This window comes from Clostridium sp. KNHs205, assembly GCF_000702945.1.
Classification (GTDB): domain Bacteria; phylum Bacillota; class Clostridia; order Lachnospirales; family Lachnospiraceae; genus Anaerocolumna.
Genome location: NZ_JNLE01000005.1, coordinates 1,211,104 through 1,441,789 on the forward strand (window position 1 = coordinate 1,211,104; position 230,686 = coordinate 1,441,789).

Here is a 230,686-nt window from a genome sequence, read left to right on the forward strand (position 1 = left end):
AACTAATATTTTCATGTTTCTTTCTCCTCTTTTGCCCTTTGATTGTGTTCTACTATAGTACCACTTCTATCATTAATTTTCTATTATACCAGAATATAAAATACCATGTTGGTTTGAATGTTTTCACGGGTTGTTGTTATTCTTTAATCTATTCTGACTGACGGTTTCGCTTTCTTAAGTATTATAAGCCCATCATAAGCTTTGGCAGGAGTCATTTTAATCGTGTAGAAAAAGCTGCTTACTTTTTTCCAGTTATCAAATTCGTTTCCTATATTCATCATAGAATGACTTTTGTTCACCAGTTCCTTTAAGCTGCTGTCTTTTTGCGCTTCTGTCAGATCCAGATAGCTGATATTTTCTTGTACCCCTTTAAATTGAGCCGTAAGGGCATTTTTATGTTTAAGGTTGAATTCCTTATCTTTCCCCGAAGAAGTTACTGCCCGAAAGGTACTTTCAAGACAGTCTGTCCCGATTGCATAATATGCATCTTCATAGGTATCATGTAACAACTCACCCATAACAGTGACTGCCGGCATATTGGAGGTTTTCATAATATGACCGTTATGGCCCGTTATAAATATCATTTGCTCCTCTTCCTGTTTCAGAATCCAGTCAACTTTATTTTTCATGTATTTATCCCTAAGCGCCGCATAGCTTGATTTTGAGGTCTGCAGTGTCGCGTTTTCTTTCATTGACTGCGCACACTGATAGGCAAAATCAAATTCCTTCACACTGCTTCTGCTGATATATTCCTCTTTTTCAGAAGAAAGCAGTTCCATTAGTTCATTGACAGCAGCCAGACCATCTTTTATCTTTGTCTTATCCTGGGAATAAACACTTTCATCGTTTAAATCAGCAAGAAGCTCTTGGTATTTATCTGACACACATACATCAGCCTTCTTCTCGTATTTATCCAGATAGGTCAAAAGGTACTCCTTATTATTATCGTAACGCTGCATGTCAAATCCATAAAAGGAGAGTTTCTCTGAGTCTGCTGCAGTCTTGTTATACTCCTTCATCCATTGAATAAGCTCAACCATCTCCTTGGTACGATAAATAGCAAAGCCAATTTCCCCGGCTGCTTGTTCTGCTGTTGTTATCATATCTGAAGGTGCAGGGTTCTCTTTGCCATGAATAAAGTCATTTACTCTGGCTCCACCTCCAAAATCACCCTCTATTGCAAAAACACGGCAGTTGTTATTCTCTATCAAAGCCTGAAATACCTCCAACTTAAGACTTTGTAGCTCACTGTTACCATGGGTTGCCTCCCCAAGTCCAACAATCTTAACTTCCTCCTCCATTTTTATATCTTCTACAGAGGTAGTATATTCGGCAATGTTATCTGAAATAGGTGTTTTAGCACAACCAGTCAGCAAGCTGCTTATTAGTAAAAATATCAGGATACCGGCAAATGTCTCCTTCATATCATCTTACCTTCTTCCATTAGATGCTTATATATGCCTTGAACTTTCACTGCCAGCACCCCATAGGCCACACCTAAGACAACCAGAAAAACAAAGGGGAACACTCTAAAAATAACCCAGGGTAATTCAAATAGTACTGCTCTTGTCAATTCTCTTCCTGTCTTCTCCCATATTCCCGGTGTAAGAAAACCTAAACTGCCAATACTAAATTTTACACTTACCATGGAAGCAACAAGATAGATTACTGCACAAACGAAACAAATAACATTCATCTTAAAGAAACGTTTATACCTTGCAGCTGAGGATTCTCTGCTTGAAAATATCTCTTTGTTGCCTTCCCTGCTGACAGGCAGAAAATACTGAGCCCCACTACACATTGTACCGGCTGTATGCTTCCATCCAAAGTCTTCAAAAAAATTCTTATAGTCTTCATAATCTTTCTTATGATTAAAGGTTCTGTAGTCCACACAGTAATTAAGATCCTGTTTCGGTCCTTTTTTGAAGCCATAGAAACCTCCAAAATGGTAGTAGTTTAACAGATAGCCTTTCTTTGCCATAGCATTCAAGTACCGCTCTTCCTTTTCAAAGTCTGCAAATAATCTGAACCTCTCCATTTCTATTCCTCCCTGCCTTCATATACAGCTATCATATATTTCAGTCTTTCTACTTCCATAGAAAGAACTGTCCTGCCATCTTCTGTAATCTGATATACTTTTCGTCTCGGATCTTCCGAGGGTATTACCTCAATTAATTTCTGTTTCGTCAGATTCTCCAATGCTCCGTACATAGTTCCGGCAGCTATTCTTACCTTACCACCACTTAGTTCTTCTACCTTCTGCATAATAGCATATCCATGTCCGCTTTCTCTTAATGCCAGCAGAATATAGTAGGTCGTTTCTGTTAGAGGCAGATTTTTTAAGATGTTCATGTATTCCTCGCATTTCTATTGATAGTTTTTGTGTGTTTTACTTTCAATTCCTGATTCTGTATGGGGCTGATTACTATTTCATCAATTTCACATATTTGCTGTTATAAGTTAAAATCCTTAATGTAAATATCAAAATGATTAGTATATAAAGCTCAACTATACAGTTCTACTATATAGTTAAATTATATACAGTCAGACTGTATATGTCAACACAAAAATATTCATAACATTATCTGACCCTGGCAGGCTGGAATTAAGAAACAGTACAATACTTTCCCTTTCTACCAAACGCTTCAGGGTATAATATATTGTACCGTCTCCATATTATATAGATATTTACTTTGTTACTTTTCTCAGTAACAACATCAGCATAAGAGGCAACACGACGTTAATCTATGCCTATAAGGTAAATCTTAATTCCTCAAGATGTGCCCGATATAATTTAGAACGAAATACTGCACTGCCATCAAATTTACGATACTCACCATATTCATAAAACTGCAGTCCACACTTTTCTATAACTCTCCCGGAGGCTTCATTATCAATGGCATGGTTAGAACTGAAGTCTCTGGCACCATGGCAATCATACGCATACTTTATCATAGCTTTGGCGGCCTCTGTTGTTAGCCCCTGATTCCAGTAATCATACCGGATATTATAACCAAAATCCCAAAAACCTTTGTTAAGGCCTATATCTCCGCTGCCAATAAGCAGACCGTTTTCTTTCAATACAAAACCAAAGTGAAAATTATCCTCTTCTTTCAGACTATCCAGCCATTCTCTAACATCAGAAATACTTGTATATGTAGCATAAGGCATATATTTTGTAACTCGTTCATCACTAAGCCACAGATAAGCAGTCTCTGCATCGTCTGCTGTAAGTGATCTTAATATAAGCCTTTTTGTTTCCAAAACCGCTTCATTCATATATTACACCCTTTGATATTACATATATATCTGCAATATTGCCACATTCAATTGGCATCCTTTCATTTAGATCTTTCACGCTCTATCGCTTTTCTGCTACAAGGAATACTTATAAGTTTAGACAGAATTAAAGGTCAGTTTTAGATTTCTATCAGTTCAATTTTACTCCATTCACTATATTATTCTGAATCTATTATTTTACTTTTACATATAAATTCTCTGCCAGAGCACAAAAAAGAGGATGTGCATAGGGATAGGTCCAATTATCAGGTAAGTTGGAAAATAATTGTATTTCCTCCACTTCAAAATCAGGTAGAATTCCGAGTTTCTTAATTTCTGCATAATAAATTTGTCCGTAAATTTCCATATTACTCTGTAACAATCCATCATTTCCTTTAACACCATAAAAACCTACAGGCTTTAGTACAAATTCACAGGCTCCCGTTTCTTCCCACAGTTCCCTTGCCGCTGCCTCATAGGAAGTCTCTCCTTCTTCAATATGTCCTCCTGGACACTCCCAGTTCTCCCTTTCTCTCACTCTGCAAAGAACCCAATTTCCTTCATAACGTGCAGCTATGTCTACAAAGCGCAGATAAGTATCTTTCACCAAAACATCATATAATTTAAATTCAACCATGAACTACCTCAGACTCTTTTTAATATCTTACTGAATTCATTAGGAGCATCTTTTACGATACACAGCTCTTCTCTCTCAATCATATTATTTATCCTCATCTGATACCACCTGTCACTTACTCCAAATTTCTTTTTGGTCAAGATTTCATTTATCAGATGTGCCATAGTAAATTCTCCTGCCGGCATCAAAGCCTTTAAGAATGCATCGTAAAAATCTTCTGATACACTATTTAATGTACCATTTATCACGGCTCGCAGCGGAGCATTCTCCTTCTTTAATTGCTGCCATTCATTGCTGATTTCCTTAAGCTTCCATTTCGGTATTTCCTTTTCATAAGGCAGGAAATAATAGAAAAATCCCGCTTCTACTTCACCCCAGCTTGAGAAGGTTGTTACATTCTTCTTATCCAGACTTAGATATTTCGGCAGCTTCACTGCTGTTATCTTACAATTACACCTCTCAAGAATTGAGATTGTGCTATAATATCCACAGGCTGAGTAAGGTGCATCACTCCACCATATCCTGATATTCCCGCCCTTTTGCGCATAGTCAAGGAAACGTTTATAATCATTTATTGCATCTCTGCTTTCTGCCTCAAGTCCTTGTTTTAATGACTCCTGAAAAGGCTCCTCCATTCCTGGTGGCGCAGGGATTGTCCGTGTATTTATCAAGTTCAGGAGCTTTTTCCTCTTATCGTCCAGGATGTCTCCGGAGATATCTCCTATATCTAATTGAAAAGGAAGACTGATAACATCCTGAGAACTGCCCCCCAGTGCCTTCCCCATTTTTCTTTTTTCGGCTTCCCTTCTCAGTAAACTTTTCACTTCCTTTTTTGAAGCATCTCCAATTATACCGATGGCTGAAACACCACCTAAAATATTGGTAGAATCATAATGCATTGCAGATTTCATAGCGCCTTTTACACTATTATTAAAAACGATTTCCAGCATATATTCTCCTTCAGAGCTTTTAATAGACCTTTTTCTTGGTCACTTCGTTAGTCTCACTTTAATCTTTCATCTTTGTTTTATTTCTGGATAATAGCAGATATATTATTCCCGCACAGGTAACACTGAGGCATAATAGCATAATAAAATCCAAAGTCAAAAGGTCAGATATAAGTATACTGACAGGTCCATCAGCACTGCCAATAACTGCATTTGTCTTTCTTATTCCATTCACAGTCAGTAGAATGATTAAATGGAGTGCTCCTTTTAACATCATGAAAGAGCCTGCAAGGATTGTTACTATCAAAACTGTTTTCCTTCTTAGTCCCATGTATCTTTACCTCTATTTTTATATTCATTCCAGATTTAGAATTAAATAATTACTTTAACAGCATCCAATTAGCTACAAATCTCCATTCTCTAACTCTTTCTTATGAAATCCATTGTTCTAAATAATTCCCGGTATCCTTATTACATTGAAAACCTTAGCTGCTTGAACTGCATAAATACATTCTTTTACATTATAGCACACCTCTATTATTCTTACATCAGCTTTTACCATAATTTCTCACTACAACTGTAGACTATCGCAATGTAACAAAGCACTTTGCTTATTCAGCAAAGTGCTTCGTTAACCTTCAAATATAATTTCTTACATACAAATCACGCTTTTGTAAAAGTTATGCCACCTTCACATTCCACGTTTCCCAGTATTGATTCACACTGGATATCTCCCTGGCATTCTACACCTCCATGGATGTTGCTGCACTTTAGGTCTCCTTCACATTCCACACTATTTGCGATATCTCCGCAGCTTATAGAACCACCACTTTCTGCATAGCTGCTTATATTGCCGCAGCTTATATTGTTTTCGCATTCCACATAACTTCCAACATTACCGCAGTTTACTCCTCCACCACTTTCTAAATACCCTCCAATATCGCCACAGTTAACTGAACCCTCACACTCAACATATCCCCCAATATTACCGCAATTTACACCTCCACTGCACTCCACATAACCGTTTATATTTCCGCAGCATACAGTCCCTTCACTTTCTACATAACCACTTACCGATCCATCAATATTTGCATTGCCCCATATTTCAAAATTAAGTACCGGTTCTTTCATTAATTCAGCGGGTATCTTCAGATTGATATATTCCTCTTTGTTCCAACGTCTCCCATCAATCATCCTGTTCCCTTGGAATTGAATGATACGCATAATATTATCATTTGGCAATTCTTCTGCTACCATTTCCTTTATCTGTATATCTCCATAAAATAAATAATCGATGGATACACCAAAGAATTGAGCTATTCTTGGCAATTGCAGGATATCCGGAAGAGAACCTCCCGTTTCCCATTTGGATACTGCCTGTACACTGATGTCAAGTGCTGATGCCAATACATCCTGGGTAATCCCCTTTTCTTTTCTTAAGGTAATAATCGTATTCCTTACATTTTCCTGAAACTCCATATATCCTCCCGTCTGTACTTAACCTATACCTTTTCTTTCTGTACAACCTTCCTAACTAAATTTAACCTTTTACAGCTGTTTATCTGATGAAGAAAGCTTTCTTTGTACACCAGTATATAGAATTCCTCCAAAGACTACAATAAACTTATACTTGAATTTTATTCAACTAACAGTTGAAATAGAAAAAGGGCCTGAAAACATCTGAATTAAGATGCCTCAAACCCTCTTTCTTCACGCATTGCTTGTATAGAAATGCGAAATAATTACATATTGTCCATACTTACTGCTTGTAGACTGAATTTATGAGTTCCTGTTGCAGCAATAAAAGATAAGCAAATAATAATCTCACTTTTATATACGTACCGGAACTTTATAATCTGGAAATATCAAATCATTGCTTAAACTTTTACCCTCAAATAATTAATCTATGAATATCATCTGTATTATTTCTCCAAAGCATATACATACTCAGTTTCAACTGTAACCTGATTGATATCACAGGCAAGTCCATTTCTGAACACCGGCCATTTCTCCAAATAGCGTTCAGCATTTTCTTCCAATGCTTCTATTTCAATCTGCAGTTTCTCCGGGAACCCGTAACGCTTCAATCCGATTTCCCAGGTCTGTCCGGTATAGTACCAGTCATCAACCCATTCACCGTTAATATAAAGCTTTGCAGTATCTCCTCCAAAATCAACCTGCAGGAAACAATCTGCTGCACCGGCTGGATAATCAAGTTTAAATTCATATACTTTGCTCTTACTGCCTGTTTCTTCTTTCAGGAGCTTATATTCTACTGCAGCAGAAGGTTGTTTCGTAAGGCATTCATAAACTGCAAAACCTGCTTTTTCTCCAGCATACTGGTATCCTGAAGGTGCAGCCGGTAAAGCAGGATATGCTCTTAGCTGGTCGCTGTTTCTACTCAGGATTACGTATCCGTCCTCTGATTCCACTACCTCTCCTTTTGTAAGCAGAAGATATTCCTTATCCAAGGATATTTTCCAGGAATTAAGTGCATCTTCTCTGGTTATAGTAAGAACCTCAGCCTTCTCCGGCTTACTCACCCAGTCATATTCAGGGGTTGAATCTGTATAAAATACATAACTTTCTTTCTCACTGTTATGTAGTATACATAAGGGGGTTGCCATAGCTGATTTTAGTTCTCCATCTCCTACCGGCATATAAAAGGGCAGGAAGAAGAAGTCCTCATTCACAATATCGCGCACCGGATAGCGAAGGATACCTTCACCAGTATTTGCCTCAAGCACCATAGCCTTATGCTCTGCCATCACATATCTTCTCTGATAATTATTAACAAACAGATAACCACTTTTGCCGTTTCTTCGTACCGATGTCCTTAAATCTTTAAAATTTGTCTGGAATAAGGGATTACTCTCCGGCAGATAGGTATCCATCTCGCATAAAGCATTTCCAAAATCCTTTATAAACATGGCTATCATCTTGATTTCCTTTAAAGTACCGGACATCTGTCCGTATTCCCTTATGGGAGCTGCGAAATCATAGCTGAATACCGGAAGGTCATTGGGGTATCCGGTTTCTCTGGATTCCTGAAGAGTGGTTACTTTCCCCTTGGGATTGGTTCCCCCATGATACATGTAATAGCCCAGAAGATTTACACCGCAGCCAAGCTTAACCATGGACATTGCTCCGATATCCTTAGGATGTGCTACCGGTCTTCTATGGTGCGTAACCTGCATTCCTCCGCCTAATTCGGCTGTAAGGAATGGAAACTTGGAGATATCAAAGGTTATACCCGTACCAAATCCATAATCGCTGCCAATATTATGATCGTTTCGTTCTGTAGTAAATACATAGTTTCCGCTGGGTTCGATTTCAGTAAGCCTCTGATCCCAGGGAGCTTCACAATATCCGCCCATTACCGGAAGCAAACCTCCCGTAACAGCTCCACCCCAGCCCGTTGCTGTATAATAGGGTACCTTAAGTCCCACTTCTTTTGCAATAGCGGTAAGGCGTCTCATGTGTTCTTCTCCTGCCTCGCCCTGAAGACCACCGCAATGGCCGTACTCATTTTCTATCTGCACTCCAATAATCGGGCCGTTATCCTGATACAGAAGTCCTTCAACCTGTTCAGCTAATTTACCGTAATAACGTCTTACTTCTGAAAAGTATTCTTCGTTATTGGTACGCAGTTCAAAGGGTTTCTTAAGGAGCCAGTCCGGCAGTCCTCCGTTTCTGGCCTCTCCATGGCACCAGGGTCCCACTCTTAAGAATAATGTCAGGCCTGTCTCTTTAACCGTTTCTACAAAGGCTCTTAAATCTCTCTGTCCGGTAAAATCATATTCTCCCTCTACCTCTTCATGATGAAGCCAGAAAGCGTAGGTCGATACGGTTTCAACGCCTCCCGCTTTCATTTTGTAAAGGGATTCCTTCCAATACTTTCTTGGAAAACGGCTGTAATGAAATTCCCCCATAATAGGAAACCAGGGGTTACCGTCCTTTGTCATATACTTAGAAGTAAATCCATACTCAATTCTGCTCATTTTTCTTACCTTGCATACCTCAGGCTGTCCTGTGGTACCGCCACTGAAAATCAGGCTGAAAGAATCATAATTGTGGCATCCTTTCTGTAGTCATATTTTCTTTCAACCATAATCCTAAAACATCTCGTTTTTTCTTAACCTATAACATCTCGTTTTTTCTTAATTTAAACCTTCGCATTTTTCCGAATACCGGAGGTGATACAATTTTCATACCAAGCTTTACGCTGTCTTTCTCTATTATAATATCAGGCAGCTCATAGGTTACCCAATTTTCATCCGTTGGATATATAACCAGTTCCTTATAATTACTATCTGTCTCTCCGGCATATAGCCTTACGTCTACACCTGTAGTGTTAGTGCCTCTGTATTCTATCGACAGACTATAGTTGCCTGGCGTTAACCCCTCCACCTTTCTTTCCAGCTTACAGGTGAAATTTACAGGGCTTTCTACATAAATATAATTGGAAGGCGGAGCAGGGAAAGGCTCATCAAACTCCTGTAGCAGCTCTACCTTGACCCGGCTGTCCTCACTCTTTATCTCCCAGCCCCGAAGCCCGTCTTCAAAGGCTGCATTTCCTATGTAATTATGGCTGGTCTCAAAATACTCCACCACTTGAATTTCTGCTTCTACCGTTTTTCCGATTGACTTCAGATTACCCTTAACCCTGAAATCCCCTGTCTTATCTGCGGAGAACTTCTCCCAAGCTGCTTTTATTTCATAACTCTCCCCATCATTATACAGCACCTTGATATTCTCCGGTAATTTAACCTCTTCACCAAGCTTCTGAAGTATTTTCTCCGGTTCATAAATTTTAGCAACTTCCTTTTGCCTGAAATCCTCTCTGACAAAGCGAAAACTGCCAAGGGCAGGCAACGCTTCTCCCTTCTCACTAAATACTCCCATATTGCTCCACCAGCCGCCTTTACCTTCAAAAGGCAATACCACCGGTTCCCAATAATATATGCCAAGCCCCATCTCTTGTTCCAATGAAGCGGTTATATTCATCACCAAATCCAATACTTGCTTCTGTCCCCAGGGACTTGCCGGAAAACCAGCGATTTTCTCCTGCTGTTCTCCAATGAATCCATCCCCTGCATTTCTCCAGGCATGGGCTGTTTCAGCAACCACAATGGGTTTTCCATAACGTTTAACCAGCTTTACGAGGGAATCCTTAAGCTCCGTAAAGCTTCCATGCCAAAAAGGATAATAAGACACACCGATGATGTCATAATCCTCAAGCCCTGCTGCCATTACGGCATCAAACCACTCCTGCAGATAATAATATCTGCCCCCCTGATCTAAATGAATTACAATTTTTATATCCCTGTTTAAATCTCTGACGGCCCGTATTCCGGCATTAACCAGTAATGCCAGCTGCCTGTAATTTGGTACTTCTCCTTCAGGAAATAACATACCGCTTCTTATTTCGTTTCCTATCTGAACCATATCCGGCAGTACCCCTTCTTCCTCCATTTTAAGAAGTACTTCCCTGGTATAATCATATACTGCCTGTACCAGTTCGTTAAACCCAAGCTTCTCCCAGGCCTTAGGTTTTACCTGTTTACCGGGATCTGCCCACCAGTCGGAATAATGGAAATCCAGAAAAAAACTCATTCCATACTGTTTTATCTGCTTTGCCATTGCAATGGTCTGTTCCAGGCTGCAATAACCCCCGGATTCAGGTACCTTTTCAGGTTCGTTCCAGATACGAAGGCGAATGGAATTCACTCCATTTTCCTTTAACAGTTCCCAAACTTCTTTTTTATTTCCCTCTGCATCATAAAATTCTGCTTTAAGTTCCTCTAGCTCCGGCAAAAAAGAGATATCCATTCCTTTTATAAAGTCCATAATCAGTACCTCTCTAATATACTTACTCTTACATTTTCCTGTGTCAGCTTTTCTGAACTTAAGTTACTCTAAGAAACTGATGCTGCTATTTCTGTCCAATAGCATAAATGGGGACTGAACAATTACAGTCCCCATTATACTTTTAGCAAATCCTTCATTAATTGCCGGCTGTATAGCTTTCAGCCTGTTTCTTGATTTCATCATAAACTGATTGTATTCCTGCATTATCAAGTTGTTTTTGAAGTTCAGCAATGGCAGCATCCACATCTCCGGCCATACCCAATACCAGAGGGGTATAGTACTGGTCTAAGACCGTTTCAACAGCCGCAGCCTGTGAACTTACATTTGCATTATTAAAGGTAAATCCATCGTAAATGTGCTCTGGTTTGATATTTGCATTCCAGGAATCTTTAATAGCCTTAACTTTATTATCTACCTCATCAGGATTTGCTTTGTATTCAGTACGTTTGATGGTCATGTTCACCCATCCCCAGTTACAGTTTGCATCTACACCGTAATTAGCCTCTGCATCAAGTACACTGTACTGGTTATCCGCTTCTGCTTTCCAGTGAGTTCCTTCAATACCTAAAGAAGTAAGATCCTGTATTTCAGGATTTGTATAGAACTCATTTAATACCATCATGGCACGTTCTTTGTTCTTACTGGCAGCATTGATTGCCACACCATTGTTTATGTAAGCATTAACAGCTTTGGCAACAGTGGGTGAAGTATCGAAAATCTGTGCTTTCCATTCAGGATGTTCTTTATTGGCCTGATCTACATAAGTCTCAGTAGTACCGATATTCCAGATTAAAGAGGCAGAGGTTCCGCTTAAGAAACCGTCCTGTCTTTCCTCTGTTGTTGCCAGGGAATCAGCAGACCAATAACCTTTATCATATAAATCTTTGGCTAATTTACAGTATTCCGTAAAACCAGCCCAGTCAAGTGCATAAGTAATCGTTTTATCCTCAGGATTTACCGTATTGTAAAGGAATAATTCCTTGGTGGAAGTACCACTTACAGTGTCCATTCCTTTATTCAGCAGGTACTGGTAATATAATCCGCCTGCCTGGGTGCCTAATGGTGATACGGAAGGTTCACCTGCCGCAACTTTTCCGTAGAACTCCAGCAGCTGGTCAAAGCTTGTAATATCACTGTAGCCATACTTCTGCAGTAAATCTCCCCGAAGCCCCACTACGTTGTTACCAAATTCATTCTGATAGTTGGGTACCATATAAATGCTACCATCTATTGTTGCCTGACTCCAGGCTACCTCGGGAACAACCTTCATGATGTCCGGTGCATAAGTACTTATAAAATCTTTTGTAAGTGCATAGAAACCGCCCATGGCTACTGTATTTTCATAATGTCCCCAGCCGGCTGCCGTAAAGATCAGATCAAAATCCTCACCGCCTGAGAATAACAGAGAATACTTCTTATCATGTTCACTCCAGGAAAGAAATTCCACTTCCACTGTCGCATTCAGCTTTTCCTGTAGTTTCTTATTGATTTCTGCATATACCTTATCAAAGTCCGCTGTCCTGTCACCTAACAGGTACATCTTTAATGTAACCGGCTTGGAAATATCCACCCCATTAAATGTCTTCTCTGCCGCATCTGTGCTGCCTGTTTCTGTTCCTTTGCCTGTACCCACTGCATTATCATTCTTACCGCAGCCTGCAAAGAGCGCTGTTATTAAGGTCAGTATCATGATAAGGGATAAAACTCTTTTTTTCATAGTAATCCTCCTCTGCATTAATAAGTTTTCTTGTATACCTTCTATATAAATCCAAACGGATCTATATTATCCTTTTACCGCCCCGATGGTAATACCCTGAACAAAATACCTCTGTACAAAAGGGTATAACAGAATGATCGGTCCGGTTACTACTACTGTCAGTGCCATCTTTAAGGACTGAGTGGGCATAGCCATTGCAGATACTGCTGCCGTACTGCCGCCGCCCATTGATTCCACCAACCGCTTATAGGCCTCTATATTATTAACCTGTTCGTATAAAAAGTATTGCAAGGGCTGCATTTCATCCTTACCGATATAGAGCATGGCATTGTACCAGTCATTCCAGTAGGCCAGTGCAATAAAGAGACCTACCGTAGCCATGGCAGGCTTTAGCAGCGGCATTACAACCTTTACCATGGTTCCGAATTCCCCGCAGCCATCTATCTTGGCAGCATCTATTAAAGATTCCGGTATCCCCATAATATAGCTTTTCATGATCAGCAGATTGTAGACGCTGAACAGCAGGGGCAGCACCAGGGCCAGATAGTTATCCTTAAGTCCCAGATACCTGGTCATCAATACGAAATATGGAACCAGACCGCCGTTAAACAAAGTGGTGAAATAAAAGAAAAAGGAGAATTTATTTCGCCATTCAAACTCTTTCCTGGATAATACATAGGCTGTCATAGTCTGCAGGAATAAGCCTGCAACCGTTCCGAAAATCGTAAGAAAAATGGTTACTCCATAAGCTCTGAATATAACACCGGGTTCTTTAAATACTGTACTATATGCCTCTAAGGTAAAGTTCTGCGGCAATAAGGAAAAGCCGTTTAATTTAATCGCTTCTTCCGAAGAGAAGGAAGCTGATATAACCATAATAAACGGTACCAGGCAAAATAACGCAACCACACCATTGATAAAGTAGGAAAGGAAAGCAAGAACTTTAGAGTCCAGTCCTCTTTTAATTCTCTTTGACCCGGCAGTTGTATTTTCATTCATATACTGTCCCTCCTAGAATAAGCTGTAATCTTTGTTGTAAACGCTAACCAGTTTATTTACCAGCAAGATTGTAATAAAACATAACACCGACTGATAGAAACCGGCTGCTGCCGCCATACCAAAATCATTATTTGCAATTAAGGCTCGGAAGGTCAGGGTATCTATAACATCTGTATAGTTATATAAGGTACCGTTTTTACCCACCAGATTGTAGAACATATCAAAGTTGCCTCTAAAGATTCCTCCTACCGAAAGCAGCAAAAGAATGATTACTGTCGGCATCATAAGAGGTATAGTTATCTTAAAGATACGCTGAAAGACATTTGCTCCGTCAATGGAAGCCGCCTCATAAATAGAAGTATCCATTCCCATAATAGCCGCCAGATACATTACCGAGCCGTAGCCCACGCTCTTCCAGGCATTGAATAAGATCAGGATGAAGGGCCACAGTGCACCGGTAGTATAGAAATTAATCTTATTAAAACCGAGCTTCGTAAGTATTCCATTGATAAAACCATAGTCATAGCTTAAAAGGTTAAAAGCGATTACAGATACGATAACCCAGGAAATAAAGTAAGGCAGAAACATAACTGACTGGGATATCTTACGGAAATGTTTGTTTTTCATTTCCGTTAACAATATGGCTACTGTCATCTGAAGCACCGTATTAAATGCAATGAACATCAGGTTGTATAAAACCGTATTCTTTGTTACCAGAAAGGCTTGTCCTGATTTAAAGAAAAATTCAAAATTCTTTAAACCGTTCCAGGGGCTGTTAAAAATTCCGCCTGCATAGGTATACTTCTTAAAGGCCATGACAATACCTGCCATAGGTATATAACTAAATATTAATGTATAGATTACCGCCGGAAGTATCATCAGCAAAAATACCCTGTATTTCTTTAGCTTATGCAAAAACCCATTCTTATTCACAACTTATGTACCTCCAGTCCCTTGTCTGACTCTTACTGCGTTGAACGCCTTAAGTGGATTTCGTAATCCAGTATAGTCTTATGTGTACTTGTGTCCCCATTTATAATCTCAATCAGACGTTTGCCTGCAATTGTCCCCAACTCCTTCACATCAATTCCAACAGCAGTTACAGGTGGATTATTGGTCTCCAAATGCATGCTGTCATAGAAAGAAGCCACTTTTATATCTCCCGGAACTGTTAAGCCCTCCTCCCGCAATAAGGACAATACCCTTGTGCAGATCACGTCATCGGTGCATACAATGCATTCCACCTGGCGCTTTAAGATGTTACGCACGGCCTGTTCTATAAATACCGGACTGTCGCAGTCTGTAAATACCAGTTCCTGTTCAATGGGTACCTGCCGTGCTCTTAAAGCATTAAAATATCCTTCACAGCGGTACCTGTTTACCATATGCTTTTTATCCCCGGCTATGAGGGCTACCTTCTTCACGCCATCTGCCAGCAGTAAGGAAACAAGCTTTTCACAGGCTTCCATATGATTATTGTCAATCTGCACGATGGTATCGTCAGCACTGGAACCCACCAGTACAAAAGGGATGCCTTTCTGTTTTAAGTACTCTGTTGCAATATCATTCATAAAATTTCTGGTTAGGATCATTCCATCTATCTTATGGTGGTCAACGATTCTCTTTAAGAGGTTGATATCCGTTTCTTTCACGGTGGTCACTACCACATCATAATCCATCGCTGCCGCCACTTCACACACTCCTAAAAGGCAGATCTGAAAGAAAGGGGTACTGCTTAAATTGGCGTCTGCCGGAAAAGCTACTCCGATATTATAGGTCTTGGAATTTGCCAGTCCTTTTGCAATGGCACTGGGCTTATAATTATATTTCTCGATACATTCGGTAACCCGTTGTATAGTCTCCTTTCCAATCCTTCCTTTTCCTGATATGGCACGGGATACCGTGGTTTTTGAAACTCCCAGTTCCGCTGCAATGTCGGCAATGGTTAATTTACTGCCGGATAATATGTTCTTATTTGCTTTCTCATCTTGAATTTGCTTTGACATTTGTCCCTCCCCGATAAGATTTGCTCAATCGGTTGTTCTATTTTTATTATATCATTATTTATCTCTAATTCAATTGTCATAATTATATATTTTAACCTTAATAATTTATGCATTATATACAATTATATTGCTATTTCTGCGCAATTATTGTTGCGCTTTTACTTTTTCTTGTAGTTATTACTGCTATAAGTTCATGAAATTATTTTCTCTTTTATTAAGCAAATTTTACAACTTTTCATCTATACTTCAAATTTAGACCTCTTATTTCAAATTTTTGCGCCACTTTGCGCAATTACATATTTGCCCTTTTAATAAAATTGTGTTTGGGGTTGGTACAGTATTAATTTTTATAGGTATATTTTTATAGGTAAATTTTTATATCTGATGTTAGCAGCCACAGAATTTCAATTAAAATTAAGCTCGACAGAATGATTAATATCTCCTTCTATCAAGCTTAATGACTGAATTATTTCTCTAAAGCTTATAACATTATTTTTCTCTAAAGCAAATTGTAAATTCCTTGTTAACCGCCGGCTGATATGAGATAATAGTTTTAAAATGGATAGCATTTTTAGAATGCTGTATTTATTCCCAGCATTAAGCTTCAATATTCAGCTTTAATATTCAGCTTTAATATTAAGCTTCAACATTCAGTTACAAAAGAAAAAAGGAGAGGTGTACTATGAATTTTCATTTTGACAACAAGCTTCAGCTACTGACCGACAGACTGCTCCTCCGAAGCTTTACCAATACCGATATACCTGCTATGCTTAAGAACTGGATTGCAGACCCGGAAGTACAGAGCGGCTACGGAGAACCTCCATTCACTACCGAAGAAGAAGTAAGTAATTTATTAGACACCTGGAAACAACAATACCGGTGGGCTATTATTTTAAAATCCTCCAATGAAAATATAGGACATATCAGCTTTTGCCGTCTGTATGAAGATATCAGTACCGCAGAAATAGAATACTGCATCGGAAAAGATTTTTGGGGCAGGGGTATTGTAACAGAAGCTCTGAATGCATTCATCAGGCATACCTTTGAAAATACTTCCATCAGCAAATTGGAAGCTTATCACAGGCTGGAAAATCCCAACTCCGGACGTGTTCTTCAAAAGTCAGGTTTATCTCCCGTTACAAATGTGCAGCGGTTTTCCCACCTTCTCAAAGCCCCTGAGGGCGACATCTGTTATGCCCTTACCAAAGAACAGTTTAAGCTTTAAATTGCCTGACCGCTCTTAAATAAGCCAGTATCATGGGATGCGGAAACTCTGCTGAGGAACTTAATTGGGGCTGGAACAGTGTAGCCAGATAAAATCTTTTATTGGGAATAGTGATAATCCTGGCTTCCCCCTTATCATCCACCCCAATTACACGAAAGCCATTTCGGTCCAGCTGGTTTTGAAATTCTTTATTCAATTCCATACTGCAATTATACTTTTCAATTATTTCTGAACTTTCATAAATATCAGAAAGAATGGAAGCTTTCTCTATCTTTAACTCCTTTGTCTGTCCGATAAGGGAGCAGGACAAGGCGGTTATGTACTCATTAGGCTCATACAGGTTGAAGCTCTTATCCATCAACTCCTCAATCTCTAATACATTCCTGCCGTATTCAATGGCCGCATGCTGAAAACCACCGCAGGTTCCGATAAAGGGATAATCCTCTTCTCTGGCAAATCTTATGGCGTTAACGGCTCCGTTCATGCTCTTATAGGGACTTCCCGGCGCACACCACAGGCCGTCATATTTCTTAAGTTCCATGCAGCTGTCCTCCAGCTCCGTCGTCGGCAGCCAGGTATATACGGCTTCCACCCCCAGCTGATTGGCACAATGCTTTAATGCCTCCTGGGTGGCCAAATGAGAAGGACGCCCGTCATAATCTCCAATTATACCAATATTTATCTGCATAGTCATTAACCCCTCCATTATACAGGTATTTTCGTTTTATTCCCGTTCTGTTTCTGCTTTGATTAAATTTCCACATTTAATCTGCTTCATATTCCTTGTATTGCTGTAAAATTCTATTAAAGATTAGGCTGCACAGTGCACCAATGCCCCTATTTGAATACAATGGTATCCTTAGATATTTTCTCCTTAAAAATCCAAATCCTTAGCTGCAATATAGCCCCCTAAGGAATCTGCACTCTTAATTCCATTCAGAATTGCCTGCTCTACGGCCTTACAAGCCAATACACTTACTGCATCCAAAGTTGTCTCCACTGCTCCAGTGCACAGAGTAAACAAAGTATCTCCATCATATACCGTATGGGCTGGCCTTATTGTCCTTGCAAGACCGTTATGTGCAACAGAAGCCAGTTTACCAGCCTGGGCTTTCGTTAATTTTGCATTGGTCAAAATTGTACCAATAACAGTATTCCCGCTGTAGAAATCTTCACTTTTACGATACTGATTTAAAATTGCAGTTTCGCTGTCAGCAAAATTCTTTCTGTCCGGGGTAAGCATTCCTGCTATTATCCGGTTGCTTTCGTAATCATAGATGTCTCCTACGCAATTGACTGCTATGACAGCCCCCACCATTAAGTCCTTATGGCAAAAGGCACTGCAGCCGACTCCGCCTTTCATGGCAGTTTCTATACCATTAGTTGTTCCGATAGTAGCTCCGGTACCCGCCCCATAATTTCCGCTTCTAAATGTATTCTGTTCAAAAGCATCCTTACAAGCTTCATAACCCATGGAAGCATCCGGACGAATGGTATGGTCTCCTATTTTTAAGTCAAATAAGATTGCGCCACAAACATTAGGAACTACCGTCGGACCAACATCCCGTCCTATTTTCCTTTCCTCCAGAAACTGCATTATGCCACCTGCTGCATCCAAACCATAGGTACTTCCACCGGACAGAAGGATTGCATGTACTTTTTCCCTGTTATTAACAGGGTTAAGGGCATCTGTGTCCCTGGTACCAGGAGAACCTCCCCGTACATCCACTCCGCAAACAGCTCCTTCTTCACATATTACAACTGTACACCCTGTGGCAGCTTTCCTGTTCTGTGCCTGTCCGATTCGAAAACCCTCTATATCGTAAATATTGATTTTATCCATTGTATCTTACACTTTCCTTAAACATCTGATTTTAAAATTGCCTCTATAATGGTGTCGATATCAGCAAGGGCACCTCTCCCCACATCTCCGCAGGCGAGCAGCGCTTCCTTGGGTTCCACAAATTTATAGCCAAAGGAAATCAATTTCTTTATATTATCCTGGGTTATGGGATTCTCATACATGGCAGTATTCATAGCAGGGCATATAATTATGGGTTTATTTTTTATTGCCATAACTACGGTCGAAAGCATATCATCTGCAATACCCGAGGCTATTTTCCCTATAATATTTGCGGTAGCCGGCGCAATAACACAGCAATCTGCTCTTTGTGCCAGGGAAATATGCCTTACATCCGGGTAAGCTATTTCCTCAAACATATCAACATAGACTTTATTCTTTGTCAAAGTCTGCAAAGTCAGAGGTGTTATAAACTGAGTTGCTGATCTTGTCATAATCGTATTAACCTTAATATTTTTCTTGGTAAGTTGATTGGCAATGTCTGCAGCTTTATAGGCTGCAATACTTCCGGTTATTCCAAGTATAATCTCTTTCATAAATCCTCCCTTTCTTCCTTTCCTCTAAGGGTTACTGCTAAAGGCGGCCCGTAAATAACAGTGTCCTTCTAAATTGCCCGAATAACTGCCAGATGCTTCACAGTCGCCTGTACGATTGCTTCCGCTATAGCTTCTTTCGTCAAGTAAGTTCCATAGTTCTTCTCTCGGTCTATCAGATAACCTATATGTCTTTTTGCCGTAATATCCTTTAAATCATTTGCCAGGACAAAGCTGCATTTATTCTTTTCCATTAAACCATAGGCAGTATCAATTAATTCCTTATGACTTACATGGTCCAATAATTTGAAGCCTGTCAGAATAGCATTGGGTGCCATGTCTTTAAACAACGAAATGATTTTAGGGGTCTGTTCCATGGTTAAGATAAGATTATTAATATCCGAACGGATTTTACCGTCAGTATTTAATATGGTGTCGGAGGCCTCCATTAAGGAAACCATATATGCCTCTGTTATATCCGGCAAACCGGACAGCGATGCCTTTAAGCCGGTATTCAGAGAATTTGCAAGAACAGCCGCTGAGGTTACCTTATTAACCCGGTAATCACTAACCGCCATGCTGTGAATTATAATATCTATATCGTATTTCTTAAGGATACTTTTGATAGCAGTCTCCAGACTTGCCACTGTATCTACATAGGTAATCTCTGCCCGGGTCACCTGGGGGATAATGGCTTTTTTGCCGCAAACATAATAAATACCTGTTACTTCCGGTATGGCATCAAATTTCTCTGCAATCAGACTCCCGAGTTTTCCGGTAGATGTATTGGTTATACTTCTGACACTGTCAATGGGTTCTGTAGTACCCCCTGCCGTTATTAGTATTTTCATCTTATACCAGCTTTCCTGTTAAATTGATAACCCCAAATGATAGCCCCAAATAATAGCCCTTACTCCTTTGATATAATGCTTATTTTATTATATAAATATTTTCATTTCAACTATCTTGCAGTAATTATAAGCATATGATACTACAAAAATAAGTAAATTTTAAGGACCCCAGTCTCTTTCATTGATAATATTCACTTATAAATATAATTTTTATCCACCAACCAGATAATGAAAAGGAATATAAAAATGCTCTATCCTATGATTCAACTTATCAAAAACCTAGTTACCATATGATTTCAGGCGAATTACACAAAGCAGAAAGAACGATTGCGCCTATGGAAAAGCATTAGAAGTCCTTTTCTCTGAATATTTTGTGCTATATAATGAAACAGATTGTTTGAGCGAAGCGAGTTATCTGTTTTATTATATGTCCAGCGCAAAATCTTCAGAGAATTAGGACTTCTTATGCCTTGGAATTGAAGCATGAGTTTTTTCTGCTTTGTGTAATTCGCCGTCCCCCTGTGAAAACCTAATCTTTTTTGATATTCATTATATCATACATAAAATTGAATAAATTAACCATAAAACTTAATCCAAATCATTTTTAGACAAAAACAAGATGCCCCAAAAGTTCTACCCTTTCAGGACACCTTGCTCTATCTATATCTATTTGAACTAAATGTAATTTAATCTGAGGTATTAATTTACATCCCATGAGTACTTTTATAATAACGAAGCAGATTATCCATCGTACCTTCCAAATTGGTGTTGCTGAGATGACGTGCCTTATCAAAAGGCATAGGCTGACGGTTAATACTGAAGACCGCGCTGACACCCATATCATATGCTGCTTCCACGCCATCGCCAATGGCTCCCACAACAGCAATAACAGGAATACTGTATTTTTTTGTCCGCTGAGCTATACCGATAACTGCTTTTCCCCTTAAGCTCTGAACATCCAGCTTTCCTTCTCCGGTAAAGACCATATCTGCATCCTGAACCAGCTCATCAAATCCTACCAGCTCTAATAAAGTCTGGATACCGGATCTAAGCGTTGCCTCCGTAAAGACAGCCAATCCGGCACCAAGGCCACCGGCTGCTCCTCCGCCTGAAAGCTCTGAGACATCTCTTCCGGTTGAAGTTTCCATAGCTTTTGCCAGCGCCTTAAGCTGTGTATCCAATAACTGAACCGTGTCAGGATCTGCGCCTTTCTGAGGCCCAAAGACATAAGCCGCCCCTGAGGGACCAAACATCGGATTGTCAATATCACACATTCCGATAATTTCAATCCCTTCCGTCAATTTCCGGATTTCAGATATATCCATACGTTCAATCTGTTCCATTTCACAGGCTGCCGGAAAGAATTCCTTTCCTGCTTTGTTATAGAATCTTCCGCCTAAAGCTTTCGCCATACCGATTCCACCGTCATTGGTGCAGCTGCCGCCCAAACCGATTATCAGCTTCCTGCATTTCATGGAGCAGATTGCATGTTTCATGATTGTTCCCAGACCATAGGTCGTCGCATGGCAAGGATCCAGCCGGTTCAGTCTTTCTGCCATAGGTAGCCCTGCGGCGGCGGCTACTTCTATTACCGCACAGTCTCCCATTCTGGCATAGGTTACCGGTATCTTATCTCCATAGGGTCCTTCCGCTTCTATCTGTATTGCTTCCGCCCGCAATGTCTTTAGGAAGCAGTCCACCGTTCCTTCGCCACCGTCCGCAATGGGTATCTCAATTACTTCACAATCCGGATAGTGTTTGTGAATGCTGTTTCTCATAATCTCACATATTTCCATGGAACTTAATGTACCCTTAAAAGAATCCGGGATAACAATACATTTCTTCATACTAACTCCCATCTGTGGGCCCAGGCACACTTACAAATCAGGAGGATGAAAAACTCTTTATATTATCAACTACTCCTATCTGTACTGCGTGTCCTTCTTATTAAAGTAAGCCCATATCACATAATACTTTTTGTAACTTTGCTTTTTCCTCCGGCAGTAACTCTGCTATAGGGTCAAGGCATTTACCCACCGGGAAACCAAGCATATTCAGGCCTTCTTTGATTGCCTGGGGAAAGGTTCCCATATTGCAGGCAATCCTTAAAGGTGCCAGCTTGAACTGCGCCTCCAGGGCTCCCTGTAAATCACCCGCCATGTATTTATTGTAAATATCTACGGCAATACCGGGTGCCACATTGGCGCAGGAGGCGATGGCTCCTGTTGCTCCGTAACTCAAACCGGCATATATCAAGGTATCCCTTCCTAACAATACGCTGAAATTAGCATTCCCTCTGGTAAGTCTGATATATTCCTCAGTATTGGTAAAATCACCGGTGCTGTCCTTTACTCCCACAATATTCGGAATTTCAGAAAGTCTTGCAATTGTTTCAGGGGTTACGGTAACATTGGTTTTCGGTTTGTTATTATATATGATGACAGGCAATGAGGTATTTGCTGCAACTGTTTTATAAAATTCATATATTTCTGCCTGGGTCTGTGAAATAAACATAGGGGTCAGCACTGATAGTGCATCTGCACCGCTTTCTTCCGCAATATGTGCCAGTTCAATGGTGCCTCTGGTGGTGATATGATTTGCTCCTGCATAAAGCGGAACCCTGCCTGCTGTCTGCTCTTTTACAATAGACAGAACTCTTTTGCTTTCTGAAAGATCCAAGGCATAAAACTCTCCGGTGGTGCCTAATGGAAATAAGCCATGAACGCCTTGTCCAATCAAATGGTCTACCAATTGTCTTAAAACAGGCTCATTGATTTCACCCGCTTCTGTAAAGGGTGTAATAATAGGTGGTATAATACCCTGTGGTTTAAACATTGTATTCCTTCTTCCTGCCTGCTAGCTCTCGATAGTTACATTTGCAATTTTCTCATAGTATTTAGCAATGCTGCTATGGTCTTCCTTCTCATGCCCGTCTGCTTTTAAAGCCTGCATCATTTCCATTACCTGCGCCGTTAAAGGAGTGGGTGCACTGATTGCATGCGCTGCATTTAAAGCATTGTTTAGATCCTTTATATGAAGCTCAATTCGAAAACCAGGGTTAAAGTTACGATTTAATACCATTGGTGCTTTGGCATCCAATACCGTAGAACCTGCAAGTCCGCCGCGAATTGCCTGGTATACCAGTTCAGGATCAGCTCCGGCTTTCTTAGCCAGGGTAAGTGCTTCAGACATCGCTGCGATATTAAGTGCTACAATCATCTGGTTTGACAGTTTTGCAATATTACCGGAGCCAAGACTTCCCACATATACTACGGAACCAGCCATACTCATTAATAATTCATAATATTTATCAAAGCTTTCCTTCTTACCGCCAACCATAACAGAAAGAGTTCCGTCAACAGCTTTCGGTTCTCCTCCGCTTACTGGTGCATCAATAAGCTCTACACCTTTTTCCTCCATTGCTGCACCAATAGCTTTGGATTCCATGGGATCAATGGAACTCATATCAATTACTACTGTTCCAGCCTTTGCTGTCTCAAGAACTCCGCCTTTACCAAGGATAACACTTCTTACATGAGGAGAGTTGGGAAGCATGGTTATGATCAGCTCACACTCTGCTGCTATTGCTGCTCCGTTTTCAACTGCTTTTGCTCCCAGTTCTTTTAATTCATTTACGGAAGCTTCATTTATATCAGATACAACCAACTCATGGCCTGCTTTGATCAGGTTCTTGCTCATTGGTTTTCCCATTATGCCAAGTCCTATAAATCCTAATTTCATATTTTCCTCCATTTCACCGCCCTCGGCGGCATAAAATCTGATGAAAGAGCCTTAAAATTAGCACTGCTGTGCTCATTTTGAGGTTCTTTTCAGAGTGAAAGTGTTTTTTCTTTCACTCTTATACCCTTTGCCTATCACAGGCTATCCTGTGATGTCACTTACAGCCGGATGCAGAGATATGCATTCTGTTGTCTGGAAAATGAAAGAATCTAATGCGGCATCCTATCAGTCTGAATTTACTTTCAGTTTGAATTTTCTGTTCAGTTTTATTTCATTCTAACTGCCATGCCTTACTACAACACCACCTTAAGTTAATGCCGAGGACACTAACCGATAGAGCCAATCTGCCAGGGTGAGTATTCATTTCTGCCGACACAGTTTAATTCTGCTTTTGCTTTTTCACCGGAAGCGATTCTTAATAATCGTTCAAAAATCCGTCTGCCGGTTTCTTCTATACTTGCTTCCTCTTTTAAAATACCGCCGCAGCTCATATCTATATCAGAAAGCATGCTTTCATAAACCTCATCGGATGCCGCCATCTTAACCACCGGTGATGGATAGGCTCCAAAGCAGGAGCCTGTTCCGGTAGTATAAGCAATCATTGTTGCACCTCCGGCAATCTGCCCGGTAACTGCAACAGCATCATATCCCGGTGTATCCATAAATACCAGTCCTTTCTGTCTGACAGGCTGCGCATATTGATACACTTCCATAAGGGGAGTTGTCCCCGATTTTTTTAGTCCTACGCCTTTATAGGCTTGTTCCTCAAGAAAGGAATGATCGATATTCCAGAACTCTCCCCGAAATTCTTCCCCGGAGGCCAGCAGTTCCTTTAGCTGCACTGCCCGCACCCACCAGTTCAGACGGTTCACCAGCTTTTGGCGTACCTCTTCATTGACAGCTCTTTTTAGCAATTCCTCCTGGACACCATATAATTCCATGGTCTCACTTAATATAACCGTTGCACCGGCTCCTACTAACAGATCCGCTGCAACACCAAGTGCCGGATTCGCGGATATCCCGGAGAGTTTATTGGTACCGCCGCATTTTAGTCCAACTATCAGTTTATCAGCAGAGACGGTGGTTCTGCTTATTGCATTTGCCTTTTGCAGCATTCCATAAACGATATCTATCCCCTTTTCTACGCTTTTCCGGCTTCCGCCTTCTCTGCATACAACTAACTTCTTTAAAAAAGGGCCTTCGCTTAACTGTTCCGCTTCAAAAAATCCCTCTACGCTGTATTTATTATCATGAAGTGAAACCACCAGCATACCGCCGATATTAGGATTGTTTATATAACCAAGCATGGTTCTTCGCATTACCTCTAAAATCTGTCCTTTGATATCCAACGCTCCGCCTAAGGTAGTGATAAAAGGAATCACTCCGTCTATATTTCTGAAACCGGCCAGACGGTCTGCTGTAAAATAATCCGCAATCTGTCTGGCAACGGTTGCCGATTCATTTTCCGTTGCTATTACACCGATATAATTCCTTGTACCAACCCGGTTATCACTTCTGACAATACCTTGAAATGTAGCTTTATTATTCTGAAATTCTTCCATAACGGCACCTCCAAAGAATAACTAACAGAGACTATTCAGCGTGAATTTATCCGATGTACTGAATAGCTTTAACTAAATTAACTATACTGCATTCTGTTATTCCTGGCTATTATTTTTTTCCAGTTTTTGCGTTGAGCTCTGCGGTAGCACCGTGGATCAAAGCCTTTAAATAACCTGTGGAATATGCAAAAGCGGATTCTTTTCCTCCGCAGCCTTCGGTAAAATCAGGAACATGATCACAATGCATTGCACCGTCATAACTGCATTCCACGAACTGCTTCATAACCTTATACATATCCATGTAACCGTCTTCCAGTAGGGTTTCCTCAAAATAAGGAAGTGTATTGCTCACATTTCTAAAATGTACGATATGTACTTTCTTTCTCTCTACAAAGTACTTGATATCCTCTAACAAATTACCGAATCTGTCTCCGCCTTCCAGCCAGCAGCCAACACAGAATTTCATTCCCAGATAAGGGCTGTTACCAACCATATCAAAGGCTCTCTTATAATCCTCAGCAGACTGGATAAGATTGCAGACACCCTCTAAAGCGGGAACCGGAGGATCATTGGGATGTAAGGCCAGGCGGATATCCGCTTCCTCACAAACAGGAAGTACTCGATCCATGAAGTATTTGAAATTATTCCACATCTCTTCTTTCTCATATTCACGGTCGAAGAAGTTTGGACGTTTGTTCAGCTCCTCCATATCTACGATTCTTCCAACTGCACCTCTGGTATGCTCACCTACCGCAAAACGTGTGGTGGATACACGTCCCTGATCCCAGGTGATATATCCCACTCTGATACCGGCTTTACCTAAAACACGGTTAAAATCATTGTATTTTGCAATCCATTCATCCCTCTCCGGAAGGCCTAAGTGGATGGAGGGATGCTTATACATATTTACATTACCTGCATCGTTAACCGTTAAATCAAATTTAGCACATCTTTCAAAGAAACGCATAACAGAGTCATAATTACTGTCCTCATCCCTAAACATTACAAAGACATTTTTTAGCCCCATCTGTTTTGCAAAAAGCAGTTTCTCATCCGAATCACTTGAAAGAATCGGAATCTGTACCTTAATTTTACTCTCAATCATAATTGTACCCATTGCGTACCGCTTTCACATCTGCGGTACTGCCACACTTACTATTTATAACAGAGTGAAAGAATCTGCTGGTGGCATCCTTTCTTTTCTGAATTTTCTTTCACCCGGAAACCCATGACAATGCCTGTGGTACTTCTTTTTCAGACACGATCTGAGGCATCCCTACAACTATTTCTTATCATACAGGAAACATGCTACTTCGTGTCCGTCCCCCACATCCTTAAGCTGCGGAACCTTTTCACGGCAGCAATCCATTGCATGGCTGCAGCGGTCATTAAAGGGACAGCCCTTGGGTCTGTTTACGATACTTGGAACTTCTCCCTGGATAGGCACCCGCTTTCTCTGTGCCTCCACTTCCGGATCGGCAACAGGTACCGCTGCCAGCAGGGCTTTGGTATAGGGATGTAAGGTATTGTTATAAAGTGCCTCACATTCCGCAATTTCTACCACACGTCCCAGATACATTACAAGGATTCTGTCACTGATATGCTTTACTACCGCAAGATCATGTGCAATGAACATGTAGCTGATACCTAACTTGGCCTGCAGCTCTTCCAGGAGGTTGATAATCTGCGCCTGTATGGATACATCCAGTGCCGATATTGGCTCATCGCAGATAATCAAGTCCGGTTCAGAAGAAAGAGCTCTTGCAATACCGATTCTCTGACGCTGCCCGCCTGAAAATTCATGTGGTACTCTGTCCTTTAAGGCTGGATCCAGTCCAACCAGCCGGAACAGTTCATCTACTCTGTCATCATATTCTTTCTGTGATTTGTACTTTTTGCTTATCTTTAAGGCTTCTCCAACAATGGAACCGGCTGACTGTCTGGGATCAAGAGAGGAATATGGATCCTGGAAAATCATAGCTATCTTAGACCTGAAGGGTCTCATTTCCTTATCCTTAAACCCTGCAATGTCGGTACCATCAAAGACGATACTGCCTTCGTCAGGTTTATATACTCTCATGATACACCGTGCCATGGTAGTCTTACCGCAGCCGGATTCTCCTACTATTCCAAGGGTTTCACCTTTTTTCACCTTAAAGGAGATCTCTTCAATGGCTTTTACTTCACCAATCTTTTTACGCATCATCCCTTTAAAAATCGGAAAGGATTTTCTTATATTCTTGGTTTCAAGGCAAATCTCATCTTTTAACTTTCTAACCGGTGCGGCTTTCTGAGGTTTGTTTCTTACTTCTTCCTCTTTTGCCTCCATCTCTTCCCGGGTCAGGCAGCAGGCTGCGAAATGGTCTTTTCCCACTTCTTTAAGCTCTGGCTTAAGACCATTGAGACACTTGTCCATATGATACTCACAACGATCATAAAACGGACAGTAATCCGGTCTGGTGGCAGGATTCGGCGGAAGCCCGTCAATGGGAATCAGTACACGGTCTTTCGGATCATCCAGCCTTGGAATAGCCCTTAACAAACTTTTGGTATAAGGGTGCTCCGGCTGTTTAAAGATTTCTGCTGTTTCGGCTGTTTCCATTACACTTCCGGAATACATAACATAAATTCTCTCTGAGAATCTTGCCACGATTCCGAGGTTATGGGTAACTATGATAACGGCTGTATTGGTTTCCTTGGCAATGTCCCTTATCATTTCAAGCAGCTGTGCCTGGGTGGTAACATCAAGAGCAGTTGTAGCCTCATCGGCTATCAGGATATCAGGCTTTGAGGACATTGCCATGGCTATCATGATTCTCTGTCTCATACCGCCGGAGAACTGCTGGGGATAATAATCAAATCGCTGTTCTGCATCTGGTATCTTAACCAGCTTTAACATCTCGATGGTTCTGGCTTTCGCCTCTTCTTTACTGAGCTTTAAATGCTGAATGATATTCTCCTGTATCTGAAATCCGATTGTTAATACAGGATTTAAGGAGGTCATAGGCTCCTGAAAAATCATGCTGATACGACCGCCTCTTACGTCTCTCATCTGAGCACTGTTGGCATCATATGTAAGCAGATTGGCATCTATTCCTTCTAAGAGTACTTCTCCGCTTTCTACCTTTCCCGGTGCACCTATTAACTGCAGGGCACTGAGCATCGTTACTGATTTACCGCTGCCTGACTCTCCAACGATTCCTATGATCTCTCCTCTGTCCAGATACAGAGAGACACCATCAACTGCACGTACTCTGGAACCATTTGTCATAAAGCAGGTCTGTATTTTATTTATCTCTAAAAGATGACTCATATACTTTTGTTCCTCCCGTTAGATTTCACCTCTGAGTCTTGGATCCAATGCATCTCGTACACCATCACCAAGAGTATTCAGGAATATAACCAGCAATGCGATACAGACACCCGGTGCGATGGAAAAAGTCGGATTCTGCAGCAGATAATTTCTTCCGTCACTAACGATACTTCCCCAGGAAGCTGTGGGCTGGCTGATACCAAGTCCCAAGAAACTTAAACCTGCTTCTGCAAGAATGGTCTGCCCTACCTGCTGTGTCATTGTTACAATAATAGGTGATATACTGTTTGGCAGTATGTGCTTGAACATCAAACGGAAACTTCTGTTACCCTGCAGCTTGCCTGCCATGATGTAATCTGTTTCTTTAATAGAAAGTACCTGGCCTCTCATCATACGGATGTAGATCGCCATATTGGATATACCAAGTACTATGGCAAGGTTTAAGATTCCTCCGCCAAATACCGCACACAGAGCCATTGCAAAGATAATCTGAGGAATGGAACGGATGGCTTCACTGACACGGTTAATAATGTCATCAATGGCTCCTCCGAAGAAACCTGCAACCATACCAAAGAAGGTTCCGATGGCACAGGCGATTACTACCGCCAGCACACCTACTAACAGTGACACCTGTGACCCGTACAGGATACGGCTTAAGATATCTCGTCCCGAATTATCCGTTCCCAATAAGTATTTCATACTGGGATTCTGCAAGCTGTCCATTAAGTTGGTCTTATTGGGGTCATGAGGCGCCAAGACCGGGGCTAAGACAGCAACTAATATAAAAAGGATAACTCCTATAAAACTGATTAAAACAATCTTCCTGTTAAACAGGGTTCTGATAAATTTCTTTCTGTTTTCTTTCTTACGCATTTTCACTAACTCTTTATGAGCTACTAAATCCTTTTGTGCTTCCACTGACTTCACCTCTCTTCTAATCCAATCGAATTCTGGGATCTACGACTGCATACACGATATCCGTTATTACATTTACCGCACTGGATACAAATGCAATCATAAGTACACAGGCCTGAATCAAAGGAATATCCTGTGCCTGAATACCTTTTACGAACAACGTCCCTACACCTGGTATGTTAAAGACTGACTCAACAAACACAGAACCACCGATAAGCATACCCAGTCTTAAGCCCATTAAGGTAATAACGGGTATCAATGCATTTTTTAATGCATGAAGATAAACTACTCTCTTTTCTGCTAATCCCTTGGATCTTGCTGTACGAACATAATCCTGACGGATAACCTCTAACATACTGGACCTTGTCTGACGTGCGATAGAAGCAATTCCACCCAGGGTAAGACAGGTTAAGGGCATAATGGTCTGTTTCATGCTCTTCACAAAATCCACTGTAGGTGAAGTGAATCCAAAGGCTGGAAGCCAGCCCAGTTTCATCGAAAATATGTATAAGAACAAAACACTTAACCAGAACTGAGGCAGACAACAGGTGATGTTTGCAGTCATCGTTACGATAGTATCTGTCTTCTTACCCCTGTGAATAGCACTTAATATTCCTAACAGTATTCCGATAGGGATACTGATAACAAATGACAGCAGTGAAAAATACAGAGTCGTAGGTATACGTTCTGCTAAAACATCAACCACCGGCATGTGATAACTGGCGGATACTCCAAAGTCTAATCTTATTGCATCCCACAGCCATAAAAAATATCTGACTATAATCGGTTTGTCCAAATTCAATGCCTGATACCATCTTTGATAGGTTTCTTGTGAAATCTCTCCTCCTAACATCGCATAAACCGGATCACCCGGCAGCATGGATACCAGCATGAATACCAAAAATGATAATATGAGTATTACAACAGCTGTCTGGCCTAATCTTTTCAGGATATACCTTCCCATTTTTGAACCTCCACTACTTCTCTGTATTCCTTTATTTTGCCTATACGTTCCGCACTCTTAACTTACTAACGGATGCTTCCCTTATTTAGAGCGTGTCTGAAAACTTTTTTGTGACTGACTAAGGGTCCTCTTTGCGCAAGACAATGCATGATATCTGGATGCAATAATCTGCAACACAAATTAGGGGGCGCAATATTCGCAAAGTGGAACCGTCAGAATGTCACAATGGTTTTACAAACACGCCCAGGGGCCGCATTGCTTATCCGGCATGTTCTCATTGTATAGAAATTTATATCTAAGCGCATTATGCTGTTAACACACAAAGTAGTTGGAATATTGTTTCCACAAAACAATGCCCGGAAGATTGCATGAATAACCGCTAGATTTTTCAAATAAGAGGGTGTTGCATTTTAAGATATATTGCCAGAAGAAGCCTTATGACCTTCCTCTACAGACTGACCTAAAGAAAAGCTGCTGATTTAGTTCACAGAAAAACATACAAAATTGTACGTATTCTGCATACCAAATCAGCAGCTTATCTTTTTTCATTTCAAACTCTTACTATTTTAGCCCCATTATTAATGATGTTTTGATAAATAACTGTCAATAGCCAGGAGCAGTATAGCATCATTTGTATTGCTTAAGGGTTGTAAACCCAGTATTTCCTTAAATTTCTTGGTACGCGCCAGCACTGTATTCTTATGAACAAATAACTCCTTTGCAGCTTCTGCCGGTTTCATATTAGTAGCTGCCAACGCTATGGCTGTTGTATGAAACAGCTCTTTGTCCAGATAATTGTCGACAATATCCCTATAACTGTCAAAGATTGGATTAAGAAGATCCGGACTTATGCTGTTAATCATATAATCAATCAGATAGTCATTCATAAAATAAATGGATTCCGAGCGGAACCTGACGTGATCCTCCAGCCATTTAAGACAGTCATAGGAGTTTCTGTAATGTATCAGGGAATCTGTCGGTATGGTATAATAAAACTTTATGTTAACAAAATCTTTGAATTCCCGCTTTACTTCAAGAATATCCGTAAAATAATCAAACAGCTCCTTCATATTCTCTCTGAAATAAGCCGGCTCGAATTTCGGAAAGGATTTCATTAATATAAGATGCTGTCCATCTATGGGAAATAAAATATCCTGGGCTTTTTTCATGGCAGTCAGATAGCTTTGATAGATATACTGACTGGCTTCTTTGGAATTGTCTCCAGTGGCGTGAATAATAACAGTGGTCCGATAGACGTTGTCACGGATTCCCACTTCCGTTGCCAATTGAAAGATTCTTGAAGGGTTAATGGGCTGTTCAAACAATAAGGCATCACGGAACTTACTGATGTTCTGGGCCTCTATCAGGTCAGACTGGCTGGTATTGCGGTGAAAGAAAAAGGACTCAATGGTAAGCTTGGCCATTTTTGCCATAGGCATTACCTCCTCCGGATTACCGGAAATCCCTACTACACCGATTGGCTCCATACGTTCTACCAATAAAAGATTAACCCCTTCGGCAACACCGATTAGATCCTCGGAGGTCTTTTCTATAATACTGACAAAATTCTTGCTCTTAATCAGTTCGTAGGCAACCAGGTGAAAATCACCCACACGGGAGGGGGTACCGCTTGCAATAATTATTCCTTTTTCATTCATGATATTAATGTTTATACCAAGCTGACGGTGAATTTTCGTTACATAGTCCCTGACAAGCTCTACATTTATCACTGATAACCCTCCTCCTTCCGTAACCGATGAAACTCCTGGCTGCTATCCGCCGGGCCGGCGGCTCTTATACTCATTATAATGGATTACAATAACTTTTCAATCCACTTTTTCCTGGTTTAATTTTCCATATGCAGAAAGATGTCGAAAGAATGTCTCACCAGTGTGTTGATGAAACAAATAAAGCCATTTTTATTGTATTACAGATATAATGCAACCTGACTGTTTTTTAGGTAAATTTAAAATACAAAATATAAAATTTGCACAACGTATTATAACACGCTGCAAATTTAAATATCAAGGAGGATATAAAATGAAAAAAGTTGTAGCTCTTTTACTGGCAACTGTGTTAATTGTCAGTTCATTAACAGCTTGCGGTAACAAAAACAGCTCAGACAACAGTACAAATACTGCGAACGGAACACCTGCAGAAACAGAGACTACCTCAGCCCCCGGAGATGATAAGAGTGGCGGAAGCATAACTTTATGTTATGCCGAGGAACCCACTACTTTCTTCCTGCCCTTCTCTGCCTCAACCGGTGACAGAATATCCGCAGCACCTGCACTTGAGTCTCTTGGAAGAATTGATGAAAACGGACTTACAAATGGCTGGTTAGCCGATTCCATTAAAGCCGATTCTGAAACACTTACCTGCACAGTAACACTGAAACAGGGTATTAAATTCTCTGACGGTACAGACTTTAATGCTGAAGCTTTAATCTGGAATTTTGATAAAATGGTTGAAGGCGGTAAAACTTCTGAACTTGGAACTCCTGTTTCTTATGAAGCAAAGGATGATTATACAGTCGTACTTACATATGATACCTGGGCTAACAATTGGGAAGCAATACTTGGCGAAGTATATGTTTACTCTCCTGCTGCTTTTACAGAAAACGGTGAAGACTGGGCAGCTATCAACCCTGTTGGCACCGGTCCTTACAAAATCTCCGAATATGTACAGGGCTCACATATTACTTTCGTAAAAAATGAAAATTATTGGATCGAAGGGCAGCCTTACCTGGATGAATTAAAAATTGTATGGATTTCTGATACTACTGCTCAGTTATCCGCTTTCATGAACAAAGAAATCGATATTCTTCCCACCGGAGATTCTACAATCATCGGAATGCTTGACGGTAATTATGCAAACATTGCTCTGGATGCACCGGATCTTGGACAGATTAAATATGCCATGTTCGCCAGTGGTGACAAAAATTCACCCTTCTATGATGTAAATGTCCGCCTTGCTGTTATGCATGCCATTGATTGGGAAGGTTATGTATATTCCTTAACAGGCGGAAGAGGTACGGCTATTACTCAGTTTGGTGCTCCCGGCTCCTGGTCTTATGACGAAAGCACAGAATTTATTTCATACGATATTGAACTTGCAAAGAAAATGTTAGCTGAAGCAGGTTATCCTAATGGCTTTGAGACTACTATTACAACCATCTCTGTTAACAATGATATTGCCGTTCTTCTTCAGGCTTCCTTAAAGGAAATCGGGATTACTGCGGAGATCAAAACCGTTGAAACTGCAGATTTTAATTCACAGAAGGCAGAAGGTATTTATGACGGTGGTATTATAACAGGTGCCGGTGCTTCTAAAATGGACTTTACAAACAACTATGTCCGTCTGTATTCCACAAGAGGTGTTAACTACTTAAATATGATGGCTCATCCTGCTGATTATGAAGAAGCTTTATTCGGAGCTTTGGCAGCTACCGATTTAGAAAAGAAAAAAGAATTATTAAAGACAGCTTCTGTTAAACTTACAAATGAACATGCATTAATTATTCCTTTAACAGCAGTATTCCCTGCCTGCTATGTACAAGAAGGCGTTAAAGATTCCGGAATCTATCAGTTTACCAGTATGCAATGGACACCAGAAGCTTTATATAAAGAAAAATAAAAAAGCTTTATTCCAAACAATTATTTACTCCCTAAATAATAGTGTTTGACTGAATAAATAGTTCAAAAGAGGTATACCCGGCAGCACAATTGCCTGGTATACCTCTTTGAATTAAGCAAGTAAATATTTAAGAAACATCTGGAAAACCTGTAAAGGTAAAAAACTTTATTGCCGATATATTATATGGAAATTATAGGATGAATTTCTTTTACTCAACCACGGAAGGTATTGTTTATTTCTTAATAACAGTGCCTTTTTTTGTATGTTTTTTTACTTAAAAAGCGTCATTGTTATAAAAATACTTGAGATAAAAGGAGATATCAGGATGGACGTATCAACACAATTTGGCAACACCCTAACCACAGGGGGTAAAATTACTAGTTATTTTTCCAAACGCGAGACAGCAAAGGCAGAAACAACTTCAACAACAGAATCCTTTGAAAGTTTTATATCGGCGGACACAAAAATTGAGGCATCTGAAGAAACGAAGCCATCATTTTTAATTGGTGCAGGTAATGCCCCCTATATGGATTTGGCTGATGCCAGCGGGCAGATAACTTATAATGGAGTTACTTTTCAGTGTGATAACAGCAAGAATGCATTATGTTTGGGGGATATGAGTGATGAATCTCAGATACTAACAATTCCTTTGTCGGGAGGCGGCTCTCTTAGAGTTAATGTCAATAGCCTGGATGGACTGGGCAGAGCTATCGGTATGTTTACTCCAAGGGATCAGAAACGTATTATGGATGCTTTAGCCATCTATGCCAAAGTCAGGAACAAACAGGATGAGATGAAGTCCGAAGTTGTTAAAGTATATAAGAATCTGACAGTCAAATAAATGCAGGTTTATAGTGGGGTTGTTTTAACAGCCCCACCTATTTCTTAAATATAAACCAACTGGATCAATTATAAATTCTATACTCAGCAAGCAATTATGCTATTTCTTCCAGTTTCTTTAACCTTTCTCCGGCATCCTTAGCTATCCATAACTTATTACCCAGTTTGGCTATTTTCTTATATTTGGCCCTTGCCTGTTCCTGTTCTCCATTTATATCATCCATTAATGCAAGGCGATACAGGACACCTAAATACTGTCGCTTGTGCAGGTCAGTGCTCAGAAGCTTTTTTAGATATGCATAGCTTTCCTTATATTTATGTAAAAAGAAATATCTTTCACCTACAAGGATTTCTACCGATGTCTTTAATCTATTACCATATGGACATAACCGCACCAGCTCCGTCTCATACAAAGCTTCTGCCTTTTCTGTCTCCCCTAATTCGTAATAGCACAAGATACGGTTAATGGTATAGACATAACAGGAGTCATTCTTCTCAGATAATTCTGACTCTTCTATACTGTTCAGATACTCCAGTGCTTTGTTATAATCCCCCATAATAAGATAAGCTGCTGCACGGTTTATATCCAGTATCGCTGCTGCCCTGCTATTTCGCCTATATTTACTCTCCTGCCGGTCTATCATACCCAGATATTTTTCCGGGTCACAATCCCAATCCAATACCTTTTTAAACCTTGCATTTCTAATAACAACAATTATGATATCACACGCCAGTAATAACAACACCGTAATAAAAAATGCCAAAACTGCATTCACATTAAGTGATAAAAGAATAATTGCAGAAGCAATGGCTATAAATAAAAACAAAATCGAATAAATGCTTGACCTCCCCTTTCCCAATAACACTGCTATTGCAAGTACTGTCGTACCATTCCAGTATATTCCATTGTTCAAATTCATGCAACATAAGTAATACAGGGATTACCCATATAATAGCTTTAAAATTTAAGCTTAACAATATTTCTCTAATAGTTTCCTCCATTCCCCTTTTGAAGATTATCTACCTCTGCTTACGGCATTAGACAGAAAAGACATTGGCAGCTTAAATCTGCCAATGTCTTTATAGTTAGTTTACATTTAATGCAATCCAGATAGATCTTTCTGTTTCCTCCATTACATTTTTAAGTGTAATCTCCTTATGAAGTACTCTGCCGTCTTCCATCTTAATATCAAGCCCGATAATAGTTGAGTTGATTTCCTGATTTAAAACCTTATAGTATATTTTATCTCTCTGTTCTAAATCTTTCTCTCCCAGTTCCTTTAGATACTCATCCTCATACCCATAGTCTGCATATTTAGCCTGTATCGCAATAGCATATTTGTAATCCCTTTCATTCTGTTCCTTATATGGAACACTTAAGGTATTTCCGTAATATTCGCGCTCTCCAAGCTTATACTCCTCCGTATAATTGCAGAATTGACCTTTATTAAGAGAAAAATCAAGGCTTTCTACCCCTTCACCTTCCACCTCCAGTGAATAACTCAATATATTATTAGAGCTCTCCCCACCGGCAGACCAAGCAGAGGAATCATTATCTTTTATCCGAATTTTAAGATTATTTTCCTTATCATAAAATTCTTCTTGCTGAATCCTGGGATTTTCCTCCTGATTACTACTTGATTCCTGCTTTTCACTGGAAGCCTCCCCTGTGTCCCCGTCTGATTCCCATTCCTTTTCAAACTGCTCTATATATTCAGCCGCTTTATCCTTATCCGCCCCTTTAGGATCAAGTTCCAGTTCAAAGAGTACGTTCGTTCCCTGATAACTGTCATTTTCACTGATTAAACCTGATACTTCGTCATAGGTAAAAGCCTCTGTACTATAAAAGGTCGTATCAGATACAGCCAGGTAAAGCTCTCTGTCAGCAAAACTCTCTATATTGTCACACTCTGTGATTCGGTAGAGAATACCATCGATAATCTTTTCCGTGTAACCGCCGTTCATGGTTATAATATTATATTTCCAAGGATTTAATCCCTGTATCAATGGTGTAACCAAAATACTGTGTCCATCATCCACCTTGATAGCAGCTCCATCCGCCCTCTCTATGGCAACTGCCACATAAATTCTGTCTGGATGAAGTTCCCAGGCAGAACCGGTTCTTTCGCTGATGGATTCTCCGGTTACATGTCCCAGATAGGTTATCTTGTACATTCCGTCTGTTACAGTCTTTATAACTTCTTTGCCCTCTTTATCAAAGGCTTCACCTAACTTATTGTCATCCATTTCATTTGCTGCCTCCTTCGGGCTTAAATACCGATATGCTGCATATACAGATACCGGCACTATCAATAAACCCATGGCTATGGCTGCTGCTATCATCATTTTTTTATAACTGTTCTTCATGGTGCCACTCTCCTTAACCTTCTTTACAATCTTATTATTTAATTCCTCAGAAGGGTATCCGGCAGGAGAAAGGGCATTTTTCAGGAGTTTATCAATATCATTCATGATTCCACACCTCCAGGTATTGTTTTAATAAATTCCTACCCTTATGCAGTCTGCTCTTAACGGTACCTTTTGGTATATGTAAGGCTGCGGCTATATCTTCAACAGACATTTCTGCCGTATAGTACATATACAGCACTGTTTTTAACTTATCCGGCAGTTCCTGGACTGCAATACGTACTGCAGCTATTGTCTCCTTCCGGAGCAGTTCCTTCTCCGGCTGGTAATCTGGGGATTCTGTCTCCATAAGGTTGTCATCATATTCTTCCAGACGTATTATTTTCTGCCTTACTGCGAATTTCCTTTTGTGATTCTGCCATATCTTTACCGAGATACCCATGAGAAAACTTTTGGGATTGCCACTGCTGTTAAGTCTGTGGCTTAACTCAACAGCTTTTAAGATGGTATCCTGATACAAATCATCCGCTTCCATACTATTTCCGGTGAGGTTACAGCAGAAACTGTAAACATGCTTTCCATGCTCTGCAATTAACTGATTCAGTTCTTCTGTTGTCATACCTGCTCTCCTTGTTATACGGAACTTAAGATGTCTTGTATCATTACCTCTCACTTATTTATTGTAATGGAAATAGTATCGGTTCATTTAATTTTGTATTTTCTATAAGTTAGGTGAAGATAATTAATTACCAGTATCTTGTTTCAAATCAGAAGTTAGAAAAATACCCAGTCATTCAATCAATGACCGAGTATCTTCTCTTTTGGTGATGAATTCTCACTATATTCCGAAACGGTGCTTTCTGCCGGTCGTTCCTCCTGCACCGCACATCCTCCCGCTGCAAACAGAAGGCAGAAAATCAATCCCAACAGATATATTCTATAACTCCTGCTGTTGTTACGCATCTTTCTCCTCTTTAATTTCTTCTGCATCCGGTAATCTTACCTAGTTTCCTTATCCTGGTATTCTTTGGGGGTTACCCCATTCGCTTTTTTAAAAGCTTTGTGAAAATAAGAGGTACTGGAAAATCCCACTCTTTGGGTTACCTCACTTATAGACAGGTTTTTGTTTGCCAATAATTGTTTTGCCATCTCCATTCTGAGATTACTGATGGTATCCTTTATTGTTGTACCGCTGTTCTGTGCATAAATCCGGCTGATATAAGGAACTGATTTGTTCAAATTATTCGCCAGGCTTTCTACTGAAAAATCCGGATCCATGTACTTCACTTGAATTAAATTTTTAATTTGCTCAAAGAAAAAGTCCTGTTTCCCTGCTTTCTTCTTTTCGAATTCCTCCTGGATCTTGTCAAAGAAGGAATAAAAAAGCTCCTTTAAATCACTCTCCGATTCCAGCTGATGAAGCTGTAAAACCATGTCCTGACTTTCAAAAGAACTGTTGACATTATTTTTCTTCAGAACGGAAACCGTGTTATTTAAGGTAACAATTAATCTTGCAATAGCCATATTAAAGATGGATATAGGGTAGTCTCTGAGGTCTGAAAAAATAACCTCATATATTTCCTTGCCCTCATTTACCTTGCCTGCCATCAGAGCCTCCACCAGCTGTTTTTCCTTGGATACGGGATATTCGTACCCGCTTGCCGGTTTCTTATTAAGGGAATCCGCATAAATCATACTTCCCTTATCGTAAAACACCCGGTGCAAGGCTGCTTCCGTTACCTGATGATACAAAGCCATTAGCTGTTCCGGCTGTCTTCCGAAACTGCTCATTACCACAGTCAGCGATATATTAAAATATCCGCATACGGCTTCTTTGGCAAATTGAAGCTTTTCAGCAAACTTTTCATGATCTGCCTCTGCTTCCATATTGATGAAAAAGAGCACATCGCTCTCTCCCATATCCGTACCATGAACTATGTATTCTGTTTCCAGCACCTCTTGAAATACATTAATAATTGAGAATTTTATGGCATGAAGCATCTCAGCATCCGTGCGCCCGATTAGCCCTCGATACCCATCAATGCGGACAAGAACCAGACTTAAGTTCTTTTCAAAATCCATCTCCATATTCAGTTTTCGGAAATAATTTTTCAGGTATTCCTTGTTATTAGCCTCAGAACTCCCCAGCAAATCACTGATATATACTCTTTTTAAGATGTTTTTTGCGTTTCTCTGTTCATGTTCCAGTTCCTTAATATCGGTTTCCATTTCATAAATAGGATGATACAGCCTTCTGGTTATCCAAAAGGCCAGTAAAATACCAATTATAACAAAGATAAAACTTACAATAATGGTCAACATCTGAATCCAGCTCACGCTGCTTAACATACTGTCATAACGGGTAAGGCTGACATATTGCCAGCCGTATTGATCTCTCGGACTATAAACCACAAACATCTTCTCTTCATTTACCGTATCCGTAAAATACCCCTGCTTATCCCCATTGGAAATGATTTTCCGGATATAGCTGGTGTCAGAATAATTCTGGAGCATTAAAAGGCTGGCACCGTTGGAAACAATATTTCCCTTTTCATCTACAATAAAATATTCCGTATCTTTTCTTAGTTTATTTTCAGAGGCATCCAAAAGATAGTCTGTCTTAAAATTTATCAGTACACCGCTGGTTTCCTTATTCTTGGTATAAGAGTCATACATAAAAAAGGTATAAAAATACTTCGTCTTTTTGTTCTTTTGGGAAACATAGGAGCGGGCTATGGGTTTAAAAGGCTTATAGTCTTTAAAATTATTGATAATGTTACCGGCAGTCTCATCCAAGAAACCTTCATTTAATCTTTCATATCCATTTTGGGTCAGTTCCCCATATTCACTGCTTCCCTCAACATAGACATAGTTATTGTATTTGTTATATATGTAGATGGATTCGATATAGGGTATGGTAGCCCTGTATGTCCGTAGCTGGTTAAAGGCCGCACTCATATCATTGACATTGGGAACTTTCGAATATAAAAGTTTGACTACATTCATATCATGATATATCTGATTTCCAATTTTTACTGCCACCTCTGACAATTTGGATACCTGTGCCTGCTTACTGTTGATTTGCTCTACCCTGGCCTGGTATTCGTATTTCATAATCATGGATTCAAAGGTGGAATAAAGAACAATGGAAGTCAATAGAATTGCCATTACAACACTCAATGTTATATTTAAAAATAATTTTGAAAAAATACCCCTTTTGAACAGGTGTTTCATCGTATCCCCCATATGACCATATTTATTTTACAACATACCCAAAATATTTTTTTCTATTTAAGTCTAATATAGTTTAAGCATACCATCTATATATTCACTATTCAACCTCAACAATCGTTTTGTCTGTGGCAAACCCGGGCCAGGTGTATATTGTAATCATACAAGAAAATCTGACAAGAAAGGAGCTGTGATGACAGCCCCTTAACCCTGACTAAAATTTTATCTTTCTACGGTTTATTTATAACCGTATTGTTCGCAGTATGTTACCCATTGTTTGGTATAAGCTTCCTGAATCTTAGCAAGTCCTGCTTCATCTGCTTTCTTCAGGAACTCATCTACCGCTGCATCCACATCGTTTACAAGCCCTGCCTGAAGAGGAGCAAGATATTCTGTCATAACAGTTGCAAGAGCTGCTCTCTCCGCTGCATAGTCATTATAATCTTCTACAAAACCAGAGGCTATATCAATATCAGGATATTTTGTTTTTGCTGCAATACCGCTTAACTCTGTAAATAATACATTGAGCTGTTCATCGTTCTTTGTTGCAAGGGCATGCTCCGGATTTCTTAAATTCCAGGAATTAGCGGATTCACCGCCGTATTCGCTGTGCTTTTCTCCGTCCACATATAAACCATCCGCATCAATGGTATAATGGGTTCCTTCTATTCCATACTGGATTAAATGATTCAACTCTTTATCCATGTATAATAAATTCAAAACCATAGCAGCTCTCTCAGGATTCTTGGAATTGGTGGGAATTGCAGTACCATTTCCTGTGGGGTGGTTTGCATAGGCTACCCCGTTAATCTCTGCAAAAGGTATATAACCGATCTTATAAGACGGGTCCATTTCGGCATCATTTACAGAACCAACATATTTAGCCGGATTCTGTCCGGAAACAAGGCAGATATCCTGTCCATTCTTAAACGCATCAGAATCGTTGGCATCAGATAGAACACTCTTAGACCAGAAGCCTAAATCTGCCCATTTCTTCATTGTCTTCATATCGTTTCTGAAGTCATCTGATGCCCAGTAATCAAATAATTGTGAAGGTGTATCATAATTCGCTGCCAAACCATAAGTAGGAGATTCCTTTACCCAGGAATACTTTGCCTGAAGTGCCAGTGTTGCGCTAAAGGAGTAGGAGAAGGATGCTGTATTAACAGAGGGTTTCATTATACTCTGATTGGGATCATTCTGTTTCACCCCGGTAAGGTAAGCTTCCAGATTCTCAAAGCTGTCCGGTTTCGGAAGGTTGTACTTTTCCCTTAAATCTTCACGGTACTGGATACCGCCGTTGGTATACTCTTTCTTAGAGCTGGGTACGGAATAAATATTACCGTTAATCTTCATCTGGTTCCATACATCCTCCTGAATATAGGAATAAAGTTCAGGTGCATAAACCGGAAGGATCTCATCCAAAGCTGTAAATGCATTGCTGTTGGCAAGTGAAGCATAGTTGATCCAGCTTGCGGTATAGATAAGATCACAATCTTCACCGGATGATAAGATCATATTATACTTTGTCTGCCAGTCAGTCCAGGAAGTAAACTTAAAGGTTACTGTTGCATTCACTTTCTCTAAAAGCTTTTCATTAATCTTATCCTGTACTGCCAGCATATCATTGGGGGGATCTCCCATTAAGTAGAACACCAGATCCACTCTCTTGGATGTATCAATAGCCGGTGTCTCATCCGTACTTCCAGTATCTGTTCCTTTGTTCTCTGATTTTCCAGTACTTGTACCAGCAGTATCTGAAATATTATTTTTACCGCAGCCCACCAATGCTGAAATCGCCAGGCAAAGAATCAGAAGTAAACTAAAACTTCTCTTCCCTATTTTTTTCATTCTTATCCTCCTTGTAAGTCTTTCGACTTGTTTTATACATTTGCAATCATAAAGAATTTATCACCAATTGTATATATAAATTCTTTATGATTGTTGTACTTTTTGTAATAATTCTAAGTGTAATTTCATGATATTATTGTAATTTCAATGTAATTTGCCTTTTACAGCATTTATAAAACCCTGTTTTAATACACAATACACAAGTTCTTACTGTGTCACGGTAATTTTAATGCTCTTTACTTTTTTCTCTTTTATATAGATTTCTACATAATCTGTTCCAACACCCTCTGCTTTCACTGCTGCCTGTACTTTCCCTTTGTTCATACCTGTTACGGCTATTCCTTTTTTGGCGGTTTTCCAGGTGATATCCGATGACTTGTAGCCCAGGCACTTTACGGAGAAGTAAACTGTCTCACCTGCTTTTACCGACTTAGGTGCTTTTATAAGCTGTATCTCTGCTTTCATTACCGTAACTTGAACCAGGAAGTTCCTGGAAGATCCGTCTTTTAACTGAGCTGTTACCGTAAGGGTAGTTGTGCCCGGTGCCTTAGCTGTTATTTTGCCGGTCTGGTAGACAGAAGCAACCTTTGTGTCAGCAGATTTATAGTTAAATTTCACTTCTGCCACGCCGGAATCTGAATTGCTCCTGCTAAAGCCATTTACTGTTTTAAGCGTAGCCGGTAATACTGTTTCTATCTTGAAGGTATTGCCTGTACTACCGTTTATATAGAGAGTTTTTGACTGGGTTGTCAGCTTTATCTGAGGAAGAAGGGAAACTCTTACTGCTTCCTCCGGTTGTTTTGGTAATATAACATAATCCGAGCAGTGTGTTATGCTAAACCATAAATCTCCGTTTTCCTGAATGCTCAATAAGTTGTTTGGAATTTCAAGCAGTTTGCCTGACCCTTCTTCCCTGTAATAGATATAAGCTTTTCCGCCTGGCTTTAATCCGGTCTGTTCAGACTCCGCTGCTATATTAAGCTTCACCTTGGCAGAAGCCGGTAGCAGACCTGTATGGGAAAATGTAACCGTAAGCCCCTTTACTTTCTCTTTTCCATTGGAAAGCTCCGCAGGCTTACTGCTTATCAAAAGATTAATGGCAGCAGCTTCTCTTTTCGATGCTTTAAGAAGTTTTCCGTCAAATCGCCACTGGTATTCCTTCTCTCCTGACTGAACCGTTATCTCTATGGCCCTTCCTGCTGCTTTTGCTGCCGAGATAACAGGTGACGGTAATGTCAGCTGTTCCAGCAGGATGTTCGCATTCCCTATGACAGCGGAAGGAATTGTCAGGCGTAGGGACAGGTCTTTATCCTGCTTTAACTGCTCAATAAGTTCCTTTTCCGGAAGGCTTAAGGTTAAGGTAAGTTTCTTTCCGGAGGCTGCCTGTGCCAGTATCTCTGTCTGGGGCAGGGTTATGGTAATTTCCGCCTTATTTCCCGTTACTTTCACAGCAGCTATGCCAGCCGTCAGATTTACCGTTTTTTCTGTGATTCCACTAGCGGTATTGGAATTACTTCCGCTGTTATTATTGTTATTGCCAGGTTCTTGAGTTCCGGGTTCTTCCGTTCCGGGAGTTTCTACTTCGTAGGGAACCAAAACCGGCTTGTTCTTTGTAAAGTAGTTTTTTAAAACATCAGCAAATTTGGCATTTCTGGTAAAGTTGTCTACTGTTTTAATTCCGCTCCATTTTTCCCGGATGGTTTCATAAGAATCGGTATTAACGAAAACCGGGTTGGATTTGCCGGTATAAATACCCCAGCTGCTGCCTTCGCCGCCATCCGATACCTTAAAAGTCCAGGTCGTGTAACTATATCCCTGTTCCTCAAAAATGTCCAGACACTGCTTCCAGCTCTCTATATTGTTAAAGAAAGTAAATTCTCCGATAAAAACGGGAACATTGTAGTTGGTGGATTCATTTACCAGCTTCACTTTTTCGTTTATGAATTTCACCTGTGTAGCAGTATCATTTAAATTGTCCCATTGATAAAAATGGTACTGGTATACAACGTTTTCCCAGCCGTAAAGGGAAGGCTCCGGAAGATCTGTGGGGTTCCAGATACCCTGAATATATATGATGTGATCCTTATCTATATTGCGGATGGCTCTATAAATACGATCATAAACATCATACTGCACTAACTTTGTGGCACTGGGCTCATTTAACAGATCATAGCCGCATACCATTGGTTCGTTCCGATAGCGTTTTGCAATCTCTTCCCATAAGTAAACAGTCCTGCTGATATTTGCTTCATTGTTATAGAAATCACCGATATCCTCCACGGTGGTATCACCCGAATGATCCTTTCCATTCTGTGATCCTACCGCACCATGCATGTCTATCATAACATAGATATCTCTTTTCTTTGCTTCGTTTATAAACCAGTCCAGTCTGTCAAAGGCTGTTGTTTTTAACGAACCGTCTTCGTTTAACATTTCAAAATAGGTAACAGGAAGTCTTAATACATTCATTCCCTCTGCTTTTACCAGGCCAAAGTCACTTTCTGTCCACCAGTTATCCTGGTATTTATTGATTAGTTCATTGGCCTTTGCCTTACCAAACCGCTCCGTAAATACCTTATGTACAGTGAGCTGGTCTTTGGCATCTACCGGGCACTGCCAGTTTTCTGTAACCAGCCATCCCCCTGCATTGGTTCCGCGAAGGATTACCTCATCTCCGGTTCCATAATTATTTCTTACTTTTTTACCGTCTGTCTTTAAGAAATTAGAAGGTGTATTTGTTATGACATATTGAAATACTGCTGTCTGGCTTATTTTATTTGCTTTCACCGCTGCCGCTTTTATGGTAGTTGTGGCGGTAATTTCAATTGACCCTTCGTATACCTGGGAGGAGGCCGAAGGCTCTGACCCGTCTGTGGTATAATGGATTACGGCATCCTTGGTATCACATGTAAGGACCAGTGTTCTGCTTCCGCCATAGGTACCTGCGGGAATAGATGCTTTCGGCATTTTTACACCGCTGTCTGTACCAGTTATATGATATTCGAAGGTTTTTGTATCACTCAGGACTCCTTCTGAATAACCGACTGCTTTTAATGTGGTAGTTTCATCAATACGGAAAGGTGAATTATACCGGGTTGCATTTATTGTAGGCTCGCTTCCGTCCAAAGTGTAATAAACCGCCGTATTATCCTCTGAGGAACGCAAAGCTACAATAACTGAGTTCTCATAGGTTCCTGCTTCGCCGAATATGGTAACGACCTTGCCCGGTTTAATATTATACCGGAAGACAGAAACATTACCTGCAGCACCTTCTTTCACAGCCACTGCCTTAACCGTTGTCGGCTTCTTGATATAGATTGCTCCGCTGTATCTGGCGGATTTATCCGTGGGTAATGTTCCATCCAGTGTATAATAGATATCCGCACCGCTTTCTGCTCCAGTTCAACAGGTGCAAAAACATCATAGGTTCCGTCACTAAGACTTGACATCACCTCTTTCGGTGCAGGATTTAAGGAAGGAAGCAGGCTGCCTGGAAGTCCTGTATAAAGATTATCCGTAAAATAAACCTCGTCAATATAATACGTACCGGTGTTATAAAAGCCAAAGGTAACTTTGCTTATATAGGCTAAATCCAGTTTATTAAAGCTCTCCATTGTACTTAAATCTACATAGTACTGGCTCCATTCACCATAACGGGTACTGCAGGTGGTCCAGGCAGCTGCCTGGTTTCCGAATTCATCCTCCAGGAACATTCTGGTGTTATTGTAGGCCTGCATATCCTTCACATAAAATACCAGATATTTTGAGAGTCTTACATCTGCGGTGCTTCCGTTTTCCGGCTGAATGGTAATACTTCTTACAGATGTGGCAGGCGCCCCGCTTAAGGTGGCCATCTGATAAACAAGGCCCTTGCTTCCGTGATATTTTTCCGTGCCGGAAGAGGTGATAACAGCTCCTTTGGCAGCTGTTACCTGATTTAATCCATTATCAAAGGTATTATAGGAAATAGCACCGCTTACCGGAAGAGCTTTAATACGATAGGAAAATTCCGCTGTCTGGCTGACTTCCTCATCACTTTGTCTTATGGTTACCGCTTTTATCAGGGTATCCTCAGAAAGAGTGAAGGGAACCGTATATTTCTGGGAAGCTTTTGTAGGCTCAGAACCATCCGTAGTATAATAGATCTCACAATCAGGGTTCTTTGTGGATAAGGTAATGCCGGATAATACCTCATAGGTTCCTGGCTTATAATTAGAGGTTGGTGCTGCGGGAAGTAATCCATTGGTAACATAGATATCATCCACATAGTATACACCGGAATTCCATTCCCCAAGACGGATTGCCTTCACTTTTGAGCGGTCGATCTTACTGATTCCGGAAAGAGAATTCAGTTTAACGGCATATTCTGTCCACTGGTTCTTTATGGCTTTTCCGTCATCTGCCGTCAGGGTGTTGACCCATGTGAAATCCGTCTTATTTCCGGCCTCATCTTCCAGCTGCAGCTTAAGGGTATTCGCTCCTTGGGTATCTTTTAACCAGAATACCAGGTAGGTATAGTTTTGTGTGTCCACCGGTGCATTGCTTACCGCATAGAAGCTGTTGCTTTCTGTTGGGTCCGCTGACGATGCAACTGTGTATTTTGCCGATTTTGTACCTTTAAAAACCTGGGTATTTACGATCTCTGCATTTACAACATTAGCAATACCTTCAAAATCCTGAAGAAATACCTTTTTCGGTAAGTCCGTCAGCACAAACTGATAATTTAAGGTTACTACTCTGCTGCTCTCACCATCCTTCACATAAACTGCCTTTACAACCGTTGCTGCTGTAATGGCAATAGGACCGTTATATCTTAGAGAAGACTGGTCTGGAGTGGTTTCATCCAAGGTATAATAGATATCCCCTCCGATTTCTGCAGATATCAAAGCAAGGGAAAAGCTCTCAGTAAATGTGCCGGAGTCATGATCCGCCGAAGGAGGTGAAGGCGGAAGGGTATTTGTAAAATAAATATCATCTATGTAATAATCCCCTTTATTCCATTCCCACATTTTGATCTTTGCTATCTTGCTGGAATCGAAACCTACTTTTGCAAATTTACTTATCGGAACACATATCTCTTTCCATTCATTATGAATAGCTTTTGACGGTCCTGTCCAAACACCTTCGGACTCATTTCCGGCCGTATCGACCAATTTTACTTCCGGGTCATTGTTTCCCGCTGTATCTTTTATCCAAAACACAAGGTACTCTTTGCCGGAGGCATCTACCCCGTCTGCTTTTCCTGTTGTAACGGAAACGGTCTGTTCTTCGCCCTGCCAGTCATCTTCCGTCTTCTGATACAGAAGCGAATTTCCCCCGTTATGGCGGTCAAGATTTGTCAGCTTATTCGTGCCAGGGTTATTGATGTAATTACTGCTTTCAAAATCCTGGAATATTATTTTATTACCGGAATCATCTTCTAAATAAATATCATCGAAGTAATAGGTACCATTCTGCCATTCATACATGGCTATCTGTGATATGGAACTCATATTGATACCGGTAAAACTGCTTAATGGCACCTCCAGCTTAGTCCAGTTGTCCTTTACCGCCGCCGCGGTATAAAATTCTGCTGCTTTACCCTCACTGTCAATTAATTTAACCGGAACCGTATTATTTCCCTGTGTATCCTTCACATAAAAGGATATTTTCGTCATGGCAGAAACGTCTACGGCTCCTCCTGACACGCTTCTGATATTAAATGCATTATTCCATTGCTTTCCCTCAGCCTGAACATATTGAAAAGCCTGTAACCCTGCATGCACATTGCCCGCATCCCTGGTAATACCGTTGCCATAGGCATTGAAAGTAAAATCCCTTTCTTCAAAATCAGCAAACCATACCTTGCTGTTATCGATTTCTGCAGCCTGTACCTTGTCTGCATCTTTCGTAAATCCGCCTCCGTTTACAAATAGTGCAAAGGCCAGTACCACTGCAAGACTTCGCTTGCAATGCTTTTTGAATTCCTTTATACTTTTTTTCATTGTTACCCCCAATACTTATGATTTTTAACTCAAGTTCTATATACTTTCTATCACCCCTTTCCACAGATTACCAACTAATGAATTGTGCAACGGGACTAGCCTTTAACGGCACCTACTGTAATACCGGATACAAAATATTTCTGTACAAAAGGGTAAAGCAAAAGAATCGGTCCTGTAACGATCACCGCCATGGCAAGCTTAACGGATTCCGTGGGAAGATTGTTTATTGATACATTTGCCTGGTTGGCAATGCTTCTTAAGGCCTCCGCCCTGTTCATCATGTTGTAAAGATAATATTGAAGTTCCCAGGTGGAAGCATCGTTACTGAAAAGAGAAGAACGATACCAGTCATTCCAATACCCTAAGGCAAGGAAAAGACCTACTGTTGCTAAACCGGGTTTTAATACGGGAAGTACCACTCTTGTAAATATGGTACCATGTCCGGCACCGTCAATACTGGCTGCCTCGGTAATCTCATCCGGTACGGCAGACGCAATAAAGGTTCTCATAAGAATAATTAAGAAAGGGCTGATAAGTCCCGGCATCCAAATCGCCACTAACGTACCTTTTAACTTTAATACACCTGTTATCATGAAATACCAAGGCACCAGACCTCCGCCGAAAATCGTTGTGAAATAAATTATAAAGGATACCACATTTCGGTAGTGGAAACTTTTTCTGGAAAGTACATATCCTGTCAGGGATATCATGGTAAGTCCAAGCAGTGTTCCGACTACGGTGCAGTAAATTGTTACGCTATATGCTCTTAAAATATCCTGGGGTGACTCAAATATGGTCCTGTAAGCTGCCAGTGTGAAATTTTTTGGCAGTATATGATAGCCTTCCTGTATTATTGTGGCATTATCCGTTAAGGAACCTGAGACTATAATAAGAAAGGGCAGAACGCATATAATTGAAAAAATGGTCAGCAGCGTATATGCAATACCATTAAATGCAATTGTATATTTAGATTTTTTTATTTTCATGACATCCTCTTTTCTGGATATCCAAGCTTTTATTGGATATCCGTTATTTCGTTTGGTTATCTGCCTATCCGTTTTGCCATCATCTTTTATGCATTAAAATAATGCATATTCCGCATTCTTTCTCTTAACCAGGAAATTAACCGTAATGATTAAGATAAATCCGAATAGTGACTGGTACAAACCGGCAGCCGTACCCATACCGAAATCAAAGCTGGTAAGTGTTGTGCGGTATACATAGGTATCAATAATATCTGTTGTCTTAAAAAGCATGCCATTATTTCCGACCATCTGATAAAAGAGTTCGAACTGTCCCTTCATAATATTACCCAGAGAAAATAATAGCAGGATGATAAAGGTTGGTTTAATCTGAGGCAGAGTGATGTAGATTATCTGCTGAAAAATATTGGCTCCATCCACTTCCGCCGCTTCATAATATTCCTTGCTGATACCAAGAATCGTTGCCAGATATACAACCATTCCATAACCAAGGGACTTCCAAAGGTAAAATAATGTAATTAATATAGGCCAGTACTTTGATTCACCATAGAAATTAACCTGCTCCATGTGCAAGCTGCCTAAGAGGTTATTTGCAAGACCGTATTCATAATTAAACAGGTTATAAACCAAAACACTTAATATAACATAGGAAACGAAATAAGGCATAAACATCAATGTCTGGGATACACGTTTAAACCATTTTTTTGTAATCTGGCTGACTAAAATTGCAGTAAAAATCTGGAGTATATTCCCCACCAGTATAAAGACCAGATTATAAAGCACCGTATTAATGGTGAGTTCTATCAGCTTATTGGATTTCCACAGAAAAGCAAAGTTATCCAGACCCACAAAGGGACTCCCAAATAATCCGCCTTTGAAATCAAATTTTGTAAAAGCGAAATAAATACCCACCATAGGCATGTAGTTATTTACAATAAAGAAAATCAGCGTAGGCACCAACATAAAGTATAAAACCCAGTTTTTCTTTACATCCTGCAGAAATCCCCTCTTCTTCTGCCGTACTCCGCTTCTCTCGCCGGTGGGGTGAATACTTCTTTTTGTATTCTTCTTGTCCATATAATTCCTCCGTCCTTTTTGAATCTTCGAGTCCGAATTTTTTGCGAACCCGCAAAATTAAAAATTCAAACACTGCAATCAAATACTAATTCAGAGCATAAGCTCTGTATATTGGAAATACATAACCTTATTGTATTTTCCTTTAGAATGTCATTGTAATTTTATATTCTAATTGTAAAATCATATTTTTTGCTTATTTCCTTAAAGCAAAGGTCTGGTTCCACATCTCTCTGATGCTTGCCCTGACCGGAATTTAATTGTTTAATGTGGTTCAGTTTTGCCTGACACATCCTTTAAGAAAAAAAAAGCCCTAAGCTGATTTAGAATAAATCAACTTAGGGTGAACCAAAGTCCGTGTTACCACTTAACTTTCAATATAAATTTTACTCACATTCCATCCGGGACAGGCATCTCTGTTGGAATCAATATAAATGCGCTCTTTTACTTTATTTGAAACAAGAGGCTTTATAGTAAACTATGACACTTTTCTATCAGCAGGTATTATAGCAAATCTGTCACACTTTTTATCAGCCGGTATTATAGCAAATCTGCCACGCCTTTCTATCAGCAGGTTTTACAGTAGACTGTCACGCCATTTCATATCAGCGCATTTTGTATAGCATTTTTTATCTTCCAGACATCATCTCCAAAGTTGCTCACTACGGTTATGTTCAGATCTTCATCTCTTTTGTAAGTACTTATAAATGTAACTCCCGGATCCATTCCTGTAAAATAGGGCAGGATACAGTTTTCGTATTTCTTACTTATCCAGATTCCATAGCCATAATTATCCTCATCTTCACCGGAACTCTGAATACACAGCATTTCATCTATCATTTCCGTAGATAATAACTTTCCGGATAAAAGTGCTCTCCAGAAAAGTTCAACATCTTCTACTGTTGTAAATACACCTCCTGCTCCGGTTCCTTTAACATCTACGCTATAGATATTGGTATAATACTCTTTCCGTTCCTCATCCCAGATGTAGTTTCCAGCGCAATTGGCAGGCAGTCTGTCCAACTCGTAGTATCCCGTCTTCTCCATACCGCTGGGACTAAAAATATTTTCTTTTAAATAGATATCAAAAGGTTGTCCTGTTACTTTCTCTATTATTAATCCAAGTACTACAAAACCAGTATTGTTGTATTGAAACCTTTCACCTTTTTCATACATCATTGGTTTATCTATAAACAGTGGCAGCAAATCAGCGGAAGTACGTATCTTGTAATTGGGAAAATCCCTCCAGAGTTCTTCATACTCCTCCATTATGCTTTCATCAAAGTAATCCGGAATCCCGGAAGTATGAGTCAGCAGTTGTTTTACAGTAATCCCAGTATCAATTTGCTTCCAGTCAAGGTTAAGCAAGTCACCGATGGTATCATCGAATTTAAGCTTCCCTTTCTCAATCAGCTGTAGGATACCTGCCCCTATGAATACTTTTCCTGCCGAAGCTGTCGCAAATCTTGTATTTTCTGTATTGGGTATTTCATTCGCAAGGTCCCTATAACCATAAGCTTTCCTGAATAGTAACTCATTTCCTTTGCTTATGGAGATACAGCCATGAAAATCTTTGTCTATGATATGATTAAAATCCATATTTACCTCTTTTCTAAAGACGAACAGTTCTTGACTATTCTTTGGTTGTTTTTCTACAATTAATATAAATTATATACTAATATAAGGGATTCGCAATTCCGAGTTTGTTACTAATCTGTTTATACCCCGTTGATGTTCATTTGCTGTATAATAATAATAATAATAATAATAGTAATACCTTTTCAAATTTGAATTTACTTGATATAGTTAATATCTTTTTATTTATATTCGAATTAAGTTATTCGATCTCCACTATTAAAAGTTTGAATTATTATGATAATAATTTTATATGCCTCTTTATATATAAAAAGCATCTAAAATCAATCAAATAATATTCTTTATTCTTTCTACTACACATTCTTTCCCTAAAACATTACTGACTTCCCATATATCCGGTGCATTAATTCTTCCGGTTATAGCAACCCTTAGCAGATTGGTAAGCTCTACAATGCTTCCTTTATAATCCTCCGGCTGTTTCTTATATGCCTTCATATCAGCAGCATAGCCCATATGCCGGGTTATATCTTTTACTTTATTGAACCATTCCTCTTTCTCTTCGGTAAAATCTATCTGCTCCAGATACAGGCGTAAGAATACCTCTCTATCATCCGCTGGTATATTCGCCGGAAGTTCCTCTTCCCTTTTAAAAGTTTCATCAAAGTACATGCTCATAAACTCACAGGCCTGTTTCCAATTAATCAGATCCTTTCTTACCTTTACGGCATTTCTACCTATGGCAAGCGCTTTAAGCGCAAGCTCTCTGTTGTTCCTCAATACCTTCGCATAATCTTTATTCCAGGCTTTCGCCCATTCCAGAAAGCTGTTATACAACTCCTCAGCCGTCATACGGCTTAAGACATCCTTACTGATATCCTTCATCTTATCCATATCAAATAGAGCCCCGGAGCTGCTCATTTTATTCAGTGTAAACGGAAACTCCAAATGATTCTTATTCTGATTAGCAGCTCTCCATTCTTCATAATCAGAATTAAGAATGGTCAGCAGATAATTCCACATAGCCTCCGGAATATAACCCTCCTCCTGGTAATAGGCCAGTGCCAGTTCAGGATCTTTACGTTTCGATAGTTTTCTTTTGGAATTCCCGTCCATTTTCATCAGTGTGGCTGTATGACAGTAAACAGGCCTTTTCCATCCAAAGATATCAAAGAGCTTTACATGCATGGGTAAGGAAGGCAGCCATTCTTCTCCTCTGATTACATGGGTGGTTCTCATCAGATGGTCATCTACTACATGGGCAAAATGATAAGTAGGTATGCCATCGGATTTCAGCAGTACAAAGTCCATGGTGTTCTCAGGGAATTTCAGTTCTCCCCGAATGGCATCATAAACTGCAACAATATCCTTAGCATCTGGTTTCGACTTAAACCGCAGTACATAAGAATCCCCTTTCTCAATCCTTACTTTGATATCCTCATAGGATAATTTCCGGCTGACTGCCCATTCTCCATAATATCCTATGTTCTGTTTTAACGCTTTTTGCTTTTCTCTTATTTCTTCCAGCTCTTTTTCACTGCAAAAGCAGGGATATGCCATACCGGCTTCCACAAGCTGCTTCGCAAACACCTGATAGATTTCCTTTCGCTGGCGTTGTCTGTAAGGTCCATACTTCCCATTATCCCCCTCTATAACAGCACCTTCATCAAAATATATACCAAAGTACTTCATGGCTGATATAATAATATCAACGGCTCCTTCTACTTCTCTTTTATTGTCCGTATCTTCGATTCTCAGATAAAAGCTGCCACCGCTCTGATGAGCCAGCCTCTCTGCTATTACTGCATTATATAGATTTCCAAGATGGATAAAGCCGGTAGGACTTGGCCCTATACGGGTTATTACTTTCTCACCGGTATCCCCTCTTTCCGGATAACGTCTTTCCATGTCCTCTGAAGTAAAAGTAACTTGTGGAAATAGTAAATCGGCTAATAATTTGTTTGACATAGCTTACTCCTTTCAATGTATATCTCTTCAATGATTATGATGGGTCTGCACAGTAGTTCTTATGTAATAGATTGTTATTTCTAATACATAAAAAAGCCCTAAGCCAATTAAATAATCAGCTTAGGGCGAACCATAGTCCGTGTTACCACCTAACTTCAAGGAATACTCCTTGCTCTCACTCAGTACGGATAAAATATCGATACTGCTTTCCTTCTAACGGTGGAAATTCCGGTGTAACCTACTGAGATAACCTGTTCAGTCCACGGCTCTGAGGCCTCTTCTATATTGATTCGGTAAAGACTCTCAGCCTGAGGATACCCTCTGTCTTCTCTCTGTGAACCACCTTCAACATATACTAATTCTCTTCAATGCCTTTTCTATTTCTGTACATAATATCACAACCAGATTTTACCGTCAAGATGTTTTATCTTTCCTTACGTTTTTCCCAGGCTGCCCATAAGGTTCCTGCAACACAGATTGAAGAATAGCATCCTGTTATAATACCAAAGAACATCGGCAGTGAAAAATCCATAATAGACTCAATATGAAATACGATGGACGCTATCATGATAATCAGGACGCATAGGCCGGTGGTAAAGGACGTATTGATGGATCTTCCCAATGTCTGGGTGTTACTTTCATTTACCAGAGTTACAACAGGCAGCTTTTGATCCAGCTTTCTGTTCTCACGGATTCTGTCGTAAATAACAATGGTATCGTTAATAGAATACCCGATAACCGTAAGCACTACTGCCACAAAGGCATCATTCAGAGGTATGCCAAACAGTACAAAAGCAAAGAATACCACCAGTGCATCATGCAGCAGTGCGATCATGGCTGTAATTCCTGCCGACAAGCCTGATATAGTTGAAAATCTTATCCACACATAGATTACAATAAATACCGTAGACAGTGCTATTGCAATTCCTGCATTCTTAAGGGCTTTGGCACCGATATAAGGCTCTACTACAAAGGTTTCTGACAGTTTGGCGTCTGCTTTTTCCAATGTACCATTAATAGCCTCGGTTACCTCTGCCTGTTGCTCCGGTGACATTCCGCCGTTACCAGCCAGGGTCACGGATAGTCTCTTAAGCCCTGTCAGGTTATCCTCTTTGATCTGAACCGTCACCGGTCTGTTGGTCTGTTTTTCAACCGCCTGCTGAATCATCTCTGTATCGGCTTCTGAGGATACAGAATAGCTTAATACTGCGCCTCCGGTAAACTGGGTATCCAGTCTGATTCCTTTTGTAAAACATCCCGCAACTCCTGCCAGAATTATTATACCTGACAGTATGGCGAAGATATATTTCTTCTGGTAGAAGGGAATTACCTTCTTGTCTTTTCTTATCCTGAACCATTTATCCTTATTCCACCTGTCGTATTCCACAAAGGATTGTATAAGATGTTTTGAGATGGTAACCCCTACCAGGAGATTAACCAACATACCAATTAAAAGGGTATAACCAAAACTTAACATGGAACCGGAACCAAAAATCATAAGTATAACTGCCACTATGGCTGTAGTGATATTTCCGTCCAGTACAGAGGAAAAGGCATTTTTATAGCCATAAATAATCGAACTTCTGACTGAGATACCTTTCTTTAGCTCATCGGAAATACGTTCTGCTATGATAATATTCGTATCCACTGCCATACCCAGGGTTAATATAATTCCTGCTATTCCCGGCAGCGTCAGCGTATATTGGGGAATGGATATGGCCAGCAGCTGTATCACCATCTGTAATACCAAGGTAATACAGGCCAGCACACCCGGCAGCTTGTAGAAGCTTATCATAAATACACAGATTGCAAAGAAGGCTATTATTCCTGCTGCCACCATGATGTTTAAGGCATTACTGCCTAAAGTGGGACTGATGGTGGAGAAATTGGTGGTTGCCAGAGAGAAAGGAAGGGCTCCTGCATTGATCTTACCGGCTAATTCCTTCGCCTCCGCATAACTTCCAAGATTAGTGATAGCAGCCTCTCCTCCGGCTATTTTTACCTGTACCGTAGGACTTGAGATCAGGTCGTCATCCATGTAGATGCTCATCCTCTGTCCTAACAACTTTCCTGTGGCTTCTTCAAAGAGCCTGGCACCTTTGGCATCGAATTTCAATGCTACCTGATAACCTTTGGTCACTCCGGAGGTAACATTCTCCGGTGTTGCACTTTCCACGTTCTTGCCTTCAATAAGCACATTCCCCGAAGGGTCCTTAAAGGTCAGTTCCGCCATTTCACCTAACTCAGCAATGGCGTCCTCCGGGTTAAAGTTCTTCTCATCGGATTTCCAGGGAAACTGAACAATGACATAACCACCGCTCTTATCCACGGTAACTTCACGGTCGGAAATATTCTGATTATCCAGTCTGGTCTCAATGACCTCTCTGGCTGTTTCCAGTTCCTGCTCCGTAGGGCTGCGCTTAAGTCCCTGTGGTTCAAATACCGCTTCCACGCCTCCCCTGATATCAATACCGTAGCGCATGTCAAATATACCTTTGACTCCGCTTCCGATTCCAAAAATTGCAATATAAATAAACACTGCTATGGTTATAAAAATAGCAGCAAGCATTTTCTTTCCTGGCTTCATAGGTTATTATCCTCTTTTCCTATTTAATTTTCTATGCAGTTTAAATGCCTGCTGCTCCTTTCTCTCCGTCCGAATTATGTATAAATTGCATCAAAAATCTTCTGCCTATGTAACCGTCTTGCAATAAGACCGTTAACCGGGCAAATAATATAAGGGGAATAAATAAGAGAACTGTTCTTAAGAAAATATATTTTAAATGGAGAACCTTAAAAGAAAAGGCATTTACTGCACCGGCAGAAATACCGGCAGTAAACTCATCTCCGGCAGCTTCTTTTACTTCGAATATGGAATCAGCTTTATGGGAGGGTGCCTTTGTGATAGCTCCTGCTGTTGTAGTATGGGAGGAAGCAGAATGAATCTTGCTGGCAACGGATATATTTATTTCTGCTGTTAATAACGCAAGGCAGAAGAATACCGTTAGTATATATTGAACTGTCTTTTTGTTTCGTGTATTGTATCTCACGGGCTTCCTCCTTCGTTGAACTTCCGTTACATTGTACACTAAATTTGATGTATACTCAACCTTTACTTACTGGTATAATTCTTGCAGAGGGAATTTATTCCTTGGGTTTTATCCGAGATGTTTTACCGGTACTTCCATTGATAAGACCTTTAATGCATATAATTTTATCTGTGTTTATGTTACACTTTATCAAATCTGAATTTTTAAGGGGGTTAGAATGGATATTCCATCTACATTAAATACATATATCAAACATGAAATTGATCTATGGGACTTTTCCGGAGTAATAAGAATACGAAAAAACAACAAAACAATATTTGAATTTAGCCGTGGTTATGCAAATCTTGAGTTTGGTATACAAAATAATATGAATACTCGTTTCAATGTCGCTTCTGTCACAAAGCAATTTACGGCATTTGCAATAATGCTTCTATATGACAGAGGCCTGTTAAAACTCGATGAAAAAGCGAACCTATATCTGCCTTCAGACTTACAGATACACCCAGAAATTACAGTTCATAATCTGTTGTCACACACCTCTGGATTATACAACTTTTATAATTTCGAAGATGACTTCTATATAGCAAAGGACAGGGCACCCTATAATAAAAACGCTTTCTTTACGGACTGGATTAATAAAGATCTGGTAAATGAACCAGGAACAGTCTTTAACTATAATAATTCAAATTACAATATACTCGCCTGGATTATAGAAAATATTTCGGGACAGACCTTCAACCAATTTTTAACTGTAAATATTTTTGATCCTCTTGGAATGAAAAACTCGGAATATGACAATGGTCAGGATATCATAATAAACAAGGCAAGTAATTATACGCGTGATTATGGAAAACCGGTTAGGGTTCCTTATTCAAATAATCTGTTTCATATAGGTGCCGGAGCGTTAGTAACGAATTGTGATGATATTCAAAAATGGTATGAGTGCCTTAAAAATCGGAAATTATTATCAGAGCAGTCCTATGACTTATATTTTAAGGAAAATATGAATCATTATTGTTATGGCTTGGAGCGATATAAGGATGAGGGTAAAATCAAATACTGCCATGGCGGTGATAATCCAGGCATTTCTGCTTATACTCAATATTTCTTCGAGCAGGATATCTGTATCATCATTCTCTCTAATACAGAATCTTTAGATCAATATCGTTTTGGTAATTCACTTTCGTCAATTATGTTTGGTGAATCACCTCAGATTTCCAATAAGCCCAATGAAGTTTTTGTTTCATCGGATGAACTTGAAAAGTTTTCAGGAACGTATCTGCCAGGTAAGATACATATTGAGATAAAAAACGGTAAGTTATATTTAGTCCGGGTGAATCAGAATATCCACATTGAACTGTATTGCGTTGGCAGCAATATGTTTATGAGACGTTATGAGGAACAGCAACACCCCCATATCCTCCTTGGAGAAGGAGCTATTAGACCATCCATCTGGGGATATGAGCTGAAAAGCAATCAGTTCTTTTAAATTATTTGAAAAATGAGTTATGATAAAAGCTATATGCATTTTTTATATGTATTTTTCTACTTACACTATGTGGTAAAAAATTAATTTAACTTCAGCTTGCGCCTGGAGCTGTTGCATACAAATGTAAAGCTTCTGTTTATTCGCACTGGATTGACTTTGGCGCTCAGGCTGTTGCATAACTAATTTAAAGCTGTAAGAAGCCCTTGGCTTTCCTGCAATGACCTGCCCGACAGACATACAACCGATTTTGAGTGCTAAAGCAAACAAGGTTTGTATGAATACACACGAATTGGTAATGTGTCTTTCAGTCGGTACATGAAGGAAAGTCAAGGGACTTCTTGGTTCATCATTTTAAAATGTAACGCTCATGTAATACTCTTTTTAAGAAATTTTTGAAATCATCCTTTAATTAATCTTGTTACATATTTTAATTCCTCTATCTATTCTTTACACTTCAATAAATAAGGATACGCCTTAGAGTCTAGCAGTATAACTGCCCGCAGGCTGCATCAATATCTCCTCCGAATTGAGTTCTTACGGTCACCTGAATACCTTGCATCCTGAGGATCTTCTGAAAGTTCCTTATCTTTTTTCGTTCAGTTGCCTGGTACCTTCTGCTGGTTTTATCCGTATTATTATAAGGTATCAGATCAATATGATACAACTGTTTTCCAGCAGCCCTTTTCTGCACTAATTCTGCCAGAGCTTTCGCATGTTCTTCGGTGTCGTTAATTCCGTGCAGCATAATATATGCCAGGAATACTTTCCGCCCGGTCTGACGTATATGCTCATCTAAGGTGTCCATTACTTCCTGCAGCGGAAATCTTTTATTGACCGGCATAATACTGCTTCTCTGCTCATCAAAAGGGGAATGAAGGGAAAATGCCAGATTAATCTGAGGATAATTTTTTGTAAGCTCTTTAATCCCCGGAATAAATCCAATAGTTGATACGGTTATCCGTCTCTGACTCAGACCAAACAGGTTACTGTCCGTCAGCAGAGCCAATCCCTCAAATAAATGAGGATTGGCAAAGGCTTCACCCATTCCCATAAAGGAAACACTGTCTAGTTTATGTCCTTTCTGATAAAAATAAAGTAACTGATCAGTAATCTCATCTGCCGACAGATTCCGCATAAGCCCTGCTGTTCCCGTTGCGCAGAAGCTGCAGCCAAAGCCACACCCGCACTGGGAAGAGATGCAAAAGGATTCCCAGCCTTTTCTATAAAATAACCCGATGGCTTCAATGTGTTCACCGTCAATCAGCTCAAATAAGAGTTTGTCAGACTGTTCACTTTTCTGTGTTACCACCGGCCTTGCACTGTTTACATACTCTCCAAATTCCTGTATCAAAGCCTCCCGCAGCATTGCCGGAAGAATATTCATCTCAGAAAACTTCTCTTTCCGTTGCGTAAATATAGCTTTTAGTATCTGTTCATATCTGTATTCCGGTAAATTTAAATCTGTAACTATTTCTTTCATTTTATAATATTTTGAATTCATCTGTTCCATGTAGACTTCCTCCTTGTAATTTACCTCAAGAAGCAAAGCCAGCATGATTGGCGACATTTCTATTCCATGCAAAGATCGCCTGAAACTTCTGGCTTTGCATGGAGTCTGTCATGTGTAACGATATAATCCAACTTGTACATGTATTCTCACCGCTTTTCTTTTAAATAGGCTGAAATTTCTCTAATCTAAACAAGGCTTGTTCTTCATAATCCATTTTTCGTTCTCCTGGGAATCATATAATAAAAAACCATAGATGTATTTGCCATACTCAGCAGCATACCCCTATGGTTCTATCAGACATGGAGTGAACTCTTTTTTCCATAAACAAAAAACATGACTAAAAAAGTCATGTTCTTTCTGTCTGCAATATTTATAGATAGATAAAATAGTGTATGCTGCATTCAGTAAGACAAATACATCGGCATTTACCGAGGTAAAGGGCTTCCTTATTAGCTGAACGCAAAAGTAATCCCTTTACAACTATTCAGTTGTAACCTCTGATCTTACTACACATAACATACACTTTTACCTCACTTTCATAATATGAATCCAGTATAAACATTTGTCCTGAAATTGTCAAATGGTTTGGGATATTTATGTAGCCTTTATTCTTTCACTTTTCAGGTTTTCTATAGTAACTTCCTTAATTTCCGTATTTATTTAAGAAATCTAATATCTCAGCAATTACACTGTCTTTATTTGTCCAATGGAGATAATGCTTACTGTCCTTCATTACCATACCACTGCTTCTATCAGACCAGCTTAATAATTCCTCCTGGGCCTTCGCCCACTTGTCATCACTTTTAGCTGATAGTGCCAATAAGGGAATATTCTTCAGATAGCCGTTTTCAAGAACTGTTTTTGCATTTTCATTAATCAATCCCAACCCCTTGAGATTCTCACTGCTGCCCAGCTTATTATAATACATAGCAGCATCGATTTTTCTAATACCCTCCGGAAGCAGATGATTCCTGGTATCTTCGCCTACAAAGGGTAGCATGAAACCAAGATTTCCAAGCAGCCTATTTATACCTGTTATTCTAAGAACTGCGCTGGTTCGGTTAAGCAAAATGGAACTCCCTTCAGAATAATCTTCATAATACTCTGGACTCCCTCCGTCTAATAATATAATTCCCTTAACCTCTCCCTCATATCTCTGGGCATACCTGATAGCTTCTAATGACCCCAGAGAATGGGCTACTAATACATAAGGTGCAGCATGTCCAGTTTCTCTTAATAACTCATGAAGCTCACCTGTCACGTTATCAATGGTTCTGGGAATATCCGTTCCTTCACTCCACCCCAGACCTGCATGATCATAGCTAAAGGTTTTGGCATAAGCGGACAGTTCCTGCTGCATAGAATAAAAATCCGTATATGCACTTGTAGTTCCAGAGCCGGCGATGAAGACAAGGGTATCCTTCCCATTACCAAGGCTATAGGTATGCATCTTATGTGAATTGACAGTAATGCTTGTACCCGTTGGCATATATTTATCAGCTTCATATCTCTCCATAATAATCTGCCATATGGCACCTGTAACAATTATGAAAGCAAGAAGAAAAAGTATCTTATGTTTTTTGGTTTTTTTATCTTTATTATTTCTCATCATTATTTCGTCCTGTTTGATTTCTTCTAAGCAACAAAATGCCCTTCTTACAGTAATTAGTTTTTATCTCAACACCTACTGTCAGAAGGGCATTTCTTGATTTATGGTCTATTCAGCTGTTATTTATCAGAAGTTTGTAACAAAAAAATATCATTACTCTGGTCAAACTTCTTTCTTAAATTAGAACAGGCTGAAACAAGGATAGACATTACTGTACAATTTCAAATTTATAGTCCGTATTATAAGTATGGACGTATAAATATTTTCCTTTTTTAATGAAATAAGAGGCTGCGGATTTCAATTGCTGTTTGCTTAAGACTTTTCCTGTATTCCTGTCTATCTGGTACAGATAATCCGGCTCATTGGTAAATCCATATCCGGTTATGATCACATTCCCTACCATAAGAAAATTATTGGAGTTGCTGACCAGGGCTTTTGTTCTCCACAGAACGCTCTTATCAGATAGCTTTATGGCTGTAATATAACCATTCATATTCTTCGAGCTTTTTGCATAGGTATTATGGCTATGAGAAACATAAAGTACACCGCCTTTTATTGTTGCCCAGTTTATACGCTGCTGGATAAAATCATAATCTGCTTTAATATATTGAGGTGAATACCGATAAGCAGAAAAGTCCAGTGAATATTCTAATTCCATTGTTTTTACATTATAAACATTCAGAATATAGCCTTCAGAATAATCAACCCCATAAGTACAATAAATGTAAGAAGAATCATAGAAGGCAGAGGTTATGAACAGGTCATTCCATACAGTATCCAGTTCTTCTGGCAGATTACCGGTTGTGTTACTGCCATAATAATTAGGTACCTCATATGTATTCAAAGTCAGCTTATTATCAGCGATCCATTGTTCATCATCTGATATATTGTTGGCTTTGCTTGATTTCATGTTTAATTTGACAGCCTTATTCTTTTTCGTTGCAGCCTTATCAGAAATATAATAGCTGAAAGAGGGTTTCTCTAATGCAATTGTCTTATCATCTTTCACAGCTGCATTTATTTGTATGCCACTATTACTAAATAGACAGGATACCAGAACCAACAGCACCATTGTTAATGCAATTAATTTCTTTTTCATCACATTTCCTTTCCTATAATTTTCCCATTTGTTAAATTAATCAATATAATAGCTTTCTATCCATTGTACTATATATAAAAGTATCAATCAACCATTATTTGTAAGGCCCCAGAAAGCCTTTGAACAATATTAAGGGGCATTATTCCAGTTCTATAACTGACCAGATATAAGTTCTGTATAGATGTCCTTATACCCCGGTCAGTTAAAATGACAAGTTATTAACAAACGCAAAGAAAAGAAAGCAGACAGTACTGCAAATTTTCTTATATTGAAACGCTCTCATACAACATTTAAGCAATTTAATACCATCTGGTCATTGGTAACTCGTTATTGATTCCTTTGCTGATAAGGATTTGGTGCAAATCGATAATACCGTTATTAAAGGTAGCAGCACAGGCGCAAAGGTACAAATCCCACATTCTCGTGAATTCAAGCCCCATCATCTTTTCTATCTCATCCCGGTGTTCATTAAAGTTTTTATCCCAGCACCGAAGTGTTCTATTATAATGCCTCCGCAGACTTTCAACATCCAGAGTATAAAAATTATAGTCTGCGCACAGATTGATGATTTCTCTGAGACTTGGTACCATACCGCCGGGGAAAATATACTTCTTAATCCAGGCATCACCCGGGTATTCCCTCAGGGCACTGATGTAATGCAATAGGAATAAGCCATGGGGCTTTAACACCGAATCTGCACAGGACATAAATTGGCTATAATTATCTCTTCCAACATGTTCTATCATTCCAACACTTACAACTCTGTCAAAAGACCAGCCTTTCTTTGGCAAATCTCTATAATCCAATATTTCTACGGTTATCTTGTCACTTAAGCCTTCTTCTTCAATTCTTTGTTTGAAGCTATTATACTGTTCTTTACTCAGGGTGATACCTTTACCCGACACTCCGTATTCTTTCACCGCCCGGATGAGTAAGCTTCCCCAGCCGCAGCCAATATCAAGAAGTTCCATTCCCGGCTGTAAATAGAGTTTCTTAAGTATTCTGTCGATCTTATTGTTCTGTGCATCGTATAAAGTATCTGTATCTTTCGCAAAGTAAGCGCAGGAATAGCTTAAGGATTCATCCAGCCAGAGCTTATAGAAGTCATTGCCTATATCATAATGAGAAGATACTTCCTGCTTTTGATTCTTTTTGGAGCTGGAAGTAAAGATTAACTTTTTTAAGGCTTTTTTGTCTGTATGAAATTTTCCCATCTGACCCAAAAAGCAATTCAGAGCATGATATAAATCACCTTCGATCTCCAGGTCACCTTTCATATAAGCTTCACCCAGTGCAATTGATGTACTAGTCAGCAGATCAGTAATCGGGATTTCCTTGTTAAATTTAACTTTAAACAAGGGCTCACCTTCTCCGATTAGATGTTCTTTCCCCTTTAGCTCTATTATAAAGGGCTTTTCATCAAACTTTTTCATAAAGTCTATCATTAAGTTGTTTAGTGCCATATTATTTTCTCCTTTTATTTAAACTTCCTCACATACATTATTTACCATAATTATGAATTAATTCTTCTCTTTTATAATTTTTGGTAAAGCAGTATTAGAAACAGATAAAATAATATATTCAAAAAGTCAATAAAATTTACAATATTCAATAAGTAGAAATAAAGAAGGTTTGGGAAACACTTGGTACCTTCTATATTGTTATATCGCCTTTATAGTTATACCGCCTATGTAGCTATAACCTCATTATTGCTATCCCCTCTTTATAGTTATATCCTCTTTATAGTTATATCCTCTTTATAATTAGCTGTCTTTATAGTTATGCTATCTTTATAGCTACGCTGTCTTTATAGTAAACCAGCAAATAGTATAGGTTCTTTCCAGCTCAAATCCCACTTTAAATGCAGTTTTTTCAGAGGCTACATTATCCTCTGTACAGTCCCATATACAGTCTCTTTCTCTTTTACCAGCTTCCAGTAATGTCTTATAAACTAACATTGTAGAAATACCCTTATTTCTATGTTCAGTAATAGTATCAACCCCAATATTGTCATGCCTCTTATAACGGCATGTAACCAATGCCCTACTAACTATGTGATTGTCAATGACAGCTGCATAACCATAGCCGTTATTTAAATAAGCTTCCGTAGTTCTCCAGGTACTCCTTATCTCTTCTGTAACATACTCAATATTATCAAATGCTCTCTTAAGAAAATTACCATCTATTGCAACTAGCTCATATATTTTACTTACTTTTTTAGTCCCCTCCTTAGGGTGTTGTTTCAAAACAAGAACCTTCTGCTGTTCTGAATCAATATTCCTGTCTCCAAAAATCTCAAAAAGCATATTGGTTAACTCATCGCTATCTGCTCCACATTCAAAATAGTTTATTTCTCTTTCCTCCAAAAATTGAAAAATCTCAAATTCAAAAAAATTACGCAGATAACCATACGCAGATTTTTCCAGAGCTTTTCCCATTAACTGAAAGCCTTTTTGATATTCATTCCAAACAACCGCAAATGACGGTCTTTCAAGGTTATTAACCCATACCCGCCCCTCCATACTATCTTCTAGAACACAACTAAAATAAATGCAGCTTGTATCGATTGAAAGCAATTCAGCCAGATATTTAGTTTTTTTTACTATCTCAACCATTCTAACCTCCAAATTAAAGACTAACATAACATATACTCTACCACCTCCGCACCTGTATAGCAAACTCAAACCAAAAAAAAGATTCAAAGAAATGAAAGGGTGCCTGCATTATTTGTACTTGCAGCAGAAGAATTTACTGAGATGCTCATACTGTTTACTCCTTTGTATTTTATTACTGAGATTATTATAGTATATTGATTATAGAAATGTATAAAAACACAGAAAATTCATCAAGGAAATATTCTTCTATCTATCCATTAACAGAGTAGTTAAGGGTTACATGAGATACTATAAGAACATACCCTGCAGTCTTAAATTTTCGTACGTAAAACCTAGAATTTTTATTGTATTTTTTCAGGTGTATTTATTATAAACTAATCTTTATGACAATAGGTAGACCACCTGTCAGTTTCAGAACCAATAGAAAGGTGCACGTAAATGAAAAAACCTGTAATTCATTTTTCTAAGCCCAAGGTTAGACAGCAAATAATATTCATCTGTATGCTCTCTACCTTTATTCCATTGTTTTTTGTAGGCTTATTTTCGATTATGCAGGCAAGAATGCAAATGTCAGAACAATATAAATCTCAGGTAAATGCAGCCGCATTAAGAATCAATTCAACACTTTTTGATATCACTACTTCTTTATATACTTCCTGTGATAATCTAATCAATAGTAATTACCTGCGAATACTTTTAGGCTCTGATTATAGTATTTCAAGCGAAGATCATCAATACTATAAACTAGCCTCAAATGCACTCTCAACGATGCACTCTACAACCGCTGCCATAGCTTCTATTATGATTTACACCAACAACCCAAACATCCCTAGCAATTCCCACATTACTACCGTGGATGATTACAGCAGCTTACCATGGAGGGAGCAAATAGTTGGAAATACAGTAAACAGCTGGCAATGCCTCACGGGCGAAGACAGTTGGCATAATAAGGTTTATGAGCTTTCGATTATCAGGCGTATAGGTGTTAATTCTACCAAGTACTCCGCTTATCTGGTATTAAGTATTGATGCAAATTACTTAAAAAACCGATTACTTGGTAGTGAATATACGGTTATGGCTTCTGTGGATAATGAACCTACATTTTACGCTTCTGAGAAAAGATGGCTTCAAAAGCTGATTCCCTTTCCATCAGAACTTGATAACAGTTATTATAAATACACCGGACCTATTATGATAGACTCTAAAAAGCAGCTGGCTAATATCGTTACCTTCCTTCCTTACAAAACCTATAATAAGTTTTACATCTGTGTTTCGGACCCAAATGCATATTCCAGGCTCAACAGGATTACTTTGATTTATATCGTTATACTCATTACAGCAACCTTATTTCCAATTATTTTGACTATTTTGTTTTCCTCCTATTTTAATTCCCGTTTGCAGACCTTAAAAAATGCCATGCATCAGGTTAGCCAGGGTGATTATCTTATTATGAAATTATTTAAGGGTGATGATGAACTGACTGAGATCTTTAAAGACCTGAAAGCAACGGTTCAAAAGATTTCTGAAAAAGAAGCAAAATTTTATCAGTCTCAGATTATGGAGCAACAGCTTATAAATAAACAACAGCAAATGGAATTTAAGATGCTTGCAAGTCAGATCAATCCGCATTTTTTATATAATACCTTGGAAACAATACGTATGCAGGCATTGTCTACCGGTAATAAGGACGTAATAAACTCCATAAAACTTCTGGGCAAGTCCATGCATTATGTTTTGGAGAATACCGGAACCGACTCAACTACCCTTGCAAAAGAACTGGAGTATGTAGAGGTATATTTATCGATACAAAAGATACGATTTGGTGACAGAGTAAATTATACAATTCAATATTCAGAGGATATGGATTTAAACGATTACAAGATTTTACCTCTTTTATTACAGCCGGTCGTTGAAAATGCCGTTATACATGGTCTGGAACGAAACCTGCTCAACGGCCAGATTATTATTAATATATCAAAACCTGCAGATAATCTGCTTTTCATAAAAATATCCGATAACGGAAAGGGTATGAATGTTGATAGCTTAAAAGAACTGAATAACCGGATTAATTCTGCCTCTCTTGACTCTGCCTCAAGTATTGGCCTGTATAACATCAATCAAAGGATTAAACTTCTCTATGGAGCAGAATACGGTATCACCTTTACAAGTCAGCTTAATGAGGGCACAACAGTAACCCTGATTATACCTGCCATTGTAATCAAGGAGGAATAGGCATATGGAATATACATTGCTTGATGTATTGATTGTTGATGATGAGGCCATTGTTAGAGAAGGTCTCAAGTATGTTATTGATTGGTATGCTCTCGGTTTTTGCATCTGTGGAGACGCAGCTTCGGGAGAGGAAGCAATCGAAAAGATAAAAAAATATAACCCTAATCTTGTTCTGCTGGATATCCGAATGCCCGGTATGGATGGAACGGAGCTAATTGAACAGGTACGCAGCTCCGGATTTCAGGGTGATTTTATTATATTAAGCGGCTATTCTGATTTTAAATATGCTCAAACAGCTTTGCATTATGGTGTTTCCTTTTATCTGACGAAACCAATTGATGAGGAGGCTCTGGAAAAAGCAGTAATAACAGTGAAAGAGAAGATATTGAAAAACAAAGAAAAAGAAAAGTCCTTGAATCAATATCTGATTAAAGCGAAATCAACGGTTCTTAAAGACCTGATGCTGGGAACCGAGCCTAATAGCTCCATTAATTATTTAGAAATGGGATTATATGCTCCTATTTATCAGGTTGTAATTTACGAAGGATATACACCTTTTTTCACTACCTACAGTTTTGCTGATTTGCTTAAGGTATCGAATCAAGGAAACAATTCCTTTGAGCATATCACTCTGGATCACCAGGAAATTATACTGCTTAAAGGAAACCATGCTCTGAGCAAATTCAATACCTGTCTGCTCCATTATGAAAATGGTACTCAGAAAGGTTCTCCTCTTGATTCCATCTTTCTTACACATGGAAGAACGGTATCAGGCCTTTTTGATATACATTTATCCTATAAGGACTGCAGGCGGCTGATGGACAGACGATTTTTCTGTTTTGAAAACCAGCATGTTTTATCCTACGAAGTGTTACCCGAGATATCTTCCTACCAATCCATCATAAGTGTTGAAAAATCAAAGTCTTATAGCAATAAAATTGTAAATTATATTCAAGCCATAAACAAACGAATGTTATCCGAAATACTACAGGAACTAAAAGGCTCATTATACCAAAGTGGTGATGATGTTATAACCATAAAACACTTTCTGGCTGATATTTTTCTTCAAGCGAAACAAACCATAATGCATAAATACAGTCATATCGACATTCCTTTTGCACACAATTCTGTTATTATTGAAATAATCGAAAACAAGTATTATTTGTACGAAATTATTCAGTATTTTACAGAACAGTTTGAAATGATCATCCGAGCCATTGGCAACAGCTCAAACGAAAGTATTTTTAATGATATTCTTTATTATATTGAGCATAATTATTCCGCTCCATTGAAATTAGAAACTATAGCCTCCTTATTTGGGTATAACAGTTCCTATTTGGGTAAATTATTTAGCCAGAAGATGAATCAGAGCTTTAATTCTTATCTGGATGAAGTGAGAATCAAACATTCTGTGGAACTACTGGAAGATACGCATCTGAAGGTGTATGAGATTGCAACTAAGGTTGGATATAGCAATGTGAATTACTTTCACTATAAATTCAAGAAATTAAAAGGAATAAGCCCCGTTGAATTTAGAAAAGAAACTATTTGATATCCTCTAGTAAAAGTATGAAAAAGGGAGCTGTTTCAAAACTAAAGTATTAATTAGTTTTGAAACAGCCCCTTTTCATTAATGCATTGAGTGCGATTATTGGTTATTTGCTAAAAACTCTTTATTTACTGCATATCTGTCTTCACAAGTTTTTTTGTCAACTGCATATACCTGATCATATCCTAAGCCCAGTGCAGTATCCTGCATCTCTTTTAACAGACTGTCAAATTCAGCCTGATTCTTTGCAAATACCATCTGCCAGGAATACTGAACGATAATTTGCTTGCATTGTTCCTTAATTGCGCTGATATCTGTTGTGTAGTCAGCTCCAGAGAAAGGAATACCAGGATTTACTGCAATCATATTCTTGTCTTTGTAGTATTCTATGCCTGTTACATAATTCTCATTGTGTGCTGACCAATCCTTTGAAAGAGTAGTTGCAGTTAAATCAGCATATTCTTCCCATCTTTGATAGTTGTAATTCATACCGGTTTCTTTATTAATTTCCGTAATTCCAACGGCATTGTAGTTCAATGCTGAGATACCGTCTTTCCAGGTACCGCCACCCCATTCCTCGGGTACTTCTAATTTCTGATCCATTTCTATGAATGCTTTTTTACCAAACTCTGTGAATACGGGTTTTCCGTCCTTCATTTCCCAAGTCAAGCCTTCGGGTCCACATTTACCACCGGTCTGGGTGGCAGACATCATAACACCTTCGGGGGAATATAACCAGTCAATAAAATCTGCTAATCTCTGAGGATCTTTTGCCTTGCTGCCAATCATAATTGCAAAGGAGTTATCACCTAAAGGTGTGTTTCCAAAGCTTAGATATTTACCATCCTGTATCGTAACATCAGCAAAGCCCTTACCAGCAGCCAGGTTATCTGCCGTATTATACGTACCGTTGCCTAACCAAGGCCATAAGGAATAGAGTACTGCGCCATCGGTGAACTTAGCCGATACGGAATCAAAGTTCTGGGTTGTTGATTCAGGGTCGACTAATCCCATCTGGTTGGCATCATACAGGAATTTCAATGCTCTTACATACTGAGAGTTGCTATCAATCATGCTTTGTATATCATTACCGGCTACATCATATAATGCAAAACCCTGAGGGTTATAGCCATATAATGCGGTAAAGGAACCGGCATTCTGCATGATATCTCCATCCCAGTCCTGAAATAAGGAAAATGCATAAACATTCTTACCTGAGTCACTTTTTCCCGCTTTTTCCTGCATCTGTTTAAGAACTGGTAATAAGTCTTCTAAAGTGTTAATGGTAGGATAACCAACCTGACCGTATAAATCCCAACGAACACTGGGTGCACAAGTCGGATCAGTTGCCTCTGTTGGCTCTGTTGGTGATAACAATGAGGTCTGGCTGGGTACTGCCCAAAGACCGTCTTTCTCTGCAAGTTTACTGGTATTCTCGATAGCATCCATACGTTCCTGCAGATTCTTTTCATTCCCGATATAATCTGTTAAATCAAGTACTAAATCTGCGCTTACCAAATCTTTTAATCTGCTCTGATTTGCATTGGTAAGAATTAAATCACCTAAATTACCGTTAGCGGAACGTGTCTGGTAAAGAGTATCACCACCACCTGCAACATTTGGTGCGATAATATTGAGTTCCATATTAAACTTGTCTTTTACTATTTTTGCGAACCAGCCTGATTGAGTTCCCTGGAAGTTTGCCTGACTGTCGAAAACATCAACGGTAATGAAGTCTTTATAAGTGCTTTCAGTTTCTGTGCCGCCTGTTCCCCCTGGTGTTTCTGTCTTATTATCGTTGTTGCCTTTGCTGCATCCTGTTAACATCGATGACAGCATCGTTAAGCATAATGCTGCACTTAACACGCTTTTTGTAAATCTGCTTTTTTTCATTGTAAATCCTCCTCTTCTCCTTTTTAAATTTTTTATTTAAATTATTGAATAAAAAATTTCTCTTTAACCTTTCACTGCTCCAATCATAATACCTTTGACGAAATATTTCTGGAACATCGGGTAAATGAATAATATCGGTAATACAACGATTACGGAGATTGTCATTCGTATCGATGTCGGTGTCTGCATGGTGACAAGACTGGAAACAGCTGATAAATTACCGGATGCCTTCACCAGTAATGCCAATGAACTTGCCTGGTTGATATAAGAATATAGCAGATACTGTAAGGAATAAAGTTTCTGATCCGTTATATAAATCAGGGTATCCTGGAAGGAATTCCACTGACCTACGGCTGACCATATCGCTATTGTGGCTAGTATTGGTGTACTAGTGGGAAGTATTATTTTAAAGAATCTAGTTAACACACCTGCACCGTCTACCTCTGCGGCTTCCTGAAGTGATGCCGGGATAGATTCCACATAGGTTTTTACCATGATGATGTTGAAGGGCTGTACAATCGCAGGGATTATATATACCCAAAAGCTATTGTTAAGACCTAAGGATTTCATCGTCATAAACATCGGAATTAAACCTGCACTGAAATACATGGTAATTACTACTGCTCTGTACCACAATCTTCTGCACCACAATTTCTGCTGACTAAACATAAATCCTAAAAAAGCGGATGACATAACCGTACATACTGTACCGATTACAGTTCTGGCTACCGAGATAAATGCCGCATTTGCTAAGCCGCTTAATTGAAATACATCTATATAATTCTGAATATGCAGCTGCTTTGGAATCAGATTAATATAGCCATTGGCACTAAGTTCATTGGAACTGATTGAATTTATAATCAAATAGTAAAATGGATAAAAACATATAATTGTGAACAAAGCAAAAAAAGTATAATTAAATGTATTAAACAGAACATCTCCCGTAGTTAATTTTCTTTTAGCCCCAACCTTTTTATTATTTTTCATAATGTACCCCTCTCTATATAATGCTTTCGCCTCTGGTCTTTTTCGATACAAAGTTAACAAAGAATAACAATGTCAGACTTACCAAGCTTTTGAGGATACCGATTGCTGTTGCCAATGATAAACTTTTACCTGTCATACCAATGTTATAGACATATAAGTCAAGTACCTGAATGTGCTGTTTGTTGAATGCATTCTGAAAGACATAATATTGGTCCATACCGTTTGATAAAAAGCTGGATACGGTAAACATTAACATAACCAAATAGGTAGGCATTAAGGAAGGAATCGTGATATTTTTAATAATGTGGTATCTACCAGCTCCATCTACTCTAGCTGCCTCGAACATTTCCTGGTCAATACCGGCAATCGCAGCCAGATATATTATAGCCCCCCAGCCCAAACCTTTCCATATACTCCATAAGATCATCATAAGCCAGACATGATCATTGCTGTCCAAAAATTTAAGCGGTGCATTGATAAGATCAAACTTTTGCAATACACTGTTTACCATTCCCGTTGAGGAAAACAAACTGAAAGCTACAGAATAAACCAGAGTCCAGCTGATGAAATTGGGAAGAGTTGTTAAAGTCTGTACCACATTTTTAAACCGCTTACTTTTAATTTCACTTAAAAATACTGCAAATAAAACAGGAAGGAAGGAAGTTGCCAGTCCTAAAAAGCTCATTGCAAATGTATTTTTTAGCACAATAAGAATCTGTTTTACCTGTGTTGGATTACTATATAATGCTTTAAACCACTTAAAACCAACAAATTCTGTCTGTGATAACTTGAGTGGAGCTCTATAATCATAGAACGCATATATCCATCCATGCAACGGGTAATACGAAAACATAAAACACAAGACAAGAAAAGGAAGTATAAGCAAGAACATCTTCTTGCCTTCTATATTATTTTTTCTCTTCTTATATGTACTTTTATTTGGCGCTGCATTGTTCTGTTTCAATTTTGTAGCCATCTTATGTCCTGCCCCTTTCAAAATCGGTTCTCTCTTGCTCTCATTATTTTAAAGGAAATACCCTAATGTTAATACATCAGAAATCCTATGTTAAATCACATAATTATTTGTGATAACGACTATTTTTTGTGTAATATCTATAAATTAATGTAATCCATCTCTATTTTTTAGAGTAGTTTTGTGTATCTATATAACATAAAATTTATGTATTATTAAACATTATTTTAAATACTACCATAAAATTTATTCGCTTATGCAAGCAACTTATCTGAGAGGAAATTAGATGAAATTTAACTTGAGCAGTCCTCTAATGGACTTTTTAACAACAACTGCACAGTATATAGCTTTAAACGTCGTTTTTATTATTTGTTGTATTCCTATTGTCACAATTGGTCCGGCACTTGTTGCACTTTATCAGGTCATAATGAGAGAAACCAGAGGGGAATACGGATATCTGATGCGAAAGTACTTTCAGCATTTTAAAGAGATGTTTTTACAGTCATTTCTGACCTTCCTCTCTTTAGGGTTAATCGTTTTATTACTTCTATTTAATGTTGGGTTTTGGAATGCGATGGAAGGTATCCTTGCTAATATTATTATTGTGCTTGTCTATATCATGCTACTGGCTGTTGCCTGTACCTTTATCTATGTTTTTCCGTTAATGGCCAGATTTAAGAATAATTTTTTACAGACTATTAAAAATGCTTTATATATTGCTCTGACAAACCCAGTTGATACTATCATGCTAGTTGTAATTCATACATTGGTAATCGCTATACTATATTTCTTTCCATCCAGTCAGATTTTTATGTTATTTGTCGGTTTCTGTTTTATTATATCTTGCAATTCTTATATTTTGCAAAGAGTATTTAAGAAGTATGAGGCTGATACCACCCCCCAAGCTAACATCCACTAAAGCAGCATTGAGAAAGTATACCCCTATATTTCTTCAATTCCTTTCATCCAAATAAAAAGAATTCCATATCAATCTATTGAAGATTGGTATGGAATTCTTTTTTATGACAGGTAACTCACTCAACGATTCCTCTTGCATACATCTAAGAGCTTCTACTTTCTCCTTGCGGAAAAAGTAATACTCCTATTTAGGACATTTCCGGTGTGATAAAAACGTTAAATTCAAACTCTTTTTCACTCAATTGATATTTCTCTAAAAGTTGCGGACCGCAGCTTGTAGAACCAATTCCTGATTGCTTATAGTCAACGCAAAGAATGGAATAGCCACTCTTTCTCAGTTCATAATTATGTTTTTTATTTGACAATTCCTCTTGCGAATACTCAGAGGCATTAAACGAAAAATCTTCCTCTGATTCTATTTTAAGGCTTAAAACTCCATTTCCAATTTTAACGTATTCGCAACCAAAATGCGAGGAGTTCTCCTGAGGTTTTATATAATCTTCATACATTTCGTCTATTTTATCTGCAAAGATTCCTTTATAGGAGGCTCTATGTTTGTCACTGTAACTTTCATAAGGTCCATATCCATAATACTCAACTTCTGAAAAGCCATTATCCATAAACAGCCTAAGACCAAAGCGAGGTAAATAAGGACGTTTATCTGCTACTATAACCTTACTGTTAATTTTAATCTGACCACTCTTGTATACATATATTTTGTTGAACAACTCAAAGGTATTATGATAAGCATACCAGCCTAAAGCTGAATGATTGGAAATTACTATGAAATCCTCCGTTTTTGATACCTTTGTTGCGTATACTTTCGTAATCAGTTCATTTAAATGGAATTTGAGCCAATCACCTTTAACAGCACAATCATTATCTGTTGGTGCACGAAATGCATTGAATTCCATTGGCTTTTCAAGCAATCTTATATCGTTAAATTCCATCTTATCAAATAATCCCTTACGCTTATCAAAACAATAAGTAAAATTATCACCTAGTATCTCAATAAAACGTTCATTTTCCTTAACGTCAATTTGTTGCTTTGAGGCAGTAGGGGTAACGTTTCTGTCTTTTTCACAAATAGCAAATTGTACAAAACCAATTTCCGATCCACTTTTAGCCCACTCCGTATCCTTCTTCTGCGTAAAAACAAACCTAATATACAAGCTCTCACCTGATAATCCTGCCAGTTTAGAAATTGTTATTAATTTTTTCGATTTTGCAGGTAACTTTATATCCATTTCTTCTGCGAGGATTAAGCTTCCTTTTTCTGTTACTTCGTATCTGCATATAAGTTTCTCAGATAATTCAGTAAAGTCATAGGTGTTAACAAATTCGTATACACCTCTATCCATATAGATTGGATTGATACGAATTGGCTGATATACATTTTTAAGTTCTTTTAAGCCTGTATGAGGAGTTCTGTCCGGATAAACCAAACCATCAATACAGAAATTTCCATCATGCAACGGCTCCTTATGGTCCCCGCCGTAAGCGTACATAGTTTTACCATTTTCAGCTACTCCCAGGTCCACCCCATGATCGCACCATTCCCAGACAAAGCCTCCACATAATCTGTCATATTTATATAATACGTTCCAATACTCTTCTAAATCCCCCGGACTGTTTCCCATTGCATGGCAATACTCACAGAGTACAAAAGGTCTTTTCTCCATTTGGTTGGATAAAAATTGTTTTTCTATCCATTCCGGTGAAGAATACATTGATGAGACAACATCCAGCGTCTCCTCATTGTCTAAGGCTTTTTCTGTTCCTTCTAATTCATGCATGCTCTGATAATGAACAAGTCTTGTATTATCAACTGACTTTATATATCTGGCTGCCCTTTCAAAGGCTTTGCTATATCCACTTTCATTTCCCATAGACCAGAATATAACAGATGGTCGATTAATATCTCTGGAAATCATTAAATCGATTCTGTCCAGAATTGCAGCCTCATACTCTTTTATATTAGCCACCAATGCAATGCCAGAATAATCCCCATTGTTATCCGTGGTATGAGATGCTTCCACACTGCCATGTGCTTCAATATCAGCTTCGTCTATCACATAAAATCCCATTTCATCACAAAGCTGGAGAAATATTGGAGCATTGGGGTAATGGGAGGTTCTTATAGCATTTATATTATGTTGCTTCATTAATAGTAAATCCTCTATCATATCCTGTTTTGTAACACATGCCCCTGTTTTAGGATTACTGTCATGACGGTTAACACCTTTGAATTTGACTGCTTCCTCATTTATCAGTACACATCCCTTCTCAACTTTTATATTACGGATGCCCATCTTCTCACCGATGGTCTCCTGATCTGTATACAATATTAATTTATATAGATATGGGTTTTCCGCATTCCAAAGAATTGGTGATTTTACCTCGAATTTCGCTTTATTATCAATCAGCGGTGCTTCAAAAAGCAGGTTATCCTCTGCATCAAGCAGCTTAACACAAACCACAGTATTGGTTTGCACCAATACATCAATATTTACACTGTCAATATTCTTATTGTAGTCGCTGGTTACGGTATATTTATATACCCTTTTCTTAGGTCTTGATAACAGATAAACATCGCGTATTATTCCTGAAAACCTCCATTTATCCTGACACTCCAGATAAGTTCCATCGCACCACTTAAGAACCATAACTGTAATACTGTTCTCACCATTTATTAAATATTCTGTGATATTGAATTCACTCGTCATATGTGTAACCTGACTGTAGCCAATGAATTTTTTATTGACATATAGATAAAAGCAGCTGTCGACTCCTTCAAAATTCAAAAATCTCTCTAAACCATCGGATAAATCCACCTGGAACTCTCTTTGATATAGCCCAACCGGGTTTTCATCCGGAACATAAGGTGGATTATATGGAATTGGATATCTTACATTCAAATACATTGGTTTGTCATAACCATATAATTGCCAGTTTGCTGGAACCGGAATTGTTTCACTAAAACCTTTATCCAAAAAATCCTCTTCCACATCCAGAAAACTATCATAATACCTAAAATTCCAGGTTCCATTTAAAAGGTGAAAATAATCTGAGCTCTCTCTCTCCTCAAATGGATTTGAATCTTTCGGAAATGGTATATAATAATTTCTGTTAGGTTCTGTGTTTATATGTAATTTGTCCGGTGCTTCATGATATATATTATTTTGCTTCATTTTGGCTCTCCTTTTAATACATCTCCCTCAATATATAACAATATTAACATTTACAATAATATTATATATTGCATATTGTAAGACCGTCAATAAAATGATATTATTCTATATAAGTATATGAAACAACAGGTGATTAGCATGAGTAAAATTATATATCCAATTAATCCTCCAAACAGCCACCTTCCCATTCTCGTAATGGGCATAGGTTATGAGGATAATCAACCACATATGCAAAGAAAAGATGGGTACCCCATACATCAGATTTTTATTTGTAAAAGCGGGGAAGGCACCTTAAGGGTCAATGATAAGACCCATATAATTAAAAAAGGGTCTTTCTTTTATTTAATGGCAAATTCCCCTCATGAATATTATGGAAATTCAGACAAGTGGGAACTTAGATGGATTTCCTTTTCAGGAAATCAAATTGATGATATTTTAACTGAGCTTAAATTTGACAGTAATCAACTTGGGGTACTTAGTATTAGTAATATTGATAAAATGGAAGCTTCCTTAAAAAAAATATATGTATCCTTGAAATCAGAAGATATTTCCGGAAAATTTATTGCTTCCAGCGTTTTATACGAGATACTTGTAGATTTGTATACTATGATACATTCGAAACAGGAAGATGAATCCTCAGAAGGAAATAGTATAATTAATTTAATCAGGCTTTATATTGATGAACATTATAATCAGGATATGACCTTGGAGGAGCTTTCTGATCTTGCTAATATAACTCCTCAGTATTTGTGTAAGTTATTCAAAAAACATCTAGGCCTTAGACCCTTTCAATATATTACAATGAAAAGAATACAATATGCCAAAAATATGTTATCTGATTATACAATGTCGGTTAACGATATCGCACATAAGGTAGGATTTAGCGATTGCAGTTACTTTTGTGCCATCTTCAAAAGATATGAAATGGTTACACCAACACAATTTAGAGGATTATAGCTAATCTCAATTTCATACCGATTGCTTCCTGAAATATAAGAATTTTAAGAACATATATTTAAATGCCAACGCCAAAAAACGGGAAGCGAATTGCTTCGCTTCCCGTTTTGAACATTCTATTACAAAAAGTATTAACTAAGACTATATCTTACCAACCATTCACTTTTTTTCGTATCCGGATGGTGCTTCTTATTTTCAGCTGTTCCAGGCTTAAGCCCTAGGGTTGTTGAAGCAGCCTTGAACAGACCTCACCGAAAGTACCCTTATTAATAAATATGAATAATAGCTCATATACCCAGATATTAAATATAAACTAATGTTCTAATATCATTATCTTATATATATTAAATCTTCTTTACCGGTCTTAAGATTTGATATCCCAACCCTTCCGGATAATGGCGTTGGTAATCTTGACATACCTCCTCATTCCATTCATACCCTATAGCCTCTGGGTCAAAACTCCATGCAAGCTTCTCAACCCTTCTCATAACTTCTTCATTTGCAGATAAATAGTTAAATGGCGGATGACTGAATACAATATAATAACTTCCAGGAAATTCACCTCGTAACTCGAAACCTTCAGGTATATCTCCATTATAATCAACATTTACTCCAAGGCCATAAAAATAATATCTTTCTCTATTGCTCCATATCCAACCTGCTGTATGTCCGGTTACTATTGGATGTGTATATGTATCACTAATACTCGATACAATTCCTGTTAATAGATCACAATCATGCCCTGGCCATATCACACCGTTTTTAGTAGTTGACCGCTTATACACTCCTAGATATCTGTGAGCAGGAATATACTCAATTCGATAGGAAGGTAAAACCAAATTGTCCATTGTCAAATCTCCTTTTTCAATATAATAAGAAGGGGTAATCACGATTTTTTTCATAGATATCGGAATTGGAATAGGATTTTTTCGGTAGGCAGCCGGTGTACATCCGTATGCATCCTTAAACGCCCTCGTCAGAGCAGTCTGTGATGAGAATCCATAATCCAGTGCAATATCAGTGATTCCATCACAAGAATCTCTTATAGCAAGTGTAGCTTTACACAAACGCCGTTTAGCCATATAACTTTTTAATGTCATTCCTGCGATCCGGTGAAATTGTGTTGAACAATAGTAAGGTGAATATCCTATTTGCCCAGAAATCTCACTAAGTGAAGGATTATTTATCGCATTATCATCAATCCAATCAATCATTTTTTGAATTGCATATATCCATTCATACAAATCGTATCGCCTCCTTTCATATTTAGTATAATAAAAGAAAGATTTTATATCTTCACATGACTTGCAAAAGTTCATATTTCAGTGTGCATTCTCTAAGTATGTATATCCCACGGGTGCATTTCTTTCTATATTCAAAAAAACTACTCGACATAAATACAACGTGTATATGAAAAAATGTACTAAACTATGATTTACATGTGAGTCTTATGCGCTGTAATTATAGTATAACTATATGCATTTACTGTTATTGTACAATTATCAATATTTATATACCAGTTCTTACCTTTTCTAACTATATAAGCATCTGTACTTTCTATCTTCTCTCTGCACCAATTAACTACATCCTCGACCTCTAAAGATAGATTTCTCTTAATTCTCATGATACCTAATTCAGTTGTATGTAACCTATCAAGGTTTAAAATCAGCTCATTTTGACTGCTAAGTTCCATTTTCTTAACCCTTCCACTAGTATGTTATCAAATAATACCACATGTACTAATAAAATTATACATGAATCAAAGGCACCTAGAAAAAACACCCTATCACTTTAACATGATAGGGTGTTCTATTAATCTTTACTGATTAAGTTCAGTCTGTCTTAAGCCAAACCACTTAATGTCAAAGATTTATTATTTTTTAGCGTTTAATACTGCCTGTGCTGCTGCAAGTCTTGCGATAGGCACACGGAAAGGTGAGCAGGATACATAGTTAAGTCCTACATTGTGGCAGAATTCAACTGTTGAAGGATCTCCACCGTGCTCTCCACAGATACCAAGCTTGATGTTAGGTCTTGTAGCACGACCTTTTTCGGATGCCATTTTAACTAACTGGCCAACACCTTCCTGATCAAGTCTTGCGAAAGGATCAGATTCGAAAATCTTGTTGGTGTAGTAAGAATCTAAGAACTTACCAGCATCATCACGAGAGAATCCGAAAGTCATCTGTGTTAAATCGTTAGTACCGAAGGAGAAGAACTCAGCTTCTTCAGCGATCTCGTTAGCAAGTAATGCTGCACGAGGAATCTCGATCATTGTACCGATGTGGTATTCGATGTCAGAGCCTTTTTCAGCCTTAACAGCTTCAGCAGTCTCAACTACGATATCTTTAACGAATTTTAACTCTCTCTTCTCGCCTACTAAAGGAATCATGATTTCAGGAATGATATCAAATCCTTTTTCGTTCTTAACTTCGATAGCTGCTTCCATAACTGCTCTTGTCTGCATCTTAGCAATTTCAGGATATGTTACGGCAAGACGGCAGCCTCTGTGTCCCATCATAGGGTTGAACTCGTGTAAGGAATCACAAGTAGCTTTAACTTCTTCAACAGAAAGACCCATATCTTTTGCTAATGCAGCAATATCGTCATCTTCTGTAGGTACGAACTCATGTAACGGAGGATCTAAGAAACGGATAGTAACAGGTCTTCCTTCCATAACTTCGTATAAACCTTTGAAGTCACCTTTCTGGAAAGGTATTAACTGGTTAAGAGCTTCTTCTCTGGCTTCAACAGTCTTAGAAAGGATCATCTTTCTAATCTTGTGGATTCTTTCACCTTCAAAGAACATATGCTCTGTACGGCAAAGACCGATACCTTCAGCACCGAACTTAACAGCGTTAGCTGCATCAGCAGGTGTATCTGCATTTGTTCTTACCTTTAATGTTCTGATTTCATCAGCCCATGTCATAATTCTGTCGAAGTTACCGCTGATTGCTGCTTCTACAGTAGGGATATCTCCGATATAGATGTTACCGGTAGAACCGTCAAGTGAGATGTAATCTCCTTCTTTCACAGTCTGTCCAGCAATTGTAAAGTACTTAGCTTCTTCATCAATTACGATTTCACCGCAACCGGAAACGCAAGCAGTTCCCATACCACGAGCAACTACGGCTGCGTGAGATGTCATACCACCACGTACAGTTAAGATACCTTCAGCTGCATGCATACCTTCGATATCTTCAGGTGATGTCTCAAGACGAACAAGGATAACTCTTTCACCTTTTTCATGGTTCTTCTTAGCATCATCAGCAGTAAAGTATACTTTACCAGCTGCAGCACCAGGAGAAGCAGGAAGAGCTTTTCCAACAGGTTTAGCTGCCTTTAATGCAGCAACATCAAATCCGGGATGTAATAACTGATCTAAGGATTTAGCTTCGATTCTTGCGATAGCCTGCTCCTTTGTGATCTTTCCTTCATCTACTAAATCGCAAGCGATCTGAAGAGCAGCGGGAGCTGTTCTCTTACCGTTACGTGTCTGTAAGAAGTATAATGTCTTATCTTCGATTGTGAACTCCATATCCTGCATATCTTTGTAGTGGTTCTCAAGCAGGTTAGCGATTCTCATGAACTCTGTAAATACTTCTGGCATATCCTCTTCCAGTCTTGTAATAGGCAGAGGAGTTCTGATACCAGCAACAACGTCTTCACCCTGAGCGTTGATTAAGTACTCACCGTAAATCTTAGCTTCACCAGTGGAAGGGTTACGTGTGAAAGCAACACCTGTACCGGAAGTCTCGCCCATGTTACCAAATACCATGGCCTGAACGTTAACGGCTGTACCCCAATCTCCAGGGATATCATTCATTCTTCTATAGTAGATAGCACGAGGGTTGTCCCATGAACGGAATACAGCTGTTACAGCTTCGATTAACTGATCAGCAGGATTCTGAGGGAAATCTGTACCTTTTTCTGCTTTATATAATGCTTTAAATGCAGTGATAACTTCTTTTAAATCTTCAGCAGTAAGATCAGTGTCGTAATGAACACCTTTCTTCTCTTTGATTTCATCTAAAACTCTTTCGAATTTCGCTTTGCTGATTTCCATAACTACATCAGAGAACATCTGGATAAATCTTCTGTATGAGTCATAAGCAAATCTGGGATTACCAGTTTTTGCTGCAAAACCTTCTACTGCTGCATCTGTTAAACCTAAGTTAAGGATTGTATCCATCATACCAGGCATGGAAGCTCTGGCACCGGAACGTACTGAAACTAATAAAGGATTCTCAGTATCTCCGAATTTCTTTCCCTGCTCTGCTTCTAAAATCTTAAGTGAATCAAAGATTTGACCTTTGATTTCATCAGTTATTTTCTTACCGCTCTTATAATAGTCGGTACAAGCTTCTGTTGTTACAATAAAGCCCTGAGGGATGGGAAGACCTAAATTGGTCATTTCGGCTAAGTTAGCACCTTTACCACCAAGCAGATTCTTCATATCCGCTTTACCTTCTTTGAACAAATATACCCATTTTGCCATTTTGGTAATAACCTCCTAATTCAATTTCAATAATTTGACTTTCTAGTCACCGTTTAACATTATAACATAAGATTGCTAATTAAGGAAAGAGCTTTTTCCTTTAAAATATGATAAAAATTATATTTAACAATATAATCTTTATAAATATTGTTAAAAAAATATAAAAACACAGGCTGCCGTCAATATTAATAAATAATTTTCCATTATATTCCATCTACCTATCATAAATAACAAACACACAAATAACAGGCTGCCTGTGATACAATCCATTGAAAAAGAGTAATAAAAGAGTAATGTCTTTTTTTACACTAATTTTTAGAATTCGAATTTCTTTTCAAAATATGCCTTTAAGTCTTCGATACGGATTCTTTCCTGTTCCATGGAATCTCTGTCACGAACGGTAACTGCACCGTCGTTTTCGGATTCAAAGTCATAAGTGATGCAGAAAGGTGTTCCAATCTCATCCTGTCTCCTGTATCTCTTACCGATATTTCCTCTGTCATCGAACTCACAGTTGTAGATCTTGCTTAAATCTGTAAAGATCTTCTCTGCTCCTTCGGAAAGCTTCTTGGAAAGAGGCAGTACACCAATCTTAACAGGGGCAAGTGCAGGATGGAAATGAAGTACTGTACGGATATCTCCGTCGCCTAAGTCTTCTTCATCATATGCACCACAAAGGAAGGCAAGAGTTACTCTGTCTGCACCTAAAGAAGGCTCTATAACATAAGGAATGTATTTAATCTTTTTCTCATCATCAAAATATCCCATATCTTCTTTGGATACATTCTGATGCTGGGTTAAGTCATAATCTGTTCTGTCTGCGATTCCCCATAATTCTCCCCAGCCAAAAGGGAAAAGGAATTCGATATCTGTAGTTGCTTTACTATAGAAAGAAAGCTCTGCTGCTTCATGGTCTCTTATACGCATTTCTTCCTTCTTCATACCAAGGGTCAGTAACCAGTCGATGCAGAACTGTTTCCAGTATGCAAACCATTCAAGGTCTGTATCCGGCTCGCAGAAGAATTCCAGCTCCATCTGCTCAAATTCCCTTGTACGGAAAGTAAAGTTTCCGGGAGTAATCTCATTACGGAAGGATTTACCTACCTGACCGATACCAAATGGAATCTTCTTTCTGGAGGTTCTCTGTACGTTCTTAAAGTTTACGAAAATACCCTGTGCTGTTTCAGGTCTTAAGTATACGACATTCTTAGCATCCTCTGTTACTCCCTGGAAGGTCTTAAACATAAGGTTGAACTGGCGGATGTCGGTAAAGTTATGTTTGCCGCATGTAGGGCAATTTATACTATGTTCATCGATGTAGGATTTCATTTCTTCCTGTGACCAGGCATCTACAGCATTCTCAAAGGTAATCTCTTTCTCTGCCGCATAATCTTCTATAAGCTTATCTGCACGGAATCTTTCGTGGCATTCCTTACAGTCCATTAAAGGATCAGAGAAACCGCCTAAATGTCCGGAAGCCACCCAGGTCTGGGGATTCATCAGGATGGCGCAGTCAACACCTACATTATAAGGATTCTGCTGTATGAACTTTGACCACCAGGCTTTTTTAACATTATTTTTCAGCTCCACGCCCAGGTTTCCGTAATCCCAGGTGTTCGCAAGCCCTCCGTAAATCTCAGAACCGGGATACACAAACCCCCTTGCCTTTGCCAAGGCTACTATTTTCTCCATTGTCTTTTCCATCTTAAATCTCCCTCTGCCTTCTTGGGCTTAATATAACATTGTATAAACATAAACAGTACTGCTGTTTTATGGTTTGAATATAATGACAGTTGATTCCTCATCAGATGTCTGAATTCCATGCTTGTCCTTTAAGGTACCGCCAGTATAGTATTTTATAGTACCCTGCAGTAATACGTCAAGCTTCTCTTTTACGATCAGCACCTCATATTTATTATTTTCCAGTGCTGCTGCAGCTGCTGTGGCCTTACCCTTTTTGACTGCTGTAAAGGTCTGAGGCAATTCAACACTTCCGCTCTTTGCCTGTGCTGCCGACAGCAGTACGGTATCTTTTTCATTAAAAATGTTATAATCCTCTATACTTGCATAAGTTAGAATCAGTAACGCTTTACCCTCATTTATTTCCAAGCTCTTTTTTGTTATAGCTTCACTGCCTTTTTCTGTATTATATTTATTGATTTTTTCAGTTACATAAGCTTCAAGCTCAGCGTTATCGTAATAAGTCTTGTCAAAGTCCTCCACGGTAGCTGACTCTATACTGCCGTCTTCCTTTAACAAAAACGTATTATTACTTGTTTTCTTCGAATCGATTTCATCATTTATGCTGCATCCCGCCAGCATAATGAGGCACAATACGAGGGTTGCACTCAAAACCAATTTCTGCATAATCTTCCTCCGTATGGATTTTAATAAAGTCTTTTCCATTGTAACCTTAAAAACTTCTAATTTCAACTTAAAATTATCAGGACAGCATCATTTTCAGTATCTTGAGAGATTTCAATTCTCTGTCGATTTGCCCTTTGGCATGTATATCCACAAAAAGTTCAATTTCTGAAAGAACTTCCTCTGAAACTGTAAAGGTGTAGAGCTTTGTTAAGGGGGCACTAAGTATGTATTGCATGGTGTAAAGGGCAGCTTCTGAAATCCTCAGGGTACCACTTTCTCCTGAAGGGCAGCTGCCGCATAATACACCTGATTGGCTGCTGCTGTATCTGGTCAGATTCTCATTTCTTCCGCACTTTACACAGGCAAATACCTGCGGTGCCACTCCATTTATCTGAAACATCCGAAGCTCGTATATTCTTCGGACCAGTAATTTTCCAATACCTGCAAGGCTCAATGCCTTTAATGACTGATATAAAAGCTTTAAGCTTTCTGTTCCGTCTTCGTATTCATGAACATAGTAATCTGCCAACTCACAAAAATATATACCGTAACAGGCACCTTCTACATCCGGCCTTAATTCTTCAAAATAGTTGGTTATATTAACTGACATAATTGTATAGGCGCTTCTTCCTTCATAAAGCTCAAAGGTTCCAAAAGAAAACGGATTGCTGCATGCCAAAAAGGCACTACCGGGTTTTCGAGCGCCTTTAGCAAATGCTGTAATTTTCCCTTTTTCCTTGGTAAGTATAACTAGTCTTTTGTCATACTCACCCACGGGCATGGCTGAAAGTACCATCCCTGTCACAGCCGAAGTTATCATCTGGGCTGCCACCCTCTTTCTTGTCACCGCTCATCTTGTCCATATCTCTTTCTACGGTACAAGCAATGTAACTCAAATAGTCGTATATGTTACCACTTCTTGCAAATTTGTCCCAGCAATCATTATTTCCCATCTTGTTTCCCCCTTCTAAAACAGGTTTTATGTTACATTAAAAGGATGCCCTGAACTTACCTGTTTTAAACCGGGAATACTATCCAAATATTTATATCTGTATATCTTTTTTATCGTAGCCGTAGTTCTTAATGAGAAAATCACTGTCGCGCCAGTCTTTTTTTACCTTGACCCACAATTTTAAATTTACCTGCATATCCAGAAGATTTTCAATTTCTCTTCTTGCCTGGGTTCCGATCTGTTTTAACTTCTCACCTTTTTTACCGATTATTATACCTTTATGACTGTCCCTTTCGCAGACTATGGTGGCATCAATATCAATCATGCTACCATCCTTACGCTCCTTCATGCTGTCTATTGCTACTGCAATTCCATGAGGAATCTCATCGCTTAGGAGTCTTAGGGCTTTTTCCCTGATAAGTTCAGCCGTAATCTGCTTCTCCGGCTGGTCTGTAATGGTATCTTCATCGTAATACATAGGGCCTTTGGGAAGATAAGAGAAGATTGTCTTTAAGAGTTCTTTCGTATTTTCCCCCTTTAAGGCAGAAACCGGTACGATATCAGCAAAGGGATAGAGATCTTTATAGGTATCGATAAATTTTAAGATTTCTTCTTTCTTTACCGTATCAACTTTGTTTATGACAAGAATTACAGGGGTCTTTATTTTCGTAAGCTGTTCTGCAATATGCCTTTCTCCTGCACCGATGAAAGTTGAGGGCTCTACCAGCCAGAGTATCACATCCACTTCCTTCATGGTACGTTCAGCAATGGATACCATATATTCACCCAGCTTGTTTTTGGCTTTATGAATACCGGGCGTATCCAGGAAAATAATCTGTCCATCCTCCTGTGTATATACTGTCTGTATCCGGTTTCTGGTTGTCTGGGGCTTATCCGAGGTTATTGCTATCTTCTGCCCGATTAAATGGTTCATAAGAGTTGATTTTCCAACATTGGGCCGCCCGATAAGAGTAACAAACCCTGATTTGTATTCCTGCTTTTTCATTTATTCTTCTTCACACTTTCTTTTATCCTTACGTTTGTAAACGGATAGTTAATCTCATTATATAACAGACAGGCATCCGGTTTCTGTCTATACAAGCTGTAGTTTAGGTTTTCCCATATCCAGATATTTTTATCTTTAAGATATGAGTGCTAATACAACTTAAATATCAACCGGATGCTGTCTTAAATACATATTATTTCGAAAGATTCTTGACTTCCAGGAATAAGTCTTTGTTCTGCTCGATCTTATTCTCACTGCCGATAACACAGAGATTACCGCAGTCCAATATTGCCTGAACGATATCTGATAGCTTACGGATATCTTCTTTGGTTGCACCCAGAATCTGATCCCTCTGTTTTTGTATATCTGCTTCTGTAACTCCTGTTAAGAAGGCCCCCATGGAAACATCTCCCTTCATGCGAGGAGTACGGGGCGTATCAATATTACTGATAGTTCCGATGATGTATTTTGTCATATCCCTGTCATCAACGGTAAAGTTCCTGATATAGTCAACAGCCCTGTCGTATACTTCATTGGTTTCCTTTAAGTTAGGATCTCTGTAAGAAGTAAAGTAACCGTTACCGCTGATACTGGAGAAGCCGCACATACAGCCGTAGGCTCCGCCTTTTACACGGATATTGTTCCAGAGATATTCATAACTCATAATGACCTTTAATACATCTAAGGCACCGGTGTACTCATATCCGCTTTGGAAGAAGTTACCGGTACGGGCTACATATTGAACCTGTCCGGAGGTCTTAAAGCCTTCATTTGCTTTTCTCAGCTCAAAATGCTCTGCAAGCTTTTCAACAGGTTCTTCCTTAAGCTGCTCAACAAAAGGCAGAAGTTTGCCTTTCAGGGTATCTAGACCGTCTTCACCGGAGGTAAAGCTGATAATCAGATTTTCCTTTCGGAAGATATAGCACATTAAGAGCTTTAATTTACTGATTACCTCATCTGCCTTCTCCTTAAAGCCTGCATCCAGACCCTCGATAAATTTATAGAAGGAAATACCCTTTGTCTCTTCACTGAACCTTGAGGATTCTGAGAAGTAGGACATAGCCCTGTCTACAGCTGCAGAATGTCCGGCTGAAGTTATATGCATAAGGAGTCTTGATTTTATCTCAGAAATAATCTCCTGTATACGTTTCTTATCATCGAATTTCGTAAAGCTTATGATTTCCTTTAATAAATCAAAGGCATCATCCATTTCTTCATACAGCGCCTTAACATCCAGTATCAGTGCCGGCAGATATTCACTTGTGCTGCCTTTTCGTCCATAAAAGCTCAGATCACAGCTGATACCGCCGGTATGGATATTGATTTCATTGGACAATTCCAGGTAACTGTAATGCTCTGTATCTACAAGACCCAATACGGAGGAAAGAAGTCCGATATAAGGTGTCAGTTCTTTCGGAATCTCTTCCAGATCGAAGATAAGCCTCATATAAGCAATCCCGTTTGTAAAGACATCGTGATGCACAATGGTAATTCCATCCACATCCTTCTCTTCATTATAGAAGGGCTGGGATTTCTTATCAATGTCCTCTACGCTTAACAGCGGAATGCTTTCAAGTTCTTCTTTGGTAGAAGGGGTATCCTGATATTTCTTCAGGTTTATGGTATCTTCAATGAGCCTGGTGATCTCTTCTTTCGTCAGACTCTCTTTGTAGGCCTGCAATTTTTCTTTTAGCTGTGCTTCCTTTTTGGAAGTAAGTCCCTGTTTGGGAAGTAAAGTTACAAGAGTCACATGGGGATTACCTAAGAGATAGTTCTCAATGAGCCTTACATAGTAATCTGTATTGATCTTGCTCTTCAGGTTTTCAAATATAACATTGGAATTCAGTTTAAGGAAAGGCTTGCCATCGTCATAAAGCCAGCTGCTCAACATCTGGATGCCATACATTAATCCCTTCGGGAACTGTCCGAAATCTGCTTCTCTGTATTTGAATTCATAATAATTAATGGCTGCCTTCAGTGATTTCTCGTCCAGCCCTTTCTTTACCAGGCTTTCCAAGGTAGTCTTAATAACCTTTAGGAATTCCTCTCGCTGGTCCTTTTCCGCATTTTTGGAAACCACAGAGAATATGGGCTGATAAGTGTCACTGTCAAAACTGCTGATAATATCTTTACCGATACCGGCATCTAAGAGAGCTTGCTTTAAGGGAGCGCCGGGTGCTGATAATAACACATATTCCAACACCTGGAAGGCCATACACAATTCTCTGTCCAGGTTGGTGCCGATGGATAAGTTATAACTGAAATAGGTATTAGCAGCTGCATCTTCCTGCTCACTTAAAGGATAGTAGCTGATTAATTCTCTTCTTTCTGCAAATGGCTCCTGGAATCTAATCTCGGAATCTACAAAAAGGTAATCAAAATCCTTTAAGTATTTCTCATGAAGCCAGGTTAGCTTCTCATTAATATCCATATCTCCATACAGGTAAATATAGCTGTTGGAGGGATGGTAATATCTCTTATGGAAATCCAGAAAGTTCTCATACGTCAAGTCCGGAATATATTCTGGGTCACCGCCTGACTCCACTCCATAAGCAGTATCCGGGAATAAGGAGTTCTGAATGGTACGGAATAAGAGCTGCTCGGGAGAAGAAAAAGCACCTTTCATCTCGTTGTAAACAACACCGTTATATATTAATTCACCATCTTCTTTCTCCAGCTCATAATGCCAGCCTTCCTGTCTGAAGATTTCCTGTTTCTTGTATATATTAGGATAAAAAACCGCGTCCATATAAACGTGCATAAGATTTTGAAAATCCTGCTCATTACAGCTGGCCACAGGATATATGGTCTTATCCGGATAAGTCATTGCATTTAAAAAGGTATTTAAGGACCCCTTTGCCAGTTCGATAAAAGGATCTTTCGCCGGAAAATCCCTGGAGCCGCATAATACGGAATGTTCAATGATATGTGCTACCCCCGTACTGTCAACGGGAGGTGTACGAAATCCTACTGAAAATACTTTATTGTTATCATCATTTGAGACAACTGCTACTCTTGCTCCTGTCTTCTTATGTTTCAGAAGCACGCCAAAGCTGTTTATATCCTTAAGCTCTTCTTCTAAAAGGAGCTCGTATTCGTTAAGGTTTCCTAACTCTTTGCTGCTTTTTATGTTTCTTGCCATAATGTACCTCCTTTTCTTACCATTATTCATAACTGCAACTATTGGATATTATACCATATTTTCTCAATGTTGTCATGTATAACAGATTATTGTTATATTTATTGCCATAATTGCCTTTCTGTATTCTTATCACTGATTTCCTTTCTGCTTTATTTATTTGATTCCTCTCATTTTCACTGGTGCAATCTGATATTTGATAATAAAAAGATGCATACCAACCTTTACTTAAGCTGGCATGCATCTGGTTATATTTTTTATAACTTAGTTTCTTAATCTTATTTTTTAAATTCTATACTGATATTGCCTACACCGCCGTCAATATCAAGGGAATTATCTGCTGTAGCATTATTCCAGGATAATTCACCATACTTGTTGCCGTCGATATAAATGCTTCCGATACCGGGATTTACCTTTATATTGTAATCATCCGTAGAGCCGGTCAGACTAAGGTCGATTTCTCCAACCCCTGCATTTACAATATTTTTACCGGATAAGGTTCCTTCAATATCAATATTTCCGACTCCTGCATCTATGTCTGTACCCTCTGCGGTTACACCCGTTAAATTAATCTCACCAACACCGCCATTTACCTGCAAATCTCTGGCATATATGTTATAGCCTTTTATATTTCCGACTCCGGCATCTATGTCAAGCTCTTCACAGTTTAATTCTTCAATCTTGATATTACCGGCACCAGCATCGATTTTAACATTTCTGCCTTCATAGCCTTCGGGAAGATACACAGTGATTCGGGGCTTTTTATGGGATTTTATACCCCAGTTAAAAATATTCCAAAAATCTGATTTTGTGCTTATTTTAAGTTCATTACCGGAGACTATCTTTGCTTCAAAATCACTGGCAACATCTACTGCAGTCACACGGATATTCATGTCGCTACCTTCTACTATTGAAAGTTCTCCAACTCCATTTTCAATGTAGAGGTTTTTTACACCTTCAAATTCTTTGTCAAAATCTGCAGTTTCTCCATTGGACATTTCAATTTTACTGTTCCCGTCTGTTACTGCGCCAATCACACCGGTCAGTGCCAGTAAGCCGCTTACTATACCGGTTATGATTATAACCGCCAGGAATATGGCAAACGCCATTGCTGCATACTTAATTATTTTCTGTAATTCACTCATTTAATATCAATCCCTCCAAACATACAGGTAGAGTTAATATAGATCGTCGGCTGCGACTCATTAAAGGTTTTGCTTGCTTTATTGCTCACTCCTCCAAAAATCGGAACGTTAGATACCTTAACATTTACATTAGAAGGCACTGTAATATCAATTCCACCAAATGCAGTAGTTGCGTTGATTACAATATCCTCTTCAATAATAGCATCTCTTAAGTCTAACTCTACTCCGCCAAATATGGCGTTAATACTGGTTCCCATAAATTTCTCACCACGAATGTGATATTCATTTCCTGCAAATATGGCGGAATGCTGATTAGAGCCACCCTGAAATCTTACATTTCTGAATTCATCTCTTTTACCACGAAATGTATTCTTAAAAATAATGCTTAATCCGATTAAAACAAAAACAATGGGAACGATAAGTTTTCCTACCACATCAAAATTCAGTATATCCTGCTGTCCCAATAAGAGCAGTAAACCGATTATAAGCCCTATTACGTTTCCGGTTCCGATACCGTTCTGAAAAATACTTACGGCACAAGGTATAATAATAAACAGCGTCCACCAGCCTGAGAAGAACAGGTTAAAATCCCATAATCCCATTGCATCTCCACCAAAACCTACACCAAGTATAATAAAAATAAGACCCCATATAAAATTCGATGGTGTTATCTTCATAGCCAAATCCTCCTTCATTCATTCTGCAGCTTTGCTGCATTGTGCAACTTATTTGTGCAACATCTATGTTATTATCATACTGAAAAAACCAGGAACACTCAAGTTACATTTGTCATATGTTTTGAGTGGCATCTGTAATAATCTATTGCTTTCTTTAACGGGATTGTTAACAATAACAGGAATCTCTGCATAAGTTCTGTTTATATAGTTGACTTTGCATTTAATCTTAGTTAGAATTTACATAGATTTAAAGGTAATATAAGTTGACTTGTTTTCCTGACACGTACAAGATTAAATTCTATACAGAATGCTTTTTTCACGTTGAAGAAAATGTTAACTATCAACTTATATAAATAGAAAGAGGACGCCATGTATCATATCATTATCAATCCAAGCTCTTGCACCGGTAAAGGTATACATACCTGGCATCGGATAAAAGAAGAACTGGACAGACAATCCGTTCCTTATAAAAGTTATTTAACAAAACATTTCGGCCATGGCCGCCAGCTGGCAGAGCAAATCTGTCAAGCCAGTACTGAACCTGTCAAGCTTATAATCGTCGGAGGCGACGGTACCATAAATGAAGTAGTTAACGGCATACCCGACTTGAAAAAAGTAAATATAGGCTATATCCCAGCCGGTTCCAGCAATGATCTGGGCAGAAGTTTAGGTCTGTCAAAAGATCCCCTTATAAATCTTAATAACATCCTTCAGTGCAGACATTTACGTCTTATGGATATTGGAGTTATAACAGGTTCCGATAAGAAAGAGACCAGATTCCTGATAAGTTCGGGCGCCGGTTATGACGCATCCGTATGCCAGGAAGCCCTTAAAAGCTCCTTAAAAACTTTTTTAAATCATCTAAAGCTTGGTAAGTTAACCTACATCCTGTTGGCAATAAGGCAGATTTTTGCCAAGCCTTTTATGAACGGGGAGGTCTCTGCCGATGGCGGAGCATTTACTGAATATCACAAGATACTGCTGATTACCACTATGATTCAAAAATATGAGGGTGGAGGTATGAAAATGGCCCCGGAGGCAGACCCTAATGACGGACTTCTTTCTATTTGTATGGTCCACGGCCTCTCAAAGCTATTAATACTCTTCCTGCTGCCTACCCTGTTATTCGGCAGACATACCCGTTTTAAAGGTGTTGAAACCTTCAATTGCCGGGAGTTAGCTGTCAGGCTGTCCCGCCCAGAGGTAATTCATGTAGACGGGGAATGCCCCGGTGAAGTGAAGGAATATAAAATAATATGCCAGCATAATGAATTGCAGCTTTTACAGTAATATATTAATTGAACTTAATTAGCTTCTCTGAAAGGTAACAAATTATTAAGCTTCCATCCATAAAAGGGCTGCTAATAAGATCAACTTATATAACAATAGGTTCTTATAAACATACGAAAGCAGAAAGAAGGTGCCTGATATGCCTAAAAGTACATCACATACCACTACCGCCGTTATTCTATTCAGTATACTTACCATTGTTCTTGAATTTGCAGCTTATTATTTTTTTAAGCTCTCACCAGTTACCTTTATTATAACCGGTTTGATGGCTCTTATTATCACCCATGTGGTTTTAACTCTGGGGTATCAATTTGAGGCATGCTTTAGCTATCAGCTCCTCCACGTATTAATATGGGGTATTGTTTTATTTCTTCTTCATACAGGTAATGGCTCCGACTTTATTACCTTTTCACCCCTGCTGTTCCTCTTTCCCGCCATTCATTGGGGACTTTGCGTCCTTTACTGTATCTTTCGAAATTTAATGGATGAAAGTACCCGCTTTACCAACTTTAAAGGCTACTTTATTGGAAGCAGTATTGTATTCCTCCTTTTATATTCCGTATTTCTTTGCTTTTGGCTTTTCCTTAACAATACAGACAACAGCTACCAGTCTGACTTAAAAGCGGTGAATTTTGTGCCCTTCCTTACTCTTGCCGGTTTTATTACGGATTTCTTGGACAAGGAGCTTACCCTGTCTCAGATACTCTCCTTCCTGGCAGACAGAATCCTTGTGTATCTGCCTTACGGATTTTTTATTGTTCTGACAGCAAGACGAAATACCAGGCTTGTCCGTTTTGCTTTATTGTTATTCTTCCCTGTTGTGGCAGAAGTTCTTCAGCGTTTACTGCAGCTTGGGAAAGGAGATCTTGAGGATGTATTATATGGACTGCTGGGAGGTTTTGTTGGAGGGCTTTGCTATCATCTGCTTAACAGAATCTATGACGACTATAAAGGTGAAAATTTCCTGGAGAGCCACCGTCGGCGTTCCTATAGCAGCTCTCTGCGCTTCTGATAGATAAATTTTAAAATCCATGGCTTTGCCAGAATTTCATCATAATATCTTTAATTTCGTCTTTTCTAACCACCTGGTAAGGGAACCATTCTCTTGGAAACAATTCCTGATAACGGTTGTCCAGAAATCGTTCCTCCAATAAAAGGATTGCTCCCTTATCCTCCGTGGTTCTGATGACCCTGCCTGCAGACTGCAGCACTTTATTCATTCCCTGATACAGGTATGCATACTCAAATCCGCTGTTTTTCGTCTCCTGGTAATATTTTCGGAACAGCTCCTTCTCCCCGCTTACCATAGGAAGTCCGGCTCCCACGATCACCGCACCGATTAAACGGTCATGTTTCAGATCGATTCCTTCACTGAATACGCCTCCCATAACACAGAAAGCGATTCTGGAGGTATCCGGGTTCAGACTAAAATCATTTAAGAAAATCTCCTTCTCTTCTTCTGTCATAGAGGTTCCTTGAACTATTACATTATCAAGAATACCTTTGGACAGCTCCTCCACCTGAAACAGCATCTGATAAGACGGGAAAAAGACCATGTAATTGCCCTGCCTGCTATCCGTAAAGTCTTTGATATATTGAATTATTTTAAGAAATTCCTTTTCATTTCGTCTTGTATATTTTGTACTGACATCCATTCCCACGGCAACCAGCCGGTTCTCGGTCTGAAAAGGTGATGGAGCGTACACAGCATAATCTTCTTCTCTTCCGCCCAGCTGTTCTTTATAATACCTTATAGGCAGAAAGGTAGCGGAAAAGAACACCGCACTTCTTACTTTGTCAAGCCTTACAGAAAGATTGCCGGAAGGGTCCAGACACAGCAGCTTAATACGAAAGTCTCCCTGTTCATTGTAATCGGTATAAGTAATATACTTCTCATTATAGACATCGTATATATTAATGAAGTGACGGATGTTCATATAAGTCAGAAGCACCTCATCTTTTCCTTCAAATTCTTTATGCTCTGTGAGAAAATCCTCATATTTACTCATAAGGTGCATCAGATGTATTACAAAATCAGAAACGTTTTCCCATTCCTTCAGGTCATCACATTCCCGCTTAAGCTTCAGCAAGTCACTGTTACAGGTATCCAGTGCCTTCTCCAGTGCTTTATCTTTTCCTTTTATAAGTCTTTTAACCTGAAGAAATTCCTCTTTGTAAAGCTGGGCACTATACATTTCCCTGGCTCTGTCCACCAGGTTATGGGCTTCATCTATGAGAAAGATATAATCATTCTTTTTGTCGTTCTGAAAAAAGCGTTTCAGATATACATTGGGATCAAATACATAATTATAATCACAGATAATCATATCCGACCAGGTGGTAGTATCTAAGCTCATTTCAAAAGGGCATACCTGATGCTTTTCTGCATATTGAAGAAGCTTTTCTCTTGATATATCATCCTCTGAGACCAGCAGATCATAAACAGCATCATTTACTCTGTCGAAATGTCCTTTGGCTCTGGGACAGCTAACCGGATTACAGTCTGCTTTATCAAATATACAGATTTTATCTTTGGCAGTTATAGTGACAGCCTTTAACAAGAGTCCCTTCTCTGTCAGAAGCTGTTTTGTTTCTTCTGCAACGGTTCTGGTTATGGTCTTGGCAGTCAGATAAAACAGTTTCTGCCCCAGTCCCTCTCCCATGGCTTTGATAGCAGGAAAGACAGTAGATATGGTCTTACCCACACCGGTAGGTGCTTCTATAAAAAGTCTCTTACTGCGAAGTAGCGTCACATATACATCTGATACCAACTTCTTTTGTCCGTCTCTATAGGTAAATGGAAACTCCAATTCCTTGATGCTGTCATTTCTTTTATGGTTCCACTTAATCTGCCAGTAAGCCCATTTAATATATTCACCGGTGAGCTTCTCAAACCAGGTACTTAACTCTGTAAAAGCAATGGTCTCATTGAAGTATTTCTTATCCTCTGTATCCAGATTACAGTAAGTCATGCGTATCCCTATGCTCTCCAGACTGTTCTGCAGAGCATAGATATAGGCATAACACATAGCCTGTGCCCGGTGTACGGATATAGGCTCTTCCAGATAGCTTAAGTCCATGTACATACCTTTTATTTCATCTATTACGGTTTCAGACTCTTCCTTTAGAATTCCGTCTGCCCGTCCTTCAACTACAAGCTGGAAATCAATTTCTTCCAGGCTTATATCAAGAGTTATGCTAAGGGGTACCTCTGCTGTATAGTTGCTTCCCATCTGTTTCTGGATTTTCCGATGAATCCTGCTTCCCTCCTGCATAGCTTCTGCTTCTTTTCTGCCGCCGGTCCGGTTATCCAGATCCCCTGAACGCATAATAAATTCTACAAGGTTCCTGACTGATATTTTAATGATTTCTGCCGTATTGCTCATTTATACCTCTCAATCCATGCCTGACAGTTAATGTTTAAAAATCTAAAATACGAAAAGCATCTTCTTAAATAAATCTGCAAAGATGCTTTTTAAGGTAGTTTATTTATTTGGGCTATCAGGTAACGGTGATACTGCATCTCTCGCAGGTTTATCTCTTAGAAGTATTCTGTATAATCCTCATCATCATCTCCGTAAAGTCCTGTTGTATAGCCTTTTGTCCAATTTATATTACCGGTTCTTCTTTTTTTCATGGAGGGCTTATTCTGTTTTTCCTTCTCCATTTCCTGATTCTTTCTCTCCAGAACCTTTTTTTCCTTTTCAAGACGTTTGGAGGTCTCTAATTTATCCGGCTGAGGCTCTTTCTCTTTGTTCTGAGGATCTCTTCCTTTTATATCTCCACGTTGGTGCCTAACCTTCCCAAACTTTTTATCATTTTCTTCCTCCTCGTCCTTGTTAAAGCCGTACCCAGGACGAAAATTTTCTCTGCTATAGGGTCTGTAAGGTTTTTTGTCATTAATGAATTTTCCGGAATTTTTTCCCCTGGAGGAATTATCAAAACTTCTGGGCTGGTTAGAATTCCTGGGATCACCTGAGGTTCTGCCTGTATTATTCTCACGATTAGAATTCCCATAGGGTTTCGCGGTATTATTATTTCTGTTTCCCTGATATCCTGTACCCGGAGCCCTCTGTTCCTTTGTCCCGCTATTTTTCCAGTTTGAATTCATCGGTCTGCGCTCACTAGTGCCGGTTCCTGTAAAACTTCCGTTATTTCTTTTATCCGTACCTTTATCTGTGCTTTTATCCCTGCCTGTGATATTCTGCTCGTACCTATTGTTATTTCGATTATCTGACGGTCTGCTGCTGCCCTTAGCATTGGTCACTTCAGAACTCTCTCCTCTCCCTCACCCAAAAGCCGCAAACACCCTTATGTCAAGCCTGTTTGCGGGTTGTTTACTCCAGCCAAATCTATTGTCTATTTTATTCTATTTTAATATATTGTCAATATCTTTTAAGAAAAATATATCTATATTTTTACTGAACTTTACCTTGCAATTTAACAGGTTATCTGTTAAAGTCAAAGTGTAATGCAAAGGAGCCAGATGTGAATAAACGCGGAGCATTTTCCACACCCTGAATTAAGGCTAAGATCTTGTATTAATATTTTATGCCATAATAGAACAGGCATATCGAAAGAGAGGTATTTTAAATGAGCGAACACGTACACGGCCATGATTGCGGCTGCGGACATGATCATGACCATGAGCATGAGCATATGAATGTAACTTTAACACTTGATGACGGCAGTGAATTAGAATGTGAAGTTCTTTGTATATTCCCTGTTGGAGAAAAGGATTATATCGCACTTGTACCTGCTGACAATGATGGTGAAGAAGAAGGCGAAATCTTCCTGTATCAGTTCATTGAGCATGATAACGATGAGATAGAACTTATCAATATTGAAAATGATGAAGAGTTCGAAGCTGTTTCAGAAGCATTTGATGAGTTAATGGACAGCGAAGAATTTGATGAAATGTTCGATGATGAAGAGGACGAAGAAGAAGAGTAAATTACAGCCGCTACAGGAATTGATAATCCTGCAGCGGCTTTTTTAGTTCCAATACTACTATGCGTAATTTCGCTCGCTTTTCACATTTCTCTACTTACTCTTTATCCGAATCTGAACGTACAGATAATAATCTGTTTTGTATACAATAATCCAAATTCATGGTTTTGGTAACGGCTTTTTCTTCAAAGTGTATACTGATCTTTCCGGCATCCCTGGCTGTAATCTGCCCTTTCCCATAGGTTTTATGCTCAACAAGGGTTCCCGGGGTAAGGGTATCACGGTCAAGGAGCATTTCTCCAATAAATCTTGATATAGTGAGTTCCTTGTTATACCTTTCCTTGGAGGAATATATATGAAGATAATCCATTGCTCTGGTAGCTGCCACATAAAAAAGCCTTCTCTCCTCTTCCATGTCTGCTTCTAAGACTGCTTTTCGGTAAGGTGTAATACTTTCATTGGCATCTATTATAAATACTACCTTATACTCAAGTCCCTTGGAACTATGCATAGTCGCAAGAGTTACCATATCTGTATTATTTTCTCTGGCTTCCCTGGCTTTTACCTTGAGTTCCTCTTTATATTCATCCATATGACGAAACCAGCTGTCAAAGGTATCATAATTCTTTGCACTCTCTGCCAGTTCATCTAATATTTCTATTAACTCTTCGGACTTTAAATTTCTTAGCCTGGCATAATCGGCAGTGAATTCTTCATAACCCACACCTCGTCTGATATAAGTAACTGCTCCATAAGGATTCATATTCCTGATCAGATTCAAATCATACTCAAGCTTATCGATACGGTCTAACATCCAGTCCTTATCCCCATAGAACTTACGAAGCATCAGAAAATCTATTTGCTGCTCCTTCATACATTCTCTGCTTATATAGCGGTTGGGCCTGTTAGCAATCTGCAGGAAATGCCTTCTCTCCATCTCTCCTGCTGCCAGCTTGATATAGGCTATAATATCCTGGGCTATCCAGTGTTCATAGAGATTTGGTATTCTGTCCCGCATATGAAAAGGGATATTGTATTCCATCATTTTCTCTACCAGGGCCCTTGGCTGAATATTCGTTCGGAACAATACAGCAATCTGAGAATAGGGAATACCCTCCTGATTGTATTTCAGTATTTCCCCTACCACTGAGAGGTTCTGCGTTTTTAAGTTCTCAAAGGAGCGGATGGCTACCTCTCCGCCTTTTCCCGTAGCAGATTTGATTTCCTTATCATACCTTTTGTTATTATTCTTTATCAGCGCCGAGGCACATTGAACAATCTTACTGCCGCAGCGGTAATTATATCTTAACTCAATTCTCTTGCAATCAGGGTAATCTTTTTCAAAGTTAAGCATTATCTCCGGCTTTGCACCACGGAAACGATAAATAGCCTGGTCATCATCTCCTACGATAAATAAATTGTTTAACTGCCCCGCCAGAAGTCTGATTACATCATATTGAACTTTATTAATGTCCTGGAATTCATCAATCAAGATATATTGGAATTTATTCTGCCACAAAGTCAGAATGTCCGGTCTCTGGGTCAATAGTTCTAAACATAACACCAGCATATCATCGAAATCTATGAGATTGGAAGCTGCCAGCTTACTCTCATATGACTGGTAGATTTTCTTAAAATTATCTTCAGAACAGTTTACAGAATAATAATGTTCCAGATTCAGCCTCTCACCTTTCACCAGGCTGATTTCTGAGAGGATTTCTTCTGAGAATTCCTTCTCATCCGGTGCCTCAAGAGACATGTTATGTATGATTTCCTTTATAAAGCTATAGCGCTGTTCCTCTCTGATAATATTAGAGGCATTATAGCCGTAGGCATACTTAAGTATGGTAAAGAATACAGAGTGAAAGGTTCCAAAGGACACTCCCGGTGCCTTATGCCCGGTGAGTTTAAAGAACCTTTCCTTCATTTCCTCTGCTGCTGCTTTTGTAAAGGTAATAACCAGAATATTGGCCGGATTCACTCCATAATGCTCAATCAGCTCCTGAACCCTTCTGGTTATTACCAGTGTTTTACCGGAACCGGGCCCTGCAAGTACCATCATAGGCCCGGTATTGTGTCTGATTGCCGCAAGCTGCGACTGATTTATTTCCATAGGCTTAACCCTGTCTTAATTTCTCAATACCGATACGGATTCTTCTTAAGCTCTCATCTTTACCAAGGATTTCAGCTATCTCGTAGGCACCTCCCGGAGTAGACTGCTTGCCGGATACTGCGGTACGAAGAGGCCATAAACCGGTTCCGTTCTTGATGCCTTTTTCTGCAATGTAGGCCATAATTGTCTTCTCAATGGTTTCAATCTTGAACTCCTCCAGTGTCTCTAAAAGCGGCAGCTGCTCCGTCAAAACATTCAGCGCGATTTCTGTATCCGTCTTCATCTTCTTATGGGTATACATTGCCACATCATAATCCGGAAGCTCATCAAAGAAATCAATCATATCCTTTGCATCCAGAAGTGTCTCAATACGTGTCTTAACCAGATCGGCAATCTTCTTCAGATCATAATCCTTCTTCACCGCTTCTCTGATATGAGGAAGAATAAGCTCATAATATTTCTCATTCTCCATCTTTTTAATATACTCACCATTCATCCATCTTAATTTGCCCATGTCAAATACTGCAGGTGACTTGTTGATATGAGTATAATCAAATTCTTTAATCAGCTCTTCTAAAGTAAATAGCTCTTCATTGGTACCTGAGCTCCATCCAAGAAGTGCAATAAAGTTAACAATTGCCTCGGTTACAAAACCCTGCTCTAATAAATCCTCAAAAGAAGAATGTCCGCTTCTCTTGGAGAGCTTTTTATGCTCCTCATTTGTAATCAGAGGGCAATGAACATATACCGGCTCTTCCCAGCCAAATGCATTGTAGAGTCTGGTGTATTTCGGTGTAGATGACAGATATTCATTTCCTCTTACTACATGTGTAATATCCATCAGGTGATCATCGATTACATTCGCAAAATTATAAGTAGGGTAACCATCCGATTTAATTAGGATCATATCATCCAGCTCTGAATTTTCTACTGTAATCTCACCATAAATTGCATCTGTAAATGAAGTTGTTCCCTCTAAAGGCATGTTCTGACGAATTACATATGGCAGGCCGGCTGCCAGGTTAGCTTCTATCTCTTCCTTACTTAAATGTAAACAATGTTTGTCATATTTTATGATTTCTTTGTCTTCGGTCTCGGAAACCACACTTTTTAAAGTACTTAATCGCTCTTTGGTGCAAAAACAGTAATAAGCCTCACCTTTATCAATTAACTCTTTTGCATATTTTAAATAGATACCGCTGGCTTGTCTCTCACTCTGTACATAGGGACCGCAGCCGCCGTCCTTATCCGGTCCTTCGTCATGGATAAGTCCTGTTTTGTTTAAAGTATTATATATAATCTCCGTTGCACCTTCTACAAAACGTTCCTGATCTGTATCTTCAATACGAAGAAGAAAATCTCCTCCTTCATGTTTGGCAATAAGATACTCGTAAAGAGCAGTTCTTAAATTTCCCACGTGCATTCTTCCGGTGGGACTGGGTGCAAATCTGGTTCTAACTTTATTCATATGGTTTCCTTCCTTTTCCTTACCTTTTAAACGGTTGTCTGTTTATACGTATTTTGACTTATTCTTCGTCCGGTATTGGATTCCTGACAATATCCGCCCATAAAAGGCACATTGTAATGTTAAATATAAAACATGATTCTGCCCCTGTCAATACGATTCATGGGTTTTTTCATACTGTTTATTACAATTCCTCTATGTCTTTCCCAGAATAGGTTCTTATCAGAGAGGCTTATTAAGGTAGTGTTTAAATCTGCCTGCTACTCAATCTTGTATCGCTCCTTCTCATATGCAAGGAATTCAGAGCCATAAACAATGTAAAATATCATACTACTGATAAATTAAGTATAATATAATACCTTGAAATACATAAGCTTCCGTTATATGATTCTATAAAAGGGAGTGTCCATTTTTTATTCAGATTTGATAAGCTCCTTTAAACTTAAGAATCGAGGTGTATTAGAATATGTATCAAGCTAATGAGAAACGTTATGAGACCATGGTATATAATCGCTGCGGTAACAGCGGTCTTAAACTTCCTGCCTTGTCCCTTGGATTATGGCATAATTTTGGTTCCGTTAACGTATACGATAATATGGTCAGCCTGGTAACAACTGCTTTTGATAATGGTATTACCCACTTTGACCTTGCAAATAATTACGGTCCGGTTCCGGGCTCTGCTGAAGAAAACTTCGGAAAAATTCTAAAAAATGAATTAAAACCTTACCGCGATGAAATCTTAATCTCCTCCAAAGCCGGTTATTATATGTGGCCAGGTCCTTACGGTGACTGGGGCAGCAGAAAGTATCTTATCTCCAGCCTTGACCAGAGCCTTAAAAGACTGGGTGTGGACTATGTAGATATATTCTACCATCATAGACCGGATCCCAATACTCCACTTGAGGAGACAATGATGGCACTTGACCATATTGTACGTTCCGGCAAAGCTCTCTATGTAGGTATATCCAACTACAGCGGTGAACAGACAGACAAAGCTGTTAAGATCTTAAAAGAGCTTGGAACTCCTCTTCTGATTCATCAGCCCAATTACAGTATGTTCAATCGCTGGGTTGAAGAGGATTTATCACCGGTGCTTGATGAGCACGGTGTAGGAAGTATTGCTTTTTGTCCTTTAGCACAAGGCCTGCTTACCAATAAATATCTTGGCAGTATTCCGAAGGACTCCAGAGCAGCCGATCCCAATAGTCCTTTCTTAAAGGAGGATTCCGTAACAGAAGATAAGATTAATAAGGTAAGACAATTAGATCTGATAGCAAAAGAGCGTGGACAGAGTATGGCTCAGCTGGCTCTTGCCTGGGTACTTAGAAGAGGTAAGATTACTACTGCTTTAATCGGTGCCAGCAAAGCATCTCAGATCGTAGAAAATGTAGGAACTTTAAACAATCTTTCCTTTACAGACGAAGAATTAAAGAAGATTGATGATATCTTAGGAAATTAAACAAGAATTGAAGATAATTAATGATGTTTTGGGAAATTTAACAAGACATAAAGAAAATTAATGATGTCTCCGGATATTAAAACAAGAATAATGAAAATTAATGATATCTTGGTAAATTAAACCCAAAATATAACTCATAGAACCGCTCATTGGACTTCCTTTTAGAAAAATATCCTGAAAAACCCGGGTATCAGTCAGAGAAGCTATAGCCTTTGTGCGGTTCTATTATTACAAGGTTTACAAACAATGTAACCTCCAGAAAATAATGCAGGCAGAGTCATATTCAAGGATTAACTATAAACTGCTGCATATAACTATTTACATCAAATCCCGATGCCTCTAACTGCTGCAGCCCTACACTAAAATAAAATACTAACAGAATAAGAGAAACAGCAATTACTATTAAGCTCGCCCTTGCCCAGTTCTTTTTACTTGCAGGAGCTTTCCCCCCGAAGCCCCAATATACCAGCATAATTATGTATGCTATACCTCCGATAATCGGAATAAATGGAAGCATCATAGATCCCAGCCAATTGGACATAGATAATGGCTTTTCTCCATCTTTTACATCAGCTATTGTTGTACTGTTAATTATACCTTTACTATATTCCTGGTTTCCCGATACAGGACCTGATACAAAATCACCTTCTCTCCCTTCTTTTAAAGAGGTTCCGCAGTAAAAGCAAAAATTTGAATTCTCATTATCTATCGTTCTGCCACAGGATTTACATATCATAAAATCACCCTTTCTCTCACCGGTTATAAATAATTTCTCGGTCTTTATATATGTGAGCTTGTCTGCAATTATATCATAGGAAGATCGAAAACAAAAGCTCATTATTAGATTGGAATTTTATTTCCATTATGCTACTATTAAATAGATATATAGACTTTTACTGTTTGAATATATAGAAGCCTTCCATATTTATTTTAACTTTTTTTTATCTGAGTTCAATAAAACTAAGCTATTATATTAATTAAATCCAACAACACCATCAACTATTTCAAGTAAAAGGGGTTACAAAATGTCAGAATTACAGCAGAAAGTTAATTCTATAAAAGAAAATATTGAGAAAGTAATTGTAGGAAAAAGCAATGTGATTGACCTTATTCTAACGTCCCTCCTGGCCAATGGACATGTATTACTGGAGGACGTTCCCGGTACAGGTAAGACTGTATTAGCCAAATCTCTGGCAAAATCTCTTAAAGCGGACTTTAAAAGAATCCAGTTTACACCGGATCTGCTACCATCGGACATTACAGGTATCAACTATTATAATCAGAAACAAGGTGATTTTGTGTTCAGAGAAGGACCGGTATTAACTAATATACTGCTGGCAGATGAAATCAACAGAGCCACCCCCAGAACACAGTCCAGTTTATTAGAGTGTATGGAGGAAAGGCAGATAACAATTGATGGTGTTACTCATCTCTTGCAGAAACCCTTCCTGGTAATTGCCACTCAGAATCCAGTTGAGACTGCGGGCACCTTTCCGTTGCCGGAAGCACAGTTAGATCGTTTTCTTATGCAGCTTTCCATGGGGTTTCCAACCCTGACAGAGGAAGTATCCTTGCTGAACCGCTTTATCAATGCCTCTCCTCTTGAGAACCTCTTACCTGTATGTACAAAAGAGGAACTGCTTACTTTACAGGAGGAAATCAAAAAGGTATACGTTCACCCTTCCTTAATGGAGTATATAATTGAACTGGTTCAACGAACCCGAAACCACAAAGACATTGCATTAGGTGTAAGTCCCAGAGGCAGTCTATCCTTCTTAAGAGCCATTCAGGCTTACAGTGCTCTAAAGGGATTAGATTATGCCATTCCTGAAAATATACAGTATCTTGCTCCTTTTGTCCTCTCTCATCGTTTGGTATTAAAGACTTCCTTCCAAAGAATTGAGGCCGCCAGAGAATTGCTGACAGGTATTATAGATACTGTTCCTGTTCCTACGGAAGATTTTAAAGGGAGGTAATACCATGGAACTGGTTACCGCCGCTATTGCTGCCTATCTCATCTATATACTCCAGAAATACCTTTACCGTAAATTCTGGGATAAAAATCTTACAGTAGAACTTCACTTATCAAAGGATACTGTTGTAGCTGGAGAAGAGCTTACACTGGTAGAAACTATTACGAATCGTAAACTGCTACCTCTTCCTTTACTGAAAGTTAAATTTAAGACCTCCCGGTACTTTACCTTTCCAGATCTGGAAAATGCTAATATTACTGATAACTATTACAGAAGTGATATCCTCTCCCTTATGATGTATCAAAGACTGACCAGGCAGCTTCCTTTTCAGGTAAAGCATCGTGGTTACTTCTTTGTTGACCGAGCGGATGTTATCTGCTCTAATCTATTCATATCCTCTGAAATGGTAAAGGGCTGGTCTCAGAATATCACTCTCTATGTTTATCCAAAACCTCTTGAGGTACCAGGCCTGGATGCTCTGTTTAAGAATCTGCTTGGAATGGTATTAACAAAACGTTTTACAAATGAGGATCCCTTTGAATTCAGAAGCATCAGAGAATATCAGCCCTATGATGCACTTAAGTCTATTAACTGGAAGGCCTCCTCAAAGACTGGTGATTTACAGGTAAATGCATATAATTACACCTCTTCCTTCCAGGTAAAAATACTGTTGAATCTGGAGCAGGAAACCACTTTAAGACAAGAAGGCCTGGAAGAAGAAAGCATCTGTCTGGCAGCCAGTCTTTCCAGCAGATTCCTGGCTCAGGGTATCCCGGTTTCCTTTCATACCAACTGCCTTAATATAAGAGGAGAAGCTAGTGACACCATAAACCCAGGCTCAGGAATACATCACATGGATGCGATTAACAAAACGCTGAGCCTTTTGGATACAAACAAGAAAGCCTTTCCTTTTGTACAATATATGGAAAATGAATGTCTTTCCGGAACCAATGATTATACCATAATCATTTCAACTTATCAGAAAGACGATTACCAATCCTTATTATGCCAAATGCTAGCTGCAAAAATCGACTTTCTTTGGATTCTTCCTATTAATAATGATATTACTGCCGTAATCCGTGATGAGCTTAAAACCAAAACAACCATCTGGTCAAAAAACTAAACGAATTAGATTTTAATATTGCTTTCTTTTTTACCATTACACTTTAGTCCTGGTACCTGTTTTAACAATTGACTATTATAAATCTCCTCCGGTGTTTTACGCCATTTTATGAGTTTGCTTATGAGCTATTTAATTTATTTACTTGTTAACTTACTTACTATACTTATTCATTTACACTACTGACTTATATCTCTACTGACTTATATGCTCTACTGACTCATATGCTCTACTGACTCATATGCTCTACTGACTCATATGCTATACTGACTTATATGCTATACTGACTTATATCTCTACTGACTTATATGCTCTACTGACTCATATGTTCTACTGACTCATATGCTATACTGACTCATATGCTATACTGACTCATATGCTCTACTGACTCATATGCTATACTGACTCATATGCTATACTGACTTATATGCTATACTAACTCATATGCTATACTGACTCATATGCTATACTGACTCATTTACTCAACCGACTTTGTTAACTTTCTATCTATCAACTTTACTTAGTTATTATGAATTATACTATATTTATAGAACCATCAGCATGCTGTAGAATGGAGCAAACTCATGAATAATCGAATATATCACGTTACCATTGACCTTCTTAACCATATAATGTCTTTTATGGTTGTCTATGCAATCATGGGTACTATACTACTGTTTTTCCAAATATCAAACCTGTGGGCGTTAGCCTTAATTCCCCTTACCGGGCTATTATTGTCCTATACCATAAGAAATAAGCTGAAACATATTTGGTCCTTCCTGCTGATACATCTTTTTCTTATAGCAACAGTGTTTTTGTTAAGCCCGTCACTGCTTACCAAAATATTATTTCCAGTCTATATATTATTTGTAACCATATTTGGATTGGCTCAAAGATTAAAAGAAGAAAATCTGCGCAGGAAAAATAGCAGTCCCTCCCTACTATTTGTATTCCTTCTGCTGATAGCCATAAATACACAGTTAGAACTGGTTTACCTAAACACCTTTTTATTTCAACTGACATTGCTCTTTATTGTTCTTTATTTTATAAACAGTTATCTGATTAATTTCGAGCAATACTTCAGCCTGCAGCAGGAAACAAGTAATGTACCTTTTCGTCAGATTAAAGCAGCCAATCATACCTTTATCATATTTTTTCTGGGTATTGTGCTAGTCTGTATGGTAAGCTTTACAAGGCTGCCTCTGGGAAGCTTCGTTTCGTTTCTTAAAAATGGAGTTCTTTCCTTCCTTCGTTGGATATTTTCATTTATTCGAGAATCTGATAATAATGTTTTGCCACAAAATGATGAGCGACCAAACTATACCTTGGATGATTTTGATTTTAAAGAACCTCCTGCACCAGCGTCACCACTTATGGAATATATTCAAAAAATACTCACTGTGCTTCTAGCTATAGTAACCATTGCCGCTTTGCTCGCGCTTCTATCTTATGCAGTATATAAACTATATCAGGCTTTTTATCAGGATAAAAGGAATCTATTACGAGATAATACGGAGTTCTTATCTCCTTTTGATAAAAGAGAAAAACTTAAAGCAAATGGCCTTCATACTCGCAAAAAGAGTTTCTTCCTTCTTAGGAACCAGACTTACAGTGATAAAATAAGAAAAGCATTCTACAAAGCTGTTATATCAAATAAATCATCTTCTCCGCCTGCCATTTCAGCAACTCCTTTGGAGCTATCAGAATTTATTCTCAAAGAAAAGAAGTTAGAGGAGGATAGCAAAAATAATAAGGCTGAAGCCATCGCCTACTATTATGAGAAAGCACGATATGCCAAAGATGAATGTGATAAGAAAGATTTAATTGAAATTAAAAAACTTATTCATTAGAGAAGGGGAAGAAAGGATTGTTATGGATTGTTATATCTTATTCTTAAATCTATTTACTTATAAATATTATGAATAATTTACCGAATATATTTCCTGAATTCATTTCAATTTATATAAAGATAAAATGTGCATACTTATCTTTATTACCCTGCTGATTATACCTTGTTTATAAATAAAACCCGGTTGTGGATTAAAGACATTCATTTTAATTATTTTGTGGATTAAAACCATTCAATTTAATTATTTTGTGGATTAAAGCTTTCTAAATTTAATTATTTTGTAAATAAACAAAGATTAATTTTTATTGATATAATCTATTATTAAATAGATTTGCGAAATTAATTATATGTTACCTTTTATTTCATCATTTAGAATAAATTCTTCTCTTTTGTTTTATACATCAAAAAAGCTTAACAAATTGTTCTCTAACACTTAGCAGCACATAAACTCTATCACGCTTAGTAAACCATAAGTTCTATCACGTTTAGCAGCTCATAAGCTCTATCGGGACTAGTAAGTAAGACATTTTATCATTTTACTAACCATATTAACCAACCTTCTATTTCTGCTGTTAAAAAGACAACCAGATATGAACCAGTGATCAGGGGGTACAGACACATGCCTTACCACTATAAAGTATTATCTATAATCTATATACAAAAAAGCCTGTGAACTCAACCTACTAAGCTGAACCACTGGCTTTTCTTCTATTTATAAGACCTTCACAGTCCTTCATTCGATTTGTATCTTCAAAACTACACACTTTTTGATTCCATCTAATCTTAGGTCAAGCCCTCGACCTATTAGTATTAGTCAGCTGCATGCATTACTGCACTTCCACCTCTAACCTATCCACCTGATCGTCTTTCAGGGGTCTTACTGCATTCGCATGGGATATCTTATCTTAAGGGGGGCTTCACGCTTAGATGCCTTCAGCGTTTATCCCGTCCCGACTTGGCTACTCGGCCATGCACTTGGCAGTGCAACCGATACACCAGAGGTCAGTCCAACCCGGTCCTCTCGTACTAAGGTCAGCTCCTCTCAAATATCCTACGCCCGCGCCGGATAGGGACCGAACTGTCTCACGACGTTCTGAACCCAGCTCGCGTACCGCTTTAATGGGCGAACAGCCCAACCCTTGGGACCTAATACAGCCCCAGGATGCGATGAGCCGACATCGAGGTGCCAAACCACTCCGTCGATGTGAACTCTTGGGAGTGATAAGCCTGTTATCCCCAGGGTAGCTTTTATCCGTTGAGCGATGGCAATCCCACTTTATACCACCGGATCACTAAGTCCTACTTTCGTACCTGCTCCACCCGTCGGTGTCGCAGTCAAGCCCTCTTATGCCTTTGCACTCTTCGGATGGTTTCCGTCCATCCTGAGAGGACCTTTGAGCGCCTCCGATACCCTTTCGGAGGCGACCGCCCCAGTCAAACTCCCCACCTGACATTGTCCACTGCCCGGATCACGGGCACATGTTAGAAACCCAGTACTGCAAGGGTGGTATCCCAACAACGGCTCTGCGGCAACCGGAGTCACCGCTTCTTAGCCTCCCACCTATCCTGTGCATGCAATACCGAATCCCAGTATCAAGCTAGAGTAAAGCTCCATGGGGTCTTTCCGTCCTGGCGCAGGTAACCAGCATCTTCACTGGTATTTCAATTTCACCGGGTGCATTGTCGAGACAGTGCCCAAATCATTACGCCTTTCGTGCGGGTCGGAACTTACCCGACAAGGAATTTCGCTACCTTAGGACCGTTATAGTTACGGCCGCCGTTTACTGGGGCTTAAGTTCAACGCTTCGGATTGCTCCTAACATCTCCCCTTAACCTTCCAGCACCGGGCAGGCGTCAGCCCATATACTTCACCTTACGGTTTTGCATAGACCTGTGTTTTTGCTAAACAGTTGCTTGGGCCAATTCTCTGCGGCCTGTATTTCTACAGGCACCCCTTCTCCCGAAGTTACGGGGTCATTTTGCCGAGTTCCTTAACAATGCTTCTCCCGTCGGCCTTAGGATTCTCTCCTCATCCACCTGTGTCGGTTTACGGTACGGGCTTATAAAAAACAATAGCGGCTTTTCTTGGCAGTGCCTCCATCAGCTTCCCTACTTATATTTCGGTCCACATCACGTCTTCCCATTGTGGAACGGATTTTCCTGCTCCACTGGTACCTCGCTTGTACCGGGTATTCCTCACCCGGCCCTGACTTTGTCTCTGCGTCCCCACAGTTCTGTTTTTATAAGGTACAGGAATTTCAACCTGTTGTCCATCGACTACGTCTTTCGACCTCGCCTTAGGTCCCGACTTACCCAGAGCAGATCAGCTTTACTCTGGAAACCTTAGATATTCGGCCTGAAAGATTCTCACTTTCATCTCGCTACTCATTCCGGCATTCTCTCTTCTTATCCCTCCACGGCTCCTTACGGTACCGCTTCGTCGGTATTAAGAATGCTCCTCTACCACAGTAGTTATCGTTAGATTACTACTATCCACAGCTTCGGTGTCGTGTTTTAGCCCCGGACATTTTCGGCGCAGGACCTCTCGACTAGTGAGCTATTACGCACTCTTTTAATGTGTGGCTGCTTCTAAGCCAACATCCTAGTTGTTTTCGAAATCCCACATCCTTTTCCACTTAACACGCACTTTGGGACCTTAGCTGGTGGTCTGGGCTTTTTCCCTTTTGACTACCCAACTTATCTCGTGTAGTCTGACTCCTGATCATCATCTGTATGGCATTCGGAGTTTGATAATCTTCGGTAAGCTTTGACGCCCCCTAGGATATTCAGTGCTCTACCTCCATCAGACTAAATCAAGGCTAGCCCTAAAGCTATTTCGAGGAGAACCAGCTATCTCCGGGTTCGATTGGAATTTCTCCCCTACCCACACCTCATCACCACCCTTTTCAACGGATGTGTGTTCGGTCCTCCACCGCCTTTTACGGCAGCTTCAACCTGGACATGGGTAGATCACCCGGTTTCGGGTCTACTTTTACTGACTCGTAGTTTCCGTAAGGATACTACTTATTCGCCCTATTCAGACTTGGTTTCCCTTCGGCTCCGAGTCTTAAACTCTTAACCTTGCCAGTAAACGTAACTCGCCGGACCGTTCTACAAAAAGTACGCGGTCCACCTGTAAATAGGTGTTCCACAGCTTGTAAACACAGGGTTTCAGGTTCTCTTTCACTCCCCTCCCGGGGTTCTTTTCACCTTTCCTTCACAGTACTATGCACTATCGGTCACTAAGTAGTATTTAGCCTTGGGGGGTGGTCCCCCCGACTTCCCACAAGGTTTCTCGTGTCTCGTGGTACTTCGGATCCCGCTCGCTGACTTCCGGTTTCGCATACGAGGCTTTCACTCTCTTTGGCTGGCTTTCCCAAAACCATTCTGCTACCTTTCATCTCACTTGTTGCGGTCCATAACCCCAGAGGATAAATCCTCTGGTTTAGGCTCTTTCCATTTCGCTCGCCACTACTCTGGAAATCGAGTTTTCTTTCTCTTCCTCCGGGTACTTAGATGTTTCAGTTCCCCGGGTTCCCTCTATTAAGCTATGTATTCACTTAATAGTAACGGAGGTTTTCTCCGTCAGGTTTCCCCATTCAGAAATCTGCGGGTCAAAGGATATTTGCTCCTCACCGCAGCTTATCGCAGCTTATCACGTCTTTCATCGGCTCTTAGTGCCAAGGCATCCACCCTGCGCTCTTATTAGCTTGACCTTCGCAGTCTTTCGACTGTTGTGTCTTCAGTTCCGCAAATTTGATATAATCTCCTTTGCTTCTTCTGTCTGCATCATTTTTCCATCTAGCGTGACAGAAAAACAAACGCATATTTATTAGATGTCTTCAAATCAAATGTGTAGTTTTCAAGGTACAATTGTTTTGTTTCTTTCTTATGTGTACTCTGACTGTCTGTTGACAGTCTGTACTTAAGGTTAAGAAACAGTGGTCTAATGAGAATTGAACTCACGCCTGCTGTTACCAGCTGCTCTTCCAATTAAGCTATAACCCTTTTTCTTATATGAAATAACTACAGAGTAGTTATTTTTTAATAATCCGGCAGCCACCTGCTCTCCCATACCGTCTCCAGTATAGTACCATTGGCCGCTTACGTCTTAACCATCGTGTTCGGGATGGGAACGGGTGTGTCCCATAAGCGCATCGCCACCGGAAATTTTTTGTTATTCAATTTAAGGTTTATTTATAATAACAAAAACATGTTTTATAGTCAACCTGTATTTTTTACCAGCTGTTTTATATTGCCGGCACGCAGTTATACGCATTGCGAAAACTACTTTTTTGATAACTCAACAGTAAAACAACCCCTACTTACTTCCTTAGAAAGGAGGTGATCCAGCCGCACCTTCCGATACGGCTACCTTGTTACGACTTCACCCCAGTTATTGAACCTGCCTTCGGCTGCTCCCTCCTTACGGTTGGGTCACAGACTTCGGGCATTTCCAACTCCCATGGTGTGACGGGCGGTGTGTACAAGACCCGGGAACGTATTCACCGCGACATTCTGATTCGCGATTACTAGCGATTCCAGCTTCATGTAGTCGAGTTGCAGACTACAATCCGAACTGAGATGACCTTTTTGGGATTTGCTCACTCTCACGAGGCTGCTTCCCTTTGTAGTCACCATTGTAGCACGTGTGTAGCCCAGATCATAAGGGGCATGATGATTTGACGTCATCCCCGCCTTCCTCCAGGTTATCCCTGGCAGTCTCCCTAGAGTGCCCAGCCGAACTGCTGGCTACTAAGGATAAGGGTTGCGCTCGTTGCGGGACTTAACCCAACATCTCACGACACGAGCTGACGACAACCATGCACCACCTGTCTCCTCTGTCCCGAAGGAAAGGATCGGTTAAGATCCGGTCAGAGGGATGTCAAGACCTGGTAAGGTTCTTCGCGTTGCTTCGAATTAAACCACATGCTCCACCGCTTGTGCGGGTCCCCGTCAATTCCTTTGAGTTTCATTCTTGCGAACGTACTCCCCAGGTGGAATACTTAATGCGTTTGCGACGGCACCGAAGGTCTTTTGACCCCCAACACCTAGTATTCATCGTTTACGGCGTGGACTACCAGGGTATCTAATCCTGTTTGCTCCCCACGCTTTCGAGCCTCAACGTCAGTTACAGTCCAGTAAGCCGCCTTCGCCACTGGTGTTCCTCCTAATATCTACGCATTTCACCGCTACACTAGGAATTCCACTTACCTCTCCTGCACTCTAGCAACATAGTTTCAAATGCAGTCCCGGGGTTGAGCCCCGGGCTTTCACATCTGACTTACATCACCGTCTACGCTCCCTTTACACCCAGTAAATCCGGATAACGCTTGCCCCCTACGTATTACCGCGGCTGCTGGCACGTAGTTAGCCGGGGCTTCTTAGTCAGGTACCGTCATTTTTTCGTCCCTGCTGATAGAGCTTTACATACCGAAATACTTCTTCACTCACGCGGCGTCGCTGCATCAGGGTTTCCCCCATTGTGCAATATTCCCCACTGCTGCCTCCCGTAGGAGTTTGGGCCGTGTCTCAGTCCCAATGTGGCCGTTCACTCTCTCAAGCCGGCTACTGATCGTTGCCTTGGTAGGCCATTACCCCACCAACTAGCTAATCAGACGCGGGTCCATCTTACACCGATAAAATCTTTTCACACGGTACCATGCAGCACTGTGCGCTTATGCGGTATTAGCAGCCGTTTCCGGCTGTTATCCCCCTGTGTAAGGCAGGTTACCCACGCGTTACTCACCCGTCCGCCACTAAGTTCATAAGCTTCCATCCGAAGACTTCCGCTTATAAACTCCGTTCGACTTGCATGTGTTAAGCACGCCGCCAGCGTTCATCCTGAGCCAGGATCAAACTCTCAAATTAAAGTTTAATCATTTTCAGAATTAACATTGGCTGTTTAAGAATCTTAGGATTTGCTTCGCAAATCCAATTCAAACAATCGTTAATTTCCGGTAGTTCAACATAAGTTGTACTACTTTTTACTGTTTTAAGGTTGTACCATTTCTGGTACTGTTCTTTTTCAATCATTAAGACCGGAGTCCTAAATCCTGAATGAAATTTATAAGAAAATTTCAGGGTTGTTATACTGTTCAGTTATCAATGTTCAATTTGCTCTTTCAAGCGGCTAATCAGTTAATTTTCAGCAGCTATTCTTGCTTACTCAGTTTCTTTATGTCAGCAACTCATCAGTGCTTTATTACTATATCATAGTACTTATTGTTTGTCAACATTTATTTTATAGTTTTTTTATCAGTTTATTTCAGCAGTATTCATAATTATCAATGCTTTATTAATTGTTTAATTATTTAATACAATAATGTTTATATTCTGAAATTAATCTAAAATAATGTTATGTGTTTTGCCACTTTATAAGCAGCGAAGTTAATAATAACATTTTTACAATCATATGTCAACCGCAAATTATCACTTTTTATCAAATTATCATTTATTTTGTTAAGTTATCGTATTGAAATTTTGCACCCCTCCTCATTTTACTATAAATAATACTCTTTCCATTATTCGTGTAGATTTTATTCTTCATTATTTTAATGTGTCAAGTCATGTGATTGGTATATGAAGGAGCATATATATTAATGAGTAAGTCCCTTACTTAACATGAAAGAACTACGATACAAACAACTACAATAACTCTAACTTGTTTAATCGATTAATCGTGAATAAAAATGACTCTAAATATAATAATGGAGCGGGATTCAAAGAATCCCACCCCAACCAACCATTGACACAGAGCCAATAAAAATTGATGATAAATCCCTTCATACACTAATGAGTATAAAGAGAAAACTGCTTAATACCCATTTTACATATTCTCAAATATTTACCTAAAATTTATGCCCCAGTTTTTTGATACAGTAAAGCATCAATATTCAGTAAATCTATTTAAGTTTATATGCAAAATTAATTAAGCAGCTTTCAATAATCATACAACATAAAGAATGAACCTAATAATTATGTTTTTCCTTTTTGGTATTCAATATGTTTTTATGTTTTTATGTTTTTATGTTTTATGTTTTTATCTTTTAATTTGTTATATTTTTAATTACTTTATACCTTTAACATGTCTTTACATTTTATATTTTATATGTACTATATTTTAAAGTCTTTAATTAACCGTCTGTTTTCATTGCTTCGATAGCACTTATTTTTGTAGCTCTACTTGCAGGATAGTAACCTGATAAAATTCCTACCAGCATTGACAGTCCTGCTGCTACTAAAGGCAACCATAGGGGAATATCTGAAAACTTACTGTTTTCCGGATTATACATATAGTTAGTAGACATAAGTGCTTGGAACAGCGGTCCGCCAAACTTATTAATCGCCCAAGAGGCTATATAGCTTAAGGTAATACCTACCACACCTCCTATAAGACCAATCATTCCGGCTTCAAATAAGAAAAGCTTCTTTACATCACGTACCAGACATCCTAATACTTTCATAATGCCTATTTCCTTCGTTCTCTCATAAATAGACATTATCATGGTATTAGCTATATTGATAGCGGATACAAGCATGGATACCGCACCAATTGCCCCAAGTACCATCTGCAGCATATTTGCAGTGCTTAGCATAGGTGCCATCAGTTTTGCAAGACTGTCCGTCTGATATCCAAGAGCATCTATGGCTTCCTGCACCTCTTCCACATTTTTAAAGTTATCAACTGTTACTTTTAGATTACTGTAGTTAGCAACAGCTGATAAGGCCTTCTTTCTTTCTTCTGCCTTTAATGTACTGACATATTTCTGATATAAATGTCTGAAATAATTAATATCCATATAACCGAAGTAATCAAACTCATAATTATTTGATTTCTCCAATACAGCATATTGCTCCACTTTAACGGAAAATGCTTTTTTCTTAGGATCCATTTGGTATTGATAAGGATTAAACCCAAAGTTTACCTTATCTTTGGTAATATCAATCTGCTTAGAATCATAATTTCTTGAATATGGATTATAAAAATTCATTAAGGCGTCACTTCCGAAAACAATAGGCTTATTATTTTCAGGTGTTGGCAAAGCTCCCATTGTAACTCCGGGAAATTCCATGGCCGGCATATAACTGCTGTCAATTACATATAGCTGTATATTCGTTTCGTATTTACCGCTGGTTAAGTAAGCTGAAGTAGATATAAGTGGTACAACAGTCTTCACATGAGGTATAGCCATTATCTTATTGACTAGTTCATCATTCATAGGTTCTGTCTTGAAAGAGGTATAATTACCCTTATCATCTACATAACCGCCTGAACTGTTAACCGTAATCGTTGTCAGACTTCCAAGCTCCATAACCTGCTGGGTATAATTCTTCTTCATACCGATACCAATTGATATCATAACCACAATGGAGATCGTTCCAATAACAACACCCATTACTGTCAGAAGTGTTCTTGCTTTTCTGCGGTTTAGATTCCGTAAGCCTATCTTGATTAAATCACTAATCTTCATAAAGCTCTATCCCTTTTTTTATTTTACGCTTCGCCAACAGGATACCAATTGTTACACTAACAGCAAGAGTCAGAAAAGAAATTCCGATTACGAAAGGCCAGCTGGAAAGCAGCGGATCTTTGGCTCCATCTCCCATTCCAGTTCCCATATCTCCTGTTAAATCGCCGTTATATCCTCCATCAGAACCGCTAACGGCTATTTCAGATGTTGCCATGAGTGCAGTGCTATTTGTTAAAAACACCTGTACTCCCAGGTCTTGATTCATTTCTATTATCATGGCTAATCTCCTTTCTGTCTTATTCTGCTTCTTCCAGTTTTCTTAATTTCTTTTTATAAAGTCCAATTTTAATTTTTCTCGCTCCAACTATACCAGCAACCAATACCACACATTGTATGATGATAAATAACCATGGAGGAAGTATAGGGCTCTTAGCAGTGTCAATTACTCCACCGTCAGGAATAGGGTTCGTACCCGGGTCCGGCATGTATACGCCTTGTATGGTACCTTCAAAGTCTTTTGTTAAAGTAACTTCCTGACCGGTACTATCCTCAAAGATAACGGTCAATACACCTTTTGCCTGACCTTCTATTGCAGGGATTACTTCCATCTCACCCATTTCCTGACCACCGGCTTCTACATTACCAATATAAAGATTATCACCTGTACTGAGTGTAAAATCACCGGATACACTGGCTCTAACATTATTAAGAGGTGATTTACCCATATTATAAAAATCAAAAGTTAAGGTTGTTGCCTGGTTTACAAAAGCACCATCCCAGGAACCTACTGCAATGTTATCCACGACAGGTCTTGAATTTTCAACTGCCTGTAAATTTATTATTTCCTTGGCGGTCTCTCCTATCTGACCTGTAGTAGGGTTTGCCTCTGCTCCTTCATAATCATAATCCATAGTAATTTCTAACGGATACGCTTTGGTAACGGCATCAGATTTAACTCTAAGAGTCAGTTTGTTCTGTACAGCTTCTCCTGCTCCTATTGAGCTGATATAAAAAGTATTGCTCCCCTTATCCATGGAGAAGATATTATCAGTCTGATTTATAGTTACTTTTATATTTCTCGCATTAATACTTGAGTGTGTGTTCTTGATATCAAATACAAAATCAAAAGTACTTCCAGCTCTTAATTCCTCTGTGCTTGTGGAGAAATCGCTGATAATTAATTTAGGTTTACTGGATCCTACACCGCTATTCTGAACATTTAATATATAAAGTGTTGCGGAATCACCGGTATAAGTTTTACCATTAGCAACAAAGGAGTATTGCAAAGTCAGGCTGTTCGTACCTTCCGGTATTGTTTCTCCTGCCATAAAGGACATGCTGACCTTGACCTTCTTACCGCCTTTTATGCTGTCTATGTAATAATAAGGTTCAGAACTTAGAGGAGCAAATGCAGCTGTGCCTGTAGCAGCAGGTAAGGATATCTTAATGTCGCTGATATCTAATTTGCTCTTATTCTCTATATCAAAACTTACATCAACTCTGGCTCCTGCATTGGGTGCATCCGGGCTCTGGCTTACATTTGTAATAACAATGTTTGGTTTTCCCTCTGCATCAACACCTTCAGCGGTTTCAACCTCTAAATAAAGTGTAGTTTTAGCAGTATATTCTGTTCCACTTTCATCTTCATAAGTAAAGGTTACAGGAACTTCTTTTAATCCCACCTTTGCCATCTCAGAAACAATGAGTGGTATCTTAACATCTGATTTTCCATTTACTGCAAGATTCTTAACTGGGAAGGACTTACCGGTATATCCGGGAAGAAATCCTTCAGAACCAAGGCCTTCTATTGTAACTTTAATATTATTTGCTATACTCTTTCCTGTGTTATGTATAGTAGCTACCAGATTGAATTTATCACCTGCAACCAGTTCACTTGCATATTTTGTGCTTACAATTTCAATTACAGGTGCATTGGAATTTGCAGTTACTGTTATGTAAATCTGGCTGGTACTGGTAAAGGAGTTACCGTCTTCATCTTTATATTTCATGTTGACAGTCAGTTTTTTAAGTCCTGCTGTTGCGTCTTTCTGGATTTTTAACGGCAGGCTGGCACTGTAAGTATCTCCGCCCTTTAATACTCCTGAATTTCCTATCTTCTGCTCCAGCTTGGAATATCCAGGTGCAATCTTTGCATCCTCAAAGCTTTTATCATCAATGCTGAAATAAGCATTTCTTGCTGTAATCTTGCCTTCATTTTTGATTGTGAATGTAAGATCGATACTCTTACCGATCACCGCATTCCCATAATCAATATTGTCAACAGTAAGCTGTGCAGGTTCAATTTCATCAGAAATGATAAAGTTAAGTTTAGGAAGGGCCAGTGACACAGAATCATATTTACCTGCATCAGCATTATAATAGGAACCGTCAACTGTAACTTCAAGTTTTGTAGTACCGATTTTAGCCGTTTCTTTCACTTTTAGATCAAACTCTATAAAACTTTTTACATATCCTATATAACCGTCTTTGACAATAGCATTTTCATCAGCTGTTATCTTAATATTACTAACCGCATAAGGTTTTCCTTCTGTTGCAACAGTTACTCTTGGCTGTTCTATGATAGAATATGACCCTCCTGAAGTTTTAACAGGCAGTTTAACATGAACTGACTCTCCCGGTTTTCCCTGAATATCACTTACTGTTTCTGCAAATATAATACTTATATTGCCGCTGCCTTCAGAAGCATTTGCAATTGTCCCTCCGGATAAATTAGCTGCCATTAATGCAATTATCATAACGACAGTAAAGATTCTCTTAACCTTTCTCATCCTTTAACCCTCTTTTCCTCTATGATACTTTCTTCACTATTTACTTCTACCGTAGTTATATTCTCCGGAGAGTCTTCTATAGCAGGTATTTCGTCTGCTGTTTTTATAACCTCTGCTTCAGGAATATCCAGCTCACCAGCCTCTGGCTCATTGGTCACAGCAATATCCATCGAAGCTGAGTCCTTTACTTCAATGTCCTGAATCTTACCGTCCAGGATATGTATAACACGATCTGCAAAATCTGCTAATCGTCTGTCATGAGTAACCATTACAATTGTCTGGTTATGTTGTTTTGCCATGGTTTTTATTAATTTCATGACATCCATTGCAGTTCTGGTATCCAGGTTACCTGTTGGTTCATCGGCAAACACAATTTCCGGATTAGCAACAAAGGCTCTGGCGATACCTACTCTTTGCTGCTGTCCACCACTCATTTCCTTGGGTTTGTGGTTTAATCTGGACTCTAATCCTACCTGCTTTAGCATATCTTTTGCCATCTTTTTTCTCTGCTTTGTTCTGACTCGCTTGAAAATAAGAGGGAATTCAACATTCTCCAGTGCTGTCATGGAACCAATGAGATTATAGGATTGAAAGACAAAACCCAGATACCGCTGCCTGAACTTGGCAAGATTGTTCTCATTCATTTTATGTACTTTTTTACCTTTTATAAAAATCTGGCCACCGGATAGTTTCTCAATTCCCGCCATGAGATTTAAAAGGGTTGACTTACCGGAACCGGAGGTACCTAATAAGCAGCAGAACTCACCTTTTAAGATATCAAAACTTACATCGTCTACGGCAAAGATTTTCTCTTGTCCCATCCGGTAAACCTTCTTGACATTTTTAACCTCTATTATTTTTTCAGACTGGTTTGCCACCTTAATTGATCTCCTCCCTATTATATAAATTACTGTTTGATTTGCTTCTGAAGGGCAATAAAACAGCAGTCAATCAGCAACTTATACATCGCCTGTCTTACTACAATCTTACATGATATATCTTAAATAAATTCTAGGTGATTTCTTACGTTTTTCTTACAATTTAGCTGGAGATTGAGGCAAAGCATGCGCTGTCTCGGAAGCTAGTATGTCTTATTTGATAAAAGCCTGTTACTGTCTTATTTAAGATACTTCAGTTTCTTATCATACCTTCTCACTCTTCTAACACTTTCTTGCAGTTCTTAAACTTTCATGAACTTTTCACACTTTCTCACACTTTTCACACTTTCTCGTGTTTTTCAAACTTTCTCGCATTTTCTTACTTTCTCGCTCTTCTCAGCTCTTCTCACACATTCTCGTTCTTCTCATAATTTCTCGTACTTTTCATACTTTCTCGTACTTCTTCTCATAATTTCTCACTCTTTTTACACATTCTCGTTCTTCCAAACTTTCTCGCTCTTCTTCTCATAATTTCTCACTCTTTTCACACTTCCTCATACTTCTTCTCAAACTTTCTCGCTCTTCTTCTCATAATTTCTCGTACTTTTCATACTTTCTCGCTCTTCTCACACTTTCTCGCTCTTTCATACTTTCTTGCTCTTCTTCTCACACTTTCTCGTACTTCCTCTCTACAGCAAAATTAATTAGATTTCCTAATAGAAAACAGGCCGCAAAAAGCTTATTATTAAGCCCTTGCAGCCTGTGTTTATTTTATAATGCCTTCGGATTTAGGTTTAACCGGCTTTATCAGTGCTTTTTCTTTCGCTTCTGCTTCTTGGTCTGCTTCCTGCTTTTCTTCCAGTCTTGTTTCAATAAATCTTGTAAACATCAGTTTCAGCAGAGCACCTACCGGAACTGCAAATATCATACCAAACAGACCGCCGATTGCACTACCAAAAATTAATGAAATAATAACCAATACGGGATGTATCTTAATACTTTGACTCAGTAGTTTGGGCTGAATAAGATTACCGTCCAGCGCCTGTATGATCAGCAATGCAATCAGCGCAAAGATCAACTTTCTATATTCTCCGTAAACCAAACAACTGATAGCTGTTGCTCCATAAGCAATAAAAGGTCCAAGATAGGGTACAAGGTTACCAAGTCCGGCAATAATACCGATAAGGAGTCCATATTTCACGCCTATCAGTGACAGTAATACCGATATGGAACACATCATAACTATAACGTCCAGCATCTGCCCTCTGATATAACCTGAGAATACATAATCTGCATCTTTAATAAAAATACTGATTCTTGTGTTCATTTTATTGCTGAAGATCGCAAGTCCCACACTTCTTAGATAACTTTTTATCATCTTCCCATCTATCATGAAATAAATAGAAATGATCAAAGCAAACAGCAAGGTAGTCAGATAGGAGGATATATTCGTCAGTGACATGACAAATGAGGTACCGAAATCCTTCAGAACACCTACTATTTTTGTTCCGGTTTCTATCACATAGTCATTTACAGGACCGGATTTAATATTAAGATCATCCAATCTGTGCAGTATTGAAGTATAGAATTCATTGGAGCTCTTCCACATATTCTGTGCCAGTGTAAAGATATCATCCAGGTTGGCAAGCCTTAGCTGATTTGTAACGTTATAAACTAAGATTGAAATAATAAGTACGATGATAGCCAGGAATATAAATACCGTTGATATAACCGCCAGGGTTCTGCAGGATTTCAGCTTCCATTTCTTTATCTCCACCTTTTCGAATAGATTCTCGAAAAAATTAACGACGGGATCCAACAGGTAGGCAAATACAAATGCAATTGCTATTGGCTTTGCTACGCCCATTATCCAGTTTAATCCACTCAGTATAATTGTTAGAAAAAAAGGTGCATTTTTTGCCAGGAGACTCAGAGTATAAATAATACTGGCTGTTATAATCACGTAAATAGAAATCAATGTATAGCGTTTATTCATTTTGTTACTGATTTTCATTAATTACCCATACCTTTCTGTCCTATATACAGTCTGTAAACCAATTTTCTGCCATTCTTAAGGCACATTATAACATACAGATCAGTTCCTGTATACATTCAGCCTGCACTTCTAACCTTAATTTAATCTGTGTTCCCTGTATTTCTCAGGCCGTATCTGCTTACAGCAGCAGCAATGCCGCATAATCAGGGTGCAAACTATGCTTTTCTTTCATTTCCATTAACACCAATTCATACCATAATCCCGTTTGCGTAACGCCCAAATAGGAAGTGTGAAATGTCCTTCATTTCATATTAGCTCCCGTTGCATCCTGTATCTGACTGCGGACGTTGCACTGCTTCCTAATCAGGGTAAATTAAGCTTTTTTAATTAGTAGAATTACTTCAGTGCCATAATTAAATCTTACAGCCGGAACAATTCATAATACAGCCGCTTTATCCGCGGAATATGCCCATATATCTGTCGTTTAACATTGTGATAAAACTCCTCAGCTGCAGATAACTCTTCTTCTGTCATAGGTGCATATCCAAACCTGGCTTTTAATGCAAGTTCTACAAATCCAGTAAATTCCTCTTTCTTCCGGTTCTTTAGTTTGCTTTCCAGCTGCCATGCTGTCTTCTGATACTCCTCCTCCAAAAGTGAGATTCCAAGTGTTTTAAGCAGGTGTCTTACCTTTTGGTATAGAATAATGATCTTTTTCGCTTTATCTGCTTTTCTATACCTGATCCCTCTATATATCTTTATCAGAACACCTGCTGCAATTATCAGTACTATAAGGAGTATTACTATTGCAGCAAAAAACGAGACCACATCAATTGCTCTTAAATCTTCTTTCTCTTTTGTATTCTTTGTTGTATCCGTTACAGTATCCTTTGGTTCAGCCTTAGGTGTTACAGTTGGTGTCGGCGTACTGCTTGGCGTAGGGGTCCCAGTGGGGGTTGGTGTCGTCTGAAGTTCCTCGTAAGCCGAATCCTCTGAATCCTGTTGAAAACCAGGTGTCATTTCAACAGGTACCCAGCCCCATCCATCTTTGTATACTTCAACCCAGGAATGAGCACCGGCATCACTTATTCTGACTTCTCTGATGTTATAATTTTTCTTATTTCCATCCTCCTCCAAAGCAGAATAAGAGCCCAACATCTTACTTTTCTTAATCTCATCCGGTTTTGCCACATATCCTTCTACATATCTGGCCGGAATTCCTGCCAGTCTGAAGGCAAGTGTTGCCGCACTGGCATAATGGGTACAGAATCCTTTCTTTTTCTCATATAGAAAGTATTCTACAAAATCTTTGTTTCCCGGCAGGGTACCCGGTGACAGAGAATAGGCAGTATCCTTCTGGATATAGGTACGAATATAAGAGGCTAAAGCACTCAGGGCTTTTTGTGTACCAAAACGGTTTACCATCTCCTCATATTTTCCAGCCATATCTGACTTTAGTTGGTCAAGTCCTGCAGCCGGTACCTGTGTATAATAATTATATATAAATGTTCTGTATTGTTCTTCAGCATCAGAATACTCTGCCAGCTTATTCCACAGCTCTTCAGGATTAACAGAACTGTAGCTGAGTCTTTTGCTGACCCCTCCAATATAAGTTTCCAATTCTGTATTATAGTCCTGATTCAACAGACTTCTATCTTTTTCACTGGGGACATAATTTACGGTATAATCCTTATTGAATCTGACAGCCTTTATATATTCCGGATTACCGGTATCAATACCACTAATATCATTCACATAAGTATAATAAGGTGTATACAGATATTTTCTGTTAGCATCAAGGTTCTGTATATCCATTGTGTAGCTGTTCAATCCACCATCAAGGGAAGAGCTTCGCCCCATATTCGACAGCAGATCTAAAAGCTGGCCAGTCTGATTTCCGGCGGTAAGTCCTGCCGTCTCCCACACGGACTTATAGTGCTCAAAATCAGTTATAGCGTCTTCACTCAGACCATTCCATGAGTCTCCGTCATAAACACTGCCTGTAAATCCTTTCAGGTACACTGCTGTATCATTTTCTAATGCACTAATAATAATATCCGTTTTATTATCGTATTTTAATTTTCCTACCCTGCCAAGTTTTCCTTCATTTAGTCCTCCCCTGGAATTGGAGTACTGAAAGATCACCACTTTTCCATTATTTAAAAAGCTGAAGTAGTCAGCCAGGTCATTTACCTGAAAACGCTCTACCTTTACTCGAATTTTACTCTTAACGCCCGGCACATTCATCTTCTGCTCATATGTCTCCAGGGTTAAGAAACGTGAAGTCAGAAAGAACAGTAACAGGACACCTGTAAACATAAAAAAACTGCTTCTTAAATTAATGTAATAATTATTTTTCTCAAACTGTTTGCTGCGGTGAAGCCAGCGCTTCTTCTCTTCTTTGGTACCTTTTACAGAGGGCCTCTTCATATGGCTGCCAAAAACAAACATACTGAAAGTAGCAGCTATGTATATGGCAAAGGGAAACGTATCCGGTATCATACCGACAACAAAAGGTATTACGATAAAGGGAATTGTAAGGAGATAATAAATCACCGGATAGATTTTATTCATAATGATCAGTGTAATTAAAAGCCCAAGTGGTATGGTGAAAAATATCAGAAAGATTGTTACAACCTTTTCCGGATCAAAATCATCCACCAGAAAACGATAAGCATTTGTTCCATAATAGCTGTTCATCAGCATAATAAATCGGTTTTCAATATGCCAGAATCCATTCTGAAGCTCAAGCCACATACGGTAACCTGCATATACATAAGTAACTATAAAGGGAAGCATTAAGCCCAGGCTAATTTTAGGAACTAAAAGGAGCCCGAAACTCACCGCTCCGGATAAAAGAACAGCACTAAAAAGCCACAGGACATTAATGCTTAATCCCAGTCCCGTCACCAGGCTAAATACCACACTATAAAGAATTACTTCTATTAACAATAATTGTATCAGAGAGTACCACAGGGAATTTCCCTTACTGACATCCGCAAGTACGGTTTCTTTTCCCCTGATATAAATACCATCATGAGACTTTTCTTTTCTTCTTCCCATTTAAACCTCTTTCATTTATTGCCTGCTGCATCAAGCCGTTATACCCAGTTTAAAGATGGTTTCTTCCATCTTTCTAATATCAATCCGGTAACAGGGTATTAAGGAGGCAGCCAGAAATTCCTCCACGCCTGTACCAATTGGTGCCTTTTCCAAATCATTTATATAGACGACATAAAGCAGACAATTGCCTCCTCTATGCCATTTTATAATCTCTTCTTCCTTAATCTCATTTGTAATATATAAAACATTACCACCCGTTTCCAGCTGTCCATAATCTTTCTCCGGGAATCCCGTCTCATAAAAGGCCGCACCAAGTAATGCCATCTGTGCTTCCCTGCTGCTGTCAGGATTAGTAATCTCCTGTTCCATATACTGATTTATATTTCTGTCATACCAGACCATCCTGTGTTCATGTCCTTTTCCCAGTATCCCTTCTGAAACAGACATTACAGCTTCCATAAAACAATCGGTACTTTGCAGCTTTTTCTCCCCTTTATCACTATTCTTAAAGGAGAGATATAGTATTGCTCTGTCCCTAAGGGGCTGGCTGTACTCTTTCATTATAAGCTTCTGATTCTTTCTGCTGAGCTTCCAATGTATCTGATTGGGCCTGTCCCCTTCTTTGTATTCTCTTACTCCGAATATTTCAGACGGATCATTGCCAGGCTTATGTTCAAGATAATGATTACTTTCTTCCTCCATCTCCATATCAGCGGTTTTCTTTATAAGATCTCCTGCCATAGGATGAATGGAAGGCATTACTGAGACGGTTGCCCATTTCTTTAACTTCCTGGATGTACGAAAAATTCCCAGAAAATCATAGCATCTGATACGTTCAATCGTAACCTTGATATTTCCGCAGTGTTCAGATCTTATACTTACCGTTGAATATGCAGAACCCTTCTTGTCCACACTCAGATAAAGCCTGTCTTTCTTCACGGCTCCTGAAATTTCATTACGATAGGTATAACAGATTTCAAGCCTGGTTACAGGTATGGCAGATTCATTCACTGCTTCAAAGCGAATCTCTGCCTCCTTATTCTTCTCCGTGATAACTGGGTCCGCAGTAATCTTAACACTCAATTTCCGCAAAGACATCCATGCTCCAAGGAGCAGCAGGAACGGAAGTAAGACTACGGCAAAAAAGAATATCATAGTAAAATACACATTATAAAATATGGAAAACAGCCCAACGAGTAATAAAAAAATAGTATATGCTATCCTTTTTCCTGCCACCGGTTACAACAACTCCTCTCTGTACTTACCCTAATTTCGGGGCTTGTACCTGTTTTAAGATTCCCTGGCTTACCTGTTCTATGTTCACATTATTAACACGTGCTTCCGGTTTAAGTATAATACGGTGGGACACCACATCAAAGAATACATTTCGAATATCATCGGGAACCAGATAGTCCCTTCCGCTCACAAAAGCATTGGCCTTTGCCATATTAAGAAGTGCTATGGTACCTCTCGGACTCACGCCAAGTTCTATATAGGAATCTCTTCTGGTCATTAAAATTAGTTTTACCAGATATTCATAGATACTGTCATTTACATAGATTCTTTCCGCCTGCTGCTGCATGGCTGTAATATCCTCTGTGGTTACTACAGGCTGTACCTGAAACAAGGGATTAGACCCGCTTCTGTCCTTTAACATCCTGATCTCCCCGGCAACATCAGGATAACCCATGGATAACTTTATCATAAATCTGTCAAGCTGAGATTCCGGCAGCATATGGGTACCGATGGAGCCCACCGGATTCTGGGTTGCTATTACCGCAAAGGGTTTCGGCACCTGCATGGTCACACCATCAATGGTTACATTTCCTTCTTCCATTACCTCTAATAGTGCTGCCTGGGTTTTAGAAGAGGTTCGATTTATTTCATCAGCAAGGAACAGGTTACAGACAACCGGTCCCGGCTTATAGTCTCCAAGTTCGCCTTCTCTGGTAATAACATGGTACCCAATTACATCCGTAGGAAGAACGTCCGGAGTAAACTGCATACGGTTATACTCTAAGTTCATTACTTTTGAAAATGCCAGGGCCAGAGTTGTCTTACCTACACCCGGAATATCTTCTATTAGAATATGTCCTCTGGCAATGATAGCAGTTAAGACTTTTCTCACGATATGTTCTTTTCCGACAACTGCTTTATTCACTTCCTTCATAATGTTCTGTGTTAACTCAAAATTCAACATAATTTGCCCCTTTACTTTAAACTTCTTCCTTACTATAACCCAATTCCCATTTATTTGCAAGACAACACTACTGGAAACATCTGCTGAATTGCTATACCTGGCTAAATCAAAGTTCTGTTTATGAAAGCTATATTATTTTATATAAAAAAGGAATACAAGTATCCGCAATCAGCAAATACAGGTATTCCTTCCGAGTTTCTCATATGTTGATATTTAATTTAAAGCTTTCCTAATAGAATTATTGACATATATTAAAGTGCTATACAATGCTGGCCTTCTGTAGAACATAATTGTCAATTATTCTTGTAATTAGGAGTTCTTCATTACGATGCTTTCAATTTCATTTGCAACATCTTCGCAGGCATCGCAGCATTTCTCAAGTTTACGGTAGATTTCAGTCCATACCATTAATTCTACTGCATCTGTTGTGTTCTTGTACAGGTTTCTGACACCGTTGATGTAAAGTGCATCTCCTTCTTCTTCCAGACGGTTGACTTCTACTACCTCAGAATGAAGTTTCTTGGATTTCTTGAAGTTGCGCAGTTCTTCAACCCCCACATACATTGATTTACAGCAGTCCACAATCGTATCTGTAAACTTGGGTATTTCGGGACGAATCTTCTGTACATTAAAGATATCGATGCACATCAGTACATCTTCTACTGAATCTGTTACATCATCAATCTGCTGAGCAACACTGATAATATCTTCTCTTTCAATAGGAGGCAGGAACTCTTTTACGAGGTGCTCAATCATATCATGCTTTGCAATATCAGCGGAATGCTCGATATTATGCATTTCCCTGATTTTCTCCTCCAGGTTTTCTACATTGAAATCAGAGATGGTCTTCTTTAACAGTTCCGCTGCCTGTAAAGAAAATTTAGATAAGCCATGAAGTGCTTCAAAATAATCGTATCCTCTTTTATTACTCATGTTATTTCCTTTCTCTTAAAAGATTCTCATAAAGATATATGCCATCAAGAAACCAACCAAACCGCAGCCTGGGAAGGTCAAAATCCATGCCATAAGCATTTCTTTTACTATACTCCAGTTAACGGAAGACAACCTTTTTGAGGCGCCGACACCCATTATAGCAGTTGTCTTGGTATGTGTAGTACTTACCGGAATACCGGTAGTAGATGAAATAAATAGACTGATTGCCGCTGCAGTGTCTGCTGCGAAACCCTGATAAGTATCAAGTTTAACCATTCCCATTCCTACCGTTTTAATAATACGGTAGCCGCCAATTGAGGTTCCAATTGCCATTACCACAGAACATAATACCATGAGCCAGATTGGAATTGTAAAATTCGTTACCTCACTCTGTCCTTTGGCTAAGAACATTCCTAAAAGGAATACTCCCATGAACTTCTGTCCGTCCTGCGCACCATGCATGAAAGCCATGGCCGCTCCGCCAAATATCTGAGCATTTTGAAAAACCGGTTTTGTCTTTCTTCTGTCACTTTTCTTAAATAATGCTTCTAATACACGAACTACTACAAATCCCAGTACAAAGCCCAGAACCGTTGAGATTACAAGACCATACAGAACTTTTATCCATTCGCTCCCATTGATACCTGAGATGCCTCCCTGCAGGGCAATTGCTGCACCGGAAAGTCCGGCAATCAGGGCATGGCTTTCACTGGTAGGAATACCAAAAGCCCAGGCTCCGGTCGCCCATGCTACGATTGCAACTAAAGCTGCGCATAAGGCAATTAAGGAATTCTTGGGATCACCACCGAAATCCACCATGTTGTAAATAGTCTGTGCTACTGTTGCATTCACTGCTGTCATTACAAAAACACCCAGGAAATTGAATATGGCAGCCATGATAATTGCTTTCTTAGGATCCATAGAGCGGGTGGATACACAGGTTGCTATGGCATTAGGTGCGTCCGTCCATCCATTTACCAATATAACTCCCAAAGTAAGAATAACCGTTATAAGCAAAGCCGGGTTATGAGTAATCTGTTGGAGGAAATCACCAAAGTAAATTGTCATAATGCTCTCCCATCTGCGATATTTCGCTATTTTCTAATATTTCATATTATTTTTTGTTTAAACCTGGCGAACCAGGCCAAAAAAATCTTAACATGAACTTTACATATACGCAATGTAATCTTAATATATTTACACTTTCTTAACACTTTCTTAACTCACTAAATTCCTATAGGTTTAAGGTAATCTGTAGACATTTCAAGGATTCAAAGAGTTTTTCCGTAGTATCAACAAATTCTGACAGCACTTTCCTGTAAAGTACACATTAATTTTATATGGTATAGATTATAAAATTGTATTATAATCAATTTGATAAATTATTATGACCTTATCTTAATCGGAGAATTATATGACTAAAACCAATTTTTCAGCCAACCTGTGGGATATCCTAAAAACCGCATCATTGCTGCTAATCTCTGCTCTAATTTCCTATTGGGTGCTGGGCTGGACAAAGGAAAGCAGTAATGTATATATATTTTATATTCTATCCGTAATAATCATTTCTAAAATCACAGAAGGGTATCGTTATGGCTTTACAGCTTCTTTTCTGGGGATAGTCATTGTTTACAACTGTTTTTCCTTATCCGGCATTCAGTTTCTTCCGTCTCAGACAGGTTACCATCTGACCTTGGTCGGCATGTTCATTATTGCTGTAATTATAAGTGCTGCTATGGCCAACCTGAAAAGCCACGTAAAAGAAGCAGAGCGAAGAGAAGCCAAAACGGTTCAGCTGAATGAAATCAGCCGCAAACTCCTTTCACTTAACAGCGGTGAAAATATCGGAGGTCTGGCTCTGGAATATGTATATTCACTGACCGGCTGCTCCTGTATCTTCTATAGTAAATCTCCTCAGCAAGGAGAGGAAGGGCTGATACGCAGTCTGGACACAAGGCATACGAATATTATGAACTCAAGTCACGAACAGTTTGTTGCTCACTGGGTATTTGAAAACAAAACCATTGCAGGTTTTCAAACGGATTTCGGCAATGAATCCAGCTGTACTTATTTACCTCTTATTTCCCATGAAAGAATTCTGGGTGTTATCGGAATCTTTCAGCTGGGTCAGAAACCCTTAAGCAACAGTACCCTGGACTACCTGAGGCTTATTATCTCCCAGGCTGCCATTGCATTGGAGAGACAGTATCTGGCAGATTCCCAGCAGAATATCCAGCTTGAGACCGAGAAGGAAAAAATGCGTGCAAATCTACTGAGGGCAGTTTCCCATGACCTTAGGACTCCTCTTACCGGAATGATTGGTGCCAGTGAGACTATTATGAAGAACAAAGATCAATTAAGTCAGAAGGAACAGGACAAGCTGATCAAATATATTTATGAGGATTCCAACTGGCTCCTTCATATGGTTGAAAATCTGTTGTCCGTAACACGTATCAAAGAAGGTGTCTCTGCTGTTAACAAACAGCCGGAACTGGTTGAGGAGGTAGTAACAGCTGCTGTCAGCCGTCTTAGAAAACGTTATTCCAAGGCAAATATATCGGTTAAGATCCCCTCAGAACCACTCTTTGTACCCATGGATGCTACCCTCATAATGCAGGTATTGATAAATCTACTGGAAAATAGTGTGAAATATGCCGGAAAGTCAGCATTGATTTCCCTTAACGTATCCGCCGCCAAAAAAGAAGTTATCTTTCAAGTCGCTGACAACGGCAGGGGGCTGGTACTGGCCGATACCGATTCCATATTTGAAGGCATCTCACCAACCCCGTCTCAGACAAACGATTCGGTAAAGGGAATCGGCATAGGCCTTTCCATCTGCAAGACCATCATCAATGCCCATGGCGGAACCATATCCGCCCAGAATCAGCCAAAGGGCGGCGCTTTGTTTACCTTTACACTTCCCTTAGAAGGAGGCTATACCTTTGAGTAAGAAAATTAAGATACTGGTAATAGAAGATGAACCAACCATCTGCAAGTTTATTGATGCAACTCTTTCCGCCAATCATTATAAAGTAATCCTGTGCAGAACCGGCAAAGAAGGAATTGCCTTAATATCCTCTCATTGCCCTGATCTGGTTCTGTTAGACCTGGGGCTTCCCGATATGGATGGCCTCCAGGTCATAAAAGAAGTCAGGGAATGGGCTTCCCTTCCCATACTGGTGGTATCCGCAAGAACTGACGAGCATTCCAAGGTTGAAGCTCTGGATGCAGGCGGGGATGATTATATTACAAAGCCCTTCGGAACCAGTGAACTCCTGGCCCGAATCAGGACAGCCCTCAGGCATTATGTAAAAAGTGAATCCAAAAGCAGCAAGAATAAAAATGTATATAAAGTCAAAAACTTTCTAATAGATTTTGATAAGCATCTGGTTACGGTAAACGGAAACGAGGTTCATCTTACTCAGATTGAGTATAAACTGGTATCTTTATTAGCGCAGAATCCAGGTAAGGTACTTACCTACGACTCCATTATTACAAAAATATGGGGACCTTATGCAGAACGGGATAATAAAATACTAAGAGTAAATATGGCAAATATTCGAAGAAAATTAGAAAAGAATCCCGTTGAACCGGAATATATCTTAACAGAAATAGGTGTTGGTTACCGTATGGTGGAAGAAGATTAAGATACTTTATCCTCTCGAAAATTGGCAGTCCTTATCAGAAATCCCTGGTCTGCTGCCGGCAACCAGACCAGGGATTAAACAACTGAGAGGTTTGAAGCTTCTATGCTATTGCGACGTTAGGAACCGGCACTAATATTCACAATTGATAAGCTCCTTAAGGAGTTCTTCTGAAATCTTTAATTCCAAGCCTTCTACAGCATCCTCAAGCTGTGAAAGGCTGCTGAAGGATGCAATTGGTACAGCTGAAAAGGGGGCTGCCAATATGAACCTAAGAGTATATGCCGTAACCTCCAGGGCTGACGCACCTGCCTCTTTCAGGAGCTTAAAGCGCCTGTCATTTATATCATTGGTATACATCAGCTCTTGTTCCTTCGACAGTGACTTATCCAATATTCTCTTTGTAAAATATCCCTTCGCCATTGACATATAGGCCATAGCAGACAGCCCGTTTTCCCCGTGGAAACGGTAAGTGTCTAAATCCATGGAAACAAGAGTCTTATCGGCAACCTTATCCTCATTGACCTTTGCGCCATACTCCACATCAGCTGATTGGTAACAAAACCTTTTAATCCATGTTTTTGGGCATATTCTAAGGCTGCCTCAAGCCTCTCTTTTTTCCAATTGGAGAAACCATAATAACGGATTTCTCCTTTCTTAACCTGTTCTTCTAAAAACTCAAGGATTTCACCTACCGGATGAAGGATATCATCTCTATGAAGGATATATAGATCGATTACATCCGTTCCGAGATAAGAAAGGCTCTCCTCCAGATCTTTCCTGAGTTCTGCAGGTGCTAATCTTCCCTTGTCCATAGAAGCAAAATCCGGATGTCCTCCTTTTGTAGCAAGAATCATCTGGTTTCTTAAGCCTCTGTCTTTAAGCCAGCTTCCAATCAACTTCTCACTGCGGGATTTCTCACCGGGTATCCAGTCATTATAAATATGAGCCGTATCAATAAAATTACCTCCGGCTTCATGGAAATAGTTCAACTGGTCTCTGGCTGCTTCTGCCGTCAGATCTCCGCCATAAGCCGCCGTACCAAGACATAATTCAGACACCTGAAGTTCTGTGCCCTTTAAAGTCATCTTATTCATTATACAATTCCTTTCTCTTATAAATACTGTACACTGTATTCCAGCACCCTTTGAATTCCTGTGCTGCCTGATAGTTATTTATTTATATAAATTCCAATATGCTTTACTGTGGTACTGTTAGAGTTCATTTATCAATCGTTCAGATTTCTGGTATCTTTCATAGTTATCTTTGAACATCTTAATGACCTTTCTGGTGACATTCTTTGAAATAGCAGAGCTGTGGGGTGTAAGTATTACATTCTCCAATTCCCAAAGTGGATTGCTTACCGGAAGGGGTTCCTCATGAAATACATCAAGAAGTGCGCCTTTAATTCTTTTCTCCTGAAGCACTCTGATCAGAGCCTCCTCATCTACCGTATCGCCCCTGGCTATATTCACAAATACTGCATCCTCCTTCATAAGTGCAAATTCTTCTTCTCCCATCAGGTGGTAAGTATCACTGTTAAGCGGCACAGCCATGACTACAAAGTCTGCTAAAGGCAATAGACTTCTCAAATGCCCGAAATCATGTACTTCATCAAAATACTCCAGCTTCTGCGCAGTTCTCTTAATCCCCAGCACCTTCATGTCAAAGGCTTTGGCTTTTCTGCCGATTTCGGCTCCGATATGTCCGGCTCCAATTATACATATAGTCTTCTGGTCTAGGTCTTCCCCGGATATGGGGGCAATCCAATGCTTTTCCTGTTTAAGCGGCAGGTATTTATCCAGATTGTGATTAATGTAGAGCAGTCCTCCTATAACATACTCGGCTATGGTAACTGCATGAACACCACTGGTATTCGTTATCAGTATTTTTCGTTCTTTCAGTGCTTCCAGAGGAAGTTTTTCAACTCCTGCACTCACACTGAATACCCATTTCAGTTTATTAGCCTGGGATAACATGTCAGGCTCCAGCGGAATGCTGTTATACCCGCCTCCGACTGTTATTATAATATCAGCCTCCGGCAGATATCTTAAGGCTTCCTCTCTATTGGTACAGATCTGTACCTTTTCCCCGGTAATATCTTCTACTGCATTTATATAGGTATTTCTCTGGTAAATCAAAGATAATATCATGTTTTTATCCCCTTTGCATTTTACTGGGCCTGCCCGCTAGAGTCTCAATGGGGCGGCCATGCACCTGGTAAGGTACCTGGTTTCTGATATAATAGGGCAAGAAGCCGCTTAAGACAGGTAAATCCTGCCTTTTACGGCTTCTCTCTATACTATATTTAACTTACTGTTACGTGAATCCTATTAGAAGTAAAGCTTAGTAAGCTCATCAACAATATTCTTCATACAGCCGTCTCTGAAGGGAGAATTCAATCCGGCCTTGCTTAGCATTGGCTCATAGAAATCTTTTGCGGACAGCTTGCATAATTCCAGATAGCTTTCCCAGGCTTTGTTATAATCCTGATCCATCTTGATACGGTACTGAAGAGCACAGGTCTGTGCAAGACAGTAATCGATATAATAAAAAGGGCTTGAATAAATATGCTGCTGTTTCTGCCAGAAGCCGCCCTTTGAGAAGAAAGGATCATTTTCATAATCCATATGAGGTCTGTACTCTTTCTCAAGCTTAGCCCATACAGCTTTTCTTTCATCGGGAGTCATATCCGGATTCTCGTAAACGAGATGCTGGAATTCATCTACCATACATCCATAAGGGATAAAGATAATAGAATCCTCCAGGTGCATTTTCCTGTAATCTGCCGCTCTGTCTCCAAAGAACATTTCCATATATTTGTCTGTAAAGAATTCCATGGCCATGGAATGGATCTCAGCTGTCTCCATGGTAATATCCCTATATTCTTCGATTTCATAATCTCTTGTTACATATCCCTGGAAAGCGTGACCGCACTCATGGGTAATAACATCAATGTCAGAGCTGGTTCCGTTAAAATTAGCAAATATAAAAGGAGATTTATAATCAGGAAGGAAGGTCATGTACCCGCCGGCTTGTTTGTTCTTACGGCCGAAGACATCGAACAGTTCATTCTCATACATAAATTCAAAGAATTCTTTTGTTTCAGGTGAGAGGTCGCTGTACATCTCCTTACCGCTTAAAAGAATCTCCTCCGGTGTACCAACAGGTGCCGGATTTCCATTATTAAAATACATCTCATTGTCATAATATTTAAGAGCATCAAGGCCAAGTCGTTCTTTACGCAGTTCATGTACTTTTGTAGCAAAAGGTACAAAGATTTCCTTTACCTGGTCACGGAAGTTCTTTACCATATCCCTGTCATAGCTGTTTCTGTTCATACGGTAATAAGCAAGTTCTGTGTAATCCTTATAGCCCATCAGCTTAGCCTGTTCTGTACGGTTCTTAACCTGTTTGTCGTAAATCTCGTCCAGCTCCCTGCTGTTATCCGAGAAGAAGGCAGACAGTTTGCTCCAGGCTTCTTTTCTCACATTTCTATCAGAATCCGTCAGGTATTTTCTTAACAGAGATATGTTACACTCTTCCCCGTTAAAATCAATCTTAGCACTTGCAATCAGCTTCTGATAGGTTGTTACCAGGTTATTCTCCTCCTGCATCAGGGGAATCAGCTTCTCGTCGAAGGATTTTAACTGGAGCTCGATATTCTTAAATGCAACTTTGCCGATTTTCTCTTCCATAAAGGGCCTGAAAGGAGATTCAAAGAGCACTTTTGAATACTGGGATAAGTAATCCTGCAGTTCCGGCATCTTCTCATCATAATAATCATTTTCTTTTTCATAGAATTCATCTACGGTATTGCCGGAATGTCTGATGTTGCAAAGTACCATCTGAGTTGTAACCTTATCGATAAGTCCATAGGCTTTCTTATGGATCTCGAACTGTTCTTCTCCGCTTTTCGCTTCTTTCTGTTCCTTTATCAACTCACCAAAGGCTTGCTTAATCTCATCCATATCTACACGCTTATAAGGCATGTCTTTAAATTTCATATGTTTTACCTCCATTAGCTTTTAACATTTATTATCTTGTTTATTATATCTTAACCAAATTAACTATATTCTGTCAATGTTAGAATATGATAGAAATTATTATAAAAGCAGGCTGTACCTGTTAAGATGTACACCCTGCCATTTAATCTATAGAATATAAACTGAGAGTGTGTTTGAAAACTCATTGTATCCTTTTGTACGGTTTGTATTGGATACAAGCATTTCAATATACGCTCCATTTTGTTCTTCCTTTGAAAATTACCAGGATAAAGATTTTTAAATCAAATCTTTATTATCATGATAAATTATTTCCTCCGCACTCTGCACCTTTAGCCAGACACCCATGACAATTGCTGCAGCCATGGCTTTCCTGCCAGAGTCTGTCTGCTACCGGCTCCCAGTTATCAGCCGCAGGAATACATTTCTCTGTCAGGCTCCTTACATCCTCCGGCTTCTTAATATCGGTGGATTTCGCACCGGAATTCTCCACCATTTCAGCAAGCCTTCCCTGATTATCAAGCAAGGGACAGGGCCGCAGGTAATTCGAACTGAAAGGCTGGTTTTTGTGGTATTCCATAAATAGCGGAGATTTTAAAGCTTCTAAAAGGGTCTTCTTATAAACATTACTGTCCGAATAATGTATAAAAGCACAGGGTTCAATATCGCCGTTAGCATTGATGTGCAGATATCTTCTGCCCCCTGCGATGCATCCCTTCACATATTCTCCGTCATTCCAGAAATCCATGGTAAAGATTGGTTTACTGTTTCTGAATTTTCTGATCTGATGGTACATTAACTCCCGCTGCTCTGCTGTTGCAATCAACTCTGTTACAGCATCAGCACCTACCGGCATATAAGTAAAGAACCAGGCAAATTTTGCTCCATTCTTAATCATATCATCGAAATATTCCTCGCTGGCGATTACTTCCGTATTTTTGCTGGTGTAGCAACAGGATATTCCAAAGGGAAGTTTCTTTTCTTTTAAGATATCCATAGCCTTCTTAACAGAATTATAAGTACCGGCTCCCCTTCTGAAATCCGTTTCCTGTTTAAAACCTTCCACACTGATAGCCGGAACAAAATTCTTGACCCGAAGCATTTCCTCCGCAAATTCATTATCAATAAGGGTTCCGTTGGTAAAAGCAAGAAATGCACAATCCGGATGTTTTTCACATAGCCTGATAATATCTTTCTTCCTTACCAGCGGCTCTCCTCCGGAGTAAATATAAAAACAAATCCCCAGTTCCTTCCCCTGGCTTATGATACTGTCCAGGGTCTCAAAATTCATGTTAAGCTTATTACCGTATTCTGCTGCCCAGCAGCCGATGCAATTGAGATTACAGCCGGAAGTCGGGTCTAAAAGGATTGCCCAGGGTATATTGCAATTGTGTTCCTTTCTTGCTTTGTTCTGGTGCTTTCCTCCAAAGAAAACAGCATGTATGATAAAGTTCTCAAACAGTCTTTTTCTGACCCCATCATCTATATCGCTATAAAGACTCTTAACTAAAGTGTACCAGTTGCTGTCTTTTCTGTCTGTATAGGCTTTGATGGTTCGTGCCTGACTGCCAACATATCTGCCGTCCTTATCAATTTTAATCAACCAGTTTAAGATTCTTGGTATATTCTTCTCCGGATTGGAATCTAAAAAAGATAAGATTCTTTTTAACCCAAAGGTCTGTAGCTTTTCTACGATACTTTTTCTGCTCATGTCAACCCTTACGCCTTGACTTTATGTCATTATATGCATCAGGTGCGCAGAAATTTACTGGAGGTCTTCTCCTTGCCGGCAGAAAATCTTACCAGGGAAGTACGTTTCCTTCATTGTCAACAAATATCCCTTCACTGTCCGCTGTTAAGGAAGCAAATAGTTTTATAAGCTTATCCGCTGTTTCATAAGGATCCAGATCCGCATTCGGACCTCCCATGTCTGTCCTCATCCAACCGGGTTGAACAGCATAAACAGGAATCTTATCTTCTTTTAAATAGTTGGACAAAAGCTTTACAGCCATATTAAGGGCTGCCTTTGACATGCAGTAATCAAACTCTTTCACACGTTTTGCCATACCGATACTGCCGCTTTCCGAAGAGATATTATAGATTACGGCACCGTTACTCTTCTTAAGGAGCGGAAGAAATGCCTTAACTACTCTTAAGGGACCAACAGCGTTAATATTATATACAGGCAGGCAGTCATCCAGGTTGGTTTCTTCCAATATATCAAAAGAACTGTCTGCATGAATGGCAGCACTATTTATAATAATATCTATATGGTCTGTCAGCTCTTTTACAGCGGTTGCTGCTTCATTTACAGAAGCAGTACTGTCTACTTCCAGTGTTATGAGTTCAAGCTTCTCACCATATATTTCTTTTAACCCAAGCAGGTCTTTCTTATTTCCCTGTCTCGTTCCTGCAAAGACCTTATTACCGGTCTCCAGATATCTTTTCACCAGGAAGAAGCCAAGTCCCCTGGTCGCTCCTGTTATTAATACATTCATATAACGACCTCCTTCTGTTTTGCTTATTATAATTGGAAGAAGGGCGTTTTGTCCAGTAAGGGCTGCAGATGATATAACTTTCTACATCAAATGGCTAAGATTCTTTATGAAACTGCTGCCTCTCTTACTTTCAATTTAACGATTCGACCACTCTTTGGGAAGATATTTCATTGTATTATGAATCATATCCTCTGCCAGCTTTTCAATTTCCTTATTACTGGCTCTCTTTTTTACCAGCGGATCATTTTTAAAAGCCTTTACAACAAGATATTTATCGCAAGTCAGTGCTGCTTTTAAAACTCTGTCATGATTTTTCACGTGAGGCATAACAAGGGCTCTGACCTTTTCCGGTAATTCACCTGCCATAACCGGTCTTATAGCATCTCTCTCAAATAAGGCATTGGTCTCCACCAGTGCATCCTTTGGCAGATTCTTTATCTGGCGGCAGGTATTTGGTATATTCACATTACTTACCACCGTAGTAAGTCCGCATAATGCCTTGATTAAGAGAATTCCTTCTTCTCCGGAGGCTTTCAGCTCAATTTGCTCTTCTCCTGCAGCAATTTTCTTACTTCTTTCCAGACGTTTCTTTAAGTCCTCTTTTCTCCAATCCACTGTGGTCAGGCCAAATTTCCAGAACTCTACAGTCTCTGGATCCTTAAGATAACGTTCTCCAGGCATAAATTCTGCAAGATGTCTGTCACCTGCTGCAGCAATGAGTCCATATTCCTGAAAGAGGTCAAATTTTACTCTATGGGCACAGTCAAAGGTTGAATTGGCCCAATTCCTCTCCTTTTCCTCTAATCCATTATCATAATGCTTCTTCACATAATCCCGGTAGACGGGCATTAAGTCTATCCCTTTACAGGAGGCATAATCAAACCAGGTAAAGTGGTTGATACCCAGGACATTAACCTTGATATCATCCCGTTTGATATCAGTTAATCCCAAAGAGTCTTCTGCTATCTTCTTTAAGACGTTCTGAGTACCGAACACTTCATGACAACAGCCAAAAGCCTTAATCTGAGGGAAAACATGATAAAGCGTCTTTACACAAAGGGACATGGGGTTGGTATAATTAATAACCCATGCATCAGGTGCATACGCCTTAACAGCTTCTCCGATTTCCACAAACATAGGTATCGTCCTTAAGGCACGAATAATTCCTCCAGGGCCTGCCGTATCACCAACAGACTGGTATATTCCAAGCCGCTCCGGCAGGTGCACATCTGACTGCATTTCCTCAAAGGTACCGGGCAGGATGGATATAACAATAAAATCCGCCCCTTCAAGAGCCTCCTTTAAGCTAGTCTTCGTTACATATTTCCACTTACCTGCAGTATCCTGACGCTCTGATAAGGCATTTCCAATGATTTCGTTATTCTTTGCAGCGTCTGTATCAAGATCATACAGCCTGACGGTTCCGCTTAATTCAGCTTCTCTTGCCAGATCTGTCATAAAGGTCCAGGCCCAGCCTCTGGAACCCCCTCCAATATAAGCTATTTTCATATCACTTACTTTGTTATTACTATACTTCATCCTGCCTCTGCCTTCCTTTCCTCTGATTCCTTATGAGGTTTCGAAATTATCCTTTCATTCCTGTGAGGAACAGCTTAGAAATCTCATATATGCACCGACAATTATAACGGCTCCTGCTGCTGACAGTACCTGGTACTGCTTTGTATAAATATCGTTTAATTCATGACCTGCTATTTTACACTTACAATACTGCCTTTTGTCTGGTTCCTTCTTTTGTAACCTTCTTTTGTATATGGACATTATATATAAATATAGTATAATAATCTTATGTTATATTACCCTTTTGGCATCAAACTCAAACTTTTGGCTACAAAGGAAGGACTAATTCATGGAGCGGATATTATATGACTTATTTGGTACCGGGATAGTTGCTAACCGTATCAGACGTGACTATGAATACACAATGGAGCAGAAACATTTCCATCAGGAATACGAAATCTATTACCTTATGGAAGGCGAGCGTTATTATTTTATTGAAAAAGGAACTTATCTTGTAAAAGAAGGCTCACTGGTATTCATTAACCGCGGACAGATTCACAAAACCGCCACAGTTAACAAGGTTCCTCACGAAAGAATTCTGCTTCTGATCGATGAAAAACCTTTTTCTGATTTTTTCGCTCTGACCAATACCTTAAACTTAGGTGATTTTTTTAGAAAACACTGGGGAGTGATTACTTTTGATAAGGAAGAAAAAATTAAGGTCGAAAGAATTCTCTTGGATATTGCTAAGGAATTAGAGTACAAAGCTATGAGCTATGAGTTTGTTGTTATGGGAAAATTATCCGAGCTTTTGTTATTGGTAATGCGTAAATATGAAAGCAGTACACTTCCCTTTGCCAGACCTACCGTAAGTTCCAAAAAACACGATATCGTACAGGAAGTAGCCGGCTACATTGCAGAAAATTATGATAGAGAGGAATCCCTTAACAGCATAGCCAAACGTTTCTTTTTAAGCCGCAGCTATCTAAGCCGTATCTTTAAAGAAATTACAGGACTTACTGTCAACGAATTCCTTAACATACAGCGAATTAAAGCTTCACAGGAATATTTAAGTACCACCAGCTTAAGCATTACGGAAATCGCCGGCACTATTGGTTATGACAGCATTACCTATTTTGAAAAGGTATTTCGCAAATATAATGCCTGTACTCCCTTAGGATACCGTAAAAAATACAAAGAGGGGCTGATGAAAAATGCTTAAACCAAATAAAAGCCCCGTTGCTTTACCAGTACACAAATGAAAGCAACGGGACTTCCTCTTACAGCAAGCTCTGGATAGCAGCAGCTGCAAATTACATGGACAGATCTTTTAATTCTGATAGCAAAGCCATATCAGAAGCTGTAAGTTTGACATTTGAGCCTATATTCTCCCCGGCAGGTGTGGTAACGATAATTTCAATTACTGTCCCCTCCTGTAACCCCTTATTTTGAATAGCTTCTATGAATTTAGGGAACTTGGGATGATTACCAGTAAAGGTTTCCCAGGCTTTCTTCAATTTCATAAGTTTCATCGGATTCAGCATAATTATAATTCTCCTTCTGGCAAAATGGCGGACAAAACCATTGTCTATTAATATTTATAAATCTATAGCTTGGAAAAATCAATCATAATTATACTAATATGGCAAAATTTAAGGTCCACAGGGCTCCTTTACCTGATATCTTTTACATTCTCTAATCCGCATATGTAATAAGCGATTCCAGCTCCATACTACCTTTTACAACCTTAAGGGTTATTACCGTGTGCTCCTTTTTCTTGAGAGCTATCATTCCTGTCAGTCTATAATCTCCTTCACCGGATATCTCTGCCAAATGAAGCCTTTCTCCGTCCTGCAGCACTTCAAATACAACGTCTTCTCTGTTATGAAAGGATATCTCAACCTTTGCTCCTTCCTCTGTATTATTTAGTGAATAGCTTGCAAATTCGTCCGCCTTCAGAGCAAGGACCAGCCTTTGAAAACCGCAGTCAAAAACGAATTTCCTTTTGTAATCTTTCTGTTTTTCGACTATCTGCATTCCTGTACCCAACCGGTACTGGAAAATATTCTCCTCTTCCCTTAATCCGGAATAGGAATTTCCTTTTCCGGGCAGCTCATCAAAATCAGTTCCTCTTATAATACAGCCTGGTTCCCGCAGAACTGCTGCAGATACCCTTTTGTCAATCTTGCAGTTCTCAAACAGCATGTTATGTAAATATTCCTCTAATATTTCTCTTGCTTTCTCATATCCCGGATGTTTTCCTCCTTCTGTATAAGCGAGCAGAAGTTCCCAATCCTTTGGCATAACCACAGAGCAGGGGGAATTGCTGCATTCCATCTTCTTCCAGGGCCAAATATTATATCCTATTCCAAGCTTCTCCGCTAAAGGATACATGGCAGTAAACCACTCAATAGTATTTTCACCGGTCTCCCCCAGCCAAAGAGGCACCTCCCACCTCTTTGACAGCTTTATGAAATCGTTATAGCAAGCTATATCAGGCATACAGGCATACCGATGAAAATGGATAATCATTTTGGAATCATATTTCTTGCAGAATACTTCAGTTGATGTTGCCCAGTGGTGTCCTTCAATACTGATTATATGCCTCTGATCAACTTTTCTGATTTCCCCGATAGCTTTTTCATAGAATTCACAGAGCCTTGGTATCAGGTATTCCAGTTCTTTATCCTTCTCTGTTCTCTTGGGTCGGAGAGGTTCATTTAACAGGTCATAACCACCCACAATCCATCTGTCAGCATATCTTTCGGCCAATCGTTTCCATAACTGAATTCCTTTCTCAAAACAGTCATCATCCAGGAGGAGCCTTGGCATATCATCAAGGCTGTCATCAATATTAGCACCGGTTTGTCCTCCTGGAGCACCGTGAAGATCGATAAAAGCATAGAGTTCATATTTCTCACACCAGTCTATCACTCTGTCCAGAAGCTCAAAACCTTCTTCCACCCATCTAAGTCCGGCATCTTCTTTCAGGAAAAGCCTTGCATTTATTGGTATACGAACCGAATTGTATCCCAGCTCCTTCATATAAGCTATGTCTGCTTCGGTTATGTAATTATCTCTGAAACGTTTCCAGAAGGAATCTGCATATTCAGAACCAGTAAGTTCCATTATTACAGCTTCTATTCTCCTTGGCCTGTCAAAGCGCTCATTTGCTCTGGCTTTCCACATATAGCCTTCACAAAGCAGCCAGTTACCCAGCCCCCAGCCTTTTAATACCACTGTCTCTCTATCTTCATCTATTATTCTTATACCCTCTGTATCCAAAAATCCCTTCACTGCATTCTTCCTCATTGTAATCCTCCAATCAGTCTGCTTTTTTTGTTTCACATAAGTTCTGTACTGGTATAATGATTTAATATTGATTTGTTGATTTAGTAATTAATCAGTCTAAATATGTTGATTGTTGATTTATTTATTTAATAATTTAATAGCTATTGGGTTTTACAAAACATTTTTAAAAACGTTTTTATTAACATTATCATATTTCGTACTTTTTTTCAATATTCCATCTATACTTTTTTATATGTTTTGCACAGTTTTTTCTTTTATTATGGCATATCAGTATCAGGTCATTTTATTAAAAATAATTTTCCTTTCAACCACAATTAATATACTCAGCGCTTATAATGTGTGTCTCTTCGTTTTAATATTACAAAAAACTGCTGTCTTTTTTTAAAGACAGCAGTTTATCTATTTGATATATTAGCCTTTTCGTTTACGTACGCATTCTGAGAGTAGATATTCAATCTGACCGTTTATTGAACGGTAATCATCTTCTGCCCAGGCAGCCAGCTCATTCCACAGAGAGGGTGATAATCTAAGTAAAATCTGTTTTTTTGATTTTTCCTTGTCCTTTAGAACCTTTTCTTTCTGAAGCACTTCCTGTTCCAATTCTTTTATTTTCTCTAGTCTCTTCTTAAGTTCCTCTTCCTTCTCTGTTACGTTATCTCCCACCAATCTATTTATGTTATTCTCATTTATATCTCCCATTCCGATACCTTTCTATAGGTTTAGTAAATCGATCCGCTGTTTACTATTGGCTGTGCATCTTTATTGCCGCAAAGTACTACCAGCAGATTACTTACCATAGCAGCTTTTCTCTCATCATCCAGTACAACAATTTCTTCCTGTCCCAACTGATCTATTGCCATCTTTACCATACTAACTGCCCCTTCAACAATTTTCTGTCTTGCAGCGATAACCGCAACGGCCTGCTGTCTCTGGAGCATGGCAGCAGCAATTTCTTCTGAATAGGAAAGGTGGGTAATTCTTACTTCCTTAATCTCAAGACCTGCTTCACTGACTCTCTGCTGTAATTCAACCCTCATACTGTCAGCGATTTCCTGGCTGCTGCCTCTAAGCGTCTTCTCATCCGCATCATTTTCCATGGTATCGTAGGGATATAATCTTGCTACATTACGAATTGTAGAATCACATTGAATTGCTAAAAAGGTCTTATAATTATCAACGTTAAATACTGCTTTCGTAGGATCAGCTACTCTCCAGATTACAACAGCACCAATGATAATAGGATTACCAAGTACATCATTTACTTTTTGTTTTTCGTTACTAAAGGTTAATGTCTTTGTAGATATCTTTTTTCCACCGGTCTGCTGTGCTGCTACAGCAGTTGTTGCAGCACCATAGGCTACTGCTGCAGGTGCTGCTGCACTGGCTGTTGCAGCTTTCGCGGGATTAATTGCTCCTGCAAAGGGGTTGGTATAATAGAAGCCTTCTTTCTTAATCGTACCATAGTATTTACCAAACAGTGTTAATACCAACGCTTCATTAGGGTTGAGTATGTGGAATCCGTTTAACATAATAGACAATACTACTATCAGTAAAATGCCCCCGGTTAACAGAACTGCACCTATTGCATAATCCTCTTTGCTTAGTGAAATGGACCCGGCTATAATAGCCCAAACCGATACACCGAACCCTATGAGTACAAGCAGGAGTACAAGCCCTCCACCTAAAGGTTTTATTTCTTTCTCTTCAATATTATTTAATTTGAAACCTGCTTCATTATCCATATGATTTCCTCCATTTAAAATATTATTGTGATATCAATATGATATCATATTATCATCATAATATATTTCTGTCAATATATTAAACGGAAAATTTATGAAGAAATTGCTTTGTATTATCTGGCTTGTTCAATTATTTTTAATTTTTTGAAAAAAGTAGTATATTTTGCTTGACTTTTGGACAAAAAGTAGTAAAATAAATACGTTGGCTTTGCAGTTGTGGCGGAATTGGCATACGCGCTAGATTCAGGTTCTAGTCCGCTTAACGTGGGTAGGGGTTCAAGTCCCCTCAACTGCACTAATGAAAAAACAAGGGTTACAGAGTCTTTTATAAACTCTGTAACCCTTATTTTTTTGTGTTTGGAATGCAACTGTAGATTTTATTCTTTTATATAACTCTTTTAAGTTTAGATTCTTTTTATGTCCTTTCACAGCGAACTCATTATATCGTTCTTATCTCGTAAAAGATTAGTTCGCTATTTCCGATTGGTTGTTTGTTAATGTCAGACTTGCAAGCGTAACTCCATTCTAGCATAACATTTTTACCTTCCAATATTTCCTCTAAAAAATACCTTTTAACGATTGTACAGTAATCTATTAATTCAAACAATTCATCTTGACTAAGAAATTGCTCATCACCCACTATGTGCAAGTCATCCTCTTCAAATAAGATCGTCACATCTTTTTTGTTATGTGTAACTAAATTCCATAGATCATCTTTTACAGCTTCTATTACTATTCTTCGATTTGAAACATCTAATACCCCACTCTTGATAGCAATGAAATATGGATAATAGATAACCATGTCATTATACCCTAATTTGCATAGCAATTCATTTGCAAAGTCTTCGGCTTCTAAAGCAGTAACTCCTACTTTTCGTGGTAAATTCAAATCATCTCCTGTCATCACTGCAGTTCTTATAGTCCATAATATATCCGAATTGAGTTTTACGCTTTCATCAAACTTCTTCCATGGAACTGCTGGCAAACTTGATTTTTGCAATGCAAAGAAACCTTGTAACTTATTCATAAAGCCTCCTAAAATCGATAAATGCCTAAATTTTAATTCCTGGATTGTATAATCTTTCGTGTTCATCAAGTGCATAGCGATCGGTCATTGTAGAAATATAATCACATACCACTCTAATATTACTATTTTTTGCACCTGTATACAAGTCGTTGTTTTGAATATTGTTATATCTATGATACCAATCAGGAGGCAATAAACTTGGGTTCTTTATAAACTTATAGAATAAATCATTAATTACATTTACTGCCTTTTCATCCATTGCCTGAATCGTATTTATACCATATACATACTCATATACTATGTCTTTAATTTTTTCAAACAATTTCTGGGTGGTATTATCAAAGCATATAATCTCAATATTCATATTAGCTTTAGCTCTTACATCCTCACAGGTCTGTATTGAATAGTTTATCAAGTTTGTAACACTGTTTTCCGTAATTTTCATAATAAATTTATGTATAAGGTCTGCAATAAAATAAGCGCTTCCGTATTTCGTAAAATCTATATCTTCTATTTTAACCCCTAAGAACTCAGCTATATATTCCTTTAATTCTATCATTTTTTCATTATATTGCGGATTTTTCTTCATAGCTTTTTCAATTAGTCCAGATTCAATACCATCTTGCAAATCATGGCAAATGTAGGCTATAGTATCAACCTTATTTACAACCTGTCCTTCCAATGTTGAACATATTTTATCATACTGCAAATTTGAATATATTCCACTTCTATCTTTCAAACTGTTATGTTTTAAAATTCCTTCTCTCACTTCATATGTAAGATTCAATCCATTATATTTATCACATCTTTTTTCTATATAGTCTACTATTCTAACACTTTGTTCATTATGAAAGAATTTCCCCATCTGCTTTTCTTCCAATTTATCACTTAAGTAACGTTCAACAGCATGTCCAAATGGTGTATGCCCTAAATCATGACCTAATGCAATGGCTTCAGCTAGTTCCTCATTTAATGCTAATGATTTACTAACACCTCTTGCAAATTGAGCAACTTCCAGCGTATGTGTCAACCGGGTACGAAAATGATCTCCCTCATGATTAACAAAGACTTGAGTTTTATACAATAATCTTCTAAACGCCTTTGAATGGATTATTCTATCCCTATCTCTTTGGAAATCACTTCTATTTTCATATTCTCTCATCGGTTCATCATACTCTCGACTATTTTCTTGAGGATTCTTCTTTGCAAACGGTGCCAAAATAGAGTTATACCTTTCTTCCATTTTACTTTTATCTAGTGGTAATTCTTTTACAAACTCATCCATAGTATCACCTCATATAAAAATTTTAGTAATTTAAAAATATCATGATTCTCACATTATTTCCCAATAGAATCTCTTACAAAATCTGAAGTATTTTGCAGACGGGTAATTTGACATTAATGCTATTCCATTAACTAATTCAATTGGATACAAAGCTCCCTCATATTTTCTGCCAAATAACGATGAAATTGTAGCTAAAACTCTTTTTAATCCCATTATGTCTTCCTCTAAAGGAAAATCGTCATCCGGTTTATATTCGCCAAGAGACATATTTAAAACCATAGGGTGTCAATTACAATAAAAACTTTTTCACCATCTTTTTCTCCCATTATATAACAAAGTACTCCAAATTAATATATAAACCAATAATATAAGTGATTTCAGAGCCTTTTAAACCTCTCCCCTTAACTTATTGAACAAAAAAAGACTGTATTCTCCTACATAATGCAGTCTTTTTCCTTTTTACTTTATTTCATAATGCGAAATAAGTAATGAGTATTACAAGGGGTTATGGCTTAACAGAATCTATCGTAAATTAATGAGGGGAGTATAGTTAAAATACTTAAGATATAAATTTTATAAAGTATGTAACCCCTTGTCACTACACAATAACATAATTTTACATAACAGTCAATATTTTTCAGCGCATATATACACTTATTTATATATTTCAACACATGCAAGCGCTCTTTCCATTAATATAAAAGAAGTTTACAGTATTTCTGCAAACTTCTCTTTTACTACTTTTTAATAAGTTTGAACAAGATTTCAAAGAGGTTTAAGACCTCTCTCTGCTCTGATGGATTTAAGCTGTTAAGTCTATTTATTAACAATGATATATCCGTATCATTTTCACCGTTAGTTTTTGCAGTTGTTCTTATATTTTTAAATAGTTCCTCAAAAGATACTTCTAAAGCATTAATAATCTTCTCAATACTATCCAATTTGGGTATTGTTTCGCCTCTTTCTATACGGCCTAAGTGAGTTGTATTTATGTCTGCTTTTTCTGCTAATTCTTCTATACTGAATCCCCGTTCGGTTCTTATTAACCTTATTCTATCACCTAATACTTTAACTGTATCACTCATTAATAACCTCCTGCCTCTAAGATTAAGATAACTGTAATTAAGCTTAGCCTCAACGGCATAGAAGCGTTTAATAAGTAATAAAGTTACTTAAAAGCGATATTCAAATATTAATCTCTACCTTGATACTCCTATTATTAATAATTATAGTAGTAATATTCATATCCCAATTCCAGTTAATAACATGCTTGTTTTTAATAATTTAAAGGACAGTTCTGCGAATTATTTTCACAGAGCTGCCCTTTGTATACTTAAGTATATCAATTTAATTCCTTAATTGTTTATGTTCCCAATAGGATACTGTTCTTCCAACTGATTATATCTCTCACCCAGAATGATAATATCAATACGCCTGTTCTTTTTCCTGCCTTCTTCTGTATCGTTATCAGCAACAGGCTTATTTTCACCATATCCGACTGCTACTATCTTTTTAGTCGATATACCACATTCCGAAACAAATAAACGTACTACTCTTGATGCTCTGGCAGTTGATAACTCCCAGTTTGATGGATATACACTGGTTACAATCGGACGGCTATCCGTATGTCCCTCAACACGTATATGATTATCCACCTTATTTATTAAATTTCCTATCTTAATCAGGGATTCCTGATATTGAGGTTTGATTTCTGCACTACCTGAATCAAAAAGAATAGCATTATTCAGCGTAATAACAAGGCCACGCTGATCAATAATGGTTGATATGGCATCTTCCATCTCAGCCTCTTTAAAATCATGATCCAGATTATCTTTTAATTCTTCCATATTAACCAATTCATCTTCACCAAGGTACTGTTCCAGCTCTTCTCTCGAAACGCCGGTGTTCTCCTGACCGGATTCTCCTCCCTGTGTTGTTCCGTCAGGGTTAATGATGGGCTTTATAACAGAATCTCCTTTATAAGGAATGGCAGACTGTTCCTGCGTCATCATACCTTGAAAGGCTTCTGCCAGTGCATCTGCTTTGGACTGGTTAATCTTACTAACAGCAAATAAAACAATAAAAACAGCCAATAGCAGCGTCATCAGATCTGAATACGGAAGGAGCCAGGCTTCTCCGCCTTCTTCTTCCCCATGGTGCTTATGTTTTTTCTTTCTAGCCATATAGCTCGCCTCCTTATTCCAGATTTAACTCCTCAAGAATTTTCTCCTGCTTACTATATGGAAGTACAGATAATAATTTTTCCTGTACCATCATAGGAGACTCACCCTTTTGTAAGGATAATATCCCTTCAATAGCCATATTCTTGAGTAAAGCTTCCTGCTGGCTCTTTACTCTCAATTTTTTCGCAAATGGATTCCATAATACATATCCGGTAAAAATACCGAGAATCGTAGCAATAAAAGCTGCGGATATGGCTTCCGCCATAGCGTCTGTATCATTGATATGTGACATGGCTGCAATCAGACCAAATACGGCACCTAAAACTCCCAATGTCGGAGCATACATACCTGCTGAGGAGAAAATACTTGCATTTACCTCATGCCTAGCTTCCATAGCTGTTATTTCAGAATCAAGAATGTCAATAATCAATTCCTGATCCATACCATCTATGACAAGTCGAAGTCCTTTTTTGATAAAAGGATCTTCTATTTCACTTATTTTGCTTTCCAGGGCCAGTAGTCCCTCTTTTCTTGCTACGTTGGACAATTCTACAATTAGTTTGATTATTTCTGCTTCAGTCATTCCCTTTTTCTTTGTGAAAAGAATTTTAAACAGTGCTCCTAAACTTTTAAGGTTGCTTCCCGGAAAGGAATTCAATATTGTAGCAACTGTACCAACAATAATTACGAAGAACGCTGCAGGATTCAATAAAACTGCGAAATCGATATGTTTAAATATCATCGCTCCGATTACGGCAATAAATCCTACTATAATTCCTAAAATTGTCGTTATTTCCATTAGGCTTGGCCCCACCTTCCGTTATTTAACATTCTTATGTGCTGAGCTTCTTTTTTTGTCGAATATTGTTAAAGAATCTCATCATGTATTCTAAAGCTCATATCTAATACCTGTCTAATATAAATTTCTTATACCCTCATATCAATTACTTATGTTGTCGTCTAATTCATTGTCAGCTACCTCCAAGAAATATTTTAAACAGGGATTTTCATTGAATTTATTATATACCACACTCATATCAATATATTGAAGCTGCCCTTCTATAGGTATTTTGACCACCTCCAGGCTGTTTATTTCACAGCACTCCGGTACTAAGGCAATCCCCTGATTCATTCCCACATAAATGTTCATGATATCCTTATCCTCAACATTCGTTATTTTAGCAGGAACGATTCCAATTTTATTAAAAAAAGCAAGCAAATGCTCTTTACTTTTCTCCATACCAATAAAATTTAATACGATGCAGTTCTGTGAAGATATTTCTTCTCCTGTAAGGATTTCTTTCCCGGAAAGAGGATTTTTTTTATTAACCAGGGCATATGCCTTGCATTGAGCAAAATTCAAATATCCGATTTCATTATGATCTATAAATTCATACGGTATTGTCAAGGTACAGTCGTACTCCCTATTTAATAAATCGGCAGTAATTGCACTTACCTTAACTCTTTTAAAGATAACACTTATATTTGGATACTTTTTATTCAGTTTTTCTACCAGTTCTATTAAATAAGAAGTCTCATCCCAACCGGTAACTCCAATCCTTAAAGTTCCAGAGAAATTTTGTGAGATATCACGACATTTATCTACGGTATATGTGAATTCATTGAGAAGTTTGATACCATCTTTATAAAGTGCCTGTCCCGCCTCTGTAAGCCTGAACTGCTTTGTACTCCTGTCAATTAGCTCAAACCCCAGATCCTGTTCCAGCGATTTTATCTGCTGGCTGATTGCCGGTTGGGCCACATGGCATTTTTGTGCTGCTTTTGTGAAGCTTTTATTTTTTGCAACTGCAATAAAATACTCCAGTTTTATTAAATTCATTAATGTTCTTCCTCCGTTAATGGTTCTGCGGACATTGTATTTCGAAAATTAACGTTCCTGCCATATCAATGATAACACATTGACATAACGAAATAAATACAATTAAGACCTTATAACCAGTGACTTTCTGATTTCGCATAGAAATTTGCAAAAAACCCACAGGTATGTATCAACTGTGGGTTTGCAATTCACCTCTATTCCTTTTTTTATATTCTGCTGCCTTTTCTCACATATGCCGGCTGCTCTATACACCCCACCAAAGTCCTGCCTTCACTTAAATGTACCTGCTTATCTGTTATAATATAATTAAGAATTGCATTTTCTCCTACTTTAGTGTTATTCATCAGGATTGAATTCTTTACAACCGCACCTTTTCCTATTGTAACACCACGAAACAAAATACAGTTCTCAACCTGTCCTTCTATGATGCACCCATCAGCTATAAGACTATGTGAGCCATAGGCAGAATTCCCATATCTGGCAGGTATCTCATCTGTCATCTTTGTGTAGACCGGACCATAGCTGTAGAACAGTTCGTGTCTGGCGCCGGGTTGTAAAATATCCATGTTTGCCTTGAAATAGTCACACAGAGAGTTAATTTTCCATAGATAACCTTTATACTCCCAGGCAGCCAGCTTATATCTTCCAAGATTCTTTTGAAATATGTCCTTTTCGATATCAGAATGGCTGTAGGCGGCTGCCTCTTGTATCATGTTCAACAGAAATTCCTTTCCGGTAATCCAAATATTTGTTCCAATACAATCAGAAACAACAGCTTTTTGTGCCAGGCGAATATCCTGCACAATACCTTTTTCCGATATTCCGTATACGGTTTCTTGAATTCTTTCCTCTCCCTCCTTCAGTCGGCAGACCATTACTGTAATATCTGCTTTACTGGTTATATGAAAAGAGAGGGGTTCTTCAAGAGCCTCCTGATTTTCCTTCACACACCCGGCCGAAAGACATTACTGATTTTATATGCTATAATGTAAAAATTGTCCATTTACAGCAAACAACATCATCGGCTACATGTCTTTCAGGCAGTGCATTGCAGAAAAGCCAGGAGGCTTCTTAACGCTATAAATTCATTTTCAACAGCCCTTTTATAAGCTGCTATTTAACAAACTTCGAATACTCATTTGATGAAATTAATCATTCACTTTAAAAGCACTACTCTTAACGATCTTATCTACTTCTTCATACCCAGTATTAAATGCAAAATTATATCTTGGCGGCAATGCAAATATATATTTGGAATTTCCTCCAAGTTTGTAAGGTCCTACCGGTGCCGCACTAACACCAATCTCCTCAGCTGTAACCCTCTCCCATTGCTCAAATGTAAAAATCATTATGGGTATATCCTGTCTTGGATTTTCCTCTGTCCATTCCGGATGACGGATAATGAGCTTTGCACCTGACTCTGTTATCTCACCAGCTTTCTTTCCGCTAAGGTCTCTTCCCTCCCAGGTATCTTCCATAACTTCATAACCTTTCCAGCCAGAAGGCAGTAGCAGCTCAAATCCATAATCAGTATTACTGTAGGTAATTGATTTATCCGAAAGTGCTGCTTCACTGTCCTTTGTGTCTTCCTGGGCCTTGTCTGTGGTTGCTTGGGTCGCCCCAGACTGAGAAGTTGAGCCATTTACGGTACCAGCATTGCTGTTGCTGGCTGATCCTGACGGTGTATCTTTATGAACTTCATTATCAGTTCCAACCTGAGCACTACTTGAAGTTTGATTCTCATTACTTTTGGTGTCAGAATTCATGTCATTACTTTGATTTTCATTCCTTGTGTCAATTTCACTTCCTGGGTTTGCCCCATTCTCTGGAGCTCCCGAATTGCTCTCTGTGCTGCTGTGACTGCCTGCAGCGTCAGCTTTGTTGGTAATATATTTATTATTCATAGTATAAGCCCCCAGCCAGAAGGCTGCCAGACACAGGATCAATGTAACCAGACCAGATACCAGCAGGTTTTTTTTTGATTTTGGTTTTGACATAATAATTGTTTTTATCCTTTCCTTCATATTTCTCTTATCTTCAAATAATGCATTGGACATCATCGGCGGGTATTTATTTTCTGCTGCTGCATTTAACAGCACATTTCCATATTCCAGTTTCTCCTGCTTACTCAAATCCCTTGCTACTGCTTCATCACAGGAAATTTCACACTGTCTGTTTATTTGACGAAGCATGATGTATACCAGCGGATTGAACCAGTGAATACACAGAATAATATCACAGCACAGTTTATATAGAAGATCATGCCGCTTATAATGCATCAGCTCATGTCTTAACACATAATAAAGGCTTTTCTCTTCCCAGCCTGCAGTGTTATTGCTAAGATAAACAACCGGCTTCGTTACTTCTGTTACCATGGGTGTGGTTATTATACCGTTGATCCTTAACATCGGTCTTTTATGTATTCCCAGCTCTTCCGCAGCTTTTCTATATATCTCTATTATCCTCTTATCAGCAACCGGCTCTGAGCTGCTTCGTAACAGCCTTATAAATCGGATATATTTTATTGATTTACCGCTTAAAAGAAGCAGTATGCCGCAAAGCCATATACTCCCTGCTATCTGCCATATATCCGGAAGTTTTTTATCCCTCGCAGTTACAATAGATATGGAAGGGTTTCCTTTCGTTCCTTCTGAATCTGTTATATCACTGTTTCCTTTAACCGGAGTCATTATCGTTACGGCTTCTGGCTGTGATGCAGCACTTTCCTGTAACGATATTTCCTGAAATAAATTGTCAACTATTCCGTATTCCGGTGAAAAAGGAAGCAGAAGGCGAATCAATACAATAATCCAGATATAATACTGCCAGGCTTTTGAAAACCTTTCCTTTAACACTGGCTTTAAGAGAAAAAGTAAAAGAATTAGTGTTGCGCCGGATAATGACATAGATAAGACTTCTTTGAATATATTACTCATCTTTCTCACCTTCCAGCCTTAATATTTCTCTTAGTTCTTCCAGGTCCGATTCTGACAGATTATAATTTTCAACCAGTGTGGATACCAGCTTTGTGGCGCTCCCACCATATAAACGTTCCACAAAGCTTTTGGTCTGGTCCTCGCAATATTCTTTTTCTGATATTACAGGCAGGTAAGTAAGTACTTTTATTTTCTGTGTTGTCACTGCTCCTTTATCTGTCAGTCTTTTTAAAAGTGTACGAACCGTAGACCGATCCCACCCTAATTCTCTGGAGAGCTCAATGCAGATATCTCCGGTGGTGATGGGGCCATCGGCTCTCCACAATATCTTCATAACCTCAAATTCCGCTTGTGATATGCGGCTGGTATTTTCATTCATATATAGACCATGCCTTTCTCTTAGCCTGCTGATATTTGTTTGCAGCATTAATATAACTGTTACTGGTATTACTTAACCCTCCGGTTACATTTGTCACCGTTTGTATATGTTACAACCGTCACCATGTTTTGTCAAGGGTAAATCGGGTAGGAGGTAGATAATTATTTTATCTACCGACCTCCCACACCACCGTACGTACGGTTCCGTATACGGCGGTTCTTTAGTTTTCATAAACTATCAGATAATAGTCAAGCATGGATGTATATCCTAGCTTGGCTATTATTTTATTAGAAAATATCTGGTTCAGCACTTGCGCCATGCGCCAGTACCCTTTTCTACTACAGGCAAGTTCTTTGGCTCTCCAATGCTCACATCCTATGGCTCTAAGCATTCTGTACTTTGTCTTGATTTTCTTCCACTGTTTCCAATAGACCGCTCGTATTCTGCGTCTAGCCCATTCATCTATGCCTTTTAGAAGATTCTTCATATCTGCGAGTTTAAAGTACTCTATCCATCCTCTCACAAACTGTTGGTATTTATCTTCTCTCGCTGTGTTGCTCATGCCATTGTTTCGGTCTGTCAGATTTCGTATTGCGTCTTTCATCTTTGTTACGGATTTCGGATGTACTCTAAATCTGCATTTACCTCTATATCTATAGAATGTATATCCAAGATATTTAACTTTACTGATGTGCGCGACTTGCGTTTTCTTCCTATTCACTTTCAGAAATAGCCTTTTCTCAATGAATGGTATGATGTTTTCCAAGGTTCTTTCTGCACTCTTTTTGCTTTTACAGAAAATCATGCAATCATCTGCGTATCGGACAAACCTATGTCCTCTGCTTTCAAGTTCCTTGTCCAACTCATTTAGCATGATATTACTTAGCAATGGACTTAATGGTCCACCTTGTGGCATGCCGACCTCTGTTTTCTCAAACACCCCTTTTGTTATCACTCCAGCATTGAGGTATTTATGTATCAAAGAGATAACTCTGCCATCTTTGATGGTTCTTCCCAATACCTCAATCAGCTTACTCTGGCATACGGTATCAAAGAACTTTTCCAAATCCATATCAACCACATATACGTAGCCTTCGTTTACATTCTTTTGGCATTGTTTCAGTGCATCATGTGCACCTTTTTTCGGCTGAAAACCAAAACTGTTTTCTGAGAACTGCTCCTCGTAGATAGGCGTTAGTTCTTGTATGATTGCTTGTTGGATAACTCGGTCAACCACGGTTGGAACTCCAAGCTTTCTGAACTCACCTTTTGTTTCTTTTGGTATTTCTACCCTTCGAACTGGGTTTGGCTTAAATCTGCCTCCCTTTATCTCTTGAATTAAGGTGTCTTGGTTTTCCTTTAAGTAGGGCAGAAGTTCATCCACCTGCATTCCATCTGTTCCACCTGCTCCTTTATTTGATTTCACTCGCTTATATGCCTTGTTGAGGTTATCTTTTCGCAAAATCAATTCCAAGAGATTATTCATCCAATAGTTTGTGATGATACCGCTCTTTTCAGTAATCTTCCCGTAGTCGAACACTTCTGCATCCTCTTTCTGTTCCGCAGATACCATTTGCAGATAGTCTTCCATATGAAGTTGTCTGTTCTTAAATCTACTATCAGTTACTTTCATTGCTTGTACCTCCTAAAGTTCAGTCCTTCCCATATCATTTGCAACTGAAATGGTACTATGACCTCGGCTGACTTCTCGTCATTCGTTGTTACTACAAGTTTCATACTCTGTTTTCACTTGCTGACGAGATCTCCCTGGGTACCACACGTTTCTTTCTCTCCATCCATCTGCCACATTTACTACAGTTAATTCCGAGTAGTTATTGGACTTTAACTTGTATTGCAGTCTTATCCTTAACTGTAGCCTGATGTGATTTCTGTTCGTCAGACCAGAGATTTGCCTCCACCTTCCTTCAGATTCGCAGTCACCCACGACACCCTTGGTCTTGGCTGTGTCTTTCCCACTACTAGGGCAGACTAGGGACTTTCACCCATTAGAAACGTGCGCCGCCAGGCGCACAATAAAAAGAGGAATTAAACCAGTCGTCTAATTCCTCTTTTCATGTATTATAATTTCACTCTAACCATCTTTATTTGATATTAAACCAAAGCACAGGATGGACGGTGAATTCTTCTGAAGTTACCATATAGCCATAGTCCATCACGGTTCCTTTCTCTGTCATAAATGCCGCGCTGTTTTGCGAGTAGCCGGGAGAACGCAGCCAGCTGCTGTTTTTAAACCCCTTTAGAAGATTTTGGTACTCATTCGCTTCCATTGCACTTAACAAAAAGACAGAATCCAGAGTGTTGTTTCCTCCGTCAGTTCCATAAGCCGATTTGCTGTTTTCGTTATTACTTTGGAGGATATTATTCCGTTCACTCTCTGTGAAGGTCTGAAGGAGAAAGTCATTATTAAGAAACTGCCGAAGGGTGGAATTTTCCCAGGTTATGGAGGCAGCGTTTATATTGTATGCTCTTTTTTCCAGTGCAACTTTCTTTATAAGTAATGCTTTATCTTCTGATTTATTCAATATTATCCAGTTATAACCACCTATCATAACGGTATCACCCGGCTCTTCCTTTTGTAGTATCCGTTTGATCATGAATACTTCCTTTTCTTCACTGTCTTTATAATCTTCTGCTGAAGAAAAGGCTTTGGCAGCACCTTTATAATCCTCTTCCTTATATAGATTCTGCCCAATCATATATTGACTTTTCTTCCACTTAGTTTCGCTGGCTTTATAATCACCTAATTTATCATATATTTTAGCTGCCGCCGGATAAGCTCTTAAAAACAAAAGGGTATTTGCTGCATAATATCTGCTGAAAGGAAGAATAGAGATCAATATCAAAATCAGAATACCTGCTATTATACTAATTTTTTGAATCAGACTTTTCTTAATACTTTTGTTTTCAATCTTTGCACTTAGATCTTCGCATTGTGCTGCCAATGTATCGGCATTATTATACCCGCTGGCTTTCTTAAACTCCTCTGCTGCCGCCTTATACTCAGATACACTCCTGGCTTTGTCCATAATTATCTGTGCTTTTTCATATGCCAGTTTTTTTAATTCCTTTTCCGTCTCCTGAGCTAATTGTCTGCATTTCTCTGCATAGGCTTCCGATTCCTGAAAATTCTTCAGTTCTGCAAACTGATCTGCAATATTCTTATACATCTCAACCTTAGATGCAGTAATTGTCATACACTGGGTACTTTGCATCAGATTGATCAATTCCTCATATATTTGGTCTGTGTCTTTCTCAACTACCTTTGGTTTTTCTTTTTTCATATACGAAACCCATTCTATATTAGCTGAGCATTCATGGGAGTACCATATTGATAGCCATAAAAATTTAAACATGGTGTCTTACAAATGAATACACTTAAGTTCAGCTGAATATTGTCCTTTTACTCAATTTTGATTAATTATTTATTCCTTTAATTTTAACTATATAATCCGACAAACTGATTTTCTAAAAAACAGATTAATTATATTATTTATTTCTTTAACATCCGTCTTTCCGTAGATAATTTGGTGTTATGATTTTATGCTAATCAATCTGTATATATTGCTGTCTAAAAGTATATATCTTGCATTTTTAACAATTAGCAATATAATTACTCAGCATTTGCATATAAATAAGATATATAAATACTTAATTCCCTTATTAAGCATTTTATCTTCTTGCAGATAAAATCTATAGGCAGATATTGTTTTATCTCTTTATCCCATTTACAAATCCTTTTCTCTTTTCCAATTCTCCTTTCCTGGGTCATAGCTTATTTCAAGATAAAATTTTATCTATAAAGCTCTTCATTTCGTTTAATCCTGTTCCCTCTGAAACTTTCAGTCAGAAACCTATTCATTGCTTAGGTTTATGTTATTTTACAGCTGTATTATACTCCTTATTTTAATGTAATACAAAATATATCTTTTACACTCTGACTATTTATTAGTATATAATATTATTATAGTTTTCCTGCTCTGATAAACGTAATTGCATTGACTTGTGCCAGGAGACCTTATCAGTCTACAGGAATATCCCGCTTATTAATACTGTGATTATATGCATTTCCAGATTGGTAAAATTTCTTTTGTAATCATTGAATATACCTTAATATAGCAACGGAGAACATAAAATAAAGGGTATGATTCCAAAGAATCATACCCTTTAAGCCTTATTAATATTACTTTACAAGATGAACTTAAAATTCTATCAAAGCGTAGAATCCCTGTTTATATGGTGATTATACCTTTTGGGGTTCAATTTTCACATCCTGTTAACACTTTAAAATAGAATTGTCAACAGAAGATTATCTAACTTTCTTCCACTCTTCATACTGAGCCTGAGCTTCTTTTAAGATATCCTGGAAGCCTGCACCATCAAGAGCTTTCTGGTATTCAGCAATTACACCAGGTACTTCTTTAGGACTAATTCCACCATTTTCAAGTGTAAAACCGAACTCATTGAATATCTGCTGGCAAGCAACATATTTTGCATCTACATTTGACTTGTCAAATCTGAAACCATTGGCAATGGAGCTCTTTGCACCATCATTGAAAGTAGTATACATTTCAACCTTATTATCCGGTTCACCTACTTCAAGAGAAAGAGCAGTTACAGATGTTGATTCCCAAGCGCTGTGGTTATATAAACCGGCATCTGTTTTCTTAACCTTGCCATCTTCTCTTGTATAATCTGTACCTTCAATACCAAAGGTGTAAAGATCAGCTAAAGTAGTGTCTGTATATAAGAGTCCTAAGAATTTAAGGCAGGCATCTACTTCTGCATCTGTACAGGTAGAAGCGATTGCATAAGTGGAACCTAAGGTAGTATTGGACTGTTTCCAGTTATCTGTAATCTTAACCATCTCTACGTCCTGTTTGTAACGTGTACTTGCTTCAGCATTATTGGGAACATCTGTCCACCAGGAAATTCCCCAATCCTGTGTCTGAGTGGTAGTATCTGTTGTAGCTTTTGTTACATCGTCTTCACTGATGTATCCTTTCTCAGCCCAGTCACCCATTAAAGTTGCAAATTCTGTGTATTCAGGTGATGCAAGTGTATTTACTACCGCATCCTGATCTTTGTCTACTGCAATAAAGCTATCCTGACTGAAGAAATCAAATTTATTCAGGTAGTAACGGAAGAACATGGCTGTTTTCTGTGTAAGGTAAGGATATTTCAGACCTTCTGCTTTTAAATCCGCAAGCATGGGCTCGATATCTTTTAAGGTCTTAACAGTTGATAAATCCCAACCATATTTGGTTACCAGATCTTTACGGAACATCAGATTATAGCCTTCTGCTGACTCTTTGTAACAAGGTATAAAGTAATTCTTTCCGTTGTATGCGGAGGAACCCCATACCCATTCAGGAATTGCCTTATAGATATCAAAGTTGGGAAGCTTCTCTGTGAGGTCATATACAGCACCTTGCTTTACAAGATCATCGGTTCTGATGGTTTCAATCCAGTTAGCGGTCCAAAGAAGGTCGATTTCACTATTTGCCAGTGCAAGATTAGCTCTGTCTTTGTATTCACTGTTACTGATATCATTGAGTTCGATCTGAACATTGATCTTATCCCCTATGTAAGCATTGATAGCATCCTGAACAGCCTTAACCTGTTTGGTATCCGGTGCTCCAATATTAAAGCTGTCTCTGTATACAGAGATTGTTGTCATAGCAGTATCACTAGTATTATCACCGCTGCTGTCCGGTGTGGTTTCTGCAGTTGTTGCGGTGGGCTCATTCTTACCGCTGTCGGATGTGGTTTTTGTGTTATTGCTGCCACAGCCTGTCGCAGTTAACATGGCTGCTGCCAATGTCACTGCTAAAATCTTTTTCCCTAATTCCTTGATTTTTAACATATTTTCCTCCCTTAATAATAATATATTTCAAGATGCTTGGCATCATGAAAATCAACCTTTTACAGAACCAACTGTAAGACCTTTGACAAAATACTTCTGGAAGAACGGATAAACAATCATAATAGGTCCTACTACAGTAAGCACGGTAGCCATAATACAGGAGTACTGCGGAACATTCTGCTGCATAGCAAGCATTGCAGAACCTGTAACATTTTTATTATTTAATAAAAACTCTATGCTCCTTTGGATACGCACCAACAAAAGCTGCAGCGGTGTTTTGCTTTCACTGGTTATATACAGCAGTGCATTCTGCCAGTCATTCCAGTAAGCTGTAGCCATCATAAAGCCCACGGATGCAAGAGCCGGTTTCATTAAAGGCAGCACAATCTGGAAAAATGTTCTGTATTCACTGGCGCCATCTATTCGGGCAGATTCCATAAGCTCATCCGGAATACTCATCTGTATGTAGGTCCTTAGAATAATAACGTTCATGGTAGTGACCATTAGCGGCAGAATAAGCAGCCAGATACTGTCTTTCATATGGTATACCGTAGTAAATATAATATAACTGGCGAGCTGACCGCCTGAAAACAGCATCGGTATCATAACATAGATTGACAATGCTTTTCTTAAACGAAAATCCCTTCTGCTTAATCCATAGCCCAACAGACTCATTACCAGCAGTCCCAGAAGGGTTCCTACCACTGTAATAAAAATTGTTGCACCATAAGAAACAGCTAACTGGGAACCGTATTTAAATACGTAACGGAAACCTTCCAGTGATAATTTTTGCGGAAAATAGCTAAAACCGTTGGAAACGATACTCTTTTCATCGGAAAACGCTATTACGAATACCAGTACAATGGGCAACAGGCAGAATAAGGTGTAAATGCCTAATAACACTCCCAGAATATACTGTCCTGCTCCGGCCTTTTTTTTCTTTACTTGAATGCGAACTTTATCATTTATATTGGATTTCGCTGCTATAGTACTCATTTACTTCCCTCCAATTTTAATCTAGAACAATGCATTTTCCGGTGCCGCCTTACGTACAATTCCATTTGCCACCAGTATCATAACGAGGCCGATGAGGGATTGATAAAAGGTTGTTGCTGCCGTAAACCCAAAGTCAGGTGTTGTTAAGATAGCATTTAAGATATAGGAATCAATAACCTGTGTAGTCTCATACAGGATACCGCTGTTCCTGGTTACCTGATAGAACAGACCTGTGTCAGAACGCATGATTCCACCGACACCTAACAAGAGCATAATGGTTATCATGGGGATAAGGGATGGCAGTGTTATATTCCATATCTGCTTCCACTTATTAGCACCATCTATCTGTGCTGCTTCATACATTTCCTGATCGATACCTGCTAATACGGACATGTAAAGAACCGAGCCGTAACCTACTGAACTCCATATCTTTACAGTGGTTAAGATAAAGGGCCAGTATTTGGCACTTGTATACCAGCGAACTGTATCGTTTCCCATAAAGTCTATTATATTATTTACCATTCCGTTGTTGCTGAAAAATGCATATACGATAAACTGTACTGCAGCAAAGGAAATGAATACCGGTATAATCATAATACTCTGAAATGCTTTACCCAGACGTTTGAATACAAATTGATCAATTCCAATTGCCAGCACTATATTCAATGTCGTACCGATTATCGTAAATACTGCGTAATACATCAGTGTATTCCTGGTCATTCTGGTAAAGGTATTTCCAGAAGCCAGCAGGAATTGAAAATTATCCAGGCTAACCCAAGGGCTGCCCCAAATACCCAGACTGTAGTCAAACTTCTTAAAAGCCATTACCAAACCTACCATCGGCATATAGCTGAATAAAAACAATACCAGAATTGCAGGCAAGCACATAATCAGATGCGCTCTATGCTTCCACGTATTATGTAAAAAATCTCTCATTTTCTTTCCCCCTTATGTAGTTTTAAATTGTCATAAACTTTCTAACAGCCTTCTTGCTTGTTACTAAATTTCCTTTCCTTCCTTTCTTTCATCATTTCCTTCCTTAAGGTTACTTACAGAATTACCGGGTAATACCTTCCCTCCAATAATCACTTGTTCAATAATAGCTGCCTTAGGATTTTCTATCAGTGCGATGAGTTTCTCAGCTGCTATTCTTCCGAGAGCTCCGGTATCCTGTTTTAAGGTTGTTAACTTAGGAACCAACACCTGGGACAGGGTAATTCCATCATAACCGGCGATTGAAATATCTTCCGGTATTCGAAGTCCGGCTTCTTTGATTGCATTCATTCCCCCGATACAGGAGAAGTCATCCGAAAATACGATACAAGTCGGTCTATCCTTAAGCTGCAGCAATTCCCTGGTCAGTACTGCAGTCGTGTCCGGATCATGGTAAATTCCACTCTTAACATATTCATCCGGTACTGTTATACCAAGTTCACCGAGAGTCTTATAAAAGCTTCCCACCCGGTTCTGGGTTACAGAAGAATTGGCTCCGTGTATATAAGCTATCTTACTGTGTCCCATCTCATAAATGTATGTAATTAAATCTTTCATCCCATTTACATTGTCTGAAACGATTGCGGTACGATTATCGAATACATGATCGATGGTTACCACCGGAAGCTCTCCGTTAATCAGCTCTGCAACCTGGGGATCTGTAAAACGGATACATGCAATAACCACTCCGTCAACTCCCCGGTATTTACTATGTTCGTAATAGGTCATATTCATACGGCCTGTGTGTCTGCTGATGAAAGTTATGTCATAGCCTTTCCGCTCTGCCTCCTGCTTAAAGCTATCCAGAACATTGGCAAAGTACTCATGAGTCAAACCACTCTGAGCCTCATCTACAAACAGAACCCCTAGATTATAAGTCCGGTTTGTCTTTAATGCTCTGGCAGAGGAATTCGGAAAGTAATCCATTTCTTTCGCAATTCTTATTATGTTTTCTTTTGTAGCAGCTGATATATCTTTATGATTATTTAATGCTTTACTGACAGTTGCTACAGATACCCCACATCGTGTTGAAATGTCTTTTATAGAAACCAATGTCTAAGCTCCTTACTATAAAGTCCCCTTATTTTCTTAAACGTTTTCTTAACTTGGACAAAAAAATAATGCTTATTTTATCAGTGTTATCTCATTTCTATTTGTGTAATGTGACACTCTAACTAAATTATTATAGGTAATTATAAACAAAACATTATGTATACTTCTTGTTTTTTTCTCCTCTGTTGTATTTTTACATTTGTATCATATACCTTTTTACTATATTTTGCAAGTATTTTTTAAAAAAATACATAAATTACTCAAACGTTTTCGTTAAACCGTTGAAAATGTGCATTTTTCATACTATAAGCCATTGAATCCAGGCTTTGCTATAGATGTTTTAGACAAAATTCGTCACGTCATGCAGCGCTGTATGTCCGAAAACCTTTTAGTACTTCTATGTGTTAAACCTCCATTTTCCATAACATAAATAAGGGCCTCGATCACTCGAGGCCCTTGTGCATGTTGTAGCATCTTATTTATTCTTATCCTAACTTCATTTTAACTGAATATGAACCAGAAGTGCTGCTGCCGTCTTTTGTAACCTTTAAATAATAGGTTCCCTTCGGCAATTTCTGGCTTTTACTCGTACTGACATATGGTACTCCGGAGTCTTCTGTAGTATACTCATTCACGTATAGTTTTCCAAAAAGTGAGTTATCAGAGTCATAGAAAGTTAAGCTTATATCACCTGATACATCACCGGTTAATATAAGTTCAACTGCCTGGTCTTTTGTTAAAGTAATCTTATACCAGTCTTCTTTACCCTTTTTGTCCGTTGTAAGAATCAGACCTTTTGTAGCGGTACCCATCTTTAAAGTAGCTGCTTTTGATTTTGCTGTGCCGCTTTTGTCCGTAATGGCGGTAAATTTATATTTAAGCGCATAGTAGGAATCGCTGCCGTTGGACAACTTAATATAATAAGTTCCCTTTGCCAGACCGGCAACGGTGCCAGAGGCTAAGGAGCTTCCTTTTGATACTAATTTCATTTTACCTTTTACTTTTTGATAGATATCTACATCTATGTAGCAGTCTTTTCCATTAGCATAAGTTGTATATACATTTACTGTTCCGGCGCTTTTAAGGGTAATTGTATAATAGTTGCTGTCATTGCTGCTCAACAGTGTAACAGTCTTGCTCTTACCGCTTGTCAGCACATCGTCATCAGCAGAATAGATATCAGCTGCTATTGTGTAATCGATATCATATTCTTCAAAGGTTTGAATTGTTGTATAGTATGTACCAGCTTTCGGAATAGCCATTCCAAAGGTTGTTACCACATCCGAGGAAGCATCGACGCTTGTATAAGCAATACAATCAGTAAGTGCCTCGTCTGTATAAACACTTATGGAAACGCTGTCTGAATTGGTTCCCTGATAATGAAAACGTAATAAACCAGAACAGTCTGTAGTGACTTTAACCACAGAACCCCTGACATATCCATCATCGCCTTCCGCTAATAATTTACCGGTATAAGCATTTTTTGTTACGTCTTCTTTTCCTGTTTTCATTGTGACAGCTTTAATCTGACCATCTGCTGCCTTAACAGAATTGACATTGAAAGTAACACCCACCAGAATTACTGTCAATAAAAAAACATACTTTAATGCATTTATTAATTTTTTAGTATTCATTCTACTCCCTTTCAATTTATACGCATTTTAAAACAACTACCAGACGATTAAGGCAAATCATCCTCAACATTGTGCCGATACGATCTGACTTAACTTCAAATGGCTACTAACCTGCACTACTATATAGTATTTAAATAAACAAATAGTGTCAATAAATTGTTAATTTATTATCATACCATGTCATATTATGTTTTCTTCTTTACCGCTATTTTTCTCGTTTTTTGTAATAAAAAATTATTTATAGTCAGAATTAAATGAATGTCGCTTTTTTGCAAAATAATATATTTACGACATAAGCAGTACATTTGTTAATGTTTGTTACATAAATACTTTTTCTCACGAATATTGTTGAATATCCACGAGAAATAAGTTATCATTCATTCTTATAGGAATAATATATTTATTTAGGCAGCAAAGGAGTTTACCTATGACCGCGGCACTTATACCGGCGAATGGAATGAAAAAACCATTATTACTCAGAAAATCAGCCTTGCAGGACAAAGGCCTTAAACTTTTCTCATACTGGAAACTGAATGACGGTTTTATCACAGCACCTGCCGATACTGCTGTACATATCGCTTATGTTATAGAGGGTTATGGATATTATGGTAAGCTTAAAGTAAAAGCAGGTGATGTTGTAGCTTTTGGCCTTAATATACAGCCAAATTACTTAAAAGCTCATAACATCGCAATGTTTATCATAGACCTGGATTTTACATTATTTTACTCTATTACAGGCTTAAAACCGGTTGTATGCAGGGACACCGTAGTACTGGATTCCAAAAATCCTTTTTACCGATTAGGCCAGATACTCTTCCCACATCCCGTAAAGCACTGGATTCCCAATATAGAAAATTTCATTTTACGTTTTTTAGATAAACAGAACCATTACTTGAACAATACCCTGCTGCGAGTGTCCTATGCAACCAAGGAAATTGATAAAGAACGTGATTTCTCTGCAATTGCATTGGATCTTAATATATCCTACCGGCAGCTGCAGCGGGATTTCCTGTCTGTACTAGGTCTCTCATTAAAAGACTACCAATCTATACGCCGCTTCTACCGGGCTGCCCACAGGCTAAAAAAAGAGAGCATTCTTGAAGTCGCCCAAAACAGCGGATACTGTAATCAATCTCACATGAACAAAGAATTTAAGAGTAAATCCGGCTGGACCCCCAAGGAGGTCAGCAAGCATTGCTATTACTAGACAATTTCAAAAAAAGAATCAGACCTAATGCATCACCTTTTTAGTCTGATTCTTTTTGTGTTTTTATTTCTCACCTTGTACTGAAGCTGACGGAATCTAGTTCTTTATCCGGTCCATGCAATTATTGAATACCATCCTTGGCATGCTGTAGAAGAATTCTTTCCATAATCTCAACTCCGATTCGTTTACCAATAGCACCTAGCAGTTCTTCTCTTTTTTCCTTTAAAATTCCTTCCTCATCTTTTGCTAAAATGTAAATGTAAAAGACGGGCAGATAATCCGAATCAAGTTGTAAAATATCAGCAATCCCGCTAATATCTTTCAGAGTACAAATTTTTTCCTTATGGTTATAGAAATAAATCGGTGAATCCAGTCCAATGGAAATCCGTTTAAACAGTGTTACCGTATCATACGTCTTAAGATTTGTAATGATGGAGTTTGTTTCCTCCTTAACAATATCACTTACCATCTGTTCAAAGCTTTCAATTTTCATATCCTTCTTATATCTCGAAATGTAAGACAAAACAAAACCAGAAGAATTTTTCATAGTATTGTCTAACATTTGGCGAAGCAGCTCAGTGGCTCTATCCATGGGGGATAACTCTTTTTCCTTTACAAGGAACGCTTCTACCTCATCTTTTCGTTTCATTATCTCCAGTTTCACAGCATCATCAATAATCTTAAAATTCTCACTTCTCTTAATTAGCGAATGATAACGTTTGCTATTACGTAGCAGCTCAGCCAGGCGCTGTGCTAACACAAACTCCCTGGTGCCTTCTTCAATCTTATTATGATAATATTCCGTATAATATATCTGCCTTAAGACAGTTGTTAACCAGGAGTCATTCCATTGGGAAAGTGCATTTGCTTTGATGGCAGATTTTTTATCTCCCAGCGGAAACCACAGTCCTGAGATATCAAATGGTATTAATACTTCATTATCACGGCGTTTTTCCAATACTGTTTCATCCAGATATTTCGTTACAAGATCCTTAACGATTCCTTCCAGAATATAATCCGATTGGATGACTCTATGATGATAAACAATATCTTTATAGCTGTTATATCTACGTTTTACAAAATCCTCTACGGAACTTACTGCTTTTAAAGGAACACAGAAAAATATCTCTCCCTTCTCCACAATCATCTGCATATCATTAATGATTCTGCTATACTCTATTTTTCCGGAATCCTTTCCCGAATTGATTACATCTCTCGTCGCATAATCCAGACGGTCTCCGTCTAAACTGGAATCAAGAATTCTATGAATATATTTGAAGGCTCCTTCTTCAGCAAAAATCCTCTTTACACTTTCTAATACAAGCACTTCAAATAGATTCTCATCATATTGCCCGGTATCTTCTGAAAATGGTGCAATAATTTTGCTTAATATTCCTTCGCTGATCTCATCGCCCATCTGTTCGTGTAATTTCCTATTCCCCTCAAAGTATTTGGACATAATATCAACAAATTCTTTTGCACTATCCTTTTCGTTAACTGCTTTCTCTTTGTATTCCAGGTAAACATCCTTTAACGCAAATTCCACAATATGGCTAAAGGGAGGATGACCAATATCATGTAGCAACGCTGCTGCACGGATTGATTGGATAAGTACGAGATGCGTAAATTTATTCTGTTTGGGAATGTTGTTGGGTATCAGGGAATGCCTTAATTTATCCAATTCAATCTGTGGCATCTCCTTTGGTAGCCTGCCGCCCAATTTTTCAGTACAAACCTCCGTCTGCTGTCCCAGTCTGCCTAAAATCTCCTCGTATTCTTTATCAAAGATATCAAAGAATTCTCTTAACATTGAATCTGTTGTATTTAATAACGATTGAAAAAACATGTCAGAACAGAGCTTCATTGTTCCAACAGAATGTTCAAAACGTTTGGTTCGATTGGTTGGAAAGGTAAGATATACCGTTGAATTCTGATACACGTCATGAAGACGGTTAAAACCAATAGTTGAGACAATTCTTCTTTCATATTCTGTCAATGCGATCAGACCATGAATGGAATCGTTCAGATAAATGCCTTTTCTCAAGTCAAGCCTCCTACTGTTTTTTTATCTATTATAAAGTATCTCCATTGATAATTCTACTGATTCAGGCAAAAGAAAGCCAATCACGCTTTGGTGATTGACTTCATCCATTGATTTCTGATTCAATATCTTATATTTTACATTCATATAACTATGTAATTATATATAACCATATAATCCGTTTATAGGTGACCTACTCAATATTCTTTAAATGCCCCTTCGCAATACCAAATCGCTTTCCATCCAGTAAATATTTTTTCATTCTGCGCTGGAGAGATGTACGCTCCGGTAATGATTCATTTACATTTTCATACCCAGGAAAAATCCACCCCATATACCATGTTGCATCATAATCCATCGTATCAATCTCAAACAGGTTCTGAAACCCAACTATATTTGAATACTCCCCCAATAACTCCTTCAATTCCGGCATCAGCATCCATGAATCGCAGGTGAGTTTAACATTCTCCCATTCAGAAAAATAGGATTTTCTGAATTGAAAAAAATCCTTTAACGACTGTGTAACAGCTTCTTTTTGCAAATCAGCATCTGATGGAATGTGAACAGCAATCTCCTTGTTCTCCCCATTCACGAACTCATATTCCAGTGCACCTATACGAAATTCGTTCAGTGAAATCTGTCGAGGAAACCACCAAGCCCAAACAAATTTATATGTATGAAAGGTTCGATAATGTTCATTTAGGAATCTCGTACAAAATCTCATAGTTGCAGTAAAAATATCTTCTACTATTCCTCTCTTCACATATTCCTGGTATGAATAGTTAGCGATAATATTTAACAATTCCCATAGTATTTTTATGCCATCAGAATCATCGCCCAGAATCTCCTGTAATTCCTTTATTCCCTCATCCCATTCCTTGCGTTGCAGTATTTTATTTATAATGAAATTGGGAACTTCACAATTTCTATTGTTAGCATAATTGGATAATTCCACACTTACTTCGTCAGGAATCTCTAATGCTCTGGTTAATTCCTTCACTGTCATGCTTATACCACCATACCTTCCAGTTTGTCTTTTTTAGATATTTACATTATAACATATCTTACATTTCTTTGTACTTTCATTGTAGTATTTTTATAACAGATGATATGTTGGAGAAACAAATGAAAAAAATCATGAAGACAAGACTTTCTATGCAAAATTTAAGGTCCAGTTAACCTTGTACAAAAAGGAAGAATAAAAGATGTTTAGATTAGTTTAAACATTATGCAACACAAAATGAAAAAGCCTTGAATATTCAAGACTTTTAAACTGCAGTCGACGGGACTTGAACCCGTACGAGCGCAATGCTCACTAGATCCTTAGTCTAGCGCGTATGCCAATTCCGCCACGACTGCACAACTATAAATGTAGAGTGTTCACTTCATATTTCACCAGCGAACGAATTATATTATAACAAACTTATTTTGATAATGCAACATGTTTTTGCAATATATTTTAACTTTTTTCATATAACAAGAGTCATTTTGTAGTTATTTACCACACAAATACTTAATTATCCATATTCCTTCATAATTATACTTTACCCCATCAACGAAACTTATTTTCACAATTGACAAACCAACTCTCTTACATTACAATTAGGTAAACTCTTAGTTTACTTTATTGCACATAAACGCAAAGGAGATGAAAATGGGAAACTTAGAAAGAAAAATAAGAGAAAAAGAACTTCGGCGTGAGGATATCATCTCCGCCGCCGAAAACGTATTCTTTACAAAAGGGTACAATGCTGCAACCATGGATGATGTAGCGAAGGAGGCTCAATTCAGCAAGCGCACGCTATATATGTATTTTAACAGCAAAGAGCAGATTCAGTTCGAGATAATGGCGAAAGGATATCGTTTATTTCTTGATTTACTGGAATCAGAAACGGCAACCCTTAATAACCTGGAGCCACTTGAGGGTATAAAAACCCTTTTTCTCCTCTTTCACAAATTCAGCCTCTCTTATCCATATCATTTTAGCACTATCATGGAATATCAGACCAAGGAAGAGGATTTTATTACCAGGTTATCTGATGAAGCAACGCAGGCAAAGGAGGTATGTTATGAACTGGGAGAGGACGCAATAAGGTTCTTAATCAAGCTTGTAAAAGCAGGTGTCAGCCAGGGTGTAATTCGAAAGGATATTCCTGCCGAAAAAATTGCTTTAATACTATGGTCCTGTACTCTTGGTATCTTTAACACTGCAAGCAGAAAAAATAATTATCTAAGCAATTATTACAATACCACCGGAGAGGAATTGCTTCAGGATTCCTTCACCCTGATTCTTGACTCTTTAACCAGGAAATGATTTCTTTTTTATATGTACTGCGGTACATGGATTGGAGTTAGTATGAAGAAAGGACGTATGAACTTACCTGTAATTTTAATCGCCATTATATTATTTATTCTTTTAGTTCTGATATCCGTATTTACTATCAGCGGCAGCTTTCTACACACTGCATACCTGGACCCATGGAAGAAATCTTATCAGAACCGTTTTGACGACCCCAGGCTTAAACTGACCGCCCACGGATTATTGGCTGCTAACGGTCACAACATGCAGCCCTGGAAAATAAAACTGGATAAAGAAAATTCCTCTGTATTTTATCTGTATGCTGACAGCTCCAAATGCACTCCCGAAGTAGATCCCTATGCCAGACAAATGATGATTACACAAGGATGCTTTCTGGAATACTTAAAGATTGCTGGTGAAAAACTCGGAACCCCGGTTACTATAACACTTTTTCCGAACGGAATTTATGACGAAGATAAGCTTTCTGCAAGTATGGACACCTTCCCGGTAGCCAAAATAACCTTGGGTAAAGCAGCTCCACAGAATACCCCTCTATATGACGGGATCTTTCTCCCCGATACCAATCGGGGTATATACTCCGAAACCCTCCTGCCTGCAGATGCTGTAAGTATCTTAACCGATACCCAGGAGTATCCAGGTATAAGCGCTTTCCTTTATCAGACCCCCGACCAGGTTCAGTCCATCGGGCTACTTGCTATGGACGCAGCTGAGATTGAGGGAAATACCACCAGAGTCATGAAGGAAACGGAAGATATCTTTCGCTCCAACGAGTACCAAAAGAACAAATACAGATATGGTTTCTCCGTTGAAGGGCAAGGTACTAAAGGTATTATGAAACATTTCCTGCAAACCATAGTAACACTCTTCCCCTCCATGAACAACGGAAAAGCTCAGACTGATAATTTCATCAAATCCACCCGTACTTCAGTAGAAAATACACCGGCATATCTGCTCCTTACAACCAAAGACAACAGCAGAATAAGTCAGGTAGAAGCCGGCATGCTCTATAGTTCCTATATATTGAAAGCACATAACCTTGGGCTTGCCATGCAGCCTCTAAGCCAGGCACTGGAAGAATATACGGAAATGACTACAGTATATGAAAAAATACATTCCCAATACGGTAATGGAGACACTATTCAGATGCTTCTCAGAGTAGGGTACCCAAAGCAATCTGTTCCTTTAAGCATGCGGCAAGATATTAACAGCCTGCTTCTAGAGTAGTATTTAAAAGGTCTGGTATCTCAATTGCAGATACCAGACCTTTTATTACATCTTTGGCTATATGATCAGTGCTCCATAAATACATTTCTATTATTCATTCCCTGCTCTTTTTAACCCGTTAGCATTAACCTGTTTAATTATCAACACCTTGTAATTACTTCTTTTGATGTCTAAAATCAAGTACTGTAATTAAACCAAACGGCTTAAACTCCCGCATGAACTGAATATATTGAAAGAGATAAATCGAATGCAAATCAATACTTCATTACATAATTCACACCAGGTGATAAGGAAAGAGTAAATTTCGTTCCGCCTTCTACCAACTCTCCAGATAATGTCCTGTTATTTTCCAGGTCTGTCAGAACTGCCTGCTCTTTTTTAACTACAACAGATACTTTCGTATAATATGGAAGGAAGGAACGAAGGATGAAGCTACTATTATCATATACAAATAAGGTTATCTTTGAATCCCCCTCTAACACCACCGGTAAGTCTTTGCTCAAGATTCCTCTTACCGTATTTAATATTAAATTGGGATAATGATAGATATTTCCCTGATCATCCGGAATCGTCAGAACAAATAATCTTCCCTTTGAATATTTCGTTTTTAAGATTATAGGAGTACTATTATCCTCACCGTAAGCACCTGCTATCTGCCATACGTCGTTGGTAAAAAACTGCGGCTGTGTTAAGATGATTTCTTTGGAGGCTTCCAAATTGCCTCCCAGAGTTATACCGCCGTCCTCCGAACACATATAACGGTTGGCCAGCACTTTGTTATCTGTATAGGATATATGGGCTAATTCGTGAAAAGCCTCTCCTAACTTTCTTACAAGGCCGGAGGTTACCATAACATCTGCACCTGTCTTTAAGCTCTGCTTTATCTTTTCAACAATATGAACATCCTTTGCTGCATTTGCTGTAAGCAGAATCGTTTTAGCTTCGTAAGGATATTCCGGATATGGTTCCAAAGGTACTCCGCACATTCCAATATAGTTATGGAGAAAATCTTCGCCAAAGCTATGATAAGGTACATAGGTAGCAACTCCCACAGGATTTCCAAGCTCTTCTATGTAACGGTCCGTATCATTAAATACCTGACCAATTGCAGGGGGAAAGGTAGTATAAGACTTATCATCAATTAAGGAGCCAAGACAGAACAACATTGCCTCCTTTGCCTTTCCAAATAAGGTGAGATAGCCCTGATCGATATACGAAGTCAAATTATAAGAGCATTCATATGGGTCAAACCAGCCGCCAAGATTGCGGTCAGGTGCAACATTTTCAAAATAACGCATAATAAAGTAGCTTAAATATTTCGGCAGGTGCTGCTGGGTATAAGTAGGATTACGGGTTTCAGTTCCCGTATAAATATAATCAAAAACTTTCGGTTCATCTTCCAGGTTATAACCGGCATCCTGAAAATGCTCATACCAGTTAGGAAATTTGATAATAACTTTTACTTTAGGATTAACCTCCCTGGCAGTTTTTAAGATTACATTTTCCGAAAAATCCTGCAGAAGGGATATTCGGAAATCTGACCAGGACTTATCTCCTTTTGCCTCTATGCAGCTATCACAACGGCAATTGGTAAAATAGAAATCATCCAGTATAAACTCATCAAACAGTTCACTGGTGAGAGTTACTACCTTCCTCATCCTTTCAGCTACCTCTTCGGAGGTGTAGCATTGAGGGCTGAACCCGCCCTCCAGCGGATCGTGCTCTCCGTCAGTTGTAATACCTCCGGCTACTTCAATGCCTTTTTTTAAGAAGAAGTCTTTCACCAAGGCCATTTGTTCATGGCTTATCATCCTGCCGCCACGGTAGGTTTCCAGATAAACTTTACCTACTTTAATATTCTTCTCAATCAGCTGAAATTTTCTGTCAAATTCCACGAAATCTTTTATGGAAATCAGATTTCCTACCGGACAATAAATACTGGCGTTAAAATTATTATACCTCATAATTACTCCTCTCTTGTTACTGAATCAGTAGATTTGTTACCTAACTTCAGTGAAGAATGTAAAAAATATTTATTCTATTGAGGTTTTTACATTCTCAGTATAAGTTGAACTGAGCATTTTAACCTATTCCAAATATAAAATTGCCCTATGTATTAACCTTTTATATCCGAAAAAAGAAAAAGTGATATTCTACTTATAGTTTGATTCTAAGACAGTTTCACTACTACAACAATGTATTTTCTCTTACAGCATATGGAGAATCTTATAACACTATAGCCCCTAATTATGTTTACAATCTTCCTGCCATCTTCTGTTCCTAATGCTCTAACCATTGTTTAAAGAGGTTTCTTACGGGTAAGACTCTTACCTAAAACATGCGATATCCATAATTTCTCCATATTCTTCTGATAGGATACCGAAAAACGAAAGGAGCTACTTTATGAAAATAAAAAAAGTCTTTACTCTTGCCCTTGTCTCCATGCTGCTCTTTACTGCCTGCTCCAAGAATTCTGATTCAGGCCACGGTTCCACAACCGATACGGATAAGCTGAAAGCGGCAACAACCGCAACCTATCCCGTTGGAACAAAGATTATCCTAAAAACCGACCACATGGATGGCATGTCAGATGCCAAAGGTACAGTGTCCGGTGTTTATGATACCACTGTATATGCTGTTGATTATACAGACGCTGATACAGGTAAAGAAGTTAAAAACCATAAATGGGTTATCCAGGAGGAATTAAAAGACAGCGAAGGAAAGACCTATAATGTAGGTGACGAAGTCAGCTTAAATACCGGACACATGAGCGGAATGGGCGGAGAAGGCCAGAAAGCAACTATTACGGAAGTTGTTAATGGTCCCGTTTATATGGTTGACTATACTCCTACTACCGGCGGTTCTCTCGTAAAAAATCATCAATGGGTAATTGAAAGCGAGCTGGAAGCAGATAAAGGCGAGTAATTAAGATAATATATTAATATCCAGAATAAAAATTAAAAAAGAGCTTCTACAAATAGCACTACAAGGTATAATCCCTGTATAACTGTTTGTAGAAGCTCTTTCCTATTTCAGTCACTGCCAAAGCAAGCTGAATATATTTTTATGTAAGCTGAATCTTCTTTTCTTCCTACCTATCCAAGTGTAAAAATACTTTTAATATAGGGTATTTTTACACTTGGCCAGGTATAAAGCTTTGCTCAGCTTATACTGATTAACTTCTATGCAGACACCAAATTATCAATTCGGCCTTCTATATGTTTAACTTTTCTACTTAAGCAATTTTAGACTTTGCAAGATCAGTTAAAGCTGTAAAGCCTGCAGGATCGTTAATAGCCATGTCAGATAACATCTTTCTGTTAACTTCAACACCGGCAACTTTTAATCCGTGCATTAATTTGCTGTAAGAAATTCCGTTTAATCTAGCTGCTGCATTGATTCTTACGATCCATAACTGTCTGAACTGTCTCTTTCTCTGCTTTCTTCCTGCAAATGAAGATGTTAAAGCTCTCATTACGGATTGTTTTGCTACTCTATATTGTTTGGATCTGGCTCCTCTGTAACCCTTTGCCAGTTTTAATACTCTCTTATGTCTTTTTTTAGCGTTTAAGCCGCCTTTAATTCTAGCCATGTTCTATTTCCCTCCTTCGCACCTAATCTTATAGATAAGGCATAATCTTCTTCATATTTTTAACTTTAGTTGCACCAGTTATTGTTGCTTTTCTAAGATTTCTCTTTCTCTTAGTGCTCTTCTTTGTTAAGATATGGCTCTTATATGCCTTCATTCTCTTTAACTTTCCTGTACCTGTCTTTTTAAAGCGCTTTGCTGCTGATCTGTTGGTTTTAATCTTAGGCATGATATTTCCTCCTTCATTATGGTACAATAACACTCCCAAAAGGTTGTCCTATTGTTTTATTTTTATTATTATGACACCTGCCAAACCCATCATGGCCTTTTTAAGCATTAAGAAATACAGGCTAACGAAGGGTTAGCCCTAATCCCTCATCACGATAATTTACCAAGTGTAACTAACGTTTCTCAGTTAAGAACATTATCATGTTCCTACCCTCAAGTTTTGCCGGCTTTTCAACGATTGCAATATCCTCAAGCTTAGAGTAGAAATTATCTAAAATCTGTCTACTGGAAGAAATATGAGCCATCTCTCTGCCTCGGAAACGAAGGGCAACCTTTACTTTATCACCTTTTGTGATAAATTTTCTAGCCTGGCCTGCCTTAGTGTTCAAATCGTTATCATCGATATTGGGTGATAGACGGATTTCTTTTACTTCGGTTACTTTCTGTTTCTTCTTCGCTTCTTTTTCTTTTCTTGCAAGGTCGTATCTGTATTTTCCATAGTCAATAATCTTGCATACAGGTGGCTTTGCTGTGGGAGCAATCTTTACCAAGTCAAGATTGGCATCCTTTGCCATTTGCATAGCTTCTTTGGCAGACATTATACCTAACTGCTCGCCGTCTTCTCCGACTAAACGGATTTCTTTGTCTCTAATCTGCTCGTTAATCATTAATTCACTAATAGTACTGCACCTCCATAGGTTAGTTTACATAATAAGTTTATAGGCATTAAAAAAATGGATAGCAAAGACCATCCACCATACTATTCGTCATATGAGATCACATTTGTATTATTACAAATCAAATCTCTTATCCGCAATTCACGGAACCGAAAATATAAACCCAAGTCACAAACCGGTGCTAAGGTGAGAGTGGATACTCTGCTTTGTTGTTATCGTTGAATTACCACAAAGATAATTCATAAGCTATATTACTATAACATATTTATAACATCATGTCAACTGCATTCTTTTAATATTTTTAGTTTCTAATAATTTTCAAACTATTAACAAGTTTAAAATTTCAATGACTTTAAAGCTTCTGGCCATCTTGCCTTCTTCTATATTAATTACTTCTATCTTAACTTCTTCTAAGGTTTCTCACAAGGGGACGGCAAAATGTACAAACCGGAAAAAACTCATGCTTCGATTACAAGGTATAAGAAGTCCTAATTCTCTGGAGATTTTGTGCTGGACATATTATAAAATAGATAACTCGCTGCGCTCAGACAATCTATTTTATAATATAGCACAAAATCTCCAGAGAAAAGGACTTCTAATACCTTTCCATAGGCGCATTCGTTCTTTCCGGTTTATACATTTTGCCTGAACTCATATGGAGGCAGGGGTTTTGATACTGGATTTTACTATTTGGGGCTGCATCATTATTGAATTTTCTTTTAAAGATATGATAATAGAGCCATTTCGTCTTTCTTTTTATTTTATTCTTATATTATGAATATCAGTTATTATAGATATCTATATTAGAAGCCTGATGCTTTACTTACAAGGACTGACAACAGGCTCCTTATCTTTTTAATCTTTATAATTTTTTAGTCTCTTCCGAATTCCGAAAGCTTGAGTTCTTTGTTACGGTCCAGAACTGTCTGAATACTCCAGCTGTGTATGAAGAGTAACAGGGGGTTTCCCTTTAGGTCTTTTACTCTCTTGGTATCGGAAGTAACATTTAATTTACTTGCATCCAGTCCTTTATTCTCTATCCAGCGTATATGCTCATAAGCCAGCGGCTCAAGTCTTATTTCCACACCATATTCGGATTCCAGACGGAACTTTAATACATCAAATTGCAGGACACCTACTACACCCACAATGATTTCTTCCATTCCGGTATTGTATTCCTGGAATATCTGTATGGCACCTTCCTGGGCTATCTGAGTAACACCTTTTAAGAATTGCTTTCTCTTCATGGTATCTACCTGTCTTACTTTGGCAAAATGCTCCGGTGAGAAGGTCGGTATTCCTTCATACTGGAATTTCTTATCGGAGGCACACAAGGTATCACCGATAGAAAAGATACCGGGGTCAAAAACACCGATAATATCGCCGGCATATGCCTCTTCAATTATTTTTCTCTCCTGTGCCATTAGCTGCTGAGGCTGTGACAATCTTATTTTTCTGCCTCCCTGCACATGGTTGACTTCCATGCCTGCATCGAATTTACCGGAGCAGATTCTCATAAAAGCAATTCTGTCTCTGTGCGCTTTATTCATATTTGCCTGAATCTTAAAGACAAATGCAGAGAAGTCATTTTCTACAGGATCTACAAGACCTTCTGTCGCTTTTCTGGGAAGGGGTGTGGTGGTCATATTCAGAAAGTGCTCCAGGAATGTCTGAACGCCAAAGTTTGTAAGTGCAGAACCAAAAAATACCGGTGTTAATTGTCCGTTTCTTACCTCTTCTATATTAAACTCACTTCCGGCACCTTCTAAAAGCTCGATTTCGTCATTTAAAACATTATGATTTTCCTTGCCGATCAGTTCATCCAGGCTCTCATCTCCTAAAGTTACCTCTACCTTATCCACTTCCTTCTGTCCGCTGTTCGCGGCATAAAAACGCATAATGTGTTTGGTATCCCTGTCGTATACTCCTTTGAAATTCTTACCGGAGCCGATGGGCCAGTTTATGGGGCAGGTCTTAATTCCTAATACTGTTTCAATATCATCTAATAATTCAAATGTATCCCTTGCTTCTCTATCCATCTTATTTATAAAGGTAAAGATCGGGATTCCTCTCATTACGCAAACCTTGAACAGCTTCTTGGTCTGATTCTCAACACCTTTTGAAGCATCAATTACCATGACAGCAGAATCTGCTGCCATAAGGGTACGGTAAGTATCCTCGGAGAAGTCCTGATGTCCCGGTGTATCCAGAATATTTATGCAGAAATCGCCGTAATTAAACTGCATAACTGATGATGTTACGGAGATACCACGCTGCTTTTCTATTTCCATCCAGTCGGATACCGCATGCCTGTCAGTCTTCTTTCCCTTAACAGAACCGGCCAGATTTATGGCTCCTCCATAGAGCAGAAGTTTTTCTGTCAATGTGGTCTTACCGGCATCGGGGTGGGATATTATGGCAAAGGTCCGTCTTCTGTTTATTTCCTTGGTATAGTCTTCCAAAACAATTCCTCCAGCTTTCCATGTAAACGGGCAGCTTCCAGTCTGAAACTGCCTCAAAACTACTTAATCATATAATATATTTCCATTGCTTGTCAAGGTTATTCTATTTAGAGGTCTAAAAGGTAAATTAACTTGTTGATTTTATAAGATTCAGAGAAGTACCGGATAAAATTACCGGTGCCAGCATGATCTTCAGTCTTTATATCTTTTATCTTTTACAATACATATGATGTCTTTCCGGTAGTATTCGGTAGTATTATAGCAGCTATTGTGGTATACTTCTTTCGTTGAATTCTTTAATCTTCTTTTATTAGCGTGGAAAGCTTGCTATAATAGGATGATAGAACATAACACTATCCTTCCTTAGCGTAATAGCAGGCATTGAATTAAGTGAACTGCAGGAAAGGCAGTATTGTTAAATAGTACTGTTTTAAATCTACTGTTTCTACCGTTTTAAATCTTCCGTTCTAAATACTACTATTTTAAATACTACCGGAGGATATTTTCTAGTTACGATTACTTTTAAAATTTTTGATTAACTTCAAAGGAGTATATTTATCGAAAATGGATAAAAAGACCAAAATTACAAATCCCAGATACCAGCAGATTGCCATGGATATTGCATCTAAAATAGCTGACGGGCAATACAAGGTGGGTGATAAAATATATGCAAGATCTTCTCTTGCAAGCCAGTATGGCGTTTCCTCCGAAACCGCAAGAAGAGCAATCTTAATCCTCTCAGACCTGGATATTGTTGATGCTACAAAAGGAAGCGGTGTTTTTATTAAATCCTTTGAAAATGCATTAAAATTTGTGAAGCAATATACAGAAATAGAGACCATTCAAACCTTAAAAAATGAGATTATGGATAGCGTTCAAAGGCAGTCAGCAGAGCTTAACTATTTTAACGATTGCCTGACGAAACTGATTGACTACACTGACCGTTTTCGTTCCACAAACCCCTTTATTCCTTATGAAATTGAAATTAATCACAAAACACCATATCTTAATCAGTCCGTACAGGATGTTAACTTCTGGCACAACACCAGTGCTACCATTATAGCGATTAAAAGAAATGATGCGCTTATTCTTTCCCCAGGACCTTATGTATCCTTCCTGGAAGGGGATATCCTTTATTTTGTAGGCGATGAGAATAGTCTGCAGCGTGTTAAATCTTTTATGTATCCTGAACTGCAATAATTTATTACCTTATTATATAAATAGTAATTGAAGAAGCTTTCATTTAAAAGTATCGTCCTATTTAGTTTTAGTTCACTTTTTGATTGAGGTTTATATAAATGTAATTAACTAAATTCAATTATTTATTTTCAATTATTTTAATTATTTATTTTCAAATTATTAAAAATCGATTATGTTAAATATAACTAAAATTATCTAAATGTAATTATCTAAAAGGCTGCTATCGCAGTCTTTTTTTGTTAAGTATAATCATGTGAAGGGGCAAGGCGTTGTTTAAGGCTTGTAATATCGCAGTCTTTTTTGTTAAGTATAATCCCATAATCAAAGTTTACTTCTTGCTCCTGGTGTGTTTGTAAACGGCTTACACCAGACGGGTATTTCAGTTTGCAAAGAAAGGCCTTGTTCCTTGTGATCAATGGAAGCTAAGTACAAGGAAAAGACTCAGTATACTTTAAAACTCTGATGCTCAGACCGAGGCAAGTACCAATGAACACAATACTCCTGAGTACTTTCTTATATTCTTCACTTAATTCAATAACCACTTTACACAAGCAGTACTAGTGCCAGCACTTTTGCAAATGGTATTATCCCACTTATAAGCGGTTTATAACTTAGTGTATCTTATACATATCACTCCGATCTTGTACTATTCTGTTACCTGTCTGCATAGATTAAATTTGACAAAGTAACAACTTATCTTTATAATTGGATTGTCACTATAGTAACAACTTGTATTTATTGTTGTGTTGTCACTTGTCGTAAAAGGGAGGTAAAGAAGTGATAGTATTTGAAAATGTTACAAAAAGTTTTAAGGAGCACCAGGTTTTAAGCAACATAAGCTTTCAGATCAAAAAAGGCGATCTGGTTGCCTTTATCGGGGAAAGCGGCTGCGGAAAAACTACTACTTTAAAGATGATCAATCGTTTAGTAAAGCCTACAAGCGGACGTATCCTTATTAACGGCGACAGTATAGAAACCAAAGATATCATAGAATTAAGAAGAAGTATGGGTTATGTTATCCAGCAGACCGGTCTGTTCCCCCATATGACAGTTAAAGAAAATATAGAAATCATTCCCCGTTCTGAGAAAAGGGACCTGGCACAAATTAATAAAAAGACACTTGAATTGATGGAAATGGTAGGTTTAGACCCGGAAGAATTCTCTGACCGCTATCCAACAGAACTAAGCGGCGGCCAGCAGCAAAGGGTTGGAGTTGCACGAGCATTTGCAACAGACCCTGAGATAATCTTAATGGATGAACCCTTTTCTGCATTGGATCCAATCACAAGATCAGGCCTTCAGGATGAGGTTCTTAATTTACAGTCCCAATTTAAGAAAACCATCGTTTTTGTTACTCATGATATGGATGAAGCAATTAAGATCGCCGATAAAATCTGCATTATGAAGGATGGGGTTATTCTTCAATACGACACCCCTGAAAATATACTTAAGAATCCGGCCAATGCTTTTGTCCAGGAGTTCGTGGGCAGGAACCGCATATGGACCTCTCCTGAATATATAAAAGCTTCCGATATTATGATCACAACTCCGGTTACCTGTTCTGAAACACTTCCACTGCTGCGCTGCAGGGAAAAAATGAGAACCTCTAATGTTGACAGTCTTATGGTGACTGATAAAAGCCGCAGGCTTCTGGGGATCATAAGTGCCAAACAGGTTCAATCCCTTTCCGATCTAAGCCTTGAAGCCCGCTCCATTATGGGTACGGATGTCTTAAAAGTATCCCCTGACAACAATATTATTGATATCTTAAAAATAATTGAAGAAAATCAGGTATCCGGTATTCCGGTTACAAGTGATGACGGCATCTTATTGGGTCTTATAACTAAGAGCAGTCTTGTTACCACTCTCAGCCAGCAATATATCGATACCCAGGAGGTGATTTTCTCATGATGGATTTTTTCAATTATTTAATTCAAAACAACGCACAGATTCTTTCTTTGACGCTGGAACACATTCAATTAACGGCTATAGCCGTAGGCCTGGCTATCCTCCTTGGTGTTCCTCTGGGTATTTTGATCAGCTATGTGAATAAGCTTAATAAACCGGTGCTCGCAGTTGCTAATATTATTCAGGCGGTTCCCAGTATGGCGTTACTTGGGTTTGCAATCCCCTTCTTAGGAATTGGAACCCTGCCGGCTGTAGTAATGGTTATACTCTATTCGCTGCTTCCTATTATTAAAAATACGTTTACGGGTATAAAGAATATAAATCCTCAGACCATTGAGGCAGCCAGAGGCATAGGGCTTACGAAAACCCAGATACTGTTTAAAGTTCAAATACCCCTTGCACTGCCTGTTATCATGACCGGTGTCAGAATTTCAGCCGTTACTGCCGTTGGCCTTATGACTATGGCGGCATTTATCGGTGCCGGCGGCTTAGGCTTTCTGGTATTCTCCGGAATACGTACTGTTAACAATTTTCAGATCTTAGCGGGTGCTATTCCTGCATGTATACTGGCCCTGTTGGTTGACTTTCTTATCGGCATCGTGGAAAAGCTGGTTACTCCTGTCAGTCTTCAGATTACCGGAGCCTCAAAAGAAAAACAGTTAAGAGCAAGAAAGCTCCAGAAAAGAATTATTGCTGCCACAAGCCTTTTACTGGTATTTATTCTGGGCTATACCGGAATAGCAAATCATATCTCCTCTGATAAAGTCATTCGAATCGGCAGCAAGGACTTTACAGAGCAGCATATATTAGCCCATATGTTTTCCGATTTGATAGAAGCCAGAACGGATATAACAGTAGATAGAAAAATTAATTTAGGCGGCACTCAGGTTTGTTTTTCTGCCTTAAGATCCGGTGATATCGATCTTTATTTTGATTACAGCGGTACTGCTTATGGAGATACGCTTAATTATCCTCCTATCTCAGATATGGAGGAAGTCTATACTACCGTAAAAAATGATTTCAAAAATTTATATGGCATTGACGTTCTAAAGCAATTTGCCTTTAATAACACTTATGTATTGGCTGTTACACAAGAGACTGCCGCTGCTTATGGTTTAAACAGTATCAGTGACCTGGCTAAAGTCGGCAGCAGCTTAAAGGCTGGTACAACCCTTGAATTTTTGAACCGTACAGATGGAATACCGGGACTTACTGAGTTTTATAATTTTAAGTTTAAGAATACTGTTGGTTTAGATGGCTCTCCCAGATATGTTGCCTTAATGAATCAGGAAACAGATGTTGTGGATGCTTTCTCAACAGACGGATTACTTAAGAAATTTGAATTGGTTACATTAGAAGATGATAAGAACTTCTTTCCGCCTTATTATGCAATCCCTTTAATACGGGAAGATGTAGCAGATGAATATCCGGAAATAATTCCTGTTATAGAAGAGTTGGGTGATGTGCTTACAGATGATGTTATGGCTGAATTGAATTATAAAGTAGATGAACTTCAAATGGAACCAGCTGCAGTTGCTCACGACTTTCTGGTAGATAATTCCTTTATAAAATAAATAATACAATTGTAAATACGCTTTGTTGATATATTCGTACAGGCAGATTCCACAAAACAGGAAAGTATGAATGTGCCTATGGAACGTATTAGAAGTACATCCTTTTCTCTGGATATTTCGTGCCATATTATAACGGATTGCTTGAGTGCAGCAAGTTGTCGTTTTATATTATGTTAAGCACAAAATATTCAGAGAATCAGAACTTCTCTTATAATTGGAATTGAAGCATGAGTTTATCAGGTTTGTGTAGCTAATTGATTTGTGTAGCTAATTAATTCTAGCTTTCTTTAGCAGTTCTATCTCTTTTCTATGCCCCTCCAGTTCTGTTGGTGTTTCCAGGATAAATATCAAATCTCTCAGCTTTGAATGGTTAATAATAGAGGTAATGGTTTCAACTCCAAGGATTCCGTCTCCGATGGTTACATGCCTGTCTTTGTGGCTTCCCAGGGCATCCATGGTATCATTTAAGTGAAAAGCCCTCAGGTACTTTAGACCAATTATACGGTCAAATTCCTGAAGAACTCCTTCCAGGTTATTTACCAGGTCGTATCCGGCATTCCATAGATGGCAGGCATCCATACAGACGCCAATACTTTCCTTCACCTCTACAAGCTCCATCACCGCTTTGATTTCTTCAAAGCTTCTACCCATCTCACTGCCCTTACCGGCCATGGTTTCCAATAAAACTGTTGTATGCATTCCTTCAAACATTACCTTATTAAGCATAAGAGCAATCTGTTCTATTGCAACTCCGCTCTCCTGCCCCAGGCAGCTTCCCGGATGCAGATTATAAAAGTTTCCCGGAAAGAACTCCATCCTGCTGATATCCTCTTCAAACATCTGAGCTGACAATTCTCTTAAATGGGCATCCTTAGAGCAGGCATTAAGGGTATAGGGGGCATGTGCCATTATCCTGGCAAAATTATTTTCCTGAAGTAGCTCCCTGAATTTATTCATGTCCTTATAATCTGCCGCCTTTGCTTTGGCTCCTCTTGGATTCCTGGCAAAGAACTGCAAGGTGTTGGCACCTATTAAAAGAGCATCCTTTCCCATTCGTTCGTAACCTTTGGCTACGGATAAGTGTGTGCCGATATTAAGCATTTGAGTACCATAACCTACCGTATAACGGTATCCTTTCCTTGTATATCAGGTTAAGCTAATATAATAGTTATAAATGATTTTCTTTTTAGAGTATCCGTTTTTTCCATTATTCTATACTTATTTATTGAAGCACATATCTTCTGCTTTTCTTTAACAGATAGCTATTCTTTTTCTGATATCTATCCTTTTACAGATATCTATTCTTTTGCAAATACTATTCATTTTTAGATATCATTCTTTTGAAGATATCTATTCTTTTTCAGATATCTATTCTTTTGAAGATATCTATTCTTTTTCAGATATTATTCTTTGGCAGATATCTATTCTTTTGTAGACATCTATTCTTTTGTAGACATCTATTCTTTTGCAAATACTATTCTTTTGCAAATACTATTCTTTTTCTGATATCTATTCTTTGGCAGATAGCTATTTTATAGCAAATAGCAATTCTTTTGCAGACATCTATTCTATAGCTAGCTTATTTAGCAGTTAGCTTTAATTAGTAATTTTAGCAATGAATAAAATCAAATTTATTTTAACTTTCGACTTGTAGTTCGAATTCTTTCACATACACAGCTGTGCCAAGAATCTCAACTTCATAATCAGCAGGGACTTTGGTAACTCGGACAATTACCCTTCCATCTTTTCCAACTTCCTGTCCTTGTTCTATAGTCAGAGTCAACGTTTTATCAAAATCTTTCTTTATGTATGTTGCATAAAATGCTCCCATAACCCCAGACGCTGTCCCTGTTACCGGATCTTCCACGGTGCCGGAATAGGGAGAGGAAAAATGTCTTGCATGCATGTCTGCCTCTGTATCATATGTTTCAAAACAAAAGGGATGAACAGAAGTCTTGGGTTTTTCGGTTAATACAGCCGGAAATATATTATTCTGAGGTTTCATTTTCAGAAAGGCTTCCAACTTCTTTATGGGGACCAGTAAAGTCCAGGTTCCCGTACTCCCATATAAAACAGGTAAATCTGCTGCAAGGTCATCCACCGTTAATCCTAAAGAAGCTGCCAGCGCCTCCCTGGAGCCTTCAAAGGGCAGAAATTCCGGTTTTGCCTGCTTCATCGTTATAGTTATCCCATTAGCTGTATCAGTTATTTTAACAGGCAGGATACCTGCTCTCGTCTCAATGGCAAGGTCCTTCTGATTGCCTAATATCCCTTGTGTCTTTAAGGCATAGATGGTTGCCATTGTAGCATGTCCGCATAGGTTCATTTCATGTCCCGGCGTAAAAAATCGGATTTTCAGGTCAGCCCTGGCAGATTGCACCACAAAGGCTGTCTCATTAAAACCTACCTGCAGAGCTATCTGCTGCATTTCTTTTTCCGAAAGCTCATCACCTGATAATACGACACCTGCCGGATTTCCTTTTCCGGGTGTAGTGCTGAAAGCATCGTAATGATATACTTTTACTGATTTCATTATTTATACCCATTGCATATCCCAGGCTGGCCTGTGATACTGCCACAAATAATAAGGAGTGAGAGTCCTGGCGTGACATCCTTTCAATTTATTATTTCTTTCACTCTTTCATTTTACATCAGCTTAATGTATAGCAAGATGTCAGGTAAACCTCTGTTCACCTGACATCTTAAGAATTATATGAAATTAAGCCTGCTGCTCTACTTCAATTTTTCTGATTTCTTTTCTTCTGATTTCCTTGCAGATAGCATCTACAAACACAGAAAGCTCTTTCTGACCTTCGTCACCCAGGTAACGGCTTCTTACGGATACAAGGCCTTCCTCTTCTTCCTTCTGTCCTACCACCAAAAGATAAGGAACACGTTCCAGTCTTGCTTCACGAATCTTGTAACCGATTTTCTCCGCACGTTCATCTACACTGCAGCGGATATCATTCTCTTTCAGCTCTGACTCTACTTTCTTGGCATAGTCATGATATTTCTCGGAAATTGGAAGCACTCTCACCTGCTCAGGACACAGCCAGGTAGGGAACTGACCTGCATATTTCTCAATCAGCCATGCCAGCGTTCTTTCATAGCAGCCAATGCTGGTTCTGTGAATGATATAAGGACGTTTCTTCTCACCGTTCTGGTCGATATAGTACATATCAAACTGTTCTGCAATTAATGCATCCCACTGAATGGTAATCATAGTATCTTCTTTACCATATACGTTCTTAGCCTGTATATCTACCTTAGGGCCATAGAAAGCAGCTTCTCCTTCTTCCTCCGTAAAAGGGATCTCAAGATCATTTAAAACCTGACGGATTCTTCCCTGTGTCTCCTCCCAGACTTCTGCTGTACCAATATATTTCTCTTTGTTGTTGGGATCCCATTTGCTGAGACGATAAGTTACGTCCTCCGCAAGTCCGAGTGTGGTCAGGCAATATCTTGCAAGGTCAAGGCAGCCCTTGAATTCTTCATCCATCTGATCAGGTCTTACCACTAAATGACCTTCTGATATAGTAAACTGGCGTACACGGGTTAAGCCATGCATCTCACCGGAATCCTCGTTACGGAAAAGGGTTGAAGTCTCACCTAAACGGATAGGAAGATCACGGTAAGATCTCTGTTCGGATTTATATACATAATACTGGAAGGGGCAGGTCATAGGACGAAGTGCATACACTTCCTTATCCTTCTCTTCGTCTCCTAATACGAACATTCCTTCTTTGTAATGATCCCAGTGGCCGGAAATTTTATAGAGGTCGCTTTTTGCCATAAAAGGAGTCTTTGTTCTTACATAACCTCTTTTTTCCTCTTCATCTTCAATCCATCTCTGCATTGTCTGCATGATCTTAACACCGTTTGGCATGATAAGAGGAAGTCCCTGTCCGATTACATCAACTGTTGTAAATAATCCCATTTCACGGCCTAGTTTGTTGTGGTCACGTTTCTTAATATCTTCCAGATGAACAAGGTAAGCATCCAGATCTGCATTCTTTGAAAAAGCAGTACCATATACCCTGGTTAACATCTTGTTCTTTTCAGAACCTCTCCAGTAAGCACCGGAGGAGGATATTAATTTTATTGCCTTAATACCTTTTGTGCTCATTAAGTGTGGTCCTGCACAAAGATCGGTAAACTCTCCCTGGCTGTAGAAGGAAATCTCTTCTCCTTCGGGCAGATCTTGAATCAGCTCAACCTTATAAGGCTCATTTCTTTCTTCCATAAAGCGGATAGCTTCTTCTCTGGAAAGAGTAAAGCGCTTGATTTCCGCACCTTCTTTGATAATCTTCTTCATTTCCTTCTCTAATTCATCCAGAGCTGCTCTGTCAAAGGGCTCTACATCAAAGTCATAATAAAAACCTGTATCAATGGAGGGTCCTATTGCAAGCTTTGCGGCCGGATACAGTCTTTTAACTGCTTCTGCAAGTACATGGGAAGTAGTGTGCCTGTATGCTGCTTTTCCGCCTTCGCTGTCAAAGGTCAGGATGCTTAAGCTGCTGTCTTCTGCTACTACGGTTCTAAGGTCCACAACCTTTCCGTTAAGCTCTGCTGCACAGGCATTTCTTGCAAGTCCTTCGCTGATATCCTTTGCGATGTCTATTATTGCCATTTGATTTTCATATTCTTTTACTGATCCGTCTTTTAATGTTATCTTCATACTAATAACCATTCCTTTCTCATAGCCTGCATTCTTCTGAACACATGCTTATTTTTGCTTGAATTGCCATTCCTGAATAAACATTCCTTGATTGTTTATTCGCTGTTTCGAATTGAAGTAATCTTTACTTCTGCCGTTCCCGTTTGGGGGCGGTTTATATTACATCCTGCTGGTAAAAAGGCATCAAAAAAGCTCATCGCTTTCGCCTGCCTTATAGCAGCTCGAAAGGGACGAGCATATATCTCGCGGTTCCACCCTCATTGGATTGTTAAATTCCCACTTCATTAGATGATAACGGAATCACCGGGCCGGATTAGGACCACTCAGAGGTAGTTTTCGGATGTTTCCTGGCAGGATATTCTCAGCACCTCATATCCCTCTCTGTGTCATTTCGCATCTTACTCGTCTCGTCAACGTGTTTTCTTATTGATAAACCTCATTATAGCATTTCAACAATTTTTGTCAAGTGGTATTTTGCACCTTGTTAAGCAGTTATATAAAGGCAAATTGTGGCAGTGGTACGAAAACCCGCCTTGCTATTTGTACGTTTTGGTTCGGAGAAGAACCCTTATGACACTAAAACTTCAGTAATTGCTTAGGACAGTATTGAATAAGCCAAACTCGCGAAGAAACCAGCAGAACTATGCTGGTTTCTTATATGCTCAAACAGTGGCTTATTCAATACTTGGCGCAACTACTGAAGTTTAAGTGTCATAAGGAACCTTTCCGAGACCTAAACTACCAAATAGCAAGGTGGGTTTTCTCCGTTACTGGCATGTTTTGCAGATATAGTTATTAAGTATTTCTTTTTTTATGATTACTATATGGGTGTGTTTATTTATGCTAAGAAATTAGGATAGCTTTAATTTATTTTTTCTTTTCATAATTTTCACATTTTAGATTCTTTGGTTTATTTTAATGGTTAACACTGAAGAATGATGGTTTACATGTAGCGTTTTAATAATAAAATCCATTAATAAGATGAAGTTGAATTGATCTTTTCTTGTATTTATTATTTGGGATATATGGATTAATAATATCCTGTAACAGCATACCGCATTATTTTACTTTAAAAATTTTAGAAAATATAATACAACTTCCATATGGATTTCATATTGATATCCGTATGGAAGCTGTGATTAAAATGGCATTTTCAGATAGTTTATTTTTTTTGCTTCAGAGATGCCGGTCTGTTCAGAATAGCGTTCATTTCCCAGTACGTCCTCATAGACGTCTTCAACGCTTTTTCCAAAGGTCTCTGTTGAGAATTTCTGCATGAGTTCTCTGGCATTTTCTCCGTAAGGTGTTTCTGTGTCTGTAAAGAGGACTTTATCCAGGCTTTCTATCAAGCCTTCTTGATCGGTGAACTTATAGCCGTTTATTCCATCGAAGAGGATTCCGTCCAGGCATCTGTCTTCTTTGGCTACTGCCGGTATCCCTGCTGCCATGGCTTCTATATAGGTTAAGCCCTGGGTCTCACTTTGAGAAGCACTTACGAATACGTCTCCCACCTGATAATAGAGTCCTATGGTATCCCAGGGTTTTGAGCCTGCGAATATTATTTTCTGCTGCAGGTCAAGTTCTGAGACCCTATCCTTTAGTTCATCCATTTCCGGTCCGCTTCCTACAATAAGGAATTTTACCGGTTTGCCGTCTTTCATATAGTATTCCATGGCATTGATGGTTTCTACAATGTTCTTCTCTCTGGATACCCTGCCTATATAAAGTATGACTTTGTCTTCTTTTAAAATGCCGTACTCAGTCTTGATTTTATCGATATCTTCTTGTTTATATAAGGCAGGATTGAACTTTTTAAGATCTACACCTGTTGGTATGACGGATATTTCCCTGTATACACTGTATTTCTGCAGCAGTTCTTTTACCTTTTCTGTAGGTACGATTACTCTTGCTACTGTGTTACAGCATACTTTTGTAAATATTCGTACAAAGGCTTTGGCTCTTGCATCCAACGCCTTGAAATGGGTAAGATAATGGGTGTAGTCTTCGTATATTGTGTGGTAGGTGTGAATCATTGGTATCTTTAACTCTTTTGCCATTATCCGCCCGAATATTCCTAAGGAAAATTCCGTATGGGTATGGATGATATCAAGATTCAATTTTTTTATGATTCCTGCCAGTTTCGGTAGATAGAACATTCCGATACGTCTCTCTGTAATCAGAATAAAGGGCAGGCTTGGAACACGAAAGACATTGTATTCATATTCCGGTGCTCCCGGGGTCGTTGTTGTAAATACATAAACCGTGTGTCCCAGCGCTTCCAGTTCTTTCTTTAGTATAAATACCGAATTAGCAACCCCGTTTATCTCAGGGTAGTAGGTTTCCGTAAATAATCCTATATTCACGACATCTCTCCTTTTATTGGAGTTTCTTACAATGGCTCACAAACATGAAAAAAGCTTCAATTTGGAGGCTGTATGGTTTAAAATTCAAAGAATTTATCCAATGGCATGAATAGTTGAAATACTAATATTAGTACTACTATTAGTATACTGACTTTTCTATGCGAAATACAGTTAAATTCAGGCATTCTGCCTTTTCATATGTATCATATAAGCTAAATTAGGTTATTTAACCTCCGGCATTTAGATAAACGCCATCTATTTAAACCTTCTTCTTTGTGCAAAAGGAAAAAATTAGAATTTAACTTATATTATAATCTGATTTATAATTTTCCTATTAACATATCCTTTTCAAGAATATGATGCACCAGCCAGTCATTTAAGAATTCCAGAATATCCAATAGTGTCTCTGTCTGATTATGGTCCATATCAGCAAAGTTTACATCATTTATTTTTTCCAGGAAATCCTCATGTTCTGTTTTATGAGAAAATAATTTTTTATGTCCGATGCTTATCATGTATGCTTCTTCATCTGAAAAGTGTTTGATTGCATAATCTTTGAGTCTCAATATGATCGCTACGATATCATCGAATTTATCCACTACAAATTCGTCTTTTAATAACATGTATGCTTCGTCAGCTATACGAAACAGTTCTTTATGCTGTGTATCAATAAGCTCTATACCGGTATAATATTCATCCTTCATTTCGTACATTTTGATTTCTCCCTTTATCACAGTTATGGTATTCTTTCTATAAATTGTCTAGAATGTGTCTTAAAACTGCTTGTGCCGGGCTTGAGGTTCCACTTTGTGGGAGGCAAGGCGAGAATTTGGAGACATTGTGGTGTTACATTCCAAATTTGCAACGCAGAATACCGAAGCGGGACATTCAAAACGGTACAATGAGTTTCAGACACTCCCTGGTACCAGCTTTACCGGTACGGAAGATTTAAGTTTAAGGCTATTAGGTTCTACCTGGCAATCCATTGCTAAAATTTGAACCCCCTGGCTGCTTGCCTGACGTAAGGCATCTCCAAATTCCTTGTGAGTCCTGTCATTTGGTGTAAAATATCCTACTCCCTCCATCTGTATCACAAAAAGAATATATGCTTCATAGCCTTCCTGCAAGCACTTACACAGTTCCTTAATATGCTTAACCCCCCTTTCCGTAGGGGCATCAGGGAAAAGTACTGTTCCTTCCTCTTCCAGTGTCACTCCTTTCACTTCAATAAATGCTTTTCTTTCAGGAGTCTCCACATAAAAATCAAATCTGGAGTTCTCATATACCTGCTCGGGCTTTATCTTAACCGTATCTTTCATAAGATTCCCATTTGCAAGCCATTCATGCACTACTTTATTGGGTGCCTGGGAATCCATATTTATTAGACGGGTGCCTTTTTCAACTGCAATCAATGAATATTTGGTACTGCGCTTTCTATTATCTGATTCCTCCAGATAGACTGTTGTCCCCGGTATCAGAAGTTCTTTACAGCGTCCTGTATTCTTAACATGACATTTATGTATTGTTCCTTCCACCTCTACATAGGCAATAAAACGATTTGGCCTTGATACGAAGGTGCCTTTTATAACGCTGTTGTATAACATTCTTTGTTCCTCTTTTCTATGCATTGTCAAATGACCTGAAAAGTAGCATAGTATCTTTTGGATCCTTGTATTCTGGTATGTCATTACATTATAGCATTTCTGTAAATTCTCAGCAATATCTAATTTCCGCAGGTAAATTTTTCTTTCCTTTTAGCTCTTATTGTCTTATAATAATAGATAATTATAGTTGACCTAAGGTTCTATATTTTCCCAATATAGAAAGCTAAGCTAAATTGTAGGCCTTAAGACTTCATAAGCTTATCTATCAGCTATTATGAATCAAGAAGAATTAATATCATGAAGGATATCCTGCTGAAAAGCCTGGATAATAAAAGCGGTAAATATGCAAGCTTACGATGCAAAATTTATCCTGTAATGTGTATAATTTCAATCGCAAAATGCATATACTGTTAAACGAAAGGAAGTATGTTCATTATGAAGAAATTCGGAAAATTTTTATTCGGTACTATCTCCATAGCTACCTTGGCCGGCGGTGCTTATTACCTTTACAAGAACGTATTGAACAAAGATACTGCAGACGATTTTGATGATTTTGAGGACGATTTTGAGGACTTCGATACGGAAGAAGATACTCCCGCTTCTGACAAAAAAGAAACCAGAGAATATGTATCTATAAATATTACCTCTGATGCGCAGGACGCTGCCACTGAGGAAGAAACTTCTGAAGAAGCTGAAGAGAAATAATCTTCAGCAGAAGAATAAAATTATAAAGCAGCTGCCTAAAACCTAATTTAAGCAACTGCTTTTTTCTTTGTAATTATTTCGATGTGAATTCCGCAAGCTTCTTTAATAACTCCGCCTGCTCATTTACCGTATATATGACCGTCTTCCCTGCCAGGCGCCCGTCGGTTACTTTCACCGTTTCCGGATAAAACTCGTAGGTAATGACATTTTTATCTTGTGTAATGATCTCAAAGCTGTAAAGAATATCCGTTTCTTCCTTTTCTGATACCTGTACAGTATAAGCTGCCAGCAGGGTATATAGTTCAGCAGCTTTCACAGCCGGTTCCTCCAGAGACTTTTTATCCTCTTTGGTTTGTTTTCCTTCTGCTTTTATTACCTGAAAGGTTACTGCCTCGTCTGTATTTATGGGGTAAAGTTCTGAAAGTACCTCCGGCGCAACCAGTGTTACCATACTGCTTTTCGTATCCGCTGCAGCTGCTGTGTCAGCACCACTACCAGATGATGCTGTGATATCAACGGAGGCATCGCCCTCTAACGGTGCTTCTTTTGCAGTGCTTGCCGCTTCATCCTCTTCAATCCCCTGTACTGCTGAGGTTTCCGGTGCTGTCATTGTATAATTTTCTGCACTTCCTGTATCAGCTATACCAAGCTCCTGCTGCTGTGACTGTTCATTCACCCCGTTATCCTGCCTGGTTCCGGTGATATTGTTCTGATATAGCCATACTGCTGATACCAAAAGCAGTACTGCCGCTGCTGCACCTGCAAAACGTCTAACAGGGAATTTTATAACAGGCTTTCTATCACCATTGCTTTCCTGCTCTGCAGCTTCTTCGCCTCCAACCGGTATTTCTGCTGCTGCATTATCAGCATTCTTTTTATCTTCTGTTTCGGCTTCCTTGATTTTTAGAAGGGTTCTTTGAATCAGATCTTCGGATACGGTTAGATTATCCTTATCAAAGGAGGCATTCAGCAGTGCTTTTAATTCCATGTCATCCCAGACAGGTGAAGGATTTTTTCCAGTCTTATTCTTATCCATTGTTATATCCTCCCTTCAAGGCTAAGCTTTAGTTTGTCTTTTGCCCGGGAAAGCCGGCTTTTGGCCGTACCCTCCGCTATTCCTAAAAGCTTTGCTGTCTCTGCAACAGACATATCCTGAAAATAAACACACAGCAGTACATCCTTATATTTCTGAGGCAATTGTATTACTGCATCTCTGACCAGCCTGTTTTCATCTTCCTGTTCCACTGCCACGAATTCATCCTTACCTGTCAGTGTATTCTCATGAACTTCTGTAAATTGCATTACCTTCTGGTTCCATGCACTTTTCATATAGTCCTTGCACGTATTGATAGTTATACGGATTATCCATGTCTTTATATTGCTGTCTCCCTGGAAGGTATGGAGCTTCTGGTTTACCTTGATGAATACATCCTGAAAAATATCTTCTGCCAGATGACTGTCCTTTACATACATATAAGCGGTCCGCAATACATCGTTACCATATTTTCTGATCAAGGTTTCGATATCATGGACCTCCCTATTTTCCTGGTACATTTAAGTATCCCCCTAATATACGATTGTATAAATACAGAACCATTTTAGGTGATGGCTCCCCCCTGTCCAATCCCGACAGTCACCGTATACTATCAAAGATTAGACGAAATAAATCATATTTTGGTTCCATATTTTTTTATATTAATCCAAATTCCTTTAAACCGTAATAGATTCCGTCTTCCTGAATGGTCAAGGTCTTATACCTGGCCGCTTCTAAAACCTGCGGATAACTGTTTCCCATGGCAATGCCATACTCTACGTATTGGAGCATTTCCAGGTCATTGGTGCTGTCACCGAAAGCATAGGTATCTTTTCTGTCGGCCTTAAGGTATTCCAGGAGCAGGCGTATTCCGGTAGATTTATCATAACCCTTTGGCGTCATTTCAAAATTACCGTCTATATGCAGCGTAAAATGATAATCTTCCCTTAACTTTTTCTCTGCCTTCTCAAGGCTGCCCGTAACCCCAGGTGCACAGGTGAATTTGTTTATTATATAATCCCCTTCTTGTATGGTACGTAACCTGTCTCCGGCATATTTTTTTGCAAATTGGATAACTCTTTGGTATTCCTCTGCGTTATTTTCACCGTCAACATAAATATTCTCCGGTCCTTCCAGGATATAATGGATTCCGGATTCCTTCAGAAGCGCTATGGTAGAATCTCCGGTTTCCGGTCCCATTGTTTTATTGTGGATTACCTTGCCGTCATATTCCACATAGGTTCCCGCTCCTGCAAGTACTCCAAGAAATCCCATATCAGTAAGATAGTCAGGTACCATGGCTTTCGTTCTTCCGGTACATATTACGGGTATATGTCCCTTTTCTAAAAGTTCCTTAATTGCCTGCTTCGTCAAATCGGTAACCCCTAATACAGGGTCGTACAATGTTCCGTCAATATCAAAAAATATGATTTTTTTGTTCATAATAACCTCTTTCGTGAATATCCCATCTGCCATGGGTATTCGTTTGTCAGCCTATATATGCCTGTTCCGTGTTCTGTGTCAGTTTATAAAGTCCTGCGTAGATTCCATTATTATTTAACAGTTCATGATGGCTTCCGCGCTCTGCAATACCGTCTTCTGTAAGTACAATAATATTTTCCGCATTACGGATAGTTGTAAGTCTATGAGCAATAACAAAGGTAGTTCTGTTCTTTGCTAACTTCTCCAAAGATTCCTGCACGATCTTCTCACTCTCATTGTCAAGAGCAGAAGTAGCTTCGTCAAAAATCAGTACCGGAGGGTTCTTAAGAAATACTCTGGCGATACTGATGCGCTGCTTCTGACCACCGGATAGTTTAACACCTCTCTGACCGATATAAGTATTGTAGCCATCTGGCAGTTCCATAATAAATTCATGGGCATTGGCATTTTTAGCAGCTTCTATGATCTCCTCATCGGATGCTTCCAGTCTTCCGTAACGGATATTATCCATTACGCTTCCTGCAAACAGGTAGACATCCTGCTGAACGATACCAATGTTCTTACGCAGGGAACGAAGCTTGATATCTTTGATATCTTTTCCGTCTAATAGAATATCACCGTCTGCTGCTTCATAAAACCTTGGAATAAGACTGCACAGCGTTGTCTTTCCTACACCGGAAGGTCCTACCAGGGCAACATATTCACCTGCTCCCACCTTTAAGTTAATATTATGAAAAACATCTGACTTGGTATCAATATACTTAAAGGAAACATTCTTGAATTCTATCTCACCTTTTACATCTTTAAGGGCAACTGCATCTTTCCTGTCTACGATATCCGGCTGAATCTCCATGATTTCCATAAAACGGTCAAAGCCTGTAATACCGTTCTGGAACTGTTCCGTAAAATTAATCAGCTTTCTTACCGGTTCAATAATGTTATTAATATAGAGTAAGAAGGTCAGTAGGTCGGTTAAGGCTATAACATCTTTTGCTATAAAAACAGCTCCTCCAACAATTACGGCGATATTGATAAAAGTAGTAAACATTCCAAGACCGGAATGGAAGGTGGCCATCTGCCAGTAGCTGTTTCTTTTGCTTTCAACAAATCTTCTGTTTCCGTCATGGAATTTATCGATTTCCTGTTTCTCATTTGCAAAGGATTTTACTACCCGGATACCGGATAAATTATCTTCTATCTGCGCGTTGATTTCTGAAATTCTATCCCTGTTTCTTCGAAAAGCACTGTTCATGCGATTCTTCATTTGATATGCGAAAATAAACATGATGGGTATAAAGGCAAACACGATCAGGGTTATGGGAAGATTGATATTTACAAGGATAACAAAAGCACCTACGAATTTTATAATGGAGATTACAATATCCTCCGGACCATGGTGGCATAGTTCTGTAATATCAAATAAGTCATTGGTTATTCTGGACATCAGCTGTCCGGTCTTCTGGTTATCATAAAAATTAAAGGATAGTTTCTGATAATGTTCAAAGATGTCATTTCTCATATCGTATTCCATCTTTGCTCCCATGATATGCCCCTGGTAAGAGATATAGAAATTTGCGAAGAACTCAAGTATCGCGAGACCAATCATAAGAAACGCCAGCTTTATGATAGTAGAAAATACATCGGATATCTCGTATTTTCCTAACAGGTCATTGGTTATGTAGCGAACGATCAGGGGGTAGACCAAGGATATGGCCGCCGCTAAAAGTGCAAAGAACATATCCGAAAAGAACAGTCCTTTGTAGGGTTTGTAATATGATAAGAACTTTTTAAATCGGGAATTCATTTTTGTACCTGTGCCTTTCCTTTTACAAAACTCATTGTTTAAGCTATTATAACTCATTATACATGAAATATGATATTTTGAAATTCATTCTGGTCATTTATAAAGCTTTGCTTTTAATATCTTCCGCTTTTAATATCTTTCATGAATCTAGATGCTAAATTATGTTCTTCTTCTCTTCCAGCTATGAAAATACCATAAAGACAGACTTTTTATATCTTGTGCTGGCAGAAAATTAATTGAGCAATTTATGAGATTCTAACCATTGAATAAATTTCCCTATCCTACTTATTTACAGAAAAAAGTCTGCCATGGCAGACTTAGTTAATATAAGTTGAACCAGTACAGCCTTGCACAGATTTCGCTTCTTGCCGAACCAGTAATCGTGTTCAGCTTTTATAATGGAAAAGCCTGACCGCTGGAAACACTTTGGGTTTTATCGCAAGTGTAAGGTTGGTCAGGCTTGTTTCTGCCTTTAACAGGATTTATTGAGATAATTTTTGTGCCATATCGTACATGTACTGATCAATATCCTTTGTCATAGCAAGTGCTTCCTCAATATCGTAATTTACATATTGTCCGTTTCTGTATCCTACGACACGGTTGGATGCGCCCTGACAGAGAAGATCAACAGCGATAGAGCCCATTGTAGATGCATATACCCTGTCCATACATGTAGGGCTTCCGCCTCTTTGTATATGTCCGATGATAGTTGCTCTTGTCTCTATTCCGGTAGCTGCTTCGATTCTTTTTGCCATGCCGTAGGAATCACCGATTCCTTCAGCATTAACAATAATGTGGTGCTTCTTGCCTGCCTGCTTCCTATGAATGATATTATCTATAATATGCTGTTCATTGTGATCATATCTCTCTGTTATAAGGATATCCTCTGCTCCGTTTGCAATACCGCACCATAAAGCGATATAACCTGCATTCCTTCCCATAACCTCAATAATGCTGCATCTTTCGTGGGAAGTGGAAGTATCCCTGACCTTATCAATTGCTTCCATTGCTGTATTAACAGCTGTATCAAAACCAATGGTGTAATCTGTACAGGAAATATCAAGATCAATGGTTCCGGGAAGTCCAATGGTATTAATGCCTCTTGCGGCAAGCTTACCTGCACCCTGGAAAGATCCGTCTCCACCGATTACAACAACTCCGTCAATACCATGTTTTCTGCAGATCTCTGCGCCTTTATCCTGACCTTCAGAAGTCATGAACTCCTTACTTCTGGCAGTATAAAGAACAGTACCTCCGCGCTGAATGATATCAGATACACTTCTTCCGTCCATATCTATAATATCTTCTTCTAATAAACCGCTGAAACCTCTACGGATTCCTTTAACATTTAATCCATTTGCCAATGCAGTTCTGACAACAGCTCTGATAGCTGCGTTCATTCCGGGGGCATCACCACCACTTGTCAGTATACCTATTGTTTTAATTTCTTTTGCCATATCGTTCACCTCCAAGAAACTTCAATCGCTCTTATTTTAACCCTTTTTTCTGGCTTTTTCAATACTCATTTCTACTACTTTAACATTGGGTTCTCCGTAGATTTCCCGCAATTTTGTCAGTAACACATTTTCTGCCTTAATACTTTTTGATTTCGGTAACTGTTTTATTGCTTTTTCACATTCCAGATAAATCTTCACTTGATCGTTACCATCATATTGACTTAAAATTTCATACAGACTTTGTTCATCTTGTACAAAACTTTCTTTATTTTTATACTTTATCCAGACTTCCTTGGGGTTATGATCAAAGGGGATTACTTCCTGGCAGATTATCTTTGCAGCTTTCTCTTCTTCTACGGTAATTTTACCTTTTACAAGGATTTTGCTGTCTTCAGACAAATAAGCCTTGTACTTCTCATAATCCTTGGGAAACAGGATTACTTCCACGGCTCCTGCCATATCCTCTAAGGTTATAAAAGCCATCATGGAATTATTTCTGGTGGTTTTTACAGTCTTAACGGATATGATACCGCCTACCACTGCCATCTCTCCATCGTTTACTTTGGTCTCTCCCGTTTCTTCATCCAGTGCAAAGTCTATAGTGTTATGAGTGACATTTTTCTTAAGAAGCTCTTCATAGCTTTCGAGGGGATGACCGCTTACGTAAATTCCCATAACCTCTTTCTCCAAGGCTAACAGCTGCTCTTTTGAGTATTCACCAATATCAGGATAGCTAATCTCCATTTCCTGTTTATCCTCTTCATCAGCAAAATCAAAGAGGCTTAACTGTCCGGTCAGGTTCCGCTTCTTACTCTGTGCTACTTCATCCAGAATCTGTACATACATCATCATCTGCTGCTTCCTGGTTCCGGGCAGGCTGTCAAAAGCACCGGATTTGATAAAGCTTTCCACAGTCCTTTTGTTCACTTCCTTACCGGACAGTCTCTCTGCAAAGTCCTTTAAGGAGGTAAAGGCTCCGCCTTGCTCTCTTATCTTAACTACACTGTCAATTACCGGTCTTCCAAGACCTTTTATAGCAGAAAGACCATATCTTATGGAACCGTCGGATACAGAGAAAGCAGCATCGCCTTCATTTATATCCGGAGGAAGTATCTTTATTCCCATCTGTCTGCAGGTAAAGATATATTCTGAGACCTTTCCTGCATTATCCATAACGGAGGTTAATAAGGCGGCCATAAATTCCACTGGATAATAACATTTAAGGTAAGCGGTCTGATAAGATACTACCGCATAAGCCGCCGCATGGGACTTATTAAAGGCGTATTTAGCAAAGTCTGTCATTTCATCAAAGATATGATTTGCCACATCTTCTGCAATTCCATTACTGATACAGCCGGGTACTCCTTCTTCTTCATTCCCGTATACGAAGTTCTTTCTTTCCTTCTCCATTACGGAAGCTTTTTTCTTAGACATGGCTCGGCGTACCAGATCGCTTCGTCCAAAGCTGTAACCTGCCAGCTCACGCACGATCTGCATTACCTGCTCCTGGTATACGATACAGCCATAGGTAGGTGAAAGGATGGATTCCAGCTGAGAGCATTCATAGGAGATATTCCCCTCATTATTCTTTCCTTTAATGTATTTCGGGATGAAATCCATTGGTCCCGGACGGTAAAGAGAGATGCCGGCTATGATATCCTCCATGTTTCTTGGCTTTAGTTCCTTCATAAAGCTCTTCATACCCGAACTTTCCAGCTGGAATACTCCGTCTGTCTTTCCGGAAGCTATCATGGCATATACAGCCGGATCATCATAATCTACTTTTTCAATGTCCAGGATTTCATCTGCTTTGCGTTTTTTATTAATGAGCCTGACTGCATTCTGAATTACCGTAAGGGTACGAAGCCCAAGAAAATCCATCTTTAGCAGTCCCAGCTCCTCAAGGGTCGTCATGGTAAACTGAGTGGTTACGGATTCATCAGAGGCCCTGGAGACCGGAACATATTCAACCACTGGTGCTTTACTGATTACAACTCCTGCTGCATGCATGGAGGTATGTCTTGGAAGTCCTTCCAAACGCAGGGACATATCAAGCAGATATCTGATCTCCTCATCTGAGTCATATAGATTCTTAAGCTCTCTGTTGATTTCCAGTGCCCTTCCTATGGTTATTCCAAGCTCCATGGGTATCATCTTGGCAACTGTATCTACTCTGGCATAACCCAAGTCCATTGCACGTCCAACATCACGAATTACCGCTCTGGCTGCCATGGTTCCAAAGGTAACAATCTGTACCACTCTGTCCTTACCGTATTTTCTGACAACATAGTCTATTACCTCCTGCCTCCGTTCATAGCAGAAGTCGATATCGATATCGGGCATGGTAAGTCTTTCAGGATTTAAGAACCGCTCAAAAAGGAGGCTGTACTTGATAGGATCGATATTGGTTATCCCAAGGGAATAGGATACGATACTACCGGCGGCGCTTCCTCGGCCGGGTCCTACACTAATGTCATTATCTCTTGCATATTTGATAAAATCTCCAACGATAAGAAAGTAATCCACAAAACCCATGTTTTCAATGGTGTCTATTTCATAATTCAATCTTTCCAGAAGGTCTTCATAATTGGTTGGATATCTCTCCACCAATCCCTCATAACAGAGCTTCTTTAAATATTCCAGGGCAGTATAGCCTGCCGGAACATCGAATTTAGGGAGCTTATATTCACCGAATTCTATGGTTACATTACATCTTTGTCCAATTTTGTAGGTGTTCTCAAGGGCTTCCAGTGCATAAGGAAAAAGGCTTTTCATCTCATCTTCTGATTTGATAAAGTATTGTCCGCCTTCATATCTCATACGATTTTCATCAGATACTTTCTTCTGTGTCTGAATACACAGGAGGATATCATGGGCCTGAGCATCACTTTCCATGGTGTAATGAACATCATTGGTAGCAACCAGGGGTATACCGGTCTCTTTGCTCATACGCAGTAATCCCTGGTTCACATCTGCCTGCTCTGTTATTCCATGATCCTGAAGTTCCAAAAAGAAGTTTCCTTCCCCGAAGATTTCCTGATAATTAAGGGCCGCCTGTTTTCCTTCTTCATAGAAGCCCTTGCGGATATAATTAGCCACTTCTCCCGCCAAACAGGCACTAAGGGCAATAAGGCCTTCACTGTGCTGTTTTAATATTTCATGATCTACTCTGGGCCTGTAATAAAAGCCTTCCAAAAAACCGGTAGATACTATTTTCATAAGGTTCTGGTAACCTGTATTGTTTTCTGCCAGCAGGATCAAATGATAATATCTTTCGTCAGATGTACCTGCTTCCCTGTCCAAGCGGGAACCGGGAGCTACATAGACTTCACAGCCGATAATCGGTTTAACTCCTTCCGCCTGGCAGGCTTTATAGAAATCAATGACTCCATACATAACTCCGTGGTCAGTAATAGCCATACTGTCCATTCCCAGCTCCTTTACCCTGGCAACCATTTCTTTTATCTTGCCCGAGCCATCCAGAAGACTGTATTCTGTATGTAAATGTAAATGGGTAAAGCTCATAAATACCCTTCCCTTCTATAACCTGTACAATAAAACCCATGCATATCGTTAGCTTGCCTGCGATACTGCCTGAGTTAAAAATGTTAAATTAATTCATGCGAAACTGTTTATTAATGCCGTCAAATCACATAAATCAAGCAATGTTTCTTTCTTACTCTTATATCATAACATATTTTACTGCAATTGCATACCAATACACTTACCGTTACAAAAAATTCAGGCTGGGTTTATACCCAGCCTGTTTATTATACTCTTTCTATTAGCAGGAATTTTTATTTTTCCCATTCAGGCCTTGCGGCATCTATAATGGTACTTAAATCAAACAAGTCTTTTAATCTCTCCGGAAATTCTAACATAGCCTGCCCGTCCACAGGTCTTCTGGTCATTCTTACATAATCCTTTTGAACCTGAATCCAAGGGGATTTGAATACTCCGCAGAAATAATCGAACCCTGATTTCTTTAGATATTCAAATTTATCACTGGTGTAATGACCCATGGTAGTCTCGATGTCTATACCGTAAGGGAAAATATAGATATCCGTCGGTCCAATAAGACTGCCCACTTCTTTCTCCCAGCGGTCCGTATCTTTCACTGTAAATTTATAAGTTGCTTTTCCCATATCCCTATGTCCATAGCTATGAGAAGCAAACTCCCAGCCCTTTTCCTTCATTACCTTTACAATATTCTTAACAGTCTCTTTATCCTCTTCGTAAGTTGGTGAAGAAGCATCATTTGTACGGTACCCCAAGGCACCTTCGTATCCTGTCAGGGCAACGATACCTTTTGCACCTCTATATGAAAAGTCCGGATGTTCTTTTACGAATTTCTCAATAATAGGTACCATATCGTAATCACCAATACTTACGCTGCCGTCCTCCATTACCATTTCTGTGGTAGGATTATTATCCTTATCCAGTACTATCCTTCTTGCAAAACCGTCACCGGTCATATATTCGTAATAGTTCACATCATCCTGGGATATAACAATAGGCTTTTTATCCGGGGGAAGCATAATATCTCCCGCTTCAAAGGTTTCCGTACCGTCATCCTTTTTCACCTTAGAAGCCACATCATGAATCTTGACCAGCACATAACCCTGATCATATAGCTGCTGCAGCATTTCATTGAACTCTGATATGGTAGTCATATAATAATTATAGCCTTTTTGTTTATAATCACCGTCAAATGCCTTACCGGTATCAGCTACCAGAATATGAACAAAGATATGACTGATCTGATCTGCCGAATCATATGCACCAAGAGGTTTTAGAGTACTTTTGGTATTCTCATAACCTGCTATGGCATCCGTTAAAATTTTCACCTGGCTATAATTTTCAAAGTCCTGGATTAATTTGATTGCTTTATCATAGTCATATTGCATGGCATATAAATCAGCCTGGGCAAGTACCTTCTTTGCCTGTTCCTCTTGTTTTTCCTCTTCCGTTTTTACAGGTTCTGCAGTAGGGCTCGGGTCTTTTGTAGCGGAGGGTTTTTCGTTTCCGGATGAGTTCTGTCCGGTTTTGACGTTATTGCCTGTATTATTTTTGTTATCATTGCGATTATTTATGAAAACAAAATAACCAATTACTATAATACAAATCAATACTGCCTCCACCGTAAGCAAGACTGCTTTATTATATCTCCTTTTTTGCCCTTTCATCACAATTACTCCCTTTCCATCTTTCGCTTATATTTATTATAAGATAAATTTACAACTTCTCCTTCCAGATGTAAAATGTCATGATTAGCAATTTTACACCTTACTGCTATAAAATATTTAATATCTCTTATCTCTTATCCCTTATCTCTTATCCCTTATCTCTTATCTCTTAAAAACAAATCATGCATGCATAACTTATTCATTTTAGTTCCTAACCATAGTATCTCTCTTTATGTATAAGTTATAATCATTAATAGGATTTGCTATATGTTTTTTTATTTAAATTGGCCTTTATTACTTTATTTTACTTTATTATCCATCAATCACTATCTATTATATCATATGATATTTTCAAAGTGTTTACGGTTTTATTAAGTTAATATGATATTTTTCTCACAATTTCGTTAGGTTTCCCGTTAATATATTACATTAATATGTTTTTTACATATCCTTACAGCTCGATAAGCTGGCTTCTAAATATTACGGCAGAAAAAGAGGGATAACACCTTATTTGAAACAAGGTGTTATCCCTCTTTTTGCATTACCCATTATTGATAACAGTTTTTGCTGTCTGCTTTCTCCTGAAAATAAATATTCCTACTTACTGCTTAAGTATTTTTCAATATTCTCCATAGCTACTTCTTCGTCAGCACCTTCTGCTGTAACGGTAACCTCTTCCCCCGCAGCAAGTCCAAGACTCATCATCCCCATGATGCTCTTGGCATTAACCTTTTTCTCCTCGCATTCCACATAGATACTGCTCTCATATTGACTGGCAACCTGCACTAATAATGCAACTGGTCTAGCCTCCAACCCTGTTGGAATCTTAATCAATATTTTCTTTGATACCATAATTTACTTCCTCCTTTTGTTCCCTTAAGTTATCAGCTAAAATACTTAGTTTCCTCAATCTATGGTTTACACCTGACTTACCTATAGGCGGATTAAGCAATGCTCCCAGTTCTTTTAAGGAGACTTCCGGGTATTCCAACCGGAGCAATGCTATCTCCTCCAGCCCTTCCGTCAACTCCCCTAATCCTATCATATCCTTAAGATACCTGATATCTTCCAGCTGTTTGGACGCTGCCATAACAGTTTTGTTAATATTGGCTGCCTCACAATTAACCTGCCGGTTTATTGAATTTCGCATCTCTTTTAGTATACGTACATTTTCAAGATTCATGAGCGCCACATGGGCTTCCATGATATTTAAAAGATCCACTATTTGTGAGCCTTCTTTTACATATACTACATAATACTTTTTACGTGTTACTATTTTGGCGTCTATATCAAAGGTATTTATAATATCCCTAATTTGTACTGCTTTATCCTCATTTGGCGCAACAATTTCAAAATGATAGGTCTTTTCCGGATCGCTCATTGAACCGGCTGCCAAAAAGGCTCCTCTGATAAAGGCTCTTTTACAGCAGGCATTCTGTATTACCAAATTGCTGACCGCAGACAGATTCTCATAAATTTCCATGGAATCATTCATTAATTTTGTGGCTTTTAAGATCTTAACCGCATTATTATGATCTGCAATACTTAAGGTATACATCTTGCTCATCTTAAGATAAGCATTCTGCCTGATTGAAATTTCTGTATTAATATTAAAGGTTTTCTTTATTAATGTAAAGTATTTTCTTGCTACGGTTATGTTTTCCGTATGAATTTTAAGTGTAATGCAATCCTTATCACTGATAAGCACCCGTCCGCACAGGCTGATAACTGCTGCGATCTCAGCAATCATACAATGTCTGGCAGGATTTAACTGCCTCGACAGTTCATCCTTCACATCTTTTGAAAATGACATGACTTATCTCCTTGCATCCTTCTCAATGTCCCTGTGCTCAACCTTAAGACCATATTGCAGCTCCGACAGTTTCGCATAGAGTTCATTGGCCAGGGTAACTGAACGGTGTTTTCCACCTGTGCAGCCTATACTGATTACCAGCTGGTTCTTTCCTTCAATAATGTAGTTGGGTATCAAAAAGGCAATCATATCATTTAATTTGTTAAGAAATTCTACCGCCTGAGGCGAACTCATAACATAATCCCTGACCGGTTTATCATTGCCTGTCTGAGGTTTCAACACAGCATCATAAAAGGGATTCGGCAGAAACCTTACATCAAACACCAGATCCGAATCCATTGGTATTCCATACTTAAAACCAAAGGACAGTATGGTCACATAAAAGTTATTATATTGCTCATTGAGAGTGTAGATCTTATCAATCTGACTCTTGAGTTCTCTGATAAGAAGCTGGCTGGTATCTATAATAATGTCTGCTTTTTTCTTTATAAATTCCAGCTTCCTTCTCTCTGTTTCAATACCCTGCTCGACTCTTCCGCCGCCGGATAATGGATGTATTCTTCTTGTCTCCTTATAACGCTTGACCAGAACCTCATCCCCTGCATCCAGGAAGAGAATCTCATAGTGGTAGTTTGCTTTTTGAATCTCATTTAATACATCATCCAGTTCTTCCAGGGCTTGTCCGCTTCGAATGTCAACTCCCAGAGCAACCTTATCGAATTTCTCACTGCCGTTAAATGTAATCTGGACGAACTTAAATATTAATTGGATTGGCAGGTTGTCAACACAAAAATAGCCTGCATCCTCTAACATCTTAAGGGCCGAACTCTTCCCCGCCCCTGACATTCCAGTTACGATAACTAGTCTCATTTGCTGGCCTTGCCTTTCTTATTACCGAAATCTCCAAGTAACCTTACTTCCGGTTCCAGTCTGACGCCCTGTTTCTCATAGACAATACGGATTACATCCTGTATCAGGGTATAAACTTCCTGGGCTGTGGCTCCACCTTTATTGATTACAAAACCACAGTGTTTTTCAGAAACCTGTGCATTACCGACCTGATAGCCTCTAAGATCTGAATCCATAATAAGCTTACCGGCAAAATAACCCTCCGGTCTCTTAAAGGTACTGCCTGCACTTGCATACTCTAAAGGCTGCTTTTCTTCTCTTTTTCTGGTAAGCTCTGCAATACCGGCACGAATGTCTTCTTCTTTTCCGGTTTCAAGAAGAAAGGAGGCTTCTAATACTACCATATGTTCCTCCTGTACAACACTCTTACGGTACCCTAAGCGCAGTTCTTCTTTCTTAAGAAAATGCTTGTTTCCATTAAGGTCCATGACTACTGCATCTGAAATTATATCTTTCATTTCACCGCCGTAGGCACCTGCATTCATAGTAACAGCGCCTCCTAAGGTTCCAGGTATGCCGCTTGCAAATTCAAAGCCGCAGAGCCCATGTTCAGCTATACTATCAGCCATATCATATAGAGAAGCTCCAGATTGGGCTGTAACTTTGTTGCCTTTAATATCTATATGACTGAAGTTCTCCGCAAGCTTTATTATCACTCCCCGGTAACCTTCATCGCTGACCAAAAGATTACTTCCTTTTCCAAGAATAAAGAAAGGAACTCCTTCTTCTTTACACAGCGCAACAGCTTCTGCTACCTGAGCATCCTCCTCCGGTAATAAAAGATAATCTGCCGGGCCGCCTATCTGAAAGGTTGTATGTTTTGCAAGAGGTTCATTTATCCTTATCTGCTCCCGCTTAAATAGGTTCTGTAATTTCTGATAAAGTACCTCACTCATATTCACTCCATGTTAAGGGCTGTCATCTGAATTAATATATGTACTTAATCCATTTGATATACCTTATTATTTCATTGACAAATGGACAACCACTGTCATACATCTTTATCATACCCTATGCTGCAGGGTTTCGCAATACTATTTATCCCTGTTATTTTCCAAGAATCAGCTTGGCACTTCCGTATATTCCGGCATCATTTCCAAGCAGCGCCAGTTTAAATTCTTTTCCTTTTAGTGCAAGCATAACATTCTGTTCATAATGCTTCCTTATTACTTCCGTAAGCATATCACCGGCTTTGGAAACACCGCCACCGATTACAAAAGCCTGGGGATCTACAACTGCTGAAACATGTGACAATGCAATTCCCAAATATCTGCCTAACTGGTCAACGGAACGGATCGCTAAGGCATCTCCTTCTTTTGCCGCATCAAAGATTGCCTTTGCAGAAAGTGCCGGAACATTTCTTAAGGTAGATGCTTCCTCAGACTTCTCAAGGATTCTCTTTGCTTCTTTTACGATTCCGGTTGCAGAAGCAAACTGCTCCAGACAGCCGTGTTTGGTGCAGTTACAGCTTTCTGTCTCATCATAACTTACGGTTATATGCCCTATTTCTCCTGCTGCTCCGTTACTTCCCGTTAAGATATTCCCATCCAGGATTACACCGCCGCCGACACCGGTTCCAAGGGTTACCATAATAAGATTCTTGTAGCCTTTTCCGCCGCCCTGCCACATCTCACCTAAAGCTGCAACATTAGCATCATTTCCTACTTTTGTTTCTAAACCTGTCAATGCCTTCATTTCATTGGCAACATTAAAAGTTCCCCAGCCTAAATTTACGCATTGCACTACGGTACCATCTTCTGTAACAGGTCCTGGTACACCGATACCAATTCCTACAATATCCTCTTTATTTAAAGATTTCTCTTTGATTTTACCTTCAACAGATGCCGCAACATCCTGCAAAATAAAACTTCCCTTGTCCTCTTTCCTGGTAGGTATCTCCCAATTATCCAGAAGTTCACCCTCCTGTGTAAACAGACCAAGTTTTACGGAGGTTCCTCCGATGTCAATACCAAAGCAAATGCTTCCCATACGATATCCTCTTCTTTCTTCTGATGCTTGTGACTGCCTGGTCACAACGGTTCCAGGAGAACCGTCTTACACAAAATATATTAAATAAAACGTATTTTGCTCTGATTATCTTAAAGCCTTCGTACTCCTCAAATTGTTCCGAAGGATTAATACTCTTCCTCATCGGGTCTTTGTTTCTTCATTAAATTGTTGGTTACCTTATTGTAGAGCTCTTGAGCGGCATTATAGCCCATCTTCTTCTGCCTGTAGTTAACTGCGGCAGATTCTACGATAATGGCGAGATTACGGCCCGGTCTTATGGGGATGGAATGGCATACTACTTTATTCCCCAAGAATTCCGTATACTGTTCTTCCAGTCCTAAACGGTCATATTCTTTATCCCGGTTCCATTCCTCCAACTTTATTACAAGGTCAATGGACTGTGTATTTTTTACACTTTCCACACCAAAAAGGGTTTTTACATTTATAATACCAATACCGCGAAGCTCAATAAAATGTCTGGTGATATCAGGTGCTGTTCCGATTAATGTATCATCACTGACCTTTTTGATCTCTACAACATCGTCGGTTACAAGACGGTGTCCTCTTTTGATCAGCTCCAGGGCAGCTTCACTTTTACCGATACCGCTCTCGCCGGTAATCAGAATTCCTTCACCATATACATCTACCAATACACCATGAATGGATATACGGGGTGCAAGTTCAACATTCAGCCAACGAATTACCTCTGCCATAAAAGAGGAGGTGGTCTTGGCACTCCTTAAGATGGGAACACCTTTCTCGTAAGCAAGCTTTATAATAACATCCTTTACTTCTATATTTCTGCAAAATACAATACAGGGTACTTTATAATCCATAAGTTTTGAGAGTATCACTGCTTCATCTTCGGTAATCTTCTGTAAATATGCATTTTCTACATGTCCGATTACCTGTACCCGTTCTGAATCGAAATAATCAAAAAATCCTGCCAGCTGCAAGGCTGGCCTGTTAACATCCGGCTGTGACAGCTTAATATGTCGGATATCTAAATCCGGGGTGAGATTTTCAAGGTTCATCTTTTCAATCAGTTTTGATAATTGTACCGTATACATGGCTCTCCCTTTCTGCAAACGCCCTTCCGCATGAGTGTGTCTGAAAAACGCTTGTGCCTGGCAAGTCTACTCCAAAGTGGGACAGTCAGACGCACAATAATATCCAAACAGGCTCTAGGGCTGTTTCATCCCTGTTATTTTATCACAGCCACAGCTATCATGCAAACATAAACGTATGGTCAGTCTGCAGGAGCTGTATTTGTGTCATTTCCATGAAAAAAATCATATACCTGCTTCGCTGCTCTTGCGTTCATGGTTTCAAGGGCCGCCAGCTCTTCAACCGAAGCTGCCTTTACAGCCTCTAAGGACTGATAATGCTTCATAAGCGCCCTTCGCCTGGTCGCACCAATACCGTCAATATCATCCAGTATTGAGTGTACCTGCTTCTTTCCACGTAAGCTTCTGTGATATTCTATGGCAAAACGGTGGGTTTCATCCTGAATTCTGGTTACAAGCTTAAAGGTTTCGGAAGAGGCAGAGAGGGGAAGTTCCGCATCTTTGTACAAAAGACCTCTGGTACGGTGATTATCATCCTTTACCATACCGCATACCGGAATATCCAGCTTTAATTCCTCCAGTACTTTTAAAGCGATATGTACCTGTCCCTTACCACCATCCATGAGAATAAGATCTGGGTAACGGTTAAAGCTTCCGTACTCTGCATCCAGCATTTTTTCCTTCAACTCTTCGTTCTCCCTGATTCCATGGGTAAATCTCCTGGTTAAGACCTCATACATGGAAGCATAGTCATCAGGACCCTGAACAGATTTTATCTTGAATTTACGGTAGTCATTCCGCTTTGGTTTGCCATTTTCATATACTACCATGGAACCTACTGATTCAAAGCCGCTGATATTGGAAATATCAAAGGCTTCAATACGTTTAAGTCCCGGTATATGAAGCATTTCTCCCAATACCGATAAGGCTCCTGTGGTTTTGGCTTCTTCTCTTTTTATCTTCTCTGAATCCTGCTGAAGTACAAGGGACGCATTCTTTCTTGCCAGCTCAACAAGCCTTTCTTTTTCGCCCTTTACGGGCAGCTTGATGTGAACCTTCTGCCCCCTTTTGACAGTCAGCCACTCTTCTATGATTTCCTGCTCATCCACATTGTCGCTGACATACAGCTCTCTTGGTATATACGGCGTTCCGGCATAGAACTGTTTAATAAAGCTCGACATCAGGCTGCTCTTCGTTTCATTGGTCACATTGGTAAGATAATGATGCTCTCTGCCGATAAGTTTACCGGACCTTATAAAGAATACCTGTACCACAGCTTCATCTCCGGCCGTAGCAAGGGCCACCACATCCCGGTCCTCCTGTTCCTGTCCGGTAATCTTCTGTTTTTCTGAAATCTGCTTCACACTGCCTAGCAGGTCTCTGTAGCCGGCTGCTTCTTCAAACTCCATCTTCTCAGAGGCTTCCAGCATCTTGCCTTCCAGCTGCTTTAATACCGGAGTAAAGTTACCATTTAGAAACTCTAATGCCTGGTTGACAGAAAGCCGGTATTCCTCTTTGGATATATATCCCTGGCAGGGTGCCTTACATTGTTTTATGTGGTAATAGAGACAGGGTCTTTCTTTCCCGATATCCCTTGGCAGATTACGGTTACAGGTTCTAGTGAGGTAAAGCTTCTGTATCAGCTCAATAGTATCCTTTACAGCCTTTGCACTGGTATAGGGACCAAAATACTTCGCTTTATCCTTTCCTCTTTCTCTGGCGAAGAGAACCCTTGGAAAATCCTCCTGAATAGTTACCTTGATATAAGGATAACTTTTGTCGTCCTTTAACATGGTATTGTATTTTGGCCTGTGTTCTTTGATCAGGTTACATTCCAGTACCAGTGCTTCCAGTTCCGAATCCGTAATTATATACTCAAAATACTGAATTCTTGTAACCATCTGCTGAATCTTAGAAGTGAGATTCCTGCTGCTTTGAAAATACTGCCTTACTCTGTTCTTAAGACTGATAGCCTTTCCAATGTATATAATCGTATCATGTTTGTCATGCATGATATATACGCCAGGTTTTGCCGGCAGTTTTTTCAACTCTTCTTCTATATTAAAATACATATTCCCTGCTCCTTTCTGCCTTTTATCTTAAAGCAAAATAATTCGGTGTATGGCTGCATCCGAACACTATGCTTACTGTTAAGCATACCTGCGGTAAGACATAGCACCATACACCGAATTCTAATTTTACCTTCGTGTGTCTGAAAACTGTTTATGCCATGATGGACATTCTGATTTTTTCGATGCCTGCTGCAATTTGGGGCACTTAGAAGTACCGAAATTCCAAATTACAGCTCCCGCATTTCACAAAACCGGGCAATCAGCACGGTGCATATGTTTTCAGAAACACTGCCAGCTTATATTATTAATCGGTTGTTTCTTTATTAATATCAATATCAATTACATGACTGCTGAAAGGATCCTGGGTGTTATTCTTCTCCACTGAGTTATCCTTCTTCTCATTATCAGCTTTGTCATTATTATCAGCCTGATTATTGTTGCTGTCTTTGTCAGCACTGTCAGCATTCTTTGTTATAACCCCATTTATAAGGTTATTACCAGCGGATTCACTTGTCACTTCAGCAATTTTATCTGTACTCTCTTTCTTACCAAGAGGAGGCAGACCTTGTTCTTCTCTCGCTTTGTTTAAGATCTCCATAAATTCTTTTCCGGTGATGGTTTCTTTTTCAATGAGGAATTCTGTAATTCTGTCCAGTATGATTCGGTTTCCTGCTAACAGCTCCTGAGCTCTTGTGTAGCATCTCTTTAATATTTCCATTACTTCATGGTCAATTTCTGCTGCTGTGGCATCACCGCAATTAAGTACGGCTCTTCCGTCAAGATAACGGTTCTCTATGGATTCAAGTCCCATAAGACCGAACTTCTCACTCATACCATACTGGGTTACCATAGCTCTTGCAAGCTGGGTTGCTTTCTCAATATCATTGGAAGCTCCGGTGGTAATTGAGTTAAACACCAGTTCCTCAGCCGCACGGCCGCCGTATAGCGTAACAATTCTGGCAATGAGCTCTTCTTTGCTCATTAAATATTTTTCTTCCTCAGGTACTTGCATTACATATCCTAAGGAGCCCATGGTTCTGGGAACAATGGTTATCTTCTGAACCGGTTCGGCATTTTTTTCAAGGGCAGTTACAAGCGCGTGGCCAACCTCATGGTAGGCAACAATCTTCTTCTCTTCCTTGCTGAGGATTCTGTCCTTCTTCTCTTTACCGGCAATAACCACTTCTACGGATTCAAATAAATCCTCCTGGGTTACTACATTTCTTCCCTGCTTTACAGCAAGGATGGCTGCTTCATTTATCATATTGGCAAGATCGGAACCAACTGCTCCTGAAGTTGCCAATGCAATAGCTTCCAAATCTACGGAATCATGCATCAATACGTCTTTTGCATGAACTTTTAAGATATCGACCCTGCCTTTTAAGTCGGGTTTATCTACAATAACTCTTCTGTCGAAACGACCTGGACGAAGGAGCGCTTTATCAAGAACTTCCGGACGGTTCGTCGCTGCCAGAATAACCAGACCCTTTGAGGAGTCGAAACCATCCATCTCGGACAAGAGCTGATTCAGGGTCTGTTCCCTTTCATCGTTGCCGCCGCCATAATGGTTATCCCTGCTCTTACCAATAGCATCTACCTCATCAATAAAGATAATACAGGGTGCCATCTGCTGAGCCTGCTTGAATAAATCTCTAACCCTGGAAGCACCGACACCAACGAACATTTCCACAAAGTCAGAACCTGACAAGGAGAAGAAAGGTACTTTTGCTTCACCAGCTACTGCTTTGGCAAGAAGCGTCTTACCGGTTCCGGGAGGTCCTACTAATAAGGCACCTTTTGGAAGTTTGGCACCTATGCGGGTATATTTTCCGGGATTATGAAGGAAATCTACCAGCTCTTTTAAGGATTCCTTGGCTTCTTCCTGACCTGCAACATCCTTAAAGTTAACACCGGTTTCTTTTTCTACATATACCTTGGCATTGCTCTTGCCTACTCCCCCCATCATGCCGCCGCTGCTCTTTGAAATCATACGGAATAAGAAATACATTACTACATATATAAGTACGAAAGGCAGCACCCAGGCCAGGATAATATCCAGGATAGAACTTCTGGTATCAGTATTATCCCGCTTAAAATTATCTATTTTCTTGTCTTGAAAGGCCTTTTCCAGCCTGCTTACCAATTGTTCGTCGTTTATTGCTCCGGTATAATATGTTATTGCATATACATCACTTGGTTGTTCCTTGGGTTCAAACAAGATCTTGTCAGATTGTATCAATACTTCTTTTAGCTTACCTTCGTCTAACATACTTAAAAACTTGTTATAGGTTACTTCTACACGAGTACCCTCCTGCAGCTGTTTCACTACAATGGAGAAAAAAATCAATACAATAACCGCTGCAATCAGTATATACAGCAAAGATTTCCTGTTATTGCTGTTATCATTATTCCCATTACCGGGTTTGTTATTATTTCTATTTTTATTGTCCATACTCAACCTCCTTCGTATGCTTTTATTTCGACCATCCATTCATATGGTCTTTTGCGACAGGTAGCTCATTTCCTGTCATTAATTTACCAGCCGGCATATACGACTGGTACTATATTATTTCATTATATAGCTATATCTTCCTATTTTATTCCTTATTAGAAGTACTTCTGTTTAATGATGCTTCATTATCCAGTGCTTCTTACTTGATTATACCTTACCTTTCAGGCATATCATATCAAATTAGAGGTAATACAGTTTATTTATTCTATTCAATTCGTTATTAGTTCATAGTGAATGGATTATACAAGAGTTTCAAATGCTACCCCTTGTTATTCTCTAAACTAATATTTTATCCCTTTGTAAAGAGAAAAGAACCTGGATGTGTTATGATTGGTTTATAATTAACTATATGGTAAACAACGATAATTGTAAATACTGCCTGGACTTCATCTGCTGACTATGCTGTCTTTTAACGATATTTCCTGCTGATAAATTATCATTTTATAAGGAAGCTGTTCAAATCATATCATCTGTAATGTAAAAACACTTTGACTGCAGCATAAGAGACATAGCCCCTGAAAAACAGGCAGTGTTTCTTGTTGCACAGGTTGCAGACTACTTCTTATGATAACCACTAAAAAACATTTCTTAACAGCTGTGCCCAAGATTTTCAAAAACAAGTTAAACTTTAATCCTATATACGTGGTGCTTGAAGCCGATTTATCTTCACCAATCTATTTCCATTTTATATGTCTTCTGAAAGATTTTCAGAAAATAAAGAACAATTATAATATAAGGAAGTGTTTAAAAAGCTACAATTCATTATAATGTGAGTTTACTTATAAATCAATACATATGTCATGAAATTTTTATTGTGGAAATTAAAAATCTATGAAGTTTTTTTACTTTTTTAAAATTTCTACTGGATTTCTTGAAGCAAAGATAGTATAATAGCTGTTGATTGTTTAAAATTAGGACAATGCCTTAAAACGATGACTAGCAGGTACATCGAGTGTTTAAGGCGTTTTTCATTATACCATATAGAAAGATCAAAGGAGGATTCATGTAATGGGTGTCAAATATGTTTTTGTTACCGGTGGTGTTGTTTCAGGATTAGGCAAGGGTATAACCGCAGCTTCCTTAGGACGATTATTAAAAGAGCGGGGTTATAAGGTGACAATGCAGAAATTCGATCCTTATATAAATATCGACCCAGGAACCATGAACCCCATTCAGCATGGAGAAGTATTTGTAACTGATGACGGTGCAGAAACAGATTTGGATTTAGGACATTATGAACGCTTCATTGATGAAAGCCTTACTAAAAAATCCAATGTAACCACCGGTAAAATATATTGGTCCGTTCTTTCCAAAGAGCGCAGGGGCGACTTCGGCGGAGGAACCGTACAGGTAATTCCTCATATTACAAACGAAATCAAGAATCGCTTCTATCACGATGACAAATGCGAAGACACCCAGATTGCCATCATTGAAGTAGGCGGTACAGTTGGTGACATAGAAAGCCAGCCCTTCCTGGAAGCTATTCGTCAGTTCCAGCATGATGTAGGCCATGAAAATGCTCTTCTGATCCACGTTACTCTGATTCCTTATCTGAGAGCATCCGGCGAAATGAAGACAAAACCCACCCAGGCAAGTGTAAAAGAGCTTCAGGGTATGGGTATCCGTCCGGATATCATTGTATGCCGTACTGAGGTCCCCTTAGAACCGGGTATCAAAGAGAAAATAGCACTTTTCTGTAATGTTCCCAGCAACCATGTAATTCAGAACCTGGATGTAGAGACCCTTTACGAAGCCCCCCTTGCTATGGAAAAGGAACATCTTGCAAATATTGCATGTGAATGTCTGAAACTTGATTGTCCTACTCCTGATTTAAGTGCTTGGGAGAACATGGTAGAGGCTCTCAAGCATCCGGAAAAAGAGGTTACAATTGCACTGGTTGGAAAGTATACTCAGCTCCATGATGCTTACATCAGTGTTGTAGAATCCCTAAAACATGGTGCAGTTCCTCATAAAGCATCCGTTAATATTAAATGGATTCCTTCTGAAACATTAACCGATGAAAATGCTGCGGGAATTTTAGAAGGTGTACATGGTATATTAGTTCCCGGAGGTTTCGGTGACAGAGGTATAGAAGGTAAAATTTCAGCAATTCGTTATGCCCGTGAAAACAATGTGCCTTTCCTTGGACTTTGCCTTGGAATGCAGCTTGCAATCGTAGAATTCTCCCGTAATGTTATCGGCTTTGCTGATGCTCACAGTGTTGAGTTAGATCCAGCCACTACTCATCCGGTTATTCACTTAATGCCTGAGCAGGACGGTATCGAAGATATCGGCGGTACCTTAAGACTTGGTTCTTATCCCTGTGTATTAGATGAAACAAGCAAGGCCTTTGAATTATATGGCGATAAGATCATACACGAGCGTCACAGACATCGTTATGAAGTAAATAACTATTATCGTGAGGACTTCATTAAGAACGGTATAAAGTTATCCGGTTTATCACCTGACGGGCGCATCGTTGAGATGATGGAGTTAAGTGACCATCCCTGGTTTATTGCAACACAGGCTCATCCTGAATTTAAGTCAAGACCTAACAGGCCACATCCTTTGTTTGATGGATTTGTGGGTGCTGCGATTAAGAAGCTTGAGAAGTAGTAATTTTAAGTAAGTATTGTGGACTTGATATAGTATCTGGTTGCTACTTCATGAGGAAGCTTGAGAAGAAGCAATTTGAACTGGTATGGTAAAGTCTATAAAGTATCTGATAGTTGTTTCATGAAGAATGTAATTTATAAGTAGACTTAGAGTAATATTTATAACGTTAATAATTACTGTATAAGACTATTGATATGAAGTTAATAAAGGTTAAAACATAAATTAAGTGTAAACGAATGCCGCTTTAAGGTCTGATATGCCCCCTGTCAAATAGATAGGGGGCATATCAGTATCATTATAGCGGCTTTCTTATTATTTGTTCAGCAACCGTCAAATAAGTCAGTGTCTATAAAAATAGCCAACCTTCTTATTTCGAGGCAATATTAGTTGCCATTTGTTATTATTTCATTATTATTTGATTGATAACATCTTTCATTATTATTTGGTTGATAACATCCTACTTTACTTTTTAAAAAGTGAATGCACAGCTACAAAAAATGAACCAATAAATATTACGATATCTGAAATGTTAAATACAATTTTCTTTAAAAACTTAAAGCTAAAATAATCAACCACATATCCTCTGGTTATTCGGTCATAAACATTACTCAAAGCACCTCCTAGTATGAGGGAAAGGGCAAACTTAAGTAATCTGTCACCTTTTTTGGGAAGCAGGAACAGGAAAACCAGAAGTATTATTCCAAGCAGGGTTAAGGATATATTCTTTACAAGTTTTGCATCCTTTTCCAGGAAATTGAGCATAGCTCCTTTATTGTGATAACGTTCCAGGATGATGTTTCCATTAAATATTTCTTCCTTTTTGTGCATTTCCTTATTGTCTTCAATGTATTTTTTTATTTTAATCTCCAGTAAAAAAATAATTGCTGCGATGGTTATATAAATCAACTGCTCCACCTCCTGTTGGTTGTTATGTTGTCATTGTTAGTTTCATTAAGCATTATCTCTTATCATTATTACATTGACTTATTTGTATATTGGTTCTTATTTAAATTTATTAATCTAATTTTTATTTATTTCCTTTAGTCGAAAAGGAAATCCATATGATAATGCATGTATTGATTCCTTCCATTGCGTCCTAAAGAAGGAAGAGTTCAATCATCATAAATACAGATTTCAATGCTGTCCGCAAGGTTGTATTTGAATCGAATCCTGGTACAATAGAAAAGGATTCAAAGTGATTATTTGACTCCACAGGCTACTCATGAGGCTACCTAAGCGGCATCAAAAATAAATTTTTTGTGTCTACGTTATTAACACAAGTCCAACTTATATTTATCTATTTTATTAATTTAAATAAGTATAGCAAATTATTCCATACCAATCAATAGAAACAAAAATATTATATAATAATTTAGTCATATAGTATCATGCATTTAATTTAATTGTTCTTATCAGCTAAACTCTTTTCGCAACTCCACTGCCTGCTGCCTGTATAAGAGGGCTTGTTCAATAGTTCCACCTTTTTCATAACAGTCAGCTAATCTATCAACAGGATAATCTTTACTATAGCGGATATTTAGCTCCGCCTCTGTTTCATATGCTGCATTCATAAACCATATAGCAGCTTCCTGATAGTCCTCATTGCTAAAATAAAACTCGCCCAAGTCATAACATACCTCTGCACTTGCATTACCCGATGCCAGGTTTTTCAAAGCATGCTTTAGTATAAGCGCAGGGTCATTTTTTATACGTCCACAGCGTACTAATACACATTGTATTGCCTTTAACTGTTCAGGAGCTAGATTACTCTCTAAAACATTTATAAAATATGGCTCTGCTTTTAGAAAATCTTCATTATCTCCTGCTATAAATAATTCTCTGGCATACATACCAAGGAGCTTCTCTGACAAGGTTACCCCTTTATTAATCAGTTTGTTAAAGAAGCTAAAATCTCTTGAAGCATGGTTGCTCTCGGGCATATGGATAATTTCGATCTCGCTGTCGTAGATAATGGGATTTATTTGTACTGTTTCGTGTATTGGGTCTACCCAGGAAAACTGGCGCAGTCGTTTATACAGTTTTGGTCTGTACTCTTTGTCAAAATTATATGTTGTATTGAATTCCAGCTGATTTGTGTAAAACATCTGTACAATATCTATTTCAGGTAACAAACATTGTTTTAGTTTGTAAAATCTTTCTCTGTTAATCTCATCAATATACTCATCTGCATCTGCAACATAAATATAATCCATGCCTGCTTTTGAAAAGGAGAAGTTCCTGGCAGCTGCAAAGTCGTCTATCCATTGAAAGTCAAAGATCCTGCAATTATATTTCTCTGCGATTAGTTTCGTATTATCGGTTGAGCCGGTATCTACAAGAATAATTTCATCAACTAAACCATCAAGGCTCTTCAAACACCTGTCCAGGACTCTTTCTTCATTTTTTACAATCATACATGCACTTATGGTTATCATATGTACTCTCCTTTCAAATGATGTATCCATTTAGGACAAAGGCTTGAAATATCAACGCCTTGAGTCATTTGTTAAAATATACATAATATTATTTTGTTTATTGTTTCGTCATTTTATCCTGTATTATGCTATATTTTATGGCAAATCTTACAATTTCAATGTTTTAATACATTTTTCATATCTTTGCATAAATTATAATCGACATTTATATTTATAAACACTTATTTTTAGACAATCAATAGAAAAAGCCTGTAAATACTGGATTCTTGAGAATTTTTTCCCGATGTTTGGTTATTTTGTCCATAAAAAGGCAATACCATTGTAAAATTCGCCTAGTACTATGTGCCTATTAGACAAAGCTTTTGTAAATTTATGGTTGTCATTCTGCACAACTATTCTGGAATTAATCGTCATATTACCAATATTGTACAATCATATTAGTCGTGCTATAATACACATATAGCAAGAACAAACGCTTGCTAACACTTCTTTATAACTGATGTTCCTATAATTATTTTGTTCTTGCTCCTTTAATTAAGGAACACGGTTTCTACTGCTCTAGATATATCTATAGTGAATTCGAAATTGGAGTTTTTAGCACGGGGATGGGTTAAAAGCTCCTTTTTCATGTATAAATTGCTTCAGCCTAATTATATAAGCAAATTCTATAGCACTATACCTTTCAATCTACAGTTATTGATTTCTATAATTCGCTTATCATATCTCTGAACATATCTTCTATGCTTTTTGAAGGTTTCCAACCAAGTGACATCAATTTTTGTCCAGAAAGTCGAAGAGTAGTATTTATTGCATATCCATATATGTTGTTATCCGGAATATCATATGTTACCATTATTTTCCCATCTGCTATTTTGCTAGCTACCAACTCTGCCACCTGTCGAATTGACATAGTATTTTCTTCATTTACTACATTATACGCTTCCCCAGATATTCCCTTTTCAAGGATGGTCATAATCCCAACAACAGAATCTTCTATTCCACAATAGTTACCCATTGAATTCCCATGTGTATGAAGAATGATATTATTCCCTGTTTTGGCAGCTTTTGCAAATTGTGCAAAAACTCTTGTGTCAGATAACAATACGCCACTACCAAAAGTCTGAGCAAGACGTGCAATCTTCACAGGAATGTTATACTCTTTATAGTAAGAATAGCATATATTTTCTGCCATACGTTTTCCTAATGGATAACAACTACGAACATTAAAAATATCAATCTCTCCAAGTTCATTCTCTGAAATACGGTTTCCTTCGTTACAATCTACTTTCCCATATACCTCCATACTAGATAAATAAACTATGCTCTTTGGCTGATACCTACATGCCAATTTCATAATATTCTGCGTTGTATTTACTATACTTTCTATTGTCTCTACTGGGCTTGCTACCATTTTTGATGAATTGGTTATAGCTGCGCAATGAATAATATAGTCCCAACATCCTTGTACCTTCCCTACAATATCTTTGCTTGTTAAGTCTGCTTCTATGATTTCTACCTTTTCCCGTATTGAACCCACTTTTGAGGCATCTCGAACAACTATTGATAATTTATCATTAGAGTTTTTTTCATAAAGATAATCAACTATTTTGCTACCTATGTAACCAGTAGCTCCAGTAATTAAATAATTTTTATTTTCTCTCATTACATCTCCATTAAGTTAAAACTTCTATTACAAAACTCATCCACTAACGGATTATCCGCGAAGTAGCTAAGCTCCAACTTTGTATATTGAGAATCAATATATTTAATCAAAGTATCTGCAAAATACAAATCAAAAGAAGCAAATTTGCTATTCTGTGATAACAAATCCTTAAAACCATCAAGAATTCCATTCTGGATAATCTTCAAAGACTCCAATTGACTTTCACTTCTATTTTCTTTTCCAAATACAGGTTCTCCATCGTCATCAAAAGCAACAAGTGTTGGTTCAAATGATGTAAATACATTTTCCATAAAAAAATACTTACTTATAATAGCTAATTGATTTTCATATACTGAAGTTTCAGGGCATAATGCTCTTATCTTTAGTTTCTCTTTATGCTCATCATATAATCTGGCAAAATAAAATCCTACGTTCTCCCATTCCATAAACTGTTCCATGGCCATTTGACATGTACCAGATGATACAAAATCAAAAAAACCAATCTTCTTATTTACATCAATTTCTTGTTTATTGATATACTTGAGATAATTTTTTTTTACATCATTTGCAAATGAAAAAATATCATCTCTATGACGTAAAATATACTCCACTTCTGTCTCTTCTTCTATTTCATTCTGTAATTCATACTCTTTTAAACCGAATCGTCTCATCAAGAGTTCCTTAACATTTCCAGCAAATGCAAGTGACGCCGCATAATTTATATCATCGTCATTTCTAAGCCCAGCTATCAAACATACGCTCCGAGACGCATAAAAGTACTTATACATCGGTAGATTCACATCTGAATCCAGTTCTTTTACTATATTTAGAAGTTTTTCTATAAGATATCCATCTCTTGCCCCTAACAAAAGTGTTCCTATCTCTTCCTTTTTACACATATCTATTAGCCAGTTCACAAAAACTGTTACAATCGGAGTCAAAAAGCTGTATCCCATATCGTACTCAGAGCACAAGGAAAGCTTGCCTTTCGTATGTTCGAAAACAAAGGGATTATTGAACTGCTTTGCAATAAACCGTCCAATATAATTTCTATTCGCTAACAATCCCGCATGGTTAATCAAATCATTAGCGACCGAATCTGTAAGCATATCATAGGCACTTTTAATATAAAAGCTGTTATCAATACCTGCAATTTGACTCGCCCTAATATCTGCTTCTTCATTATCTCCAATGTGAAGAATTCTCTTCTTTCCATATTTAGTTCTAAGAATTTCAAACAGACCATTATATTTTGCTACACCTTGTTCATTTGATACAAAAATAGGTATATCGTTTATTAAATAACCGTTTTGTTCCAAGAATTTTTTCAAGATCTTACTTGAAAAATACATATCTGATGTGATACAAATTGCTTTTCCTTTTCCTTTTGTATAGGAAAAAATATCTATCATTTTCTTTCTTGCAATTAGACATTTTAATTCCTGATTAATTTCTTCCGACATCCAATCATTCAAAATCTCTGAATTCAATTTAAATGATTTATTTATCTCTATATATATTTCCTGAATATTGGGCTGTTTGATTAAATATAAATCCTGTTCCGATTTTATTCTAGCCTTTGCATATCCACCAGCTAATTCTATTCCATATTTTTCAATGAGAATTTCTTCAACAGATTGAAAAACATCGCGCGGAGTCAGTGATGTTCTCATCAACATGGTATCAAAAATATCAAAGCTCACAACATCAGATTTATCAATGAGATCTTTTAATTTTTCCTCCTCAATATTAGTGTATATCTCTGGTAGCCTAGACCACTCTTCATTCTCCAAACTTTGTTTTATGCCATTTATATCGAATACCTCAATATTATTTTCTTTACAAAAATCAGAAATTCGCCTATAAATAATTGGCACATTCGATGCTCGTGCAACGATTACTATAACCCGAACACCCAATAACAATGCTTCCTCACAAGTAATTACCATTTTATCGAAAATTGTCTCACCTGTACGCACTTCATCCATTAAACCTACCACATTAAAATTTGGTAATTCATTTAACACCACCTGTGTGTTCTTCCCCAATCCATAAATCACCATTGGAACTTCTTTATATCGCGTGAAATTTTTAGCAAATGAATCAACAACAAATTGAGTTTCATTAATCATTCTATATCCCCCAAATCTTGTCTTATTGAAGTAGTGCTTATTCCATCTGTATAATCAAAAAATTCCATTGCTACACCATGCTTCTCAAGAAATCTTCTTTCTTCCTTCCAGTGATTTATATGATCACTTCCCGCAAAATGACAATCATAATGAAATACCTTCCATGCATCAATCTTATCAGTATTTGTAAAATCAACTTTAACTACTTTATCTACATACCTTATAGCTTCAACTATTGCAGTACGCTCTTCTAACTTGATATATGGCTTTCTTCCCTTATAACATTCTATCAACTCATCTGTACATATTCCTACTATCAAAAACTCACATCTCTCTTTTGCTTTTTTTATGAGATTTAAATGACCCATATGAAATAAATCAAATGACCCCGGAATATAGCCAATATGATACATAAAGATTACCCCCTTACTTCTTCCGTACTAAAATTTCTACCACATTGTTTTATAAATTTTATAGGTTTATGTTCAACTGAACATTAACACTTTTCTCTTTTAGCTATAATGATGTCCCTTATTATACCTATCACCTAATCCCTTACCCTAAATCTCTGCTTTCATCAATATACAGAAAACTTCTGGCCGATTGTTTAAAAGCTATTCGGCGTACAAAATTGTTTCATTTGATAATAAGCTGTATTGTCTCATCCATATTCTATAATCAGGTCTAAGCTCCAATAGTAATCGTGGGATTTCAATAAAATGCTTCGCATTATGATACACAGAAACAGCTAATCTCGGCTTTTGTTCTGTTATAATTTTCGTTGCACCTACTATTGCATCATATTCCGCTCCCTCTATATCCATTTTTATAAAGGTTATCTCTTCTCCAGATAAAAGCTCGTCAAGAGCAACACAATCTATTGTTTCTATTTTATCGTTCTTTAAAATATTTTCACCCAATCTAATAATTCTAGCATCTTCATTTCCATTAGCTATAAAGGAAACTGATTTCGTTTTATCGGATAAGCCATAGGGATATATGGAACAATTGCGAAGTCCTTGTAAGGTCACCTTACATATTTCATAGGATTTTTTATCTGGTTCAAAGCTGAATATCTTATTATAGCCAAGTTGTCCACACCATCCTGCAAAACGATATGCCGTACCACCATCCCAGCATCCTGCATCTACAAATGACTCATTTTGATGTGGTACAAAAAAATCAAAGTACTGTGAACTATTATTTCTATAATCCGGAATAGAAATAAGAATATTTTCATTTGATATGCCTTCGCTTTGCAGCTGTTCTCTAATTTTCTCAGTAATATCTCTATTTGAGACGCTTATTATAAATATAGTATTATCTATACCATATTTACCAATATAATTTTCTAAAGAATATATAAATAATCCAGTCAATGGCTCTATTTCTTCATTATGATAATTATCTATAAAAGCAAAAAAATCAATAAAACTAAAACCTTTTGCTATGTTTTTACCATTAGCTCCTGCTCCAAAAATAACTACTTTTTTATTTGCGCTGCTTAAGGTTCTTAGCTTTTCACCGTAAAACTCAATATCCGCATTCAAGTTTCTATATTTTACAGGAATATTGGTAATAAAGCTCATATCCATTGTTGCTGAATAATTTAGCCGCGCTGTAAATATCACCTTTGATATTTCATCTTCTAACTTATCATAAATACGCTTTGCTTCATTAAACATACTTAATAACTCCTTTATTTCAGCGAATTTTCAAATCATTACATACTATAAAATCCAAAAAAATCTTCTCCATATTAAATACTTATTTATATATTATGTCTTTTTTGCAATGAACTTTTATCATAATATTTGTCCGCAGTTTTTTATCTTTAATAGTTGATTAAGAGTACTCTACAAAACAGCATATAGAACTGTTTCTACGGAATATATACTATAATGCCTTAAATATAGTTTGTATTCTGGTACATAGTCGTGTATTATCTTTGGTATGGTTAAAAAATCCTCTGGTTTGTGATAAACAGATATTGCCAGCTTAGGCTTGTACTTCTTTATTACCTGCTCTGCACCCTTTAGGGCTTCTTGCTCCGCACCTTCAATATCCATCTTGATAAAAGAAATCGGTTGATCAATCAGCAAGGAATCTATTCTTCGTACTTCTATTTTTTCATTACCTTCAACATCAATTCTTGAGGTTCCAGCGCCAACTGCTTTAAAAAACAACTCACCATCAGATGACCAAACACCATACGGAAGTATTTCAACCTCTAAATTTTTAGCAATCCTTTTCTCTTTGCATATCTTGATATTTTCTTCATCTGGTTCAAATGCATATATTGTTTTTATTTTCTTATTACAGTTACCAACAAAATTTTCACATGTCTGTAAATCAAGAGCACCACAATCGACAAATACTTCGTTATCATTATAACTGATTAATGATTTATCAAAATATTGTTGTTTCGTTAAAGCTGCACTACCAAGTATGTCTTCATCTCTAACTCCACAGCTAAGTAAATAATCATATATCTCTTTAAAGTACATTTCTGATCCTATAGAAACACATACTCCCCCATTTTTATAATTATTTATAAATTCTTCAGGGCCTTTTACACCTTCATTAGAGAACCTTTTATAATTTCTATCTACAAAACCCTCAACCTGTATGTTGTGTATCTCTAATATGCTTTTTAATGCTCTTCCTTCCCCTCCAGCACCATAAATAAAAAGCTTATTCTTTTTCGTTTTTTCATTAGCCAACTTCAAATATTTGTTCCATGAAAACGCTCTATGATAATCCTTTACATTACCTTCTACCATATCAAATATATATTTGTAATCTTTGGTAATATGGAACATCATCTGTTTGATCAAAATATCCTTAGATTCTTCATCTTGTAGCAAGTTGTAAATCCTCCTTGCCTCTGAAGTAAAATTACTTATCATTTTCCGCCTCCTTAATCCCAATCTTCCCTATAAATGATCTTATAATCTTTGATTCCTCTAATCTTCAGCTTTTTGACTGCATCATCTATGTCCATACACATAATAACTGTCCTATGCTTGTCCTTATTTATTTCATCTATTGAACAAATTTTAAATCCCTCAATGGTATTTCCCCATACACTTTCATTATCAGATGCCACAAAATCCATCTCACATAGTTTCCCATAACCTTTAATAAACCACTTAAAATAACCTTCTGAACCATAGAATACGATTTTCTTGTTTCCTACTTCATCAAATAAATATTTTATTAATTGCACTGACATCCTTGGAACATCCCAATACTCATATTGATTTGCCATATGGAAATTCTCGATAAATTCTTTTGCTGTAAGACTTTCACTAATACTATTTAAGAAACACTTTTCTTCCTTCTCAAAATAACACCAACAATCCTCTAACTCGTATTTTTTCTTTATATCATTCCATAAAATATCTGAAACCTCCGATAGCATTCTGATATGTTCCAAACTTCTATATAATATATATTTGGCTGGATAATCTCTGACGATATATTCCTGATCAAAGAAAATCAATTGATTATCCTGGTAAAAACAATTAAGTGGCGTCATCTCTGGATAAGCTTTTTTAAGTATAATTCCCCAATTATGATCACCGTATTTTTCATTCCATCCAGTCGCATTCATACTATAATCTGAAGATTTCAATATATTTTCATATAACTGATCTAACAGAGTATAGAATAAGTTCTCATCTTTTAATATAGCCTCTGCCATCACTCTGCTTAAAAGAGGTTCCTTAATTCTTGGCATAATCGCCTTTCCGTCCACAATCTTTATATCAACTGTGTTAACTCCTCGTCTTCTTATTTCTTCCATATGCTCTTGTAATGTAGACATCTTGCTTGAGTTATTAATAATAGATGCTTTTTCAACATATTTCGCCTTTATCTTAGTATATGTACTCCCCTCACCTCTTAGAGAAGCAATCTTAACTCGAAGTACCTCATCTAACTCTTGAACCATGCAATCTGAACATTCTAACAAAAAAGATCCCGCAATTATATTAGGTTCAAATGTATAAAAGCTTTTCTTATAATTGCTCCATAGACATTCTCTGGATTCGTCGATATTAGCAGCATATGGAATAACTGTTTTAGCCACATCAGCATCTGCTCTAATAGAATCAGTATAAATTTCTTGTGCAAATATATAGTCTGGAAATATATAGTAATTCTTTATATTCTTAAACAGTGGACTTAGTTGTTTTCTAGTACTATCAAGACTATCCGCACGGTTATATGAGTTCCTGACACCAACTGTACTGAGGGATGAAAAGATATTATTAAAAACAAAAAGTAATTTCCCCTCTTTTTTAAGTAACTGCTTCCATTCATGATACTTTTCCTGTACATCCACTTCTGTGTAATAGTACGGAAATGGGTCAATTGCTATAATATAATCATATACAGTATTTAAATCTTTTCTCATAACACATTGCAAATGATCGCTATTATTCTTTCTCAGTATAATTTCCGCCTGTTTATTAGATTTAACTAAACATGCTACCTCTAAATTCTTACTAAGAAGTATAGACGTTAGTTCCCCTTTATTAGGATTAATTTCTAAAACAGTAGCATTTTGTGGAAACTCATACCAATATAACAATCCACTTCGCATAATACTATCTTCTTTGAATTTTTTCCATAATTCTATGCCTTCTTTTTTATCCATAGTCTTTGTTCTCTTTTAATCTCCTTTTCGTAACATCTCACATAGTTCTCCAGAAAAATAAATGGATGATAATTATCATAATCTTTTATCTGAAGAATAATATCAACAAAGAAGATATTGCATATAATAAGATGCACTTTCTTAACATCAAATACAAAAAATCGATTCGGGCTGATAATCTCGCATCCTTCTAAGAAATTTCCCCATTTCTTCGAATCACTGTCAACAATGTAATCCGGTTTTCTAAAACCACAAAAGTTATGCAAAAAGTAATGTGCCATATTTCCTGCACCCCATAAAACAAATATGTCATCCTTCTTAATTTTCCAGAATTCCCGAATATCTTGCAAAGTTCTAGTATATGGGATATCAGAGTTAAAATACTTTCCCCAAAGATGCTTGGGCACTCTTTCTTTCTCCTCTGGAAGTTGGTCGTATTTTTTCCCATAAATTGAATTCAGAACTTTCTCCCAATGTTTAGGAGCGGGTAGTATTAATTCTCCAAATATAACATTTACACTTTCAGAGAACCATTCACTTCTCATTAATGGATGTTGATAAATTGTATATGCAGAACAAAATTCTGATGTATCATGCTTGCTAATACACTCCTCTAGTAATTTCAACAAATCTGAATAAGTATATCCTTCAGCATTTTCTTTTAACCATCTTCTTCGTGTTTCTGTTAGGCTTTGTATAAACCCATGATCCTCACCATATTTTCTGTACAGACTCATTTCATATAGAAAGTCTAATTCTTCATTTTTTATTTTTTGATCGGCTGAATTGCTAAAAGTGTAATCCAAACACTCTATGTCTATATTAATTCCATATGCCCCATTTTCTGAAAAACAATTAAAATCAATGTAAGTAGTGTGAGGATCTATAAAACGAATAACACTGCAGGTGAATTCTTCCAAATCATTTTCAAAAATAAATCTATCCTGCTTCCCTACTTTCTTTACGTATTCCTTAAGTTTATATAAATCCTCTCTCCATATCCAAAAATCCACATCATCATCCCATGGAATAAACCCCTGATGTCTAATAGCTCCAAGAAGTGTTCCAAAGGCTGCATAATATCGTATATTACAAGCATTACAAATCTGCTGAAATTCACGTGTTAATTCTATCTGGGTATGGCGAAATTTATGAAACTCAGCTGTTGTTAGTAATTTTCTCAAATCCTCCATAAGTTATCATTCCCTAATCATGTAATCCAATATTTTTTCACCGGCTGTACCATCAGAGTTTATCATAGTTTTTAAAAGTACATCCTGCTCTTCCTTTATAAAACCTATTTTGTTATGCACTAGCAACTCAGCAAAATTCTCAATAGTTCTTGATCTGCTCTCTCTTAAATAAAAGTCTTGTAATTCTTTTGCTGTTTTAAATTGTAAATTTTTAGAATAACATTGCCTTTTTAACTTTTCAGGCACAATAACATTAATTTGCTTGTACTTATTATCCTGTAATGAAATTTCTATCAAAGAATTATCATATGCCGTCATTGCATAAATCTTATTGTCTATTCTTTTCGCAAAATAATAGTTACTTCCCCAATAATATTTATTGTTTTTTCGTTGACCTTCTTTATAAGGTAAATTTATATCCCACTCTTCCATTTTTCCAGTTACTTTATCAATTTTCACAATCATATTGGCACATTTTGGAAAAGCAAGCAAGTACGTATCACAATCTACTAATTGTATAAAATAATCTTTATCTGGTTCTAAAGTTAGAAATCCTTTGGGATATGAATTCAATTCTGTCACATTATTCATAACAGGGTTCCATCTCATTATATTCTTACCTTTATATGGAAGCATCCATATGTCTCTTCCATCAAATATCATATGCCAATAGCCTTTATTTTCCATACCAATAGTATTCTCATATGATTTTTTATTAACAGTATCAAAAATCGAAACTACATTAGAAGTGGGTGTTGCGATATAAATAGTTTTTCCTATATTACATGCAGCAAACATAGAATAGTACCCTTGCTCTTGTGCATTTCTTGCTATAATACTGATTGGCTCTGAATAATAATGTTCTCTCAATTTTTCTGGTTCTAACTGAAGTAGATTTTCATTTGTGGTAGGTATAAACCATAACGATGATTTTACGGATAAAATTCTATTATAATTTGGATATGATGACTGTCTAATCATTACTTTCTTCGTAGTTTTATCTTCCAAATCAAAAGATATTATACGATCTGCGTTAAAGGGAGAAAAGTAAAGTACATTCTTGTATTCACAAATATCAGTAAAATATCTATAGTCAAATCTGCTTTCTATCTCTATAGGAAATACTTCTTCGACAATGCCATCATTCAACCTTGCTCGACATATCCCCGGAAAAGAACCTGAAGCAAAATAAATCTCATTTCCTTTTTTAAAAAAATCAAAAAAATATTCTTCGCAATCCTCTTCAATAATTCTATTATTATTTAAAATGAAAATTGGTTTCCCAAGACTGGCAAAAAGCACAACCATTGATGATTTTTCTTCTCCTATATAAGCATCACATGCTACTATCAACTCGTCCAAATTCATTTTTGTATCAATAATACAATTATCTATTGCTTGTACTTCTCTTTTGCATTCAACAAATTGATCATATTTATCTGATCTCATGCTTTTAATAGAAGCTTCCAATAAAGGATGAGGTCTCCATATAACCAAGAGTTCCTTATACTTGCTCAGATTTTTTATAACAAATAGTAATTTTTCAATTGCAAATTTACTATTTTCAATAAAATCTGTAATACTTGTGTTAACCAAAACTATCTTCTTTTTCCC

Annotated in this window: 170 protein-coding genes, 3 tRNA genes, 3 rRNA genes and 1 other annotated feature (2 of these 177 running past the window's edge); of the genes, 28 read left to right on the forward strand and 148 right to left on the reverse strand. The window is 38.5% G+C overall.

The genetic code is table 11. The features are described 5' to 3' along the window. From pcp to BR73_RS0124860, 15 genes are all read right to left on the reverse strand, one after another. Positions 1-15, reverse strand: the beginning of a protein-coding gene (gene pcp, locus BR73_RS0124790; RefSeq protein ID WP_033168455.1) for a pyroglutamyl-peptidase I. It extends 582 nt beyond the left edge of the window; 15 of the gene's 597 nt are visible here — the first part of the coding sequence; it begins with the start codon at positions 13-15; the stop codon falls past the left edge of the window. Positions 16-143: 128 nt separating this feature from the next. After that, a complete protein-coding gene (locus BR73_RS0124795; RefSeq protein WP_051685560.1) occupies positions 144-1,424 on the reverse strand; it encodes an erythromycin esterase family protein in 1,281 nt (426 codons plus the stop codon). Further along, a complete protein-coding gene (locus tag BR73_RS0124800; RefSeq protein WP_033168456.1) occupies positions 1,421-2,038 on the reverse strand; it encodes a DUF2812 domain-containing protein in 618 nt (205 codons plus the stop codon). The genes BR73_RS0124795 and BR73_RS0124800 overlap by 4 nt, the downstream gene beginning before the upstream one ends. Positions 2,039-2,040: 2 nt before the next feature. Further along, positions 2,041-2,352, reverse strand: coding sequence for a PadR family transcriptional regulator (locus BR73_RS0124805; protein ID WP_033168457.1), 312 nt, complete (start codon positions 2,350-2,352; stop codon positions 2,041-2,043). Between the two features lie 399 nt (positions 2,353-2,751). Then, positions 2,752-3,279, reverse strand: coding sequence for a GNAT family N-acetyltransferase (locus tag BR73_RS0124810; RefSeq protein ID WP_051685561.1), 528 nt, complete (start codon positions 3,277-3,279; stop codon positions 2,752-2,754). Between the two features lie 193 nt (positions 3,280-3,472). Continuing rightward, positions 3,473-3,916, reverse strand: a complete 444-nt coding sequence (locus BR73_RS0124815) for an NUDIX domain-containing protein (protein ID WP_033168458.1) — start codon at positions 3,914-3,916, stop codon at positions 3,473-3,475. A gap of 8 nt (positions 3,917-3,924) precedes the next feature. Beyond that, complete coding sequence (locus BR73_RS0124820) at positions 3,925-4,866, reverse strand: DUF3658 domain-containing protein (protein ID WP_033168459.1); 942 nt, start codon at positions 4,864-4,866, stop codon at positions 3,925-3,927. A gap of 58 nt (positions 4,867-4,924) precedes the next feature. After that, entirely contained in the window at positions 4,925-5,194 is a 270-nt protein-coding gene (locus BR73_RS0124825) for a hypothetical protein (RefSeq protein WP_033168460.1), read from the reverse strand. Between the two features lie 332 nt (positions 5,195-5,526). Further along, on the reverse strand, positions 5,527-6,342 hold the full coding sequence (locus tag BR73_RS28505) for a helix-turn-helix domain-containing protein (RefSeq protein ID WP_033168461.1): 816 nt from the start codon (positions 6,340-6,342) through the stop codon (positions 5,527-5,529). Between the two features lie 443 nt (positions 6,343-6,785). Then, positions 6,786-8,864 carry a beta-galactosidase gene (locus BR73_RS0124835; protein ID WP_033168462.1) on the reverse strand — a complete coding sequence of 693 codons (2,079 nt, stop codon included), beginning with the start codon at positions 8,862-8,864 and terminating at the stop codon, positions 6,786-6,788. Between the two features lie 139 nt (positions 8,865-9,003). Beyond that, the gene (locus tag BR73_RS0124840; protein ID WP_051685562.1) at positions 9,004-10,713 is read right to left on the reverse strand and encodes a glycosyl hydrolase 53 family protein; all 1,710 of its coding nucleotides are present in this window, start codon (positions 10,711-10,713) and stop codon (positions 9,004-9,006) included. Positions 10,714-10,870: 157 nt separating this feature from the next. After that, positions 10,871-12,451, reverse strand: a complete 1,581-nt coding sequence (locus tag BR73_RS0124845) for a DUF3502 domain-containing protein (protein ID WP_033168463.1) — start codon at positions 12,449-12,451, stop codon at positions 10,871-10,873. A 66-nt stretch (positions 12,452-12,517) separates the two neighbouring features. Next, a complete protein-coding gene (locus BR73_RS0124850; protein ID WP_051685563.1) occupies positions 12,518-13,450 on the reverse strand; it encodes a carbohydrate ABC transporter permease in 933 nt (310 codons plus the stop codon). 12 nt (positions 13,451-13,462) lie between these two features. Further along, positions 13,463-14,383: an ABC transporter permease subunit gene (locus BR73_RS0124855; protein WP_033168464.1), complete on the reverse strand. Its 921-nt coding sequence runs from the start codon at positions 14,381-14,383 to the stop codon at positions 13,463-13,465. 32 nt (positions 14,384-14,415) lie between these two features. After that, on the reverse strand, positions 14,416-15,456 hold the full coding sequence (locus BR73_RS0124860; RefSeq protein WP_051685564.1) for a LacI family DNA-binding transcriptional regulator: 1,041 nt from the start codon (positions 15,454-15,456) through the stop codon (positions 14,416-14,418). 682 nt (positions 15,457-16,138) lie between these two features. Here BR73_RS0124860 and BR73_RS0124865 point away from each other — a divergent pair. Next, a complete protein-coding gene (locus tag BR73_RS0124865) occupies positions 16,139-16,681 on the forward strand; it encodes a GNAT family N-acetyltransferase (RefSeq protein ID WP_033168465.1) in 543 nt (180 codons plus the stop codon). On the opposite strand, the gene BR73_RS0124870 is transcribed toward BR73_RS0124865, so the two are convergent. The 13 genes from BR73_RS0124870 to BR73_RS0124930 form a co-directional block, all read right to left on the reverse strand. Further along, entirely contained in the window at positions 16,671-17,375 is a 705-nt protein-coding gene (locus tag BR73_RS0124870) for a glutamine amidotransferase (protein WP_033168466.1), read from the reverse strand. The two genes, BR73_RS0124865 and BR73_RS0124870, sit on opposite strands and share 11 nt — an antisense overlap. Positions 17,376-17,555: 180 nt before the next feature. Further along, on the reverse strand, positions 17,556-18,524 hold the full coding sequence (locus BR73_RS0124875) for a P1 family peptidase (RefSeq protein ID WP_033168467.1): 969 nt from the start codon (positions 18,522-18,524) through the stop codon (positions 17,556-17,558). Positions 18,525-18,541: 17 nt separating this feature from the next. Next, positions 18,542-19,078 carry a phosphopantothenoylcysteine decarboxylase gene (locus BR73_RS0124880; RefSeq protein WP_033168468.1) on the reverse strand — a complete coding sequence of 179 codons (537 nt, stop codon included), beginning with the start codon at positions 19,076-19,078 and terminating at the stop codon, positions 18,542-18,544. Positions 19,079-19,146: 68 nt separating this feature from the next. Then, positions 19,147-19,926: a phosphopantothenoylcysteine decarboxylase gene (locus BR73_RS0124885; RefSeq protein ID WP_033168469.1), complete on the reverse strand. Its 780-nt coding sequence runs from the start codon at positions 19,924-19,926 to the stop codon at positions 19,147-19,149. Between the two features lie 704 nt (positions 19,927-20,630). Further along, positions 20,631-21,773, reverse strand: a complete 1,143-nt coding sequence (locus BR73_RS0124890; RefSeq protein ID WP_033168470.1) for a glycerate kinase — start codon at positions 21,771-21,773, stop codon at positions 20,631-20,633. A 100-nt stretch (positions 21,774-21,873) separates the two neighbouring features. After that, positions 21,874-22,761, reverse strand: coding sequence for a dihydrodipicolinate synthase family protein (locus BR73_RS0124895; protein WP_033168471.1), 888 nt, complete (start codon positions 22,759-22,761; stop codon positions 21,874-21,876). A 21-nt stretch (positions 22,762-22,782) separates the two neighbouring features. Next, positions 22,783-23,667, reverse strand: a complete 885-nt coding sequence (gene garR / locus BR73_RS0124900) for a 2-hydroxy-3-oxopropionate reductase (protein ID WP_033168472.1) — start codon at positions 23,665-23,667, stop codon at positions 22,783-22,785. Positions 23,668-23,993: 326 nt separating this feature from the next. After that, positions 23,994-25,229 carry a UxaA family hydrolase gene (locus BR73_RS0124905; protein ID WP_051685565.1) on the reverse strand — a complete coding sequence of 412 codons (1,236 nt, stop codon included), beginning with the start codon at positions 25,227-25,229 and terminating at the stop codon, positions 23,994-23,996. Positions 25,230-25,338: 109 nt separating this feature from the next. Beyond that, positions 25,339-26,334 (reverse strand): mannonate dehydratase, encoded by a 996-nt coding sequence (locus BR73_RS0124910; RefSeq protein WP_197032721.1) that lies wholly within the window; start codon positions 26,332-26,334, stop codon positions 25,339-25,341. A gap of 177 nt (positions 26,335-26,511) precedes the next feature. Continuing rightward, positions 26,512-28,542, reverse strand: coding sequence for an ABC transporter ATP-binding protein (locus tag BR73_RS0124915; protein ID WP_033168474.1), 2,031 nt, complete (start codon positions 28,540-28,542; stop codon positions 26,512-26,514). 18 nt (positions 28,543-28,560) lie between these two features. Further along, complete coding sequence (locus BR73_RS0124920; RefSeq protein ID WP_242860756.1) at positions 28,561-29,460, reverse strand: ABC transporter permease; 900 nt, start codon at positions 29,458-29,460, stop codon at positions 28,561-28,563. Between the two features lie 16 nt (positions 29,461-29,476). Continuing rightward, positions 29,477-30,421, reverse strand: a complete 945-nt coding sequence (locus BR73_RS0124925) for an ABC transporter permease (protein WP_033168475.1) — start codon at positions 30,419-30,421, stop codon at positions 29,477-29,479. Positions 30,422-30,999: 578 nt separating this feature from the next. Continuing rightward, a complete protein-coding gene (locus tag BR73_RS0124930; RefSeq protein ID WP_033168476.1) occupies positions 31,000-32,151 on the reverse strand; it encodes a sugar diacid recognition domain-containing protein in 1,152 nt (383 codons plus the stop codon). Positions 32,152-32,461: 310 nt separating this feature from the next. On the opposite strand from BR73_RS0124930, the gene BR73_RS0124935 reads away from it, so the two are divergent. Together BR73_RS0124935 and BR73_RS0124940 are read left to right on the forward strand one after the other, a co-directional pair. Then, positions 32,462-34,057 (forward strand): ABC transporter substrate-binding protein, encoded by a 1,596-nt coding sequence (locus BR73_RS0124935; RefSeq protein ID WP_033168477.1) that lies wholly within the window; start codon positions 32,462-32,464, stop codon positions 34,055-34,057. A gap of 325 nt (positions 34,058-34,382) precedes the next feature. Continuing rightward, complete coding sequence (locus tag BR73_RS0124940; protein ID WP_033168478.1) at positions 34,383-34,898, forward strand: hypothetical protein; 516 nt, start codon at positions 34,383-34,385, stop codon at positions 34,896-34,898. A 94-nt stretch (positions 34,899-34,992) separates the two neighbouring features. Here the strand turns inward: BR73_RS0124940 and BR73_RS0124945 are convergent, their stop codons facing one another. The 14 genes from BR73_RS0124945 to BR73_RS0125005 all read right to left on the reverse strand — a co-directional run bounded on the left by BR73_RS0124945 (position 34,993) and on the right by BR73_RS0125005 (position 56,998). Further along, complete coding sequence (locus tag BR73_RS0124945; protein WP_156034939.1) at positions 34,993-35,811, reverse strand: tetratricopeptide repeat protein; 819 nt, start codon at positions 35,809-35,811, stop codon at positions 34,993-34,995. Between the two features lie 172 nt (positions 35,812-35,983). Next, complete coding sequence (locus tag BR73_RS27960) at positions 35,984-37,369, reverse strand: DUF4179 domain-containing protein (RefSeq protein ID WP_051685566.1); 1,386 nt, start codon at positions 37,367-37,369, stop codon at positions 35,984-35,986. Then, positions 37,362-37,883 carry an RNA polymerase sigma factor gene (locus tag BR73_RS0124955; RefSeq protein ID WP_033168480.1) on the reverse strand — a complete coding sequence of 174 codons (522 nt, stop codon included), beginning with the start codon at positions 37,881-37,883 and terminating at the stop codon, positions 37,362-37,364. The genes BR73_RS27960 and BR73_RS0124955 overlap by 8 nt, the downstream gene beginning before the upstream one ends. 179 nt (positions 37,884-38,062) lie before the next feature. Then, positions 38,063-38,227: a hypothetical protein gene (locus BR73_RS28960; RefSeq protein WP_156034941.1), complete on the reverse strand. Its 165-nt coding sequence runs from the start codon at positions 38,225-38,227 to the stop codon at positions 38,063-38,065. Between the two features lie 36 nt (positions 38,228-38,263). Then, a complete protein-coding gene (locus BR73_RS0124960; protein ID WP_197032722.1) occupies positions 38,264-40,432 on the reverse strand; it encodes an AraC family transcriptional regulator in 2,169 nt (722 codons plus the stop codon). Positions 40,433-40,732: 300 nt separating this feature from the next. Further along, complete coding sequence (locus BR73_RS0124965; protein WP_033168482.1) at positions 40,733-42,346, reverse strand: extracellular solute-binding protein; 1,614 nt, start codon at positions 42,344-42,346, stop codon at positions 40,733-40,735. A 207-nt stretch (positions 42,347-42,553) separates the two neighbouring features. Then, entirely contained in the window at positions 42,554-45,625 is a 3,072-nt protein-coding gene (locus BR73_RS27965; protein ID WP_051685567.1) for a chitobiase/beta-hexosaminidase C-terminal domain-containing protein, read from the reverse strand. Then, the gene (locus BR73_RS0124975) at positions 45,622-48,330 is read right to left on the reverse strand and encodes an FN3 associated domain-containing protein (RefSeq protein ID WP_033168483.1); all 2,709 of its coding nucleotides are present in this window, start codon (positions 48,328-48,330) and stop codon (positions 45,622-45,624) included. The genes BR73_RS27965 and BR73_RS0124975 overlap by 4 nt, the downstream gene beginning before the upstream one ends. A 95-nt stretch (positions 48,331-48,425) precedes the next feature. After that, complete coding sequence (locus BR73_RS0124980) at positions 48,426-49,316, reverse strand: carbohydrate ABC transporter permease (RefSeq protein ID WP_033168484.1); 891 nt, start codon at positions 49,314-49,316, stop codon at positions 48,426-48,428. A 93-nt stretch (positions 49,317-49,409) separates the two neighbouring features. After that, positions 49,410-50,390, reverse strand: a complete 981-nt coding sequence (locus BR73_RS0124985) for an ABC transporter permease subunit (RefSeq protein WP_033168485.1) — start codon at positions 50,388-50,390, stop codon at positions 49,410-49,412. A 597-nt stretch (positions 50,391-50,987) separates the two neighbouring features. Then, complete coding sequence (locus BR73_RS0124990) at positions 50,988-51,986, reverse strand: serine hydrolase domain-containing protein (protein ID WP_033168486.1); 999 nt, start codon at positions 51,984-51,986, stop codon at positions 50,988-50,990. Between the two features lie 324 nt (positions 51,987-52,310). After that, entirely contained in the window at positions 52,311-53,948 is a 1,638-nt protein-coding gene (gltX, locus tag BR73_RS0124995) for a glutamate--tRNA ligase (protein WP_033168487.1), read from the reverse strand. Between the two features lie 118 nt (positions 53,949-54,066). Beyond that, positions 54,067-54,326, reverse strand: a binding site (T-box leader). A 46-nt stretch (positions 54,327-54,372) separates the two neighbouring features. Further along, the gene (locus BR73_RS0125000; protein ID WP_051685568.1) at positions 54,373-56,535 is read right to left on the reverse strand and encodes a protein translocase subunit SecDF; all 2,163 of its coding nucleotides are present in this window, start codon (positions 56,533-56,535) and stop codon (positions 54,373-54,375) included. Between the two features lie 40 nt (positions 56,536-56,575). Further along, entirely contained in the window at positions 56,576-56,998 is a 423-nt protein-coding gene (locus BR73_RS0125005) for a hypothetical protein (RefSeq protein WP_033168488.1), read from the reverse strand. A 217-nt stretch (positions 56,999-57,215) separates the two neighbouring features. Between BR73_RS0125005 and BR73_RS0125010 the strand changes: the two genes are divergently transcribed. Beyond that, positions 57,216-58,487, forward strand: coding sequence for a serine hydrolase domain-containing protein (locus BR73_RS0125010; RefSeq protein WP_033168489.1), 1,272 nt, complete (start codon positions 57,216-57,218; stop codon positions 58,485-58,487). Between the two features lie 481 nt (positions 58,488-58,968). Here the strand turns inward: BR73_RS0125010 and BR73_RS0125020 are convergent, their stop codons facing one another. The 5 genes from BR73_RS0125020 to BR73_RS0125040 all read right to left on the reverse strand — a co-directional run bounded on the left by BR73_RS0125020 (position 58,969) and on the right by BR73_RS0125040 (position 65,347). Beyond that, positions 58,969-59,997, reverse strand: coding sequence for a Cfr family 23S rRNA (adenine(2503)-C(8))-methyltransferase (locus BR73_RS0125020; RefSeq protein ID WP_033168491.1), 1,029 nt, complete (start codon positions 59,995-59,997; stop codon positions 58,969-58,971). 643 nt (positions 59,998-60,640) lie between these two features. After that, positions 60,641-61,609 (reverse strand): alpha/beta hydrolase, encoded by a 969-nt coding sequence (locus BR73_RS0125025; RefSeq protein ID WP_033168492.1) that lies wholly within the window; start codon positions 61,607-61,609, stop codon positions 60,641-60,643. A gap of 205 nt (positions 61,610-61,814) precedes the next feature. Continuing rightward, positions 61,815-62,705: a hypothetical protein gene (locus tag BR73_RS0125030; protein ID WP_033168493.1), complete on the reverse strand. Its 891-nt coding sequence runs from the start codon at positions 62,703-62,705 to the stop codon at positions 61,815-61,817. Positions 62,706-63,004: 299 nt separating this feature from the next. Continuing rightward, complete coding sequence (locus BR73_RS0125035) at positions 63,005-64,168, reverse strand: cyclopropane-fatty-acyl-phospholipid synthase family protein (RefSeq protein ID WP_033168494.1); 1,164 nt, start codon at positions 64,166-64,168, stop codon at positions 63,005-63,007. A 333-nt stretch (positions 64,169-64,501) separates the two neighbouring features. Beyond that, complete coding sequence (locus tag BR73_RS0125040) at positions 64,502-65,347, reverse strand: GNAT family N-acetyltransferase (protein WP_081848878.1); 846 nt, start codon at positions 65,345-65,347, stop codon at positions 64,502-64,504. A gap of 540 nt (positions 65,348-65,887) precedes the next feature. Between BR73_RS0125040 and BR73_RS0125045 the strand changes: the two genes are divergently transcribed. After that, on the forward strand, positions 65,888-67,552 hold the full coding sequence (locus BR73_RS0125045) for a histidine kinase (protein ID WP_197032723.1): 1,665 nt from the start codon (positions 65,888-65,890) through the stop codon (positions 67,550-67,552). 4 nt (positions 67,553-67,556) lie between these two features. Continuing rightward, complete coding sequence (locus BR73_RS0125050) at positions 67,557-69,104, forward strand: response regulator (protein WP_033168497.1); 1,548 nt, start codon at positions 67,557-67,559, stop codon at positions 69,102-69,104. Positions 69,105-69,200: 96 nt separating this feature from the next. Here the strand turns inward: BR73_RS0125050 and BR73_RS0125055 are convergent, their stop codons facing one another. The 3 genes from BR73_RS0125055 to BR73_RS0125065 form a co-directional block, all read right to left on the reverse strand. After that, on the reverse strand, positions 69,201-70,994 hold the full coding sequence (locus BR73_RS0125055) for an extracellular solute-binding protein (protein ID WP_033168498.1): 1,794 nt from the start codon (positions 70,992-70,994) through the stop codon (positions 69,201-69,203). A 63-nt stretch (positions 70,995-71,057) separates the two neighbouring features. Further along, complete coding sequence (locus tag BR73_RS0125060) at positions 71,058-71,981, reverse strand: carbohydrate ABC transporter permease (RefSeq protein WP_033168499.1); 924 nt, start codon at positions 71,979-71,981, stop codon at positions 71,058-71,060. A gap of 13 nt (positions 71,982-71,994) precedes the next feature. Further along, on the reverse strand, positions 71,995-72,957 hold the full coding sequence (locus BR73_RS0125065; protein ID WP_033168500.1) for an ABC transporter permease subunit: 963 nt from the start codon (positions 72,955-72,957) through the stop codon (positions 71,995-71,997). Between the two features lie 283 nt (positions 72,958-73,240). Between BR73_RS0125065 and BR73_RS0125070 the strand changes: the two genes are divergently transcribed. Continuing rightward, positions 73,241-73,873, forward strand: coding sequence for a DUF624 domain-containing protein (locus tag BR73_RS0125070; RefSeq protein WP_033168501.1), 633 nt, complete (start codon positions 73,241-73,243; stop codon positions 73,871-73,873). Between the two features lie 187 nt (positions 73,874-74,060). Here the strand turns inward: BR73_RS0125070 and BR73_RS0125075 are convergent, their stop codons facing one another. Beyond that, complete coding sequence (locus tag BR73_RS0125075) at positions 74,061-77,063, reverse strand: glycoside hydrolase family 2 TIM barrel-domain containing protein (protein WP_033168502.1); 3,003 nt, start codon at positions 77,061-77,063, stop codon at positions 74,061-74,063. A gap of 138 nt (positions 77,064-77,201) precedes the next feature. Here BR73_RS0125075 and BR73_RS0125080 point away from each other — a divergent pair, with 138 nt between their 5' ends. Then, positions 77,202-78,020, forward strand: a complete 819-nt coding sequence (locus BR73_RS0125080; RefSeq protein ID WP_033168503.1) for an AraC family transcriptional regulator — start codon at positions 77,202-77,204, stop codon at positions 78,018-78,020. Between the two features lie 344 nt (positions 78,021-78,364). Here BR73_RS0125080 and BR73_RS0125085 read toward each other — a convergent pair whose 3' ends face one another. The 11 genes from BR73_RS0125085 to BR73_RS0125130 all read right to left on the reverse strand — a co-directional run bounded on the left by BR73_RS0125085 (position 78,365) and on the right by BR73_RS0125130 (position 91,804). Beyond that, positions 78,365-79,264: an AraC family transcriptional regulator gene (locus tag BR73_RS0125085; protein WP_033168504.1), complete on the reverse strand. Its 900-nt coding sequence runs from the start codon at positions 79,262-79,264 to the stop codon at positions 78,365-78,367. 191 nt (positions 79,265-79,455) lie between these two features. After that, positions 79,456-79,713 carry a DUF3781 domain-containing protein gene (locus BR73_RS0125090; protein WP_033168505.1) on the reverse strand — a complete coding sequence of 86 codons (258 nt, stop codon included), beginning with the start codon at positions 79,711-79,713 and terminating at the stop codon, positions 79,456-79,458. Between the two features lie 180 nt (positions 79,714-79,893). After that, entirely contained in the window at positions 79,894-82,518 is a 2,625-nt protein-coding gene (ppdK, locus tag BR73_RS0125095) for a pyruvate, phosphate dikinase (RefSeq protein ID WP_033168506.1), read from the reverse strand. A 315-nt stretch (positions 82,519-82,833) separates the two neighbouring features. Beyond that, positions 82,834-84,222 (reverse strand): glycine--tRNA ligase, encoded by a 1,389-nt coding sequence (locus BR73_RS0125100; RefSeq protein ID WP_033168507.1) that lies wholly within the window; start codon positions 84,220-84,222, stop codon positions 82,834-82,836. Positions 84,223-84,288: 66 nt separating this feature from the next. Further along, the gene (locus BR73_RS0125105; protein WP_033168508.1) at positions 84,289-84,885 is read right to left on the reverse strand and encodes a hypothetical protein; all 597 of its coding nucleotides are present in this window, start codon (positions 84,883-84,885) and stop codon (positions 84,289-84,291) included. A 76-nt stretch (positions 84,886-84,961) separates the two neighbouring features. Then, positions 84,962-85,705, reverse strand: coding sequence for a DNA repair protein RecO (gene recO / locus BR73_RS0125110; protein WP_033168509.1), 744 nt, complete (start codon positions 85,703-85,705; stop codon positions 84,962-84,964). Beyond that, complete coding sequence (locus tag BR73_RS29220) at positions 85,653-85,838, reverse strand: hypothetical protein (protein ID WP_197032724.1); 186 nt, start codon at positions 85,836-85,838, stop codon at positions 85,653-85,655. The genes recO and BR73_RS29220 overlap by 53 nt, the downstream gene beginning before the upstream one ends. 90 nt (positions 85,839-85,928) lie before the next feature. Then, a complete protein-coding gene (gene era, locus BR73_RS0125115) occupies positions 85,929-86,843 on the reverse strand; it encodes a GTPase Era (RefSeq protein ID WP_033168510.1) in 915 nt (304 codons plus the stop codon). A 193-nt stretch (positions 86,844-87,036) separates the two neighbouring features. Further along, positions 87,037-89,985, reverse strand: a complete 2,949-nt coding sequence (locus tag BR73_RS0125120) for an insulinase family protein (RefSeq protein WP_033168511.1) — start codon at positions 89,983-89,985, stop codon at positions 87,037-87,039. Positions 89,986-90,260: 275 nt separating this feature from the next. Next, positions 90,261-91,127, reverse strand: coding sequence for a DUF4097 family beta strand repeat-containing protein (locus tag BR73_RS0125125; RefSeq protein ID WP_033168512.1), 867 nt, complete (start codon positions 91,125-91,127; stop codon positions 90,261-90,263). Continuing rightward, a complete protein-coding gene (locus BR73_RS0125130; protein ID WP_033168513.1) occupies positions 91,124-91,804 on the reverse strand; it encodes a LiaF domain-containing protein in 681 nt (226 codons plus the stop codon). The genes BR73_RS0125125 and BR73_RS0125130 overlap by 4 nt, the downstream gene beginning before the upstream one ends. Before the next feature lie 369 nt (positions 91,805-92,173). On the opposite strand from BR73_RS0125130, the gene BR73_RS0125135 reads away from it, so the two are divergent. Next, a complete protein-coding gene (locus BR73_RS0125135; protein WP_033168514.1) occupies positions 92,174-93,094 on the forward strand; it encodes a YegS/Rv2252/BmrU family lipid kinase in 921 nt (306 codons plus the stop codon). Between the two features lie 139 nt (positions 93,095-93,233). After that, positions 93,234-94,106 (forward strand): VanZ family protein, encoded by an 873-nt coding sequence (locus tag BR73_RS28965; protein ID WP_033168515.1) that lies wholly within the window; start codon positions 93,234-93,236, stop codon positions 94,104-94,106. Between the two features lie 10 nt (positions 94,107-94,116). Here BR73_RS28965 and BR73_RS0125145 read toward each other — a convergent pair whose 3' ends face one another. Both BR73_RS0125145 and BR73_RS0125150 read right to left on the reverse strand, forming a co-directional pair. Continuing rightward, a complete protein-coding gene (locus BR73_RS0125145; RefSeq protein ID WP_033168516.1) occupies positions 94,117-96,480 on the reverse strand; it encodes an ATP-dependent DNA helicase in 2,364 nt (787 codons plus the stop codon). Positions 96,481-96,635: 155 nt separating this feature from the next. Further along, positions 96,636-97,361 (reverse strand): hypothetical protein, encoded by a 726-nt coding sequence (locus BR73_RS0125150; protein ID WP_033168517.1) that lies wholly within the window; start codon positions 97,359-97,361, stop codon positions 96,636-96,638. 326 nt (positions 97,362-97,687) lie between these two features. Between BR73_RS0125150 and BR73_RS0125155 the strand changes: the two genes are divergently transcribed. Next, positions 97,688-98,047, forward strand: a complete 360-nt coding sequence (locus BR73_RS0125155) for a DUF1292 domain-containing protein (protein ID WP_033168518.1) — start codon at positions 97,688-97,690, stop codon at positions 98,045-98,047. Positions 98,048-98,141: 94 nt separating this feature from the next. On the opposite strand, the gene BR73_RS0125160 is transcribed toward BR73_RS0125155, so the two are convergent. Both BR73_RS0125160 and gltX (BR73_RS0125165) read right to left on the reverse strand, forming a co-directional pair. After that, entirely contained in the window at positions 98,142-100,157 is a 2,016-nt protein-coding gene (locus tag BR73_RS0125160; RefSeq protein ID WP_033168519.1) for an ATP-dependent helicase, read from the reverse strand. Positions 100,158-100,161: 4 nt separating this feature from the next. Beyond that, complete coding sequence (gene gltX, locus BR73_RS0125165; RefSeq protein ID WP_033168520.1) at positions 100,162-101,625, reverse strand: glutamate--tRNA ligase; 1,464 nt, start codon at positions 101,623-101,625, stop codon at positions 100,162-100,164. 463 nt (positions 101,626-102,088) lie between these two features. On the opposite strand from gltX (BR73_RS0125165), the gene mgrA reads away from it, so the two are divergent. Continuing rightward, on the forward strand, positions 102,089-103,081 hold the full coding sequence (gene mgrA, locus BR73_RS0125170; protein WP_033168521.1) for an L-glyceraldehyde 3-phosphate reductase: 993 nt from the start codon (positions 102,089-102,091) through the stop codon (positions 103,079-103,081). 283 nt (positions 103,082-103,364) lie between these two features. On the opposite strand, the gene BR73_RS0125175 is transcribed toward mgrA, so the two are convergent. Continuing rightward, positions 103,365-103,817 (reverse strand): zinc ribbon domain-containing protein, encoded by a 453-nt coding sequence (locus BR73_RS0125175; protein WP_033168522.1) that lies wholly within the window; start codon positions 103,815-103,817, stop codon positions 103,365-103,367. A 289-nt stretch (positions 103,818-104,106) separates the two neighbouring features. On the opposite strand from BR73_RS0125175, the gene BR73_RS0125180 reads away from it, so the two are divergent. The 3 genes from BR73_RS0125180 to BR73_RS0125190 all read left to right on the forward strand — a co-directional run bounded on the left by BR73_RS0125180 (position 104,107) and on the right by BR73_RS0125190 (position 108,024). Beyond that, positions 104,107-105,057, forward strand: coding sequence for a MoxR family ATPase (locus BR73_RS0125180; RefSeq protein WP_033168523.1), 951 nt, complete (start codon positions 104,107-104,109; stop codon positions 105,055-105,057). A gap of 4 nt (positions 105,058-105,061) precedes the next feature. Then, positions 105,062-106,177 carry a DUF58 domain-containing protein gene (locus BR73_RS0125185; protein WP_033168524.1) on the forward strand — a complete coding sequence of 372 codons (1,116 nt, stop codon included), beginning with the start codon at positions 105,062-105,064 and terminating at the stop codon, positions 106,175-106,177. Between the two features lie 581 nt (positions 106,178-106,758). Further along, the gene (locus BR73_RS0125190; protein WP_033168525.1) at positions 106,759-108,024 is read left to right on the forward strand and encodes a hypothetical protein; all 1,266 of its coding nucleotides are present in this window, start codon (positions 106,759-106,761) and stop codon (positions 108,022-108,024) included. Positions 108,025-108,807: 783 nt separating this feature from the next. Here BR73_RS0125190 and BR73_RS0125195 read toward each other — a convergent pair. From BR73_RS0125195 to BR73_RS0125255, 14 genes are all read right to left on the reverse strand, one after another. Next, a 23S ribosomal RNA gene (locus tag BR73_RS0125195) occupies positions 108,808-111,739 on the reverse strand. Positions 111,740-111,962: 223 nt separating this feature from the next. After that, a tRNA-OTHER gene (locus BR73_RS28970) sits at positions 111,963-112,031 on the reverse strand. Between the two features lie 42 nt (positions 112,032-112,073). After that, a 5S ribosomal RNA gene (gene rrf, locus BR73_RS0125200) occupies positions 112,074-112,191 on the reverse strand. Positions 112,192-112,360: 169 nt separating this feature from the next. After that, positions 112,361-113,894 (reverse strand): 16S ribosomal RNA (locus BR73_RS0125205). The 16S, 23S and 5S rRNA genes sit together here with 1 tRNA gene alongside, the layout of an rRNA operon. Before the next feature lie 1,265 nt (positions 113,895-115,159). Further along, on the reverse strand, positions 115,160-116,497 hold the full coding sequence (locus BR73_RS0125210; RefSeq protein ID WP_033168526.1) for an FtsX-like permease family protein: 1,338 nt from the start codon (positions 116,495-116,497) through the stop codon (positions 115,160-115,162). Next, positions 116,487-116,774 (reverse strand): hypothetical protein, encoded by a 288-nt coding sequence (locus BR73_RS0125215; protein WP_033168527.1) that lies wholly within the window; start codon positions 116,772-116,774, stop codon positions 116,487-116,489. Before BR73_RS0125215 ends, BR73_RS0125210 begins: the two co-directional genes overlap by 11 nt. A gap of 19 nt (positions 116,775-116,793) precedes the next feature. Then, a complete protein-coding gene (locus BR73_RS0125220) occupies positions 116,794-119,286 on the reverse strand; it encodes a hypothetical protein (protein ID WP_033168528.1) in 2,493 nt (830 codons plus the stop codon). Next, complete coding sequence (locus BR73_RS0125225) at positions 119,283-120,164, reverse strand: ABC transporter ATP-binding protein (protein WP_347463602.1); 882 nt, start codon at positions 120,162-120,164, stop codon at positions 119,283-119,285. Before BR73_RS0125225 ends, BR73_RS0125220 begins: the two co-directional genes overlap by 4 nt. 766 nt (positions 120,165-120,930) lie before the next feature. Beyond that, the gene (locus BR73_RS27970) at positions 120,931-122,178 is read right to left on the reverse strand and encodes an AI-2E family transporter (RefSeq protein ID WP_051685569.1); all 1,248 of its coding nucleotides are present in this window, start codon (positions 122,176-122,178) and stop codon (positions 120,931-120,933) included. 402 nt (positions 122,179-122,580) lie between these two features. Beyond that, positions 122,581-125,223 carry a transglutaminase domain-containing protein gene (locus tag BR73_RS0125235; RefSeq protein ID WP_033168529.1) on the reverse strand — a complete coding sequence of 881 codons (2,643 nt, stop codon included), beginning with the start codon at positions 125,221-125,223 and terminating at the stop codon, positions 122,581-122,583. A 30-nt stretch (positions 125,224-125,253) separates the two neighbouring features. After that, positions 125,254-126,321, reverse strand: coding sequence for a DUF58 domain-containing protein (locus BR73_RS0125240; protein ID WP_197032725.1), 1,068 nt, complete (start codon positions 126,319-126,321; stop codon positions 125,254-125,256). 163 nt (positions 126,322-126,484) lie between these two features. After that, positions 126,485-127,423: a MoxR family ATPase gene (locus BR73_RS0125245; protein WP_033168531.1), complete on the reverse strand. Its 939-nt coding sequence runs from the start codon at positions 127,421-127,423 to the stop codon at positions 126,485-126,487. A 309-nt stretch (positions 127,424-127,732) separates the two neighbouring features. After that, complete coding sequence (locus BR73_RS0125250) at positions 127,733-128,356, reverse strand: DUF47 family protein (RefSeq protein WP_033168532.1); 624 nt, start codon at positions 128,354-128,356, stop codon at positions 127,733-127,735. Positions 128,357-128,371: 15 nt separating this feature from the next. After that, the gene (locus BR73_RS0125255) at positions 128,372-129,424 is read right to left on the reverse strand and encodes an inorganic phosphate transporter (protein WP_033168533.1); all 1,053 of its coding nucleotides are present in this window, start codon (positions 129,422-129,424) and stop codon (positions 128,372-128,374) included. Positions 129,425-129,770: 346 nt separating this feature from the next. Here BR73_RS0125255 and BR73_RS0125260 point away from each other — a divergent pair, with 346 nt between their 5' ends. Beyond that, positions 129,771-131,306: an ATP-binding protein gene (locus BR73_RS0125260; protein ID WP_051685570.1), complete on the forward strand. Its 1,536-nt coding sequence runs from the start codon at positions 129,771-129,773 to the stop codon at positions 131,304-131,306. Further along, a complete protein-coding gene (locus tag BR73_RS0125265; RefSeq protein WP_033168534.1) occupies positions 131,299-132,003 on the forward strand; it encodes a response regulator transcription factor in 705 nt (234 codons plus the stop codon). The genes BR73_RS0125260 and BR73_RS0125265 overlap by 8 nt, the downstream gene beginning before the upstream one ends. Positions 132,004-132,132: 129 nt before the next feature. Here the strand turns inward: BR73_RS0125265 and BR73_RS29700 are convergent, their stop codons facing one another. The 7 genes from BR73_RS29700 to BR73_RS0125295 all read right to left on the reverse strand — a co-directional run bounded on the left by BR73_RS29700 (position 132,133) and on the right by BR73_RS0125295 (position 140,041). Then, positions 132,133-132,486: an aldo/keto reductase gene (locus BR73_RS29700; RefSeq protein WP_051685571.1), complete on the reverse strand. Its 354-nt coding sequence runs from the start codon at positions 132,484-132,486 to the stop codon at positions 132,133-132,135. After that, positions 132,477-133,097, reverse strand: a complete 621-nt coding sequence (locus tag BR73_RS29705; RefSeq protein ID WP_051685572.1) for an aldo/keto reductase — start codon at positions 133,095-133,097, stop codon at positions 132,477-132,479. Before BR73_RS29705 ends, BR73_RS29700 begins: the two co-directional genes overlap by 10 nt. Before the next feature lie 117 nt (positions 133,098-133,214). Next, positions 133,215-134,153 (reverse strand): D-2-hydroxyacid dehydrogenase, encoded by a 939-nt coding sequence (locus BR73_RS0125275; RefSeq protein WP_051685573.1) that lies wholly within the window; start codon positions 134,151-134,153, stop codon positions 133,215-133,217. A gap of 180 nt (positions 134,154-134,333) precedes the next feature. Next, entirely contained in the window at positions 134,334-136,007 is a 1,674-nt protein-coding gene (locus tag BR73_RS0125280) for a M3 family oligoendopeptidase (protein ID WP_033168535.1), read from the reverse strand. Positions 136,008-136,302: 295 nt separating this feature from the next. Beyond that, a complete protein-coding gene (locus BR73_RS0125285) occupies positions 136,303-137,715 on the reverse strand; it encodes a radical SAM protein (protein ID WP_033168536.1) in 1,413 nt (470 codons plus the stop codon). 88 nt (positions 137,716-137,803) lie between these two features. Continuing rightward, positions 137,804-138,502 (reverse strand): SDR family oxidoreductase, encoded by a 699-nt coding sequence (locus BR73_RS0125290; protein ID WP_033168537.1) that lies wholly within the window; start codon positions 138,500-138,502, stop codon positions 137,804-137,806. Between the two features lie 135 nt (positions 138,503-138,637). Next, positions 138,638-140,041 carry a glucosidase gene (locus tag BR73_RS0125295; protein ID WP_033168538.1) on the reverse strand — a complete coding sequence of 468 codons (1,404 nt, stop codon included), beginning with the start codon at positions 140,039-140,041 and terminating at the stop codon, positions 138,638-138,640. A 328-nt stretch (positions 140,042-140,369) separates the two neighbouring features. Here BR73_RS0125295 and BR73_RS0125305 point away from each other — a divergent pair, with 328 nt between their 5' ends. Continuing rightward, positions 140,370-141,242: an AraC family transcriptional regulator gene (locus tag BR73_RS0125305; protein ID WP_033168540.1), complete on the forward strand. Its 873-nt coding sequence runs from the start codon at positions 140,370-140,372 to the stop codon at positions 141,240-141,242. A gap of 91 nt (positions 141,243-141,333) precedes the next feature. Here BR73_RS0125305 and BR73_RS0125310 read toward each other — a convergent pair whose 3' ends face one another. From BR73_RS0125310 to BR73_RS0125325, 4 genes are all read right to left on the reverse strand, one after another. Next, positions 141,334-141,564: a hypothetical protein gene (locus tag BR73_RS0125310; protein WP_051685574.1), complete on the reverse strand. Its 231-nt coding sequence runs from the start codon at positions 141,562-141,564 to the stop codon at positions 141,334-141,336. 151 nt (positions 141,565-141,715) lie between these two features. Next, positions 141,716-143,332, reverse strand: a complete 1,617-nt coding sequence (locus BR73_RS0125315) for a cellulase family glycosylhydrolase (protein ID WP_051685575.1) — start codon at positions 143,330-143,332, stop codon at positions 141,716-141,718. 411 nt (positions 143,333-143,743) lie between these two features. Next, positions 143,744-143,920: an Arc family DNA-binding protein gene (locus BR73_RS28975; RefSeq protein WP_156034983.1), complete on the reverse strand. Its 177-nt coding sequence runs from the start codon at positions 143,918-143,920 to the stop codon at positions 143,744-143,746. Positions 143,921-144,051: 131 nt separating this feature from the next. Continuing rightward, positions 144,052-145,074, reverse strand: coding sequence for an SPFH domain-containing protein (locus BR73_RS0125325; protein ID WP_033168542.1), 1,023 nt, complete (start codon positions 145,072-145,074; stop codon positions 144,052-144,054). A gap of 210 nt (positions 145,075-145,284) precedes the next feature. On the opposite strand from BR73_RS0125325, the gene BR73_RS0125330 reads away from it, so the two are divergent. Continuing rightward, positions 145,285-145,369, forward strand: a tRNA-Leu gene (locus BR73_RS0125330). A gap of 144 nt (positions 145,370-145,513) precedes the next feature. On the opposite strand, the gene BR73_RS0125335 is transcribed toward BR73_RS0125330, so the two are convergent. The 17 genes from BR73_RS0125335 to BR73_RS0125415 all read right to left on the reverse strand — a co-directional run bounded on the left by BR73_RS0125335 (position 145,514) and on the right by BR73_RS0125415 (position 165,284). Then, entirely contained in the window at positions 145,514-146,101 is a 588-nt protein-coding gene (locus BR73_RS0125335) for a hypothetical protein (RefSeq protein WP_033168543.1), read from the reverse strand. Between the two features lie 25 nt (positions 146,102-146,126). Then, positions 146,127-147,386: a dGTP triphosphohydrolase gene (gene dgt, locus BR73_RS0125340; RefSeq protein ID WP_033168544.1), complete on the reverse strand. Its 1,260-nt coding sequence runs from the start codon at positions 147,384-147,386 to the stop codon at positions 146,127-146,129. Positions 147,387-147,434: 48 nt separating this feature from the next. After that, the gene (locus BR73_RS0125345) at positions 147,435-147,599 is read right to left on the reverse strand and encodes a hypothetical protein (protein ID WP_156034947.1); all 165 of its coding nucleotides are present in this window, start codon (positions 147,597-147,599) and stop codon (positions 147,435-147,437) included. Positions 147,600-148,123: 524 nt separating this feature from the next. Next, on the reverse strand, positions 148,124-148,471 hold the full coding sequence (locus tag BR73_RS0125350; RefSeq protein ID WP_033168546.1) for a helix-turn-helix transcriptional regulator: 348 nt from the start codon (positions 148,469-148,471) through the stop codon (positions 148,124-148,126). Between the two features lie 270 nt (positions 148,472-148,741). Then, positions 148,742-149,569, reverse strand: a complete 828-nt coding sequence (locus BR73_RS0125355; RefSeq protein WP_033168547.1) for a flagellar motor protein MotB — start codon at positions 149,567-149,569, stop codon at positions 148,742-148,744. Between the two features lie 13 nt (positions 149,570-149,582). Further along, positions 149,583-150,368, reverse strand: coding sequence for a flagellar motor stator protein MotA (gene motA, locus BR73_RS0125360; RefSeq protein WP_033168548.1), 786 nt, complete (start codon positions 150,366-150,368; stop codon positions 149,583-149,585). A 141-nt stretch (positions 150,369-150,509) separates the two neighbouring features. Next, positions 150,510-151,409, reverse strand: a complete 900-nt coding sequence (locus BR73_RS0125365) for a LysR family transcriptional regulator (RefSeq protein ID WP_033168549.1) — start codon at positions 151,407-151,409, stop codon at positions 150,510-150,512. Between the two features lie 206 nt (positions 151,410-151,615). Then, the gene (locus BR73_RS0125370; RefSeq protein ID WP_051685576.1) at positions 151,616-152,356 is read right to left on the reverse strand and encodes a hypothetical protein; all 741 of its coding nucleotides are present in this window, start codon (positions 152,354-152,356) and stop codon (positions 151,616-151,618) included. A 201-nt stretch (positions 152,357-152,557) separates the two neighbouring features. Then, positions 152,558-154,345 (reverse strand): M56 family metallopeptidase, encoded by a 1,788-nt coding sequence (locus BR73_RS0125375; protein WP_033168550.1) that lies wholly within the window; start codon positions 154,343-154,345, stop codon positions 152,558-152,560. Beyond that, a complete protein-coding gene (locus BR73_RS0125380; RefSeq protein WP_051685577.1) occupies positions 154,338-154,772 on the reverse strand; it encodes a BlaI/MecI/CopY family transcriptional regulator in 435 nt (144 codons plus the stop codon). Before BR73_RS0125380 ends, BR73_RS0125375 begins: the two co-directional genes overlap by 8 nt. A gap of 172 nt (positions 154,773-154,944) precedes the next feature. Next, positions 154,945-156,357, reverse strand: a complete 1,413-nt coding sequence (gene ltrA, locus BR73_RS0125385) for a group II intron reverse transcriptase/maturase (RefSeq protein ID WP_033164413.1) — start codon at positions 156,355-156,357, stop codon at positions 154,945-154,947. A 469-nt stretch (positions 156,358-156,826) separates the two neighbouring features. Beyond that, a complete protein-coding gene (locus BR73_RS27985) occupies positions 156,827-158,026 on the reverse strand; it encodes a DUF6273 domain-containing protein (RefSeq protein ID WP_051685418.1) in 1,200 nt (399 codons plus the stop codon). A gap of 1,025 nt (positions 158,027-159,051) precedes the next feature. Then, positions 159,052-160,608, reverse strand: a complete 1,557-nt coding sequence (locus BR73_RS0125395; protein WP_033168551.1) for an ABC transporter substrate-binding protein — start codon at positions 160,606-160,608, stop codon at positions 159,052-159,054. Between the two features lie 51 nt (positions 160,609-160,659). Beyond that, entirely contained in the window at positions 160,660-161,604 is a 945-nt protein-coding gene (locus BR73_RS0125400; protein ID WP_051685578.1) for a carbohydrate ABC transporter permease, read from the reverse strand. Between the two features lie 21 nt (positions 161,605-161,625). Further along, complete coding sequence (locus BR73_RS0125405) at positions 161,626-162,540, reverse strand: ABC transporter permease subunit (protein WP_033168552.1); 915 nt, start codon at positions 162,538-162,540, stop codon at positions 161,626-161,628. A gap of 63 nt (positions 162,541-162,603) precedes the next feature. Then, the gene (locus BR73_RS0125410; RefSeq protein WP_051685579.1) at positions 162,604-163,650 is read right to left on the reverse strand and encodes a LacI family DNA-binding transcriptional regulator; all 1,047 of its coding nucleotides are present in this window, start codon (positions 163,648-163,650) and stop codon (positions 162,604-162,606) included. A gap of 485 nt (positions 163,651-164,135) precedes the next feature. Further along, on the reverse strand, positions 164,136-165,284 hold the full coding sequence (locus BR73_RS0125415; protein ID WP_033168553.1) for a hypothetical protein: 1,149 nt from the start codon (positions 165,282-165,284) through the stop codon (positions 164,136-164,138). A gap of 427 nt (positions 165,285-165,711) precedes the next feature. Between BR73_RS0125415 and BR73_RS0125420 the strand changes: the two genes are divergently transcribed. Next, positions 165,712-166,491, forward strand: a complete 780-nt coding sequence (locus BR73_RS0125420; protein WP_033168554.1) for an AraC family transcriptional regulator — start codon at positions 165,712-165,714, stop codon at positions 166,489-166,491. Positions 166,492-166,612: 121 nt separating this feature from the next. On the opposite strand, the gene BR73_RS0125425 is transcribed toward BR73_RS0125420, so the two are convergent. The 3 genes from BR73_RS0125425 to BR73_RS0125435 all read right to left on the reverse strand — a co-directional run bounded on the left by BR73_RS0125425 (position 166,613) and on the right by BR73_RS0125435 (position 169,891). Further along, entirely contained in the window at positions 166,613-168,535 is a 1,923-nt protein-coding gene (locus tag BR73_RS0125425; RefSeq protein ID WP_033168555.1) for an HD domain-containing protein, read from the reverse strand. 190 nt (positions 168,536-168,725) lie between these two features. Beyond that, on the reverse strand, positions 168,726-169,538 hold the full coding sequence (locus BR73_RS0125430; RefSeq protein WP_033168556.1) for an acyltransferase domain-containing protein: 813 nt from the start codon (positions 169,536-169,538) through the stop codon (positions 168,726-168,728). Between the two features lie 268 nt (positions 169,539-169,806). Continuing rightward, positions 169,807-169,891, reverse strand: a tRNA-Leu gene (locus BR73_RS0125435). A gap of 295 nt (positions 169,892-170,186) precedes the next feature. Here BR73_RS0125435 and BR73_RS0125440 point away from each other — a divergent pair. Further along, a complete protein-coding gene (locus BR73_RS0125440) occupies positions 170,187-170,846 on the forward strand; it encodes a TetR/AcrR family transcriptional regulator (RefSeq protein ID WP_033168557.1) in 660 nt (219 codons plus the stop codon). Positions 170,847-170,888: 42 nt separating this feature from the next. After that, positions 170,889-172,076 carry a hypothetical protein gene (locus BR73_RS0125445; protein WP_033168558.1) on the forward strand — a complete coding sequence of 396 codons (1,188 nt, stop codon included), beginning with the start codon at positions 170,889-170,891 and terminating at the stop codon, positions 172,074-172,076. Between the two features lie 254 nt (positions 172,077-172,330). Here the strand turns inward: BR73_RS0125445 and BR73_RS0125450 are convergent, their stop codons facing one another. Then, positions 172,331-174,040, reverse strand: coding sequence for a hypothetical protein (locus BR73_RS0125450; protein ID WP_033168559.1), 1,710 nt, complete (start codon positions 174,038-174,040; stop codon positions 172,331-172,333). 439 nt (positions 174,041-174,479) lie between these two features. Between BR73_RS0125450 and BR73_RS0125455 the strand changes: the two genes are divergently transcribed. Then, positions 174,480-175,001 (forward strand): YdhK family protein, encoded by a 522-nt coding sequence (locus BR73_RS0125455; RefSeq protein ID WP_033168560.1) that lies wholly within the window; start codon positions 174,480-174,482, stop codon positions 174,999-175,001. A gap of 310 nt (positions 175,002-175,311) precedes the next feature. On the opposite strand, the gene rplT is transcribed toward BR73_RS0125455, so the two are convergent. From rplT to BR73_RS0125475, 4 genes are all read right to left on the reverse strand, one after another. Next, positions 175,312-175,668, reverse strand: a complete 357-nt coding sequence (gene rplT / locus BR73_RS0125460) for a 50S ribosomal protein L20 (RefSeq protein ID WP_033168561.1) — start codon at positions 175,666-175,668, stop codon at positions 175,312-175,314. Between the two features lie 28 nt (positions 175,669-175,696). After that, entirely contained in the window at positions 175,697-175,894 is a 198-nt protein-coding gene (gene rpmI / locus BR73_RS0125465) for a 50S ribosomal protein L35 (protein WP_033168562.1), read from the reverse strand. 172 nt (positions 175,895-176,066) lie between these two features. After that, complete coding sequence (infC, locus tag BR73_RS0125470) at positions 176,067-176,561, reverse strand: translation initiation factor IF-3 (protein ID WP_033168563.1); 495 nt, start codon at positions 176,559-176,561, stop codon at positions 176,067-176,069. Between the two features lie 881 nt (positions 176,562-177,442). Continuing rightward, positions 177,443-179,032, reverse strand: coding sequence for a peptide chain release factor 3 (locus tag BR73_RS0125475; RefSeq protein WP_033168564.1), 1,590 nt, complete (start codon positions 179,030-179,032; stop codon positions 177,443-177,445). A gap of 564 nt (positions 179,033-179,596) precedes the next feature. Here BR73_RS0125475 and BR73_RS0125480 point away from each other — a divergent pair. The 3 genes from BR73_RS0125480 (at position 179,597) to BR73_RS0125490 (ending at position 183,714) form a co-directional block, all read left to right on the forward strand. Next, positions 179,597-180,232 (forward strand): TrkA C-terminal domain-containing protein, encoded by a 636-nt coding sequence (locus tag BR73_RS0125480; protein WP_033168565.1) that lies wholly within the window; start codon positions 179,597-179,599, stop codon positions 180,230-180,232. 777 nt (positions 180,233-181,009) lie between these two features. Then, the gene (locus BR73_RS0125485) at positions 181,010-182,143 is read left to right on the forward strand and encodes an ABC transporter ATP-binding protein (protein ID WP_033168566.1); all 1,134 of its coding nucleotides are present in this window, start codon (positions 181,010-181,012) and stop codon (positions 182,141-182,143) included. Continuing rightward, a complete protein-coding gene (locus tag BR73_RS0125490) occupies positions 182,140-183,714 on the forward strand; it encodes a glycine betaine ABC transporter substrate-binding protein (protein ID WP_033168567.1) in 1,575 nt (524 codons plus the stop codon). The genes BR73_RS0125485 and BR73_RS0125490 overlap by 4 nt, the downstream gene beginning before the upstream one ends. 267 nt (positions 183,715-183,981) lie before the next feature. On the opposite strand, the gene BR73_RS0125495 is transcribed toward BR73_RS0125490, so the two are convergent. The 6 genes from BR73_RS0125495 to sfsA form a co-directional block, all read right to left on the reverse strand. After that, positions 183,982-184,815 (reverse strand): deoxyribonuclease IV, encoded by an 834-nt coding sequence (locus BR73_RS0125495; RefSeq protein WP_033168568.1) that lies wholly within the window; start codon positions 184,813-184,815, stop codon positions 183,982-183,984. Positions 184,816-185,350: 535 nt separating this feature from the next. After that, positions 185,351-186,247, reverse strand: a complete 897-nt coding sequence (locus BR73_RS0125500; RefSeq protein WP_033168569.1) for a PhzF family phenazine biosynthesis isomerase — start codon at positions 186,245-186,247, stop codon at positions 185,351-185,353. A gap of 186 nt (positions 186,248-186,433) precedes the next feature. Beyond that, positions 186,434-188,392, reverse strand: coding sequence for a threonine--tRNA ligase (gene thrS, locus BR73_RS0125505; RefSeq protein WP_033168570.1), 1,959 nt, complete (start codon positions 188,390-188,392; stop codon positions 186,434-186,436). A gap of 1,139 nt (positions 188,393-189,531) precedes the next feature. Further along, positions 189,532-190,755 (reverse strand): glycosyltransferase family 4 protein, encoded by a 1,224-nt coding sequence (locus BR73_RS0125510; RefSeq protein ID WP_051685580.1) that lies wholly within the window; start codon positions 190,753-190,755, stop codon positions 189,532-189,534. A gap of 320 nt (positions 190,756-191,075) precedes the next feature. Continuing rightward, the gene (locus BR73_RS0125515) at positions 191,076-191,468 is read right to left on the reverse strand and encodes a hemerythrin family protein (protein WP_033168571.1); all 393 of its coding nucleotides are present in this window, start codon (positions 191,466-191,468) and stop codon (positions 191,076-191,078) included. 195 nt (positions 191,469-191,663) lie between these two features. Continuing rightward, the gene (sfsA, locus tag BR73_RS0125520) at positions 191,664-192,359 is read right to left on the reverse strand and encodes a DNA/RNA nuclease SfsA (protein ID WP_033168572.1); all 696 of its coding nucleotides are present in this window, start codon (positions 192,357-192,359) and stop codon (positions 191,664-191,666) included. 435 nt (positions 192,360-192,794) lie between these two features. Between sfsA and BR73_RS0125525 the strand changes: the two genes are divergently transcribed. After that, entirely contained in the window at positions 192,795-193,064 is a 270-nt protein-coding gene (locus BR73_RS0125525; RefSeq protein WP_156034949.1) for a hypothetical protein, read from the forward strand. Between the two features lie 73 nt (positions 193,065-193,137). Here BR73_RS0125525 and BR73_RS0125530 read toward each other — a convergent pair whose 3' ends face one another. The 15 genes from BR73_RS0125530 to ftsH all read right to left on the reverse strand — a co-directional run bounded on the left by BR73_RS0125530 (position 193,138) and on the right by ftsH (position 214,310). Further along, the gene (locus tag BR73_RS0125530) at positions 193,138-194,100 is read right to left on the reverse strand and encodes a hypothetical protein (protein ID WP_033168574.1); all 963 of its coding nucleotides are present in this window, start codon (positions 194,098-194,100) and stop codon (positions 193,138-193,140) included. 2 nt (positions 194,101-194,102) lie between these two features. Further along, positions 194,103-194,618, reverse strand: a complete 516-nt coding sequence (locus BR73_RS0125535) for a sigma-70 family RNA polymerase sigma factor (RefSeq protein ID WP_033168575.1) — start codon at positions 194,616-194,618, stop codon at positions 194,103-194,105. Positions 194,619-194,754: 136 nt separating this feature from the next. Further along, entirely contained in the window at positions 194,755-195,540 is a 786-nt protein-coding gene (locus tag BR73_RS0125540; protein ID WP_033168576.1) for a Cof-type HAD-IIB family hydrolase, read from the reverse strand. Positions 195,541-195,586: 46 nt separating this feature from the next. Continuing rightward, positions 195,587-197,344 carry an ABC transporter ATP-binding protein gene (locus BR73_RS0125545; RefSeq protein ID WP_033168577.1) on the reverse strand — a complete coding sequence of 586 codons (1,758 nt, stop codon included), beginning with the start codon at positions 197,342-197,344 and terminating at the stop codon, positions 195,587-195,589. Positions 197,345-197,826: 482 nt separating this feature from the next. Continuing rightward, positions 197,827-198,801: a 6-phosphofructokinase gene (pfkA, locus tag BR73_RS0125550; protein ID WP_033168578.1), complete on the reverse strand. Its 975-nt coding sequence runs from the start codon at positions 198,799-198,801 to the stop codon at positions 197,827-197,829. A 36-nt stretch (positions 198,802-198,837) separates the two neighbouring features. Next, positions 198,838-202,326: a DNA polymerase III subunit alpha gene (locus BR73_RS0125555; protein WP_033168579.1), complete on the reverse strand. Its 3,489-nt coding sequence runs from the start codon at positions 202,324-202,326 to the stop codon at positions 198,838-198,840. A 272-nt stretch (positions 202,327-202,598) separates the two neighbouring features. Continuing rightward, positions 202,599-203,987 carry a polysaccharide deacetylase family protein gene (locus BR73_RS0125560; protein WP_033168580.1) on the reverse strand — a complete coding sequence of 463 codons (1,389 nt, stop codon included), beginning with the start codon at positions 203,985-203,987 and terminating at the stop codon, positions 202,599-202,601. Between the two features lie 597 nt (positions 203,988-204,584). Beyond that, complete coding sequence (locus tag BR73_RS0125565) at positions 204,585-204,839, reverse strand: HPr family phosphocarrier protein (RefSeq protein WP_033168581.1); 255 nt, start codon at positions 204,837-204,839, stop codon at positions 204,585-204,587. After that, positions 204,814-205,800, reverse strand: a complete 987-nt coding sequence (whiA, locus tag BR73_RS0125570; protein WP_033168582.1) for a DNA-binding protein WhiA — start codon at positions 205,798-205,800, stop codon at positions 204,814-204,816. The genes BR73_RS0125565 and whiA overlap by 26 nt, the downstream gene beginning before the upstream one ends. Positions 205,801-205,803: 3 nt before the next feature. Beyond that, positions 205,804-206,670 carry an RNase adapter RapZ gene (gene rapZ / locus BR73_RS0125575; protein ID WP_033168583.1) on the reverse strand — a complete coding sequence of 289 codons (867 nt, stop codon included), beginning with the start codon at positions 206,668-206,670 and terminating at the stop codon, positions 205,804-205,806. Next, positions 206,667-207,605 (reverse strand): UDP-N-acetylmuramate dehydrogenase, encoded by a 939-nt coding sequence (gene murB / locus BR73_RS0125580; protein ID WP_033168584.1) that lies wholly within the window; start codon positions 207,603-207,605, stop codon positions 206,667-206,669. Before murB ends, rapZ begins: the two co-directional genes overlap by 4 nt. Positions 207,606-207,756: 151 nt before the next feature. Then, positions 207,757-208,698: an ROK family glucokinase gene (locus BR73_RS0125585; protein WP_033168585.1), complete on the reverse strand. Its 942-nt coding sequence runs from the start codon at positions 208,696-208,698 to the stop codon at positions 207,757-207,759. Between the two features lie 146 nt (positions 208,699-208,844). Continuing rightward, positions 208,845-209,789: an HPr(Ser) kinase/phosphatase gene (gene hprK / locus BR73_RS0125590; RefSeq protein ID WP_033168586.1), complete on the reverse strand. Its 945-nt coding sequence runs from the start codon at positions 209,787-209,789 to the stop codon at positions 208,845-208,847. A gap of 179 nt (positions 209,790-209,968) precedes the next feature. Then, a complete protein-coding gene (gene uvrC, locus BR73_RS0125595; protein WP_033168587.1) occupies positions 209,969-211,858 on the reverse strand; it encodes an excinuclease ABC subunit UvrC in 1,890 nt (629 codons plus the stop codon). Positions 211,859-212,162: 304 nt separating this feature from the next. Then, on the reverse strand, positions 212,163-214,310 hold the full coding sequence (ftsH, locus tag BR73_RS0125600; RefSeq protein ID WP_051685581.1) for an ATP-dependent zinc metalloprotease FtsH: 2,148 nt from the start codon (positions 214,308-214,310) through the stop codon (positions 212,163-212,165). 1,068 nt (positions 214,311-215,378) lie between these two features. On the opposite strand from ftsH, the gene BR73_RS0125605 reads away from it, so the two are divergent. Continuing rightward, positions 215,379-216,986 (forward strand): CTP synthase, encoded by a 1,608-nt coding sequence (locus tag BR73_RS0125605; RefSeq protein ID WP_033168588.1) that lies wholly within the window; start codon positions 215,379-215,381, stop codon positions 216,984-216,986. A 462-nt stretch (positions 216,987-217,448) separates the two neighbouring features. On the opposite strand, the gene lspA is transcribed toward BR73_RS0125605, so the two are convergent. The 10 genes from lspA to BR73_RS0125655 all read right to left on the reverse strand — a co-directional run. Further along, entirely contained in the window at positions 217,449-217,892 is a 444-nt protein-coding gene (gene lspA / locus BR73_RS0125610) for a signal peptidase II (RefSeq protein ID WP_033168589.1), read from the reverse strand. Positions 217,893-218,398: 506 nt separating this feature from the next. Then, on the reverse strand, positions 218,399-219,421 hold the full coding sequence (locus BR73_RS0125615) for a glycosyltransferase family 2 protein (RefSeq protein WP_033168590.1): 1,023 nt from the start codon (positions 219,419-219,421) through the stop codon (positions 218,399-218,401). A gap of 703 nt (positions 219,422-220,124) precedes the next feature. Further along, positions 220,125-221,084: an NAD(P)-dependent oxidoreductase gene (locus BR73_RS0125620; protein WP_051685582.1), complete on the reverse strand. Its 960-nt coding sequence runs from the start codon at positions 221,082-221,084 to the stop codon at positions 220,125-220,127. After that, a complete protein-coding gene (locus tag BR73_RS0125625) occupies positions 221,084-223,216 on the reverse strand; it encodes an HAD-IA family hydrolase (protein ID WP_033168591.1) in 2,133 nt (710 codons plus the stop codon). The genes BR73_RS0125620 and BR73_RS0125625 overlap by 1 nt, the downstream gene beginning before the upstream one ends. Then, positions 223,213-223,629, reverse strand: coding sequence for an adenylyltransferase/cytidyltransferase family protein (locus tag BR73_RS0125630; RefSeq protein WP_033168592.1), 417 nt, complete (start codon positions 223,627-223,629; stop codon positions 223,213-223,215). Before BR73_RS0125630 ends, BR73_RS0125625 begins: the two co-directional genes overlap by 4 nt. Positions 223,630-223,830: 201 nt before the next feature. After that, entirely contained in the window at positions 223,831-224,901 is a 1,071-nt protein-coding gene (locus tag BR73_RS27990) for an FkbM family methyltransferase (protein WP_051685583.1), read from the reverse strand. A gap of 171 nt (positions 224,902-225,072) precedes the next feature. Continuing rightward, positions 225,073-226,125 carry an FkbM family methyltransferase gene (locus BR73_RS27995; RefSeq protein ID WP_051685584.1) on the reverse strand — a complete coding sequence of 351 codons (1,053 nt, stop codon included), beginning with the start codon at positions 226,123-226,125 and terminating at the stop codon, positions 225,073-225,075. Between the two features lie 11 nt (positions 226,126-226,136). Continuing rightward, positions 226,137-227,879, reverse strand: coding sequence for a hypothetical protein (locus tag BR73_RS0125645; protein ID WP_033168593.1), 1,743 nt, complete (start codon positions 227,877-227,879; stop codon positions 226,137-226,139). Further along, on the reverse strand, positions 227,858-229,072 hold the full coding sequence (locus tag BR73_RS0125650) for a LicD family protein (protein WP_033168594.1): 1,215 nt from the start codon (positions 229,070-229,072) through the stop codon (positions 227,858-227,860). The genes BR73_RS0125645 and BR73_RS0125650 overlap by 22 nt, the downstream gene beginning before the upstream one ends. Positions 229,073-229,078: 6 nt before the next feature. Beyond that, positions 229,079-230,686: the 3' portion of a hypothetical protein gene (locus tag BR73_RS0125655; RefSeq protein WP_033168595.1), read on the reverse strand. Its footprint extends 882 nt past the window's final position; the window shows 1,608 of its 2,490 coding nt (coding positions 883-2,490); its start codon lies off the right edge, out of view — the gene reads right to left on this strand; it ends in the stop codon at positions 229,079-229,081.

Coding starts and splice junctions, on each gene's coding strand:
- BR73_RS0124795 (WP_051685560.1), bottom strand. CDS start 1,424: ATGAAGGAGACATTTGCCGGTATCCTGATATTTTTACTAATAAGCAGC.
- BR73_RS0124800 (WP_033168456.1), bottom strand. CDS start 2,038: ATGGAGAGGTTCAGATTATTTGCAGACTTTGAAAAGGAAGAGCGGTAC.
- BR73_RS0124805 (WP_033168457.1), bottom strand. CDS start 2,352: ATGAACATCTTAAAAAATCTGCCTCTAACAGAAACGACCTACTATATT.
- BR73_RS0124810 (WP_051685561.1), bottom strand. CDS start 3,279: ATGAATGAAGCGGTTTTGGAAACAAAAAGGCTTATATTAAGATCACTT.
- BR73_RS0124815 (WP_033168458.1), bottom strand. CDS start 3,916: ATGGTTGAATTTAAATTATATGATGTTTTGGTGAAAGATACTTATCTG.
- BR73_RS0124820 (WP_033168459.1), bottom strand. CDS start 4,866: ATGCTGGAAATCGTTTTTAATAATAGTGTAAAAGGCGCTATGAAATCT.
- BR73_RS0124825 (WP_033168460.1), bottom strand. CDS start 5,194: ATGGGACTAAGAAGGAAAACAGTTTTGATAGTAACAATCCTTGCAGGC.
- BR73_RS28505 (WP_033168461.1), bottom strand. CDS start 6,342: ATGGAGTTTCAGGAAAATGTAAGGAATACGATTATTACCTTAAGAAAA.
- BR73_RS0124835 (WP_033168462.1), bottom strand. CDS start 8,864: ATGAGCAGAATTGAGTATGGATTTACTTCTAAGTATATGACAAAGGAC.
- BR73_RS0124840 (WP_051685562.1), bottom strand. CDS start 10,713: ATGGACTTTATAAAAGGAATGGATATCTCTTTTTTGCCGGAGCTAGAG.
- BR73_RS0124845 (WP_033168463.1), bottom strand. CDS start 12,451: ATGAAAAAAAGAGTTTTATCCCTTATCATGATACTGACCTTAATAACA.
- BR73_RS0124850 (WP_051685563.1), bottom strand. CDS start 13,450: ATGAATGAAAATACAACTGCCGGGTCAAAGAGAATTAAAAGAGGACTG.
- BR73_RS0124860 (WP_051685564.1), bottom strand. CDS start 15,456: ATGTCAAAGCAAATTCAAGATGAGAAAGCAAATAAGAACATATTATCC.
- BR73_RS0124865 (WP_033168465.1), top strand. CDS start 16,139: ATGAATTTTCATTTTGACAACAAGCTTCAGCTACTGACCGACAGACTG.
- BR73_RS0124870 (WP_033168466.1), bottom strand. CDS start 17,375: ATGACTATGCAGATAAATATTGGTATAATTGGAGATTATGACGGGCGT.
- BR73_RS0124875 (WP_033168467.1), bottom strand. CDS start 18,524: ATGGATAAAATCAATATTTACGATATAGAGGGTTTTCGAATCGGACAG.
- BR73_RS0124880 (WP_033168468.1), bottom strand. CDS start 19,078: ATGAAAGAGATTATACTTGGAATAACCGGAAGTATTGCAGCCTATAAA.
- BR73_RS0124885 (WP_033168469.1), bottom strand. CDS start 19,926: ATGAAAATACTAATAACGGCAGGGGGTACTACAGAACCCATTGACAGT.
- BR73_RS0124890 (WP_033168470.1), bottom strand. CDS start 21,773: ATGAAGAAATGTATTGTTATCCCGGATTCTTTTAAGGGTACATTAAGT.
- BR73_RS0124895 (WP_033168471.1), bottom strand. CDS start 22,761: ATGTTTAAACCACAGGGTATTATACCACCTATTATTACACCCTTTACA.
- garR (WP_033168472.1), bottom strand. CDS start 23,667: ATGAAATTAGGATTTATAGGACTTGGCATAATGGGAAAACCAATGAGC.
- BR73_RS0124905 (WP_051685565.1), bottom strand. CDS start 25,229: ATGGAAGAATTTCAGAATAATAAAGCTACATTTCAAGGTATTGTCAGA.
- BR73_RS0124910 (WP_197032721.1), bottom strand. CDS start 26,334: ATGATTGAGAGTAAAATTAAGGTACAGATTCCGATTCTTTCAAGTGAT.
- BR73_RS0124915 (WP_033168474.1), bottom strand. CDS start 28,542: ATGAGTCATCTTTTAGAGATAAATAAAATACAGACCTGCTTTATGACA.
- BR73_RS0124925 (WP_033168475.1), bottom strand. CDS start 30,421: ATGGGAAGGTATATCCTGAAAAGATTAGGCCAGACAGCTGTTGTAATA.
- BR73_RS0124935 (WP_033168477.1), top strand. CDS start 32,462: ATGAAAAAAGTTGTAGCTCTTTTACTGGCAACTGTGTTAATTGTCAGT.
- BR73_RS0124940 (WP_033168478.1), top strand. CDS start 34,383: ATGGACGTATCAACACAATTTGGCAACACCCTAACCACAGGGGGTAAA.
- BR73_RS27960 (WP_051685566.1), bottom strand. CDS start 37,369: ATGAATGATATTGATAAACTCCTGAAAAATGCCCTTTCTCCTGCCGGA.
- BR73_RS0124955 (WP_033168480.1), bottom strand. CDS start 37,883: ATGACAACAGAAGAACTGAATCAGTTAATTGCAGAGCATGGAAAGCAT.
- BR73_RS28960 (WP_156034941.1), bottom strand. CDS start 38,227: ATGCGTAACAACAGCAGGAGTTATAGAATATATCTGTTGGGATTGATT.
- BR73_RS0124960 (WP_197032722.1), bottom strand. CDS start 40,432: ATGGCAATTCTATTGACTTCCATTGTTCTTTATTCCACCTTTGAATCC.
- BR73_RS0124965 (WP_033168482.1), bottom strand. CDS start 42,346: ATGAAAAAAATAGGGAAGAGAAGTTTTAGTTTACTTCTGATTCTTTGC.
- BR73_RS0124975 (WP_033168483.1), bottom strand. CDS start 48,330: ATGAAAAAAAGTATAAAGGAATTCAAAAAGCATTGCAAGCGAAGTCTT.
- BR73_RS0124980 (WP_033168484.1), bottom strand. CDS start 49,316: ATGAAAATAAAAAAATCTAAATATACAATTGCATTTAATGGTATTGCA.
- BR73_RS0124985 (WP_033168485.1), bottom strand. CDS start 50,390: ATGGACAAGAAGAATACAAAAAGAAGTATTCACCCCACCGGCGAGAGA.
- BR73_RS0124990 (WP_033168486.1), bottom strand. CDS start 51,986: ATGGATTTTAATCATATCATAGACAAAGATTTTCATGGCTGTATCTCC.
- gltX (WP_033168487.1), bottom strand. CDS start 53,948: ATGTCAAACAAATTATTAGCCGATTTACTATTTCCACAAGTTACTTTT.
- BR73_RS0125000 (WP_051685568.1), bottom strand. CDS start 56,535: ATGAAGCCAGGAAAGAAAATGCTTGCTGCTATTTTTATAACCATAGCA.
- BR73_RS0125010 (WP_033168489.1), top strand. CDS start 57,216: ATGGATATTCCATCTACATTAAATACATATATCAAACATGAAATTGAT.
- BR73_RS0125020 (WP_033168491.1), bottom strand. CDS start 59,997: ATGGAACAGATGAATTCAAAATATTATAAAATGAAAGAAATAGTTACA.
- BR73_RS0125025 (WP_033168492.1), bottom strand. CDS start 61,609: ATGATGAGAAATAATAAAGATAAAAAAACCAAAAAACATAAGATACTT.
- BR73_RS0125030 (WP_033168493.1), bottom strand. CDS start 62,705: ATGAAAAAGAAATTAATTGCATTAACAATGGTGCTGTTGGTTCTGGTA.
- BR73_RS0125035 (WP_033168494.1), bottom strand. CDS start 64,168: ATGGCACTAAACAACTTAATGATAGACTTTATGAAAAAGTTTGATGAA.
- BR73_RS0125040 (WP_081848878.1), bottom strand. CDS start 65,347: ATGTTAGTCTTTAATTTGGAGGTTAGAATGGTTGAGATAGTAAAAAAA.
- BR73_RS0125045 (WP_197032723.1), top strand. CDS start 65,888: ATGTCAGAACAATATAAATCTCAGGTAAATGCAGCCGCATTAAGAATC.
- BR73_RS0125050 (WP_033168497.1), top strand. CDS start 67,557: ATGGAATATACATTGCTTGATGTATTGATTGTTGATGATGAGGCCATT.
- BR73_RS0125055 (WP_033168498.1), bottom strand. CDS start 70,994: ATGAAAAAAAGCAGATTTACAAAAAGCGTGTTAAGTGCAGCATTATGC.
- BR73_RS0125060 (WP_033168499.1), bottom strand. CDS start 71,981: ATGAAAAATAATAAAAAGGTTGGGGCTAAAAGAAAATTAACTACGGGA.
- BR73_RS0125065 (WP_033168500.1), bottom strand. CDS start 72,957: ATGGCTACAAAATTGAAACAGAACAATGCAGCGCCAAATAAAAGTACA.
- BR73_RS0125070 (WP_033168501.1), top strand. CDS start 73,241: ATGAAATTTAACTTGAGCAGTCCTCTAATGGACTTTTTAACAACAACT.
- BR73_RS0125075 (WP_033168502.1), bottom strand. CDS start 77,063: ATGAAGCAAAATAATATATATCATGAAGCACCGGACAAATTACATATA.
- BR73_RS0125080 (WP_033168503.1), top strand. CDS start 77,202: ATGAGTAAAATTATATATCCAATTAATCCTCCAAACAGCCACCTTCCC.
- BR73_RS0125090 (WP_033168505.1), bottom strand. CDS start 79,713: ATGGAACTTAGCAGTCAAAATGAGCTGATTTTAAACCTTGATAGGTTA.
- ppdK (WP_033168506.1), bottom strand. CDS start 82,518: ATGGCAAAATGGGTATATTTGTTCAAAGAAGGTAAAGCGGATATGAAG.
- BR73_RS0125100 (WP_033168507.1), bottom strand. CDS start 84,222: ATGGAAAAGACAATGGAGAAAATAGTAGCCTTGGCAAAGGCAAGGGGG.
- BR73_RS0125105 (WP_033168508.1), bottom strand. CDS start 84,885: ATGCAGAAATTGGTTTTGAGTGCAACCCTCGTATTGTGCCTCATTATG.
- recO (WP_033168509.1), bottom strand. CDS start 85,705: ATGATAACTTCGGCTGTGACAGGGATGGTACTTTCAGCCATGCCCGTG.
- BR73_RS29220 (WP_197032724.1), bottom strand. CDS start 85,838: ATGGGAAATAATGATTGCTGGGACAAATTTGCAAGAAGTGGTAACATA.
- era (WP_033168510.1), bottom strand. CDS start 86,843: ATGAAAAAGCAGGAATACAAATCAGGGTTTGTTACTCTTATCGGGCGG.
- BR73_RS0125120 (WP_033168511.1), bottom strand. CDS start 89,985: ATGGCAAGAAACATAAAAAGCAGCAAAGAGTTAGGAAACCTTAACGAA.
- BR73_RS0125125 (WP_033168512.1), bottom strand. CDS start 91,127: ATGAGTGAATTACAGAAAATAATTAAGTATGCAGCAATGGCGTTTGCC.
- BR73_RS0125130 (WP_033168513.1), bottom strand. CDS start 91,804: ATGAAGATAACACCATCGAATTTTATATGGGGTCTTATTTTTATTATA.
- BR73_RS0125135 (WP_033168514.1), top strand. CDS start 92,174: ATGTATCATATCATTATCAATCCAAGCTCTTGCACCGGTAAAGGTATA.
- BR73_RS28965 (WP_033168515.1), top strand. CDS start 93,234: ATGCCTAAAAGTACATCACATACCACTACCGCCGTTATTCTATTCAGT.
- BR73_RS0125145 (WP_033168516.1), bottom strand. CDS start 96,480: ATGAGCAATACGGCAGAAATCATTAAAATATCAGTCAGGAACCTTGTA.
- BR73_RS0125155 (WP_033168518.1), top strand. CDS start 97,688: ATGAGCGAACACGTACACGGCCATGATTGCGGCTGCGGACATGATCAT.
- BR73_RS0125160 (WP_033168519.1), bottom strand. CDS start 100,157: ATGGAAATAAATCAGTCGCAGCTTGCGGCAATCAGACACAATACCGGG.
- gltX (WP_033168520.1), bottom strand. CDS start 101,625: ATGAATAAAGTTAGAACCAGATTTGCACCCAGTCCCACCGGAAGAATG.
- mgrA (WP_033168521.1), top strand. CDS start 102,089: ATGTATCAAGCTAATGAGAAACGTTATGAGACCATGGTATATAATCGC.
- BR73_RS0125175 (WP_033168522.1), bottom strand. CDS start 103,817: ATGATATGTAAATCCTGTGGCAGAACGATAGATAATGAGAATTCAAAT.
- BR73_RS0125180 (WP_033168523.1), top strand. CDS start 104,107: ATGTCAGAATTACAGCAGAAAGTTAATTCTATAAAAGAAAATATTGAG.
- BR73_RS0125185 (WP_033168524.1), top strand. CDS start 105,062: ATGGAACTGGTTACCGCCGCTATTGCTGCCTATCTCATCTATATACTC.
- BR73_RS0125190 (WP_033168525.1), top strand. CDS start 106,759: ATGAATAATCGAATATATCACGTTACCATTGACCTTCTTAACCATATA.
- BR73_RS0125210 (WP_033168526.1), bottom strand. CDS start 116,497: ATGAAGATTAGTGATTTAATCAAGATAGGCTTACGGAATCTAAACCGC.
- BR73_RS0125215 (WP_033168527.1), bottom strand. CDS start 116,774: ATGATAATAGAAATGAATCAAGACCTGGGAGTACAGGTGTTTTTAACA.
- BR73_RS0125220 (WP_033168528.1), bottom strand. CDS start 119,286: ATGAGAAAGGTTAAGAGAATCTTTACTGTCGTTATGATAATTGCATTA.
- BR73_RS27970 (WP_051685569.1), bottom strand. CDS start 122,178: ATGAAAATCAGTAACAAAATGAATAAACGCTATACATTGATTTCTATT.
- BR73_RS0125235 (WP_033168529.1), bottom strand. CDS start 125,223: ATGGGAAGAAGAAAAGAAAAGTCTCATGATGGTATTTATATCAGGGGA.
- BR73_RS0125240 (WP_197032725.1), bottom strand. CDS start 126,321: ATGTCTTTGCGGAAATTGAGTGTTAAGATTACTGCGGACCCAGTTATC.
- BR73_RS0125245 (WP_033168531.1), bottom strand. CDS start 127,423: ATGTTGAATTTTGAGTTAACACAGAACATTATGAAGGAAGTGAATAAA.
- BR73_RS0125250 (WP_033168532.1), bottom strand. CDS start 128,356: ATGAGTAATAAAAGAGGATACGATTATTTTGAAGCACTTCATGGCTTA.
- BR73_RS0125255 (WP_033168533.1), bottom strand. CDS start 129,424: ATGACAATTTACTTTGGTGATTTCCTCCAACAGATTACTCATAACCCG.
- BR73_RS0125260 (WP_051685570.1), top strand. CDS start 129,771: ATGACTAAAACCAATTTTTCAGCCAACCTGTGGGATATCCTAAAAACC.
- BR73_RS29700 (WP_051685571.1), bottom strand. CDS start 132,486: ATGGATTTAGACACTTACCGTTTCCACGGGGAAAACGGGCTGTCTGCT.
- BR73_RS29705 (WP_051685572.1), bottom strand. CDS start 133,097: ATGAATAAGATGACTTTAAAGGGCACAGAACTTCAGGTGTCTGAATTA.
- BR73_RS0125275 (WP_051685573.1), bottom strand. CDS start 134,153: ATGATATTATCTTTGATTTACCAGAGAAATACCTATATAAATGCAGTA.
- BR73_RS0125280 (WP_033168535.1), bottom strand. CDS start 136,007: ATGAAATTTAAAGACATGCCTTATAAGCGTGTAGATATGGATGAGATT.
- BR73_RS0125285 (WP_033168536.1), bottom strand. CDS start 137,715: ATGAGCAGAAAAAGTATCGTAGAAAAGCTACAGACCTTTGGGTTAAAA.
- BR73_RS0125290 (WP_033168537.1), bottom strand. CDS start 138,502: ATGAATGTATTAATAACAGGAGCGACCAGGGGACTTGGCTTCTTCCTG.
- BR73_RS0125295 (WP_033168538.1), bottom strand. CDS start 140,041: ATGAAGTATAGTAATAACAAAGTAAGTGATATGAAAATAGCTTATATT.
- BR73_RS0125305 (WP_033168540.1), top strand. CDS start 140,370: ATGGAGCGGATATTATATGACTTATTTGGTACCGGGATAGTTGCTAAC.
- BR73_RS0125310 (WP_051685574.1), bottom strand. CDS start 141,564: ATGCTGAATCCGATGAAACTTATGAAATTGAAGAAAGCCTGGGAAACC.
- BR73_RS0125315 (WP_051685575.1), bottom strand. CDS start 143,332: ATGAGGAAGAATGCAGTGAAGGGATTTTTGGATACAGAGGGTATAAGA.
- BR73_RS0125325 (WP_033168542.1), bottom strand. CDS start 145,074: ATGGATAATGAAGCAGGTTTCAAATTAAATAATATTGAAGAGAAAGAA.
- BR73_RS0125335 (WP_033168543.1), bottom strand. CDS start 146,101: ATGAATAAGTTACAAGGTTTCTTTGCATTGCAAAAATCAAGTTTGCCA.
- dgt (WP_033168544.1), bottom strand. CDS start 147,386: ATGGATGAGTTTGTAAAAGAATTACCACTAGATAAAAGTAAAATGGAA.
- BR73_RS0125345 (WP_156034947.1), bottom strand. CDS start 147,599: ATGGGATTAAAAAGAGTTTTAGCTACAATTTCATCGTTATTTGGCAGA.
- BR73_RS0125350 (WP_033168546.1), bottom strand. CDS start 148,471: ATGAGTGATACAGTTAAAGTATTAGGTGATAGAATAAGGTTAATAAGA.
- BR73_RS0125355 (WP_033168547.1), bottom strand. CDS start 149,569: ATGGCTAGAAAGAAAAAACATAAGCACCATGGGGAAGAAGAAGGCGGA.
- motA (WP_033168548.1), bottom strand. CDS start 150,368: ATGGAAATAACGACAATTTTAGGAATTATAGTAGGATTTATTGCCGTA.
- BR73_RS0125365 (WP_033168549.1), bottom strand. CDS start 151,409: ATGAATTTAATAAAACTGGAGTATTTTATTGCAGTTGCAAAAAATAAA.
- BR73_RS0125375 (WP_033168550.1), bottom strand. CDS start 154,345: ATGAGTAATATATTCAAAGAAGTCTTATCTATGTCATTATCCGGCGCA.
- BR73_RS0125380 (WP_051685577.1), bottom strand. CDS start 154,772: ATGCTGCAAACAAATATCAGCAGGCTAAGAGAAAGGCATGGTCTATAT.
- ltrA (WP_033164413.1), bottom strand. CDS start 156,357: ATGAAAGTAACTGATAGTAGATTTAAGAACAGACAACTTCATATGGAA.
- BR73_RS27985 (WP_051685418.1), bottom strand. CDS start 158,026: ATGAAAAAAGAAAAACCAAAGGTAGTTGAGAAAGACACAGACCAAATA.
- BR73_RS0125395 (WP_033168551.1), bottom strand. CDS start 160,608: ATGTTAAAAATCAAGGAATTAGGGAAAAAGATTTTAGCAGTGACATTG.
- BR73_RS0125400 (WP_051685578.1), bottom strand. CDS start 161,604: ATGAGTACTATAGCAGCGAAATCCAATATAAATGATAAAGTTCGCATT.
- BR73_RS0125405 (WP_033168552.1), bottom strand. CDS start 162,540: ATGAGAGATTTTTTACATAATACGTGGAAGCATAGAGCGCATCTGATT.
- BR73_RS0125415 (WP_033168553.1), bottom strand. CDS start 165,284: ATGAATACTAAAAAATTAATAAATGCATTAAAGTATGTTTTTTTATTG.
- BR73_RS0125420 (WP_033168554.1), top strand. CDS start 165,712: ATGACCGCGGCACTTATACCGGCGAATGGAATGAAAAAACCATTATTA.
- BR73_RS0125430 (WP_033168556.1), bottom strand. CDS start 169,538: ATGACAGTGAAGGAATTAACCAGAGCATTAGAGATTCCTGACGAAGTA.
- BR73_RS0125440 (WP_033168557.1), top strand. CDS start 170,187: ATGGGAAACTTAGAAAGAAAAATAAGAGAAAAAGAACTTCGGCGTGAG.
- BR73_RS0125445 (WP_033168558.1), top strand. CDS start 170,889: ATGAAGAAAGGACGTATGAACTTACCTGTAATTTTAATCGCCATTATA.
- BR73_RS0125450 (WP_033168559.1), bottom strand. CDS start 174,040: ATGAGGTATAATAATTTTAACGCCAGTATTTATTGTCCGGTAGGAAAT.
- BR73_RS0125455 (WP_033168560.1), top strand. CDS start 174,480: ATGAAAATAAAAAAAGTCTTTACTCTTGCCCTTGTCTCCATGCTGCTC.
- rplT (WP_033168561.1), bottom strand. CDS start 175,668: ATGGCTAGAATTAAAGGCGGCTTAAACGCTAAAAAAAGACATAAGAGA.
- rpmI (WP_033168562.1), bottom strand. CDS start 175,894: ATGCCTAAGATTAAAACCAACAGATCAGCAGCAAAGCGCTTTAAAAAG.
- infC (WP_033168563.1), bottom strand. CDS start 176,561: ATGATTAACGAGCAGATTAGAGACAAAGAAATCCGTTTAGTCGGAGAA.
- BR73_RS0125480 (WP_033168565.1), top strand. CDS start 179,597: ATGGATAAAAAGACCAAAATTACAAATCCCAGATACCAGCAGATTGCC.
- BR73_RS0125490 (WP_033168567.1), top strand. CDS start 182,140: ATGATGGATTTTTTCAATTATTTAATTCAAAACAACGCACAGATTCTT.
- BR73_RS0125495 (WP_033168568.1), bottom strand. CDS start 184,815: ATGCTTAATATCGGCACACACTTATCCGTAGCCAAAGGTTACGAACGA.
- BR73_RS0125500 (WP_033168569.1), bottom strand. CDS start 186,247: ATGAAATCAGTAAAAGTATATCATTACGATGCTTTCAGCACTACACCC.
- thrS (WP_033168570.1), bottom strand. CDS start 188,392: ATGAAGATAACATTAAAAGACGGATCAGTAAAAGAATATGAAAATCAA.
- BR73_RS0125515 (WP_033168571.1), bottom strand. CDS start 191,468: ATGTACGAAATGAAGGATGAATATTATACCGGTATAGAGCTTATTGAT.
- sfsA (WP_033168572.1), bottom strand. CDS start 192,359: ATGTTATACAACAGCGTTATAAAAGGCACCTTCGTATCAAGGCCAAAT.
- BR73_RS0125525 (WP_156034949.1), top strand. CDS start 192,795: ATGAAGAAATTCGGAAAATTTTTATTCGGTACTATCTCCATAGCTACC.
- BR73_RS0125530 (WP_033168574.1), bottom strand. CDS start 194,100: ATGGATAAGAATAAGACTGGAAAAAATCCTTCACCTGTCTGGGATGAC.
- BR73_RS0125535 (WP_033168575.1), bottom strand. CDS start 194,618: ATGTACCAGGAAAATAGGGAGGTCCATGATATCGAAACCTTGATCAGA.
- BR73_RS0125540 (WP_033168576.1), bottom strand. CDS start 195,540: ATGAACAAAAAAATCATATTTTTTGATATTGACGGAACATTGTACGAC.
- BR73_RS0125545 (WP_033168577.1), bottom strand. CDS start 197,344: ATGAATTCCCGATTTAAAAAGTTCTTATCATATTACAAACCCTACAAA.
- pfkA (WP_033168578.1), bottom strand. CDS start 198,801: ATGGCAAAAGAAATTAAAACAATAGGTATACTGACAAGTGGTGGTGAT.
- BR73_RS0125555 (WP_033168579.1), bottom strand. CDS start 202,326: ATGAGCTTTACCCATTTACATTTACATACAGAATACAGTCTTCTGGAT.
- BR73_RS0125560 (WP_033168580.1), bottom strand. CDS start 203,987: ATGAAAGGGCAAAAAAGGAGATATAATAAAGCAGTCTTGCTTACGGTG.
- BR73_RS0125565 (WP_033168581.1), bottom strand. CDS start 204,839: ATGGTATCAAAGAAAATATTGATTAAGATTCCAACAGGGTTGGAGGCT.
- whiA (WP_033168582.1), bottom strand. CDS start 205,800: ATGTCATTTTCAAAAGATGTGAAGGATGAACTGTCGAGGCAGTTAAAT.
- rapZ (WP_033168583.1), bottom strand. CDS start 206,670: ATGAGACTAGTTATCGTAACTGGAATGTCAGGGGCGGGGAAGAGTTCG.
- murB (WP_033168584.1), bottom strand. CDS start 207,605: ATGAGTGAGGTACTTTATCAGAAATTACAGAACCTATTTAAGCGGGAG.
- BR73_RS0125585 (WP_033168585.1), bottom strand. CDS start 208,698: ATGGGAAGCATTTGCTTTGGTATTGACATCGGAGGAACCTCCGTAAAA.
- hprK (WP_033168586.1), bottom strand. CDS start 209,789: ATGTATACGGTACAATTATCAAAACTGATTGAAAAGATGAACCTTGAA.
- uvrC (WP_033168587.1), bottom strand. CDS start 211,858: ATGTATTTTAATATAGAAGAAGAGTTGAAAAAACTGCCGGCAAAACCT.
- ftsH (WP_051685581.1), bottom strand. CDS start 214,310: ATGGACAATAAAAATAGAAATAATAACAAACCCGGTAATGGGAATAAT.
- BR73_RS0125605 (WP_033168588.1), top strand. CDS start 215,379: ATGGGTGTCAAATATGTTTTTGTTACCGGTGGTGTTGTTTCAGGATTA.
- BR73_RS0125615 (WP_033168590.1), bottom strand. CDS start 219,421: ATGATAACCATAAGTGCATGTATGATTGTAAAAAATGAAGAAAGAGTC.
- BR73_RS0125620 (WP_051685582.1), bottom strand. CDS start 221,084: ATGAGAGAAAATAAAAATTATTTAATTACTGGAGCTACTGGTTACATA.
- BR73_RS0125625 (WP_033168591.1), bottom strand. CDS start 223,216: ATGATTAATGAAACTCAATTTGTTGTTGATTCATTTGCTAAAAATTTC.
- BR73_RS0125630 (WP_033168592.1), bottom strand. CDS start 223,629: ATGTATCATATTGGCTATATTCCGGGGTCATTTGATTTATTTCATATG.
- BR73_RS27990 (WP_051685583.1), bottom strand. CDS start 224,901: ATGTTTAATGAAGCAAAGCGTATTTATGATAAGTTAGAAGATGAAATA.
- BR73_RS27995 (WP_051685584.1), bottom strand. CDS start 226,125: ATGATAAGTAATTTTACTTCAGAGGCAAGGAGGATTTACAACTTGCTA.
- BR73_RS0125645 (WP_033168593.1), bottom strand. CDS start 227,879: ATGGATAAAAAAGAAGGCATAGAATTATGGAAAAAATTCAAAGAAGAT.
- BR73_RS0125650 (WP_033168594.1), bottom strand. CDS start 229,072: ATGGAGGATTTGAGAAAATTACTAACAACAGCTGAGTTTCATAAATTT.